This is a genomic window from Marivita sp., assembly GCF_051251565.1.
Lineage (GTDB): Bacteria > Pseudomonadota > Alphaproteobacteria > Rhodobacterales > Rhodobacteraceae > Marivita.
In genome coordinates, this window is the sequence record NZ_JBPOFB010000001.1 from 225,107 (window position 1) to 450,087 (window position 224,981).

Annotated in this window: 215 protein-coding genes, 4 tRNA genes and 2 riboswitches (2 of these 221 running past the window's edge); of the genes, 108 read left to right on the top strand and 111 right to left on the bottom strand. The window is 60.0% G+C overall.

What is annotated here, in order from left to right; all coding sequences use genetic code 11:
• Positions 1-1,033, top strand: the final stretch of a protein-coding gene (locus tag ACSHXH_RS01085) for an efflux RND transporter permease subunit (RefSeq protein ID WP_435669899.1). 1,247 nt of this gene lie to the left of the window's left edge; 1,033 of the gene's 2,280 nt are visible here — the last part of the coding sequence; its start codon lies off the left edge, out of view; the stop codon is at positions 1,031-1,033.
• Positions 1,033-1,830 carry an outer membrane lipoprotein-sorting protein gene (locus tag ACSHXH_RS01090; protein ID WP_435669900.1) on the top strand — a complete coding sequence of 266 codons (798 nt, stop codon included), beginning with the start codon at positions 1,033-1,035 and terminating at the stop codon, positions 1,828-1,830. Before ACSHXH_RS01085 ends, ACSHXH_RS01090 begins: the two co-directional genes overlap by 1 nt.
• A 9-nt stretch (positions 1,831-1,839) precedes the next feature.
• Here the strand turns inward: ACSHXH_RS01090 and ACSHXH_RS01095 are convergent, their stop codons facing one another.
• Entirely contained in the window at positions 1,840-3,684 is a 1,845-nt protein-coding gene (locus ACSHXH_RS01095; protein WP_435669901.1) for a sigma 54-interacting transcriptional regulator, read from the bottom strand.
• A gap of 225 nt (positions 3,685-3,909) precedes the next feature.
• On the opposite strand from ACSHXH_RS01095, the gene ACSHXH_RS01100 reads away from it, so the two are divergent.
• The 10 genes from ACSHXH_RS01100 (at position 3,910) to ACSHXH_RS01145 (ending at position 13,867) form a co-directional block, all read left to right on the top strand.
• Positions 3,910-5,304, top strand: a complete 1,395-nt coding sequence (locus ACSHXH_RS01100) for a CmpA/NrtA family ABC transporter substrate-binding protein (protein ID WP_435669902.1) — start codon at positions 3,910-3,912, stop codon at positions 5,302-5,304.
• A gap of 3 nt (positions 5,305-5,307) precedes the next feature.
• Complete coding sequence (gene ntrB / locus ACSHXH_RS01105) at positions 5,308-6,144, top strand: nitrate ABC transporter permease (protein ID WP_435669903.1); 837 nt, start codon at positions 5,308-5,310, stop codon at positions 6,142-6,144.
• Positions 6,145-6,154: 10 nt separating this feature from the next.
• Positions 6,155-7,063 carry an ABC transporter ATP-binding protein gene (locus ACSHXH_RS01110; protein WP_435669904.1) on the top strand — a complete coding sequence of 303 codons (909 nt, stop codon included), beginning with the start codon at positions 6,155-6,157 and terminating at the stop codon, positions 7,061-7,063.
• A gap of 12 nt (positions 7,064-7,075) precedes the next feature.
• Positions 7,076-7,555 carry a DUF1348 family protein gene (locus tag ACSHXH_RS01115; protein ID WP_435669905.1) on the top strand — a complete coding sequence of 160 codons (480 nt, stop codon included), beginning with the start codon at positions 7,076-7,078 and terminating at the stop codon, positions 7,553-7,555.
• A gap of 37 nt (positions 7,556-7,592) precedes the next feature.
• The gene (cynS, locus tag ACSHXH_RS01120) at positions 7,593-8,063 is read left to right on the top strand and encodes a cyanase (protein WP_435669906.1); all 471 of its coding nucleotides are present in this window, start codon (positions 7,593-7,595) and stop codon (positions 8,061-8,063) included.
• A gap of 188 nt (positions 8,064-8,251) precedes the next feature.
• Positions 8,252-9,382, top strand: coding sequence for an ABC transporter permease (locus tag ACSHXH_RS01125; RefSeq protein ID WP_435669907.1), 1,131 nt, complete (start codon positions 8,252-8,254; stop codon positions 9,380-9,382).
• The gene (locus ACSHXH_RS01130; RefSeq protein ID WP_435669908.1) at positions 9,379-10,179 is read left to right on the top strand and encodes an ABC transporter ATP-binding protein; all 801 of its coding nucleotides are present in this window, start codon (positions 9,379-9,381) and stop codon (positions 10,177-10,179) included. The genes ACSHXH_RS01125 and ACSHXH_RS01130 overlap by 4 nt, the downstream gene beginning before the upstream one ends.
• Position 10,180: 1 nt before the next feature.
• Positions 10,181-11,920: an MlaD family protein gene (locus ACSHXH_RS01135; protein ID WP_435669909.1), complete on the top strand. Its 1,740-nt coding sequence runs from the start codon at positions 10,181-10,183 to the stop codon at positions 11,918-11,920.
• Positions 11,917-12,543 carry an ABC-type transport auxiliary lipoprotein family protein gene (locus tag ACSHXH_RS01140; RefSeq protein WP_435669910.1) on the top strand — a complete coding sequence of 209 codons (627 nt, stop codon included), beginning with the start codon at positions 11,917-11,919 and terminating at the stop codon, positions 12,541-12,543. The genes ACSHXH_RS01135 and ACSHXH_RS01140 overlap by 4 nt, the downstream gene beginning before the upstream one ends.
• 112 nt (positions 12,544-12,655) lie before the next feature.
• Positions 12,656-13,867, top strand: coding sequence for an APC family permease (locus ACSHXH_RS01145; RefSeq protein ID WP_435669911.1), 1,212 nt, complete (start codon positions 12,656-12,658; stop codon positions 13,865-13,867).
• A gap of 11 nt (positions 13,868-13,878) precedes the next feature.
• On the opposite strand, the gene ACSHXH_RS01150 is transcribed toward ACSHXH_RS01145, so the two are convergent.
• The gene (locus tag ACSHXH_RS01150) at positions 13,879-15,543 is read right to left on the bottom strand and encodes a thiamine pyrophosphate-dependent enzyme (protein WP_435669912.1); all 1,665 of its coding nucleotides are present in this window, start codon (positions 15,541-15,543) and stop codon (positions 13,879-13,881) included.
• 137 nt (positions 15,544-15,680) lie between these two features.
• On the opposite strand from ACSHXH_RS01150, the gene ACSHXH_RS01155 reads away from it, so the two are divergent.
• From ACSHXH_RS01155 to ACSHXH_RS01185, 7 genes are all read left to right on the top strand, one after another.
• Entirely contained in the window at positions 15,681-16,724 is a 1,044-nt protein-coding gene (locus ACSHXH_RS01155) for a pyridoxal-phosphate dependent enzyme (protein ID WP_435669913.1), read from the top strand.
• Positions 16,724-17,881: a M24 family metallopeptidase gene (locus tag ACSHXH_RS01160; RefSeq protein ID WP_435669914.1), complete on the top strand. Its 1,158-nt coding sequence runs from the start codon at positions 16,724-16,726 to the stop codon at positions 17,879-17,881. The genes ACSHXH_RS01155 and ACSHXH_RS01160 overlap by 1 nt, the downstream gene beginning before the upstream one ends.
• Positions 17,881-18,618 (top strand): maleate cis-trans isomerase family protein, encoded by a 738-nt coding sequence (locus tag ACSHXH_RS01165; RefSeq protein ID WP_435669915.1) that lies wholly within the window; start codon positions 17,881-17,883, stop codon positions 18,616-18,618. The genes ACSHXH_RS01160 and ACSHXH_RS01165 overlap by 1 nt, the downstream gene beginning before the upstream one ends.
• 90 nt (positions 18,619-18,708) lie before the next feature.
• Positions 18,709-18,782 (top strand) — tRNA-Gly (locus ACSHXH_RS01170).
• A gap of 137 nt (positions 18,783-18,919) precedes the next feature.
• Positions 18,920-20,722: an ABC transporter transmembrane domain-containing protein gene (locus tag ACSHXH_RS01175; protein WP_435669916.1), complete on the top strand. Its 1,803-nt coding sequence runs from the start codon at positions 18,920-18,922 to the stop codon at positions 20,720-20,722.
• Positions 20,723-20,823: 101 nt separating this feature from the next.
• A complete protein-coding gene (locus tag ACSHXH_RS01180) occupies positions 20,824-21,774 on the top strand; it encodes an NAD(P)-dependent oxidoreductase (protein ID WP_435669917.1) in 951 nt (316 codons plus the stop codon).
• Between the two features lie 46 nt (positions 21,775-21,820).
• Complete coding sequence (locus ACSHXH_RS01185; RefSeq protein ID WP_435669918.1) at positions 21,821-22,306, top strand: hypothetical protein; 486 nt, start codon at positions 21,821-21,823, stop codon at positions 22,304-22,306.
• Here ACSHXH_RS01185 and ACSHXH_RS01190 read toward each other — a convergent pair.
• Genes ACSHXH_RS01190 through ACSHXH_RS01200 form a run of 3 tightly spaced genes read right to left on the bottom strand, consistent with a single transcriptional unit; the run spans position 22,303 to position 25,183 of the window.
• Complete coding sequence (locus tag ACSHXH_RS01190; RefSeq protein WP_435669919.1) at positions 22,303-22,977, bottom strand: TadE/TadG family type IV pilus assembly protein; 675 nt, start codon at positions 22,975-22,977, stop codon at positions 22,303-22,305. The genes ACSHXH_RS01185 and ACSHXH_RS01190 overlap by 4 nt on opposite strands.
• Positions 22,977-23,516 carry a TadE/TadG family type IV pilus assembly protein gene (locus tag ACSHXH_RS01195; RefSeq protein ID WP_435669920.1) on the bottom strand — a complete coding sequence of 180 codons (540 nt, stop codon included), beginning with the start codon at positions 23,514-23,516 and terminating at the stop codon, positions 22,977-22,979. Before ACSHXH_RS01195 ends, ACSHXH_RS01190 begins: the two co-directional genes overlap by 1 nt.
• On the bottom strand, positions 23,513-25,183 hold the full coding sequence (locus tag ACSHXH_RS01200; RefSeq protein ID WP_435669921.1) for a pilus assembly protein TadG-related protein: 1,671 nt from the start codon (positions 25,181-25,183) through the stop codon (positions 23,513-23,515). The genes ACSHXH_RS01195 and ACSHXH_RS01200 overlap by 4 nt, the downstream gene beginning before the upstream one ends.
• A gap of 297 nt (positions 25,184-25,480) precedes the next feature.
• Between ACSHXH_RS01200 and ACSHXH_RS01205 the strand changes: the two genes are divergently transcribed.
• The 7 genes from ACSHXH_RS01205 (at position 25,481) to ribD (ending at position 33,543) form a co-directional block, all read left to right on the top strand.
• Positions 25,481-26,917, top strand: a complete 1,437-nt coding sequence (locus ACSHXH_RS01205; protein ID WP_435669922.1) for a Glu/Leu/Phe/Val family dehydrogenase — start codon at positions 25,481-25,483, stop codon at positions 26,915-26,917.
• A gap of 71 nt (positions 26,918-26,988) precedes the next feature.
• A complete protein-coding gene (locus ACSHXH_RS01210; RefSeq protein ID WP_435669923.1) occupies positions 26,989-27,291 on the top strand; it encodes a hypothetical protein in 303 nt (100 codons plus the stop codon).
• A gap of 72 nt (positions 27,292-27,363) precedes the next feature.
• Positions 27,364-29,310: a DNA primase gene (gene dnaG, locus ACSHXH_RS01215; RefSeq protein ID WP_435669924.1), complete on the top strand. Its 1,947-nt coding sequence runs from the start codon at positions 27,364-27,366 to the stop codon at positions 29,308-29,310.
• 112 nt (positions 29,311-29,422) lie between these two features.
• Positions 29,423-31,402 (top strand): RNA polymerase sigma factor RpoD, encoded by a 1,980-nt coding sequence (rpoD, locus tag ACSHXH_RS01220; RefSeq protein WP_435669925.1) that lies wholly within the window; start codon positions 29,423-29,425, stop codon positions 31,400-31,402.
• A 3-nt stretch (positions 31,403-31,405) separates the two neighbouring features.
• Positions 31,406-31,687, top strand: a complete 282-nt coding sequence (locus ACSHXH_RS01225) for an HlyU family transcriptional regulator (RefSeq protein WP_435669926.1) — start codon at positions 31,406-31,408, stop codon at positions 31,685-31,687.
• Positions 31,688-31,941: 254 nt separating this feature from the next.
• Positions 31,942-32,421, top strand: a complete 480-nt coding sequence (gene nrdR / locus ACSHXH_RS01230) for a transcriptional regulator NrdR (RefSeq protein ID WP_435669927.1) — start codon at positions 31,942-31,944, stop codon at positions 32,419-32,421.
• A gap of 9 nt (positions 32,422-32,430) precedes the next feature.
• Positions 32,431-33,543, top strand: a complete 1,113-nt coding sequence (ribD, locus tag ACSHXH_RS01235) for a bifunctional diaminohydroxyphosphoribosylaminopyrimidine deaminase/5-amino-6-(5-phosphoribosylamino)uracil reductase RibD (RefSeq protein WP_435669928.1) — start codon at positions 32,431-32,433, stop codon at positions 33,541-33,543.
• Here ribD and ACSHXH_RS01240 read toward each other — a convergent pair.
• From ACSHXH_RS01240 to ACSHXH_RS01250, 3 genes are all read right to left on the bottom strand, one after another.
• Positions 33,519-35,543 (bottom strand): capsular polysaccharide biosynthesis protein, encoded by a 2,025-nt coding sequence (locus ACSHXH_RS01240; RefSeq protein ID WP_435669929.1) that lies wholly within the window; start codon positions 35,541-35,543, stop codon positions 33,519-33,521. The two genes, ribD and ACSHXH_RS01240, sit on opposite strands and share 25 nt — an antisense overlap.
• A gap of 7 nt (positions 35,544-35,550) precedes the next feature.
• Positions 35,551-36,639, bottom strand: a complete 1,089-nt coding sequence (locus tag ACSHXH_RS01245; protein WP_435670176.1) for a polysaccharide biosynthesis/export family protein — start codon at positions 36,637-36,639, stop codon at positions 35,551-35,553.
• A gap of 160 nt (positions 36,640-36,799) precedes the next feature.
• On the bottom strand, positions 36,800-38,107 hold the full coding sequence (locus ACSHXH_RS01250) for a capsule biosynthesis protein (protein ID WP_435669930.1): 1,308 nt from the start codon (positions 38,105-38,107) through the stop codon (positions 36,800-36,802).
• Positions 38,108-38,214: 107 nt separating this feature from the next.
• Between ACSHXH_RS01250 and ACSHXH_RS01255 the strand changes: the two genes are divergently transcribed.
• Positions 38,215-38,805 (top strand): riboflavin synthase, encoded by a 591-nt coding sequence (locus tag ACSHXH_RS01255; protein WP_435669931.1) that lies wholly within the window; start codon positions 38,215-38,217, stop codon positions 38,803-38,805.
• 45 nt (positions 38,806-38,850) lie between these two features.
• Here the strand turns inward: ACSHXH_RS01255 and ACSHXH_RS01260 are convergent, their stop codons facing one another.
• Positions 38,851-40,035, bottom strand: coding sequence for an MFS transporter (locus ACSHXH_RS01260; protein WP_435669932.1), 1,185 nt, complete (start codon positions 40,033-40,035; stop codon positions 38,851-38,853).
• 104 nt (positions 40,036-40,139) lie between these two features.
• On the opposite strand from ACSHXH_RS01260, the gene ACSHXH_RS01265 reads away from it, so the two are divergent.
• The 4 genes from ACSHXH_RS01265 to ACSHXH_RS01280 all read left to right on the top strand — a co-directional run bounded on the left by ACSHXH_RS01265 (position 40,140) and on the right by ACSHXH_RS01280 (position 44,962).
• The gene (locus tag ACSHXH_RS01265; RefSeq protein WP_435669933.1) at positions 40,140-42,587 is read left to right on the top strand and encodes a ligase-associated DNA damage response DEXH box helicase; all 2,448 of its coding nucleotides are present in this window, start codon (positions 40,140-40,142) and stop codon (positions 42,585-42,587) included.
• A 107-nt stretch (positions 42,588-42,694) separates the two neighbouring features.
• Positions 42,695-43,789, top strand: a complete 1,095-nt coding sequence (locus ACSHXH_RS01270; RefSeq protein ID WP_435669934.1) for a DUF4123 domain-containing protein — start codon at positions 42,695-42,697, stop codon at positions 43,787-43,789.
• 8 nt (positions 43,790-43,797) lie between these two features.
• Entirely contained in the window at positions 43,798-44,451 is a 654-nt protein-coding gene (locus tag ACSHXH_RS01275) for a hypothetical protein (RefSeq protein WP_435669935.1), read from the top strand.
• 64 nt (positions 44,452-44,515) lie between these two features.
• On the top strand, positions 44,516-44,962 hold the full coding sequence (locus ACSHXH_RS01280; RefSeq protein WP_435669936.1) for a hypothetical protein: 447 nt from the start codon (positions 44,516-44,518) through the stop codon (positions 44,960-44,962).
• 188 nt (positions 44,963-45,150) lie between these two features.
• On the opposite strand, the gene ACSHXH_RS01285 is transcribed toward ACSHXH_RS01280, so the two are convergent.
• Entirely contained in the window at positions 45,151-46,710 is a 1,560-nt protein-coding gene (locus ACSHXH_RS01285; RefSeq protein WP_435669937.1) for a 2-isopropylmalate synthase, read from the bottom strand.
• Positions 46,711-47,028: 318 nt separating this feature from the next.
• The gene (glyA, locus tag ACSHXH_RS01290; RefSeq protein ID WP_435669938.1) at positions 47,029-48,324 is read right to left on the bottom strand and encodes a serine hydroxymethyltransferase; all 1,296 of its coding nucleotides are present in this window, start codon (positions 48,322-48,324) and stop codon (positions 47,029-47,031) included.
• A 171-nt stretch (positions 48,325-48,495) separates the two neighbouring features.
• On the opposite strand from glyA, the gene ACSHXH_RS01295 reads away from it, so the two are divergent.
• Entirely contained in the window at positions 48,496-49,257 is a 762-nt protein-coding gene (locus tag ACSHXH_RS01295; protein WP_435670177.1) for an NAD kinase, read from the top strand.
• Positions 49,258-49,345: 88 nt separating this feature from the next.
• Entirely contained in the window at positions 49,346-50,158 is an 813-nt protein-coding gene (locus ACSHXH_RS01300) for a trypsin-like serine peptidase (RefSeq protein WP_435669939.1), read from the top strand.
• Positions 50,159-50,223: 65 nt separating this feature from the next.
• On the opposite strand, the gene ACSHXH_RS01305 is transcribed toward ACSHXH_RS01300, so the two are convergent.
• Positions 50,224-50,691, bottom strand: coding sequence for an Lrp/AsnC family transcriptional regulator (locus tag ACSHXH_RS01305; protein WP_435670178.1), 468 nt, complete (start codon positions 50,689-50,691; stop codon positions 50,224-50,226).
• A 127-nt stretch (positions 50,692-50,818) separates the two neighbouring features.
• Between ACSHXH_RS01305 and hppD the strand changes: the two genes are divergently transcribed.
• Positions 50,819-51,913: a 4-hydroxyphenylpyruvate dioxygenase gene (gene hppD, locus ACSHXH_RS01310; RefSeq protein WP_435669940.1), complete on the top strand. Its 1,095-nt coding sequence runs from the start codon at positions 50,819-50,821 to the stop codon at positions 51,911-51,913.
• A 54-nt stretch (positions 51,914-51,967) separates the two neighbouring features.
• Here hppD and ACSHXH_RS01315 read toward each other — a convergent pair whose 3' ends face one another.
• A complete protein-coding gene (locus tag ACSHXH_RS01315; protein WP_435669941.1) occupies positions 51,968-52,357 on the bottom strand; it encodes a DUF805 domain-containing protein in 390 nt (129 codons plus the stop codon).
• A 110-nt stretch (positions 52,358-52,467) separates the two neighbouring features.
• Positions 52,468-54,129 carry an NAD+ synthase gene (locus ACSHXH_RS01320; RefSeq protein ID WP_435669942.1) on the bottom strand — a complete coding sequence of 554 codons (1,662 nt, stop codon included), beginning with the start codon at positions 54,127-54,129 and terminating at the stop codon, positions 52,468-52,470.
• 155 nt (positions 54,130-54,284) lie between these two features.
• On the opposite strand from ACSHXH_RS01320, the gene ACSHXH_RS01325 reads away from it, so the two are divergent.
• Entirely contained in the window at positions 54,285-55,688 is a 1,404-nt protein-coding gene (locus ACSHXH_RS01325) for an MORN repeat-containing protein (protein ID WP_435669943.1), read from the top strand.
• A gap of 49 nt (positions 55,689-55,737) precedes the next feature.
• On the opposite strand, the gene ACSHXH_RS01330 is transcribed toward ACSHXH_RS01325, so the two are convergent.
• Both ACSHXH_RS01330 and ACSHXH_RS01335 read right to left on the bottom strand, forming a co-directional pair.
• Complete coding sequence (locus ACSHXH_RS01330) at positions 55,738-56,130, bottom strand: metallopeptidase family protein (protein WP_435669944.1); 393 nt, start codon at positions 56,128-56,130, stop codon at positions 55,738-55,740.
• Positions 56,131-56,172: 42 nt separating this feature from the next.
• Positions 56,173-57,084 carry an MBL fold metallo-hydrolase gene (locus ACSHXH_RS01335; RefSeq protein WP_435669945.1) on the bottom strand — a complete coding sequence of 304 codons (912 nt, stop codon included), beginning with the start codon at positions 57,082-57,084 and terminating at the stop codon, positions 56,173-56,175.
• A gap of 182 nt (positions 57,085-57,266) precedes the next feature.
• On the opposite strand from ACSHXH_RS01335, the gene gltX reads away from it, so the two are divergent.
• Positions 57,267-58,604 carry a glutamate--tRNA ligase gene (gltX, locus tag ACSHXH_RS01340; protein ID WP_435669946.1) on the top strand — a complete coding sequence of 446 codons (1,338 nt, stop codon included), beginning with the start codon at positions 57,267-57,269 and terminating at the stop codon, positions 58,602-58,604.
• Here the strand turns inward: gltX and ACSHXH_RS01345 are convergent.
• Positions 58,601-59,848, bottom strand: coding sequence for a DUF2254 domain-containing protein (locus ACSHXH_RS01345; protein WP_435669947.1), 1,248 nt, complete (start codon positions 59,846-59,848; stop codon positions 58,601-58,603). The genes gltX and ACSHXH_RS01345 overlap by 4 nt on opposite strands.
• Positions 59,848-60,411 carry a gamma-glutamylcyclotransferase family protein gene (locus ACSHXH_RS01350; RefSeq protein WP_435669948.1) on the bottom strand — a complete coding sequence of 188 codons (564 nt, stop codon included), beginning with the start codon at positions 60,409-60,411 and terminating at the stop codon, positions 59,848-59,850. The genes ACSHXH_RS01345 and ACSHXH_RS01350 overlap by 1 nt, the downstream gene beginning before the upstream one ends.
• Positions 60,412-60,503: 92 nt before the next feature.
• Here ACSHXH_RS01350 and ACSHXH_RS01355 point away from each other — a divergent pair, with 92 nt between their 5' ends.
• From ACSHXH_RS01355 to ACSHXH_RS01375, 5 genes are all read left to right on the top strand, one after another.
• Complete coding sequence (locus ACSHXH_RS01355) at positions 60,504-60,974, top strand: RrF2 family transcriptional regulator (protein ID WP_435669949.1); 471 nt, start codon at positions 60,504-60,506, stop codon at positions 60,972-60,974.
• A gap of 49 nt (positions 60,975-61,023) precedes the next feature.
• A riboswitch (glycine riboswitch) is annotated at positions 61,024-61,110 on the top strand.
• A 3-nt stretch (positions 61,111-61,113) separates the two neighbouring features.
• Positions 61,114-61,179: riboswitch (glycine riboswitch) on the top strand.
• Positions 61,180-61,265: 86 nt separating this feature from the next.
• Positions 61,266-62,390, top strand: coding sequence for a glycine cleavage system aminomethyltransferase GcvT (gene gcvT / locus ACSHXH_RS01360; protein WP_435669950.1), 1,125 nt, complete (start codon positions 61,266-61,268; stop codon positions 62,388-62,390).
• Between the two features lie 18 nt (positions 62,391-62,408).
• Complete coding sequence (gene gcvH, locus ACSHXH_RS01365) at positions 62,409-62,768, top strand: glycine cleavage system protein GcvH (RefSeq protein ID WP_435669951.1); 360 nt, start codon at positions 62,409-62,411, stop codon at positions 62,766-62,768.
• Positions 62,769-62,905: 137 nt separating this feature from the next.
• On the top strand, positions 62,906-65,749 hold the full coding sequence (gcvP, locus tag ACSHXH_RS01370) for an aminomethyl-transferring glycine dehydrogenase (RefSeq protein ID WP_435669952.1): 2,844 nt from the start codon (positions 62,906-62,908) through the stop codon (positions 65,747-65,749).
• 295 nt (positions 65,750-66,044) lie between these two features.
• Entirely contained in the window at positions 66,045-66,686 is a 642-nt protein-coding gene (locus tag ACSHXH_RS01375; protein WP_435669953.1) for an NAD(P)-dependent oxidoreductase, read from the top strand.
• Positions 66,687-66,716: 30 nt separating this feature from the next.
• Here ACSHXH_RS01375 and ACSHXH_RS01380 read toward each other — a convergent pair whose 3' ends face one another.
• The 3 genes from ACSHXH_RS01380 to ACSHXH_RS01390 all read right to left on the bottom strand — a co-directional run bounded on the left by ACSHXH_RS01380 (position 66,717) and on the right by ACSHXH_RS01390 (position 70,917).
• Positions 66,717-67,589 (bottom strand): inositol monophosphatase family protein, encoded by an 873-nt coding sequence (locus tag ACSHXH_RS01380; protein ID WP_435669954.1) that lies wholly within the window; start codon positions 67,587-67,589, stop codon positions 66,717-66,719.
• A gap of 107 nt (positions 67,590-67,696) precedes the next feature.
• Positions 67,697-70,225 (bottom strand): ABC transporter permease, encoded by a 2,529-nt coding sequence (locus ACSHXH_RS01385; RefSeq protein ID WP_435669955.1) that lies wholly within the window; start codon positions 70,223-70,225, stop codon positions 67,697-67,699.
• On the bottom strand, positions 70,225-70,917 hold the full coding sequence (locus ACSHXH_RS01390; protein WP_435669956.1) for an ABC transporter ATP-binding protein: 693 nt from the start codon (positions 70,915-70,917) through the stop codon (positions 70,225-70,227). The genes ACSHXH_RS01385 and ACSHXH_RS01390 overlap by 1 nt, the downstream gene beginning before the upstream one ends.
• A gap of 19 nt (positions 70,918-70,936) precedes the next feature.
• Between ACSHXH_RS01390 and ACSHXH_RS01395 the strand changes: the two genes are divergently transcribed.
• Positions 70,937-71,611 carry an arylesterase gene (locus ACSHXH_RS01395; protein ID WP_435669957.1) on the top strand — a complete coding sequence of 225 codons (675 nt, stop codon included), beginning with the start codon at positions 70,937-70,939 and terminating at the stop codon, positions 71,609-71,611.
• Positions 71,612-71,733: 122 nt separating this feature from the next.
• On the opposite strand, the gene ACSHXH_RS01400 is transcribed toward ACSHXH_RS01395, so the two are convergent.
• A complete protein-coding gene (locus ACSHXH_RS01400) occupies positions 71,734-71,940 on the bottom strand; it encodes a cold-shock protein (protein ID WP_435669958.1) in 207 nt (68 codons plus the stop codon).
• 246 nt (positions 71,941-72,186) lie between these two features.
• Here ACSHXH_RS01400 and ACSHXH_RS01405 point away from each other — a divergent pair, with 246 nt between their 5' ends.
• A complete protein-coding gene (locus ACSHXH_RS01405) occupies positions 72,187-72,450 on the top strand; it encodes a hypothetical protein (RefSeq protein WP_435669959.1) in 264 nt (87 codons plus the stop codon).
• Between the two features lie 40 nt (positions 72,451-72,490).
• On the opposite strand, the gene ACSHXH_RS01410 is transcribed toward ACSHXH_RS01405, so the two are convergent.
• The 3 genes from ACSHXH_RS01410 to ACSHXH_RS01420 form a co-directional block, all read right to left on the bottom strand.
• Positions 72,491-72,670 carry a hypothetical protein gene (locus tag ACSHXH_RS01410; RefSeq protein ID WP_435669960.1) on the bottom strand — a complete coding sequence of 60 codons (180 nt, stop codon included), beginning with the start codon at positions 72,668-72,670 and terminating at the stop codon, positions 72,491-72,493.
• A gap of 133 nt (positions 72,671-72,803) precedes the next feature.
• Positions 72,804-73,364, bottom strand: coding sequence for a L,D-transpeptidase (locus ACSHXH_RS01415; protein WP_435669961.1), 561 nt, complete (start codon positions 73,362-73,364; stop codon positions 72,804-72,806).
• A gap of 259 nt (positions 73,365-73,623) precedes the next feature.
• Positions 73,624-73,830, bottom strand: a complete 207-nt coding sequence (locus ACSHXH_RS01420; protein ID WP_435669962.1) for a cold-shock protein — start codon at positions 73,828-73,830, stop codon at positions 73,624-73,626.
• A gap of 248 nt (positions 73,831-74,078) precedes the next feature.
• Here ACSHXH_RS01420 and ACSHXH_RS01425 point away from each other — a divergent pair, with 248 nt between their 5' ends.
• Both ACSHXH_RS01425 and ACSHXH_RS01430 read left to right on the top strand, forming a co-directional pair.
• On the top strand, positions 74,079-74,501 hold the full coding sequence (locus ACSHXH_RS01425; RefSeq protein WP_435669963.1) for a thioredoxin family protein: 423 nt from the start codon (positions 74,079-74,081) through the stop codon (positions 74,499-74,501).
• 66 nt (positions 74,502-74,567) lie between these two features.
• Entirely contained in the window at positions 74,568-75,053 is a 486-nt protein-coding gene (locus ACSHXH_RS01430; RefSeq protein WP_435669964.1) for a DUF2938 domain-containing protein, read from the top strand.
• Between the two features lie 103 nt (positions 75,054-75,156).
• On the opposite strand, the gene ettA is transcribed toward ACSHXH_RS01430, so the two are convergent.
• The 3 genes from ettA to putA form a co-directional block, all read right to left on the bottom strand.
• A complete protein-coding gene (ettA, locus tag ACSHXH_RS01435) occupies positions 75,157-76,812 on the bottom strand; it encodes an energy-dependent translational throttle protein EttA (protein ID WP_435669965.1) in 1,656 nt (551 codons plus the stop codon).
• A 320-nt stretch (positions 76,813-77,132) separates the two neighbouring features.
• Positions 77,133-77,876 (bottom strand): rhomboid family intramembrane serine protease, encoded by a 744-nt coding sequence (locus ACSHXH_RS01440; RefSeq protein ID WP_435669966.1) that lies wholly within the window; start codon positions 77,874-77,876, stop codon positions 77,133-77,135.
• A 31-nt stretch (positions 77,877-77,907) separates the two neighbouring features.
• Positions 77,908-81,330: a bifunctional proline dehydrogenase/L-glutamate gamma-semialdehyde dehydrogenase PutA gene (putA, locus tag ACSHXH_RS01445; protein WP_435669967.1), complete on the bottom strand. Its 3,423-nt coding sequence runs from the start codon at positions 81,328-81,330 to the stop codon at positions 77,908-77,910.
• Positions 81,331-81,441: 111 nt separating this feature from the next.
• Here putA and ACSHXH_RS01450 point away from each other — a divergent pair, with 111 nt between their 5' ends.
• The 13 genes from ACSHXH_RS01450 to ACSHXH_RS01510 all read left to right on the top strand — a co-directional run bounded on the left by ACSHXH_RS01450 (position 81,442) and on the right by ACSHXH_RS01510 (position 93,904).
• Complete coding sequence (locus ACSHXH_RS01450; protein ID WP_435669968.1) at positions 81,442-81,912, top strand: Lrp/AsnC family transcriptional regulator; 471 nt, start codon at positions 81,442-81,444, stop codon at positions 81,910-81,912.
• A gap of 97 nt (positions 81,913-82,009) precedes the next feature.
• A complete protein-coding gene (locus ACSHXH_RS01455; RefSeq protein ID WP_435669969.1) occupies positions 82,010-82,489 on the top strand; it encodes a tetratricopeptide repeat protein in 480 nt (159 codons plus the stop codon).
• A gap of 70 nt (positions 82,490-82,559) precedes the next feature.
• Positions 82,560-82,645, top strand: a tRNA-Leu gene (locus tag ACSHXH_RS01460).
• Positions 82,646-83,015: 370 nt separating this feature from the next.
• Positions 83,016-83,939, top strand: coding sequence for an ABC transporter ATP-binding protein (locus ACSHXH_RS01465; protein ID WP_435670179.1), 924 nt, complete (start codon positions 83,016-83,018; stop codon positions 83,937-83,939).
• Positions 83,936-85,045: an ABC transporter ATP-binding protein gene (locus ACSHXH_RS01470; RefSeq protein ID WP_435669970.1), complete on the top strand. Its 1,110-nt coding sequence runs from the start codon at positions 83,936-83,938 to the stop codon at positions 85,043-85,045. The genes ACSHXH_RS01465 and ACSHXH_RS01470 overlap by 4 nt, the downstream gene beginning before the upstream one ends.
• Before the next feature lie 3 nt (positions 85,046-85,048).
• Positions 85,049-86,569 (top strand): ABC transporter substrate-binding protein, encoded by a 1,521-nt coding sequence (locus ACSHXH_RS01475; RefSeq protein WP_435669971.1) that lies wholly within the window; start codon positions 85,049-85,051, stop codon positions 86,567-86,569.
• Positions 86,570-86,629: 60 nt separating this feature from the next.
• Positions 86,630-87,574: an ABC transporter permease gene (locus tag ACSHXH_RS01480; protein WP_435669972.1), complete on the top strand. Its 945-nt coding sequence runs from the start codon at positions 86,630-86,632 to the stop codon at positions 87,572-87,574.
• A gap of 1 nt (position 87,575) precedes the next feature.
• Positions 87,576-88,463 carry an ABC transporter permease gene (locus tag ACSHXH_RS01485; RefSeq protein WP_435669973.1) on the top strand — a complete coding sequence of 296 codons (888 nt, stop codon included), beginning with the start codon at positions 87,576-87,578 and terminating at the stop codon, positions 88,461-88,463.
• 12 nt (positions 88,464-88,475) lie between these two features.
• Positions 88,476-90,257 carry a gamma-glutamyltransferase family protein gene (locus ACSHXH_RS01490; protein ID WP_435669974.1) on the top strand — a complete coding sequence of 594 codons (1,782 nt, stop codon included), beginning with the start codon at positions 88,476-88,478 and terminating at the stop codon, positions 90,255-90,257.
• Entirely contained in the window at positions 90,254-91,000 is a 747-nt protein-coding gene (locus ACSHXH_RS01495; protein WP_435669975.1) for a DUF1028 domain-containing protein, read from the top strand. The genes ACSHXH_RS01490 and ACSHXH_RS01495 overlap by 4 nt, the downstream gene beginning before the upstream one ends.
• A 55-nt stretch (positions 91,001-91,055) precedes the next feature.
• Positions 91,056-91,793, top strand: a complete 738-nt coding sequence (locus ACSHXH_RS01500; RefSeq protein WP_435669976.1) for a FadR/GntR family transcriptional regulator — start codon at positions 91,056-91,058, stop codon at positions 91,791-91,793.
• A 21-nt stretch (positions 91,794-91,814) separates the two neighbouring features.
• Positions 91,815-92,981: a M20 aminoacylase family protein gene (locus ACSHXH_RS01505; protein ID WP_435669977.1), complete on the top strand. Its 1,167-nt coding sequence runs from the start codon at positions 91,815-91,817 to the stop codon at positions 92,979-92,981.
• Positions 92,978-93,904, top strand: a complete 927-nt coding sequence (locus ACSHXH_RS01510) for an acetamidase/formamidase family protein (protein WP_435669978.1) — start codon at positions 92,978-92,980, stop codon at positions 93,902-93,904. Before ACSHXH_RS01505 ends, ACSHXH_RS01510 begins: the two co-directional genes overlap by 4 nt.
• Before the next feature lie 270 nt (positions 93,905-94,174).
• On the opposite strand, the gene ACSHXH_RS01515 is transcribed toward ACSHXH_RS01510, so the two are convergent.
• From ACSHXH_RS01515 to ACSHXH_RS01525, 3 genes are read right to left on the bottom strand one after another with little or no spacing between them, the layout of a single operon-like run.
• The gene (locus ACSHXH_RS01515) at positions 94,175-96,241 is read right to left on the bottom strand and encodes a S8 family serine peptidase (protein ID WP_435669979.1); all 2,067 of its coding nucleotides are present in this window, start codon (positions 96,239-96,241) and stop codon (positions 94,175-94,177) included.
• 3 nt (positions 96,242-96,244) lie between these two features.
• Positions 96,245-97,345 (bottom strand): phosphatase PAP2 family protein, encoded by a 1,101-nt coding sequence (locus ACSHXH_RS01520; RefSeq protein WP_435669980.1) that lies wholly within the window; start codon positions 97,343-97,345, stop codon positions 96,245-96,247.
• 32 nt (positions 97,346-97,377) lie between these two features.
• Positions 97,378-99,018 (bottom strand): hypothetical protein, encoded by a 1,641-nt coding sequence (locus ACSHXH_RS01525; protein ID WP_435669981.1) that lies wholly within the window; start codon positions 99,016-99,018, stop codon positions 97,378-97,380.
• A 135-nt stretch (positions 99,019-99,153) separates the two neighbouring features.
• Here ACSHXH_RS01525 and ACSHXH_RS01530 point away from each other — a divergent pair, with 135 nt between their 5' ends.
• Positions 99,154-99,345 (top strand): hypothetical protein, encoded by a 192-nt coding sequence (locus ACSHXH_RS01530; RefSeq protein ID WP_435669982.1) that lies wholly within the window; start codon positions 99,154-99,156, stop codon positions 99,343-99,345.
• A gap of 64 nt (positions 99,346-99,409) precedes the next feature.
• On the opposite strand, the gene ACSHXH_RS01535 is transcribed toward ACSHXH_RS01530, so the two are convergent.
• The gene (locus tag ACSHXH_RS01535) at positions 99,410-100,186 is read right to left on the bottom strand and encodes a transporter substrate-binding domain-containing protein (RefSeq protein ID WP_435669983.1); all 777 of its coding nucleotides are present in this window, start codon (positions 100,184-100,186) and stop codon (positions 99,410-99,412) included.
• A 128-nt stretch (positions 100,187-100,314) separates the two neighbouring features.
• On the opposite strand from ACSHXH_RS01535, the gene ACSHXH_RS01540 reads away from it, so the two are divergent.
• From ACSHXH_RS01540 to ACSHXH_RS01550, 3 genes are read left to right on the top strand one after another with little or no spacing between them, the layout of a single operon-like run.
• Positions 100,315-101,055: an amino acid ABC transporter ATP-binding protein gene (locus ACSHXH_RS01540; RefSeq protein ID WP_435669984.1), complete on the top strand. Its 741-nt coding sequence runs from the start codon at positions 100,315-100,317 to the stop codon at positions 101,053-101,055.
• 10 nt (positions 101,056-101,065) lie between these two features.
• On the top strand, positions 101,066-101,836 hold the full coding sequence (locus ACSHXH_RS01545; RefSeq protein WP_435669985.1) for an amino acid ABC transporter permease: 771 nt from the start codon (positions 101,066-101,068) through the stop codon (positions 101,834-101,836).
• Between the two features lie 12 nt (positions 101,837-101,848).
• Positions 101,849-102,205: a carboxymuconolactone decarboxylase family protein gene (locus tag ACSHXH_RS01550; RefSeq protein WP_435669986.1), complete on the top strand. Its 357-nt coding sequence runs from the start codon at positions 101,849-101,851 to the stop codon at positions 102,203-102,205.
• A 25-nt stretch (positions 102,206-102,230) separates the two neighbouring features.
• On the opposite strand, the gene ACSHXH_RS01555 is transcribed toward ACSHXH_RS01550, so the two are convergent.
• Positions 102,231-102,815, bottom strand: coding sequence for a TetR/AcrR family transcriptional regulator (locus tag ACSHXH_RS01555; RefSeq protein ID WP_435669987.1), 585 nt, complete (start codon positions 102,813-102,815; stop codon positions 102,231-102,233).
• A 96-nt stretch (positions 102,816-102,911) separates the two neighbouring features.
• On the opposite strand from ACSHXH_RS01555, the gene ACSHXH_RS01560 reads away from it, so the two are divergent.
• The 13 genes from ACSHXH_RS01560 to ACSHXH_RS01620 all read left to right on the top strand — a co-directional run bounded on the left by ACSHXH_RS01560 (position 102,912) and on the right by ACSHXH_RS01620 (position 116,158).
• Positions 102,912-103,193, top strand: coding sequence for a hypothetical protein (locus tag ACSHXH_RS01560; protein ID WP_435669988.1), 282 nt, complete (start codon positions 102,912-102,914; stop codon positions 103,191-103,193).
• Between the two features lie 74 nt (positions 103,194-103,267).
• A complete protein-coding gene (locus ACSHXH_RS01565; protein ID WP_435669989.1) occupies positions 103,268-104,554 on the top strand; it encodes a homoserine dehydrogenase in 1,287 nt (428 codons plus the stop codon).
• An 85-nt stretch (positions 104,555-104,639) separates the two neighbouring features.
• Positions 104,640-105,605, top strand: coding sequence for a class II fructose-bisphosphatase (gene glpX, locus ACSHXH_RS01570; RefSeq protein WP_435669990.1), 966 nt, complete (start codon positions 104,640-104,642; stop codon positions 105,603-105,605).
• 10 nt (positions 105,606-105,615) lie between these two features.
• Positions 105,616-107,364, top strand: coding sequence for a single-stranded-DNA-specific exonuclease RecJ (gene recJ / locus ACSHXH_RS01575; protein WP_435669991.1), 1,749 nt, complete (start codon positions 105,616-105,618; stop codon positions 107,362-107,364).
• A gap of 137 nt (positions 107,365-107,501) precedes the next feature.
• Positions 107,502-107,576: transfer RNA gene (locus ACSHXH_RS01580), tRNA-Glu, on the top strand.
• Between the two features lie 410 nt (positions 107,577-107,986).
• The gene (locus tag ACSHXH_RS01585; protein WP_435669992.1) at positions 107,987-109,291 is read left to right on the top strand and encodes a replication-associated recombination protein A; all 1,305 of its coding nucleotides are present in this window, start codon (positions 107,987-107,989) and stop codon (positions 109,289-109,291) included.
• A gap of 31 nt (positions 109,292-109,322) precedes the next feature.
• The gene (crcB, locus tag ACSHXH_RS01590; RefSeq protein WP_435669993.1) at positions 109,323-109,703 is read left to right on the top strand and encodes a fluoride efflux transporter CrcB; all 381 of its coding nucleotides are present in this window, start codon (positions 109,323-109,325) and stop codon (positions 109,701-109,703) included.
• Positions 109,700-110,746, top strand: a complete 1,047-nt coding sequence (locus ACSHXH_RS01595; RefSeq protein ID WP_435669994.1) for an RluA family pseudouridine synthase — start codon at positions 109,700-109,702, stop codon at positions 110,744-110,746. Before crcB ends, ACSHXH_RS01595 begins: the two co-directional genes overlap by 4 nt.
• Before the next feature lie 43 nt (positions 110,747-110,789).
• Positions 110,790-111,512, top strand: a complete 723-nt coding sequence (locus ACSHXH_RS01600; protein WP_435669995.1) for an ATP12 family chaperone protein — start codon at positions 110,790-110,792, stop codon at positions 111,510-111,512.
• A 176-nt stretch (positions 111,513-111,688) separates the two neighbouring features.
• Positions 111,689-112,708 carry an amino acid ABC transporter substrate-binding protein gene (locus ACSHXH_RS01605; RefSeq protein WP_435669996.1) on the top strand — a complete coding sequence of 340 codons (1,020 nt, stop codon included), beginning with the start codon at positions 111,689-111,691 and terminating at the stop codon, positions 112,706-112,708.
• A 128-nt stretch (positions 112,709-112,836) separates the two neighbouring features.
• Positions 112,837-114,051: an amino acid ABC transporter permease gene (locus tag ACSHXH_RS01610; RefSeq protein ID WP_435669997.1), complete on the top strand. Its 1,215-nt coding sequence runs from the start codon at positions 112,837-112,839 to the stop codon at positions 114,049-114,051.
• Between the two features lies 1 nt (position 114,052).
• A complete protein-coding gene (locus tag ACSHXH_RS01615) occupies positions 114,053-115,342 on the top strand; it encodes an amino acid ABC transporter permease (RefSeq protein ID WP_435669998.1) in 1,290 nt (429 codons plus the stop codon).
• Between the two features lie 42 nt (positions 115,343-115,384).
• On the top strand, positions 115,385-116,158 hold the full coding sequence (locus ACSHXH_RS01620; protein WP_435669999.1) for an amino acid ABC transporter ATP-binding protein: 774 nt from the start codon (positions 115,385-115,387) through the stop codon (positions 116,156-116,158).
• Between the two features lie 82 nt (positions 116,159-116,240).
• Here ACSHXH_RS01620 and ACSHXH_RS01625 read toward each other — a convergent pair whose 3' ends face one another.
• The 11 genes from ACSHXH_RS01625 to ACSHXH_RS01675 form a co-directional block, all read right to left on the bottom strand.
• Positions 116,241-116,747 (bottom strand): SixA phosphatase family protein, encoded by a 507-nt coding sequence (locus ACSHXH_RS01625; RefSeq protein WP_435670000.1) that lies wholly within the window; start codon positions 116,745-116,747, stop codon positions 116,241-116,243.
• 28 nt (positions 116,748-116,775) lie between these two features.
• The gene (locus tag ACSHXH_RS01630) at positions 116,776-117,429 is read right to left on the bottom strand and encodes a ferredoxin (RefSeq protein ID WP_435670001.1); all 654 of its coding nucleotides are present in this window, start codon (positions 117,427-117,429) and stop codon (positions 116,776-116,778) included.
• Positions 117,426-118,295: an acetylglutamate kinase gene (argB, locus tag ACSHXH_RS01635; RefSeq protein WP_435670002.1), complete on the bottom strand. Its 870-nt coding sequence runs from the start codon at positions 118,293-118,295 to the stop codon at positions 117,426-117,428. Before argB ends, ACSHXH_RS01630 begins: the two co-directional genes overlap by 4 nt.
• Positions 118,296-118,386: 91 nt before the next feature.
• Positions 118,387-119,037: a ribosome biogenesis GTP-binding protein YihA/YsxC gene (gene yihA, locus ACSHXH_RS01640; RefSeq protein WP_435670180.1), complete on the bottom strand. Its 651-nt coding sequence runs from the start codon at positions 119,035-119,037 to the stop codon at positions 118,387-118,389.
• A gap of 1 nt (position 119,038) precedes the next feature.
• On the bottom strand, positions 119,039-119,782 hold the full coding sequence (locus tag ACSHXH_RS01645) for an MOSC domain-containing protein (RefSeq protein ID WP_435670003.1): 744 nt from the start codon (positions 119,780-119,782) through the stop codon (positions 119,039-119,041).
• Positions 119,779-121,593: a membrane protein insertase YidC gene (gene yidC / locus ACSHXH_RS01650; RefSeq protein WP_435670004.1), complete on the bottom strand. Its 1,815-nt coding sequence runs from the start codon at positions 121,591-121,593 to the stop codon at positions 119,779-119,781. Before yidC ends, ACSHXH_RS01645 begins: the two co-directional genes overlap by 4 nt.
• Before the next feature lie 145 nt (positions 121,594-121,738).
• Positions 121,739-123,202: an EAL domain-containing protein gene (locus tag ACSHXH_RS01655; protein WP_435670005.1), complete on the bottom strand. Its 1,464-nt coding sequence runs from the start codon at positions 123,200-123,202 to the stop codon at positions 121,739-121,741.
• A 124-nt stretch (positions 123,203-123,326) separates the two neighbouring features.
• A complete protein-coding gene (ttcA, locus tag ACSHXH_RS01660) occupies positions 123,327-124,208 on the bottom strand; it encodes a tRNA 2-thiocytidine(32) synthetase TtcA (RefSeq protein ID WP_435670006.1) in 882 nt (293 codons plus the stop codon).
• Between the two features lie 41 nt (positions 124,209-124,249).
• Positions 124,250-126,700, bottom strand: a complete 2,451-nt coding sequence (gene hrpB, locus ACSHXH_RS01665) for an ATP-dependent helicase HrpB (protein WP_435670007.1) — start codon at positions 126,698-126,700, stop codon at positions 124,250-124,252.
• Positions 126,701-126,740: 40 nt separating this feature from the next.
• Positions 126,741-127,118: an excinuclease ABC subunit B gene (locus ACSHXH_RS01670; protein ID WP_435670008.1), complete on the bottom strand. Its 378-nt coding sequence runs from the start codon at positions 127,116-127,118 to the stop codon at positions 126,741-126,743.
• A gap of 104 nt (positions 127,119-127,222) precedes the next feature.
• Positions 127,223-127,684 carry an excinuclease ABC subunit B gene (locus ACSHXH_RS01675; protein WP_435670009.1) on the bottom strand — a complete coding sequence of 154 codons (462 nt, stop codon included), beginning with the start codon at positions 127,682-127,684 and terminating at the stop codon, positions 127,223-127,225.
• A 134-nt stretch (positions 127,685-127,818) separates the two neighbouring features.
• Here ACSHXH_RS01675 and ACSHXH_RS01680 point away from each other — a divergent pair, with 134 nt between their 5' ends.
• Positions 127,819-128,100 (top strand): zf-TFIIB domain-containing protein, encoded by a 282-nt coding sequence (locus ACSHXH_RS01680; RefSeq protein ID WP_435670010.1) that lies wholly within the window; start codon positions 127,819-127,821, stop codon positions 128,098-128,100.
• Between the two features lie 330 nt (positions 128,101-128,430).
• On the opposite strand, the gene uvrB is transcribed toward ACSHXH_RS01680, so the two are convergent.
• Positions 128,431-130,611 carry an excinuclease ABC subunit UvrB gene (gene uvrB / locus ACSHXH_RS01685; protein ID WP_435670011.1) on the bottom strand — a complete coding sequence of 727 codons (2,181 nt, stop codon included), beginning with the start codon at positions 130,609-130,611 and terminating at the stop codon, positions 128,431-128,433.
• Positions 130,612-131,031: 420 nt separating this feature from the next.
• Here uvrB and ACSHXH_RS01690 point away from each other — a divergent pair, with 420 nt between their 5' ends.
• From ACSHXH_RS01690 to ACSHXH_RS01700, 3 genes are all read left to right on the top strand, one after another.
• Positions 131,032-131,343, top strand: a complete 312-nt coding sequence (locus ACSHXH_RS01690) for an ETC complex I subunit (RefSeq protein WP_435670012.1) — start codon at positions 131,032-131,034, stop codon at positions 131,341-131,343.
• Positions 131,331-131,807 carry a GNAT family N-acetyltransferase gene (locus ACSHXH_RS01695; protein WP_435670013.1) on the top strand — a complete coding sequence of 159 codons (477 nt, stop codon included), beginning with the start codon at positions 131,331-131,333 and terminating at the stop codon, positions 131,805-131,807. Before ACSHXH_RS01690 ends, ACSHXH_RS01695 begins: the two co-directional genes overlap by 13 nt.
• Before the next feature lie 46 nt (positions 131,808-131,853).
• Positions 131,854-131,930 (top strand) — tRNA-Arg (locus ACSHXH_RS01700).
• Positions 131,931-131,957: 27 nt separating this feature from the next.
• Here the strand turns inward: ACSHXH_RS01700 and ACSHXH_RS01705 are convergent.
• From ACSHXH_RS01705 to xylB, 8 genes are all read right to left on the bottom strand, one after another.
• A complete protein-coding gene (locus ACSHXH_RS01705; protein ID WP_435670014.1) occupies positions 131,958-133,466 on the bottom strand; it encodes a mannitol dehydrogenase family protein in 1,509 nt (502 codons plus the stop codon).
• Positions 133,454-134,227: an L-iditol 2-dehydrogenase gene (locus ACSHXH_RS01710; RefSeq protein ID WP_435670015.1), complete on the bottom strand. Its 774-nt coding sequence runs from the start codon at positions 134,225-134,227 to the stop codon at positions 133,454-133,456. The genes ACSHXH_RS01705 and ACSHXH_RS01710 overlap by 13 nt, the downstream gene beginning before the upstream one ends.
• Positions 134,224-135,228, bottom strand: a complete 1,005-nt coding sequence (locus ACSHXH_RS01715) for an ABC transporter ATP-binding protein (protein WP_435670016.1) — start codon at positions 135,226-135,228, stop codon at positions 134,224-134,226. Before ACSHXH_RS01715 ends, ACSHXH_RS01710 begins: the two co-directional genes overlap by 4 nt.
• 11 nt (positions 135,229-135,239) lie before the next feature.
• Complete coding sequence (locus ACSHXH_RS01720; protein WP_435670017.1) at positions 135,240-136,070, bottom strand: carbohydrate ABC transporter permease; 831 nt, start codon at positions 136,068-136,070, stop codon at positions 135,240-135,242.
• A 12-nt stretch (positions 136,071-136,082) separates the two neighbouring features.
• Positions 136,083-136,949, bottom strand: coding sequence for a carbohydrate ABC transporter permease (locus ACSHXH_RS01725; protein ID WP_435670018.1), 867 nt, complete (start codon positions 136,947-136,949; stop codon positions 136,083-136,085).
• Positions 136,950-137,069: 120 nt separating this feature from the next.
• Entirely contained in the window at positions 137,070-138,374 is a 1,305-nt protein-coding gene (locus ACSHXH_RS01730) for an ABC transporter substrate-binding protein (RefSeq protein WP_435670019.1), read from the bottom strand.
• Positions 138,375-138,466: 92 nt separating this feature from the next.
• On the bottom strand, positions 138,467-139,498 hold the full coding sequence (locus ACSHXH_RS01735) for a LacI family DNA-binding transcriptional regulator (protein WP_435670020.1): 1,032 nt from the start codon (positions 139,496-139,498) through the stop codon (positions 138,467-138,469).
• Positions 139,499-139,655: 157 nt separating this feature from the next.
• Entirely contained in the window at positions 139,656-141,119 is a 1,464-nt protein-coding gene (gene xylB / locus ACSHXH_RS01740; RefSeq protein WP_435670021.1) for a xylulokinase, read from the bottom strand.
• Positions 141,120-141,203: 84 nt separating this feature from the next.
• Between xylB and ACSHXH_RS01745 the strand changes: the two genes are divergently transcribed.
• Both ACSHXH_RS01745 and ACSHXH_RS01750 read left to right on the top strand, forming a co-directional pair.
• Positions 141,204-142,418, top strand: a complete 1,215-nt coding sequence (locus ACSHXH_RS01745; RefSeq protein WP_435670022.1) for a pyridoxal phosphate-dependent aminotransferase — start codon at positions 141,204-141,206, stop codon at positions 142,416-142,418.
• Positions 142,415-143,218 carry an aspartate dehydrogenase gene (locus ACSHXH_RS01750; protein WP_435670023.1) on the top strand — a complete coding sequence of 268 codons (804 nt, stop codon included), beginning with the start codon at positions 142,415-142,417 and terminating at the stop codon, positions 143,216-143,218. Before ACSHXH_RS01745 ends, ACSHXH_RS01750 begins: the two co-directional genes overlap by 4 nt.
• A gap of 8 nt (positions 143,219-143,226) precedes the next feature.
• Here the strand turns inward: ACSHXH_RS01750 and ACSHXH_RS01755 are convergent, their stop codons facing one another.
• The 9 genes from ACSHXH_RS01755 to ACSHXH_RS01795 all read right to left on the bottom strand — a co-directional run bounded on the left by ACSHXH_RS01755 (position 143,227) and on the right by ACSHXH_RS01795 (position 151,782).
• Positions 143,227-143,355, bottom strand: coding sequence for a hypothetical protein (locus ACSHXH_RS01755; protein ID WP_435670024.1), 129 nt, complete (start codon positions 143,353-143,355; stop codon positions 143,227-143,229).
• The gene (locus ACSHXH_RS01760) at positions 143,352-144,656 is read right to left on the bottom strand and encodes a c-type cytochrome (protein WP_435670025.1); all 1,305 of its coding nucleotides are present in this window, start codon (positions 144,654-144,656) and stop codon (positions 143,352-143,354) included. The genes ACSHXH_RS01755 and ACSHXH_RS01760 overlap by 4 nt, the downstream gene beginning before the upstream one ends.
• 1 nt (position 144,657) lies before the next feature.
• The gene (locus tag ACSHXH_RS01765; protein ID WP_435670026.1) at positions 144,658-145,872 is read right to left on the bottom strand and encodes a formate dehydrogenase subunit gamma; all 1,215 of its coding nucleotides are present in this window, start codon (positions 145,870-145,872) and stop codon (positions 144,658-144,660) included.
• A gap of 165 nt (positions 145,873-146,037) precedes the next feature.
• A complete protein-coding gene (gene fdh3B, locus ACSHXH_RS01770) occupies positions 146,038-146,631 on the bottom strand; it encodes a formate dehydrogenase FDH3 subunit beta (RefSeq protein WP_435670027.1) in 594 nt (197 codons plus the stop codon).
• 14 nt (positions 146,632-146,645) lie between these two features.
• Complete coding sequence (locus tag ACSHXH_RS01775; protein WP_435670028.1) at positions 146,646-149,534, bottom strand: formate dehydrogenase subunit alpha; 2,889 nt, start codon at positions 149,532-149,534, stop codon at positions 146,646-146,648.
• Positions 149,535-149,637: 103 nt separating this feature from the next.
• Positions 149,638-149,829: a twin-arginine translocation signal domain-containing protein gene (locus ACSHXH_RS01780; protein WP_435670029.1), complete on the bottom strand. Its 192-nt coding sequence runs from the start codon at positions 149,827-149,829 to the stop codon at positions 149,638-149,640.
• 92 nt (positions 149,830-149,921) lie between these two features.
• A complete protein-coding gene (locus ACSHXH_RS01785) occupies positions 149,922-150,530 on the bottom strand; it encodes a TorD/DmsD family molecular chaperone (protein WP_435670030.1) in 609 nt (202 codons plus the stop codon).
• 2 nt (positions 150,531-150,532) lie between these two features.
• Positions 150,533-151,219 (bottom strand): DUF3306 domain-containing protein, encoded by a 687-nt coding sequence (locus ACSHXH_RS01790; RefSeq protein ID WP_435670031.1) that lies wholly within the window; start codon positions 151,217-151,219, stop codon positions 150,533-150,535.
• Positions 151,216-151,782 carry a DUF3305 domain-containing protein gene (locus tag ACSHXH_RS01795; protein WP_435670032.1) on the bottom strand — a complete coding sequence of 189 codons (567 nt, stop codon included), beginning with the start codon at positions 151,780-151,782 and terminating at the stop codon, positions 151,216-151,218. The genes ACSHXH_RS01790 and ACSHXH_RS01795 overlap by 4 nt, the downstream gene beginning before the upstream one ends.
• 125 nt (positions 151,783-151,907) lie before the next feature.
• Here ACSHXH_RS01795 and ACSHXH_RS01800 point away from each other — a divergent pair, with 125 nt between their 5' ends.
• The 5 genes from ACSHXH_RS01800 to ACSHXH_RS01820 all read left to right on the top strand — a co-directional run bounded on the left by ACSHXH_RS01800 (position 151,908) and on the right by ACSHXH_RS01820 (position 156,548).
• Positions 151,908-153,878 carry a 4Fe-4S binding protein gene (locus ACSHXH_RS01800; RefSeq protein ID WP_435670033.1) on the top strand — a complete coding sequence of 657 codons (1,971 nt, stop codon included), beginning with the start codon at positions 151,908-151,910 and terminating at the stop codon, positions 153,876-153,878.
• A gap of 231 nt (positions 153,879-154,109) precedes the next feature.
• Positions 154,110-154,301, top strand: coding sequence for a DUF6494 family protein (locus ACSHXH_RS01805; protein ID WP_435670034.1), 192 nt, complete (start codon positions 154,110-154,112; stop codon positions 154,299-154,301).
• A 2-nt stretch (positions 154,302-154,303) separates the two neighbouring features.
• The gene (locus ACSHXH_RS01810; RefSeq protein WP_435670035.1) at positions 154,304-155,368 is read left to right on the top strand and encodes an Mrp/NBP35 family ATP-binding protein; all 1,065 of its coding nucleotides are present in this window, start codon (positions 154,304-154,306) and stop codon (positions 155,366-155,368) included.
• Positions 155,368-156,072, top strand: coding sequence for a DUF4444 domain-containing protein (locus ACSHXH_RS01815; RefSeq protein ID WP_435670036.1), 705 nt, complete (start codon positions 155,368-155,370; stop codon positions 156,070-156,072). The genes ACSHXH_RS01810 and ACSHXH_RS01815 overlap by 1 nt, the downstream gene beginning before the upstream one ends.
• Positions 156,069-156,548, top strand: a complete 480-nt coding sequence (locus ACSHXH_RS01820) for a DUF6505 family protein (RefSeq protein WP_435670037.1) — start codon at positions 156,069-156,071, stop codon at positions 156,546-156,548. The genes ACSHXH_RS01815 and ACSHXH_RS01820 overlap by 4 nt, the downstream gene beginning before the upstream one ends.
• Before the next feature lie 49 nt (positions 156,549-156,597).
• On the opposite strand, the gene ACSHXH_RS01825 is transcribed toward ACSHXH_RS01820, so the two are convergent.
• Entirely contained in the window at positions 156,598-157,302 is a 705-nt protein-coding gene (locus tag ACSHXH_RS01825; protein ID WP_435670038.1) for a DUF1194 domain-containing protein, read from the bottom strand.
• Between the two features lie 135 nt (positions 157,303-157,437).
• Here ACSHXH_RS01825 and ACSHXH_RS01830 point away from each other — a divergent pair, with 135 nt between their 5' ends.
• Positions 157,438-157,845 carry a c-type cytochrome gene (locus ACSHXH_RS01830; RefSeq protein ID WP_435670039.1) on the top strand — a complete coding sequence of 136 codons (408 nt, stop codon included), beginning with the start codon at positions 157,438-157,440 and terminating at the stop codon, positions 157,843-157,845.
• 8 nt (positions 157,846-157,853) lie between these two features.
• Here the strand turns inward: ACSHXH_RS01830 and pepT are convergent, their stop codons facing one another.
• Together pepT and ACSHXH_RS01840 are read right to left on the bottom strand one after the other, a co-directional pair.
• Positions 157,854-159,092 (bottom strand): peptidase T, encoded by a 1,239-nt coding sequence (gene pepT, locus ACSHXH_RS01835; RefSeq protein WP_435670040.1) that lies wholly within the window; start codon positions 159,090-159,092, stop codon positions 157,854-157,856.
• A gap of 50 nt (positions 159,093-159,142) precedes the next feature.
• On the bottom strand, positions 159,143-159,583 hold the full coding sequence (locus ACSHXH_RS01840) for a VOC family protein (protein ID WP_435670041.1): 441 nt from the start codon (positions 159,581-159,583) through the stop codon (positions 159,143-159,145).
• Positions 159,584-159,971: 388 nt separating this feature from the next.
• Between ACSHXH_RS01840 and ACSHXH_RS01845 the strand changes: the two genes are divergently transcribed.
• On the top strand, positions 159,972-160,517 hold the full coding sequence (locus tag ACSHXH_RS01845) for a YaeQ family protein (RefSeq protein ID WP_435670042.1): 546 nt from the start codon (positions 159,972-159,974) through the stop codon (positions 160,515-160,517).
• 156 nt (positions 160,518-160,673) lie between these two features.
• Here ACSHXH_RS01845 and ACSHXH_RS01850 read toward each other — a convergent pair whose 3' ends face one another.
• From ACSHXH_RS01850 to ACSHXH_RS01890, 9 genes are all read right to left on the bottom strand, one after another.
• A complete protein-coding gene (locus tag ACSHXH_RS01850; protein ID WP_435670043.1) occupies positions 160,674-161,774 on the bottom strand; it encodes a BMP family ABC transporter substrate-binding protein in 1,101 nt (366 codons plus the stop codon).
• Positions 161,775-161,834: 60 nt separating this feature from the next.
• On the bottom strand, positions 161,835-162,767 hold the full coding sequence (locus tag ACSHXH_RS01855) for an ABC transporter permease (protein WP_435670044.1): 933 nt from the start codon (positions 162,765-162,767) through the stop codon (positions 161,835-161,837).
• Positions 162,767-163,852 carry an ABC transporter permease gene (locus ACSHXH_RS01860; protein ID WP_435670045.1) on the bottom strand — a complete coding sequence of 362 codons (1,086 nt, stop codon included), beginning with the start codon at positions 163,850-163,852 and terminating at the stop codon, positions 162,767-162,769. Before ACSHXH_RS01860 ends, ACSHXH_RS01855 begins: the two co-directional genes overlap by 1 nt.
• Positions 163,839-164,015 carry a hypothetical protein gene (locus ACSHXH_RS01865; RefSeq protein ID WP_435670046.1) on the bottom strand — a complete coding sequence of 59 codons (177 nt, stop codon included), beginning with the start codon at positions 164,013-164,015 and terminating at the stop codon, positions 163,839-163,841. Before ACSHXH_RS01865 ends, ACSHXH_RS01860 begins: the two co-directional genes overlap by 14 nt.
• Positions 164,002-165,537, bottom strand: coding sequence for an ABC transporter ATP-binding protein (locus ACSHXH_RS01870; protein ID WP_435670047.1), 1,536 nt, complete (start codon positions 165,535-165,537; stop codon positions 164,002-164,004). Before ACSHXH_RS01870 ends, ACSHXH_RS01865 begins: the two co-directional genes overlap by 14 nt.
• Entirely contained in the window at positions 165,492-166,445 is a 954-nt protein-coding gene (gene xdhC, locus ACSHXH_RS01875) for a xanthine dehydrogenase accessory protein XdhC (protein WP_435670048.1), read from the bottom strand. Before xdhC ends, ACSHXH_RS01870 begins: the two co-directional genes overlap by 46 nt.
• Positions 166,435-168,846: a xanthine dehydrogenase molybdopterin binding subunit gene (gene xdhB, locus ACSHXH_RS01880; RefSeq protein WP_435670049.1), complete on the bottom strand. Its 2,412-nt coding sequence runs from the start codon at positions 168,844-168,846 to the stop codon at positions 166,435-166,437. Before xdhB ends, xdhC begins: the two co-directional genes overlap by 11 nt.
• Positions 168,843-170,255 carry a xanthine dehydrogenase small subunit gene (xdhA, locus tag ACSHXH_RS01885; RefSeq protein WP_435670050.1) on the bottom strand — a complete coding sequence of 471 codons (1,413 nt, stop codon included), beginning with the start codon at positions 170,253-170,255 and terminating at the stop codon, positions 168,843-168,845. Before xdhA ends, xdhB begins: the two co-directional genes overlap by 4 nt.
• 298 nt (positions 170,256-170,553) lie before the next feature.
• Entirely contained in the window at positions 170,554-170,730 is a 177-nt protein-coding gene (locus ACSHXH_RS01890; protein ID WP_435670051.1) for a hypothetical protein, read from the bottom strand.
• Positions 170,731-170,835: 105 nt separating this feature from the next.
• Here ACSHXH_RS01890 and dnaE point away from each other — a divergent pair, with 105 nt between their 5' ends.
• On the top strand, positions 170,836-174,336 hold the full coding sequence (dnaE, locus tag ACSHXH_RS01895; protein ID WP_435670052.1) for a DNA polymerase III subunit alpha: 3,501 nt from the start codon (positions 170,836-170,838) through the stop codon (positions 174,334-174,336).
• Between the two features lie 74 nt (positions 174,337-174,410).
• Positions 174,411-175,448: a hypothetical protein gene (locus tag ACSHXH_RS01900; RefSeq protein ID WP_435670053.1), complete on the top strand. Its 1,038-nt coding sequence runs from the start codon at positions 174,411-174,413 to the stop codon at positions 175,446-175,448.
• A gap of 59 nt (positions 175,449-175,507) precedes the next feature.
• Here ACSHXH_RS01900 and ACSHXH_RS01905 read toward each other — a convergent pair whose 3' ends face one another.
• Positions 175,508-175,708, bottom strand: a complete 201-nt coding sequence (locus ACSHXH_RS01905; RefSeq protein WP_435670054.1) for a SlyX family protein — start codon at positions 175,706-175,708, stop codon at positions 175,508-175,510.
• Between the two features lie 212 nt (positions 175,709-175,920).
• On the opposite strand from ACSHXH_RS01905, the gene hisS reads away from it, so the two are divergent.
• From hisS to hisG, 3 genes are read left to right on the top strand one after another with little or no spacing between them, the layout of a single operon-like run.
• On the top strand, positions 175,921-177,396 hold the full coding sequence (gene hisS, locus ACSHXH_RS01910; protein WP_435670055.1) for a histidine--tRNA ligase: 1,476 nt from the start codon (positions 175,921-175,923) through the stop codon (positions 177,394-177,396).
• Positions 177,396-178,493 carry an ATP phosphoribosyltransferase regulatory subunit gene (locus ACSHXH_RS01915; protein WP_435670056.1) on the top strand — a complete coding sequence of 366 codons (1,098 nt, stop codon included), beginning with the start codon at positions 177,396-177,398 and terminating at the stop codon, positions 178,491-178,493. Before hisS ends, ACSHXH_RS01915 begins: the two co-directional genes overlap by 1 nt.
• Complete coding sequence (gene hisG, locus ACSHXH_RS01920; protein WP_435670057.1) at positions 178,490-179,182, top strand: ATP phosphoribosyltransferase; 693 nt, start codon at positions 178,490-178,492, stop codon at positions 179,180-179,182. Before ACSHXH_RS01915 ends, hisG begins: the two co-directional genes overlap by 4 nt.
• Before the next feature lie 54 nt (positions 179,183-179,236).
• On the opposite strand, the gene ACSHXH_RS01925 is transcribed toward hisG, so the two are convergent.
• The 5 genes from ACSHXH_RS01925 to ACSHXH_RS01945 all read right to left on the bottom strand — a co-directional run bounded on the left by ACSHXH_RS01925 (position 179,237) and on the right by ACSHXH_RS01945 (position 182,713).
• Entirely contained in the window at positions 179,237-180,556 is a 1,320-nt protein-coding gene (locus ACSHXH_RS01925; protein WP_435670058.1) for an ABC1 kinase family protein, read from the bottom strand.
• A gap of 94 nt (positions 180,557-180,650) precedes the next feature.
• Complete coding sequence (gene yghU, locus ACSHXH_RS01930) at positions 180,651-181,517, bottom strand: glutathione-dependent disulfide-bond oxidoreductase (RefSeq protein WP_435670059.1); 867 nt, start codon at positions 181,515-181,517, stop codon at positions 180,651-180,653.
• A 92-nt stretch (positions 181,518-181,609) separates the two neighbouring features.
• Positions 181,610-182,041 (bottom strand): DUF1489 family protein, encoded by a 432-nt coding sequence (locus ACSHXH_RS01935; protein ID WP_435670060.1) that lies wholly within the window; start codon positions 182,039-182,041, stop codon positions 181,610-181,612.
• Positions 182,042-182,128: 87 nt separating this feature from the next.
• Positions 182,129-182,356 (bottom strand): hypothetical protein, encoded by a 228-nt coding sequence (locus ACSHXH_RS01940; RefSeq protein WP_435670061.1) that lies wholly within the window; start codon positions 182,354-182,356, stop codon positions 182,129-182,131.
• A 150-nt stretch (positions 182,357-182,506) separates the two neighbouring features.
• Positions 182,507-182,713: a cold-shock protein gene (locus ACSHXH_RS01945; RefSeq protein WP_435670062.1), complete on the bottom strand. Its 207-nt coding sequence runs from the start codon at positions 182,711-182,713 to the stop codon at positions 182,507-182,509.
• Between the two features lie 332 nt (positions 182,714-183,045).
• Between ACSHXH_RS01945 and ACSHXH_RS01950 the strand changes: the two genes are divergently transcribed.
• The 4 genes from ACSHXH_RS01950 (at position 183,046) to ACSHXH_RS01965 (ending at position 186,935) form a co-directional block, all read left to right on the top strand.
• The gene (locus ACSHXH_RS01950) at positions 183,046-185,337 is read left to right on the top strand and encodes an adenosylcobalamin-dependent ribonucleoside-diphosphate reductase (protein WP_435670063.1); all 2,292 of its coding nucleotides are present in this window, start codon (positions 183,046-183,048) and stop codon (positions 185,335-185,337) included.
• Positions 185,338-185,630: 293 nt separating this feature from the next.
• The gene (gene ihfB, locus ACSHXH_RS01955) at positions 185,631-185,912 is read left to right on the top strand and encodes an integration host factor subunit beta (RefSeq protein ID WP_435670181.1); all 282 of its coding nucleotides are present in this window, start codon (positions 185,631-185,633) and stop codon (positions 185,910-185,912) included.
• A 6-nt stretch (positions 185,913-185,918) separates the two neighbouring features.
• Positions 185,919-186,269, top strand: coding sequence for a lipopolysaccharide assembly protein LapA domain-containing protein (locus ACSHXH_RS01960; protein WP_435670064.1), 351 nt, complete (start codon positions 185,919-185,921; stop codon positions 186,267-186,269).
• A gap of 9 nt (positions 186,270-186,278) precedes the next feature.
• Positions 186,279-186,935: a phosphoribosylanthranilate isomerase gene (locus ACSHXH_RS01965; protein WP_435670065.1), complete on the top strand. Its 657-nt coding sequence runs from the start codon at positions 186,279-186,281 to the stop codon at positions 186,933-186,935.
• Between the two features lie 96 nt (positions 186,936-187,031).
• Here the strand turns inward: ACSHXH_RS01965 and ACSHXH_RS01970 are convergent, their stop codons facing one another.
• Together ACSHXH_RS01970 and ACSHXH_RS01975 are read right to left on the bottom strand one after the other, a co-directional pair.
• Complete coding sequence (locus tag ACSHXH_RS01970) at positions 187,032-188,078, bottom strand: quinone-dependent dihydroorotate dehydrogenase (protein ID WP_435670066.1); 1,047 nt, start codon at positions 188,076-188,078, stop codon at positions 187,032-187,034.
• Positions 188,075-188,455 (bottom strand): DUF952 domain-containing protein, encoded by a 381-nt coding sequence (locus ACSHXH_RS01975; RefSeq protein ID WP_435670067.1) that lies wholly within the window; start codon positions 188,453-188,455, stop codon positions 188,075-188,077. Before ACSHXH_RS01975 ends, ACSHXH_RS01970 begins: the two co-directional genes overlap by 4 nt.
• A gap of 117 nt (positions 188,456-188,572) precedes the next feature.
• On the opposite strand from ACSHXH_RS01975, the gene ACSHXH_RS01980 reads away from it, so the two are divergent.
• Genes ACSHXH_RS01980 through ACSHXH_RS01990 form a run of 3 tightly spaced genes read left to right on the top strand, consistent with a single transcriptional unit; the run spans position 188,573 to position 192,309 of the window.
• Positions 188,573-190,153 carry a bifunctional metallophosphatase/5'-nucleotidase gene (locus ACSHXH_RS01980; RefSeq protein ID WP_435670068.1) on the top strand — a complete coding sequence of 527 codons (1,581 nt, stop codon included), beginning with the start codon at positions 188,573-188,575 and terminating at the stop codon, positions 190,151-190,153.
• Between the two features lie 45 nt (positions 190,154-190,198).
• On the top strand, positions 190,199-190,864 hold the full coding sequence (locus ACSHXH_RS01985) for an SOS response-associated peptidase (protein ID WP_435670069.1): 666 nt from the start codon (positions 190,199-190,201) through the stop codon (positions 190,862-190,864).
• 59 nt (positions 190,865-190,923) lie between these two features.
• Positions 190,924-192,309, top strand: a complete 1,386-nt coding sequence (locus ACSHXH_RS01990) for an FAD-binding oxidoreductase (RefSeq protein WP_435670070.1) — start codon at positions 190,924-190,926, stop codon at positions 192,307-192,309.
• A gap of 121 nt (positions 192,310-192,430) precedes the next feature.
• On the opposite strand, the gene ACSHXH_RS01995 is transcribed toward ACSHXH_RS01990, so the two are convergent.
• The 14 genes from ACSHXH_RS01995 to rpsU form a co-directional block, all read right to left on the bottom strand.
• Complete coding sequence (locus ACSHXH_RS01995) at positions 192,431-193,312, bottom strand: carbohydrate ABC transporter permease (protein ID WP_435670071.1); 882 nt, start codon at positions 193,310-193,312, stop codon at positions 192,431-192,433.
• Positions 193,313-193,324: 12 nt separating this feature from the next.
• The gene (locus tag ACSHXH_RS02000; RefSeq protein ID WP_435670072.1) at positions 193,325-194,350 is read right to left on the bottom strand and encodes a carbohydrate ABC transporter permease; all 1,026 of its coding nucleotides are present in this window, start codon (positions 194,348-194,350) and stop codon (positions 193,325-193,327) included.
• Between the two features lie 73 nt (positions 194,351-194,423).
• The gene (locus tag ACSHXH_RS02005; protein ID WP_435670073.1) at positions 194,424-195,665 is read right to left on the bottom strand and encodes an ABC transporter substrate-binding protein; all 1,242 of its coding nucleotides are present in this window, start codon (positions 195,663-195,665) and stop codon (positions 194,424-194,426) included.
• Between the two features lie 79 nt (positions 195,666-195,744).
• Complete coding sequence (locus tag ACSHXH_RS02010) at positions 195,745-196,797, bottom strand: ABC transporter ATP-binding protein (protein WP_435670182.1); 1,053 nt, start codon at positions 196,795-196,797, stop codon at positions 195,745-195,747.
• A 224-nt stretch (positions 196,798-197,021) separates the two neighbouring features.
• A complete protein-coding gene (locus ACSHXH_RS02015; protein ID WP_435670074.1) occupies positions 197,022-198,440 on the bottom strand; it encodes an amidase in 1,419 nt (472 codons plus the stop codon).
• Complete coding sequence (locus tag ACSHXH_RS02020) at positions 198,437-198,757, bottom strand: ArsR/SmtB family transcription factor (RefSeq protein WP_435670075.1); 321 nt, start codon at positions 198,755-198,757, stop codon at positions 198,437-198,439. Before ACSHXH_RS02020 ends, ACSHXH_RS02015 begins: the two co-directional genes overlap by 4 nt.
• A 70-nt stretch (positions 198,758-198,827) precedes the next feature.
• Complete coding sequence (locus ACSHXH_RS02025; RefSeq protein ID WP_435670076.1) at positions 198,828-200,063, bottom strand: mandelate racemase/muconate lactonizing enzyme family protein; 1,236 nt, start codon at positions 200,061-200,063, stop codon at positions 198,828-198,830.
• Between the two features lie 85 nt (positions 200,064-200,148).
• Positions 200,149-201,228 (bottom strand): alcohol dehydrogenase catalytic domain-containing protein, encoded by a 1,080-nt coding sequence (locus ACSHXH_RS02030; RefSeq protein ID WP_435670077.1) that lies wholly within the window; start codon positions 201,226-201,228, stop codon positions 200,149-200,151.
• 75 nt (positions 201,229-201,303) lie between these two features.
• Complete coding sequence (locus ACSHXH_RS02035; RefSeq protein ID WP_435670078.1) at positions 201,304-202,509, bottom strand: TCR/Tet family MFS transporter; 1,206 nt, start codon at positions 202,507-202,509, stop codon at positions 201,304-201,306.
• A gap of 67 nt (positions 202,510-202,576) precedes the next feature.
• Complete coding sequence (gene pcaD, locus ACSHXH_RS02040; protein WP_435670079.1) at positions 202,577-203,365, bottom strand: 3-oxoadipate enol-lactonase; 789 nt, start codon at positions 203,363-203,365, stop codon at positions 202,577-202,579.
• Positions 203,366-203,376: 11 nt separating this feature from the next.
• Positions 203,377-204,354, bottom strand: a complete 978-nt coding sequence (locus ACSHXH_RS02045; RefSeq protein WP_435670080.1) for a threonine ammonia-lyase — start codon at positions 204,352-204,354, stop codon at positions 203,377-203,379.
• Between the two features lie 3 nt (positions 204,355-204,357).
• A complete protein-coding gene (locus ACSHXH_RS02050; RefSeq protein WP_435670081.1) occupies positions 204,358-205,179 on the bottom strand; it encodes an alpha/beta fold hydrolase in 822 nt (273 codons plus the stop codon).
• Positions 205,179-205,856: a haloacid dehalogenase type II gene (locus ACSHXH_RS02055; protein WP_435670082.1), complete on the bottom strand. Its 678-nt coding sequence runs from the start codon at positions 205,854-205,856 to the stop codon at positions 205,179-205,181. The genes ACSHXH_RS02050 and ACSHXH_RS02055 overlap by 1 nt, the downstream gene beginning before the upstream one ends.
• 203 nt (positions 205,857-206,059) lie before the next feature.
• Entirely contained in the window at positions 206,060-206,266 is a 207-nt protein-coding gene (gene rpsU, locus ACSHXH_RS02060; RefSeq protein WP_008207378.1) for a 30S ribosomal protein S21, read from the bottom strand.
• A gap of 209 nt (positions 206,267-206,475) precedes the next feature.
• Between rpsU and ACSHXH_RS02065 the strand changes: the two genes are divergently transcribed.
• Positions 206,476-207,168, top strand: a complete 693-nt coding sequence (locus ACSHXH_RS02065; RefSeq protein WP_435670083.1) for a COQ9 family protein — start codon at positions 206,476-206,478, stop codon at positions 207,166-207,168.
• Between the two features lie 2 nt (positions 207,169-207,170).
• Here the strand turns inward: ACSHXH_RS02065 and ACSHXH_RS02070 are convergent, their stop codons facing one another.
• Complete coding sequence (locus tag ACSHXH_RS02070) at positions 207,171-207,809, bottom strand: ribonuclease T2 family protein (protein WP_435670084.1); 639 nt, start codon at positions 207,807-207,809, stop codon at positions 207,171-207,173.
• A 135-nt stretch (positions 207,810-207,944) separates the two neighbouring features.
• Between ACSHXH_RS02070 and ACSHXH_RS02075 the strand changes: the two genes are divergently transcribed.
• The gene (locus ACSHXH_RS02075) at positions 207,945-208,706 is read left to right on the top strand and encodes a DUF1013 domain-containing protein (protein WP_435670085.1); all 762 of its coding nucleotides are present in this window, start codon (positions 207,945-207,947) and stop codon (positions 208,704-208,706) included.
• Positions 208,707-208,777: 71 nt separating this feature from the next.
• Here ACSHXH_RS02075 and recR read toward each other — a convergent pair whose 3' ends face one another.
• The 5 genes from recR to ACSHXH_RS02100 all read right to left on the bottom strand — a co-directional run bounded on the left by recR (position 208,778) and on the right by ACSHXH_RS02100 (position 212,913).
• Positions 208,778-209,371, bottom strand: a complete 594-nt coding sequence (recR, locus tag ACSHXH_RS02080) for a recombination mediator RecR (RefSeq protein ID WP_435670086.1) — start codon at positions 209,369-209,371, stop codon at positions 208,778-208,780.
• A gap of 100 nt (positions 209,372-209,471) precedes the next feature.
• Positions 209,472-209,816: a YbaB/EbfC family nucleoid-associated protein gene (locus ACSHXH_RS02085; RefSeq protein WP_435670087.1), complete on the bottom strand. Its 345-nt coding sequence runs from the start codon at positions 209,814-209,816 to the stop codon at positions 209,472-209,474.
• Between the two features lie 17 nt (positions 209,817-209,833).
• On the bottom strand, positions 209,834-210,217 hold the full coding sequence (locus ACSHXH_RS02090) for a hypothetical protein (RefSeq protein WP_435670088.1): 384 nt from the start codon (positions 210,215-210,217) through the stop codon (positions 209,834-209,836).
• On the bottom strand, positions 210,193-211,944 hold the full coding sequence (locus ACSHXH_RS02095) for a DNA polymerase III subunit gamma/tau (RefSeq protein WP_435670089.1): 1,752 nt from the start codon (positions 211,942-211,944) through the stop codon (positions 210,193-210,195). Before ACSHXH_RS02095 ends, ACSHXH_RS02090 begins: the two co-directional genes overlap by 25 nt.
• Before the next feature lie 75 nt (positions 211,945-212,019).
• Entirely contained in the window at positions 212,020-212,913 is an 894-nt protein-coding gene (locus ACSHXH_RS02100; protein WP_435670090.1) for a substrate-binding domain-containing protein, read from the bottom strand.
• Between the two features lie 183 nt (positions 212,914-213,096).
• Here ACSHXH_RS02100 and tsaA point away from each other — a divergent pair, with 183 nt between their 5' ends.
• Together tsaA and ACSHXH_RS02110 are read left to right on the top strand one after the other, a co-directional pair.
• Positions 213,097-213,588 carry a tRNA (N6-threonylcarbamoyladenosine(37)-N6)-methyltransferase TrmO gene (gene tsaA / locus ACSHXH_RS02105; RefSeq protein ID WP_435670091.1) on the top strand — a complete coding sequence of 164 codons (492 nt, stop codon included), beginning with the start codon at positions 213,097-213,099 and terminating at the stop codon, positions 213,586-213,588.
• Positions 213,589-213,691: 103 nt separating this feature from the next.
• Complete coding sequence (locus ACSHXH_RS02110; protein ID WP_435670092.1) at positions 213,692-214,720, top strand: fatty acid desaturase; 1,029 nt, start codon at positions 213,692-213,694, stop codon at positions 214,718-214,720.
• A gap of 108 nt (positions 214,721-214,828) precedes the next feature.
• Here ACSHXH_RS02110 and rpsI read toward each other — a convergent pair whose 3' ends face one another.
• The 4 genes from rpsI to ACSHXH_RS02130 all read right to left on the bottom strand — a co-directional run bounded on the left by rpsI (position 214,829) and on the right by ACSHXH_RS02130 (position 217,943).
• Complete coding sequence (gene rpsI / locus ACSHXH_RS02115; RefSeq protein WP_435670093.1) at positions 214,829-215,317, bottom strand: 30S ribosomal protein S9; 489 nt, start codon at positions 215,315-215,317, stop codon at positions 214,829-214,831.
• Positions 215,317-215,781, bottom strand: coding sequence for a 50S ribosomal protein L13 (rplM, locus tag ACSHXH_RS02120; RefSeq protein ID WP_435670094.1), 465 nt, complete (start codon positions 215,779-215,781; stop codon positions 215,317-215,319). Before rplM ends, rpsI begins: the two co-directional genes overlap by 1 nt.
• 175 nt (positions 215,782-215,956) lie before the next feature.
• A complete protein-coding gene (locus ACSHXH_RS02125; protein WP_435670095.1) occupies positions 215,957-216,481 on the bottom strand; it encodes a GNAT family N-acetyltransferase in 525 nt (174 codons plus the stop codon).
• Between the two features lie 88 nt (positions 216,482-216,569).
• Entirely contained in the window at positions 216,570-217,943 is a 1,374-nt protein-coding gene (locus tag ACSHXH_RS02130; RefSeq protein ID WP_435670183.1) for a PLP-dependent aminotransferase family protein, read from the bottom strand.
• Positions 217,944-218,091: 148 nt separating this feature from the next.
• Between ACSHXH_RS02130 and ACSHXH_RS02135 the strand changes: the two genes are divergently transcribed.
• Positions 218,092-218,319 (top strand): DUF1127 domain-containing protein, encoded by a 228-nt coding sequence (locus ACSHXH_RS02135; protein ID WP_435670096.1) that lies wholly within the window; start codon positions 218,092-218,094, stop codon positions 218,317-218,319.
• A gap of 120 nt (positions 218,320-218,439) precedes the next feature.
• On the opposite strand, the gene dacB is transcribed toward ACSHXH_RS02135, so the two are convergent.
• The 3 genes from dacB to ACSHXH_RS02150 all read right to left on the bottom strand — a co-directional run bounded on the left by dacB (position 218,440) and on the right by ACSHXH_RS02150 (position 221,455).
• Positions 218,440-219,948, bottom strand: a complete 1,509-nt coding sequence (gene dacB, locus ACSHXH_RS02140; RefSeq protein WP_435670097.1) for a D-alanyl-D-alanine carboxypeptidase/D-alanyl-D-alanine endopeptidase — start codon at positions 219,946-219,948, stop codon at positions 218,440-218,442.
• A gap of 103 nt (positions 219,949-220,051) precedes the next feature.
• Positions 220,052-220,666, bottom strand: a complete 615-nt coding sequence (locus tag ACSHXH_RS02145; RefSeq protein WP_435670098.1) for a nicotinate-nucleotide adenylyltransferase — start codon at positions 220,664-220,666, stop codon at positions 220,052-220,054.
• Between the two features lie 3 nt (positions 220,667-220,669).
• Entirely contained in the window at positions 220,670-221,455 is a 786-nt protein-coding gene (locus tag ACSHXH_RS02150; RefSeq protein ID WP_435670099.1) for an enoyl-CoA hydratase, read from the bottom strand.
• A 56-nt stretch (positions 221,456-221,511) separates the two neighbouring features.
• Between ACSHXH_RS02150 and ACSHXH_RS02155 the strand changes: the two genes are divergently transcribed.
• The gene (locus ACSHXH_RS02155; RefSeq protein ID WP_435670100.1) at positions 221,512-221,940 is read left to right on the top strand and encodes a PaaI family thioesterase; all 429 of its coding nucleotides are present in this window, start codon (positions 221,512-221,514) and stop codon (positions 221,938-221,940) included.
• Here the strand turns inward: ACSHXH_RS02155 and ACSHXH_RS02160 are convergent, their stop codons facing one another.
• Complete coding sequence (locus ACSHXH_RS02160) at positions 221,941-222,372, bottom strand: tellurite resistance TerB family protein (protein ID WP_435670101.1); 432 nt, start codon at positions 222,370-222,372, stop codon at positions 221,941-221,943.
• A gap of 120 nt (positions 222,373-222,492) precedes the next feature.
• Here ACSHXH_RS02160 and ACSHXH_RS02165 point away from each other — a divergent pair, with 120 nt between their 5' ends.
• Positions 222,493-224,070, top strand: coding sequence for a lysine--tRNA ligase (locus ACSHXH_RS02165; RefSeq protein WP_435670102.1), 1,578 nt, complete (start codon positions 222,493-222,495; stop codon positions 224,068-224,070).
• A 63-nt stretch (positions 224,071-224,133) separates the two neighbouring features.
• Complete coding sequence (locus ACSHXH_RS02170; protein WP_435670103.1) at positions 224,134-224,550, top strand: DUF4864 domain-containing protein; 417 nt, start codon at positions 224,134-224,136, stop codon at positions 224,548-224,550.
• A 33-nt stretch (positions 224,551-224,583) separates the two neighbouring features.
• Here the strand turns inward: ACSHXH_RS02170 and ACSHXH_RS02175 are convergent, their stop codons facing one another.
• A protein-coding gene (locus ACSHXH_RS02175; protein ID WP_435670104.1) for a HugZ family protein crosses the window boundary here: on the bottom strand, positions 224,584-224,981 show its 3' portion. 94 nt of this gene lie beyond the right edge of the window; only the last 398 of its 492 coding nucleotides appear in the window; its start codon lies beyond the right edge, outside the window; its stop codon occupies positions 224,584-224,586.

Sequence of the window (224,981 nt, forward strand, 5' to 3'; positions counted from 1 at the left end):
CGTTGCGCGTATCGGGTATGACGATCACGTCATCCGCTATTTTGATCTGAGATACGAATTCCGGCAAGATGCGGAGGCCATTCAGACTGACCTGACAGGTCTGGATTCTCTGCAATTCTCGTTTCAAGCCCCAGAGGGTGCCAGCGTCTTTGACCCGGAATTCCTGCGGTCGGTTGATCGGTTTGCGGTTTGGCTGGAAAGCCAACCCAGTGTGGTTGCGGTGAATGCCCTGACCGAAGTTATCAAGGACCTGAACCAAAGCATGAGTGGCGATGACCCTGCCGCCTATACAATTGCCGATACGCAACCCGCCAATGCGCAGCTTTTGATGTTCTATGAACTGTCCTTGCCACTGGGCATGGACCTGACCACGATCATGGATGTTGAACGCACACAAACCCTGCTGAATGTGACGCTGTGCGCGCCGCATAGCGATGTAACCCGCAATCTTGCCGAAACGGCAGAGCGCTGGCTGGCCGAGAATGAACCCCAGATCGCTACCCGTGCTGCCGGTCTTGCCATTGCGTTTGCGCGTATTTCTGAACGCAACAATTCGCAAATGCTGTTCGGTTTCCTGACCGCGCTGTGCCTGATTTCGGTGACCCTGATCGTGACACTGCGCAGCGTACGCTACGGATTGATCAGCCTTGCGCCAAACCTTGCCCCCGCGTTGTTGGCCTTTGGATTTTGGGGGCTCACTCTTGGCGACGTCAATCTTGGGTCAACAGTGGTCACGACCATGACCTTTGGGATCGTGGTGGACGACACGATCCATTTTCTGATGCATCACTTGCGAAACCGTCGACGCGGACTCGGGACACAAGAGGCGTTGGAAGACACGTTTGCGGTAGTAGGATCATCGATCACCCTGACATCTGTTGCCATGATCTTGGGCTTCAGCATCATGGCGGCATCGGGGTTTTCGATCAACCAGCATATCGGTATGTTGACGGCAGTGGTGATTGTCTTTGCCTTATTGTGCGATCTGGTTTTGCTGCCGTCGATTATAAAATTAACCCAAGAGGACAAATGATGACCTTGATCCGACGCAGTTTTCTTGCAGCTACGCTCGGGCTTGCTGTCCTTGCGACGGGAATGGCCCATGCTGAGACCGCAGAACAACGGGGCTTGCGGTTGGCGACCGAAGCGTCTGATCGCACGGGCGGGTATCAGGACATCAGCAGTTCTGGAGAAATGATCCTCAAAACTTCCAGCGGCCAATCCGCAACGCGCCGGTTTGACAGCAGTTGGATTTCGACCGGCACTGATGCATCCCGGACCCTTTTGGTGTTTCGTTGGCCCGGTGACATTCGCAATACTGCGCTGCTGACGCATGTCTATGCAGGCAAAAACGACGATCAATGGCTTTTTCTGCCCGCAATGGAACGGGTGCGCCGGATCAGCGGGTCGGGGCGGTCTGGATCGTTCGTTGGCAGTGAATTCGCCTATGAGGATATGGTAGACCAAGAAGTCGACAAGTTCAGCCACACATGGGTCGCGGATGAGCGGTGTCCTGCCTCTGGTACCTGCCATGTGATTGACCGCGTTCCCACGACGAATTCTGGCTACAGCCGTCAACGTATCTGGCTCGATGCAGCCGAGCTGCGGCTGCAACAGGTCCAGTTTTTTGATCGCCGCGGTGCGCATTTGAAGACGCTCTCGATCAGCGGGTACCGCAAGTATAACAATCGGTTCTGGCGGGCGTCTCAGATGAACATGGTCAATCATCTGACAGGGGCAAGCACCCAGTTGATGTGGGGCGACTACCAGTTCAATCAGGGTTTGTCGGCCAGCGAATTTACCACGAACGCGCTGAAACGCATCCGCTGACGGGTGCGATCAGGCCCAGTCTTCGTCAAGGATCTTCCAGTTCTTCACGCGTGAATACAGCGTCGTTGGTTTGACGCCCAAAAGCGCGGCAGCCCCGGTTGGGCCGGAGATACGTCCGCTGGTTTCGCGCAGTGCCGCAATCAGATTGCCGCGAGCCAAATCATGCAATTGGGCTTCTGTCCGAAAACTTGAACTGGTTTTCGCAGCAGGAGACGCGGCCGAAAGTTCAAGAACCAGCTTTTCATCGCGTGACACGATTGCGGCGCGTTCCATCACGTTGCGCAGCTCGCGCACATTGCCGGGCCAGTCATACGACTGCAATTGCTGCACCACACGTTCGGTCATGACGGGCACCGGGCGGTTGAGCCTGCGGCTGGCGAATTTGAGCAGATGCGCAGCAAGCAGAGGAATGTCTTCCTGCCGGTCGCGCAAGGGCTGGCAGGTGATCGGAAACACGTTGAGGAAGAGATACAGGTCTTCGCGGATGCGCGAGGAGCGTCGCGCCTGAATATCGGTCAGCGAAGTCGCGGCAATCACCCGGATATCCAACGGCTTTTCCCGCGTATCGCCAAGCCGTGTGACCGTGCCGTTTTGCAACGCGGCCAGCAGCTTGCCCTGTATCTCGAAGGGAAGCTCTTCTACATCGTCCAGGAAAAGCGTGCCACCATGGGCCAGTTCAAGCTTGCCGGGCTTGTCACGCGTCGCACCGTTTGGTGCGCCCCGGACCTGTCCGCAAAGTTCTGCCTCGACCTCTTCTGGGGCGACAGAACTGCATTTGAAATGAATGAGCGGACGGCGCGCGCGCGGGCTCGCCTTGTGGATGGCCGTGGCAACCAGCGATTTTCCGGTGCCGGTTTCGCCACTGATCAGCACGGTTGCGTCGGTGGCAGCGACAAGATCAATGCGGGTCACGGTTTGGCGGATCGCTGGGGACGACCCGATGATGTTGTGATGTGCCCGCTCGGACGTGATCGCTTCTTGCAGATAGGCGTTTTCCTGCTCCAGCCTGTCCCGCAAGGCGGCCACTTCGGCCAGCGCATCATGCAGCTTGCGTTCGCTTTCCTTGCGTTCGGTGATGTCGCGGAAGATCACCACCGCACCGGCCAGAACGCGCTGGTCGTAGATCGGCGTGGACACGTATTCGACGCGGATCGGTTTGCCATCCTTGCGCCAAAAAACCTCGTCTTCGATCCGTTTGACCTTTTCATAGCGGAAAGACTGATAGATCGGGCATTGCTGCGACGGATACACATCCCCGTTCAGGTGGTGATGGTGGATCATTGAATGGATATCGCGGCCCAACAGGTCTTCGCTGGTCCAGCCCAGCATCTCTTGCGCAGCGCGATTCACAAACGTGGTTTTGCCTTCGGCGTTGATACCGTAAATGCCTTCGCCTGCCGCGTTGAGGATCAGCTGGTTCTGCCGCTCCAGTTCGGCGAAAAAACTTTCGGTGCGTTTCCATTCGACCAATCCTGCGCGAAAGGTTTCCGCTGCCGCCGCCTGTTCGGCCCGCCGGTCCAGGGCCCGCAAATCGGTGAGGACGAGTGTCAGTAAACCGGGTTTTCCAGGCACCGGCCGTGCCAGTAATTCGCAGTGCAAAGGTTTTCCGGCGGCAGAGGTCAGGGTGACATCGCGGGTCCAGCCTTCGCCCCGATGGTCCACCTCTTCGATGAAAACCACAAACTGTGGCAGGGCACTGCGCAGGTAGTCGGAAAACGCGGCTGGGGGTGCATCGGGGTCACAGGCCAGCAATCGTGCGGCAGGAGAGTTCCAGTCGACGATGCGGTCGCAGGACGTGTCCAGCAGCAGAACGGGCTGTGGAATGGCCTGAAGCAGGGAATCGGTTTGGGGCATATGCAATGTCATGCACGGAAGGATATTGCTGCACCGCGGCGCGCACTAACGAAATTTCGTAATTTACGATTTAACGTAAAAATGCCTAGCTAAAATGTAATTTAATTATATGAAATTGTTTAACTTTTAACGATGCCCAAATTTTCACCACCACCTGTTTGCCCCGCTCAAAGGCTGTCACGATGCCCCTAGTTCGACATCAAAATTCGAAAATAGGGGAACGACATGACGATCAAGAGCCTAGGAAATCCGTTTTCTGCAAAAACTGATCTTCGCCATGGCGCGGATTGTGGATGCGACACCTGCGCGTCGGGTCACGGCCATGCGCACAAGGACACTGACCTTGCACCGACACAGATGTCATCCGAGCAAATGTTGGAACGCGCCGTCGAAAGCGCCATTGTGCGGTCCGTCTTTGGACAAAGCGACATTGGACGCCGGTCCTTCATGGGGATGATGGGGGGCAGCACCGTGGCCGCCGCCTTGGCCTCTGTCTTTCCGATGGATCAGGCCAAGGCTGCAATCCTCGACAATCTGGGGCCGCCCGAGAAGACTGACCTGAATATCGGCTTTGTTCCGATCACCTGTGCAACACCCATCATTATGGCGCAGCCCTTGGGGTTCTATGAACGCTATGGCCTGAACGCGCAGGTTATCAAGACGGCAGGCTGGGCCGTGGCGCGCGACAAGTCACTGTCGGGGGAATATGACGCGTCGCACATGCTAACCCCGATGCCCTTGGCGATGACGCTGGGCGCGGGATCGGTCGCCACGCCCTACATCATGCCTGCGGTCGAAAATATCAACGGACAAGCCATCGTGCTGTCCAACGAGCATCTCGACAAGCGTGATCCGACCCAGTGGAAGGGCTTCACCTTTGGTGTGCCGTTCGAATACTCGATGCATAACTTCCTGCTGCGCTACTACGTGGCCGAGTTTGGTCTGGACCCAGATGTCGACATCCAGATCCGCGTTGTGCCGCCGCCCGAGATGGTTGCCAACCTGCGTGCCGGGAACCTTGATGGGTACCTGTCGCCCGACCCGTTCAACCAGCGCGCAGTTTGGGAAGGCATTGGCTTTATCCATTTGCTCACCAAGGAAATCTGGGAAGGTCACCCGTGCTGTGCCTTTGCCGCACCGCTGTCGTTTGCGACGGAATTGCCCAACACCTACGGCGCGCTGCTCAAGTCGATCATCGACGCCACGCAATACGCCTCGAGCGCGGAAAATCGAAAAGAGATCTCGGCGGCAATTGCGCCGACCAACTATCTGAACCAACCAGTTGAGGTGATCGAACAGGTGCTGACCGGCACCTATGCCGATGGTCTGGGCGAGGTGAAGATGGTGCCCGACCGGATCGATTTTGACCCGTTCCCATGGCATTCGATGGGCGTGTGGATTCTGACCCAGATGAAGCGCTGGGGCTATATCGAAGGCGATATTGATTATCGCGCAGTGGCTGAACAGGTTTACCTGGCCGCCGACGCCAAGAAGGTGATGGAAGAGTTGGGCTATGACGCGCCGGATATCACCTACAAGTCGCACACCATCATGGGCAAAACCTTTGATCCGGCCGAGCCCGAAGCCTACGTGGCCAGCTTTCCGATCAAGAAGGACTGATCCATGTTGGACAATCTTTCAATCAACAAGCGCGCTGCGATTTTGTCGATTGTGATGCTGGTGGTTGGCCTCCTGATATGGGAGGCCGCCATCCCGGCGCAAAAGGCCGTGGGTGAACTGACCGAGTATGAACGCCTTACCGGAGGTGGTGCGCAGAAAGCTGGTGTGCCGCCCCCAAGCCAAGTGTTTGCCAAGGCGTGGGCTGAACTTTCAAACCCGTTTTACGACGCGGGCCCCAACGACAAGGGCATCGGCATTCAGATCGGCTATTCGATCTACCGTGTGCTGACGGGCTATTTCCTTGCCGCATTGGTCGCCATTCCGCTGGGCTTCCTGATCGGGATGAGCCAGATCGCCTACAAGGCGTTCAACCCGTTTATCCAAGTGTTACGTCCGATCTCGCCGCTTGCTTGGATGCCTCTTGCGTTGTTCATCATTCAGGATTCTGAAGCATCGGCGATTTTCGTGATCTTCATCTGTTCGATCTGGCCGATGCTGCTCAACACCGCGTTTGGCGTCTCGGGCGTGCGCAAGGACTGGGTGAACGTCGCCCGCACACATGAGCTTGGGGCGTTGAAAACCGCGTTCACCGTGATCTTGCCCGCTGCCGCGCCCACCATCGTGACGGGCATGCGTATCTCGATCGGCATTGCGTGGTTGGTGATTGTGGCGGCCGAGATGCTCGTGGGGGGCACCGGGATTGGCTACTACGTCTGGAACGAGTGGAACAACCTCGACCTGACCTCGGTCATTTTTTCAATCCTCATGATCGGCGTTGTGGGCATGTTGCTGGATTCCGCCTTTGGCGTCCTGCAACGCGCCGTCGCCTACGCAGAATAAGGAGGCTTTCATGCCCAAACCGTTTCTCAGCATTGAACGCCTGACGCAGCAATATCCCGATGGTCAGGGGGGCACCCTGACCGTCTTTGAAAACGCCAGCTTTGGCATCGAAAAGGGCGAATTCGTCTGCATCCTTGGTCACTCTGGCTGTGGCAAATCGACGATCATGAACATCCTTGCCGGTCTTTCGGAACCATCGTCCGGCGTGGTCAAGATGGACGGGTTCGAAGTGTCCGGTCCGTCTCTGGACCGTGGTGTCGTGTTCCAGAACTATTCCCTGCTCCCATGGCTTTCGGCGCTCAGGAACGTCACCTTTGGTGTCAAGGCACGCTACCCCGACTGGACCGCAGACGCCATCGAGGCGCATGCCCGTGACTACCTTGCCAAGGTGGGGCTTGAGGGCGACGTGGTACACCGCAAGCCAAGCCAACTGTCGGGCGGGATGCGTCAACGCGTGTCGATCGCGCGGGCCTTTGCCAACCAGCCCAAGCTGCTTTTGCTGGACGAACCCTTTGGCGCGTTGGACGCGCTGACGCGGGGCACGATTCAGGAAGAGCTGATCAAGGTCTGGGCTGGCACGGAACAGACCGTGTTCATGATCACCCACGATATCGACGAGGCGATCCTGCTTGCCGACCGCATTTTGTTGATGACCAACGGGCCATTCGCCCGCATTGCTGAATCGGTCGAGATTACCATTCCGCGCCCGCGCACCCGGACCGAGATCGTGGAGCATCCGAACTACTATGCGATCCGCAATCATCTGGTGCACTTTCTGGGGCAACGGTCCAAGGAACTGGCCGGACAACAAAGCGCGAATGCCGATCAAAGCCCGGAGACAGTGCGCATCGACCGCACCACCCCCGACAACGCAGAGGGTGATCCCGCGCCTCTGCCCTTGCGGGCTGTCAATGACTGATCGGGGGCGGGCATGACCCTGCACACTACGCCGCGTGCGCCTGTGCCGCCGTTTTCGCCCGAGGACGCGGTGCAAAAGGTGCGCATAGCCGAAGATGCGTGGAACAGCCGTGATCCGGCCAAGGTCGCGTTGGCCTACACACCCGACACGCGCTGGCGCAACCGGGATGTGTTTTTGACCGGACGGGCCGAGGTCCAAGCGTTCCTGACCCGCAAGTGGGAGGTCGAAAACGGCTACCGCCTGATCAAAGAGATATGGGCGCATTCTGCCCAGCGGATCGCCGTGCGCTTTTGTTACGAATGGCATGACACAACCGGCCAATGGTTCCGCGCCCATGGCAACGAGAACTGGGAGTTTGACGCGCTGGGCTACATGGCCGTGCGCCATGCCTCGATCAACGATGTGCCGATCTCTGACGCCGACCGACTGTTCCATTGGCCGCGAGGCCGCCGTCCTGACGACCATCCGGGCCTGACAGACCTCGGACTGTGACATGCAAAATTTACACCAAGACCCAGGAGGAAATCCAATGAAAGACAATTACGAGGTGACCGTCATGATGACCAAGGAAGACGTGACAATGATGATCCTGTCCGCCAAGAAGCAGGCAGGCATGACATGGGAAGGCATCGCTGAAAAGATCGGCATGTCGCCCGTCTGGACCCATTCCGCTTGCATGGGCATGAACGCATTCCCCAAGGAAAAGGCCGAGGCGATCGTGTCTGTCATGGGCCTGCCGCAAGAAGCGGCAAGTGTTCTGGAAGAGCCGCCCACCAAGGTCTGGGAGCAGGCAGTTCCAACAGATCCCTGCATCTACCGGCTGTATGAAATCGTCGGTGTTTACGGCCCGACCATCAAGGCACTGATCGAAGAGAAATTTGGCACAGGCATCATGTCGGCCATTGACTTTGATATGCAGCTGACGCGTGTGCCCCACGAAAAGGGCGACCGGGTAAAGTTAGAAATGTCCGGCAAATACCTTGGCTACAATTCCTGGTAAGTCCCTCGAACCATCTCTTGCAATGGTGAAGAACGCAGGCCCGGTGCCTGCGTTTTTTTTGTGCGCGCAGACCACGCAGCACCGCGTGTTGCGGCTTTCGTGTCCCTGCGTGACAAGGTAGCCTGATGTCATGGACTCAGTGCCGCCCAGTTTCACACAGCCCAATCGACACCCCAAAGAGCATCGACATGATTGAGGGGACCAAGCCGCATGTCACGGTGCATGCCGCCGATGGGTCTGGCGATATACGCGTTTCCGGCGTCCTGACGATCTATACCGTCACGCTGGCGCAGACGGAGTTGCAAAAGCTGCAACCGGGTGAGGTGCCGAGGCTCGATCTGTCCGGCCTCACGCGGCTTGATACGGCGGGGGCATGGGCGCTGGTGTCGCTCAAGGCGCGGTTTGACAAAGCAGGGCACACGCTTGCCTTTACTCAGGTCAGCCCTGAGGCGGCAAGCCTTTTGGACAGCGTCGAACACGCCATGCCAAACCCGGAAACGCGCGCTGCGGCGCGTCTGACCGTTTCGGATAGGCTGGACCGGTTCGGGAGGCGTGTCTTTGGTGGGATGCTGTATCTGCGTGCATTGACGGCGTATCTGGGCATTTTCCTGCACCGTTTGGGTCGTGCCTTACGTCATCCCAGCGAATTCAGCGTCACATCGCTGGTGCATCACTGCGAAGAGGTGGGTCTCAAGGCGGTGCCCATCGTGTCTTTGATGGCGTTTCTGATCGGGGTCGTTCTGGCGTTTCAAGGCTCGACCCAATTACGCCAGTTCGGCGCCGAGGTGTTTGTGGTCGATCTGATCGCCATTTCCATCCTGCGCGAGTTGGGCATCCTGTTGACCGCGATCATTGTGGCCGGGCGCACCGCATCGGCATTCACGGCGGCCATCGGTTCCATGAAGATGCGCGAAGAGATCGACGCAATGCGCACGCTTGGCCTTGATCCGGCGATGAACCTTTTTGTGCCGCGCATCCTTGCACTGTTCATCATGCTGCCCATCCTTGGGCTGATTGCCAATATTGCCGGTCTGTTTGGCGGTGCGCTAATGGCATGGATCGACCTTGGGATTTCGCCTGCAATGTTCCAGACCCGGCTGGTCGAAGGCACGTCGGTGACGCATGTTTTTGTCGGACTGGTCAAGGCGCCGGTCTTTGCGCTGATCATCGGAGTGGTGGGCTGCCATGCCGGGATGCAGGTTCAAAGCAACGCGGAATCGCTGGGGCGTATGACGTCGAACGCCGTGGTGGCAGCGATCTTTGCGGTGATCGTGGCCGACGCCGTCTTTTCGATCTTCTTTGCGAGGATTGGCATATGACCGCGCCCGAGGTCGTCATCCGCCTGCGGGGTATCCGCAACCAGTTCGGCAGCCATGTGGTGCACGAGGATCTGGACCTTGATGTCTACCGTGGGGAAATCCTTGGGGTCGTCGGCGGATCAGGCACCGGTAAATCCGTACTGCTGCGCACCATTGCCGGGCTGCAACGCCCCGCTGCGGGAAGCGTTGATGTGCTGGGCACAGACGTTCTGAATGCGAACGAAGACACGCGGCAGGCGCTCGAATCCCGTTGGGGCGTGATGTTTCAGGACGGCGCGCTGTTTTCGTCCCTGACCGTGCGCGAAAATGTCGAAGTGCCGATGCGCGGGGTCGAGGGCCTTGATCCCGATATCCGCCGTCAGCTTGCAGATCTGAAAATATCGATGGTTGGGCTGACCTATCGCGCGGGCGACAATTACCCGTCCGAGTTGTCTGGGGGGATGCGCAAACGGGCAGGGCTGGCGCGCGCGCTGGCGCTGGACCCGGATATCGTGTTTCTGGACGAACCGACCGCCGGGCTCGACCCTATTGGCGCTGCGGCCTTTGATCAGTTGATCCGGGGGTTGAGCCATTCGTTGGGTCTGACAGTGTTTCTGGTGACCCATGATCTTGATACGCTGCACGCGACCTGTGATCGTATCGCGGTGCTGGCGGAACGAAAGGTGCTGGTGACTGGTACGATGACAGATATGCTAGAGGTCGATCATCCTTGGGTGCACGAGTATTTCCACGGGCCCCGCGCCCGCGCTGCTGCGGCATCCGAGGCATCGGCCAAAGTTAGCCAGAAAGGCACCTGACGTGGAAACCAAGGCAAATTTTGTCCTGATCGGCGCCTTCACCCTTGCGGGGTTGCTGGGCATCCTTGGGTTCTTCTTATGGTTTGCGCAGGTCGAACTGGACCGCCAGTTCGATTACTACGACATCCGGTTCTCATCTGTGTCGGGTCTTGGCAATGCGTCTGACGTGCGCTTCAGCGGCTTGCCGGTGGGGCAGGTGGTCGATGTGCGCTTGTCGCCAGATCAGGACGGCACCATCCTTGTCCGGGTCGAGGTGGACGCGGCCACCCCTGTGCGCCGCGACAGCATAGCCACGATCGAGGCGCAAGGTGTGACGGGCGTGTCGTTTGTTGGCATCGACGCAGGCTCCGGGTCGGCGGACCTTTTGGAATCTACCGAGGGTCAGCCGGTGCCAGAAATCCTTGCGGGCCGCTCCACGTTGCAAAGCCTGTCCGAAGACGCGCCCCGCCTGTTGGAAGAAGCCCTGACGCTGGTCACCGAATTGGGCGATTTGTTGGGCGCGGAAAACCGCGAACGGCTCAACAGCATCATCGCCAATGTTGAATCCGCTTCTGGGGATTTTGCCGAAACGCTGGACGGGTTTGCATCGATCAGCGCGACGGTTGACGACTTTGCCGAACAGATCAACCTGTTCAACGCAACGCTCAACACGCTGACCGGCGATCTGACCGCAGTCTTGCAGACCGCTGACACGACGCTGGCCTCAATCGGCGAACTGTCCGAACAGGGCAAAGGCGTGCTGGCCACAGGGGCCGACACATTGGTCAGCGCACAATCCGCCATTGCCCGCACCGAAACCTATGTCGCCACTGACCTGAGTCAGACAACGCAGGAACTTCGCGCGGCGGCAGCAGCCTTGCAGCAAGAGGTCGCAACGCTGAGTGCGGATGCGCGCGTCTTGATGACGACGCTTGGCACAGCTGGCGAAACCGCGACCGCGCGTTTGACCGAAGCGCAAGCGACCCTTGCCGCGACCGACGCGCTGATCGCGCGGCTTGACGGCACGGCGGTGATTTTTGGGGATACCGTGGGGACACTCGATACGCTCATCCGGGATGAAGCCGCGCCCTTGGTCGCCGAAACCCGCGCAATGATCGCCGAGGCGGATCGCGCCATTGCATCAGTGGCGACCATCGCCACGACCGATCTGCCTGTGATCATTGCCGATATCCGCCAGACGGCCCAAATCTTCCGCACCGTGGCCACTGATGTGGGCACAAACCTCACCGCCTCCAGTCAATCCGCCGAGGACGTTTTGCAAACCGCGCGTGTGACGCTGGACGATGCGCGGGTGTCCTTTGCCAAGGCCAATGAAACGCTTTCGGCGATCAACGGCGCGCTGGAAACCGGTGACCGCGCGCTGGGCGCGGCAGAACGGGCCTTTACTGGCGCGGACCGTGTCATCAACGAAGACCTGTCAGGTGTGATCGCCGGCCTTGAACAGTCGCTCGGCAGCCTCAACGGCGCAATTGCGCAGGTCTCGGATGATCTGCCGGGGATGTCAGCGGACCTGCGCGCCGCCAGCCAAGCGGCGTCAGACACTTTTGCTGAATTGCGCAGCATTACCGATGCGGCATCGCCGTCGATCCGCGAATTCACCAATACCGCGTTGCCGCTTTATGCGCGGCTGGCGCAGGAAACCCGTGCGTTGATTGCAAATCTTGACGGCTTGACCGAACAAATCCAACGCGACCCAACGCGGTTTTTTCTGGACCGCGAAACGCCGGAGTTCAGACGATGATCCTGCCCGCCCTTTTGCGCCGTTCCATCGCCGCCATCAGCCTTGCGCTGCTGTCAGGATGTGCCGCGATTTCTGCTGTCAGCGACGCGGCCACACCTTTGGACGTGTTTGAACTGCGCGCGCCAGACACTATCGCGGCCACCTCCCGCGCCCAAATTGCGCGCGACGTGATCGTTGAATTGCCCACCACCAGCGGGGCGCTGTCCACTGACCGCATCATGATCCGCCCCAACGCGCTTCAGGCGCAATACCTGCCCGATGTCCGCTGGAGCGATCCAACCCCGATCATGCTGCAAACACTCATGCTGCGCACGATCGAGGCAACCGGGGCCGTGCGCTATGTCGGTCGCACCCCGCTTGGCGTCAGTGGCGATTACGCACTGGTGACCGAGATCGTCGATTTTCAGGCCGAAGTGACTCCGCAGGGCGACACAGCAGAAGCACAGATCACCTTTCTTGTGCGCATGGTGCGTGAACAAGATGCCCGCATCATCGCAAGCCGGACTTTCGCAGCCAGCGCGCCGTCGGCCTCTACCGAAACGACTGCTGTTATTGATGCATTCAGCGCGGCGTCGGACCAGGTGCTTGTCGAATTTGCCCGCTGGGTTCAATCCTCGCTTTAGGCGCGTGCCCACCGCTTGACCCACATCATGTCCCGCATGGTGGGACTGGGCTAGGCTTGGTCCACGGCACAGTCAGGATCGGCTGGCCACCATGGTCAGGGGCAGTGTCAGAGTGATTGATCAACCGGACAAACTACGCCGGGCGTTGAACGTCCCGTTGCTGACGCTGTACGGGTTGGGTGTGACCGTGGGTGCCGGGATCTACGTCTTGGTCGGGGCGACGGCCGCCGAAGCCGGTGTCTTTGCGCCGATCTCGTTTGTCATCGCGGCGATTGTCGTGGGCTTTACCGCCTTTTCCTATGCCGAGCTGTCCACCCGCTATCCGGTGAGCGCGGGCGAGGCCGCCTATGTCGAGGCTGGGTTTTCGTCAGCTGCGCTGGCCACCGTAGTTGGATTGGCTGTCGCAATGTCGGGCTTGGTTTCGGCGGCGGCGGTGTCGCTTGGGGCAGCGTCGTATTTGCACGGGCTTACGGGCGCGCCCGAAGCTGTTCTGACCGTCTGCGTGGTCATCACCATGGGAGTGATCGCTCTGTGGGGGATCACGCAATCCGTCATGGTCGCTGCTGTCATCACGGTGATCGAGGTGTCAGGTTTGCTTTTTGTGATGATCTGGGGATTTGGCTTTGCCGATCCATCTGGCGTGGGCCTTACGGATATCCTCCCCCCTTTGACGGGACCGCATTGGGCAGGGATCGGCGCGGCGTCCTTGCTCGCGTTCTTTGCTTTTGTCGGGTTCGAGGACATGGCCAATGTCGCCGAAGAGGTGAAAGACCCGGTGCACACCATGCCGAAAGCGATCGTTTGGACCCTCGTGCTTGCAACGGTGCTCTATATCGGCACGACAACGGCAGTGCTGATGGCGGTGCCTCTGGGTGCCTTGTCGGCATCGGCGGCCCCATTGTCGTTGGTGTTCGCCAGCGCACCAGACACGGTGCAACAGGGATTTGGGATCATTGCCATCGTCGCCACGGTGAACGGTGTGTTGATCCAGATGATCATGGCCTCTCGGGTGATCTATGGCCTTGCGGATCGGGGCCATCTGCCCAAAGCGCTGGCCCATGTCTCGGTGCGCACACAGACGCCCGACCTTGCCACGCTCGCGGTTGTGGGCGCGATCCTGTTGCTTGCCCTGACATTCCCGATTGACGCGCTTGCCGAACGCACATCGCAAATCGTTCTGGGCGTGTTTGTGCTCGTCAACCTTGCCCTGATCCGGCTTAAATTGCGTGGCCCGTCGACCGAACCGCATTTTCGCGTACCAGTGGTCGTTCCGGTGATGGGGGTGGCAACCAGTCTTTTGCTGTTTGCCACCGCGTTTTTGTAGCTTTTTTTGCCCTAGATCCGCCCTTGGCCCAGGCGGTTTCCTGGCGACAGGTAAGACGGGTCTGCCGTCACCGCGATCAGGTTGACACCCCCGCGTGCGCGCGCGGCGGCAACGGCTGTGACAAAGCTGTCGTAATCATCGACCGCATCCGCATTGGCCCCGAATGACCGGGCAAACGCGCAGAAATCCGGGTTGGTCAGTCCCGTGCCGGACACCCGATCCGGGTATTCGCGTTCCTGATGCGCGCGGATCGTGCCGTAGCGGGCGTTGTCGATTATGATCACGGTGAGGCTCAGGTTGTGATGCACCGCTGTCGCCATTTCCTGACAGGTCATCATGAAGCATCCATCGCCTGCAATGGCGAAGACTTCACGGTCTGGTTCACATATTGCAGCCCCAATCGCGGCGGGCAGCCCGTATCCCATTGACCCCGAGGTCGGGGCAAGCTGTGATCCCGGCGCACGGTAGCGGTAGAACCTGTGCAGCCATCCGGCGTAATTGCCCGCGCCGTTGCACAGGATCGCATCCTCGGGAAGCGTGTCGGCAAGATGCGCGAAATAGGGGGCCAGCGGGTCGCCCGCGACAGAAGCCGGATCGTTGAACGAAACATATAGTTGATGCAGGTCGCTTGTCCGGGTCTCAAACCGGTCTCGGGCGATAGCTTCCCATGATGCGGCTTCGGTGCAAAAGCTTTGTGTGTCCGCAACCAGCGCGAGGTCGGGCTGATACACCCTGCCAATCTCTTCGGGTTCCGGGAAAACATGCACCAGTGACTGCTCTGGCACCGGAGCCGTCAGGATCGTGTATCCGGCGGTTGTCATCTCGCCCAGACGCGGGCCAATGGCGATAAGCAAGTCTGTCTCGGCCATGATCGTCTTGAGGTAGGGCGGCGTGCCGACGCCGTAATGGCCGATATAGTTCGGATGCCGATTGTCGATCAGGCTTTGACACCTCAACGACACCGATAAAGGCAAGCCTTGGGTTTCGGCAAACCGCGCCAGCGCGTCGATGCCGGTCTTGGTCCAGCCCCCACCACCCGCCATTATCAGCGGGGATTTCGCCTTGGTGATCCGCTGTTTCAGCGCGTTCATCGCGTCTGAGGCAGGCCGAAAGCGCGGTGTTTCAACCCGCGCAGGCGGTGTGGGTTGGACGATCTCGTCATAGAGCATGTCCTCGGGCAGGGCGAGCACCACCGGGCCGGGACGTCCCGACATCGCGGTGCGAAACGCGCGGCTGACATATTCCTGAAGCCGCGAGGCGTCGTCGATCTGCGCCACCCACTTGGTCATCTGTCCGAACATGCGGCGGTAGTCGATTTCCTGAAATGCCTCGCGGTCCACCATGTCGCGGGCCACCTGACCCAGAAACAGGATCATCGGGGTCGAATCCTGATAGGCGACATGCACGCCTGCGCTGGCATTGGTGGCACCGGGGCCACGCGTGGCGAAACATATCCCCGGACGCCCTGTCAGCTTGCCATAGGCATCAGCCGCCATTGCCGCGCCGCCTTCCTGACGGCAGGTGATAAACCGGATGTCCTGTTCGCGCCCGTAAAACGCGTCCAACACCGGTAGATAGCTTTCACCGGGCACACCGAACGCGGCTGTGATTCCTTGCGCGACCAGTTGGTCAACCAGATGGTCTGCGGCGCGGAGCGTGCTGTTGGGGTGTACCATATGTATCTGAACCTTCGGGTTATTTTGCAAAACGCTAGACAGCTTCGCGGGCCAGGGCAAACAGATGCGTCGTTTGGGGGGCGGCTTGTGTCGGACTTGGCGCGCCGAACCCGGTTTTGCGCTGCCAATATGCGACCATGGATAATCTTCACAAACGCCCCGTGCAAGCCGACGCCGTTCTTGCAAGTCTGTCTGACATTCCCTTCCCCAGCGTTGACGCAGACCGGCCCGCCGCTTTGCTGATGCGATGCCCGGCGGCGGCGATAACACCGTTGCTAGATGCGCCGGGTTTGGCGCAAGCCGCCGGTGTCGGCCATGTCCACATCAAGGATGAACGCAATCGCATGGGGTTGGGCAGCTTCAAAGCGCTGGGCGCGGCCTATGTCATTGCCCGCGAGGCCGAAGACGGTGTTGCCCGTGGGCGTACATATGTCACCGCAAGTGCCGGCAATCACGGGCTGTCGGTGGCCGCAGGGGCGCAGGCGTTTGGCGCGCGGGCAGTGATCTATCTTGCCGATACCGTGCCTGAAGGATTTGCTGATCGCTTGCGCAGCTTTGGGGCAGACGTGATTCGCCAAGGCGCACTCTATGAAGATGCGATGGCAGGGGCCGCGCAGGCCGCTCGAGACAAGGGTTGGGCGCTGCTTTCGGACAGCTCATGGCCGGGCTATGTCGACCGGCCTCATACGCTGATGGAGGGCTATCTTGTCCTGATGCAAGAGGCCGTTGCGCAAATGCCTGCGCCGCCCACCCATATCTTTTTGCAAGCTGGCGTTGGCGGATTGGCCGCAGCTTGTGCCGCCTATGCGCGGCTCGCGTGGGGCGATGCGCCCCGCATCATCGTGGTCGAACCCGATGTCGCGCCTGCGCTGTATGCGTCGATCAAAGCAGGATCCGCGCAAGCAACCGAAGGCCCGGAATCGGCAATGGGGCGGCTTGATTGCAAGGAACCTTCGTTGATTGCGCTGAAAGGACTCGCGCGGGACGCCACGGATTTCATGCTGATCTCTGAGGCCGAAGGTGCCGCAGGCAGTGCGGCTTGTGCCGATGCGGGCTTTGCCACCACGCCGTCGGGCGCGGCCGGGGTTGCCGGGGTGCTCGCGGCACAAAACCACCGGGCTGATCTTGGCCTGTCCCTGGATGCACGCGTTCTGGTGATCCTGAGCGAGCAGGCTACGTGATGCAGCCGCCGCGTGGCTTTCCTGTGCAGGAGTTCCAGCGCCGGACCCGGGCGGCGCAGGCCTTGATGGCCCAACACGATCTGGCCGCGCTGCTGCTTACCACAGAGCCGGAAATCCGTTATTATACCGGGTTCCTGACCCGGTTCTGGGAAAGCCCGACGCGGCCCTGGTTTGCGATTGTCCCGGCGCAGGGCGATCCGATCGCGGTGATCCCGACGATCGGCGCGCACCTGATGGGCCAAAGCTGGATCACGGACATTCGAACATGGGCTGCGCCGGATTACACCGATGATGGCATCGGGCTTTTAACCGATGCCCTGTCCGAGGTTACGCCCCAAAAGGCGCGCATCGGCATTGCCGACCAGATGGAAAGCCATGTGCGCATGCCGCTGGCCGATCTGCGCCGTTTGGAGTCGGCATTGATGCCACGCAGGCTGGTCAGTGATGCGGCAATCACCCGCCGCTTGCGGCTTGTGAAATCTGACGCCGAGATCGACAAAATCTGCCACGCAGCCAACATTGCCAACCGCGCCTTTGATCGCGTGCCGGATCGGGTGTCCGCTGGCCTGCCGCTGTCCGAGGTGTTTCGCCGGTTCCAGATGCTATGCCTTGAACACGGCGCGGATTGGGTCCCCTATTTGGCCGGTGCTGCCGGTCAGGGCGGCTATGCCGACGTGATTTCCCCCGCGACCGATGCGCCGATTGCCAAAGGTGATGTCCTGATGCTCGACACCGGGCTTATGTGGGACGGATATTTTTGCGACTTCGACAGGAATTACAGCCTTGGTCCACCTACGCCAGAAGTCCAATCCGCTCATGCCCGCGTGATCGACGCCACGCAGGCCGCGCTGGACGCGGCAACACCCGGACGCACCATCGCCGATCTGTTCCACGCCATGAACCGCGTGGTGAACTCAGGCGGTGACGTGATGGAGGCGGGTCGTCTTGGGCACGGGTTGGGCCTACAACTTACCGAATGGCCGTCGATCATTCCGCAGGACCACACCGTGCTTGTGCCCGGCATGGTTCTGACGCTGGAACCGTCCGTGACAGTCAGCCCAGGGAAGATCCTTGTGCACGAAGAAAACATCGTGATCCGCGATGGCGCCCCAGAGGCGCTGTCAAATTTCCAGACACGCGACATGAGAGTGATCTGATGGCTTTGCCCTATACGTTTGAAACCGACCGCCCGACGCAAATCGGGCTGATTACGCTGCAAAGCGATGAAACCATCGAACGGGATTTTCGCACGCTTTTGCCTGTGGATGTGGAATGCCTTGTGTCGCGGGTGCCGTCCGGAACCACGGTGTCCCTGGACAGCCTGCGCGCGATGGAAAACAGTCTGACCGACGCGGCAAAGCTGTTGCCGCGTGGCGCGCAGATCGCGGCGGTGGGCTATGGTTGCACCTCGGCCAGCGCCGCCATCGGCGCGGCCCGTGTGGCAGAGTTGATCAGGGCAGGTGTGTCGACGCCGCATGTGTCGGACCCGCTGACCGCCTTGATCGCAGCCTGCAAAGCGGGCGGGATCACGCGGATCGGGTTGGTCAGCCCTTATGTGGCCTCGGTCAGCGACCGCCTGATCCAAGGGCTTGAGGTGTCTGACGTGTCGGTTGTGTCGTTCGGCAGCTTTGATGAACCGCAAGAGGATCGCGTTGTGCGCATTTCGCGCCAATCGGTCCGCGACGCCGCGATTCATGTGGGGCAGGGCGGCCCATGTGACGCGGTGTTTCTGTCCTGCACCAACCTACGCGCACTTGAGATCGTCTCAGAGGTCGAAGTGGTCCTGAACATCCCCGTCCTGACCAGCAATCAGGTGCTGGCGTGGCATCTGGGCCGATTGGCGGGGTTTTCGGGCACCAGTACCCCGAGCGGTCGCCTGTTCGCGTTCGACTGATCCGATCCCGCTGAACGCGATTTTCCGACAGTCGACACGTCCGAGATACTTGACGCCGGAACACCCATGACATACCTCGGGTATCGTTGAGCGGGCGTTGTGTAATGGTAAGACCTTAGCCTTCCAAGCTAATGACGCGGGTTCGATTCCCGCCGCCCGCTCCAAAATCCACGAATTTCCTGCACGGATGCGTAAAAACCTCCGATTTTGACGCGGCAAAACGGCCTGCACCTTTGGTTCACCTTGACCCACCCCATGTGCCCACGGTTTAAGAACTGCCAATCAGCACGTTAAGGTACCCATGGCCGACACTCAGACCCTGCCACCGGCGAAAAACGAAGAACGTCAAAAGTCCAAGCAGATTGGCTCTCTTCGCGCGTTGTGGCCCTTTATCCTGCCCTACCGCGCTTTGATGTTGGCCGCGCTGTTTGCCTTGTCGGCAACAGCGATGGTGTCCTTGGCGCTACCGATGGCGGTGCGCCGTGTGGTGGACAATTTCAACACCAAGGAAGATGCGCTGCTCAACCAGTATTTTGCAGCCGCCCTTGGCATCGCGGCACTGCTGGCGCTTGGCACCGCGTTGCGCTACGCGCTCGTGACCCGGTTGGGCGAACGGGTTGTGGCCGATATCCGCAAGGCCGTGTTTGACCGCGTGATCGGGCTCAGCCCCAGCTTTTTCGAAAAAGTGATGACCGGCGAAGTGCTGAGTCGCATCACCACCGACACCACGCTGATCCTCAGCGTGATTGGATCGTCCATTTCCATCGCCTTGCGCAATATCCTGATCTTCTTTGGCGGAATGGTCCTGATGCTGTTCACTTCTGCCAAGCTGACCGGGATGGTCCTGTTGATCGTGCCGATGGTCGTGGTTCCGATCTTGGTGCTGGGCCGCAAGATGCGTGTTCTGAGCCGTGAAAATCAGGACTGGATCGCCGCCTCTTCGGGCAGCGCGTCGGAATCCCTGTCGTCGGTGCAGACAGTGCAGGCCTTCACCCACGAAACCATTTCCCGCCGGGCGTTCTCGGATGTCACGGAAAAAAGTTTTGACGCCGCGCGCCGCCGGATTTGGACGCGTGCGCAAATGACGGCCATCGTGATTTTTCTGGTGTTCACCGGCATCGTCGGCGTGCTTTGGATCGGGGCGACGGATGTGCGTCAGGGCATGATGACGCCAGGTGCGTTGGTACAATTCGTGATCTACGCGGTCATGGTCGCGGGCTCAGTCGCCGCGTTGTCCGAAATATTTGGCGAATTGCAACGCGCGGCAGGGGCCACCGAACGTCTGGTCGAGCTGCTGCATTCCGAAGACACGGTCAACGATCCCGAAAACCCGGCAATGCTGTCCGAGCCCGTTCGGGGCGAAATCACCTTTGAGAATGTGGAATTCGCGTATCCGAGCAGGCCGGGAGTGGCCGCGCTTGACGGGATCAACCTGCGGATCGCCCCGGGCGAAACCGTGGCCGTTGTCGGACCAAGCGGGGCGGGGAAGACCACGATCATCCAGTTGATCCAACGTTTCTATGACCCGGATTCGGGCGCAATCTGCATCGACGGCACGCGGATCGACGCCCTGAACCGTGACGATTTTCGCAAGCATATCGCGCTGGTTCCGCAAGATCCGGTGATCTTTGCCGACACGGCGCGGGAAAACATCCGTTTTGGGCGTCCTGACGCCACCGATGCCGAGATCGAAGCCGCTGCCCAAGCCGCTGCCGCGCATGATTTCATCGCTGCGCTGCCTGAAGGCTACGACAGTTGGCTGGGCGAACGCGGTGTGATGCTGTCGGGTGGGCAAAAGCAACGGATCGCTATTGCCCGGGCCATCCTGCGCGATGCACCGATCCTGCTTTTGGACGAGGCGACAAGCGCGCTGGATGCCGAAAGTGAACGCGCGGTGCAGCGCGCCGTTGATGAGCTGTCGGTGGGGCGAACCACCGTGATCGTCGCGCATCGTCTGGCCACGGTGAAAAAGGCGGACCGGATCATCGTGATGGAGCAAGGCCGCATCGTCGCAACCGGCGCACATGACGCGCTTGTGTCGGAAGACGGGCTTTATGCGCGGCTTGCCCGGTTGCAGTTCACCGACGGCATCGCGGCAGAATAGTCGACTTTCCTTTATCTGGCGACGTTAGTGTCGGTTTTGGCTGTGACAGGCACAGACCTGTCGTATCAAGTTGGCTGTAAATTCGGCACAAGGAGCATGTCATGCAGGTTGGTTTTGTAGGGTTGGGCGCTGTTGGTGCCAAGCTGGCGGGAACGCTCGCGCGCAATGGCGTGAACGTTCATGTCTTTGATCTTGATCCCGACCGGATTGCGCTGCTCGTGGGTCAAGGGGCCACCGCCGGTGACAACCCCGCGCAATTGATGCGCGATTGCGACGTGGTGATCACGAGCCTGCCCAGCCCGGCTGCGTCGCAAGCGGTGCTGGACCAGCTTTTGCCCGAGATCGGACCGGGCAAGACATGGATCGAAATGTCCACCACAGATCCCGAAGCGATCAAGGTCCAGGCGGCGGCTGTCGCGGCCAAAGGCGGGCGGGCGGCGGATTGCCCGGTCTCGGGGGGATGCCACCGCGCGGCCACGGGCAATATCTCGATCTTTGCGGGATGTGATCGCGCCACCTTTGACGCGGTGCTGCCGATTCTGACATATATGGGCCGTCGCGTTCTGCACACGGGCGACGTGGGCAGCGCTTCTGTTCTCAAGGTGATGACCAACTATCTGGCCACTGTGCACCTGGCGAGCCTGTGCGAGGCGATGACCACGATGGCGGCACATGGCATTGACCTTGCCACCACATATGAGGCGATCAAAGCGTCTTCCGGCACTTCCTTTGTGCACGAAACCGAAAGCCAGTTGATCCTGTCTGGCAATCGCGATGTGGATTTCACGCTGGATCTTGTGCTCAAGGATATCGGCCTTTTCCAGTCGCTTGCCGATGCCAAGAACGTGCCGCTTGAACTGTCGCCCAAGCTGATCGAGATCGTCAAGGACGGGCAGGCGCGTTATGGTGATAAGGCCCAGTCGGACCGCTTGATCGAACGCCTTGAAGAGGCAACGGGTCTGTCTATCACCGCACCGGGCTTCCCGACCGAATTGATCGACGATGAACCCGAAGAACGTGGTCGGGAGGTCTCTAGACAGCACTCGTATTGATCCCGCAAATGCGCTATCGGCATGTCTGCATCACAGGAGAGACGCCATGCGCGACGAGGATATCATTGCAGAGGTAGACCCGCGCGGCCCACGCCGGGTGATCGGCATCACCATGCTGCTCGCATTGGGAGGGCTGGTCCTGTACCTGGCCTTTGTGCAGCCGCCCTCGAACCTCCTGTGGCACGCCTTTTTGATCGGGATGGGGTTGTTTGCGCTTTGGTTGGCGTTCCGTCTCCAAGAGGCCACCACCCGCAAGCTTTATCTGACCGAAACCGCGCTGACCGACAGCGATGGCAAGGTGCTTGCACGGATCGAAGATATTGCCACTGTCAATCGTGGTGCCTTTGCTATCAAACCATCCAACGGCTTTATGCTGACATTGAAAAACCCGGCCCCACGAGAGTGGCAGCCGGGTTTGTGGTGGCGCATTGGTCGCCGGGTTGCCGTGGGCGGGGTCACGCCGGGCGGGCAGGCCCGCCCAATGGCCGACATCATCGCGGTGATGCTGGCCCGGCGCGATGGCGACGCTTAGGACCCGTTACCGTTTCCATTGCCAACTTCGATGGCACCGCTGGGTGCATCATTGTCGCCATTGCCCCAACCGTTGCTTTGCCATGTGCGACCCGAGCCGTCATTGACACCTTCAAAGATCACTTGAGGCGCAAAGCGCGGACGGGTGAACGAGTAGGTCGAGATGTCAAAGGCGTCCAGACCGGCAAGGTGCAGCGTCGGTTCGTACCAGTCGCGGGATTCGACCACGATGGTCTGGTCGCCCCCGGACATGATTGGCAGGCGCGGCGTGTAGCGGCTCATGTCACCCTGCGTGAGGGGGCCCCAATCACCAACCGCGGTGGACCATACCATCTGGTAAGACCCGCTGCCCGACGTGGCACCAACAACGTACTGAACAACGGACACGCGCAGGTCCACGTCATCGCCTTCGGCTTGCGCAAGGTGGAACAACAGATTCCGCGCGTTATCGATATATGCGTCGTCCAGAACTTCAGTTTCACGCGAGATGATATCGCCGATCGTGTAGTTGGCCTTTTGGTTGATGGTCTGCTGGCGCATCACATCAAAGTATACCCAGCTTGCAGCAAAGATCACCAAGAGGGCAGGGAAGACGATCACCGCTTCAAGCGAAATGTCGCCTTTCTCGTCGCGGGTGAACCGCGAAACGAGGGTTTTGATACGAGCGTTCATTAGTAAGGCTCCTGTACAAAGGCCGCGAAGGACACGATAGCTGCGTAACCTTGGCCGTCTTTCGGCATGGCAGCGGCAACCGCACCCGCCGGGGTGATGGGCCGGTACTTGTAGCACGCACGCAGCATCATCAGTTCGTTCGCGCTACCGGCATCGAACTGCCGCAACGGGCGCACTGGCTGAGACGTGTCAACGCAATCGGCACCACGGGGCGGCTCGTTCCAGTTCCGCAGGCTCAGTGGGATCATTTCCAACCGCAGCATCTCGTTGCAGTCCGACAACAAGGTGGTGTTGTCGCAGATCATGCCCTTGAGCGTGTCGTGATCCAGGTTTTCACCTGTTCCAAGGCGCACTTCACGCACCGTCAGATCCAGTCCACGCTCAAGTTGCGTATGGCGAACAGACAAGGCGCCGATTTCCAGTCCCGCAATAATTACAGCGAGAAACAGGGGCAGCCAGAGAACGAAGGGGAGCAGAACGACCGATCCGCTTTCGTCCCGCAGAAACCTGCGGAGTTTTTTGCATTCAAGCCGCGTCATTGTGTCAACCTCAACTGGTTAATGGTCCGGGCAATCGCTTTGAATGCTTCGGAGATTTCGATGCCTTCCACCGGGAAGTAGTGAGCTGGCGAAGATGCGCAGTCCCGCATCGCAGCCTGACCCTGTGCCGGGGCTTCGAAGCCGATTGCAAAGACGGTGATATCCGCTTCACGGGCCTCATGGCAGATGTCAGCCAAACGCGCGTCCGCCTGGTTGCCATCGACAATCGGGACGTACGAATAATACGCGTTGTAATATTCGTTGTAGGATACGTACCCATCGAAATACGGCTGACGGAAGAACTTGTTACCAAAGGCGCGTGTGCCCCAGCGTGCAAAGACTTCGGCATTCGTCATGCGGCGGGCGCTGTTGCCACCGTCCGGCGTGTTGCGGTACTTCTGGTTGTTGCTGCTGTTCTCGAACCGCTCGCGGAAATAGACATCGTTGTTGGTGCCACCCCAATCGCGCACAAGATGCGAGAATCGATCATTGTTCGGGTTGTTGTCGTTCCGGTCGTCGATCCAGATATTCGACATACCGCCAATATATTCAGGTGCCAGATCGTACTGAGTTGTGTTCATTCCGTCGGTCATGACAACCGCGATCTTGAGCACGTCTTCCGCATCATAGGCTGCGGGACGACCGCTGGCTTCGGGCACAATGCGCCCTTCGGCGATCAGACCGTTCACAACTGGCTGCGCCGAGGGATCGAGCAGGGCAACACCCCATTTCATCCCAAGGTCGATCGCGGTGTTGCCACCGGCGTTCAGGCTTTGGATATGCGCCACGAGTTCCTGTTGGTCCGAACTGTGCGCGATGATCGCACCGTAATCGTCCGTCGGACACCACGGCGTCGGCGTGACGTTCGAATTCTCGTCAAGCGAGTTCGGGTCAAAGTTCGCCAGACGCTGAAGTGTCGCGTTCGGAGAGATACCACGGGTGTTGAACACGCTATTCGGGAAGATCACACAATTGGAATCGGTGTGCTCGTTGGACAGCGTGTAGTGATCCGCGACCACCGACCCGAGGTTCACCGTCGCATTATACGGGACGATGTTGATCGTGGTGAGGCCAGATTCGTTGTTGTTGATAACCGTCCCAACGAATTCGGACGCTGCGGCGCGCAGGTTCTCGATCTTCTGGTTCCAGCCCATAGACCCCGAAATGTCGAGCACGAGCGAAATCTCGATATTCGAAATCCGTTCTTCGGCAGCCGCAAGTCCGGTGGCCTGAAGATTGTCGATACCAATCAGCTGGAGAAAGTTGGTCGGGAAGATCCGCTGCGCTTCGGCGGTGACCGTGCGATAGTTCAGACCTTCATCAACCGAGATGTTCACCGTTGCCAGCGCATCTTCCAGATTCATCTTCGTCAGATAATCCTGAACGAGTACTGTTGGATCAATCTGCTGGTCAAGGTCGGCCGCCGCAAGTACGGCGCGGTCCAGCGTGTTTTGAAGTCGCGTGCGTTCTACTTCGGAATGGATCAGGTCGATTCCGATCCCGCCGTAAATCATCATAATCATCGCCCCGGTAATCGCCAGGACTGACATGTTGCCATCGGTTTCGCGGGTAAAACGGTAGGCTTTTGTTGCGGCGCTCGACCGCAACAGAGACTTTGTCCGCTTCCCGACCGGCACCCTTGGCAGAAGGTTGCTTAATCCGATCATTTGTTACCTCTTTCCCGCCCTTTCAGGACGGACTGACACCCCACTTAGATTTTGGGAGATGTGATGGCGAAAGACGGCAGGATTACGGCCTCAAATATGGAGAAAAAAAGGAGTGTATTGATATTTCATGATAATTCTGGAGTTTTCGGCCTCATTGACGCCTATGGTGAAACAGTAGGCCATTATTCGCCCCGTCTTGCAGGAAGGAACCGCGCCACAAACCCGTGCGAAATTAACCAAGCTGTCATAGGCTGGCAGATAATATGGGCAAAGAGCCTGTATCATCGGGAGGGACAGATGAGCACGATACCAGCCAACGAACCCACGTTTCGGGAATCCGTAGACCTTATGTTCAACCGCGCGGTGGCGTTGATGGACCTGCCGCCCGGTCTCGAAGAAAAGATCCGCGTCTGCAATGCGACATACACTGTGCGGTTTGGCGTTCGCCTGCGTGGTCAGATCAAAACGTTCACCGGCTACCGCTCGGTACATTCCGAACATATGGAGCCGGTCAAGGGGGGCATCCGCTTTGCGCCTTCGGTGCATCAGGACGAGGTTGAGGCGCTTGCCGCGCTCATGACGTTCAAATGCGCTCTGGTCGAAGCGCCTTTTGGTGGGTCCAAGGGCGGTTTGCGCATTGACCCGCGCGAATATGATGACCACGAAATGGAGCAGATCACCCGGCGCTTTGCGTATGAGTTGATCAAGCGCGACATGATCAACCCCGCCCAGAATGTGCCTGCCCCCGATATGGGGACAAGTGAACGGGAAATGGCGTGGATTGCCGATCAATACGCCCGGATGAACACCACCGATATCAACGCCCGCGCCTGTGTGACGGGCAAGCCGCTGAATGCGGGCGGTATCTCGGGCCGGGTCGAAGCGACGGGGCGGGGCGTACAATACGCGCTGCGTGAATTCTTCCGCCACTCAGACGACATCGCCGCTGCCGGGCTGACTGGCACGCTTGATGGCAAACGCGTGATCGTCCAGGGGCTGGGCAATGTCGGCTACCACGCGGCCAAGTTTCTGCGGGACGAAGACGGCTGCAAGATCACCGGCATCATCGAACGTGACGGCGCGCTTCACAATGAAGACGGCCTTGATGTTGATGCGGTTCGTAACTGGATCGTCAAACATGGCGGCGTGTCGGGATTTCCTGATGCGGTTCATACCGCCGAAGGGGCTGCGGTGCTTGAAGCAGAGTGCGACATCCTTATTCCGGCCGCGCTCGAAGGGGTCATCAACCTGACCAATGTGCAACGGATCAAGGCACCCTTGATCATCGAAGCGGCAAACGGGCCCATCACCGCGGGCGCAGACGATATCCTGCGTGCCAAAGGCACAGTTGTGATCCCCGATATGTACGCCAATGCGGGGGGGGTGACGGTGTCCTATTTCGAATGGGTCAAGAACCTCAGCCACATCCGCTTTGGCCGCATGCAGCGTCGGCAGGAAGAATCGCGTCACGAACTGATCGTGAAAGAGCTCGAACGCCTCAGCAGCCATCTGGGAGATCAATGGTCGATGACGCCGGATTTCAAATCGAAATACCTGCGTGGCGCGGATGAACTGGAGCTGGTGCGCTCGGGGCTCGATGACACGATGCGCATTGCCTACCAGTCCATGCGCGAGGTCTGGCACGGGCGCGACGATGTGCAGGACCTGCGCACTGCCGCCTACATCGTGTCCATTGGCAAAGTGGCGGCCAGCTACCGCGCCAAAGGTCTCTGACGGATGACAACAGACATGGGCTGGGTTAGGTGTGGCGAACCGATGACCCGGCCCATGTAACGAGGACACCCATGATCCGTACCACGCTTGCCACCACCGCCCTGATGATCAGCCTGACAGTTTCAGCATCCGCGCAGGACAAGGACGCCGAGTGCCGCAAGATCGGGAACATCGCCACCAACATAATGTCCGAACGTCAGAACGGCACCACTGCGCGCCGTGCCGAACGCCGTGTGGTTCGGGCCATTCCCAACAAATCTCAGAACGACGAGGTTCTGGCGGTGCAGTTGGTCGCGTGGATCTACAGCCTGCCAGAAGATCAACTGACACCAGAGGTCAGCACCATGCTCTATGAGACCTGCCTGTCACAATAGAACGGCCCGTTTGGGTTCCAAGGATGCATCGGCCCACTGGACTCTCGGCCGTCGAAACCCGATATTCTTGACATGAGCCTGCCACCCAATTTTCTGGATGAATTGCGCACCCGCATCAGCCTGACCCAAGTGGTCGGCCGCAAAGTGTTGTGGGACACCCGCAAGTCCAATCAGGCCAAGGGCGATATGTGGGCACCGTGCCCGTTCCATCAGGAAAAATCCGCAAGCTTCCACGTCGATGACCGCAAGGGCTATTATTACTGCTTTGGCTGTCAGGCCAAGGGCGACGCGATTTCCTTTGTCCGCGAATCCGAGAATGTGGGCTTTATGGAGGCCATTGAAATTCTCGCCGCCGAGGCCGGGATGCAGATGCCCGCACGCGACCCGCAGGCGCAGGAAAAGGCCGACCACCGCACCCAGCTGGTCGATGTCATGGAACAGGCCGTGCGCTTTTACCGTCTGCAATTGCGAAGCGGGGCCGGGTCTGCCGCACGCGACTACCTCACCCGTCGCGGGTTGGACGAGGCAACACAAGACACGTTCGGCATCGGCTTTGCGCCCCCCGGCTGGCAGACGCTTTGGGATCATTTGACAGGGCAGGGCGTCGCGCCCGAACAGATCATCGAGGCCGGTCTGGGCAAGCCGTCGCAAAAGGGCGGCACGCCCTATGACACCTTCCGCAACCGGATCATGTTCCCGATCCGCGATGCGCGCGGGCGGGCGATTGCCTTTGGTGGCCGCGCGATGGACCCGGATGACAACGCCAAATACCTCAACAGCCCCGAAACGCCGCTTTTTGACAAGAGCCGCACGCTCTACAACCAAGGCCCTGCGCGCGAGGCAGCTGGCAAAGGTCAGCCCCTGATCGTGGCCGAAGGCTACATGGATGTGATTGCGCTGGCCTCGGGCGGGTTCGGCGCGGCGGTGGCGCCTTTGGGCACGGCCGTCACGGAAGCGCAATTGCAGATGCTCTGGCGTATCACCGATGAACCGATCATGGCGCTGGATGGCGACAAGGCTGGGCTCAAGGCCGCGTATCGTGTCATCGACACCGCGCTACCGTTGCTGGAATCCGGCAAATCCCTGCGCTTTGTGCTGTTGCCCGAAGGCAAGGACCCGGATGATCTCATCCGTTCTGATGGCCGCGAGGCGATGCGAAGTCTGATCGTGGCAGCACAGCCCATGGTGCAACTGCTCTGGCGACGTGAAACCGAAGGTCGCGTATTCGACAGCCCCGAACGCAAGGCTGCCCTCGACAAGACCCTGCGCGAACGCATCCGCAGCATTCAGGATCCGTCCCTGCGCAGCCATTACGGCGAAGAGATCAAACGCTTGCGCTGGGATCTGTTCCGTCCGCCCGCCAAGCCCGGCAGGGGGCAATACCGCCGGTTCAATTCAGACGCGCCCAGCAAACCGTCCCAAGGCACGCGGTCCTCGATGCTTGTGTCGGGTGGGAAGGATGTGGAAAACCGTCTGCGCGAAGCCGTGATCCTTGCAGCATTGATCACGACCCCGGACTTGATTTCCCAATTTGAATCCCAGATTGAAGATATGGCCTGCACCGACTTGGATCATGCCGCGATCAAGGCGTGTCTTTTGCGTCACGCTGGGGCTCCGTCGGATATCGTAAGGGCAGCAGTCGATTCAGCTGTTGGAGAGGACGCCCTTGAAAAGCTTTGCCGCGCACGCCATGTCGCCATAACACCGTGCCTGCGCAATCCCGGCGACCTCGAACTGACCCGCCTGACAATCACCGAAGAATTGGCAAAACTGGGGTCGGGAATTGGGCTGGTGGCGGAAATTGCCGAAGCATCGGAAGACCTTTATGGTGCAGCGGATGAAACGCTCACATGGCGGTTAAGCCAGGCCGCAGCGGCACGGCAAACTGCGCAGCGGGCGCAGTCCGAAGACAAGGCTGAATACGATCTTGGTCCCAACGGGGCCCCGATCAACCGAGAAGAACGCAGCGCATTTGCCGCTTTGATGGAAACCATTCGCTTCGATAAACCCCGGAGCTAACGGTGTTTTGCTAAGGAAAGCGTAAACGAAAAAGGGTAAACGGGTGTGCGAATCACTAATTCGCGCTAATGATTCGGGTCAATCGAATCGCCCCGACTCGACAGGAGCATCCATGGCCGCCAAAGATAACGACGACGCCAAGACCGAAGACCGCGATGACGATGTAAGCCTCGATATGAGCCAAGCTGCGGTCAAAAAGATGATCGCCGAGGCGCGCGAACGCGGCTACATCACGTACGACCAGCTGAACGAAGTGCTGCCCCCTGATCAGGTCAGTTCCGACCAGATCGAAGACGTCATGTCGATGCTGTCGGAAATGGGCATTCAGGTCACCGAAGAAGACGAAGAGGCAGATGACGACGACAAGGGCGCAACAGACCTTGTCCAAACGTCCAAGCCTGGTGAGATCACGCTGTCTTCCGGTACCTCCGAAAAGCTGGACCGCACCGACGATCCGGTGCGCATGTACCTGCGCGAGATGGGCAGCGTTGAACTGCTGAGCCGTGAAGGCGAAATCGCGATTGCGAAACGGATTGAAGCCGGGCGCAACACGATGATCCTTGGGTTGTGTGAAAGCCCTCTGACCTTTCAGGCAATCACCATCTGGCGCGAAGAACTTCTGAGCGAAGACATCCTTTTGCGCGACGTGATCGACCTTGAGACCACCTTTGGCGACCAGATGGGCGACGAAGTAGATGTGGCCTCACCCGTGGTCGCCGGTGGCGATGGGTCGGAGAAAACATCCGACGACTCGCAGGTTCTGGATGCCGATGGCAATCCCATCAGCAGCGATGACGACGACGACGAAGACGAACAGGCGAATATGTCGCTTGCCGCAATGGAGGCCGCGCTCAAGCCGCGCGTGCTCGAAACGTTGGACCGCATTGCGCAGGACTACGAAGAACTGGCCAGCATGCAGGACAACCGCATCTCGGCCACGCTGAACGAAGACGGATCGTTCAGCAAAGGTGATGAAGAACGCTACCAGAAACTCCGCTCAGAAATCGTGGTTCTGGTGAACGAGTTGCACCTGCACAACAACCGGATCGAAGCGCTGATTGACCAGCTTTACGGCATCAACAAGCGCATTATGTCCATCGATAGCGCGATGGTGAAGCTGGCTGATCAGGCCCGCATCAACCGCCGCGAATTTGTTGATGCCTATCGTGGCCGCGAACTGGACCCGAACTGGCTTGAAGAGATGGGCGAAAAAGCTGGCCGCGGCTGGCAGATGTTCATCGAACGCTCTTTGCCCAAGGCAGAAGAACTGCGCGCCGACATGGCGCAGGTTGGTCAGTATGTCGGCCTTGATATCAGCGAATTCCGCCGGATCGTGCAGCAGGTCCAAAAAGGCGAAAAAGAAGCGCGTCAGGCGAAAAAGGAAATGGTCGAAGCCAACCTGCGCCTCGTGATCTCAATCGCCAAGAAATACACAAACCGTGGTTTGCAGTTTCTTGACCTCATTCAGGAAGGCAATATCGGCCTGATGAAGGCTGTAGATAAATTCGAATACCGCCGCGGTTATAAATTCTCGACCTACGCGACATGGTGGATTCGTCAGGCGATCACGCGGAGTATCGCGGATCAGGCGCGCACCATCCGTATTCCGGTGCACATGATCGAAACGATCAACAAGCTTGTCCGCACCGGCCGCCAGATGCTGCACGAAATCGGCCGCGAACCAACTCCCGAGGAATTGGCAGAGAAGCTGCAAATGCCTTTGGAAAAGGTTCGCAAGGTGATGAAGATCGCCAAGGAGCCGATTTCGCTCGAAACGCCTATCGGCGACGAAGAAGACAGCCAGCTTGGCGATTTCATCGAGGACAAGAACGCCGTTCTGCCCTTGGACAGCGCCATTCAGGAAAACCTCAAGGAAACCACCACGCGGGTTCTGTCCTCGCTCACACCGCGCGAAGAACGGGTACTGCGGATGCGGTTTGGCATCGGTATGAACACCGATCACACGCTGGAAGAGGTCGGCCAACAATTCAGCGTGACGCGCGAACGTATCCGTCAGATCGAAGCAAAGGCGCTGCGCAAGCTCAAGCACCCTTCGCGCAGCCGCAAATTGCGGTCGTTCCTGGATCAGTAAGCGATGTCGTTTCTGAAAAAACTCTTTGGTGGGGGCGGGTCTGCAAAGACACCGCCCTCAATGCCGTCTGAGACGCATAATGGCTTTACGATCACCGCTGCGCCGGTCAACGATGGCGGCACATGGCGCATCGGGGCGCGGATCGAGAAAGAGATCGACGGCGAGGTCAAATCGCATTTCATGATGCGCGCCGATACGCTGCAAAGCTTTGACGATGCGGCCAAAGCCTCGGTCGATAAGGCTCGTATGCTGGTAGACCAGCAGGGTGACAGGATCTTTACCTGACGCGCTCTGCGTGATCCGGCTAGGGGCATCGCGTCTATAGCGTTCCAAAGCCCCAAGGCACCCTTTATACACCCGCGGGGGGGCGGGGGGGGGGCGCATTTGGCCTGATCGCCTTGGAATGTGGCTGCCACACCACCACACCTTGCGGGGCAAAATCCGGGCTACCCAAAACCTCGCGGCTGACCTATAGTACCTGTGGATAAGTGGGGAAAACCCACAGTCTGAGGCAGAGACGAACATGAGGGGAACGGCCAATGCGCTGCCCGTTTTGCGGAAATATAGACACACAGGTCAAGGACAGCCGTCCGGCAGAGGATCATGTCGCCATTCGGCGCAGACGCTTCTGCCCGGCATGCGGGGGTCGTTTCACCACCTATGAACGCGTTCAGTTGCGTGATCTTGTGGTGATCAAAACAAACGGTCGACGCGAAGATTTCGACCGCGACAAGCTGGAACGCTCTATTCGGATGGCGATGCAGAAACGCCCGATTGATCCGGAACGGATTGACCAGATGATTTCGGGTATCGTGCGACGGCTGGAAAGCATGGGTGAAACCGATGTTGCCTCCAAGCAGATCGGCGAAATCGTGATGGAAACACTGGCCCGGATCGACACCGTTGCCTATGTGCGTTTTGCGAGCGTTTACAAAAACTTCCAGGAAGCCGACGATTTCGACAAGTTTGTCAGCGAATTGCGCCCGTCCGAAAAAGACAAACCCAAAACCGAAGAGTGATCCTGCCGTATGCGCCCGGATGACGCGTACCATATGGACCGGGCATTGGAACTGGGCCGTCGCGGGTTGGGCAACACTTGGCCCAACCCGGCGGTCGGCTGTGTCATTGTGCAGGGCGGCCGCGTTGTTGGTGAAGGCTGGACCCAACCCGGCGGTCGCCCCCATGCCGAGACCGAGGCACTGGGCAATGCCGGGATGCTCGCCCGTGGCGCCACCGCCTATGTCACGCTGGAGCCGTGCGCCCATCAGGGCCAAACACCGCCCTGCGTGGATGCACTGATTGCGGCAGGCATTGCCCGCGTCGTGGCTCCGTTTGCCGACACCGACCCCCGCGTTTCGGGGCAGGGGTTTGACCGCCTGCGCGCGGCTGGGATCGAGGTGGTCACAGGCGTCGGTGCGGATGCGGCCGCCGAGGATCACGCCGGGTTCTTCTGTCGCGTGGCGCAGGGTCGCCCCCGTCTGACGCTGAAGCTTGCCACCAGCCTAGATGGTCGGATCGCCACGGCCAGCGGCGACAGTCAATGGATCACCGGCCCGGACACCCGGTCTTTCGTGCACAGCCTGCGCGCCTGTCATGATGCGGTGATGGTCGGGGCAGGAACAGTGCGCGCGGATGATCCCCTGCTTACCGTGCGCGGCATCGACGTGCCACAACAGCCGGTCAGGATCGTGGTGTCCCGCAGGCTCGACCTGCCGCTGGACAGCACCCTTTCCCGCACGCTGGATATCGCGCCGGTGTGGCTGTGCCACGGTGATGATGCCCCAGAAGATGCGCGACAGGCATGGACGCAGCGCGGCGCGACACTGATTCGTGTCCCTCTGGACGGACGACAAGTCGACATCGGCGCGCTCATGCAGGCCTTGGGCACAGCGGGACTGACACGGGTGTTCTGCGAAGGTGGCGGCGACCTTGCGGCAAGCCTGCTGTCGGCGGACGTTGTGGACCGGCTCGACCTGCATATGGGCGGTGTGGTGATCGGGGCCGAAGGGCGCCCTGCCTTGGGCGCTTTGGGACTCGACCGTCTTGCCGATGCGCCGCGATTTGCGCTGACCTCAGTACGCAAAAGCGGCGACGACGTGGTGCAAAGCTGGACCCGTCAGCGCCGCCAAAGCCACGCATAACTGGCCATTACACCCTGGGCTTTGGCCAGCACGCGCAAGGATTTGGACACGGGCACATCACCATTCCGCAACCGCTCTAACGCCACCTCGACCGGACAGGCCTGTCCCGTCACCGGGTCGACATAGCGTGGGTATCCAATCAACGCGGCATGCACCAACCCCTCAAGGCCAACGATCTTGCCACGACGCGCGGGCACCGGACACAGATCTGTGGTCAAACCCCACCCCGCATAAAACGGCAGGCCCAGAACTGTCACCGGCACGTTGCGCAACAGCGCTTCAAACCCGGTCAGGGATGTCATTGTCCACACCGCATCCACGTGTTCCAGCAGCGCGGCCATCGGCATGTCGGTCACCACCTGATCAGCCCAGCGATCGGCCCGGTCCACCGCACCCGGGCGCAACCCGGCTGCGACATCGGGATGCGGTTTGTATAGGATATACGCATCCGCATTGATGTTGCGCACCCGCTGCAACAACGCGGCATTTGTCGTGATTTCGGGGCTGCCCAAAACCACGGACGCATCGTCCTCAACCTGTCCGGGCACCAGCAGAACAGGACGGCCATCTGGGGTCGTCAAGCGTTCTGCGCTGTGTCCGGTGGCGTATTTGGTCACCCCGTCTGCGATGATCCGGTCGATCACCTTGCGTGCGCGGCGCAGCGCATGATCGGGCAGGCCAGTGCTGTCCGTGATCAACTGCTCAAGGCGCGACGGGCGGGTCGGGTCGAAATAGATGCCAAGATCGTCGAGCACCAAAGACAGCGGCGGCACCAGCTCTGCGCCAAGCCCGTGTGACCGGATGAACCCGTCCTCGACGCACCATTCCCCATCGCGCGTCGCAGTCCCCCAGGCCATGACCCGCGGCGCGGCGTTGGTGGGCATTTTGTCAAAGCGCATCGGGATCTGCCCGCCGAACATCGCCTGCATATGTGGCCGTTTCCAAAGTCGGATGTTGCGCCCAACCCAGCCCTGTCGATCCTCGCGCCATGCGCGCCGCGTTGCCTCAAGCGTGCTCACCGTGCGTTCCAGATCGCACAGTCGGTCCGTGTAGGGGTCGTACCACACCGGATAGCGCATCATGGACCCGGCAAAGAGCTGCGCCCGCGTAAGGGTGCGCTGGCGGCGGATCAACGGGTGTTCGTCCTCGCTGAGTCCCCAACCCGCGTAGAACGGCGTGCCAAAGACCCGTGGTTTGTGCCCGGCCAAAATCGCCTCGAACCCCATTTGCGAAGACAGCGTATAGACCGCAATCGCCCCTTCAAGCAGGTCCATCGGCGCATGATCGCCGTCCAGAAACGCAACCCGCCCCTGCGCCTGATCTGCGGTGTAATGCCCGGGGCGTTGGCTTGCGCGCGTTTCGGGATGTGACCGGATCAGGATGCGCTGGCCGGGATGTTCGGTTTGCGCGTAATACAGCATCTCGGCGAAGCGCGCGCGTGCCATGTCCGGTCCCGGCACAGAGGCAAGCACCGACGCATCGCCTTCGACCTGATCCACCACAAGCACATAGCCCGGCGCAGGCAGGTCTGCGTCCGCACCATGCGCGCTGTATTTCGACAGCCGTCCGTCGCAAATCCGCGCCATCAGGTCCCGCGCCTGAGTCAAAAGCGCCGTGTCGTCCAACCGATCTTCAATCAGCAGCGTTTCAAGATCCGAAGGTCTGGAGGCATCAAAATGCAGGCCCGTCCGGTCCAACAACAGTCCCAATGGCGGCTCGCGGTCGACCCGCCCTGGATGCAGCGACCGCAGGAACGCATCTTCGACCCGCAGCACCGGCGCATCGCGCCCTTCGGCCACGGCAAGCCCACGTTTTGCGCTGGGGGCAGCCCCCCAGACACCAACCCAATCGTCACCCGACGGCCGCCCGATGGACACTGACCACCCGGCAAGCAGCAAGATGCGTTTGATCCGTTCCTGTGTCAGAAATCCCGTATTGTAGACGCACAAACGTCGGGGAATCTGATCCCCGGCGTTTGACTGGCTCTGTGAAAGAGGCATGTAGCGCCTACTGCGTTGCGGTTCCGCCGGTGGCCGCGTTTGTCAGGTTCTGCGCTCCGCCCAGCGTGCCGGTGATCGACGCAATCGTGCGGTTCCACTGAACAATCGGGGCTTCTGTGACATAAATCAGATCGCCATCCCGGATCAGCAAATCGCGTGCCGTAAACAGGCCATTTGGCTCTGTCAGGTCTGTCACGTAGATCATCCGCTGCGCGCCCACGAGGTCGGACCGCCCAAGCACCGCATTGGCGATTTCAGCCGGCTCGTTGCGGAACACGAACACGCCGGTCGGATCGGCGGTCGAGGCGCTCAGACCGCCCAATTGTGCCAGCGCTTCGACCAGCGACAGGGTGCGCGTGTCAAAGGTCATGCGCGTCTGTGATCCCGCTGCACCCAGCGCTGTAAACGAGCGTTGATCGGCTTCGATCAGAATACGGTCGCCGTCGCGTAGCGCGATGTCGAGCTCGGGGTGGTTGTAGAGGTCTTGCATCCAGATGGTTTCGCTATGGTTGCCCCGGCTCAGCGTGATCTGTGCAATTTCGGGCGATGTGCCAACACCACCCGCGCTGGCCAGCATAGAGGCAAGCGTGCGCGTGGGCCGCGCGATCGGGAACACGCCCTGCGTTCCGGCAGAGCCGAGGATCGACACGGTCGCCCCGTCGCCAGCCGTGCGGCGCACCTGCACCTGCGGATCGGGTGTCTGGTCTTCGAGCTTTTGCGTGATGATCCGGCGGATCGCCTCGGGTGTGTTGCCCGCAGCTTTGATCCGTCCCGCGTAGGGCACAAAGATAAAGCCCGATCCGTCAACCTGAACGCTTTCGAGCGTGGTCGCGTTTGACGCTTCGCCGGCCAAAAGCCCGTCATCCACGTTTTCCCAGATCGTCAAGCCCAATGTATCGCCCGGACGTATGATGTCAGCGCTTTGGACGCTGGCGTTCTTGAGCCTGTCGGAAAATCCAAGCGCCGGAACAACTGCCGTCGCGCGGGTGACACGGTCATTGACCGCCACCACAAAGGCATCGCCCTCGCGCTGGACAGAGCCCGCGAAAATCTGGTTTTTGGTAGGTCCAACGCCGGGAAGCCCGCACGACGCCATGAAAGATGCCGATAGCACCACAGCGATGGGACGCGCCCACCGGAATTTCGAACTGAACACTGCTCGGTCTCCTCGACCAGTTAACGACTGCCTCGGTTTATATTTTTTATTTAAGTTACCGGAATCCAGTCAGTTTGGCCAGTCCAAGAACGGTCGTCACTCAGCGAACAACACGCAACTGTTGCGCGTCGGTCTCGCGCGGGATCAAGCGCAGGTCATAGGGATCGTCCGCTGACAACATCCGGTCCACCACCTGCCGCAGCAATTGGGCGCGTCCCTTTGCCGAATAAAAGCCTCCGGGGATCTGGCTCGTTTCCAGCAGGAATTGCCGGTAGACCGCATAGGCACTGGGGTCGGGCGGGATTGGATCGGCAAAGAAATCCGGCAACGCCTGATGCGACACCAGTGTTGGCTTGTCGTAAACGCTGGTCCCGAAACTGCGCACCGGCAGCCCGCGCCACAAGGCTTGATGGGCCGAGGTCGAGTTCACCGTCACCGCAGAGCGTGCGGATTGCAGCAGATAGGCAAGCTTGCCGCCGCGCACAAAATCAACGCGGTCCAAGACCCCGTGGGTCGCTGCACTGGTCCGAATGGCGGTTTCCAGGGGCGCACGCCCATCCTCAAGCGGATGCGCCTTGAACACCAGGCGGTGATGTGACGGGGCGCCTTTGGCAAAACCGTCAATCGTCATCTCGACAAATTCGGTCTGCGAGGCAAAGTCCGAAAACGCGCGAAAGCTGGCATCATGTTCCAGTTGCAGCAGCACCACATGATAGGGTCGGTCCCCGGTGCGAATCCGTCGCGTGGCCGCCCAACGTTCGATCATATGGCGCGGCCGCCGGATCAACCGCAGCACGTGCAGCCGGAATTCCTCGGCCACGCTTTGATCCCGGTGGGGGCGATATTGCGGAAAGGCCTGATTTCGGAACAGCACATGCCAATGGTAAAGCGCGCCATGCACCATATGCATCCGCAGATCACCCCACCTGTCCGGTGGCAAGGCAGGCGCATCTGCCGTGCGGGTCAAGGCGCGCGCCATCTGATCAATCGTGATCTGCATGAGCTTGGAATTGCCGTTGGACCCGTTCCGCTCATAGGTTGCCCAATAGGGTCGCAGGTAGCCTTCCTCGAACACATGCACCATGAGCCCGGCACCGCGCGCCACAGCGATCGCCTCTGCATGGTGCCGCCGCACATCGCCGTATAGGACAAGATCGGTCGCCCCGGTTTCGGTGATCCAAGCCGCGCACTGCTCCGGCCATGTGTCGCGTGTGCTCCGGAACGCCAGCAGCGTCTTGGGGTCCTGCCAGCCCGTGCCGTCGCCCGCGTTGAACGCCACCCGCCAGCAGGTTGCGCCGATGTCCCGCAGCCGGTCGGCCAACACGCTGAAAAACGGGCCATGCGGCCCTTGCAGGAACAGAAAGACACGCGCCGTGGCTGTGTCAGGCTTGACCGTTGTGTTTGGCATGGCAGCGCAGTATCCCTCAACCTGACAGGACGCTAGCACATCGCGCAGCGGTCTGAGAATGGCCATTGGCCAGATTTTGTGGACACGACGGCAAGAGGGGCAAGATCATGTTTACTGGCATCGTCACTGACATTGGAACGTTGCGCAGCCTCGAACGCCGGGGCGATCTGCGCGCGCGCATTGCAACGGGCTATGACACCGACAGTATCGACATCGGCGCGTCTATCGCGTGCAGTGGTGTATGCCTGACCGTGGTGCAGCTTGGCCCGGATTGGTTCGATGTCGAAATCAGCGCCGAAACCCTCGACAAAACCAATATCGGCGTGTGGGTTGAAGGCCAGACCATCAACCTCGAACGCGCGCTCAAGGTGGGTGACGAACTGGGCGGACATATTGTGTCCGGCCATGTCGATGGCCTCGCCGAGATCGTCGACATGCGTCCCGAAGGCGACAGCGTCCGCTACACGTTTGAGGCTCCGCGTGCCTTGGCTCGGTTCATCGCGTCCAAGGGATCGGTGGCGTTGGATGGGACGTCGTTGACCGTGAACGAAGTCGACGGCACCCGGTTTGGCGTGAACATCATCCCGCACACGCAAGAGGTCACGACCTGGGGTCAGTCCAAGGTGGGCGACACGGTCAATCTGGAAATTGACACGCTTGCCCGCTATGTTGCCCGCCTTGCCGAGATGCAGGGGTAAAGACCCCTAAGCTGCCGAACGCGGCAACGCGTTTGACGGTTTCAGTCACCTGAAACGATGCGCTGGCTCCATCGCCGCAACGGCCCGCCGCCCGATCTCCCAGCTCAGATAAATCCCGGCACCATAGGCGAGGACCAGAAACAGGACCGGCCCCCACACGGGTGCGCCCTGATAGACCGCGATCAAAAGCGGCGTACCGCTCAGGTTGCCAAGGTTGCCCATCTGCGCCAGCGCGCCATTGGCCAGCGCGCGGGACGGGCCATCAGCGTTGATCTGCGGCACCACCGCGAACCCGGCGCTTTGGACAAGGGCCATTGCGGCAAAGAGCAGCAGAACAGTCAGGGTCGTGAACCCCACAAGCAGGATGCCAACGGAAACCACTGCACACAGCCCAAAGCCCAAAACCACAACGGGACGTGCAGCGCGCCGCGACAGCACCGCAACACCGACCGTCAAAGCCACCGCGATCGAAACAAGCGGTGCCACGGTCGCCAACCATCCCGGTGCTGCACCCTGGGTCAACAAGGGTAACGCGGTCAGCACGGATACGAAGGTCAGCGTGTAACACAGCCACGCGAGCGCTGGCATGGCGATCCCCGGTGTCGCATAGGCCGTCAGGTGCCGGCGCACTATCGACAGGTGTGCCGAAGCGCGCGCCGTCTCGGACACAGCGGGCGGCAAAACCACCAGAACCGCGACGCAAGCCAGCGTCATCCAGACTCCATGCGCACCGAGCAGCATTGGCAACCCGCCCTGTGCCATCATCCAAGGTGCCACACCTGCCGTCACGGCAAAGGCGACGCCGAAAAACGTGCTCCAGAGTGTGAGAGCCGCAGGGCGGTAGCGGTCGGGGGTGGCTTCGGCGATCAGGGTGGGGGCCGCTACGACAATCAACAGATGCGACGCCCCCTCCAGAACCCGGCTGGCCAACAACCATGAAAAGGCGGGTAGGGTGGCCTGCCAAAACGACACCACCGCTCCAAGCGCAAGGGCGGCGACAAGCGCGCGCTTTGCTCCGATGCGCGACACAACGATCCCGGCCACCAACCCAAGGATCAGCCCAACAAGGCTGATCAGCGACACGGCCAGCCCGAGCACCGCGTCGCTTTGCGCGGCGTAGACTTCGGTCAGAGTGACGAAACTCACCGCCAGTTTGGAAAACTGTCCCGCCGCGCCAAGCCCTGCAAGATAAAGCGTCAGGGTCAACAAAAGCGGATGGGGCATGCGCATGAAACCGGACCTTTCGGGATTGCGCCGACCATCTGCGATCCGCGCAACACCCGCAATGAGGATCCGGCGTTTTTCTTTGTCCCTGCGCGGCTTATGTTGGGTGCATGATCCCTTTGCCACCTTCGCTTCAATCCTGGTTCGACACCCGCGGCTGGACCATCCATCCGCATCAGCGCGATATGCTGGCGCGCAAGGATGATCCGTGCCTGCTGCTCATCGCGCCCACCGGTGGCGGCAAGACGCTTGCCGGGTTTCTGCCGACACTGGTGGAACTGGCTGACACCCCCGGCGACGGGCTGCATACGCTCTATGTCAGCCCGCTCAAGGCGCTGGCCGCGGATATCAAGCGCAACCTGCGCACTCCGATTGACGAGGCGGGCCTGCCGATCCGGGTCGAGGACCGCACCGGCGACACGTCGCAACATGTCAAGAAACGCCAACGTGCCGATCCGCCGCATATCCTGCTGACCACACCGGAATCACTAGCCCTTCTGACAAGTTACGAAGACGCGCCGCGCATCTTCAAAGGCGTGCAGCGCGTGGTGATCGATGAAATCCACGCGCTGGCCGAATCCAAACGCGGCGATCAGCTCATGCTGGCGCTCGCCCGCTTGCAAGCGATGTGCCCCGATCTGCGCCGCGTCGGACTGTCGGCCACTGTCGAAGATCCCGCCGCAATCGCCCGTCTACTTGCCCGCCAGCCAGACCGGTGCGAGGTGCTGGTGGCCGATCCGGGGCCAGAGCCCGACATCTCCATGCTGGTCACAGACGAGGCCCCGCCATGGTCCGGCGGCGGCGCGAAATACAGCATTCCGGCGGTGCTGGAACAGGTCAAAGCACACAACACGACGCTGATCTTTCACAACACCCGCGCGCAGGCCGAGATCTTCTTTCACAATCTCTGGCTTGCCAATGAAGACGCGCTGCCCATCGGCATCCACCACGGGTCGCTTGACAGGGGGCAGCGCGAAAAAGTTGAAGCGGCGATGGTGCGCGGCGATCTGCGCGCAATCGTTTGTACGGGCAGCCTGGATCTGGGGATCGACTGGGGGGATGTGGATCTGGTGATCCAGATCGGCGCGCCGAAGAACGTCAAACGTCTGGTCCAGCGGATTGGCCGTGCCAACCACCGCTACAACGCGCCGTCCAAGGCGCTGCTGGTGCCTGCCAACCGGTTCGAAGTGGTCGAGTGCATCGCCGCGTTGGAGGCGGTCAAGGCGCATGATCTGGACGGCGAATGGCGAGGCCGTGGCCCGCGCGATGTGCTATGCCAGCACGTCCTGATTGCCGCCTGTTCCGGGCCGTTCGACGCCGACGCGCTTTATGTCGAGATGACCAGCGCCGGGGCCTATGCCGACCTGACCCGTGCCGAATTTGACGCTTGCCTGAACTTCTGTGCCACCGGCGGCTATGCCCTGCGCGCCTATGATCAGTGGCAGCGGCTCAGGCAATTGCCGGATGGCTGCTGGCATCTGCGCGACCCACGCTCGGCTGCGCGTATCCGGCAGAACATCGGCACCATTCAGGACACCGACACGCTCAAGGTCAAATGGCGCGGGCGCGGTGGTGCACCCTTGGGCGAGATCGAAGAAGGCTTTGCCGCCACCCTGACCAAAGGCGACACGTTCCTCATCGGGGGCCAGATCGTGCGCTACGAAGGGCTGCGCGAATTGACCGTCGAGGTGACGCGCGATCCGGGGCGCAAGCCGAAGATCGCCACATTCATGGGCACCAAATTCGCCACCTCTACCCAGTTGTCGAACCGCATCATCGCTATGTTTCAACAGGATGATTGGCCAGACCTGCCGCGCCACACCCGCGACTGGCTGCACATGCAGCGCCGGGTCAGCCGCCTGCCCGAACCGGGGCGGCTTTTGATCGAAAGTTTCCCGCATGACGGGCGCGAACAACTGGTGGCCTACGGCTTTGCCGGGCGCAACGCGATGCAGACGCTTGGGCTGCTATTGACCAAGCGGATGGAGGAGGAGGGGCTTGCCCCGATGGGGTTCGTCGCCACAGACTACGCCGTTCTGATCTGGGGGCTGGACGCGGTGATCGACCCCGCACCGCTGTTTGATCTGGCGGCTTTGGAGGCGGGGCTTGAAGGCTGGCTTGCCGGCAACGCGGTGATGAAACGCACCTTCCGGGCATCCGCCACCATCGCAGGGTTGATCGAGCGCAATCTGGGTGGTCAGCGCAAGACCGGGCGGCAGGCAACGATGTCGTCGGATATCCTCTATGATACGCTATTGAAATACGACCCCGACCACCTTCTGATGAAGATCACCCGCGAAGAAGCGATGCGCGGCCTGGTTGATTTCAGCCGTATCCGCGAGATGACCGAACGGGTTGGCGATCGGATTGATCTGTTACGGTTGGACCGGGTGACACCTTTGGCCGCGCCTTTGTTTCTTGAACCCGGACGCGTCCCAGTGCGTGGCATGGCCGATGAACGGTTGCTTGAGGAGGAGGTCACGCGCCTGATGGAAATTAGCGGTTTGGCGCAGGTTGAGACAAAGCCCTCCAAGCCGATGTGGCGGGTGCCGTATTGACGGCGTATCTCCGCTCGCGAAACCACAGTTATGCGTTGAACGGCATTTCCTTTTTGTGCAACCAACGCCTATGTTATAAAGTGCTTCGCGCAGTCTCATTGGTTTGTATGTCATTAAAGAAAGCTTCATTCGCTGAATATCTCCTGTCACACGAGGCCGACTCTGTGCAGATGTTCGCCGTCTTGGATGGCGCGCAATTCGATAACTTGCCCGCTGATTTAAGAGATGGGAATTTTGTTCGCCGTGCCTTGTATCTTGACCGTGGGAATAACGATCCGGATCAGGTGATTACAGCTCCCTACCTTATCACTTTGGATGAAACCGCAACTGAAAAGAAAGGCCCGCGGCGCTATCACGAGACGGTGGCAGATCTTCTGACTTTGCTCAGTGGTCGACCTGCAGCCGTTTTCTGGAAATGCCCAGATGGTGAAGAGACGTTATTCAAGCACCTGCGAGGCTTGAACATGGTCGAATACCCAAAACAAGCTCTTGAAGCCTCCGATGTTGATGACGCCGAGAAGATTGAAGACGACGATCCGGATTTAGTCTATTCTGAAGAAGGGTTGGAAAACCTGCGCAGGGCACAACTGGAAGATATGTCCGATGAAGCAACGGACGAGGCTGCGCAAGAGGACGGATCTTCTGACGCAGTGGCACAGTCTGCCACGGTCGATGTTGTAACCTTCCGGCATTCCGACGCCAATGTGATGGCGCAAATGCTCATGTGTATGTCTGAGGCTGAATTGGCGCGATTGTACGGACCGGCCTCTCTGATCGCGTTTCAAGCTGAGCCTGAATGGACAGGTGGTGGGCTTTTCACAGCCTCCGGCCGACCCGAGGTGTCCGGGAGCGTTCCGCGTGGAATGCTTGCGATATCAGTGCCAACAATCGAACGCCTCGATATGATTGGCGACGCGGCAGGTAAACAATCGGTGCTTGATTACCTGCACGAAGTCTCACCGGAATATTGCGAGGAAATGACGGAACAGCAGCTGATCGCGCTTGTTGAAACCTCGCGCGTAACCGGTGCCCAGATCGGATTTCGAACGCAATATGGGCTGGCGCTCTGGGCGTTCACTCTTTTGATCTCGGACATGGAGGCGCTCCGCGATGAAGACATTCAATCCGCCCTATCATCGCCTGAACACACACCAGATCGCAGTTTGGAAATGATGCTCGATCAAATGAAACTGTCTTTGTGAGGTAGTGCATGCCCGCACCTATCGCCATCGCAGCAGGCGCGCTTGCCAAGTGGGCGGCCAAGAAAGCCGCTGGATACGTCGCCAAAAAAGCAGCGAAGTACGCGGCGAAAAAGTCGGCACAACGTCTTGTGAAAAAGATGATTGATCAGGCAACCAAGAAGGGCAAAAAGAAGTTCGCGGATGCACTGGCCAAAAAGCGAAAAACATGTCCCAAATGCAAGCCGACGGATAAGCTTTGCAAAGAAGCTTTTGGAGGTCAGAAGTCCGTCACGCCGGGTCGATATCGCGGCGGTGCGCACGGAAGTCTGGGCGCGACAAGCGGCAAAGGCCCTCCGCCTCCGGGGTTCAAAGACCATATTGAACGCCACCATATGCCTGCGAATTCAGTCACAAGCAATTCGACGGGGCGCGGTCCTGCAATTCAAATGGACGCTAAAGATCATGCTTTAACTGGCAGCTATAAAAGTTCAACTTCGGCCAAGAACTATCGAAAAGAGCAAGGTCTACTCTTAGCTAACAAGCAGTTCGTGGCGGCTATGGCTATGGACATTTTTCAGATAAAAGCGATGTTCGGATCAAAGTACGACCAAGCCATCAAGGAAGCAATTGCTTATACAGCGTGCTTGGACGCAGTAAAGCTGGCAAGACGGAAAAAGAAGTGAGTACGTAAATATGCTGACATGGGATATCCGGCCAGGAGGTGGCGTAGGTCCAATAGAGTTCGGAATGACATCTTCGGATGTGCAACGAATTCTTGGCAAGCCCGAATTCTGCGACAACCCAGAGGTCCCTTTGGGAGGGCCCTATCCGGCGGATGAAAGGGTGACCGAATTTCGTATGTTCGACTACTCGAACGAAAGGTATCAGCCTGATGTCAGCTATTTCTCAAATGGGGTTGTATCACTCGACGTGTACACCCTGCATGAGACACTAACGCTACAGAATGTTGCGTTGTTTAAGAACACGCCGACTGTTTTGGCGGACATTCTCAAAGGCATGAGCAAGTCGTATGCGTTTGACGATAACTCTTACATTTTCCTCGACCTGAGTATTTCGATGAGCCTCGAGGATTGGGAGATTTCGAAATCGGTCAACATATTTGCTTCAGGAGAATTCGATGAATTCGTCGAAGAGGGCGTGGAAGATGGAACTCTGAATTGGGTCCGATACTGAAAGCTCGCACCCGCTCTGGCGGATGCCGCTCAGCAGGCCTTGGCCGCGACCCGATCAACGCGAAGAAACAGGAACCGAGTCTACACCTGAATGGCCCAGATCAGGGGGGGGCAAAATGAGTGTCGAAGTGCGCAGAAAAGCCATCCAAAAAAACGTGCCCCCGCAGGGACACGTTTGGTTTCAAGGGGTTACGTCACATCTCGATACGAGATTTCTTTGACGTCTTTACCCGTTTTCCCGCGCCGCACGATCAGCCGGTTCAGCGCGTGGATGTACGCTTTGGCGGATGCGACCACGGTGTCCGTATCTGCGGATTGACCTGTGGCAATCATCCCGTCTTCCTCAAGCCGGACGGAAACAGTGGCTTGCGCGTCGGTGCCTTCGGTAACCGCATGGACCTGATACAATTGCAGCCGCGCCTTGTTGGGATGCAGCAGGCGCACGGCTTTGAACGTTGCATCCACGGGACCGTCGCCATCGCAGGTGGCGCTGTGTTCCTTGCCGTCAATCTCCATCTCAAGCGTGGCTTCGGCCGGACCCGTGCCACAGGTGACATGCAGGTTCACAAGCTGCAACGCATCCGAGCCTTCGCTGGAGGCGCTGACCAGAGCAAGGATGTCGTCGTCGAACACTTCTTTCTTTCGGTCGGCCAGATCCTTGAACCGGACAAAAATATCCTTGAGCTGGTTGTCACCCACATCGACGCCCATGTCCTTGAGCTTGGCCCGCAAGGCGGCACGACCCGAATGTTTGCCAAGCGGCAAAGACGTACCGGACAGGCCCACATCTTCGGGGCGCATGATCTCGAATGTCTCGGCGTTCTTGAGCATCCCGTCCTGGTGGATGCCGCTTTCATGCGCAAAGGCGTTTTTGCCAACGATGGCCTTGTTGAACTGCACCGGAAAACCCGACACCGTCGCCACGCGGCGCGAGATGTGCATGATCTTCTTGGTATCCACGCCGGTGTGGAATGGCATGATGTCATTGCGCACCTTGAGAGCCATCACCACCTCTTCCAACGCGGTGTTGCCGGCGCGTTCACCAAGCCCGTTGATCGTACATTCGATCTGCCGCGCGCCCCCTTCGACAGCGGCCAGTGCGTTGGCCGTCGCCATGCCAAGGTCGTTGTGGCAATGGGTGGCAAAAATCACGTCTGCCGCACCGGGGACAGTTGCGATGAGGCGGCGGATCAGGTCAGCGCTTTCCACAGGCGCGGTATAGCCGACGGTATCGGGGATGTTGATGGTCGTGGCCCCTGCCTTGATCGCGATCTCGACCACACGGCACAGGTAGTCCCATTCGGTGCGGGTGGCATCCATCGGCGACCATTGCACGTTGTCGCACAGGTTGCGCGCGTGGCTGACCGTCTGTTCAATCCGTTCCGCCATTTCATCCATGGTGAGGTTCGGAATGGCACGGTGCAGCGGCGAGGTGCCGATGAACGTGTGGATGCGCGGTTGCCTGGCCTGTTTCACCGCGTCCCAGCAGCGGTCGATATCGGGCAGCTGCGCACGCGCCAGCCCGCAGATCACAGCGTCCTTGGAGCGCTGCGCGATCTCGCTCACAGCGCGGAAATCGCCTTCGGAGGCGATGGGAAATCCGGCTTCGATGATATCGACACCCATATCATCCAGAAGCTCTGCAATTTCGAGCTTTTCGTCATGGGTCATGGTCGCGCCGGGGGATTGTTCGCCGTCACGCAGGGTGGTGTCGAAAATCACCACGCGGTTGTTGTCTGTGTTGGTCATGTCCTGATCTTTCTTGTCTTGTCCAAATCCGTCGGCGCGGTGCTGCTATCCTCTGAGCGGTCGCGCCGGGACGGCCGCGCTCAGAGGCGGATTAGGAGAAGACGGGTGGCCAGCGCAAGAGGCGCGCAGGTGCGCGTCTGGATTGCGATATGGGCCAAGCGTGTCATGCAGAGAACTATACGCAGCAAAATCCGAAAGAAAACCCGTAGGATAAAAAAATGCGCGCCCTGTGTTTGGACGCGCATTTTTGTTGTTTGAATCTTTACCGGCGGGTCCGAGATTCTTCGTACGAAGAATCTTGGCCTGCTCCATAATATTCTAGAGATCGGGATAGATCGGGAAGCGGGCGCACATCTCGGCAACTTCGCTGCGGACCTTGTCTTCGACCGCGCTGTTGCCGTCTTCGCCGTTGGCGGCCAAGCCATCGGTCACTTCGATGATCCAATCCGCGATCTGGCGGAACTCGGCCTCGCCAAAGCCGCGGGTTGTGCCCGCCGGTGATCCAAGACGGATGCCCGATGTCACCATCGGCTTTTCGGGATCAAACGGCACGCCGTTTTTGTTGCAGGTGATATGCGCGCGACCCAGCGCCTTTTCGGTGGCGTTGCCCTTCACACCCTTGGGACGCAGATCAACAAGCACGACATGAGTGTCTGTACCATGCGTGACCGTATCCAGACCGCCCTTTATGAGCTGGTCCGACAGCGCTTGCGCGTTGCGGATGACGTTCTGCTGGTAGATCTTGAACGAGGGGTCCAGTGCTTCGCCAAAGGCCACGGCCTTGGCGGCGATCACATGCATCAGTGGGCCGCCCTGAATGCCGGGGAAAATGGCCGAATTGAACTTTTTCGCCAGCGCTTCGTCATTGGTGAGGATCATGCCGCCGCGCGGTCCGCGCAGGGTTTTATGCGTTGTGGTCGTTGCCACATGCGCATGCGGGAAGGGCGAGGGGTGTTCGCCTGCGGCCACCAGACCGGCGAAATGCGCCATGTCCACATGTAGCCATGCGCCCACCGAATCCGCGATCTCACGCATGCGTGCAAAGTCGATCTGGCGTGGAACGGCAGACCCACCTGCGATGATCAGCTTGGGCTGGTGTTCGGTCGCAAGCGCCTGAACCTGATCGTAATCAAGCAGGTTATCCGCTTCGCGTACGCCGTACTGGATGGCGTTGAACCATTTGCCGGACTGGTTTGGCGCAGCCCCGTGCGTCAGGTGGCCACCGGCATCAAGGCTCATTCCCAGAATGGTGTCGCCGGGTTTCAGCAGCGCGGTGAACACGCCCTGGTTGGCCTGCGATCCCGAGTTCGGCTGGACGTTGGCAAAGCCGCAATTGAACAGTTGGCAGGCGCGTTCAATGGCGAGGTTTTCGGCAACGTCCACAAACTGACAGCCCCCGTAATAGCGACGCCCCGGATACCCTTCGGCATATTTGTTGGTCATCACCGAGCCCTGCGCCTCCATCACGGCACGGCTGACGATGTTCTCAGAGGCGATCAGTTCGATCTCGTCACGCTGGCGGCCCAGCTCATCGGTGATCGACTTGAACAGGGCGGGATCACTGTCGGCCAGCGACTTGGTGAAAAAGCCGGGTGCGCGGTGCGGGGCGTTCATGGGCAGAGCCTCCTGGAAGGGGAATTTGGATTGGCGATTACGTATCTGAAATGTGGCAAAAGGCAAAGGTTGGAAAGCGACCAGATGCCACAAAGCCGCGCCATGGCTGGTGCGCAGCATGGGATTGTGGTTGTTTCCGAACATCACGACCCCGATAGGAACGGAATTCTCATGTCTTTGCGCATCGCCTTTGCCGCCAGTTCCGCACCGATTGCGCAATCCGCCAAGGCCGGGTTGACCCGCCTTTATGGCGATCACAACGAGGACGGCGCCGATGTGATCGTCGCTTTGGGCGGCGACGGGTTCATGTTGGCCACGCTGCACCGAACTCAGGATTTGCCCGCGCCGGTCTACGGGATGAACCGGGGCACGGTCGGGTTTCTGATGAACGAATATTCTGAACATGATCTTGAAGGGCGGCTGGAGCAGGCGCTGGAAGAGGTGATCAACCCGCTGTCCATGGTCGCGCTGACCAAAGATGGTAGCACTCAGCGCGCGCTTGCAATCAACGAGGTGTCGATGTTGCGTGCGGGGCCACAGGCGGCGCGGCTGCGGATCAGCGTGGATGGCAAGGTGCGGATGCCTGAACTGGTCTGCGATGGCGCGTTGCTGGCAACGCCTGCGGGGTCCACCGCCTATAACTACTCGGCGCACGGGCCGATTTTGCCCATCGGGTCGGATGTGCTGGCGCTCACCGCGATGGCGGCATTCCGGCCCCGGCGCTGGCGCGGGGCGCTCTTGCCCAAAACCGCGGAAGTCACGTTCGAGGTTCTGGACCCGGACAAGCGCCCGGTGATGGCCGAGGCCGACGCCCGCGCGGTGCGCGATGTGGTGCGGGTGGATATCCGGTCCGAGCCGTCGATTGCCCACCGGGTGCTGTTTGATCCCGGGCACGGGCTGGAGGAACGGCTGATCCGCGAACAGTTCGTCTAAGCCCGCGACGTGCCGTGAAACTGCCCATCTTGTGCCATGTCTGTCCGGTATCCCTTGACCGGGTTTAACGGCCAACGGATGGGTTTCGATGCGTATACTCCAGCTTTTGTTCAGCGCGGTGCTGATCTGCGCCCCAAGTCTCATCGCCGCGCAGGAGCGTGACCGATTGGACCATCGCTCAGAGCTGTTGGGCTGGGAAGGGGTTGGTCGGCTGGATACGGGGACAGGCACCTGCACCGGCACGCTGATCGCCAAGGACCTTGTTCTGACGGCGGCGCATTGTGTGGTGGATGATCGCAAGGAACACGTTTTGCCCAAGGGGGCAATGCGGTTCCATGCGGGGTTGGCGCATGATTTTACCGCCGCCACGCGGAGCGTCACCAAGATCGTTCTGGCGGAGGGCTATCTGAACGCAGCGAAGGTTTCTCTGACCGAACAGATCCGCACGGACCTTGCGGTGCTGCGCTTGGATCGTCCGATTTTCAGCACCGAGGCCGAGCCGTTCAAAGTGCGGTCCGGCGCGGTGCAGGCCGGGCCGGTGACGCTTGTATCCTATGGGCGCGGGCGCAACACGTCATTGCAGCGTGAATCCGGCTGCCGCCTAAAGGAAACCTATCGCGGAGGTGTCATGACCTTTGACTGCGATGTGACGTTTGGGTCGTCGGGCGCGCCGGTTTTTGTCAATGACCAAGGGCTTATGCGGATCGTGTCGGTGATCTCGATGATGTCCGATGCGCCGGGACGCGAAACAGAGGCGATTGGTATGTCCTTGCCAAATGTGGTGGACGCGATGTTGCGCGAAATGCGCAATGATGCGGCCCGTGCGCCCGTGAGTGCAGGGGCCAAGCGGGTGAGCGTTGGCCAGCGTTCTGGCGGCGCGCGGTTCGTGTCGGTGGACTAAGACGGACTGGTTTTGGAAACGCCGTGCACGCGGCTTCGAAGGCGCTTGGTTCTTCTGTGTTGCGCTCAACCGGGTAAAGGCAAGGCTGTGTCGTCCTTGACCTGATCCATGACGATCTGGCTGTGGACGCGCCCAATGGCAGGGTGGGCCAACAGCACGTCCTGCACCAGACGGTTGAGCGCTGACAGATCGGTGCAAAACACACGAAAGATGTAATCGGCATCCCCGGTCAACGTCCATGCGGCCACGATTTCGGGCTGCGTCGCCACCAAGCGTTTGATTGCGATATGTGTTCCCTTGGCATGGGCAAGCGTTTCAATCTGGATAAACGCCTGCACCGTCAGGCCCAGCTTGTCGGGATCGAGGCGGCATGGGGTACCCGTTATAAAACCTTCGGCCTCCAACCGTTGCCGGCGGCGGCTGATCTGCGAGGCGGACATGCCAAGATGATCTGCCAGGTCCTGCGCCGGGGTTTGGGCGTTGATCTGAAGGTGGGCAAGAAGCCGAATGTCTTTGGGATCAAGTTTGGTTATGCGTCAAGAATGCACCTTTCGTTACTTCAACGCAATTCCCGCGCGTTATTTTGAGGTTTTGCGCCTGAGTTTGAGCACCAATTGCACTGTCTATGCCCTATCCTGTGCGCAGATAGAGGAGGATGTTATGGGCCCGTTTCCACATGATGCGCCGAAAGCCACGATCACCGATGCAAACCCCGCCGGGACTGATGGGTTCGAATTTGTCGAATTTGCCCATCCTGATCCGGATGCGCTGCGCGATCTGTTTGGCAAGATGGGCTATACCCACACCGCCACGCACAAGACCAAACAGGTCGAGCTGTGGCAGCAGGGCGATATCACCTATATCCTGAACACCGAACCCGGCAGCCACGCCATGCGCTTTGTTGACGAACATGGACCCTGTGCACCGTCCATGGGCTGGCGGGTGGTCGATGCGCAGCACGCCTTTGCCCATGCGGTGCGTCAGGGGGCGACGCCGTATGAGGGCGACGACAAGGTGATGGACGTGCCTGCGATTGTCGGGATCGGTGGGTCGCTGATCTATTTCATCGACCAGTATTATGGACAGAACCCCTATAACGCAGAATTCGATTGGGTGGCGACTGCCAATCCCGAAGGTGTCGGTTTCCACTATCTTGATCACCTGACACACAATGTGCATCGCGGGAACATGGACATCTGGTTCGGTTTTTATAGCAAGATCTTTGCGTTCAAAGAGATCCGGTTCTTTGATATAGAAGGCAAGTTCACCGGGCTTCTGAGCCGCGCGTTGACCTCGCCCTGTGGGCGTATCCGCATCCCGATCAACGAGGACCGGGGCGAGACTGGACAGATTGTCGAATACCTCAAGCGCTACAAGGGCGAAGGCATTCAGCATATCGCGGTAGGCGCGCGCGATATCTACGACTCAGTGGACGAGATCGCGTCGCGGGGCGTGCGGTTCATGCCCGCGCCGCCGGATGCCTATTACGACCTAAGCAAGACGCGGGTGGTCGGTCATGAAGAACCGATTGACCGGATGAAGACACATGGCATCCTGATTGACGGCGAAGGGGTGGTCGGCGGTGGCGAAACACGCATCCTGTTGCAGATCTTCTCAAAAACCGTGATTGGGCCGATTTTCTTTGAATTCATTCAGCGCAAAGGCGATGACGGGTTCGGCGAGGGCAATTTCAAGGCATTGTTCGAGAGCATCGAGGCAGACCAGATCGCGCGCGGTGTTCTCAAGGCAAGCTAAGGGCGCGGTCAAAGGGCCCGCCTTTCGCGGGTGGGCCCTTGTCCCTTGTGGCGTTCAGCCGGTGATGAACGGCTCGGGTGCGCCATACGCGTTTTCACCGGGATCGCTGGGCCGGGTGTAGAAATAGATCAGGATCAGCAGGCCCAGAAATGGGATCAACGCCAAGAGCAGGAACCACCCGGATTTGCCGATATCGTGCATCCGGCGCACGCCTATGGCGATGTTGGGCACGAGGAAGACAAGACTGATCAGCAAAGACAGCGGTGTTGCGCCTGGGGCCAGCCCAATAAGCGTGGCAATCACCACGCGGTCGATGATTTGTGCGGCGACGACGATCAGAAAGATTGCAAGGACATACCACCAGAATTCGGGACGTGACGCGCGCCCCGAGATCGTGGCGTATTTGGAAAGACCTTTTTGAAATGCAGCAGTGACTATGGACATGGAAAACGCTCCGTACAATGGACAAACACAGCCGCATTGATCGTCGTTTCCAGTGGTCTGTCAAATGCTGTCTTGCGCCTTGGCCTGATCCCGGCCCCACAGCGCTGTGGTCAACTTGGATCGCGCCAGCGGTTCACGATGGGATAGCGGCGGTCCAGCCAGAAGGCCCGTTTGGACAGGCGCGGGCCGGGCGCGGACTGAAAGCGTTTGTACTCGCTGATATAAAGCAGGTTTTCGATCCGCTTGGCCTCGGTGCGGTCATACCCGGCGGCGACGCAATCCGCGATTGATCCGTCTTCATCGACAAGAATGTTCAGGATGCCGTCCAGCACGGGATAATTCGGCAATGAATCGCTGTCTTTTTGATCAGCGCGCAATTCGGCAGATGGGGGCTTGGTGATGATCCGATCGGGGATCACGTCGCCCTCGGGCCCGATCATCCAGTCGCAGTGATGTGTATTGCGCCAGCGACAGGCGTCGAACACGCGGGTTTTATACATGTCCTTGATCGGATTATAGCCTCCGGCCATATCGCCATAGATCGTCGCATAGCCCACCGCGACTTCGGATTTGTTGCCGGTGGTCAAAAGCATTTCACCGAATTTGTTCGACAGCCCCATGAGCAGCAGGCCCCGGATGCGGGACTGGATGTTTTCTTCGGTCAGGTCCGGTTGGGTGCCTTCAAAAAGCGGAGCCAGCGTATCTGTGACCGCGTTACGGGTTTTACCAATTGGTAAAAAATCGTAGCGACAGCCAAGGTTTTCGGCCACAGCCTTGGCGTCGTCCAATGACTCTTGCGATGTGTATTCCGATGGCAGCATCACGCAACGCACATTGTCTGCGCCAATCGCATCGACGGCGATGGTGGCGACGATGGCGGAATCGATACCACCGGACAGGCCGAGAAGCACCTTCTTGAACCCGGTCTTGGCCATGTAGTCGCGCAGTGCGGTGACCATGACGCGGTAGTCCTGTTCCATTGCGTCGGGCTGCGGGGTGAATTCACCATCACGTGCGCGCCAGCCTGTGTCCGTGCGCTCCAGGTCGACATGGCTGATCACCTCGTCGAACGCCGCGAGCTGCACTGCAGGCACGCCGCCGGGATTGAGAACAAACGACCCGCCATCAAAGACCTGATCGTCCTGACCGCCCACCATGTTGAGGTAGATCAGCGGTAGACCGCTTTCGATCACGCGGGCGACCATGTGGTTGAGACGGGTTTCGAACTTGTCGCGGAAATAGGGCGAGCCGTTGGGCACAAGGATGAATTCAGCGCCACTTTCCTCCAACGCCTCGACCACGTCAGGATACCACGCGTCTTCGCAGATCGGCATGCCGATACGCACGCCGTTGATCGCCACTGGCCCTTGCATCATGTCGCGCGAGAACAGGCGCACTTCGTCGAAGACGTTGAAATTCGGCAGGAAATACTTGTGCACCACGGACGCGATCTTGCCGCCCTGAAGCGTGAAGTAGCTGTTGTGCAGCTTGAGGTCTTCGCCCACGCAGGGCGCGCCGATACAAAGTGCGGGGCCGTCCGTGCAGGCCAGCGCCAGCGCGTCCAGTTCGGTTTGCGCGGCGGCGATGAAGGCGGGTTTGATGATCAGGTCTTGCGCTTGGTAGCCGGTCAGGAACATCTCGGGCAGGGCCACAAGGTCGGCCCCTGCGGCTTTGCCGGCGTCCCACGCGGCGCGTGCCTTGGCGGCGTTGCCGGCAAGGTCACCCACGGTGGGGTTCAATTGCGCCAGAGTGATGCGAAACCGGTCCGACATGGGGCGGTCCTTCTTTTCCCGATATCGCCGGTGACATAGCAGAACCCCGCGCGAGGGAAAGCACCTTGTCGGATAAGACATTGTCTGACGCGGCGGGCTCGCTTAGGTTTCGGGAAACGGGCGCTTGCGCTGGACATGAGTGGGACAGCAGACAAATGAGATCGGGTATTACAGGCATTCTGGGCGCAGCAACCGCGCTGGGCATCGCCTTGGCGGTACAGACGCAGGCACAGGACGGTGACATTCAGACCAAGCAATATGATGATGGCGGGGTCTACGAAGGCACGTTCCAGAACGGGTTGCAGCATGGCACGGGCACATATCGCCTTCCCAATGGTTACGAATACACGGGCGATTGGGTCGATGGCGAAATCCGGGGAAACGGAGTTGCTCGGTTTCCAAACGGATCGGTTTATGAAGGTCAGTTCGTCAAGGGCAAACCCGAGGGGATCGGCAAGATCGTTTTTGCGGACGGATCGACCTATGAGGGGTCATGGCTTGACGGCAAGATCACCGGCCAAGGTGTGGCGCTCTATGCCAACGGCGTGCGCTACGAAGGCAGCTTCCGCAACGCGCTGCATCACGGGCGCGGGACGATGCAAAGCCCAGGTGGCTATGTCTACGAAGGGGATTGGGTCAACGGCGTCAAGGAGGGCAACGGCTCTATCACTTATCCTGACGGATCGGTCTACGAAGGCCGTGTGGCCGATGGCGACCGCGACGGGCAGGGCACGCTGACCATGCCGGATGGATTGGTCTATGACGGGATGTGGAAAGACGGCCAGATCGACGGGATGGGTCGGTTGACCCAGTCCAATGGCGATGTCTACGAAGGTGAGCTTGTCGCCGGGCGGCGCGAAGGGCAGGGCAAGGTCAGCTATACCAATGGCGACATCTACGAGGGGACGTTCAAGGACGATCTTCGGCAGGGTCAGGGCATCTTTGTCGGTACAGACGGTTACCGCTATGAAGGCGAATGGGTTGCCGGGCAGATCGAGGGTCTGGGCAAGGTCAGCTACCCCGACGGATCGGTCTATGAGGGTCAGTTCCGGGGCGATCTGGCGAATGGCGAGGGCAAGATCACCTACCCCGATGGTTCGACCTATGAGGGTGCGTGGGTTGACGGGGTGATCGAGGGCAAGGGCCGCGCGGTCTATGCCAATGGGTTGGTCTATGAGGGCGACTTCAAAAATGCGCGCAACCACGGGGTGGGCGTGATGACCTACCCTGACGGCTACAAGTATCAGGGCGAATGGCAGGACGGGCAGCGCCACGGACAGGGCACCGCCACTTATACCGATGGCACCGTCTATGTCGGACAATTTGAGAACGGCCAGCGTCAGGGGCAGGGTGAGATCGTCATGGCGGACGGGTTCACCTATGTCGGTGAATGGCGCGCTGGCGAGATCAGCGGGCAGGGCACCGCGACTTATGCCAATGGTGATGTCTACGAGGGCATGTTTCTTGACGGCAAGCGCCAAGGTACCGGGACCATGCGCTATGCTTCGGGCGAGGAAACGAAGGGTGAGTGGGTCAACGGGGCGCTTTCGGACGGGTAGCGCGCGGGTTTGCAAATCTGGCCAACTGGGTTTGCAAACATTTCAGGGTTTATTCCCACCAGCGGTCCACCTGGGCAATCTCGTCGTCGGTCCAGCCGAAGTGATGTGCGATTTCATGGATGACGATATGGGTCACCAGATCCTTGAGCGTCACCGATTTGCGGTCGCGCCATTCAGCGAGGATCGGTTCCGCATAAAGCCAGACCTGATCGGGAAAGGGAGTCGGATCGCCTGCTGACTTCTCGGTCACCGGGATGCCGTCATAAAGACCGGTCAGTTCCAGCGGGTCGTCGATCTCAAGCTCGGCCAGAAGGTCTTTGGGCGGCCAGTCAGTGACCTGAAGCAACACGTCCTGGCACAGGTCGCGGAACGGCAAAGGCAGCCCGGTCAGGGCTGCCTCGGCGTAGCGGGTGATGTCGTCGATATCGTCTTGTGCGGTCATGCGCGTATCAGCACCGCGCATGCAGACGGCGTCAAGCCAAGATCAGAGCAAGAGCTGATAACTGTGCGGCACGTAGTGGAACCCGTCACCGCGCGTGTCGACATAACCGACACCGGGGAACGGCATATGGTAGCCAATGAACGGCACCTTGTCGGTGGCCAGCATCCCCAGCACGTTGCGCCGCGACGCGGCGGCTGCGGCTTTGTCCATGTCAAAGCGGACTTCCCAATCGGGGTGGGCCAGCGACCAGACATAATGGTTGGCGAGGTCGGCAAAGATCAAAAGCTGCTGGTCATTGCTGTCGAGCATGTAGGTCATGTGACCCGGCGTGTGGCCAAACGCGGCCATGGCGGTGATGCCGGATGTGACGCTGCCGCCATCGGCGAGAAAGCTCATCTTCTCTGCCAGCGGTGTGACATTGTTGGCAAAGCCTTCGTTGTCGGTGCCGGACCAATGGTCAAACTCCGCTTGTCCGGTGATGTAGGCGGCGTTGGCAAAGGTCTCGGCCCCGTCGGTCATCAGTCCGCCGATGTGATCGCCGTGCATGTGGGTCAACACCACATGGTTCACTGCGTCTGCGGAATAGCCCGCCATCTCGACTGCCTGCGCTGTGGCCGCGCCATCAAGGCCGGTATCGAACAGGATCAGCTCTGACCCGGTGTTGATCAGCGTGGGGGTGAAAAAGAACTGCGCCTTGTCGGTGGGAATGTTCGCTTCGCTGGACACGGCGGCAAAGCTGTCGGCCTCGACATTCATACCGAAGATGGTTTGCGGGTCATCCACCGTGCGGCTGCCGACGAGCAAGGTTGTGACCTCAAAATCGCCAACGCCAAAGCGGTTGACGCGGGGGATCTGTGCGCCCTGCATGTGGCCAGCAGCACTGGCTTTGGTGATGCCAAGACCAGCTGCCATTGGAATGGCTGCGACCCCGGCCAGCATTGTGCGACGTGACATTGATAGTTCAGACATTGTGGACTCTCTCCTGATGCGCTGGTGTCGAATGTAGTAGTATATTTGTCATAAGCTTGTGCTCTCACACCTTCGTGACTGTGCGGGGATGCACGGCATTGGTGCGCGGCTTTCTGGACAAAACCATCCCGGTATGGGAAAGCGCGACGCAACAGGAGATGCATCCCATGACCACCACCCGCTTCGCGCCGTCGCCCACCGGTTATATTCATGTTGGCAATCTGCGCACTGCCTTGTTCAACCACCTGATCGCCCGCAAGTCGGGGGGGACGTTCATTCTGCGGATCGACGACACCGACCCGGAACGGTCGAAGGAAGAATATGTCGATGCGATCAAGCGCGATCTGGAATGGCTGGGCCTGACATGGGACCGGGTGGAGCGGCAATCCGAGCGTCTTGAGCAGTATCACGCAGCGGCCGATCAACTGCGCGGTTTGGGGCGGTTCTACGAGGCGTTCGAGACGCCCACGGAGCTGGACCTCAAGCGCAAAAAGCAACTCAATATGGGTAAGCCGCCGGTTTATGACCGCGCAGCTCTTGCACTGTCAGCTGACGCTCAGGCCAAGCTGCGGGCCGAACGGGGCGACGGCGTGTGGCGGTTCCAGCTGGATCAGGAACGGATCGAGTGGACCGACGGTATCTTGGGCGACATTTCCATTGATGCGGCCAGTGTCAGCGACCCTGTCCTTATCCGGGCTGATGGGCAGATCCTGTATACGCTGGCATCCGTGGTGGATGACACGGAAATGGGTGTGACCAACGTGGTGCGCGGATCGGATCACGTGACCAACACCGCGACGCAGATCCAGATCATCCGCGCGCTGGGCGGGACGGTGCCGTCCTTTGCGCACCATTCGCTGTTGACCGGGCCGCAGGGGGAATCGCTGTCCAAGCGTCTTGGCACGCTGGCGCTGCGCGATCTGCGCGAGCAGGGTGTTGAGCCAGAGGCGCTTTTGAGCCTGATGGCGCGGCTTGGATCATCGCAGCCGGTGGAATTGCGCATGACTCTGGACGAGATCGCGGACGGGTTTGACCTGAGCCAGTTTGGATCGGCCCCGACCAAGTTCGATTTCGAAGACCTGTTTCCGCTTACCGCGCGCAAGCTGCACGCGATGGAATACGGCGCTATGAAGAATGATTTGACCGCACTGGGCGTCCCTGAAGACAAGGCCGAGGCGTTCTGGACTGTCGCGCGCGAAAACATCACCACGCGACGGGACATCGCGCCGTGGTGGGACCTGTGTTCCAATGGGGCCGAACCGATGGTCGCGGAGGAGGACGCAGAGTTCATCGCGCAGGCCATGGCACTGTTGCCCGAAGGCCCGCTTGGACCGGATGCCTGGAGCAGCTGGACGAACGCGGTGAAAGAGGCGACCGGCCGCAAGGGGAAGAGCCTGTTCATGCCGCTGCGCAAGGCGCTGACCGGGCAGGAACGCGGGCCGGAAATGGCCGATCTGTTGCCACTGTTGCAGACCATTCCCGCACGGAAACTTGCGAAAGGTTAAGTCTCATTCGCCATTTGGTGCAGCGTTTTGACAGCGTCCGGGTCGTCGATCTGACGGTCGATGGCCCCAAGCGCGGCATCGCGGGTTTTTTCGGCGGCTAGTGCGAGGTCGGACCAGTCGCTTTGGCTTAGCCGGTTGGCCGACTTGAGCATCTGCGCTATGACATCAAACCGATTGCCGCCATCTTGGATCAGGCTGGCAAAGCCGTCTTGCAGCAGATCATCTGCCGTGATCGTGCCGATGATCACCCGGTCGAACCGGGGCTTGGTGTTGCGATCTTCGGCGCACATCTGTTGTCCAAGGATCCAAAGGATGCGTTCGATCCGGTGGATCACGTCAATGGCGGTGCCGGGGTCGTTGACGCCGGGCGACAGCGCGCGCGAGGCCACTTCAGACAGGATCACAAGGCCGAACCGGGCGTCCTGTTCGACAGTGCGCTCATCACCGATTGTGAAGTTCTCGATCAGGCTTTCGGGCGGGCAGTCACCCTCAAGATAGGCAAGGGGTGCGCCCTTCAAGACCCAGCTTCCCGGTGGCCTGAGCACCCAGAGGGTTGCGTCTGCGTTGGCAAGCTGGGCGTTGAGCTCGGTCAGGCTGATGAATTGCACATAGCCGGCGATTGGCGAGAGAAGCGGTGTTGCGTCCCTTGGTGCGCGCGGCGCATCGCTTGCAGCCCGTGCGCCGAGGTTCGGAGTTTTCGCCATCCGTTCGAGCGGCCGCGCGGCGGCAGATTCAACCAGCGTCAATGTGTGATGCAGGCTGCCCAATTGACTGAGATGCGCAATCCAGCGCAGGATGGCCACAACGATCAGGCCGATGCAGACAAGGGTCATTGCAAAGACGATCACGGCTGCCGATTTGCCGTAGAACCCAGCGCGGAACATGACGATTGAGGTCAGGGAAAACAGAAACGCGCCGACAAAGACGGACATCACGTTGAGCGTGGTCATGTCCTGCATCAAAAGCCGGTAGACGCGCGGTGTTGCCTGACCGGCGGCAGAGCGGAAGGCCTGCACCATGATACCGAGCGAAAACGTGGTCACGGCCAGCATTGACGACGCCAGAATGCTCAGGATCGGCAAGACCGCGTCTTGCGTAAAGCGATCGGTCAGATAGGCGGGCACCGTCTGGTCGAGCAGCGGCGCGATCAAGGCGATCAGCAGTGCGGCGCTGCCAAAGGCCGAGATCCGAATACCCGGACGTCGCCACAACCGCGTCATCCAAAGCCATATCCGTTCTCGCATCAGGCAAAAACCTTGGCGCGGACTGTCAGCAGCATATCATCTACCAAATTGCGGTCCGCATCGGTCAGGACTTGTGCGCGTGGATAAAGTGAGATTGCGCGGTCGTTGCGCACGGGGGTGTCCCAGCCTTGGGTGGTTTGCAGGAACCGCTGCACGCCGTCTGTGCCGAATTCGCTTAGATATCCCTGAAGCACAGCATCGACATAGCTGAGCAGGATTGGATGGTCCCGGTCAGGCGGTGCGGCATCCTGTGTCGGGATCGCATAGACCGAGATGTCGCGCACATCGGGGGCAGCGTGGTGCACCGCGTCGGTCACGCCAAGGCGCTGGTACGAGAATTCGCGCGCGTCCAGGGCGACCCAATCGTTGTTTGGCACCGGTGCAATCACGCCGTCCAGAACGCTGTCCTTGTCCGCAATGATCGACAGAAAGGCGGCGGGCCGGTTCGGGGCGCGCTGCCAGATGCGCCGCCAGCCGCTGAGCACAGACCGGTGGATCGGCGTGAACGCGTGGGTGTTGCGGTTGACCAAGGAGCCGTAGCCAAAGAAATGCGGATGTTTCACGACGCGCTCTGCTTCATGTCGGTTGATGTATATCAAAGACAACTTTGCACGAATGGCTAGCCTTGGCCAACCGATGTAAAAGGATGCCCGCTTTGCGTGTCACCAAACGAACCAACATCGCAATGCGTGTTCTCATGTTTTGCGCCGCCAACACGGGCCGTCTTGTCACCAAGGCCGAGATTGCCGTGCGCTGCAACGCGTCCGAAAATCATCTGGCTCAAGTGATCAATCAATTGGCGCAGCTTGGCTATCTGCGCACGCAGCGGGGCCGCAATGGCGGGCTTGAACTGGGGCGGTCAGCCAAGGATATCCGCATTGGCGATGTTTTTCGTATCCTCGAAGCGCCAGTGCCGCTGGCCGAATGCTTTGCCGATGTGGACAACACCTGTCCGTTGAAAGAGGCCTGCCTGTTGCGCACGGCGCTGACCGACGCGGTCGAGGCATTTTACCAGTCGCTTGATCCGATCACATTGGAGGCGCTGGTCTGCACGAATGCCGACCTTTTGGACATTCTGAACCCCGAGCGGGCCTGTGCGGCACGCGAGGCTGCGCTTGCGATTTGAGCGGTTTTTGACCCCTTGAGGCCGGTTTGAAAACGGTCTACCACTGCACATATCCACGATGGGAGAACCGGTCAGACCGGTGCCGAAGGAGCAACCGCCCCCGGAAACTCTCAGGCCAAAGGACCGTCGCGGACATAGACTCTGGAGAGATCCCGGCCAAGACCGGGGCGCCGAAGGGATAACGATCTCAGGCCAAAGGACAGAGGGGGCATAGGACAAACGTGCTTTGGCGCGGTTTGGAATATGCCGGTTGTCGTCAGATGCATCCGGTTGGAAACGAAGGGATGCTGGGTGACCGACCTCAAACGCACGCCGCTATACGATCTGCACGTTTCGCTGGGCGCGAAGATGGTGCCGTTTGCGGGCTACGAGATGCCCGTTCAATACAAGCTTGGCGTGATGAAGGAACACCTGCACTGCCGGGCTGCTGCGGGGTTGTTCGATGTGAGCCATATGGGGCAGGTTATCCTGCGTTCTGATGATCCAGAACGGGCTCGGGCGGCGTTGGAGCGGCTGATTCCACAAGATGTGCTGGGACTGGCCGAGGGGCGTCAGCGTTACGGGTTTTTCACCAATGACGCGGGCGGGATCGAGGATGATCTGATGTTTGCCAATCGCGGGGATCACCTGTTTGTGGTGGTCAACGCGGCCTGTAAAGAGGCTGATGTGGCCCGGATGCGTGCGGCGCTGGAGCCGGAGGTGACTGTAAAGCTTTTGGAAAATCGCGCACTTTTGGCATTGCAGGGGCCAAAGGCCGAAGTCGTGCTGGCCGCGCATCACCCGGCGGTGGCCAAGATGCGCTTCATGGACGTGGCGACGGTGCCTTTGGCCGGGGCTGAATGCTGGGTCTCGCGGTCGGGCTACACCGGGGAAGACGGATATGAGATATCCGTCCCTGTGGCAGCCGCCACAGAGGTGGCAGACGCCTTGCTGGCGCACGAAGATGTTGAGGCGATCGGGCTGGGCGCGAGGGATTCGCTGCGGCTTGAGGCGGGATTGTGCCTGTATGGGCATGACATCGACGCGGAAACGTCTCCGGTTGAAGCGGCGCTGACCTGGGGCATTCAAAAGGTGCGCCGGTCTGGTGGCTTGCGCGCAGGTGGATTTCCTGGGGCCGCGCGTATCCTGAAAGAGATAACGGAGGGTGCGACGCCAAAGCGAGTCGGATTGCAGCCCGAGGGGCGCGCCCCGATGCGTGAGGGCACAGTGCTTTTTGCCAGCGAGACGGCAGCTGAGCCCGTAGGGGTGGTGACATCGGGTGGCTTTGGCCCCACCGTCAACGCTCCGGTGGCAATGGGCTATGTCCATGCCGACAATGCCGATGTTGGCGCTGCGCTTTTTGGCGAAGTCCGTGGTAAACGGCTTCCTGTTACGGTTGCATCGCTGCCCTTTGTGGCGGCAGGGTTCAAACGCTAATCACACCATGAGGAACTTATGAAATTTACCGAAGAACATGAATGGCTGCGCGTCGAAGGCGACGAAGTGGTTGTGGGCATCACGGCGCATGCCGCCGAGCAATTGGGAGATGTGGTGTTCATCGAACTGCCCGACGAAGGCTCCACCGTCAGCAAGGATGACGAGATCGTCGTGATCGAATCCGTCAAGGCGGCGTCCGATATCCTTGCCCCGCTGGATGGCGAGATCACCGAGGTGAACGAGGTGTTGGTCGCGGAGCCCACCAAGGTCAATGAAGACCCGGAAGGTGAGGCGTGGTTCTTCAAGATGAAGATCGAGGACATGTCGGCGCTGGACGACATGATGGACGAGGCCGAATACAAGAAATTCATCGGCTGACGCAGGTGGGTGGGCAGATCTTGCCCACCCAACGCACTGCCCCGGCAGCGTGTCAGGTGGCACCTGTCGTTTTGGCATATTTTGAAAAAGAAGAAGCAAGGGGACGGCGGGCCGTTCCGATGCGCAAGGAGAGCGATATGGGTTATGATGCCATCGACTATCTGCCATATGATTTTGCCAACCGGCGTCATATCGGCCCATCCCCTGCCGAGATGGCCGCGATGCTGGCTACGGTCGGGGTGTCCAGGCTGGATGATCTGATTGCCCAAACGGTGCCCGAGAGCATCCGTCAGGAGACGCCTCTTGATTTCGGCAAGGCGCTTTCGGAACGGGAATTGTTGCATCACATGCGCGAGGTGGCAACGCAGAACGAGGTTCTGACCTCACTGATCGGGATGGGGTATCATGGCACGGTCACGCCGCCTGCGATCCAGCGCAACATCTTCGAGAACCCGGCTTGGTACACCGCCTACACGCCCTACCAGCCGGAGATTTCGCAGGGTCGACTGGAGGCGCTGTTGAATTATCAGACCATGGTCAGTGACCTGACCGGGCTGGAGATCGCCAATGCGTCTTTGCTGGACGAGGCGACGGCCTGTGCCGAGGCGATGACCATGGCGCAGCGGGTGGCCAAGTCGAAGGCGACGGCGTTCTTTGTCGATGTGAACTGCCATCCGCAGAACATCTCGGTCATGAAGACGCGCGCCGCACCCTTGGGCATCGAAGTGATCGTTGGTGATGTCGCCGATATGGATGCGGATGCGGTGTTTGGCGCGATCTTTCAGTATCCGGGCACATATGGCCATTTGCGCGATTTTACGGACGATATCGCCCGGCTGCACGCGGCCAAGGCGATTGCCGTCATTTCCGCTGATCCGATGGCGCTGTGCCTGCTCAAAGAGCCGGGCGCGATGGGCGCGGATATCGCGGTTGGATCAACCCAACGGTTCGGGATTCCGCTGGGCTATGGTGGGCCGCACGCTGCCTACATGGCGACCAGGGATGCCTATAAGCGGGCCATGCCGGGACGCATTGTGGGGATCTCCATCGATTCACATGGCAACAAGGCGTACCGCCTGTCTTTGCAAACCCGCGAGCAGCACATCCGCCGCGAAAAAGCGACGTCGAACGTGTGTACGGCGCAGGCGCTTTTGGCGGTGATGGCCGGGTTTTATGCGGTGTTCCACGGGCCGAAAGGCCTGCGTGCGATTGCGCAGCGCATCCATCGCAAGACGGTCCGGATGGCCAAGGGGCTGGAAGCCGCCGGGTTCAAGGTGGACCCTGCTGCGTATTTCGACACGATCACAGTGGATGTCGGCTTGCTTCAGCGCGGGGTGTTGCAGGCGGCTGTGCGCGAGGGGTTGAACCTGCGGGCTGTTGGCAAGACCAAGATCGGCATCACCCTGGACGAAAAATCGCGTCCCGCGACGATCGAGGCAGTGTGGCGGGCTTTTGGGTTGGTCAAGGCGGATGATGATCTGACGCCCGAATACCGGTTGCCTGACGCGTTGATCCGCAAATCCGAATATTTGCAGCACGATGTGTTCCACATGAACCGGGCCGAGACCGAAATGATGCGCTATATGCGGCGCCTGGCGGACCGGGATCTGGCGCTGGACCGCGCGATGATCCCGCTTGGGTCGTGCACGATGAAGCTTAATTCAGCGGCGGAAATGATGCCCGTGAGCTGGCGTGAGTTTGCCGATATCCACCCGTTTGTGCCAGATGATCAAGTGCGGGGGTATCATGCGCTGATCGCGGATCTGAACGCCAAGCTGTGCACCATTACCGGCTATGATGCGATTTCGATGCAGCCCAATTCGGGCGCGCAGGGGGAGTATGCGGGGTTGTTATCCATCGCGGGCTATCACCGCGCCAAGGGTCAGGGGCATCGCAACGTCTGTCTGATCCCGGTCAACGCGCATGGCACCAATCCGGCCTCGGCGCAGATGGTGGGTTGGAAGGTTGTCGTGGTAAAATGCGACGAGAACGGATCGATTGACCTTGAGGATTTCCGCGCCAAGGCAGAGCAGTATTCCGACACTCTTGCCGGGACGATGATCACCTATCCGTCGACGCATGGCGTGTTCGAGGGGACGGTCAAGGAGGTCTGCCAGATCACCCATGATCATGGCGGGCAGGTCTATATCGACGGCGCGAACATGAACGCCATGGTGGGTCTGTCGCGGCCTGGCGATCTTGGCGGCGATGTCAGCCACCTGAATCTGCACAAGACGTTCTGCATTCCGCATGGCGGGGGGGGGCCAGGCATGGGGCCGATTGGTGTCAAGGCGCATCTCATCCCGCATCTGCCCGGTGATCCGTTGACCGGGGAGGGCGCGGTTTCTGCGGCACCTTTTGGGTCGCCATCGCTTTTGCCGATTTCATGGGCTTATTGCCTGATGATGGGCGGTGAGGGGCTGACGCAGGCGACGCGGGTGGCGATCCTGAACGCGAACTACATTGCGACGCGGCTCGAAGGGGCGTTCGACGTGCTTTATCGCGGCGAACAGGGACGGGTGGCGCATGAGTGTATTCTGGATGTGCGTCCGTTCGAGAAATCCGCAGGTGTCACTGTCGAGGATATCGCCAAGCGTCTGATGGACGCGGGGTTCCATGCGCCGACGATGTCCTGGCCGGTGGCGGGGACTTTGATGGTCGAGCCGACAGAGAGCGAGACCAAAGCCGAGCTGGATCGGTTTTGCGATGCGATGTTGGCGATCCGGGACGAGATCCGGGATATCGAAGAGGGGAGGATCGACCGCGAGATCAATCCGCTCAAGCTTGCGCCGCACACGATGGAAGACCTCGTGCGGGATTGGGACAGGCCCTATAGCCGCGAACAAGGGTGTTTCCCCAAAGGCGCGTTCCGGGTGGACAAGTATTGGCCTCCGGTCAACCGCGTCGACAACGCCTATGGCGACAGGCATCTGGTCTGTACGTGCCCGCCGATGGAGGATTATGCCGAGGCGGCAGAGTAAGTATCCGTCACGCGATCGGGATGGGCAGGATTGCCCATCCTATCGCGCAATGGTGCGCGGTCCGGTGAAATTTTCCGACCTGTGCAACCAAAACCGGGGCGCTACGTTCCTTTCCTATGACACACGTATTCCAATTATTGCGACGCCGCATGGCGGGGCGGGGCAGCAAAGTTCATTCGAACGCACAAACCGCGATTCCGGTGGTGACACGGGCGCCCTACCGCGGGGATCTCGCGCTTAAACATGACCGGGCACAGCATCGTCGCTATGCGGCGCATTTCGAGGATCTTCAGAATTGACCAAGCCACTTCTTATTCTGGGCGCGACGTCGGGTATTGGGCGCTGCGCCATGGACGAAGCTGTCCGACGCGGGTTACCGATCCGTGCCTTTGCGCGCCGTGCCGATGCGCTTGTTTCAAGTGACCTTGTGGAGCCGTTTGTCGGCGATGCGCGCTCTGCGACGGACCTTGCCAATGCCTTGCAGGGCGTGCGTGCGGTCATCTATGCGCTGGGCATCACCGAACGGCTGGCGATGTTGTGGGAAGAGGAAACGCTGTTTTCTGACACCACGCGTGTTTTGCTGGATGCGATGGCGGCGGCTGAAGTGTCGCGTTTGGTCGCTGTGACGGGATTTGGCGCCGGGCGCAGCAAATCCGCGATGAGCTGGATTGAACGCACCGGGCATCGGGCGATTTTGGGCAGGCCTTATGCGGACAAGGATCGGCAGGAAGCGCTTATTGCGGACGCGTCTTTGGACTGGACGATTGTTCGGCCCGTGATACTGACCAAAGGGGCGCGGTCCGAGGCGTACAAGGTGCTGCGCGACCCGGCGGAGTGGCGCAATGGTCTTATCTCGCGGGCGAGTGTTGCGCATTATCTGATCGACGCGGTCGAGCAGGGGGTGGATCTTCGCGCTGATGTCGTGTTGACGCGGTAGCGCTATATCCGCGTGGGCAAACCTGCCTGCCTATGTGGGGGGTTCGTCGTCTAGCAAAAAGGACATCGCATCCCGGACGCGGCCCCAAGTGGCGGCATCCGGTGCACAGAGCAGATAGCCGCTGCGCATCTGGGCGCGGTAATCCGTCCCGTCCAGACAGGCCACATGCCCTCCCGCCTGTTTGACGATCAGCGCGCCTGCGGCGTGGTCCCACGGGCTGAGGTTGGAACACAGCACGAAATCGACATGACCCAAGGCCACCATGCGGAACTCATGCGCGGCACAGCGCAACATGTAGAGACGCTGAAACCGGGTCATGAGAGTTGCCATCTGCGGGCGCATTGCTTCGGGCAGGTTGTAGAATGACGCAAAGCCGCTGAGGTCTTCGACTGGCCCACCTTTGGAGACGCTGACAGCCCGCGCAGGGCGGCGGGGGGCGATCACCTGCGCCGGGGTGGTTTCATCGGCGACCAGCACTTCGTCGGTGATGGGATCGTAGATCAGGCCAAACACCGGAACGCCAAATCGGGTCATGGCAAGGATCACGCCAAAGGTGGCCAACCCATGCGCAAAGTTCCATGTGCCATCCACCGGGTCGATGGCAAAGCCCATTTCAGCATCAGCCAGTTGGGCGATTTTTTCTTCTGTCATGCTTTCCTCGCCAACGATCAGAGCGTTGGGGAACATCGACAGCAAGCCGCGTGCGATCATTTTTTCTGCGTCTTTGTCAGCGGCGGTCACCACGTCCATCGGGCCGGACTTTTGATCGATATCCTTGGTGCCAAGGGTGCGGAAGCGGGGCAGGATTTCGGCCTTTGCGGCGCGGCGCACAAGGTTGATGATCTGGGTGCGCTGTGCGGGCGTGAGCGGCGCGGGGATCGTCATGGGCAAGCTATCGGACATGAAACGACTCGATTTTTGTGACGGTTGTCTTGGGGCATGCCAAGGGAATGACCTAAGGGCAAGGCGTTATTGCACTTCATTGGACCGATTGCTCCGGGTGAAACCCGTCACTCCCGGGCGCGCAGCACCTGAGCAGGGCGCGCAGCAAGCGGACGCCACGCGAACACCAATCCCGCGATCAGCGTTGCCAGGACACCCCCCACCACGATGCCAAGCGCGGACGGCCAGACCACTGCAAAGCTGGTGTCCATGATGAATGTCATCACAGCCCAGCTTCCCATAATGCCCGCGCCCAAGGCCACGATGCCTGCGCCGGCACCCAAAAGGCCAGAACGCAGAGCAAAGCTTTGCAAGATGCGCGCGCGGCTTGCGCCAAGGGTTTTTAACACGGCCGCCTCGTAGGTGCGGGCACCTTCGCCCGCGGCGGCGGCTCCGATCAGCACCAGAAATCCGGTTAGCAAGGTGGCAGCGGCCCCCCATCGTACGGCGGCACCGATCCCTTCGAGCAGCAGGCTGACGCGGTCGATCGCGTCACGGACGCTGATCGCGGTGATGTTGGGAAAGGCACTGGCCAGTTCGCGCAGGATGCGGGCCTCGTCTTCGGGGGCGGCGTAGACGGTTGAGATAAACGTGTGCGGCGCACCTTGCAGCGCGTTGGGGGTGAGCGTCATCACAAAGCCCATCCCGGCAGTCGAGAAATCCACATCGCGGAAATTGGTGATGGTCGCAGTGATGTCGCGGCCAAGCACGTTGACGGTCAGTTCATCCCCAAGGTTGAGGCCAATTTCCTCGGCCTCTTCGATTGCAAAGCTGATCTCGGGCGGGCCATCATGATCCGGGGCCCACCATTCGCCTGCGACGATCTGGGTGTTGGTCCCGGGTTCTGACGCATAGGTCAGGCCACGATCGCCGGTGACGACCCAGTGATCGCCCGCCACCTCACGCGCAGGCACGCCATTGATGCGGCTGAGCACGCCGCGCATCATGGGCGCGGTGTCGATCCGGGCGACGGCGGGATCGTTTTCAAGGATCTCGCGGAATTGCGGCATCTGGTCGGGTTGGATGTCGACAAAGAAATAGGCCGGGGCGACCTCGGGCAGATCGCGGTCAATCGCGGTGCGCAGGTTGCCATCGATCTGGCCCACAGCGGCCAACACCGACAGGCCAAGGCCGAGCGACAGAACCACGGGGGCTGCTGCGTCACGCGGGCCGCCGATCGAGGCCAGTGCCCATCGCCAGACCGGGTGGCCTCGGGTGAGTTTTCCAGACCGCTTGGCCAGCCACCGGATGGCGATAGAGGCCAGCACCAGAACGAACAAAGCGCCGATCAGGCCGCCTGCGGTCCAAAGTGTCAGGAACGGGCTGCCTGAAAACAGAGAGGCAACGCCGACCAGCAACGCCAATAGTACCAGCGTCGCAAATACGTAGCGCCATGCGGGCAGGGCACTGGTTCCGTCAAGTGCATCGCGGAACAGCATTGCCGGACGCACATCTTCGGTGCGGGCCAGCGGCCAAAGCGTGAAGACAAGCGCGGTCAGAAGTCCATAAAGCGCCGCCTCGAACAACGGAGCGGGGTGGATCGTGAAGATCGCAGGCACCGGAAGCGATGCACCAATCAGCGGGCCAAACAGGATCGGCACCAATGCGCCCAGGACAAGGCCGATGGAAACGCCCAGAACGCTGAGCACACCGATCTGGAGAAAATAGGTCTGGAAAATCGTTGCACGGGTCGCGCCCAATGTGCGCAGTGTTGCGATCACCGAGGTTTTGCTGGCCAGATAGGCCCGCACTGCCGCCGATACGCCGATCCCACCCACGGCAAGGCCGGACAGGCCGACAAGGATCAGGAATGCGCCCAGCCGTTCGACAAATTGCGCCACACCCGGTGCCCCGTTTCGCGCGTCGCGCCAGCGCAGTCCGCTGTCGGGGAATTGCGCTTCGAGCGAGGTTTCCAGTGCGTCCAGGTCTGGGTTAAGGGGCAAGAGCAGCCGGTATTCGGTTTCATAAAGCGTGCCGGGTTGCAGCAGCCCTGCGTCCCGCAGCGCGTCTGTCGTGACGATGGTGCGCGGCCCCAGAGAAAAGCCCGCAGCGCCGCTGTCGGGTTCGGACACTAGGATCGCGGACAGGGTGAAATCGCTGGTGCCAAGGCGGAAGCTGTCGCCGGGGGACAGGCCAAGACGGTCGGCCAATAGCGGGGCCATGACCGCGCCGGGTTGTCCGCCGGTTCCCGCCAGCGCGTCGGCCAGCGGCATTGCAGGCTCAAGCACCACATCGCCGGTCAGCGGATAGGCGGCATCGACGGATTTCACCTGTGTCAGGGCGCGCTCTGACAGTCCGTCGGGGTCTTTGATCACCATGGAGCGGAAATCGGTGATCTCGGATATGTTGGTCGAAATGTTTTCAAGCCATGCGCGCTCTTCCGGGTTGGCAAAGCGGTAGGTGAATTCCACCGACGCATCGCCGCCTAGCAGGACTGCGCCTTGATCCGCCAAACCTGCTTGAATGGCCGACCGGACAGAGCCGACGCCCGCAATGGCGGCCACGCCTAGCGCGAGGCAGGCGAGGAAGATGCGAAAGCCCTTGAGCCCACCACGCAGTTCCCGGCGGGCAAAACGCGCTGCCGTCGCCAACGCCATTATTCTGCGGCCTTCAATGCGTCTTCGGCGATGTGGCCGTCTGTCAGGCGGATCACCCGGTCACATTTGGCGGCCAATTCGCGGCTGTGGGTCACAAGGACCAAGGTTGCACCATGGCGGTCGCGCAGTCCAAAAAGCATGTCGATGATTGCTTGGCCGTTGACCCCGTCAAGATTGCCGGTGGGTTCATCGGCGAGCAGTATCTCGGGCCGGGTGACAGAGGCGCGGGCCAATGCCACGCGCTGTTGTTCGCCCCCGGACATCTGCGCGGGGTAGTGATCGGCACGGTGGGCCAGGCCCACCGCCTCAAGTTCGGCCTCTGCGCGGCTGTAGGCGTCTTTTTCGCCAGCGAGTTCGAGCGGGGTGGCTACGTTTTCAAGCGCGGTCATGGTGGGGATCAGGTGAAACGATTGGAATACGACGCCCATGTGATCGCGGCGAAAGCGCGCCATCTGGTCTTCGTCCATCGCGGTCAGGTCCTGGCCCAAGGCCAGCACATTGCCGGATGTGGCGTTTTCCAAGCCGCCCATGACCATCAAAAGCGATGATTTGCCCGATCCGGAGGGGCCAATGAGGCCTAAGGTCTCGCCCTTGTGAACGGAAAGCGTTACTCCGTGCAGGATCTCAACCATTCCGGCATTGCCCTTGAGGCTGAGCGTGACATCTTTGAGATCGAGAACAGGTTGGGTCATGGGATACGGAGCTTTTATCATGTTGCAATGGTTCACATATGGGGCTTCGCAGATGTTGAGCAAGGTGCGCATGGGTGTTGTGTGTTTCTGCACAGTCACAGCGGCACAGGCAGACACCGTCGAAGTGCTTGCTCTTGGCGATAGCCTGACCGCTGGGTACGGGTTGATGGACCACGAAGGGTTCGTCCCGAAAATGCGCATCTGGCTCGAAAATCAAGGTCTGGATGTGCGGCTGGTCAATGCGGGTGTGTCTGGTGATACCACCGCAGGGGGCCTGTCGCGGGTGGAGTGGTCGCTCACCCCGGCCACCAAGGGGTTGATTGTTGCGCTTGGGGGCAATGACCTGCTGCGTGGGCTTGATCCGGCGGTCTCGCGTGCCAACCTCGAAGGCATTCTTAAGGTGGCGCAAGAGAACGGTTTAGACGTGCTTGTGGTTGGAATGGAAGCTCCGGGAAACTATGGGCCCGAATACAAGGCCGAGTTTGACGCGATCTATCCCGAGCTTTCACAGACCTACGGCGCCCTGTATTTTCCGCGTTTCTTTGAAGGGCTTTACACCGTTGGTGATACACCAGCAGAGCTGCGCGATGTAATGCAGATGGATGGCATTCACCCCAATGCCGACGGTGTGGATCTTATCGTTGATGCGATGGGACCTGCTGTGGCAGAGCTGATCAAGCGCGCGTCGGAGTGATCTTTCAGGAGTGACGCGAGACTGACGTTTTCGGACCAAGCCCGAATAGATTTACCGGGCGACGCGCACGCCGCCCGTTGAATGCCTCGGCAAGGCTGCGATGGTCTTGGGCCTGATCGCTGTTAGGCCAGCGAGATATTGATCGCCGCTTCACGACCGTCCCGACCCGCTTCGAGGTCGAACGTCACTTTTTGGTTGTCGGCAAGGCCGGTGAGGCCAGACCGTTCAACCGCGGAGATATGCACAAAGACGTCCTTGCCACCGCCATCGGGCGCAATGAAGCCATAACCTTTAGTCGTGTTGAACCATTTGACGGTGCCAGTGGCCATCCGCTCTACTCCTGTCTGTCTTATCTTCCGTCGGGCAAGACGGCACGACGGGCGCTGTCAGTCAAATTCGCGAACTGAGCCGAGACGGAGCAGTGATCGAAATTGGTAACTTTGCGACACAAGTTTTCATGCGATTCCAACCACGACGCAAGAAAAAAGCGGTGTTTTCGTTTTGATGTGAAAGGGGCTTGTCTTAGGGGCAATACGCCCCACCTTTAAACAGTATTTGCCTTGAGGGAGAGCAACATGTCAGGATTGGACGCACGGGTGGCCGCCAAAATGGAACAACAAACGTTGGATGCGCGATATGCTGCTGCACGGGCAGATATCGAGCGAAGCCGTTTGATCGAAAACGGTCAAGCTGGCGCGCTCTTGTTCGCTGCTATGGCCTATGGTGATGCTCTTGAGGAAAATAACCTGTTCCGGACCGCGTCCCACGTTGCAAAGCTTGTGTGCATTGCGGCGGTCTTCATCATACCAAACTTGCTGGTGATCCACGTCCTGCTTTAAATCAGGTGGTTTTTGCGCGGTCCCAATTGGGACTGCGCGATCAGATTTCAGATGTCGGGCGCAAGCGCGTGCTGGCAATATATAACGTGAGCGCGGCGCAAGTTAGGCTGGTCAGAAGGAAGATTATCAGCGCTGTCGAAGCTAGCGTACCGGCCATAAGCGCCGTGGCCGCTGCGATCCAACCAAGAACGCTTCCTCCGATGAACGAAACTGCTGCCATGACCAAGCCCCTTTCCTGTCAGAATGCATGAGGTCTGTTAACAGCCGATTAAGGCGGACGATCATGCGCGCATTGTGGCAGCGGCGTGAAAAACCAGAGGCCTTTGTAGACGGGCCTCTAGCGCAGACAGGGTTTAGAGAACCGTCACCACGGTTCCAATTGGCACACGCTGGTACAGGTCCGTCACGTGTTCATTCAGCATTCGAATACACCCGTTTGATACAGACTGACCTATGGAGTCAGGCGCTGTGGTTCCGTGGATGCGGAAAAATGTGTCTTGGCCGCCTTGAAACAGGTACAACGCCCGCGCGCCCAAGGGGTTCCCGGGGCCGCCGGGTTCGACAAAGTCATTGTCCACGAATTTTGCATAGGTCTGCGGTTCGCGCTCAATCATCTCATTGGTCGGACGCCAGGTTGGCCATTCTTTTTTGACAGCGATTTCGGCGGTGCCCGTGAACTCAAGACCGGCGCGACCGACACCAACGCCATATCTGCGGGCCACACCCGGCTGCGTGACGTGGTATAGAAAATGCGCGCGTGGCAGGATCAGGATCTGGCCGGTGGCCACATCGGCTTTGATCCGCACGTTTTGCGGCATGTAAATCGGGTTGATTTTAAAGCCTTGCGCCGCGGCGATGCTGGGCGCGGCTAATCCTGCGGCAGTCGCAGCAAGGAAGTGTCGTCTGGAAAACATGGGCAGCACTCGTCCTATTCGTTCGTGGCTCGTGACGCGTGGCGTCGGCGAAACCTTGCCACCGGTTGGATTGAAAACAAATGTTGCACCAAGTGGATTTCCGCAGTGCGCCCGGAAATTGCGGCGCAAAAGTCACAAAAGAGCATAATATCACTCAAAAGTGTTTGCGATCTCTTTCGTTCTTGGGCCTCACGCAACGAAAAAGCCGCCCAAACGCTATTGCGTCTGGGCGGCTTTGAAGCCGAACTTCGGGCGTGGCTTATGCCAGCGACAGGTTGATCGCGCTTTCACGACCGTCACGGCCGTTTTCGATGTCGAATGTTACTTTCTGATCATCGCTGAGGCCTGTAAGGCCCGAACGCTCTACGGCGGAGATGTGAACGAATACGTCCTTGGAGCCGCCATCGGGTGCGATGAAGCCGTAACCTTTTGTGGTGTTGAACCATTTCACTGTGCCAGTGGCCATGTGAAGTTTCCTTGTGTTTTCCGTTGCCCGCGATATGCGGCAACCCGGCAAAGTCACGTCTGGATCGAAAGCTGCGTGCCGGAGTCGGAAAACAGTAGGTCGAGTAGAAGATCGTTAGCCCTTCTTGTATGACAGGATTCCGCCTTTTCCACAAGAAAATTTTGCGCACAACACTTGGGCACGCGGGGGCTTGCTGATGCAGTATATGGAACATATGTCATGTCTCGAATGTAAGAGGAAGCCGCGATATGCCCGGAATGAAACTCACCTGCCTTGAGTGCGGTCAGGTCAATCGTGTGCCCGTGGACCGGCTGGGGTCGGGCCCCAAATGCGGCACCTGTGGGACATCGTTGATGTCGGGAAAAGCGGTCGAGGTGGACTGGGCCACTCTGCAAAAGGCTGCGCGTAATGATGACGTGCCCTTGGTGGTCGATTTCTGGGCGCCTTGGTGCGGACCTTGCAAGATGATGGGGCCTGAGTTTTCCAAAGCAGCTGGCACGCTCAAGGGGCGCGCGCGGTTGGTCAAGCTCAACACCGAAGACCATCCGAAATCCAGCCAAGCCTACGGCATTCGCGGAATTCCGACGATGATCCGGTTTTTGGGCGGGCGTGAGGCTGCACGGCAATCAGGGGCGATGCGCGCAGACCAGATTGTTGGTTGGGTGGGGTAGTTTTCTGCCTGTTGGCATTCGGGCAGTAACCTGTACTCTTGCTGCACAAACAGCAGGGAGAGCGCTATGGGTTGGCTGATAACGGGTGCGCTGATGGGCATTGGTGGCACAGTCGCCATGGATATCTGGGCCCAGGTTATGCGGCGGATCACCGGGCAGCCGTTGCCAAATTGGGGTAATGTGGGCCGTTGGGCGGCACAGGTCCCGAAGGGCAAGGTGTTTCACGATGATATCGGCACGGTCGCACATGTTGAGTCCGAAACCGCGATCGGATGGGCGGTGCATTACGGTGTTGGCATCATCTACGGCATTCTGTTCCTTGTGATTGCCGGTCCCGGCTGGCTTGTGGACGCCGCGTTTCTACCGCTCTGGGTGTTTTCGATCCTGACCATCGCTGCTGGATGGTTTCTGCTGCAACCCGGCATGGGCCTTGGCTGGGCGGCCAGCAAGACAGGCAATCCGTGGCGGGTGCGTGTCATGGGATTGGCGGCGCATACCGCGTTCGCCTTGGGCATGTGGGCCGTGGCGTTGACGGTCGGTGCGCCGGGGTAGGGCGCGGAAACCTATGACGCTCGCATGCTTGTGCTGGTGACGCAATTGACCGGTTCAGATCGCAGGCCGGGCAGATGCCCGGCCATTCGTGAACGTTCTGGATCTACCGAGCAAATTTTTTGAACTTCACCCGCTTCGGCTCTAACGCATCGGCACCCAAACGGCGCTTCTTGTCTTCTTCGTAGTCTTCAAAGTTGCCTTCGAACCATTCCACATGCGCGTCGCCTTCGAACGCGAGGATGTGGGTGCAGAGACGATCGAGGAAAAAGCGGTCATGCGAGATGACCACCGCGCAACCGGCGAAATCGGCGATGGCGTCTTCAAGTGCACGCAATGTTTCGACGTCCAGATCGTTGGTCGGTTCGTCGAGCAGCAACACGTTGCCACCCTCCTTGAGCAGCCGTGCCATATGCACCCGGTTGCGTTCACCGCCCGAAAGCAGCCCGACTTTTTTCTGCTGATCGCCGCCTTTAAAGTTGAAAGACCCGCAATATGCGCGCGAATTGACCTCTGCATCCCCAAGGTTGATAATCTCGGCCCCGCCGGAAATCGCCTGCCAGACGGTATCATCTGCGTTCAGATCGTCGCGCGACTGGTCGACATAAGCAAGCTGTACGGTGTCACCGAATGACACGTCCCCATCGTCGGGCTGCTCGTGCCCGGTGAGCATTTTGAACAGCGTTGATTTACCCGCACCGTTCGGGCCGATCACGCCAACGATGCCGCCGGGGGGCAGGCTAAATGACAAATCCTCGATCAAGAGCTTGTCGCCCATCGCCTTTTTCAAATTATTGACTTCAATCACCTTTGCCCCGAGGCGTGGACCATTCGGGATGATGATCTGCGCACGCCCAACGCGTTCGCGTTCTGATTGCCCCGCCATTTCTTCATAGGCATGAATACGCGCCTTGGATTTGGCTTGGCGCGCTTTTTGTCCTTGCCGCATCCATTCCAGTTCGCGCTCCAGCGTCTTTTGCTTGGCCTTGTCTTCGCGCGCCTCCTGCTGAAGCCGCTTGGCTTTTTGATCCAACCAACTGGAATAATTGCCCTCGTAAGGAAGGCCCCGGCCGCGATCGAGTTCGAGAATCCATCCGGTGATCGAATCAAGAAAGTACCGATCATGGGTGACGATCAGGATTGTGCCTTTGTATTCAATAAGGTGGTTCTGAAGCCACGCGATGGTTTCCGCGTCGAGGTGGTTGGTTGGTTCGTCCAGTAGCAGCATCTCGGGCGCTTCGAGCAGCAGCTTGCACAGTGCAACGCGGCGCTTTTCACCGCCTGACAGAGACGTCACATCCGCATCATCCGCAGGACAGCGCAACGCCTCCATCGCGACGTCGATCTGGCTGTCGAGATCCCATAGGTTGTTGGCGTCAATCTCGTCCTGAAGGTCGGCCATTTCATCAGCAGTTTCATCGCTGTAGTTCATCGCCAGTTCGTTGAAGCGGTCCAGCTTGCCCTTCTTCTCAGCGACGCCCAGCATCACGTTTTCACGTACGTTCAGCGCCGGATCAAGGTGCGGTTCCTGCGGCAGGTAGCCCACCTTGGCACCTTCGGCGCACCACGCCTCACCGGTAAAGTCGGTATCAAGACCGGCCATGATCTTGAGCAAGGTTGATTTGCCCGCGCCGTTGACGCCGACCACACCGATCTTCACACCGGGGAGAAAGTTCAAGTGAATGTTTTCAAACGTCTTCTTGCCACCGGGATAGGTCTTGGAGACCCCGCTCATGTGGTAGACATATTGGTAGGAGGCCATGATCGCGTTCCTTTGAATTTCGGTTTTGCCGAGGGATACACGTGCAGGCGGACCCGTGCAATCACGCGTGTTCAGGGTTTGTTTGGAATTGGTGGTCTAACGTGGGCGCGTCATTGTTCCGAAGTGTGATTCACGCCGTCATGCCAGCCGATGGCTCATAATCCTTGGGGTTCACGCCCTCTATGGCCGCCATGTTCACGCCGTATGCGTTTGGATCGGACCGGCGTTGATGATGGGGATAGATGCCGCAGAACGTGCAGACGCAGTGTTATGCCGTAATTGTGCCAAAACTGTAGAGCGTAAGAGAGTTTGCGCCTTTGTCATTTTCTGCCGACGCGCGGGATACTGGATCTCGTCAGCGGGTAGGTGGCTTCTGGGTGTGGCGGATGCCCATGGGTGCGGTCCCAATAGCGTGTCCCACCAAGTTTGATCCAAATCGGGATTGTCAGGGCAAGCCCGATCACGAAACCGCCGACATGGGCCCAATACGCAACGCCACCTTCATCCGCAGGGCTGCCAAACCCACCAAAAACCTGCATGGCAAACCAAAGGCCGAGCATGATCCACGCAGGGATGGGGAAAATCCGAAAGATGATCACAAGGATGATCAAAATGTCGACCTTGGCCTTGGGAAACAAAAGCAGATATCCCCCCATGATCCCCGCAATCGCCCCCGATGCACCGACGGTCGGCACCGGCGATCCCGGCGCGCTGAGATAATGAACGAACCCGGCGCCCAACCCGGCGGCAAGGTAGAAAACGCTAAACCCCACATGCCCCATCTCGTCTTCCAAGTTGTCGCCAAAAATGAACAGGAACAACATGTTGCCGATCAGATGCATCCACCCACCATGCAAGAACATCGAGGTCAGAAAACCGCCCCACCCCTGTCCATCGGACACGAGTGCCGGGATCAGTGCCCAGTCGAAGTAGAAACGCATGATCTGTTGGTCGCTTTGCATCAGCGGCCAATAGCTCAGGAAAATGATCACATTCGCGGCAATCAGCGCGTAAGTGACATAGGGCGTGCGCCCTGACGGGTTATGATCGCGGATCGGGAACATAGCGCGACAGTTGGCGCAAAGCGGCGGCGCGTCAAGTCGCGCCGCTCAGAAGCTGTGCGTTTCCCCCTGACGCCGTGGTGTCAACACAGACATGGCGTTCATGGCAGGCATGCCCGGTGTCAGGCATCCCGGTGATCAGGGGCAGGATTGGCCCCGCGCGATGGGCTAGCGCGCGGCGCAAGGGACGCGCCGTATCAGCATCGCCCCACCAAAGAACACCGGCGACTGGCATATGGGACAGCCAATCGGGTGCGACGTCGCCTTCACTGATCACGGCCGCCCCGCCAAGAGCGGTAATCGCCTGCGCCTGCGCCTGTGCCGCCTCGCGCCCCGGTCCGAGGCATAGGATCGGACCGCGCGCCACTGCGGTCAGGACGTTCGATTCCCCCGTGGGGCCAGGCAGGGCCGTGGTGCGGACAGGGGTGTTCCCAGGGAGCGCAGAAAGTGCTTTGATCAGGCGAGGCTGGGTGTCTTGATCGGTCCAGGCGGATGCCTTGGCCGCCGCCGGATGACGGCGGAACCGCGCAAGGTAATTGGGACCACCCGCCTTTGGTCCAGTACCGGAAAGCCCCTCGCCACCAAAGGGTTGGCTTCCGACAATGGCCCCGATCTGATTGCGGTTCACATAGATGTTGCCCGCCTCGATCCGGTCGGACACATGCTGCACCCTGTCATCAATACGGGTTTGCAGGCCAAAGGTCAGGCCATAACCCGTGGCGTTGATCGCGTCGATCACCGCGTCGATGTCTTTGGATCTGAAGGTGGCAATGTGCAGGACGGGGCCAAACACTTCGCGCTCCATGTCAGCAATGCCGTTTATCTTGATAAGGGTCGGCGGCACGAATGTGCCCCCGCCCGGTAGGGGCAGGCGGTGCAGCACGCGGCCTTGGGCCCCAGCGGCATCGACATACGCGACAATGCCGTCGCGCGCGTCTGTGTCGATGGCAGGGCCGACATCGGTGCCATAGGTCCATGGATCGCCGATCACCAACGCGTCCATCGCCCCGATGAGCATCTCTGTAAATGATTTGGCAATATCTTCCTGTACATAAAGGCAGCGGAGAGCAGAGCAGCGTTGACCTGCGGATTGAAAGGCGGATTCGACAATGGCTTGGACGGCCTGTTCGGGCAGGGCGGTACTGTCCACGATCATGGCGTTCAAGCCCCCGGTCTCCGCAATCAATGGAGCACCTGGGTCAAGGTGATCAGCCATACTACGATGGATGATCTGCGCAGTGTCGGTTGATCCAGTGAACGCCACGCCATCGACGGCGGGGTTTGATGTGAGTGCGGCACCCACATCGCCTGCGCCGGGCAGGAGTTGGAGGGCATCGCGCGGAACGCCCGCCTCGTGCAGCAGCTCGGTTGCGCGCTGGGCAATGAGCGGCGTTTGTTCAGCCGGCTTGGCAAGGACTGCGTTTCCGGTGGCAAGCGCGGCGGCCACTTGGCCTGTGAAGATCGCAAGGGGGAAATTCCAAGGGCTGATACAGGCAAACACACCTTGCGGGGCCGGACCATCAGCGCGAGCCGCGTAGTAGCGCAGGAAATCCACAGCTTCGCGCAGTTCGGCAATTGCGTCGGGCAGGGATTTGCCCGCCTCACGGGCCAGTAGGGCAAAGAGTTCGCCGTAATGTTCCTCAAACAGGTCGGCGGCGCGGTTTAGGATATCACTTCGGTCCTGTGCGCATGCCGACCAAGGCGCTGCGACGGTGCAGGCCATAGCCACAGTCTCTGCGGTTGCCCATGTCACTTTGCCAACGATGTCGTTGGGCCGGGCCGGGTTGGTTATTGCATCGCTGGTGCCACTTTTGGTTTGCATTGCGACCAGAGGCGCGGCAGTCCAATGTGCCGTGGCAAAGGGTTTTCGGGCATTTTCAATCGCAATGCGGGTTGGGCGATGGGTCACATCCCACCCTTTGGAGTTTGGACGTTCGGGCGCGAACAGGTCTGGCCCAGTGGGTAGTTGTGGCAAGGCCAAAGCATCGAACGGATCGGCGGCAACCTCTGAAGGCGGCACCTCGGTATCGACGATCTGATTGACAAAGGAACTGTTCGCGCCGTTTTCCAGCAAGCGGCGAACAAGATAGGCCAGCAGATCGCGATGCGCTCCAACCGGCGCATAGATGCGGCAGCGCGTACCTTCGCCCTTCATGACGATATCGTGCAGCGCTTCGCCCATGCCATGCAGTCGCTGGAATTCAAACGCGGTCGGGTCTTTGGCCATGTGCAGGATGGCAGCCACGGTATGCGCGTTATGGGTGGCAAATTGCGGGTAGATGCGATGCGACATGCCCAACAATTTGCGGGCGTTGGCGATATAGCTGATGTCGGTGTGGTGCTTGGCGGTGAACACCGGAAAGCCGGACAGGCCCGCGACCTGCGCGCGTTTGATCTCGGTGTCCCAATAGGCACCTTTGACCAGCCGGACCATGATCTTGCGATCGAGCCGTTCGGCAAGGGCATATAACCAGTCGATCACATGGCCCGCGCGCTGCCCATAGGCCTGTACCACCACGCCAAACCCGTCCCAACCCTTGAGCGACGGTTCGGACAAAACTGCCTCAATCACGTCAAGCGATATGGACAGGCGGTCTGATTCTTCGGCGTCGATGTTCAGGCCGATGCCAGCGGAGCGCGCCAGTTGCGCCAGCGTGCGCAGGCGCGGCACCACTTCGTTCATGACGGTGTCGTGTTGTGCTTCTTCATAGCGCGGGTGCAGTGCCGACAGCTTGACCGAGATGCCCGGATTGTCGCGGATGTCTTTGGATGAAGCGGCCTCGGAAATGGCGCTGATCGCGCGGGAATAGGACAGGTGATACCGCCGCGCGTCGCTTTCCGTGCGCGCCGCTTCTCCCAGCATGTCATAGGAATAGGTATAGCCCTTGGCCTCCATCTTGGAGGCACGGATCATGGCCGACTGGATGGTTTCGCCCAGCACGAATTGCGCGCCCATTTCCTTCATCGCGCGGCCCACGGCGGTGCGGATCACCGGCTCTCCCAAACGCTTGATCGCCCCGCGCAGATGGCCGACAGGGCCGGGCGTATCGTCCTGCAAAACCTTACCTGTCAGCATCAGCGCCCAGGTCGAGGCATTCACCAGCGGAGACGTGCTTTCGCCCAGATGGCTGGCCCAGTTCGACGGCGCGATTTTGTCCTCAATCAGCGCGTCGATGGTGGCTGCATCGGGCACGCGCAACAGCGCTTCGGCCAAACACATCAGCGCGATGCCTTCGTCGGTGGATAGGCCGTACTCGCTGAGAAAGACTTCCATCAATCCGGGGCGCGAATCCGCACGAATGGCGGTGACGAGCGTGGTTGCACGCGAAGTGATGGCAGCGCGGTCCATTTGCGTCAGACGGGCTGTTTTGCGCAGGTGCGCAAGGGTTTGAGCCTCTGGTGCATAGGTGGTGTTGTCAATCAGGGGGCGCAGGTTAGGAATCTCGTCGCGGGGCATGGCACTCTCCGGTCATTTCCCCTAAGTTACACCCGAAATGGCGGATCAAGTTCCGGTTTTGATGACACACTCGACGCGTTTGAACTAATTTTTGGCGAGATTGAAGGTGATATGGATATTTTTGATCTGGACAGATTCGACCGGGCGATCTTGCAAGAGATGGCGCGGGACGGGCGAGTGTCGATCACCGAACTGTCGCGGCGGATCGGGTTGTCGAAATCCCCCACGCAAGCGCGGCTGCGGCGGCTTGAAGAGGTGGGTGCGATTCAGGGATATCGCGCTTTGCTTGATCCGATCCGGCTTGGGCTGGACCACATCGCCTTTGTTGAAGTGAAGATGACCCAGACCCGTGAAGCAGCATTGTCGGCCTTCAATGAGGCGGTCACCAAGATACCCGAGATTGAGCAGGCGCATTTGATTGCCGGAAATTTCGACTATCTGCTCAAGGTGCGCACCGCAAATATGCGCAGCTATCGCAAGGTTTTGGCCGAAAAAATCTCGACCTTGCCGCATGTGGCCGCCACATCGACCTATGTGGCAATGCAGGCGGTCAAAGAAGACACGTTCGGGAACGTGACTTGACCTGTGCAGCGCAACACGGCCTTATTGGTTCATGCGATCCTTAATTTCAGCCCTTGCTATATGTGCAGCACAGTCCGTCGCTGCGGATGGTTGCCCGGTGGCACCGGATCATTCGGTTGCCCTTGACCAACTGTATTCCGAGGTCCAGCGCGCACCTAACGAAATGATTGCACGCACGTTTTCAAACAAGATGTGGGACTTTTGGCTTGAGGCCCCGGACGAGCCGTCGCAGTCGATGTTGGACGAGGCGCTTCGGGCGATGCGGGTGGGCGATTACCTGCGGGCGCTTGATCGGTTGGATAGCCTCGTATCTTACTGCCCGTTTTATGCCGAAGGCTACAATCAGCGCGCGTTTTTGCATTTTTTGCGTGGGGATTATGCGATGGTATTGCCCGACATTGATCAGGCCATCGCGTTGAACCCACGGCATACCGGAGCCCTGACTGGCAAGGCGCTGACCTTGATCGAACTCGACCGTGCCGTTGAGGCGCAATTGGTCCTACGGGATGCAGTGGCCCTGAACCCATGGCTGAGCGAGCGCTTTTTGATCACAGAGCCTGAGGGCGACGATCTTTGACGCCATTTGGCATGCCAGCCTGCGCAGAACCCATTGTTTTCACCTGATCCCCCGGCTAGAGATAAGACATGCGGGCGTGATGGAATGGTAGACATATCGGACTTAAAATCCGAAGGCCTTAGCGCCGTGTGGGTTCGAGTCCCACCGCCCGCACCATTTTTGTTTGGCCTACCGCCTTCGGCTACTTGAGGCCGGTGTGGTTCGAGGTTTGTCCTCTCACCTGCACCACTGTATTTACGTTCCAAGTTCCCTGACGCTTTTCGTGTAATGGGAATGCGCATGCCCAATATGAGGGCAAAGCAGAAAATCTCTTGCTGAAAACTGGATCAAGGCTTGACAGGCCAGCACTGTCGTTCACTCTGTACCAATATCAAATTGGTTTGCTTTGGAGCATGCCGGGACGCAAAAGGAATTCCCAGAAGTGCGCGAGGAAAGCGAAGCCAACACATGTTCAGACGCATCCGGCGGCGGAGCGTTGCTAGTTTTGCACGATCTTGTCCTGCGGTTTCGTGGTCAGACGAATGACGTGGTCGATCGCGTTTCGCTGACGGTTCGGCGGGGCGAAGTCTTGTGCGTGGTTGGGGAATCCGGATGCGGCAAAAGCGTGACGGCAATGGCCTTGATGGGATTACTGCCCAAGGATTCGACGCGCATTTCCTCAGGAAAATTGACAATTGGCTCAAATCATTTTGATTTATCGAAAGATGCGTTGCCAGCCGACATGCGCGGCAACACTGTTGCGATGATCTTTCAGGAACCGATGACCTCTCTCAATCCGGCGTTTCGTATAGGGGATCAGATCGGCGAGGTTGTCTTGCGGCATTGCGGTGGCACGCGGGCAGAGGCGATGACCCGCGCCCAAGAGATGCTGACCCGCGTTGGCATTGCGAACCCCGCGCAACGGCTGATGGAATACCCGCACCAATTGTCCGGTGGTATGCGTCAAAGGGTGATGATCGCTATGGCGCTTGCCAATGACCCGCAGATCCTGATCGCAGACGAACCCACCACCGCACTTGACGTAACAATTCAGGCGCAAATCCTCGATCTTATCCGCGACTTGCGGGACGACACGGGGATGGGCGCCATTATGATCACCCATGACCTGGGTGTGGTGGCCGAAATTGCCGACAGCGTTGCCGTGATGTATGGCGGGCAAGTTGTTGAACAGGGGCCCGTGGCCGAAGTCTTTAGCAACCCGCACCACCCCTATACGATTGGTTTGATGAGCGCGATGCCCCGGCTGGATCGGCCTGGCGGGCGATTGGCTATTGTACCCGGCACTGTCCCCACGATTGGCAATATGCCCAAAGGGTGCCGGTTCCGGTCGCGCTGTGCCTTCGCCACGCGGACCTGCGAAACACGTCCAGCTTTGGCTTCTGTTGCCGAAGCGCACGAGGTCGCTTGCCACTATGCGCCGTTGGAAGCCAATGTGGCGGTGTCGGTATGACCAAGGATGTCATTCTCGAAGCGGTGGATGTGGTCAAACACTTTGGCGACGGGGGCAGTTGGCTGTCGCCTTCGCCGGTGGTTCAGGCGGTGGACGGCGTGTCGCTTCAGGTGCGACGCGGAGAGACCTTTGCCATCGTTGGTGAAAGCGGATGTGGCAAATCTACGTTGGCGCGGTTGCTCATGCGGTTGTTGACGCCGACAGCTGGGACCGTACTTTTTGACGGGCACGAGATCAGCGCAACCAAAGGTGCTGCGTTGAAAAAGCTGCGCGGCGAGATGCAGTTCATCTTTCAGGACCCGTTTTCATCGCTCAATCCGCGGATGACCGTGGGCAAACTCGTCGGCGAACCGCTTGAGGTGCACGCACCCGAGTTGAATGCGCAAAGTCGTCGTGATCGAATTGCTGATCTGTTGCGCAAGGTAGGGTTGCGCCCGGAACATGCTGGCCGTTACCCGCACGAGTTCAGCGGTGGCCAGCGACAGCGCATCGGCATCGCGCGCGCTTTGGCGTCAGAGCCCAAGCTTATCATTGGGGATGAACCGGTTTCCGCGCTGGATGTGTCAGTGCAGGCGCAGGTGATCAACCTTTTGGGTGATCTGTCCCGCGATCTTGGTTTGACGCTGGTTATCATTGCACACGACCTTGGCGTGATCCGCCATATGAGCGACCGCGTCGCGGTAATGTATCTGGGCCGGATTGTTGAAAGCGGCACAACTGCCGAGGTGTATGCCAATCCCCGGCACCCCTACACGCAAGCTCTTTTGGCGTCGATCCCGTCTATGACGGGCGCAGAGCCGGCCGGTCGTGCGGCTGTTCTTGGCGAAATGCCGAGCCCCTCGGCGCCGCCATCGGGCTGCCGCTTCCATACACGCTGCCCCTTTGCGCAGGAGCGCTGCAAAACCGAAACGCCGGTTCTGAAAACATCTGATACGGGAGACCATCACGTGGCTTGCCATTTCTGGGAGACCCTCGCGCCCGCGGTCCAACCCATTCCGACACTGCATCAATCCAAGGCCACAGAAGCCCGGTTCGCCCTGTATCGCGCTGCGACAGAGGGCGGGACCGTCACCCATAAAACGCAAAAATCCACAGAGAGGACCTGACCTATGTCACACCTGAAGACCGTCATGATCACCGCGCTGCTTGGCGCCACGGCATTGACCGCCAGCCCGGTTGTCGCCAAAGACCTGCGCATCGCCCTGCAATCGGATGCAGACGTGCTGGACCCGGACCAGTCGCGCACATTCGTGGGGCGGATCGTTTATGCGTCGCTATGTGACAAGCTGGTGGATATCACGCCGGACCTCGAAATCATTCCGCAGCTTGCGACCGGATGGACCACGTCCGAGGACGGCACCGCGATCACCATGCAATTGCGCGAAGGTGTGGTGTTCCACGACGGTACGCCCTTCAATGCCGAGGCGGTTGCGGCCAATATCGAACGGTCGCAAACTCTTGACGAGTCGCGGCGCAAGTCGGAACTGGCGTCGATCACGTCGACTGAGGTGACCGGCGCGTACGAGATCGTGCTCAATCTTGCGGGCCCCGATGCAACGCTCATGGCGCAGCTTGCCGACCGCGCCGGTATGATGGTGTCGCCAACCGCGGCGGCCGCAGCTGGTGCCGATTTCGGGCTCAACCCGGTCTGTTCGGGCCCCTTCAGCTTTACCGAGCGCGTGGCGCAGGACAAGATCGTCTTGTCCAAATTCGATGCCTATTGGAATGCCGACGCGATAAACTTTGACAGCGTGACCTTCCTGCCAATCCCGGACACAACGGTTCGTCTGGCGAACCTGCAATCGGGTGACATCGACATGCTCGAACGTTTGTCGGCAACCGATCTTGCGCAGGCCAATGGGGATTCCAGCATCGTCGTCGATAGTGCAGTTTCGCTTGGGTATCAGGGCATCACCTTCAATATCAACAATGGCGAAAAGGGGGATAACCCGTGGGGCAATGACAAACGTCTGCGTCAGGCGCTCAGCCATGCGATTGATCGGGACGCGTTGAATCAGGTTGTTTTTGAAGGCGCGTTTGCGCCGGGCAACCAGTCTTTCCCGTCGACGTCCCCGTGGTACAACCAGTCCCTGCCTATTGAGCCGAGCGATATCGAAAAGGCCAAAAGCCTGTTGGCCGAAGCTGGCTTTGCCGAGGGGATTGAGCTTGAGGTTCAGGTGCCCAACTCGACCGAACCGCTTGCGGTGATGCAGGTGGTGCAGGCGATGGCGGCAGAGGCTGGGATCGACATCAAACTGACCTCCAAGGAATTCGCGACACTGTTGTCCGATCAATCCGCTGGCGATTACATTTCCAGCCAAATCGGATGGTCAGGCCGGGTCGATCCGGATGGCAACAACCACCAGTTCGTGACCACGGATGGCGGGATCAACGATTCCAAGTTCTCGGATGCCAAAGTGGATGAGCTGATGAACGCCGCGCGGATTGCGCCGACGGTTGCCGCGCGCAAGGCACTTTACGATGAGGCGATGGTTACAATGCTCGATGAATTGCCGCGCCTGTTTCTTTATCACCAGAAATGGATCTGGGCCTACAGCGACAACATGAAGGGCTTCACACCCTATCCTGACGGCATGATCCGTCTGGAAGGCGTCACCTGGGAGGAATGATCCTCTTGTATCCGCGCCGCTGTTTCCGGCGGCGCGGGATTTCGGTCCAAGGGGTCTGACATGTTGCCGTTCCTGCTTCGACGCATTCTGATTGCGATACCGACTATCATCCTGATCTCGATCTTCGTGTTCCTGATGCAAAAGCTGCTGCCAGGTGATCCGCTCTTGGTCCTTGCGGGTGAAGAGCGCGACCCCGAAGTACTGGAGTTTCTGCGCGAGAAATACCGCCTTAACGATCCGATCTGGCGGCAATATCTGGCGTGGATCTGGAACGCGTTGCAAGGTGATTTGGGCATCTCATTGCGCACCAACCAGCCGGTCACGGAATTGATTGCGCAAAAGCTGCCCGTGACGATCCAGCTTGCCATCATGTCGTTGATCTTTGCACTGGTGATCGGCATTCCGGCAGGTATCCTGTCGGCGGTCAAAAAAGGCACAGCAACGGATTACATTGCGAATATCGTTGCTCTGTCGGGGTTATCGATCCCAAACTTCTGGCTCGGGATCATGCTTATTCTGCTGGTGTCGGTGAAATGGCAATTGCTGCCCGCTTCCGGCTATGTGCCCCTGTCCGAGGATTTCTGGCAATCCATCAAAACAATGCTGATGCCATCCTTCGTGTTGGGAACAGCCCTTGCTGCGACGCTGATGCGGCACACGCGATCTTCGATGTTGGGGGTTATGAGCGCTGACTATGTGCGTACCGCGCGCGCCAAGGGCCTGTCAGAACGGGTGGTGATCCTGAAACACGCCTTGCGCAATGCGCTGACGCCCATCGTCACATTGACTGCGCTCTTATTCGGAGAACTGGTCGCGGGTGCGGTTTTAACCGAACAGATTTTCACCATTCCGGGCTTTGGTAAGCTGGTCGTGGATGCGGTGTTCAACCGGGACTATGCCGTGGTTCAGGGGATCGTTCTGGTGACGGCGGTAGGCTTTATCATGATGAATCTGATCGCAGATGCCCTTTATTTCGTCCTCAATCCACGTCTGAGAGGGCACTGACATGACCGACGCGTCCACCAATGCGCCTCTGACCGCAGACCCTGTTCTGACCGCGAAGCCCGAAAGCCGCGTCTGGAAGAAATTCCGCTCCCACAAAAGTGCGCTGTTCGGCGGATGTCTGGTCGCGTTCTTTGTCCTTATCGCCATCGCTGCGCCGATCTTGCCCATCCCAGACCCGTTGGCGACGGATTGGGGGGCGGTGCGAAAGGCCCCAAGCTGGAGCCATTGGATGGGTACCGACGAGATTGGCCGCGATGTGCTGTCCCGGATGATCTGGGGCGCGCGGGCCTCGTTGCTGGCGGGCGTTGTGTCGGTTGGTATTGCCGTCATGCTTGGTGTGCCTTTGGGCATCGTTGCCGGGTATTTCGGCGGGTGGACGGACGCGGTAATTTCGCGCTGTACCGAAGCGCTTCTGGCCGCTCCCTTCTTGATCCTTGCCATTGCGCTCGCGGCTTTTCTCGGCCCATCGCTCGCCAATGCGATGATTGCCATCGGGATATCGGCGACACCGATCTTTATTCGACTGACGCGCGGGCAGGTGATCAACATCAAAACTGAAGATTACGTTGACAGCGCCCGGGCGATTGGATTGCCGACGCCGAAGATCCTCAGCCGCTATATCCTGCCGAACGTGCTGCCGCCGATCCTTGTTCAGGCCACGCTCACTATTGCGACGGCGATCATCGCCGAAGCGTCCTTGTCGTTCCTTGGCCTTGGCCAGCAACCCCCCGAGCCAAGCTGGGGATCGATGCTGAACACGGCCAAAAACTTTCTCAACCAAGCACCGTGGATGGCTATGTGGCCGGGGGTTTCGATCTTTTTTGTGGTGCTGGGATTCAACCTCTTGGGCGACGGTCTGCGCGATGCGCTTGACCCGCGCGAACACTGATCTGGAGTGACCATGTCCGACTTTACCACCCGTCCCGAGATCCGAGGCACTTTTGGCGTTGCCACTTCAACGCATTGGATCGCGTCGAGCGTTGGGATGAGCATGCTTGAAAAGGGGGGGAATGCGTTTGATGCCGCGGTGGCGACGGCCTTGACCCTTCAGGTTGTTGAACCGCATCTGAACGGCCCAGCGGGGGATATGCCGGCGATTTTTTATTCGGCCAAGACCGGGAAGGTCGAAGTGTTGTGCGCGCAGGGCGTGGCACCTGAGGCGGCAACGATTGAGCATTACACATCGCAAGGTTTGACCCTGATTCCCGGATCGGGGTTGTTGGCAACAGTGGTGCCGGGGGCATTCGATGGCTGGATGCTGATGCTGCGTGATCACGGGACGATGTCTCTGCGCGACGTGATGCAGCCGGCGATTGACTATGCGCGCGACGGGCATCCGATGCTGCCGCGCGTGGCCAACATGATTGCCGGGTTGGCAGAGTTCTTTGCGCAAGAATGGCCCAGCTCGGCTGCGGTCTGGACACCGGGAGGCAACGCGCCTCACGCCCATGCGCTGTTCAAGAACCCCGAACTGGCCGACACATATGACCGGCTTGCGTCAAGTCAAGGTGACACCCGCGCGGCGCAGATCGACGCCGCCCGCAAGGAATGGCGCGAAGGGTTCGTGGCCGATGCGATCTTTGACTATCTCAAGGACGCGCATGTGATGGATGTGTCCGAGGCGAAGCATTCGGCGGTTTTGGCCCCCAAGGACATGGCCGATTGGCGCGCGAGCTACGAAGATCCATTGTCCTATGATTACCATGGCTGGACGGTGCACAAGACTCAGGCGTGGTCACAAGGGCCGGTTCTGTTGCAGGCACTCGCAATCCTTAAGGGGTTTGACCTAGGGGCGATGGACCCGAACGGAGCGGAGTTTGTGCATACGGTGATCGAGGCGATGAAGCTCGCCTATGCTGACCGAGAAGCCTATTATGGTGACCCGGATTTTAGCGATATTCCGATGGAGCATCTGCTGAGCGACGAGTATAACACCGAGCGCCGCACGTTGATCGGCGCGCAGGCCTCGCTGGAGCAGCGTCCCGGTCGTGTGCCAGGGTTCGAGCATCTTGCCGATGCATATATCGAACGATCCCAACGCGATTTCAAAGTCGGGAACGTCGCGGCGCAGGAACCGACCATGTCGCACCTCACCGAAAAGCGCGGCGATACGGTTCACCTCGATATCATCGACCGTTGGGGCAATATGGTGGCCTCTACCCCGTCAGGTGGTTGGCTCCAAAGCAATCCGGTTATTCCGGGTCTTGGTTTCCCGCTCAATTCGCGGGCGCAGATGTATTGGCTTGAGGACGGCTTGCCCACATCGCTTGGCCCGAAACGCCGCCCGCGCACGACGCTGACACCGTCGCTGGCCGAGAAGGATGGCACGCAACTGGTCTTCGGCACGCCCGGCGGCGACCAGCAGGACCAGTGGCAGCTCATTTGGTTCCTGCGCTTTGTGCATTTCGGGTTGGGGTTGCAGGAATGTATGGATCAGCCGCTGTTCCATTCGATGCATTTCCAAGGCTCGTTTTTCCCACGGGAGGTCAAACCCGGCGAAATGATGATCGAACCGAATGTGGGCGACGCCGTGATCGGCGATTTGCGCGCGCGCGGGCACAAGGTTACGGTGGCAGAACCTTGGACAGTGGGCCGGTTAACAGCCGCCCTGCGCGAACCCGACGGAATGTTGCGCGCGGCAGCCACACCTCGATTGATGCAAGCCTATGCGGTGGGGCGATGACCTTTTCTTTGATCGCCAAAGACGCGGACGGCAGCATTGGTCTGATCGTCGCCAGCAAGTTTTTTGCCTGTGGGGCGGTGGTGCCCTTTATCTCGGGCAAGGTGGCTGTGGCCAGTCAGGCTTTCTGCAATCCCATCTGGGGCACCGAAGCCCGCGCACGGATGGAGAACGGGGAAAGCGCTGAGACGGTGCTGACTGACCTGGTGGCGCGCGACGAAGGCCGCGCAATTCGTCAGGCGCATATAATGGACCTCGAGGGCCGCTTCGCTGCCCATACCGGTGCCGATTGTGTGGATTGGGCCGGGCATCTGATCCGTGGCGATCATTCGGTTGCGGGGAACATGCTTGCCGGGGCGCGGGTGATCGAAGCCATGTCCGAGTCCTATGCGACGGGCGCGGGTCTGCCTTTTGCCGAGCGGTTGATCACTGCAATGCAGGCGGGCGAGGCCGCTGGTGGCGACAAACGCGGGCGGCAGGCGGCTGGACTGGTGATCCATCAAGGGCAGGCGCATCCATGGCTTGATCTGCGTGCAGACGACCATGCCGACCCATTGGGCGAATTAACGCGGCTTTGGGACGTGGCGCAGGAACGTTATGTGCATTTCGCCAAGGGCATGCCCACCGCCGAACGTTTCTCAGGTTATCCAACACGCGACGGCATTGATGCCGGCATCGCCGCCGCTGAAGCCAAGCGCAAGGCCCAAGGTCGGCTTAGCCGATCTCACGCCGTTGAGCTTGAGTAATGACCGCGTTCCCCTCTAATAGTGGCGGAAAGAGTGCCGCCCTATGGGGAACCGAATGAATGTGATGTCAAAGGGCCACACGGCTCAGGTGCGTGGCCGACTACTGGACTTGATCAAGTCAGGTGATCTTGGGTCAGACGGCAAGTTGCCGACGGAACGCGCCTTGTCAGACCGGTTCGGCGTCGGTCGGCGCTTTGTGCGTCAGGCGCTTGATGCGCTCGAGGCCGAAGGGCTGGTCTGGCGCAGGCAAGGCAAGGGCACCTTTGCAGGCCAGCCCCTTGATCCGATGGGGGACCTCGCCGCCAAGATCACCGGAGAGACCAACGCGCTAGAGGTCATGGAAGCGCGCTTGTGCATTGAGCCGGAACTTGCCGCCTTGTGCGCGAAACGCATGCTGCCCAACGAAGTGGCGCGGCTTCGGATACTTGCCCAACGCCAATGGGAGGCGTCGGATGCGCAGGCGATTGAGCTGTGGGATGGGTCGTTGCATCGCCTGATCGCTCAATGTGCGCGCAATCGCCCTCTGCTCACTGCGTTCTCGCTGCTGGACAAGATCCGCTCCAACCCTGATTGGGTGGCGATCCGGGCTAAGGCGCGGGATATGGCGTCTTTGCAAGTCACACACAGCGAACACACCGCCTTGATCGACGCGATAGCAGCAGGTCACGCCCAAGCCGCCCGCACCGCGATGCGAGACCATCTTGAGACGCGCTTTGATGCGCTGCGCCAGGAATTTGAAGCTGCAGGCGCAGAGCAGGGCGACGCATTTTTTGCCGCACCCACAAAGACCTGACCCAGCCACAAAGGACACCCCATGCCGATCCGCAATCGTTTTGCCGAGTTGCATCCCGAAATCACCGCGTGGCGTCGTGATTTGCACGAACACCCCGAACTGCAATACGATCTGCCGCGAACCGCCGGGATCGTGGCACACAAACTGCGCGCCTTTGGTTGCGACTCGGTTGTCGAAGGAATCGGGCGGACTGGGGTTGTGGGTCTGATCCATGGGAAAACCAACACCTCCGGCAAGACCATCGCGTTTCGCGCCGATATGGACGCGCTGCCGATCTTTGAGGCGACAGGGGTGGCCCACGCCTCCAAGGTGCCCGGAAAGATGCATGCTTGCGGACATGACGGGCATACCGCGATGTTGCTGGGTGCGGCGCAATACCTTGCAGAGACACGCAATTTCGATGGCACCGTGGCGGTTGTGTTCCAGCCTGCCGAAGAAGGCGGTGCCGGGGCAGAGGCGATGGTGCAAGACGGGTTGATTGGCACCTTCGGTATTTCGGAGATTTACGGTCTGCACAATTCGCCGCTGCTTGCTCTGGGTCAGTTCGCAATCCGACCGGGGGCGTTTTATGCGGCAGTCGACAGCTTTCACATCAACGTGCGGGGCAAGGGCGGGCATGCAGCGCGCCCCAACAACACGGTGGACACAACGCTTGCAGCATCAGCCATCGTGATGGCGTTGCAATCAGTGGTGTCGCGCAACACTGATCCGCAGCAGCCGCTGGTCGTGTCGGTAACATCGTTCCGCACGGAATCGGACGCGTTCAACGTCATCCCCGAACACGTCGTCCTGCGCGGCACAGTCCGCAGTTTTGACATGGATGTGCGCGCCACAGCGATCGAGAGGATCAAGGCGCTGGCGACACTGACGGCACAAAGCTATGGCGCTGAGGCCGAGTTCGGCTTTGATGAAGAACCCTATCCCGTGATGTCCAATCACGAGACCGAGACAGAGTTTTGCGCCGACGCCGCCCGCGCGGTTGCCGGTGCGTGCAACACCGACGCCCCGCGCACCACCGGGGGCGAAGATTTCGCTTACATGCTCCAAGCCTGTCCGGGGGCCTATATCCAGCTTGGTATCGGGCAAGGGCCGGGGCTGCACCACCCGGAGTATGATTTCAACGATGAGGTGATCCCGACGGGTTGTTCCTATTGGGTGGCCTTGGCTGAACAAAGGCTGCCAGCATGATCGTCAACGCCGGACCAGAGACCTGCCATTGGGGATATTTCGACGCGACGCTTGATCCGGTGGCGACCGTTGCCAGCGGGTCCGAAGTGACCATGAATTCAGTCTCTGGTGGACCTGAGGTGCTGCCAGACGGCGCATTTTACATCCCGCCGGAACTTCTTGCCATTCACGCAGGCGGGGTGCCGAAGGTGCCGGGGCATATCCTCACCGGGCCTGTGGCCGTCGAGGGCGCAAAGCCCGGGGACGTGTTGCAGGTCGATATTCTGGATGTCCAGTTGCGGCAAGACTGGGGATACACGTTCATCCGTCCGCTTTCTGGCACCTTGCCGCTGGATTTCACGGAACGGCAGGGCATGATCCTGCCCCTTGATGCAAACGCAAACGAGGCGACCTTGCCGTGGGGGCGCAAGCTGGCGCTGGCGCCATTCTTTGGGGTTTTGGCCGTTGCGCCGCCAAAGGGGTGGGGCCGTATCTCGACCATCGAGCCACGCGCGCACGGGGGCAATCTTGACAATAAGGAGCTGGTAGCGGGCAGCACGCTGTATCTTCCTGTCCATGCCAATGGCGCGCTGTTTTCCTGTGGTGACGGGCATGGCGCACAGGGCGATGGTGAGGTCTGCGTCACAGCCATTGAAACCGCGTTGCAAGGCCGCTTCCGCCTGACCCTGCGCCGTGACATGGATGTCGCCTATCCCGAGGCCGAGACGCCCACGCATTACATCACGATGGGCATGCATCCCGATCTGGATGTCTGCGTGGAAATGGCGCTGCGGCGGATGATGACTGTGGTGTCTGATCGCCTCGGGATCAGCCGTGCGGAGGCGTATATGCTGTGCTCGCTTGCGGGGGATTTGCGGATCACGCAGACGGTGAACCGGGAAAAAGGTGTCCACATGATGATGGCCAAATCACATCTCGACTAGAGGTTTGGCGATGCCGCAAATGCAGCTGCGATTGATGTGACCGGAGCGGTGCGTGGGAAAGAACCGCAGCGCCCCGGTCACCCGCCAACCAAGGGGTCCGCCTCTGGGATGAGGTTAAAAGAGGCGGGCGGTTGGGCGTTCCGATAGATACCTCAAGGCGCAGCCGTGTCGTGATGCCGGTGATCGGTCCGGGCAGATCGCTACTCGACACAATCCAACGGTAAAGATCTGGTTGACGTGATGTGAGTGAGTTTGGTGTGAGCCGGTTTTTCACACCCCGTTAAAGCTGGGCTCCGAGTGCTGTTCCATCGCTGTCCCACACACCGGCGGCACGCGAAGCGGACCTGTACGCGCCAGGGTCAAAGCATCAGGCGGCGCATCGCGGTACAGCTCTGTAAATCCATGGCGTGCGGGCTTTCCCGTGCAGAAATTCATTGCGATGATCCGGGTTGCCGTGGCCGCAGCAGCACTTGTGCCGATGATCCGCGCACCGGACCCGGACAGTACCCCAATCGATGGCAGGCCGGGCCGGAACCAGCCTTGGTCGGCAGTGGCTGTTGCGGCTGGCAGGTTGGCATCTACATGGACCTCGCCCTTGGTGCTGATCGCAACAGAGGCACTGCCACTATAGCCAGAGGGTTTTAGCGTGGATTGCGTATATCCCGCGATCCGCAGTGTGGAAGGCGACGTGCCGATGCCGTTCAGGCAGCCGAATCCGCGCACTGGGGTCAATGACAGGGGGGCCAACGGGCGGGGTGGTTTTGGCCGGGCAAGATCAACCAGATGGCTTTGCTGTCCGCCGGTGCCCAATTGCGTTGGATCGTCATCGCGCTGCACCCATATGTCGATGTGCCGTCCCGCGCATAACGGATCATGCCCTGTGTCGATGGTGATGGTCCAAAGACCCACTGGCGTGCGGCGACCCGCGCCAAGGTTGCCTGCGGTCGGGATCATCGCCAGCATGACGCGCCATCGGTCGCCAAGGTGTTTGTCCGCTGAAAGCTGGCCGATGTTTTTTCCGTCCATCTCAAGTTCGACAAAGCGTCTGGGGTCGCCATCGGTCATCGTGGGATCGGGTGACACTGCAATCGTTTGGACAAGGTCGGGGCTGCACCCGTGCGGCGGAGTGACCGTCACGGTCCAGCCTTCGAAATCCGTATCCGGTGGCAACCAAATCTCAAGATAACTGGACGTCCGGTCATCTGGCTTGAGCTGCCAACCGATGCTGTAGGCGCCTGCGGTCATGTCGCGCGCCGAAATCCGGGCATGCATGTCATTGGCAAAGTTGTTGCCTGTGGGCATCACCAGTTCCGTGCAGGGCTGAAGCTTGCGGCGCTCGGTGATCAGGGTTTCTACCGCGCGTTCAAAGCTGGACTTGCCGTCATGCCGGTTCGCGCTCCAGCCGTAGCTGAAATTGATCACCAGCGGGATCTCGGTTCCGTCGAACGCATCGGCGATCATGCGGGCGCGGTTGAAGATGTATTCAATCGCGCTGAGCATCATCATTTCTTTGCCAAAGCCCGAGGTGTCCCAGGCAATCGTGTTGGGCAATTGTACTGCGATTATAGCCGCATCCTCGGGCAGGTCTTTGGCACCGACAAAGGGATCATTGCCCGCGGCGATCCCGGCAATATGCGCGCCGTGGGTGGCGTGGTGCATCAGCACGCTGTCCACTTCGGGCAAATCGCGGTCAATCGCATGTGCGGCCCGATAGGCCTGAATTTCGCGGTGGCCATGTTCTGCGCGCAGGTCGTTGATCTTTGTTCCGGTGATCTCGCGGCCAAAGGGGACCGCGGCGGTGGTGTCGGCGCGGGCGGCTTGAAGCCAGCACAGGTTGATCCGCGTGTCGCCCACCGCGTCACGAAAGGCGCGATGCATGAACGGAATGCCATCATCAATCACGCCAATGATCACGCGCGGCTTCGCCTTGGGCGGCGTCCACCCGTCAGGTTTGGTCCCTTCGGTATAGGTGATGGGCCATGTTGCCGGGTCGATGGGCATATTGAGCCGATAGCGCGTGCCGTTCAACCCGCTGAGGCAGCGGGCCAGTTCCGCATCGTCAGCACGGGTTTCGGCGTCGGAACCGACAGCCTTGGTCTTTAGGGCAAAGGGCATGATCTGCGGATTGGCGCGCCACAAAGGCGGCACGCGGACCTCGGCTGCGTCCGTATCGGCCGGAGAGCCCGCGCCTTCCATCAACGCGGTGATATGGGTGGCCGGTCCGGTGCGGATCGCGGGAAAGGCAAAGGGGCGGCCCAAATCCTCGGAGAAAACCCACCGTTCATAGGGGCCAGTATATGTGTCGATCTTTTCGTCGTCATGGCGATGCGGATACATGGTTCAGACCTTTTGCGCTTCGGCGGTGGCACAGTCCCACAGCCACGAAAAGGTAGGTTTGCTGTCCAGCGTCACGGTGGCCCCTGTGGGGGTCAGGCCCTTGGCTGCCGCATCTGTCGGATTGCGTTGGTCTTCGTCGAAGAAATCCACATCACTGGGTGTGTAGGAAAGCTCTTCGATTGCCGTGCCTGCACCCGCCCGGCCGAGCACAACCTGACCGACGATCCGGCCCAATGCGGCCCCGGACCAACTGTCAATCGGGTAGTGCACTCCCGCGACCGTGCGGTTCACCGCGATCCGTTCGGCAAGGCCGCGCAAGGATTTGATGCGCTGTTCTTGGTCTGACAGGCTGTCCCACGCCGTGACAAGCGCTTCGAGAACCGTGAGCACGGCATACGCCTCGGTTGCGTGGGCAGACGGAAAACTGCCATGCCCCGGCGTTGGGATCATCGGCATCAGCCGCGCATCGAGTTGATCGGGCCTGCGGATGGCAAGATGGTTCTTGACGATCATTGCGACATGCGCTGCGGCGACCTGTGTGGCAGTGATCAGCTCGAAGGTCTTTTTGTTCTGGGCGCTGTGCAGGCCAAGGATCATCGCAAAATAGGGGGTGGGAAAGCCAAGCTGAGAGGTGATCTCGGCACTGCGTTCGGCGCGCAGGGTGGCATAATCTGACACGAACCGGCATTGTGATCGCAACAAATCATTGGCAGGCCGGGCGAGCGTCAGGCAGGTGTGCCCGTCAAAGCTCAGAGTGACCCTGTCGGGGGCACCCTTGATGGCATCGGCGCCGATTCCGGCAAGAAATTCGCTGACATACAAAGACCCCCGCACCCAAGTTGCCAGACCGTTCAGATTGGCAGGATCGGAGAACCCAAGCTCTTTGTCTGTGGGCGTGCTGCCGTCTTCGGTGAGGTGACGCAGCCCTTCGGCAGTGGTTTGCAGGCCATGCGTGGTCATGGGATCGTAGCCGCCGGGATCTTCGCTGCCCAGAAAGCCGCCCAGTCCGGTAAAGTTTGTGCCGCCGCCGAAACCTCCAAACCCGCCAAAACCCCCGAACCCACCAAATCCGCCGAAGCCGCCAAATCCACCATATTGCGCCATAATCTTTATCCCTCTGTTCTAAATGCTTTATGTTAAGTCAGCCCCGCCGCAGACAGCGCATCGATGACCAGTTTCCCGGTCTTGCTGTCTGCAGAGGGGTGTGTTTTGCGGTAGTCGTCCAAACTGAAATACGGAAAGCGTCGCAGGAGGTCTTGTGCGGTTGCGCGGGCTTCTTTGCCCCGGTCCAAAGCATGCAAGGCCGTGATCCGGCTGCGCAGGGTCGAGATATGTCGGTCATTCGATTCAAGCGACCGATCCGCAAGCTCCAGCGCTTTGGTGTAGTCGCCGCCAGCGAGGTAGGCGGAGCTTGCAAGGCTGTCGAAATAATACCCGAACGGATCAATCGGAGAAAGATCGCGCGCCATCGTGGTGGCCCGGATCGCGGACTGTCCTTCATCCCGAAACGCCATCAGCGATCCGCGCAGTAACCAGGACAAGCTTTCGCTTGGATTGATGTCTTGCGCGGCGGAATAGCGGCGTTCGGCAACGTCCAAGTTCTTTAGGATATTGCCGTTCACAAAGCCGTCGATGGTCAGGCCAAAGCTGGATTGTGGATCAAGATCAAGCGCCCGCGCGGTGCAATCAAGTGCGCGCTGCGTGTCGCCGGGGCGATCAATACTGTAATTCTTGAAGATGCTGAGGACGTACCATTTGCCCAACCATGCAAAGACATGCGGATTGTTGGGCGCGCGCGCGGCGGCCTCATCAAGGAATTGCCGCGCGCGCAGGAAATCCCCCAGCTTGGGATGGTGCATCGCCGTGGCACCGGCGATCAGCAGCTTGTGATCGGGCAAGTCGGGAAGCGGGGTCTGCCGCCCCGCATGCAATGTCGTTTCGGCAATGGACCGCCCTACGGTCTGCACGACGTTGACCAGCCATGCCGACGCTTCTTGCGAAAAATGCCCGATGGGGCAAGACAAGTGACGGTTCCACAACAGTGTGCCAGTCTGCACATCGGTAAAATCGACATCTGCAATGAGCATGTCGCCTTGCCGCCGCATTGCTCCGGTCATGAGGTAATCCACATCAAGCGTTTCACGCACATTCACGATGTCGATGAACCGCTGTGACATGGCGCGCCCGGACAGGTGCGATATTACCGACAGCAGGCTTGAGCGCGACATCATGCGGCAGGCTTCTTCGGCGACCCAGTCGCCCGCAATGGCCAGTTCGGTATCGCCTGGGGGGACCGTCAGAGGCAAGGCGCAGACCCGCGGCCTGATCCGCACCGGGCCGCGTTTGTTCGACATGAAGCACAGCACTTTGGCAGAGCTTGGGTCGGTGCGCACGCTGTCTCGCCACGCGATGAACGATGGCTCGCGCACGTTAAGGTCATTGAGGAACGGTCCGTCAGATGGATGGCCGATCACCTTGACGCGGCCCATGTCGATCTCGATTTCCTTGTTTGTTACGGTCAGGATCGTGTCGAAATCAGCGCCGATTTTCTTGCGCAGATCCGACAGCGCGCGGCGGAGATTTTGATGCCCGCTTTCATAATCGGCAAACCCCCAAAGTGTTTCCTGTAGAAAACTGCGGGATCGGCGGTTCAGGGGGGCGGTGACCAGAAGCGCGAACAGCGCACGATGCTTGGCACTGGTGATTTCATCCGCATGCGCATCCGTCCGCCGCAGAACACATGTCCCGAATAAGGAAATCTCCAGCCCTGCGGCCACGCGCGTCTCTCCGGTTACGTAAGGGGATGCTAGCCGCGCTTTGCTCAGGAACCAAGCTGTTCACACTTATTTCACAGTATGTTGGGACTCTCATTTGCTAACCTTTCCCAACGGCTCAGGAAAAAGGACCGGTCCATGTCCGAACAAAACGCGCAAGTGGTGATAGCAGACGCGGTCGATTTCTATCGGCAATGGCCCCAACTCAGAGAACGCGCTGAAAAACTGGTCGAAACCCGTGACATGGCAGAAGAGGACGCGGAACTCTTGCACTGGATGATCAAGATGGTCGATATGGTCGGCCCGAACGATATCGCGCAGGAACAGTAATCTTCTGGACATAAAAAAACCGACCCGAAGGTCGGTTTTACAGTGGTATATTGGTGGCCTGAGGTCACAGACCCCATTTCGCGGCGGTGGTCTCAAAGAACCCTTGCGCCTTTTTCAGTTCGATCCAGCTATTCACGTAGTTGATCCAGACCTGATCGTTTTGCGGCAGGAGCATCGCAATCGGAGTGGGGGCGCGGGCGCCGTCAGTTTCGATCTTGCGCAGGTTCGGGAACTTGGTCAGCAGGGTCGACCCTTCGATGTTTGATGTCACAAAGACATCCGAACGGCCCGACAGAACCTCTTGGAACCCACGCGCGGGCGCTTCGACCACTGTGATATCCGCAGCCGGGAACCATTCGCGGACCATTACCTCAAAGCTGGTGCCAAGCGTGGTCGCCACCTTCACGTCCGCCGCATTGATCGAATCCCAGCCCGAGAAGCGATAGACTTTGTCATCGGTGGTAAAGGGCAGGATTTCCACCGCGATATAGCTGTCGGAATACCCAGCCGCCTTGAGGCGTGCAGGACTGATCGAAGCCGATCCTGTCATGTGGTAATTGCCCGCAACCACACCGTTGACGAGGGTTTTCCAATCGGTTGGGACGAATTCCAGCTCGACACCAAGGTCGGTGGCCAGTTCGGTCATGACGTCGATATCATATCCGACAAAGGTGTTCGTGGCGGGGTCGCGCACGGACATCGGGTTCCAGTCGCCGGTTGTGCCAACCTTGAGCACACCGCCGCTCAGAATATCCTGAAGCGCGGATTGGGCAGATGCGGGGGCCGCGAGGAATGACGCGGCAAACGCAGCCGCAAGTCCAAGGGATTTTAGAAATTTCATGGGTATTTCCTTTTAGATGATGGCTTGGTCGGGTTACATAGGACAAAAGCTCCGACGATCATCGCACGCGGCTGATTTTTCTATACGCGCGCTATGTTACGAGCAACTTGGATCGATCGGAGGACGGCATGGGCGCTGAGCGCGTTATCGAAATCAAAGGGCTGAACAAGTCCTTTGGGGATTTCCAGGTCCTGACAAAGGTCGACCTGACGGTCAGTCTTGGGGAACGCATTGTCATCTGTGGGCCTTCGGGGTCGGGCAAATCCACTTTAATCAGATGTGTCAATGGATTGGAACAATATGATTCCGGCAACATCACTGTTGACAGCATTTCCTTGAGCGAAAAAGGCGGCGCTGCCCGTGTGCGCGCCGAAGTGGGGATGGTGTTTCAGCAATTCAATCTGTTCCCGCATCTGTCCGTTCTGGAAAACCTGACCCTTGGTCCGATGAAAGCGCGAGGCTTGTCGCGCAAGGATGCTGATGCCTTGGCGATGCAATTGTTGGAACGCGTGCGCATTCCCGAACAGGCGCACAAACGTCCGCGTGACCTGTCAGGTGGCCAGCAGCAGCGCGTGGCGATTGCGCGATCCTTGTGCATGAAGCCCAAAATCATGCTGTTCGATGAACCAACGTCAGCCCTTGATCCCGAGATGATCTCGGAGGTGCTTGATGTGATGGTGGAACTGGCCGAAGAGGGGATGACCATGCTGGTGGTGACCCACGAGATGGGATTTGCCCGCAAGGTGGCGGACCGGATGGTCTTTATGGATGGCGGCGAGATCGTCGAGACAGGCGCGCCATCCGCGGTGTTCGAAGCGCCGAAATCTCAGCGGTTCAAAGAATTTCTCGACAAGATACTGCAACATTGAGGCTTCGCACATGACACGGTTTATCAAAGTCTGGGTGCTTCTGGGCGCTGTCTTGCTGGTTGCGGGATGTTCAGGTGGCGGCAATTGGGGATGGTACGTGATCGACCCCACCACCCCGCAAGGGCAATCCAACGTGCGCTTTTTGATCGGTGGGTTCTGGGCGACGATCCAGTTGTCCCTGATCGCGGCAGCCCTGTCGATGACGCTTGGGCTTTTGGTGGCGTTGCCGGGGATGTCTGCGAACCGGTGGGTCCGGTTGCCCTCGCGGATCTATATCGAATTTGTGCGCGCGATCCCGCTTTTGCCAATGCTGTTCTGGGTGTTTTATGGCTTGCCCGTGGTGATGCGATCGCTTGGCATGCCGATCAGCATCGACGCGTTTTGGGGTGCAGTGATCACGCTGGCGATATCCGACAGTGCCTTCACCGCCGAGATTTACCGGTCAGGCATTCAGTCGATCCCGAAGGGTCAGTCCGAGGCGGCCCGCACTGTGGGTCTGACCTCCAGCCAGACAATGCGCTATGTGGTGCTTCCGCAAGCGATCCGTCGCATCCTGCCGCCGCTGGCCAACCAGTTCATCTATATCGTGAAAATGTCGGCCTTTGCATCGGTAATCGGGATGCAGGAACTGACCCGCCGAGCAAACGAGCTTGTGGTGACGGAATACCGGCCATTGGAGATCTACACGCTTCTGATCCTTGAATACCTTGTACTCGTGCTGATCATCAGCTTTTTCGTACGATGGCTGGAGCGGAAGATGGGCGCGGATGAAAGCCGCTGAAGGGAGAAAGATATGAGCTGGTCAGAATTCATGAAAGACACAGTCGGACGGCTGGACGTGATGCAAACGGAAACTCCGGAAACTTTTGCCGGGTTCAACCAGATGGGACGCGCAGCCAAGGCCAATGGCGCTTTGGACGAAAAGACCAAAGAACTGATTGCCTTGGGCATCGCCATTGCAACGCGGTGCGACAGTTGCATCGCGTTTCATGTCAAATCGCTGGTGCGGCTCAAGACCAGCCGCGAAGAGCTGTGCGAGGCACTGGCCATGATCGCCTATATGGGCGGTGGGCCGTCAGTGGCGTTCAGTGCCAAGGCGCTTGAGGCGTATGACGAGTTTATGGGTGGGCCAGTAGGAACATCGGTCTGAGCGGGATACAGTCTTTAGGCCGTTGTCACGTCACAGCGTTGCGAACCATGTCCCAATAGACGGCCTCGACCTCGGGCAGGGACAGGCGCCCGCCGCTGCGATACCAGATGTTCACACCTGTCAGCATGGCAATGATGGCCAAGGTTGTGATTTTCGTGTCGGCCACGCGGAACTCGCCCGCTGCACGTCCATCCCGCAGGATCGCTTCGAGCGCGCTTTCATAACGGCGGCGCAGATCCTCGATGGTGGTGAAATTCTCGGGCGTCAGATTGCGCAGCTCCATGTACGAGATGAATACTGCGTGGGGGCGTTCCAGATGGAACCGGATATGAAAGCGAGTGAACGCTTCCAGCTTGTCTTGCGCGGTCTGTTCGGGTGGTTGTTGCGTTAGGGCCAGCAGCAGATCATCCATATGACCCCGCATCAAATCAAACAGCAGCGATTGCTTATCTGGGGTGTAATTATACAGCGCACCGGCCTGAACGCCGACTTCTTTGGCGATCTGGCGCATGGACACGGCAGCATAACCATGCTGCGCAAACAGCGCCAGCGCAGCGTCGCGGACCCTTGGGCCTGTAATATCTGAATGAGAACCCGCAGTCCGTGCCATAGCAGCAGATTATCTGAACGATTGTTCAGATCAAGCCTGAGGTTGCGCGCACGGCTGCGCTGCGGCATGACAGACGGGACAACAGGAGCAACGCACATGTGGCGGGCATGGATCATTTTTGGCTTGGCGCTGACCGCCTGCACCGAGTTCCCCGAAGTGGATGCGGCGCTGGCGCAAGCAGGCCCTGTCGCTGAATATCCCGCCTTGGTACCGTTCGAGCAATTGATCTCTGCGCCGGATCCGCGTTTGACCGAAGGCGATGATGCGGCTTTGCGCGCGCGGGCTGCGGGTCTGCGCAATCGGGCAAACGGATTGCGCGGCCCGGTGATTGATCCGCAGATCCGTGACCGAATGAACGATGGCGTGGCACAACCCTGATCAGGGCGTTGCAGGCCAGAACGCAAGGCGCTATTGCGGGCAAAATATTGCCAGACTGCAAAAGGATTGCCCCAATGACGAAACCTCTGCGCCTTGGAATTGCGGGTCTGGGCACTGTTGGCGTGGGGGTGGTCAAGATCATCCGCCACAAAGCGGCATTGCTAGAAGCACGTGGCGGACGTCCTATTACCATCTCGGCGGTCTGCGCCCGCAGCCGGGTCAAGGATCGGGGTGTTCCGCTGGATGGCTATGATTGGGAAGACGATGCCGTCTCACTTGCGCAGCGCGACGATGTGGATGTGTTTGTTGAGCTGGTTGGCGGCAGCGATGGCCCGGCCAAAGCCGCAACCGAAGCGGCCCTGCGTGCAGGCAAGGATGTTGTGACTGCCAACAAGGCGTTGTTGGCGCATCACGGGCAAAACCTTGCCCAAGCCGCCGAAAAGGTGGGCGCGGTGCTGCGGTTCGAAGCGGCGGTTGCTGGTGGCATTCCGGTGGTCAAAGCCTTGACCGAAGGTCTTGCTGGTAATGATATAATGCGGGTCATGGGTGTGATGAACGGCACCTGCAACTATATCCTGACCCGGATGGAATCCGGTGGCCTGACCTATGACGAGGCTTTTGCCGAAGCTGACGGTTTGGGATATCTCGAAGCGGACCCGAACCTTGATGTTGGCGGCATTGATGCGGGTCACAAACTGTCGCTTCTGGCGTCGATTGCGTTTGGCACGCAGGTCGATTTCGACTCGGTCGAGCTCGAAGGCATTGGCCGTGTCAGCATCGAAGACATCCGCCAAGCCGCCGATATGGGCTATAAGGTCAAGCTGCTGGGTGTTTGCCAGATGACTGGACGCGGGCTTGAGCAGCGCATGTCGCCTTGTCTTGTCCCGGCGACATCGCCGCTGGGTCAGCTTGAAGGCGGCACCAACATGGTGGTGATCGAAGGCGACCAAGTGGGTCAAATCGTATTACGCGGTGCCGGTGCTGGCGAAGGTCCGACAGCCAGCGCAGTGCTTGGTGATGTGATCGACATCGCACGCGGCACCCGTGTTTCCACCTTTGGTCAATCTTCTGGCAGCCTGACAAAACCCAAACCGGCCATCACCTCGACGCCTGCTCCCTATTACCTGCGGTTGATGTTGTTGGACAAGCCGGGCGCTTTGGCCAAGGTTGCGGCGGTACTGGGCGAAGCGGGCGTGTCGATCAACCGGATGCGCCAACGCAGCCACGATCAGGACACCGCGCCTGTGTTGATTGTCACGCACAAAACCACGCGCGCCGCGCTGGACACCGCCCTTGCAGCGATGGTCGGCACGCGCGTTGTCGAAGGTGAGCCGGTGGCGCTTCGGATCGAACAGCTCTGATCGCTTTAGCGCAATCATCCTTGTCAGGCAGAGGTTGCGGGCTTAACAGGCGGGTAATTGAATTTATACGTGACTGGAGATCTGCATGACCGCGCGCCCTGATTTTAATGACCGTATGCTGTCCCTGGGGTTGGCGCGTGTGGCAGAACAAGCCGCAATTGCCACAGTTGATTTGATTGGTCGTGGCGACGAAAAAGCCGCTGACCAAGCCGCGGTAAACGCCATGCGCGAACAGCTGAACCTGCTGGATATCGCCGGTGTGGTGGTGATTGGCGAAGGCGAACGCGATGAAGCACCGATGCTTTATATTGGTGAGGAAGTCGGCAGCGGCAATGGTCCCGGTGTCGACATCGCGCTTGATCCGCTGGAAGGCACCACGCTGACCGCAAAAGACATGCCCAACGCTCTGACCGTTATTGCGATGGGGCCGCGCGGCTCCATGCTGCACGCGCCGGATGTCTACATGGAAAAGCTGGCTATCGGTCCGGGCTTTGCCAATGATCTCGTGACGCTGGACATGACTCCGCGCGAACGTGTCGCCGCTCTTGCCAAGGTCAAAGGCTGCCGTCACAGCGACATCACCGTTTGCGTTTTGGAGCGCCCGCGCCACGAAGAGATGATTGCTGAAATCCGGTCAACCGGCGCTGCGATCCGTCTGATCACCGATGGCGATGTCGCCGGTGTGATGCATTGCGCCGAGCCATCGCAAACCGGCATTGATATGTATATGGGCACCGGCGGCGCGCCCGAAGGTGTGCTTGCGGCAGCGGCGCTGAAATGCATGGGCGGTCAAATTCAGGGCCGGTTGATCTTCCGAAATGATGACGAAAAGGCCCGTGCCGCCAAGGCGGGCATCACCGATCTGGACAAGATTTATTCCCGCGACGAGATGGTGACTGAAGATGTGATCTTTGCCGCCACCGGCGTCACTGGCGGATCGCTTTTGTCGGGGATCAAGCGCGAGGTCGGTTTCTATACCACCGAGACATTGCTCATGCGGTCGAAAACCGGGTCGGTGCGTCGCATGACCTACCGGAATCCGACCCACTGATGAGGGTGTTGTGACCGGCTATCTGGGCGTTGATCGGTCGCTGACCGGGCGGCGCTGGATCGGACCGGCGCCCGAAACCACACGGCAGGCCGAAGCGCTGATGCAGCAAACTGGCCACCCGCCCGCGCTGTGCCAGACATTGGCGCGCTTTGGGGTTGCCGTCGAAGATGTGCCGACCTTTCTGGAACCCACCTTGCGTGCGCTGCTGCCTGATCCCCGATCCTTGCGGGATATGGAGCGCGCCGCCGCGCGACTTTTGCAGGCGGTCAAAGCCAACCAGAGCATTGCGATCTTTGCCGATTACGATGTCGATGGCGGTACATCCGCGGCTTTGCTGATCGACTGGTTGCGTCAGCTGGGGCGGCAGGCCACGCTATACGTGCCAGACCGCATCGACGAAGGGTATGGCCCCAACGATGCTGCGATGCAGGCATTGGCACGCGATCATGATCTGATCATCTGTGTCGACTGCGGAACACTCTCGCATGGCCCCATTGCCGCCGCGCAAGGCGCAGATGTGCTGGTGCTGGATCACCACCTTGGCGGCGAAACCCTGCCCGATGCCTATGCCGTCGTGAACCCCAACCGACAGGACGAAGACGGTGCCTTGGCCCATCTGTGCGCAGCAGGGGTGGTGTTTCTGGCCTTGGTCGAAGCCGGGCGTCAAATGCGGGAAACGGGGGTCAAAGGGCCGGACCTGATGTCGATGCTCGATCTTGTGGCATTGGCCACGGTCGCTGATGTGGCCCCGTTGACGGGCGTTAACCGTGCCTTGGTGCGGCAGGGTCTCAAGGTGATGGCCCAACGCGCACGTCCCGGTTTGGTGGCGCTCAGCGATGTGGGGCGTCTGGACAGTGCGCCGAAATCCTATCATCTCGGGTTCGTACTTGGGCCACGGGTGAACGCCGGTGGCCGGATCGGCAAGGCCGATCTGGGTGCGCGCCTGTTGTCGACCACCGATCCGCACGAAGCCAAGGCAATGGCGGATCGTCTCGACGCGCTGAACACCGAACGCCGCGAGATCGAAGAGGCAGTGCGCGCGCAAGCCCTCGAACAGGCCGAAGCGCGAGGCTTCGATGCGCCGCTGGTCTGGGCCGCCGGAGACGGATGGCACCCCGGCGTTGTGGGCATTGTGGCGTCGCGGCTGAAGGAACGCACGAACCGCCCGTCCATCGTTATCGGGTTTGATGATGACGATGGCAAAGGCTCTGGCCGTTCGGTGAGCGGCATCGACCTCGGAGCTGCGATTCAGAAACTTGCTGCCGAAGGGCATTTGCAAAAAGGTGGTGGACACAAGATGGCGGCTGGCCTGTCGTTGTCCCGCGCCCAGCTTGAACCCGCGATGGAACGGTTGTCAGAGCTTTTGGTCAAACAGGGTGCGGATCAGTTGGGCGCGTCTGACTTGCGTCTTGACGGTCCCTTGATGCCGGGCGCTGCGACGCCGGAACTTGTGGAGCTGCTTGAAAGCGCGGGTCCGTTTGGGGCAGGGGCCGCGGCACCACGGTTTGTCTTCCCCGACATCCAGATCGCCTTTGCCAAACGGGTGGGCAACTCGCATTTGAAGCTCAGCTTTGGTGATGGCATGGGCGCGCGTCTGGACGCGATCTGTTTCGGCGCGTTCGACGGTCCGTTGGGGCCAGCATTGGAACAGCATGCCGGTGCACGATTCCATCTTGCTGGTCGTCTCGAGATAAATGAGTGGGGCGGTCGCCGCGCTGTCCAACTGCGTTTGGAAGACGCCGCCACCGCCACAAAATGAGCTTTTTAAGCGATTGTTTTCGATGGGCTTTTTGGTTTTTTCAAAAGATGATCAACCGTTTGGAAAAATCCACACAATCGGTCGAATTTCCGCTTGCATGGCCGCGCTGCTTTGCCTAAACACCGCTCACCAACAGTGGCCCGTTCGTCTATCGGTTAGGACGCCAGGTTTTCAACCTGGAAAGAGGGGTTCGATTCCCCTACGGGCTGCCACTTTGGATTTGTATCCTGCTCTTGCAAGTCGATCGGGTGTGGAACATATCCCGACTATGGACCTGATCAAACTGATTTTCAGAGTCGTGAGCGTACGTTTGACGTCTTTGGTGGTCGCGCGAAACGCTGACACCCCTTGTGGGTCGTCCTCTGCTGGGCATACCAAGTTGTCGTGTGCTTGTCTGAGAAAAGCGGTGGCCCCCGTCGCTGCTAACCTCTTTGCCCAGCAGGTGGTGGTGTGGACGCGTCACAGTGAGTTTTGTGTAGTACGGGTGTTTTTGTCGGGCATCACATCCTGTGTCGCAAGGTCAAGCAAAGCGACGGGCGATTTCATCCAGAATGCAGACAACACCCCCAGCCAGACCGAACGGGACCGGCACCTCTTGGTCCTGCGGTTCCGAGGATGAGCAATGACTGATCTTTTCGGCACCGGGGATGGTCCCAAAGACATACCGCGCCCGCTGGCCGACAGGCTGCGCCCGACAAGACTGTCAGAAGTGATCGGCCAATCGCAGGTGATCGGACCTGATGCACCGCTATCTGTGATGCTGGAGGCGGGCAGCCTAGGGTCTGTTGTGTTTTGGGGTCCGCCCGGTGTGGGAAAAACCACGATCGCGCGGCTTTTGGCAGATGAGACCGACCTGTATTTCGTCCAGATCAGCGCGATCTTTTCTGGTGTGCCTGAGCTGCGCAAGGTGTTCGACGCTGCCAAGCAACGGCGCAATGCGGGGCAGGGGACGTTGCTGTTCGTCGATGAAATTCACCGCTTCAACAAGGCCCAGCAGGATGGGTTTTTACCGCATATGGAGGACGGCACGATCCTTTTGGTCGGTGCCACAACCGAGAACCCTTCTTTCGAGCTCAACGCCGCCTTGCTCAGCAGGGCGCAGGTTCTGGTGCTCGAACGATTGGGTCATAACGATCTGGAATTGTTGGCACAACGGGCCGAGGCTGATCTGGGCCGGACCCTGCCGCTGGATGCGCAGGCGCGCGAAAACCTGTTGGATATGGCGGATGGCGATGGGCGTGCCTTGCTTAACCTGATCGAACAGGTGATGGCTTGGACCGTCGCCGATCCGCTTGACGGGGCGGCACTTGCCAAGCGCCTGATGAAGCGCGCCGCGCAATATGACAAATCGGGGGACGCGCATTACAACTTGATTTCGGCGCTGCACAAATCGGTGCGCGGCTCCGATCCGGATGCGTCGCTCTATTGGTACGCGCGGATGCTGGATGCTGGCGAAGACCCCCGTTACCTCGCACGGCGCATCACGCGCATGGCGGTCGAAGACATCGGTCTGGCCGATCCGCAGGCGCAGGCGGTGTGTCTGCAAAGCTGGGAAACCTATGAACGGCTCGGCAGCCCCGAAGGTGAACTCGCCATCGCGCAGGCTCTTGTTTACATCGCGTTGGCCCCGAAATCGAACGCGGTTTACGCCGCCTACAAGGCCGCGCGCCGGGCGGCCAAGACGACCGGGTCGCTTGTCCCGCCCAAGCATATCCTGAACGCGCCAACCAAGCTGATGAAAGAACAGGGCTACGCGACGGGATATGCCTATGACCACGATGCCGAAGACGGGTTTTCCGGTCAGGACTATTTCCCCGAAACCATGGGCCGGACCGAATTCTACGCACCTGTAGAGCGTGGCTTTGAACGTGATTTGAAAAAGCGGCTCGAGTATTTTGCGAGGCTCCGCGCCAAGCGGTCAACTTGACTCTTGATGCTGCACACGCGACAGACCGCGCATGTTGACAACCCTCTCTCTTGTGGCGCTGGGTGGCGCGATTGGCGCGGGCCTCCGGTTTCTGACCGGCGTGGGCCTTTTGCGCCTGCTTGGCCATAGCGATTTCCCGGTGGCGATCCTTTGTGTGAACGTGATCGGGTCTTGCCTGATGGGGGTTTTTGTCGTCGCGGCGGCGCATCGCGGGCTGACCCACCTGTCGCCTTTTGTGATGACAGGCGTCCTTGGGGGCTTCACCACCTTTTCGGCGTTTTCGCTTGAGACGATGACATTGATCGAACGCGGCCAGATTGGGCCAGCCGCGCTATATGTGGCCCTCTCCGTCGGATTGTCCGTCGGAGGATTGGCGCTTGGCCTTTTGGCGGCGCGGAGTATTTTTGCATGAGCCAGGTTCAGACCATCATCATCGGTCCCGGCGACGCAGACCAGCGGCTTGACCGTTGGCTGAAGCGGGTGTTCCCGCAGTTGGGCCAGGGGCGCATCGAAAAAATGTGCCGTAAAGGCGAGCTGCGGATCAATGGCGGGCGGGTCAAGGCCAGCGCCCGTCTGGAAATCGGGCATGAGGTGCGCATTCCGCCGGTTCCCATGCCCGGAGAGGTTCAGTCCCGGCCCAAACCGATGGTGACGGACAAAGACGCCGAGATGATGAAGACGCTCGTCATTTACAAAGACGACCACATCATAGCGATCAACAAACCGCCGGGATTGCCAACACAAGGCGGCAGCAAACAAACCCGCCATGTTGATGGTCTGGCAGAGGCGCTGACCTTTGGGTTCGACGAAAAGCCGCGTCTTGTGCACCGGCTCGACAAAGACACATCTGGCGTTCTTCTGTTGGCCCGCACCCGAGCGGTTGCAGGCGCTTTGACCGAGGCGTTTCGTGCGCGGGAAACACGCAAGATCTACTGGGCTGCCGTTGCAGGTGTTCCAACGCCGCAGATGGGCACGATCAAATTTGGTCTGGTCAAGGCTCCGGGCCATGGCGCATCGGGCGAGAACGAAAAGATGCGCGCCGTGCATCCACGGGATGTCGGCTCGACCGAGGGGGCAAAGCACGCGACCACGGATTATGCCGTTCTCAGTGCGCTTGCCAAACGCGCTGCGTGGGTTGCGTTGGTGCCAATCACAGGCCGCACGCACCAGCTTCGGGCTCATATGTCCGAACTGGGGCATCCTATCATCGGCGACGGCAAATATGGCGGTTCGGGTCAGGAAAACCTTGGTGATGGCTGGGGCGCGATGCTTGGCGGCGGCATGAGCCGCAAGCTTCATCTGCATGCCCGGTCAATCACCTTTCGCCATCCGATATCCGGCGCAAAAGTTACCGTTACCGCGCCCTTGCCCGAACACATGGATCGGACATGGGATTTCCTGCAATGGGATCCCCGCGATGTTCCGGCTGATCCGTTCGAAGAGTTCGATCAATGATCAGCCACACCCCGGTTCAATCCGACTGACCTGAGGATCACGCATGAGCGAATGGGCGCCGAAACGATTCTGGAAAACGGCCGAGGCGGTCGTTCTTGAAAATGGCTATGGCGTGGTGCTTGACGGTCGCCCCGTGCGTACGCCGGCCAAAGCCGTTCTGTGGGTTCCAAGTCAGGCGCTTGCCCAAGAGGTGGCAGTCGAGTTTGATGCGCAGACCGACCAGATCGACCCGCAGACCATGCCGTTTACACGAACGGCCAACGCGGCGATTGACAAGGTTGCTGTTCAGCAATCGGATGTCGCGGACATGCTGGCGGCATACGGGGACAGCGATTTGCTGTGTTACCGCGCGGACGCGCCTGAAGAACTGGTCGCGCGGCAAAATGCTCGGTGGGATCCGCTGCTGGACTGGGCCGCGGAAACCTTGAACGCTCGGCTTGAGACACGGGTGGGAGTGATTCACAAGCCGCAAGACCCGGTTGTCTTGGCAAACCTGAGCAAACGGGTGCACAATTTGACGCCGTTTGAACTGTCGGCATTTCACGACTTGGTGTCCATCAGCGGGTCATTGATCATCGGTTTTGCGGCGCAAAAATGCGCCCAACCCGCCGAAGAATTGTGGGACCTGTCCCGAGTCGATGAAAATTGGCAGTCGGAACAATGGGGCGAGGACGACGACGCCCAAAAGATGACGGCCTATAAGAAGGCTGCCTTTTTGCACGCGGATCGATTTATGCGATTGATCAACATGCAGTCTGCGTCCTGACGCAAGGGAAACTCTGCGTTGTTGTCCAAAAAATAGGCTATTCGGCTTGACCTCTGTGCATGAATCCTTCCAAAATCGAAGCCATCGTTGGTAGGTGACCCCTACTTTCGTCGTATGGGCGACCACTCGCTCGTAAAAACCGTGTTTTAGACGCGGGCTAACAGGAAGAGGTAAACATGAAAAAACTTGCAATTCTTGGCGCGATGACTGCGGCTGGCCTTTCGGCTGGCGTTGTGTCTGCTGCCACGCTTGACGACGTTAAGGCGCGCGGCAAGCTGAACTGCGGCGTGACAACAGGTCTCGTCGGTTTTGCAGCGCCGAATGCAAACGGCGAATGGGAAGGCTTTGATGTTGGCGTATGCCGCGCCGTTGCCGCCGCCGTTCTCGGCGACCCGACTGCGGTCGAGTTCGTTCCGACCACTGGCAAGACGCGCTTTACCGCGCTGGCGTCCGGTGAGATTGACATGCTTGCGCGCAACACGACCTGGACGTTCTCTCGTGACGTGGACCTTGGCTTCGAATTCGTTGGTATCAACTACTACGACGGTCAGGGCTTCATGGTTCCGAAAGAACTGGGTGTGTCCTCTGCAAAAGAACTTGATGGCGCAACTGTCTGCATTCAGACCGGGACAACAACCGAACTGAACCTCGCGGATTTCTTCCGTGCCAACAACATCAGCTACGAGCCGGTTCCGATTGAAACCAACGCTGAAGCACAGCCGCTGTACCTCGAAGGTGCGTGCGACGTGTATACAACCGACGCGTCTGGCCTTGCTGCAACACGTGCAGCGTTCGAGAACCCGGGTGACCACGTGGTCCTGCCGGAAATCATCTCGAAAGAGCCGCTCGGCCCGCTCGTGCGTCACGGCGACAACCAGTGGGGCGATGTCGTCCGCTGGACTCTGAACGCGCTTATCGCAGCAGAAGAACTGGGTGTGACATCGGCCAACATCGCCGAAATGTCCGCATCCGCAGGCAGCAACCCGGAAATCAACCGTCTCTTGGGAACCGAAGGCACACTGGGCGAAATGCTTGGTCTTGATGCTGGCTGGGCCAAGAACGCCATCATGGCGGGCGGCAACTATGGTGAGCTGTTCGAAAAGAACATCGGTGAGAACACACCGATCGGTCTGGCTCGGGGTCTGAACGCATTGTGGACCGAAGGCGGTCTGCTTTACACCCCGCCCTTCCGCTAAGATCAAGGCTACGGAAAAGGGCGCGGAACACTCCGCGCCCTTTTTCAAAACTAAGAACAAGCCTACGGAGACGGCATCAGAGCGCGCAAAGCGCCGCCACAAGACTCCGGAATAACAGGGATAACATAATGTCCACCATTTCAGACCCACCGGCGGGGTCGTTTCGGCTGTCGATGCTGATAAACGACACGCGTTATCGGTCCTACACGTTTCAATTTATAGCTCTGCTTTTGCTGTTCCTGGCCTTTGCCTACTTGGGTGCAAACCTCGTGGCGAACCTTCAGGCAGCAGGTCTCGATATTTCGTACAAGTTCCTCGGTGAACCAGCCGGATACGATATCAACCAGACGCTGATACCCTACACGAGCCAATCCTCGCACTGGCAGGCGTCGCTTGTTGGCGTGCTCAACACATTGCTTGTTGCGTTTCTGGGCTGTCTGATGGCCACTGTTATCGGCGTTGCGGTTGGCGTTCTGCGCCTGAGCAACAACTGGCTCGTGCGTCAGCTCATGTCGATTTATGTCGAGATTTTCAGAAACGTTCCGGTTCTGATCTGGATCCTCATCATCATGGCGGTTTTCATCGCCGTTCTGCCGCAGCCGCGCGATTTCCGCGGCGAAGATGCCGAAGCAACGATGCTCTGGGGCGCGTTTGCTTTCACGGGCCGTGGGTTTTATTCACCCGCACCGATCTTCGGGCCGGGTTCTGGTGTTGTGATTGCTGCTTTTCTGGCCTCCATCGCAGGCATCTTTGCCTTCCGCAACTACGCCAAGAAAGCGCTGTTCGACCGGGGGCAATTGATCCCGACACTCTGGCCGTCCATAGGCCTGTTCTTCGTGCCAGCGATCCTCGCCTTCTTCATCATGGGCCGCCCAATCACGCTTGAGTATCCGTCGCTGCAAGGTTTCAACTTTCAGGACGGCATTTTTATGCGGAACTCCCTGATCGCGCTGTGGTTTGCCCTGTCGATCTACACCGCTGCCTTCATCGCCGAAAACGTGCGCGCCGGTATTCTGGCCGTCAGCAAGGGCCAAACCGAAGCCGCCGCGTCCTTGGGTCTGCGTCCGGGCCGGATCATGAACCTTGTCGTTCTGCCTCAGGCGCTGCGAGTCATCATCCCGCCGCTGATCTCGCAATATCTGAACCTCACCAAGAACTCATCACTGGCGATTGCCGTAGGCTACATGGACCTGACCGGCACATTGGGGGGTATCACGCTCAACCAGACAGGTCGCGCCATCGAAGCGATCCTGCTCTTGATGGTGTTCTATCTCACCATCTCGCTTGCGATTTCGGCGATCATGAACGTCTACAACAATTCCGTTAAGCTGAAGGAGCGCTGAGATGTCCGATTCACAAAGCGTGGCCTTCGTCCGCGAAACGATGCTGCCCGAGCAACCGCCCCCCGCCTCCGAAGCCGGTGTCATCAAATGGGTGCGCGAGAACCTGTTCAAAGGCTGGTTCAACTCGATCCTGACGTTGGCGTCGCTGTATTTCATTTACGTGATCGTTGTCGGGGCCTATCCGTGGTTCGCCAATGGCATCTGGAACACCAGTTCGCTTGCGGAATGCCGGGATATGCTCGACGGGATGACAGGAGCGTGTTTTTCGGTCCTGACTGAACGTTGGAACCAGCTGCTGTTCGGGTTCAAATACCCAACCGACGGGTACTGGCGTCCGGCACTGGCCTTTGTTCTTTTGATTGTCGCGCTGGCACCCGTTCTTTATCCCAAGGCACCGCGTCAGCTTCTTGTCTTCACGGTCCTTTATCCCTTCATCGCGTACTGGCTCATCTGGGGCGGCACCTTATTGATCCCGCTGATGGTACTTGTGGGGTTCGTAGCAGGATACTTTGCCTTCAAACGGTTTGAGCGTCAAAGCTTTGCGATGGGCTTGATCGCAGGACTGGTCGCCATTGTGGTGGTGATCTGGGCGGGTGGGATTATCCCGGCAGCGATGCCAGATGTGCTTGCGCTAGAAGCGGTGCCCTCGCGCGACCTGGGCGGGTTCATGCTCAACATGATCCTTGGCACGGTCTGCGTATCGCTGTCGCTGCCGTTGGGTATTCTACTTGCGCTGGGGCGTCAGTCGTCGATGCCGATCATCAAATGGATTTGTGTGGTCTTTATCGAATTCATCCGAGGCGTGCCGCTGATCACCCTTTTGTTCGTAGCAAACGTGGTGCTGGCGTATTTCTTCCCGCCGGGATCAAATATCGACCTCGTGCTGCGCGTGATCATCATGATCACCATGTTCTCGGCGGCCTATATCGCCGAAGTGATCCGGGGGGGCCTCGCAGCCCTTCCGCGGGGACAGTACGAAGCCGCCAACAGCCTTGGTCTGGATTATGCCCAGTCGATGCGCCTGATCATCCTGCCGCAAGCGCTCAAGATTTCGATTCCCGGAATCGTGAACGTGGCGGTTGGCCTGTTCAAGGACACGACGCTGGTTTCCGTCATTTCCATGTTCGATCTGGTCGGCATGATCCGGGGTCCAATCCTCGCATCCACCGAATGGAATGGCGTCTATTGGGAACTCTGGGGCTTTGCCGTCTTCGTGTTCTTCATCGTCTGCTTCAGCATCTCCAAATATTCGCAGTGGCTTGAGCGTCAGCTTGCCACCGATCACCGCTAATGCCCGCGCAGAGCGATTGGGCAAAAATCAGGAGGCCAAGCAATGGCTGAAACCGCAAATGCACCCATGGCTATCTCAGATGAGGTGGCAATCCAGATCCAGAACATGAACAAATGGTACGGCACGTTCCATGTTCTGCGGGACATCGACCTGACAGTCTATCGGGGCGAACGCATCGTCATCGCAGGCCCGTCCGGGTCGGGAAAATCGACGCTCATCCGCTGTATCAACGCACTGGAAGAGCACCAGAAAGGCGCTATTACAGTCGATGGCACTGTGCTGTCGTCGGACGTTAAGAACATCGACACGATCCGGTCTGAGGTTGGGATGGTGTTTCAGCACTTCAACCTGTTCCCACACCTGACCATTTTGGAAAACTGCACGCTGGCCCCGATTTGGGTTCGCAAGATCCCCAAGCGGGAAGCCGAAGAAACGGCGATGCACTTTCTGGAAAAGGTCAAGATCCCGGAACAGGCAAACAAATATCCCGGCCAATTGTCCGGCGGTCAGCAGCAGCGTGTGGCGATTGCCCGTTCGCTCTGCATGCGTCCGCGCATCATGCTGTTCGATGAACCCACATCGGCGCTTGACCCGGAGATGATCAAAGAAGTGCTAGACACCATGGTCAGCCTTGCCGAAGAGGGCATGACCATGCTTTGCGTGACCCACGAGATGGGCTTTGCCCGCCAGGTGGCCAACCGTGTGATCTTTATGGATGCGGGCCAGATCGTGGAGCAGAACGAACCTGAAGAGTTCTTCAATAACCCGCAGAACGAACGGACCAAACTGTTCCTGAGCCAGATCCTCGGACACTGATCCTTTGCAACTTTGCAATCAAAACGCCTCAGAGATACTCTGGGGCGTTTTCTGTTTCAGGGGTTAGGTTTTAGCTGGGGGTTCAACTCGGCATCCCGCTGTCCATGACCTCGCGCGGTATGGCGAACCCTGCGCACTGCCCCATACCCATGCGTACATCGGCCCAATCGGTCACGTCAAAGCGGATCAGTGTGGTGGCACAGGTCGGGTAGTCGGCAAAACGCGGATGGTCTGGCGGTGATGACAAAAGCTGTTGTGCGCAATCTGCAATGCCAAAATTGTGCCCAAGCAGCAGCACGGTATCGGCCAACGCTGTTTGCAGAACCGACAGGATATCCTCTGCCTCGGCAAGGTAAAGCGACCGTTCAAACCGCGTCGGGCACTCTGGCAGGCCAAGAAGGTCATGCGTTTGCCGGGTGCGCGTGGCCGTCGAACACAGGACCTCGTCCGGCACCCACTCTTGTGCGACAAGCCATCCACCCATCACGGGGGCGCTTTGCACACCGCGCGCGTTCAGAGGGCGGGAATGATCGTCTCCTTGAGCGGACCAATCAGACTTGGCATGACGCATCAGGATCAACTGTTTCACAAACCCACCACCTTTGAACTGGATGACATCACTCTCCCAAAAATGCCCGCATGTGGAAAGCGGATTGTGCCTCCAGCCGTCCAAACGTCTGCGACACCGGACAGGAGCGGCGGACAAGGCAGCCCTGACGGCACGCGGCCCCCTCGGGCGATCGCATATGCGCAACGCAGGCAGGAACGTCATAGGGCGTGTTCGAGGCAAGCGCCCCAACAGGGCAGGCGTTGGCACAAGGCTGCGTGGCGCAGGTCGTGCAAGGTGATTGCGGGGCCGTGGGCAGGTCCAGCCGATCAGGCAGGGCTAGCACCGCGCGAAAGCTGATGAACAGCCCAGCTTTGGCATGCACAAGCAGCCCGACAGGCGACGACCAATTGTGGCCGGTACGTTCTGCCCACCGCAGAAACGGTGCATAGGGCGGGCCGTCATAGGGAAAAAGCGCAACTGCACCAAAGGGGGCCGCCAAAGCATGTGTGACCCGCTTGGACCACCGATCAAGAGGATGCGCTTTGCGGTCCTGATATTCCGGTGACGCAGTGAACACGTTCCAAAACTGCGGCTCGTCCGGTCCGATCATCACAAGCGTCTGAGTGCCGTTTGGTGCGGCATCTTCTGCATTCGGATGGAACGCACCTCGCACCGAAAGGCCGACGCGGTTTGCGTCCGCCGCAAGCGCGCCCAAGCTCATCGCAGCGGGCGGATCAGGGAACCCGCGCCATGCTCGGTGAACAATTCGAGCAGACATGCGTTTGGCACCCGGCCATCAAGGATCACCACCGCGCGCACACCATCTTCGATCGCCTTGAGCGCGGTTTCGGTCTTGGGGATCATGCCACCGGCAATGGTGCCATCCGCGATCATGGCAACAACCTCCTCCGGTGTCATGGAGGTCACGACAGCGCCGCTACTGTCCTTGACGCCGCTGACATCGGTGAGCAGGAGAAGACGATCCGCTTTCAATGCCCCGGCAATCGCTCCGGCGGCGGTGTCACCATTCACATTGAACGTCTCGTTCGGCTGCATGCCCGTGGCCACCGGCGCCACAACCGGGATGATGCCAGCCTTGAAAAGATCGCGCAGCACCTGCGGGTTCATCTCAACCGGGCGGCCAACAAACCCGAGTTCAGGATCATCCGCTTCGCAGACCATCAGATCATCGTCTTTGCCCGAAAGCCCAACCGCGCGCCCACCTTCATCCATGATCGCCTGCACGATCCGTTTGTTCACGAGCCCGGTCAGCACCATTTCGACAACCTGAACTGTGGCTTTGTCGGTCACACGTTTGCCGTGCACGAATTGCGATTCGATGCCCAGCTTGCCCAGCATATCATTGATCATTGGGCCGCCGCCGTGCACCACAACGGGATTGATCCCCACTTGGCGCATCAGCACGATATCGCGGGCGAACTGGGCCATCGCATCGTCGTCGCCCATGGCGTTACCGCCAAACTTGACAACCACGATCGACCCCGCATAGCGCTGCATGTAGGGCAGCGCCTCGGACAAGGTGCGGGCTGTGGCGATCCAATCGGTGTTCATATCTCGGGATTTCATCTGCTTGAGCATCCTTGCCAGAACATGGCCTGACTTTGACCTTGTGTGCGACAAGCCTGACCCGGAGGCAAGCCGATTTGCAGTGCGTTCCCTAGCTGATCCCAGCAATGATGCTGCGCAAGGTGGCGATGCCATCACCTTTTTCGCTGCTTGTCATGATCAGCTCGGGATAAGCGGCGGGGTGTTTGGCCAGCTTGCCGCGCACCTGGTCCAGCAGCGCATCATATTGCGTCGGCTTGATCTTGTCGGCTTTGGTCAACACCACTTGAAAAGTCACAGCACTCTTGTCGAGCAGGGTCATGATCTCTTCATCCACCGCCTTGATGCCATGGCGGCTGTCCACCAGCACAAAGGCACGGCGCAGGCTGGCCCGACCCGACAGGTATTGCTTGAGCAACGCCTGCCACTTTTCGACAATGTGCAACGGGGCATTGGCAAAGCCATAGCCGGGCAGGTCAACGAGGTAACCCATGTCGCCCAGCGTGAAAAAGTTGATCTCTTGCGTCCGGCCCGGCGTGTTCGATGCACGTGCCAAGGCCTTGCGCCCGGTAATGGCATTAATGAGAGACGACTTGCCCACGTTCGACCGCCCGGCAAAGCACACTTCGACCCGGTCATCGGGTGGCAGACCCGACATGGCGACCACACCCTTTAGGAAATCCACCTCACCGGCAAAAAGCTTGCGCCCGGTTTCGTGGCTCATCTCATCCGGTTCCTCGGCAAGGGGGAAGGGAAGCTTCATATCAGACACGGGTCACCTCGTCGCCTAGTGTGATCGGGCCACCGCTCAGAACCTCGGCACGTACCGAGAAATCCTGATGCCCCCAAGAGCGCAACGCGCCCAGGACGTCGGCGTCGCGCCGTCCGGTTTCGGGATTACTATGGGTCGACATGCAGCGCTCTGTGCGTTCGCGCACCCGCAGCACCGTCTGTCCGATGCGCAGCTCGCGCCCGTCCCAATCGAATTCTTCCCACGGCGCCAGCCCGTCAATCCAAATGTTGCCGCGCCACCGCAGATGCGACAAAGGCCGGCCCACCCGTTGTTCCACCGCACGGTGCGACGCGTGATTGCACAGTGTCACGCTTGGAAAATCGCTGTCGGTGAACGCCTGCACCTGCGCGCGCACAAGACGGGAGGGTTGCAGTGCGTCTTGGGGGACAAGCCGTTTGATCCACCCAATAAATGCTTCGCCGTCCGTGTCGGGATCAAAGGTCAAATCCTCTTGATCCGGGTGCGCAAGGGCGATCCGGCCAAACCCTTCATCTAGCGTCGCGGTGATCGCCATCAGGGTCGGAAGCTTGGCCACTCGGCAGAATTGTGCACAACTGGCCCACGCGCTGCCATCCACAGTTGAGCGCTCATGCGCCACGGCCCAAATTCGGTCCATCGGCATTGGCTTGCCCGCCTCCAGCATCACCGAGTTCAGCGGTTCCCGACCGTGGCTTTTGATCGGATGCCGCCATATCTCGGTGAGGGTCGCGGTCATTTCTCGTCCGTTTTTGCACCGCGCTTGATGCCTGATTTGATATTGCCAAACACGTCCGGCTTATACCCTTGCGTCCGCATGATCAGGTATTGCTGGGTGAAGGTGATCGTGTTGTTCGCAATCCAGTAAACGACCAACCCGCTAGCAAACCCGCCAAGCATGAACATGAAGACCCATGGCATCCACGCAAAGATCATCGCTTGCGTGGCATCCGTGGGTGCCGGGTTCAGCTTTTGCTGCAACCACATCGAGATGCCCAAAAGTAGGGGCAGAATGCCGATGAACACCAGCGCCAAAAGCGATCCGGGCTCCGGTGCTGCCCAAGGCAGCAGGCCGAACACGTTGAAAATCGACGTGGGGTCGGGGGCTGACAGGTCTTGGAATGGGCCAAGCCAAGGCGCGTGGCGCAGTTCCAGCGTGACAAAGATCACCTTGTAGAGCGAGAAAAAGATCGGGATTTGCAACAGGATCGGCAAACAGCCAGAGGCCGGGTTTACCTTTTCCTTTTTGTACATCTCCATCATTTCCTGCTGGAGTTTCTGACGGTCGTCGCCCGCACGCTCCTTGATCTTTTCCATCTCTGGTTGAAGCTCCTTCATCTTCGCCATCGACACATAGGATTTATAGGCCAGCGGGAACAAAATGGACTTGATGATCAAGGTAAGACCGATGATCGCCCATCCCATATTGCCAATCAGCAGGTTCAGGTGATGCAGCAGCCAGAAAATCGGTTTGGTCAGGAAAAAGAACCAACCCCAATCAATAGCATCGATAAAGCGGTCAACGCCGGTTTCCTGGTAGGCACGGATGGTTTCCCATTCCTTTGCACCGGCAAACAATTGCGTCGATACCTCGACCGATTGGCCCGCTGCGATGGTCACGGTCGGCTGCACGGCTTCAGTCTGGAAGATGTTGCTGGCGTCGTTGTACTTCGCAACCTGCCGGAATGGTGTGCCTGCTTCGGGGATCAGAGTGGTCATCCAGTAGTGATCGGTAAAGCCGATCCAGCCGCTTGTTGCCACTTGGGTCACTTCGGCGCGTGCGCCTTCGGATGCGACAACCGCGAAATCGGTCATGTCGTCATAATCGATCTCTGCCAACGTGCCGTCGGCCATTGCAACGACGCCTTCATGCAAGATGAAGAAGTTCTTCAAATCCACCGGTTCGCCGTGGCGCGCGATCAGGCCGTAAGGTGCAACGGACATCGCGGTATCGCTGGTGTTGACGATCGATTGCGTGACGGTAAACATAAAGTCTTCGTCAACTTCGATCAAACGACGGAAAACGGTTCCGTTCGGGCTGTCCCAACGCAGGGTGATCGGAGTTTCGGTGGTCAGCGTGCCGCCGTCTTCCAAGGTCCAATTGGTTGTAACGCTTGGTACATCGTCCAGCGTCAGACCGCCGCCAGGGGCCCAGCCGAACAGCGCGTAATATGGGCTGGCGGTCCCGACAGGGTTGAACAGATGTACCACGTCGGCCTCAGGCTCAAGCGTGACGCGGTAGTCTTTCAATGACAGATCATCAAGACGTCCGCCGGCAAGTGAAATAGACCCAGTTAGCCGGTCTGTTTCGACGCGTACGCGCGGTGCATCCTCGACAGCGGCAGGTCCGGTTTGCGTGGCGGTGGCCGTATCAATCGGGGCCGCGTCCGGAGTGGATGCGATGGGCGAAGATTGGGTCTGACTGGCTGGCGGCAGCGCAGTTTCTGGATCCAGCACCGGTTCCGGTGGAGGGAACAGGACGAACCATACCAGAATGACCGCAAAGCTGAGCGCTGTTGCTATAAGGAGATTCTTATTCTGATCGTCCATAGGGGACCGCCGCCTGTGGTTTTTGGATTACCGCTGCGTTCAACAGGCACTATGGCTGAACGTCAAGGGGATTCACAGGCAAGACAAGCCCGGTGCGGCATTTGTTCTGTCAGGTGGGATGCCAAATTTGCCGCTTTGATGGCCATTATTTCACTCGGCGCAAGTGCGGCCCTCCTTTGGGGGCGGCCTGACCTTGCCGGTTTGCCAACCAGTCGGTGATTTCGGAGTGCGGGGCAGGTGCCGCAAAAAGATACCCTTGGGCAAAGCCGCAACCAAGCTCGCGCAGCACGCCGTGTTCGCCCACCGTTTCCACTCCGACACCCAAACTTGGCAGATCCAATCCGTCGGCCAAGGCGATAAGGGCACCTAGTATCCGTTGCTTGTCGTCGGACAAATCCGCGCCCTGAATCAGACCGCGACCTATCTTTAGCCTTTGAACATAAAGGTTTGGGAGCAACGCAATCCGTGATGGCCCAGTACCAAAAGCATCAAGGTCAATCCCGCATCCCGCAGCCGAAATCGCTTTCAGTGTTCGGTGAAAGACATCATCCAACGAGGCCGACAGAATTGTTTCGGGAACGTCAACAATAAGCCGATGTGGCAACGTATTGTGACGATCAAGCGTGGTTGCAATCTGCCCCGGAAGGTCTGGATTGCGCAGGTCTGTGGCCGACAGGTTGATGCTGACTGTTGGCACGGACAATCCGGCCTGATCCCAGCCCTTCAATGCCGCAAGTGTTTGCGCCAGCATGGTTTGCCCAAGCCGCGCCATATGGCCGCTTTCGGCAAAGGCTTGCAGGAACTCTGCCGCAGGCAGAACGCCGCGCACCGGATGGTCCCATCGGGCAAAGGCTTCCATCCCGGTCACATCTCCGGATCGGACGCTGACCTGCGGTTGAAAATACGCCTGAACCTGTCCGGTATCCAGCGCCTTTGCCACGTCTTGGTGCAGGTCGCGCTGGGTGCGCTGCCTGCGCGACACCTTGTCCGACCACACCCGGGTCGTTGCGGTGCCGCTTTCCAAAGCATCCTCAAGAGCCTGCGATGCAGAATCCAACCAAGTGTCTGCCGTCACGTTGCGCCCAAAATTCAGTGAAGATGCGATGCCGATACATATCGCAACATACTGCCCCGTGCCCGCAACGGAAATTGGGTCTTCCGCCGCGTCTCGCAACCGTTTGGCAAGGTCCAGAAGGCTGTCAAGCTTGAGCCGAAATCCCGGTGCGATCAAGACGGTGAACCGGGTGTCACCAGTCTGAAAGACGTGGTCTGTCTGGCGCAGTGTTGCGGCAATGCGGGTCTTGAGAACCTGTTGGGCCTCATCGGCGCGGGACCGCCCAAATGTCTTGCCAATTGCAGTCAGGCCATTGATTTCGATTTGAAAGCAGGCGGTTGTCTGGCCAGTGTGTTGGGCAATTTCCAGAAAATCCCGGGCAACGTCCACCGCTGACGCAGGACGGTCCATGTCCGTCACGGAAGTGGGCGAAAGCCGTCCAAATCCACCAGTCAGGGCGTAGATCAGCGGCGTGGACAGCGCACACATAACCAGCAAAATTTCACCGCCCCCCCAATAGGCTGCAAGGGACAGCGCTGGCAGGAATGCCAACATGTGTGGTCCCTGCAATCCGCGACGCAAAAGCGCGGAGAGTGTTTTGAAATCCAGTTGAGGTCGCATACCAATCTTGCCCCGAAATCATGTCCGGTCAGGTTGGCGCGCATTGGTGACTCAGGGTTTAACGCAGCTTCGGAATATCCGTAGAATTTTCGATATCCTGTGCAAAAATCGTTTTTAACCCTTTGAAATCAAACAAGTCATTGTCCAGTAAATGCGACGGCCGTGCATTTGTCAGGGCGCGGAACATCACCTGCCGACGGCCAGGGCTGTTCTTTTCCCAGCCATCCAGAATCGCTTTGACCTGCTGGCGTTGCAGCCCGTCCTGGCTGCCGCACAGATCACATGGGATAATCGGGTAGCCCATCGCGCGGGCAAATTTCTCGCAATCGGCCTCGGCCACATGGGCAAGCGGACGATACAGAAACAGATCGCCCTCTTCATTGACCAGTTTGGGCGGCATCGTGGCCAGCCGTCCACCATGGAACAGGTTCATGAAAAACGTCTCAAGAATGTCGTCACGATGATGGCCCAGCACCACTGCGCTACAGCCTTCTTCACGCGCGACCCGGTATAGATTGCCCCGCCGCAGCCGCGAACACAGCGCGCAAAAGGTCCGCCCTTGTGGCACCTTGTCGACAACAATCGAATATGTGTCCTGATATTCAATCCGGTGCGGAACGCCCATTTTCTCAAGAAATTCAGGCAAAACTGTCGCCGGGAACCCCGGCTGACCCTGATCGAGATTGCACGCCAAAAGCTCGACCGGCAAAAGCCCGCGCCATTTCAATTCGTGCAGAACCGCGAGCAGCGTATAGCTGTCTTTGCCGCCCGACAGGCAGATCAGCCATTTTGCAGACTGGGCGCTGTCCCGGTCGACCATGCCATATTGATCAAGCGCCTCGCGCACGTTCTGCACGATGCGTTTGCGCAGCTTTTTGAACTCGGTGGTTTTGGGCGCACCGTAGAACAGCGGGTGTATATCGTCGGCATCATCAAGCATGGGATTCGTCTAAGGCGGAACGGCGTCTGCGGCAAGATGGATCAGCGCCCGCGCGGCTTGGCGCGCAAGGTCGGATCGGCTTGGGTGGGATCGTCTGGCCACGGGTGCTTGGGATAGGCCGCGCGCATGTCCTTGCGCACGTCGAAATACGAGCCTGCCCAGAAACCGGGCAAATCCATCGTCGTCTGCACTGGCCGCCGCGCCGGGGACAACAAGGTCACGCGCAACGGGGTTTTGCCGACACAGGGGTGCGTTTTCTGGCCGAACATTTCCTGTAGGCGCAACGCAATTTCGGGGTGATCACCGGAATAATCTATGGGGATGTCGCGCCCGAGGGGCGTTGTGAACTTGCCAGGAACAAGCCGGTCCAACATTTGCATCTGGCCCCAATCCAGCATCAAGCGCAACGGGGCCAGCAAGTCAAACCGCTTCCAATCCTCGGCGCTGCGCACGCCGTCCAGGTGCGGCAACAACCAGTCTGGCAGTGTCTCCAGCAGCGTCGCGTCGGACATATCCGGCAGGTCTTGTCCGGCATCGCGGCCCAAGGCGACCCGCGCGATGAACCGACGGGCGGCATCCGTCATGGCAGGCGCAAGCCCGAGTTCGCGCACCCCGTCCAGCATCGCCAACGCCACCGCACTGGATGGCGCGTCCTTCCAAACCCGATCATCCAGGGCAATGGCTGCGAATTTCTCTTGTTGGCGGGCCACGACGCGGCGGTCACGCTTGGACCAGTCACACAGGTTGACCCATGCGATCTGATCGGCAAACAGGGTGCGCAACGCACTCTCAGTGATCTGAATCGCTTGCCGGATGCGGGCGTCGCGGGGGTTTCCGTCAAGATCGGTTGCCACGATCAACCGCGCCCCGGCAAGCGCATCGCTGTCGTCCATCACCGCACCTTTGCCGCCTGACAGTTGATAGCGCGGCGCATCGCCCTTGCGGCGCAGCCCGATCCGGTCGGGATAGGCAAGGGCGGCCATCTCGGCAGTGGTCAGCCCCTTGGCCTGTGCCTTGGGGGCGGCTGCCCGCAGGCGCTTGGCCTCTGTGCGTATGCGGTCAACCGCGCCGCGATTGACTGTGGCACGGCGGGTCTGGGCGAACCTGTGCGGATCACGCAATGCCTCGATCCGCAGGGCCAGATCTACACCGCCGCCTTGCACAGGATCGCGGTCCGCCATGAGCGCCGCGAGGGGGGCGGCCTCGGGCCCGGCAACGCCAACCATATGCGCCAACCTTGGGTGTAGTGGCAGGCCTGAGAGTGTGCGACCATGGTCGGTGATCCGGTTCTTTGTATCCAGCGCGCCCAGCATCCGCAGCAGGGCTTGCGCCTCGCCGTAGGCACCCGGCGGCGGTGGCGTCAGGAACGGCAAGTCTGCCGGTTGCGCGCCCCACAGGGCCAGCTCCAACGCAAGTCCCGCCAGATCGGCGGCTTCGATCTCGGCTGGAGGGAAGGCCGCCAAGGCACCGTCTTCGCCCTTGGTCCAGAGCCGATACGCGACACCTTCGGCCACCCGGCCCGCACGGCCCGCACGCTGTGTGGCCTCGGCCTTGGTGACTTTCTCGGTCACCAGCCGTGACATGCCAGAACCCGGATCGAACCGCGCCCGCCGCGCCCGTCCACCATCGACCACAACGCGGATGTCTTCGATCGTCAGCGATGTTTCGGCAATGGATGTGGCAAGCACGACCTTGCGCCCTTGGGGTTCCGGCCGGATCGCCTCTTGCTGGGCGTTGAACGGCATCGCGCCGAACAGCGGGCGTATGTGACAATCCTTTGGCAACCGTCCTTCAAGCGCAGCATGCACCCGCCGGATTTCGCCTTCACCGGGCAGGAAGGCAAGGAGTCCGCCTTCGGTCTTGGATGTGGCCTGCGCGATCAGATCGGCTATTGCCGCCTCCAATCGCATATTCTTAGACAGCGGCTTGTCCAGCCATCGTGTCTCGACCGGAAAACTGCGACCCTCAGAGGTGACGATGGGCGCGTGCATGAGTTCGGCCACAGGTGCGGCGTCCAATGTGGCAGACATGGCAACAAGGATAAGATCATCCCGCAGCGCGCTGGTGACTTCCAGACACAGTGCCAGTCCCAGGTCGGCGTTCAAGGAGCGTTCATGAAATTCGTCAAAGATCACCGCGCCAATGCCACGAAGTTCGGGATCAGACTGGATCATCCGCGTCAGGATGCCTTCGGTCACCACCTCGATCCGGGTCGCGTTCGAAACTTTCGCCTCACCGCGTACCCGGTAGCCCACGGTGCGGCCGGTCGGTTCCCCCAGCGTGTCCGCCATACGTTCCGCCGCCGCCCGCGCGGCAAGGCGGCGGGGTTCGAGCATGAGGATCTTCTGTTGCGTCAGCCCGGCCTCAAGCATCGCCAGCGGCACGCGCGTGGTCTTGCCCGCACCGGGCGGCGCTTGCAGCACGGCACGGCCCCGCTGTCGCAGATGGTCAATCAGGTCAGGCAGGGCAGGATCAATCGGAAGCCATGTCATGGCACCTTCTATGCTGGCGACGGTTCTCCGGGCAAGCAGGTCAGGTTTCGTCTTGGGGCAATGCTGCGATGCAGGCGGCGGCCCCGCGCTCTGCCGCACGTTCAAAGCCGGGCAGATCACGGGCCAACTGCGCATCGCGTGTTTGAAGCGCGGTTCGGTCGATGGGCACACGGCGGGTCACGGGATAAGTCTGCCGGTCCCAACAGGGCACCCAGCCGCCATCGTGTGTTTTGCAGCGGGTAAAGACCCGGCGGGTCTGGTATTCTGTCACCCAGTCAAAGCCGCGCGAAAGAGTTGTGGCAATCTCGGCCCGTTCCTTCAATGCAGCACGATACGGGGCAGCGGCATCGTTGATGCAGCGCTCTTGCGGCGTGGCGCAGGCTGCCAAAAGCAGCAGAATGGGGATCAGTCGGGTCATGATTTTACGCTAGCTTAACCAATTTCACGGAGCAATAAATTTGCAGAGGCTTCAAGTGAGGGATGTATTTTATAATTTAAAATCAAGATTCTACCTGTAAAGATTTACGATTTATTCATCTTTGTCCCCATGGGGACAGTCGCAATTTGATCACTTGGGCATTCCCGGAACGCGGCCACTTCGGCGGTCGCCCCCTCCAGATCGACACCCACATTCAGGGCTCCCAGAACGGCCACGGCGCGGCTGTTGAACGCCAGACCGTCCAGAACATTGCCGAACCCGCTGTCGCGCACAGTCAGGGTGTTCAAAGTGATAACATGCCGGCTGGTCGAGATCGTCTGACCTGCCGCGCCCTCAAACCGTAGCGAAAACACCGGAGCTTCGGGCCAGCCCCCGGGGCGGGTCAGGTGAAGCGCGTATTCCGCAAGTGCCGGGTCAAAAGTGACGGTCACATCCATCTCTTGTCCCCGGTGTGACAGGGTGCAGATCGGCTGCAGCGAGAAGTCCCACGCGGCAGCGGGGCCGGTCAGGCTAAGGGCGACAAGGGGCGCGAAACACCATTTCATAGGTCAAAGATAGCGTAGGATGTGCATGGGTCCAACAGAAGGTTGGGCAGCAGATTTGGCCAAGTTGGCGCACGGGGGTGAAAACGCGGTTTGATTGCTTATGTGAAACGAGAGCTACACAGAGGAGAGTCGCCATGAAATGCCCCATCGACGGAACCGCACTCGTGATTGCCGAAAGGTCGGGTGTGGAAATCGACTATTGCCCGCAATGCCGTGGCGTCTGGCTGGACCGGGGGGAATTGGACAAGATCATCGAACGCAGCGCCAGCTTTACACCGCCACCACCGCCCCCGCCTCAACCTGTGCAGCAGGCACAGCCCGCACGCGGTTACGACGATGGCCGCTACCGCGACGATGGCGGATATCACAAAAAGAAAAAGCGCGGCGGATTTCTGGAAGACCTGTTCGACTTTTAAATCGGGTTCCGCTAGGTCGTACACATCTGTCCGACCTGTGGAGGCCGTTATGCATGTGTGGATTGCCGTTGCGAGTTTGCTGGCCCTGAGCGCCTGTGGCGTGCCTTTTGTACCGTTCATCTAGGCCATGAGATTCCGGGTCGGTGGGCACTGGTTGCCCACCTGACCTGCATTAACGTTTTGTTAACGGTTGAGTGATGGTTTGACCGAGCATCGCTATACCGGTGCGTTAGCACTCCGCGAGACCCGTTCAGGCTATGCGCAGTGTAGGAATATCATGCGCAGGTCGTCAGGGCCGCAGGGTGAGCAATGTTTGGCCACCCTTACCAGTCACTTCTTCCGCCGCTTCACATTCCCGCCGCGTTGTCCGGGTCGGCCTGCGGTTGACCGGCCCGATGATTTGACGGCGGCTTCGGCTGCTGCCTCCACGGCGGATTGGCGGGCGAGCGGGTCGTCAGCGATGGCAAGATCAACAGCCTCAAGGCGTTTAACCTCGTCGCGCAGGCGGGCGGCTTCTTCGAACTCAAGGTTCTCGGCGGCCTTGCGCATATCGGTGCGCAGCCCGTCGAGCACGGCTTTAAGGTTCGCACCCGCCAGTGGTTTGTCCACCTTGGCGGTGACGCGATTCATGTCCACGTCACCTTTGTAGAGACCCTGAAGAATGTCATCCACGTTCTTCTTGATCGTCGCGGGCGTGATGCCGTGTTCTTCGTTATAGGCGATCTGCTTGGCGCGGCGGCGGTCGGTTTCGGCCAGCGCGCGCTCCATGGAGCCGGTGATCCGGTCAGCATACATGATGACGCGGCCTTCGGCATTCCGTGCGGCGCGGCCAATGGTCTGAATGAGCGAGGTTTCCGAGCGCAGGAAGCCTTCTTTGTCCGCATCCAGAATGGCCACCAGCCCACATTCGGGAATGTCCAAACCTTCGCGCAACAGGTTGATCCCGATCAGCACGTCAAACGCGCCCAAGCGCAGGTCGCGCAGGATTTCGATGCGTTCGATCGTGTCGATATCCGAGTGCATGTAGCGCACGCGAATGCCCTGTTCGTGCAGGTATTCGGTCAGATCCTCGGCCATGCGTTTGGTCAGCGTCGTCACAAGAACGCGGTAACCATCGGCTGCGACGCGGCGGATTTCGTCCAGCAGATCGTCTACCTGCATGTCAACCGGGCGGATTTCGACCATCGGATCAAGCAATCCGGTGGGGCGGATCACCTGTTCGGTGAACACGCCGCCGGTTTGTTCGATTTCCCACTTGGCCGGGGTGGCCGACACAAAGACCGATTGCGGGCGCATGGCGTCCCATTCCTCGAACTTCAGCGGGCGGTTGTCCATGCAAGAGGGCAGGCGAAAGCCGTGTTCCGCCAGCGTCATCTTGCGCCTGAAGTCGCCTTTATACATGCCGCCGATCTGTGGGACGCTGACATGAGATTCGTCGGCGAACACGATGGCATTGTCAGGGATGAATTCGAACAAGGTGGGAGGCGGCTCTCCGGGGGCGCGGCCGGTGAGGTAGCGTGAATAGTTCTCGATTCCGTTGCAGACGCCGGTGGCTTCGAGCATTTCGAGATCGAAATTTGTGCGCTGTTCCAGCCGCTGCGCCTCAAGGAGTTTGCCTTCAGCCACCAACTGATCAAGCCGGATGCGCAGCTCTTTCTTGATGCCCAACATGGCCTGTTGCATCGTTGGTTTCGGCGTCACGTAATGCGAATTTGCATAAAGGCGGATGCGGTCAAAACTGTCGGTTTTAACCCCGGTCAGCGGGTCGAATTCGGTGATCGCCTCCAATTCGTCGCCAAAGAAAGACAGTTTCCATGCCCGGTCTTCAAGGTGGGCGGGAAAGATTTCGAGGCTGTCGCCACGCACCCGGAATGACCCGCGCTGGAACGCCTGATCGTTGCGGCGGTATTGCTGCGCCACCAGGTCGGCCATGACGGCGCGCTGATCATAGCTTTTACCGACATGCAGATCCTGGGTCATCGCGCCGTAGGTTTCGACCGACCCGATGCCGTAGATGCACGAGACCGAGGCGATGATGATCACATCATCGCGTTCCAAAAGCGCACGGGTGGCCGAGTGGCGCATCCGATCGATCTGTTCGTTGATCTGGGATTCTTTCTCAATATAGGTGTCTGACCGCGCGACATAGGCTTCGGGCTGGTAGTAATCGTAGTAGCTGACAAAGTATTCGACCGCATTGTCCGGGAAGAACCCTTTGAATTCGCCGTAAAGCTGCGCCGCGAGGGTCTTGTTCGGGGCCAGAATGATCGCGGGGCGCTGGGTTTGTTCGATCACCATCGCCATGGTAAAGGTCTTGCCCGTGCCGGTTGCGCCCAACAGCACCTGATCGCGTTCACCAGACACGAGGCCAGCCGACAGGTCGCGGATCGCGTTGGGTTGGTCGCCTGCGGGTTCGAAATCAGTGTTGATACGAAACCGAATGCCGCCTTCCAGCTTCTCGCGGGCGCGGACATCTGGGGCAGGGGCGTGAAGGAGCTGAATATCGGACATGGGTCACCGGACGGAATCAGGGGGTCGTCCAAAAGGTACGTCCCTTGGCAAGAGTGTCAAATTGCGGGGTGGCGGCCAGAATTGCAACCTTGGTCGTACAATGAGTTATTTCCGCGTAACCCCTGAGTTTCTGCACTTTTTGACGTTTCGACCTGGCCTGAACTGCGACAATCCGTGGAACTTTGGTTTTTTCCCTTCCATCGCTGCATGAAATCGGTAGCTTTAAAAGCGCAAGCAGATGGCACCATTTGTTTCGGGCGGCACACACCCACCCCTCGCTCCCCGCAGCCCGAAGTATTTTGTTGCCCTGCTTGCACCGTAGTCTCCCGCTTCCGCTGCGATATCGGCAACCCCCGGTTGGGCTTGCGTGTCGCGTCGTTTTTGACCATATCTTTGGCACAGTCGAAACAGGTGAGACCCATGCGCGCCCGGATTTATCAACCCTCAAAAACTGCGATGTCCTCTGGCACGGCAAAGACGCGCCATTGGGTTCTGGAATTTGCCCCCGACAGCCCGCGCGAGATCGACCCCCTGATGGGCTGGACTTCGTCCTCGGATATGCAAAGCCAGGTGCGCCTGACCTTTGATACGCTGGATGCGGCCCGCGCCTATGCCAAGGAACACGGCATCGAGGTGGTTCAATTCATCCCCAACAAGCGCAAGCCGAACATCCGCGCGCGCGGATACGCGGAAAACTTTGCCGTTGATCGCAAGGGTGCATGGACGCATTGAAGCTGTCCTTTCGCATCGATCCCGTTGTTGCACCCACTTGTGATGTTGTCGACCTGATCACGCGGCATGCTGACATGATGCAAGCGCAAACCCCGTCGGAAAGCTGCCATGTGATGAGCGCGGACGAACTGTTTGCAGCGGGCGCACAGGTGTTCGCGCTGCGCGACGGTGATGAGATGCTGGGCATTGCTGCGCTCAAGCCGTTGGAGGCGACACATGGCGAATTGAAATCCATGCACACCCGCGTCGAAGCCCGCGGGCGTGGCGTAGGGTCCGCTCTTGTCAAACGGATCGTCCTGGAGGCCAGCCATCTTGGCCTGACGCGTATCAGCCTTGAAACCGGATCAGAAGCGCCGTTTGCCGCCGCGCGCCGCTTGTACCAACGCGAAGGCTTTCGCTATTGCGCGCCGTTTGCCGACTATGTTGACGACCCACTCAGCGTTTTTATGACGCGAACCGTATGACGGTCCCTTGCCCCGACGCGGCAAGTTCGGCAAATAAGCATCCAGCGGTCCCTTAGCTCAACTGGATAGAGCAGCTGACTTCTAATCAGCAGGTTGAGGGTTCGAGTCCTTCAGGGATCGCCATTATGTCTACAACAGGTGATGTGACCATCAGATCGTGCCGTCGGTGAGGTACGCGCTGAGCGTGGCTCGGGTTCCGTTTTCCCAGAGTGCTGACAGCCATCCCGCAAACGCAGCGCCGAAGTGCGGGTTTGAGGCGAGGTCGCCGTATATTTGTTTTTGCAACAGCCATGCCTTTGGCGTGTCGCGGGCGGTTTGCGCGGTGGCCATAAGGTCTGGCCAGATCGGGTCATTGGGGTCGATCAGGCTGCCGTCGTCGCGGGTGCCGTGGCACATGCGGGCCCAGAGCGCCTCGGTGAGGGCCAACCCAGAGATCGAAGTGCCCTTTGCCAGACTGTCGCGCAGGATCGGAAGGACAAACCCCGCATGGCGGGATGCGCCGTCGAACGCCACGCGGCGGGTGGTGTCGTGGATCTGCGGGTTGGAAAAGCGTCGCGCGATCAGATCGAGATAGGCATCCGGTGTCATGCCCGGCACAGGCTGCACATGCGGGGCGATTTCGTCGGTCTGGACCTTGCGGAAGAACGCCGCGATCTGGGCGTCCTCCATACAGGCGGCAATGGTCGGCAGGCCCAGGAGTTCGCCGGCATTGGCCAGAACTTGGTGGCCCGCATTGAGCATGCGGATCTTCATCGCCTCAAAGCTGTGCACGTCCTGCGTCAGGGTTGCGCCGACAATCTCCCAGGCGGGGCGGCCTGCGCAAAAGTCATCCTCGATGACCCATTGGCGGAAATTCTCGTGTGTCACGGGCACCGCGTCGATCACGCCAAGCGCGCGGGCGCGGGCCAGCTCGGCCTCGCCGGTGGCGGGCACGATGCAATCGACCATCGCGTTCGGAAAGCTGCTTTGGGTTTCGATCCAATCGGCAAGGTCAGGGTCGGTGGCGCGGGCCAGACCCACAATCGTTTGCCGCAGGATTGCACCATTGCCCTGAAGGTTGTCGCAGGATTGGCCGGTGAAGGGCGCGTGCCCTGCGGCGCGGCGGGTGCGCAGTGCGGCCACCATTGCACCAAAGACGGTTTTGGGGGCGTCAGGGTGGGCAATGTCGTGCTGGAGGTCAGGGTGCGACAGGTCGAGCGCGCCTGTGGCGTTCAGATAATACCCGCCTTCGGTCACGGTCAGCGACACGATGCGGATGGCTGGATCGGACATGGCTGCGATCAGCGGGGCATTGCCCTCGGCCACTGGCACAAAGCCGATCATGGAGCCGATCACCTCGGCGGAGGTGCCAGCCGGATCGAGTTCGATCAGCGTTGTCAGGCAGTCCTGTGCCAACAGCTTGTCGCGCATTTTGGCGTCGCCTGCGCGGACACCTGCGCCGATAATCGCCCAATCATGGGCCAAACCCTGCTGCATCAGCTTGTGCAGGTACCATGCTTGGTGGCCCCGGTGAAAGTTGCCAAGGCCGATATGCACGATCCCTGCGGTCAGTGCGCTGCGGTCATAGGTCGGGCGCGCGATGGCGTCGGGCAGGTGGGGCAGGTTCGCCTGTGTCAGAGGCAGGTTGGTGACGCGGGTCGTATGTGTCAGCTCATCCATTGGCCACCATCCACGTTGTAGCATTGGGCCACGATGTAGGTGGCGTCGTCACTGGCAAGGAACACTGCCATGCCGGTCAGATCTTCTGCGCGGCCCATGCGGCCAAAGGGGACGGCATCGCCGACCTCGCGCTTTTTCTGGCCGGGGGCCTTGTTTTCGTATTTGGCAAAGAACGCATCCACACCGTCCCAGTGTTCGCCATCCACCACTCCGGGGGAAATGGCGTTCACGTTGATGCCGTGCTGGATCAGGTTTTGACCTGCCGATTGGGTGAGCGAGATGATCGCAGCTTTGGTGGCGCAATAGACGGCGACAAGCGGTTCGCCGCGGCGCCCTGCCTGACTGGCCATGTTGATGATGCGGCCTTTGATGCCGCGGTCGATCATATGATTGGCCACCGCCTGAAGCGTAAAGAGCGTACCGGCGACATTGATGTCGAAGGTGCGGGCATAGTCGGCGCGAGTAATCTCGGTGATCGGGGCGGCGGTGAAGATCGCGGCGTTGTTGATCAGGATGTCGATCTGGCCGAGCCTGCCTACAGTGGTGGCAACGGCTGCGTCAATGCTGGCTTGGTTGGTTACATCCATTTCGACCGCGATGGCGTTTGCCCCGATCTCGGAGGCGGTTTGCTCGGCGCGGGTGATATCGATATCGCCAATCGCCACGCGCGCACCTTCGCGCACATAGGCTTCGGCAAAAGCCCGCCCAATGCCTCGCGCGGCCCCGGTGATCAGGGCAGTTTTTCCGGTCAGTCGTGTCATGCGATGCGCAGGCCCTTGTCGTCAAAGCGGTGGAGATGTTCGGCGCGCGGGGTCAGGTACACATCTGCGCCATAGCCCAAAGACAGCTCGCCCGTTGCCCGCACGGTCAGCGGTTCGGAGGACACGTCGGATTGGACGTGGAAGAACGTATCAGAACCAAGGTGCTCGGACACACCGACCTTGCCATGCCATGCGCCTTCGGTTTCGGAAATGTCGATATGTTCAGGGCGGATGCCAATAGTGGTGACGTCGTGTTTGCGGGCTTCGGCCCCGGTGATCAGGTTCATCTTGGGCGAGCCGATAAAGCCCGCGACAAAGGTATTGCGCGGCGCGCGGTAGAGCTCAAGCGGGCTTCCGACCTGCTCGATATGCCCCGCCTGAAGCACGACGATCTTGTCGGCCATTGTCATGGCTTCGACCTGATCATGGGTGACGTAGATCATCGTGGTGGCAAGCCGTTTGTGCAATTCGCTGATTTCAAGCCGCATGCCGACGCGGAGCGCGGCATCGAGGTTTGACAGCGGTTCGTCAAAGAGGAACGCACTCGGTTCGCGTACAATGGCCCGGCCGATGGCGACGCGCTGACGCTGACCGCCGGACAACTGGCCGGGCCGCCGATCAAGGTAGTCGGTGAGGTTCAGAACGGAGGCGGCATTGGTAACACGCCGGTCGATCTCGGACGGATCCATCTTTGCCATGCGCAGGGGGAAGGCGATGTTTTTGCGCACGGTCATGTGCGGATAAAGTGCGTAGGACTGAAACACCATCGCCAGTCCGCGTTTGGCGGGGGGCACCATCGTGGCGTCGGTCCCGTCGATCGAAATGACGCCGCCTGACACGTCCTCCAGCCCGGCGATCAGGCGCAGCAAAGTGGATTTGCCGCAGCCAGAGGGGCCGACGAATACGGTGAATTCGCCGTCTTCAATGGTCAGGTCCAGCGGGGGAATAACCTCGACTTCACCGAAGGCTTTCCTGACTTTGTCGAGCACAATACGTCCCATGGGTGAATTCCTTATTTTACGGCGCCGAAGGTCAGGCCACGGACAAGTTGTTTCTGGCTGAACCAGCCAAGGATGAGGATCGGGGCGATGGCCATGGTGCTGGCCGCGCTAAGCTTGGCGTAGAACAGGCCTTCGGGGCTGGAATAGCTGGCGATAAATGCGGTCAGCGGGGCAGCTTTGGCCGCCGTCAGGTTGAGTGTCCAGAACGCTTCGTTCCAGGCAAGGATGAAGTTGAGCAACAGTGTCGACGCGATGCCAGGAATGGCCATCGGGGTCAGCACATACAGGATCTCTTCGCGCAGGGTTGCGCCATCCATCCGCGCTGCTTCGAGGATCTCTCCGGGAATTTCCCGGAAATAGGTGTAGAGCATCCAGACAATGATCGGCAGGTTGATCAGCATGATGACGATCACAAGGCCGATGCGCGAGTCGAGCAGCCCGAATTCGATGAAGATCAGGTAGATCGGGTAAAGAACGCCGACCGCTGGCAACATTTTGGTCGAGAGCATCCACAACAGGATGTCCTTGGTGCGCGCCGAAGGCACAAACGCCATCGACCAAGCCGCCGGGATGGCGATCATCACACCCAAGATCGTTGAGCCGCCCGCGATGAACACCGAGTTCCACAAGAACCGCATGTAGTTGGAGCGTTCCTGAACCACGGCATAGTTTTCGAGCGTCCAGTCGAAGAACAGGAACACGGGCGGATCGCTGATGGCCTGTGCCTCGGTCTTGAAGCTGGTCAGGATCGTCCAGAGGATCGGGAAAAAGATCAGCAACCCGATGCCCCAAGCCAGCGTTGTGTTGATCACCTTGCGTTGCGTCGTGATGGAACGGGCCATGCGTCTAACTCCTCACGCGTCCAGGTTCTTGCCAACAATGCGCATCAGGAAGATGGCAATGATATTGGCGAGAATGATTGCATAGACGCCGCCTGCTGATCCCAACCCGACGTTCTGGCTTTCGAGAACGCGTTGGAAGATCAGGTAGGTCAGCGTTCGTGTCCCAAAGGCCCCACCGGTGGTGACAAAGATTTCGGCAAAGATCGACAGAAGAAAGATCGTCTGGATCAGGATTACGATGGTGATCGCGCGGGACAGGTGCGGCAGCACCATGTAGAAAAAGCGGGCCACTACAGAGGCGCCATCCATTTCGGCGGCCTCAAGCTGTTCGCCGTCAAGCGACTGGATCGCGGTCAGCAAAATAAGCGTCGCAAAGGGCAGCCATTGCCATGAGACAATCAGAACAATCGAAAAAAGCGGCGCGTCCGACAGCCAGACAACCGGCTCTGCGCCAAAAGCTTCCCAAAGGTGGGACAGCAAACCGTTGTTGGGGTCCATGAAGATGTTCTTCCAGACCAGCGCGGTTACGGTGGGCATAACAAAGAAGGGTGCGATGACAAGGATACGGACAACGCCTTGTCCCCACATCGGTTGGTCCAGCAGGATCGCCAGCAGGATACCAAAGATCACGGTAATGAGAAGCACGCCCAGCACGATAATCAGGGTTGTTTGCACTGCGGGCCAAAAGGCGCTGGAGCTGATGAACCGGACATAGTTGTCGAAGCCGACAAAACCCTGATCGCCGCCGCGCAAAGGAAGATATTGGCGGAACGAAAACCACAGGGTCATGGTGAGCGGAACAAGCATCCACCCGAGAAGCAAAATGACCGCCGGGGCCATCATCAAGCGGGCCGCTGATCGGGATTGTTGGGTTGCCATGACGCAAATTCTCCGGGTTCGGGCAAGATCGCCCGTGGATACCATGCTACACGTTGTGTGATGCTGTGTGTGAAGCGTTGGAAGGCGACGACATGCGCCGCCTTCCGCAAGATGGTCAGGTCAGCGGTAGCCCGCAGCCTCCATTGCTTCGTTGGTGATGGCCTGTGCTTTGGCCAGAGCCTCTTCGACGGTCTGCTGACCGGCATAGGCCGCCGAGAATTCCTGGCTCACCTCAGAGGCGATACCGGCGAATTCCGGGATGGCGGCAAACTGGATGCCGACATAAGGAGTTGGTTCAACCGTGGAATTGGTTGGATCAGCCGACAGGATCGAGTCCAACGTCATCTGGGCAAACGGAACCTTCTGGTATTCGGGGTTCTCATACAGCGACTTGCGCGCGCCGGGAGGGACGTTGGCCCAACCTTCGTTGGCCGCGACCAGCTCGATATAGTCTTTCGAGGTTGCCCATTCGATAAACTCTTTCGCGGCTGCCTCTTTCTGAGTGCCTGCCGGAATGGCAAGTGCCCATGCCCAGAGCCAGTTCGAACGCTTGCCAAGCCCTGTGTCGGGTGCAAGTGCAAAGCCTACGCTATCGGCCACGGTCGAGTCGTTGGGGTTGCTGACGAAGGAGGCCGCAACCGTTGCGTCGATCCACATGCCGCACTTGCCCTGTTGGAAAAGCGACAGGTTTTCGTTGAAGCCGTTGGTGGCGTATCCAGCAGGACCGGATTCGTTCATCATGCCAACAAAGAAGTTGAGCGTGTCAGCCCAGGGCTGTGTGTCAAATTGGGCGTTCCAGTCCATGTCGAACCAGCGGGCGCCAAACGAGTTGGACATCGCGGTGATGAACGCGCCGCCTTCGCCCCAACCGGCCTTGCCACGCAGGCAAATGCCGTTGATTTCGGCGTCACGGTCGGTCATGGCCGCGGCGGCTTCGCGGACGAAATCCCATGTCGGCGCTGTCGGCATTTCCAGACCAGCAGCTTCCATCAGGTCGGTGCGGTACATGATCATCGAGCTTTCGCCGTAGAACGGTGCCGCATAAAGCGTGCCGTCATGGCTCAGACCGCCAGCCATTGCAGGCAGAAGATCGCCAACATCGTAGCCCTCGGACAGATCGTTCAGCGGAACGAGCCATTCGTTCGCACCCCAGATCGGCGTTTCGTACATGCCGATCGTCATGATGTCGAACTGGCCGCCCTTGGTGGTGATATCTGTCGTGACACGCTGGCGCAGCACGTTTTCCTCAAGCGTCACCCATTCGACTTCGTGGCCTGTCTTGGCCGTAAAGTCAGCGGTGTACCCCTGCATGCGGATCATGTCGCCATTGTTGACTGTTGCGATAGTGATGGTCTCTGCCTGTGCGGCCCCGACCATGATAAGCGACATCGCTGTCGCCGCACGAAGTGCGTTACTAAGGTGCATCCGAATCCTCCCTGATCTTAAGATTACCTTGACGCTATGGAACACCATTCTGTTTACTCGCGTCAATAAAAAATTTACTCGCGTAAACTTTTTCAGGCCGAGTCCCGCATGATCAGACGAGCGGCAAACAGGCTTTCCGATCGGGTGTCGAGCCGTCCTCCACTTTCGATCAGCCGGAAAAGGGTTTCCACCGCATGATCGGATACCGCGTTGTAATCATGGGCTGCTGTGGTCAGGGACGGGCAGGTGAAGCGTGAAAACGGGTGGTCGTCATGGGACGCTACGCGCAAACGACAATCGGCCCCGCGTCCGACCTTCACACCGCTTTCATAACAGGCGGAAAGAAATCCGATGGCCAGACGATCATTGCTGCACAGCACTGTATTTGTCGGCAAAGTCCCGTCGGCCAGCACCTTCAGCCCGCCTTGACGCCCGATTTCCTCAAAACCCCAACCTGTGCCGTCAACCTTGACCACATGCGGCTCAAGCCCAAGCCGCTCCATCATGGACAGATAGGCGGTGCGGCGTTTGTTGGCATTGGGGTTTGCGGGGGTTTTCATCTCAAAGAAACAGGGCGCTTCACCGGTGCGGCTTAGGTATTCGACGGTTTGAGACACAAAACTATGGTTGTCAGAGCCGATAAACGCCTCGCCCATGCCTTCGATGTTGCTGTCAAACAGGACTGTCGGAACGTGTTTGCAAAACGTCTCGATCGCCGATTTGTCCGACTCGCGCCCAAGTGGGGCAAGCAGAACCCCCGCTGGTTTAATCGACCGCAAACTGTCGAGGATATCGTTCTCATGCGCCTGATCGCCATGGGCGCTGAACAGCGACGGGGTAAAGCCCGCCTCGATGCAGCGACCTTCGATCACCCGAACGATTTCGGCGAAGAACGGATCGGCCAGATAGGGCACCACGATGCCGATATTCTTGGTCAGCTTCCGGTTTTGGTTCATCGCGTAGATGTTGGGGCGGTAGTCGTATTTCTCCAAGGCTGCCTCGATCCGCATGCGCGTGGATTTGCGGACGCTGCTGGGATCATGAAAGTATTTGGACACAGTGGGCCGTGAAATGCCGCTGATCGCAGCGAATTCTTCCATGTTTTTGATTTCGGTATGTGACATGGCGGACCCTGTAGGCGTTAACAAACGAAACTTGGCGTTGGCTTACAGTTTCTTATCGCGCGCAAAAAATCAACATGCCATGGCAAGTTTACGTACAGCCAATGTGTGGCGCGGACAAAAGCCGGTTTCTTCAAGCACATGGCTTTGGGTTGGACGGTCAGCGCAAGTCTTTGAGCGTCAGGTAAAGCATCCGGTATCGGCGCAGCCTGTCTTCAAGCGCTGGGTCTGCAATGGGGTCGAACCAATCTGCGATCTTGGGCTGTTGGCCCAGATCAGACAGGGACATCGCGCCAAGCCCGCAGGCGGCAAGGCGGGCCGCGCCCATCGCCGGGCCTGCATCAGACCCTGCGGTGCGTGCGATCCGTTTGTCCGTGGCGCTGGCGATGAGGGTCAAAAGGAAGGGCGATTTGCTGCCCCCGCCCAGTGCGGCAAGGTGGGGCAGGTCAGTGATCGTCTCGCCAAAACTGTCCACCGCATCGGCAAAGGTAAAGGCCACCGCCTCGATTACCGCGCGGCAAAGGCCTGCGCGGTCGGTGCTGTCCTCAAGCCCAAAGAACCCGGCACGGATATGCGGGTCGCCATGCGGGCTGCGTTCCCCGGTGAGATAGGGCAGGAAGATCGGAACGCGGGTCGGATCGGCCGCTTCAGCAAGCGCCACGACGTCCCCCGCGCTGATGCCGAGCTGGCCCGCCAACCACGCGATGGGCCGTGCACCGTTGAGCATGGCGGCCATCTGATACCAGCGGTTTGGCACGGTATGGGCAAAGGCATGCACGAACTTGGCCGGGTTCGGGTGATAGGCATCACCCGCGACGAACAACTGCCCAGACGTCCCAAGCGAGATAAACCCGCGCCCCGGTTCGGTTGCGCCCAGTGACACGGCGCCGGTTGCCGCATCGCCGCCGCCAGCTACCACGGGGATGCCTTTGGGCAGGCCGGTCTGGTCCGCGGCCTGTTGCGTGACCTGCCCGACGATCTCGTGACCATCTGCGAGGTGCGGCAGCCAATGGGGTTCGGTGGAAGTCGCCTGTGCCGCGTCAACGCTCCAGCCGCGCGTCGCCTGATCGAGCCAGAGTGTGCCAGCAGCGTCTGATCGGTCCGTGGCCAAAGCGCCATGCAGGCACAGGCCAATATAATCCTTGGGCAGCAGGATATGGGCAATGCGCGCGTGGGTGTCAGGTTCTTCGCGCGCCATCCACATCAGTTTTGGCGCAGTAAAGCCGGGCAGGGGAAGCACGCCGGCGATGGTCCCGATTTCGGGCAGGGCGGTGTGCAGAGCCGCGCAATCATCGGTGGCGCGGCTGTCATTCCAGAGGATCGCCGGGCGCAGCACGGCTTGGTGCGCATCCAACAGAACCGCGCCGTGCATCTGCCCGGACAGGCCAATGGCGGTGATGCTGGACAGCGGGACGGTCGCGCTGACCTCGGTCAGGGCCGTACAGGTTGCTGTCCACCACGCGCCGGGGTCTTGTTCAGACCAGCCGGGACGGCGCGATTGCACCGTCAAGTCGGCAGTAGCCGATGCCAGAATCGCTGTGCCGTCGGTATAGATTACCTTGACCGCAGACGTGCCTATGTCGATGCCCAGATACATGATGCAGCCATACGTCAGCGCTAACATTGGTGCAAGTCAGGTCAAGGCTCTGGGAACTGGCGTGGCGGGAAAACCCGCGCTAGACAGGACCCAACCAAGGGAGATGAGGCCATGAGCAGTCTTGATGCGAAATTTGCACGGCTTGGCGCGGACAATGCGCCGGGGCAAGAAGTGCGGCAATCCGCCGATGATCTGAAATCGACGATGCGCGGGGATATCCTGCCGGGGGTGCCGGTGGATTTCTCGCATGGGGATGTGGATGCGTTTGAACCGACGCCGGGTGCGCGTGCCGCTTGGGAAGACGGATTCACTGCTGGCGCGGCCCAAGCCTATACCGAATATCGGGGTGCTGCGGCGATCCGCGATGATGTGGCCGCCAGCCTTGCCGCCTTCACCGGCGCGCCGGTCGATCCGGTGGACGAGTTGATCATCACGCCCGGCACGCAGGGGGCGCTGTTCCTTGCACTGGGCGCGGTGGTGGATCGGGGCACCAAGGTCGTGGTGCTTGAACCGGATTATTTTGCCAACCGCAAGCTGGTGACATTTTTTGGCGGTGAAATCCTGCCCGTTGCTCTGCATTATTTTGAGGACGCCCCGCAGCGCGGACCTGACCTTGGTCAACTGAAAGCGGCGTTCGAGGCAGGGGCCGAGGTGCTTGTCTTCTCGACCCCGAACAACCCGACAGGTGTTGTGACCCAAGACGCGGCAATCCTCGAAATCGCGCGGCTCGCGGCGCAGTATGATGTGACGGTCATTGTCGACCAGCTTTATTCGCGGCTGCTTTATGGCAGCGAAAGCTATACCCATCTGCGCGCCTGCGCCGAGCGGCCAAAGAACCTGATCACCATTATGGGGCCGTCCAAGACTGAATCGCTCAGCGGGTTTCGCCTTGGTGTCGCCTTCGGGTCTGCGGCATTGATCGAACGGATGGAGAAATTGCAGGCCATCGTGTCGCTGCGCGCGGCGGGTTATTCGCAGGCGGCGCTCAAGACGTGGTTCCACGAACCCGAGGGCTGGCTGGAAAGCCGCATCGCGCAGCACGAGGCGATCCGCGATGATCTGCTGGCGATTTTCCGCGCCGCTGGTTTCCGGACTGCGTGTCCGCAGGCGGGCAGCTACCTGTTCCCGGAATTGCCTAAACTCGTGGTCTCACCAGAAGATTTCGTGCGGCTTTTGCGGGTGCAAGCGGGCGTGACCGTGACGCCGGGGTCAGAGTTTGCGCCGCATACTGGCAACAGCGTGCGGCTGAACTTTTCACAGGATCACGCGGCGTCGGTGGCCGCCGCCCACCGGATTGTCGAGATGGTCGAAAGGTATCGCACATGAAAATCGGGATTGCAGGCATGGGCGCGATCGGGTTGCGGGTTGCGCAGGAACTGGACCGGGGTGGCATACCGGGGTGCACATTGGCGGGCATTTGTGCCCGCAATGCGGATCGTGCCGCAGAGGCAAACGCTATCTTGACTTCGCCCGCGCCTGTCTACGCGCTGGCCGAGATTGCCGATCATTGCGACGTGGTGATCGAAACCCTACCGCCGCAGATGTTCATGGATTTGGCAGTGCCCGTGGTGCAGGCTGGCAAGGAACTGATCGTATTGTCGGCCAGCCAGTTGCTGGGCCAAGAGGCGCTGTTCGATCTGGCGGCCAAGACAGGCGCCAAGATCATTGTGCCCTCGGGCGCGATGTTGGGCCTTGATGCGATCAAGGGCGCGGCGGTCGGTGCTCTGCACTCGGTCGTAATCGAGACGCGCAAGCCTGTCGCGGGTCTGGCCAAGGCGCCGTATGTGGTGGACAACGGCATTGACCTATCAAACGTGGCAGGACCGATGTTGGTGCTGGGCGGGACGGTGACCGAGGTGGCCCGCGTGTTTCCCGCCAACGTCAACGTGGCCGTCGCGGTCAGCCTTGCAGGCTTTGGCCCCGACAAGACCAGAATGGAGGTTTGGGCCGATCCCGCGCTGGACAAAAACAAGCACACGGTCCGCGTGACTTCGGACAGTTCGGATTTCGAAATGACGATCCAGAACCGCCCGTCCGAGGAAAACCCCGCAACCGGCAAGATCACCGCTCTGAGCGTGATTGCGCTTTTGCGGGCGAAAACAGCGGTGCTTCAGGTGGGAACCTGACAGTCAACTCAGTCCAGACGGACGTTCGAGGTGGATGCGCCCTGTTCTTCGGCGCTCCACCCCATCTGGTCGAGGGTGAAGCTTGCGCCAATGGCGATCACGGCGATGGCGGCAAATCCAACAAGCATGGCTTTCACTTTGAGATCTCCTTGGGCGTGGTTTCCCGAAGCAGGTAGGTCACGAGGTCGGCGCGGTCTTGCGCGCCGGTGATCCGCTGCATCGGCATCTTGGTACCGGGTATGTAATGCTCTGGGCCGATATCGAAAAGAGCATCAATGGTGTTTTCGTCCCAAATAAGGGTCGATCCATTCAGGGCGTCTGAATAGGCGTAATCCTCGACGGTGCCTGCCCTGCGACCGAACAGATCATATAGGCTGGGTCCGGCGCGGCGGGCGCTTCCGGGGGTCAGAGTGTGGCAGATCGAACATTTGCGCATGAACTGCCGCTCACCATTTGGCATGCTGTCTGCGTCGGCCAAAAAGCTGGGCGCGCCGGTGGCCATGGGATTGGCCTCGCTCATTGTAGCGACGGGCCAGGAATACATGCGCGGATCAAGCCCGCCTGCGTGGATGTTCGTGCCATCTTGTGAAAACGCCAAGGCCCAAACCGGGCCGCGTTCTGTGGCGCGGAAATCGCGGGCTATGCGCCAAGTGGGCGTGTCGATCACCATAATGTAGCCTTCACCGTCCCCAACAGCGAGCAAAGACCCGTCCGTGGTTTGCGCCAGAGACAAGACGGGGCGACGTTCCAGAGTGAGATCTGCGACTGTATCGCCCGTGGCCAAATCCAACACGCGTGTGCCGCCGTCAACGGCCCCATAGGCCAGCCAGCCCGCATCTTCGTTCAGTTCCAGTTCATTGACGCCGAACCCATGTTCGGTCACGCGCAAAGACTCCGTCGCGGTTGCCACGTCCCAAAGGCGGATGCTGCCATCGGCTGAGGCAGAATACAGTCCGGTTCCGTTCCTGGTGAAGGCCACATCGTTGACCGGGCCACGATGTCCGGTCATGAAGCGCGGCGCGGTGCCATCGCGGGACCACAGACCAATGCTGCCATCCCAGCTGGCAGAGGCAAACTGTGTGGCATCGGGTGACAGCGCCAGTGACACCACCTTGCCCTTGTGGCCGGTCCAGACCGCCAGTTGCGTACCTTCGGGGGACCAGACGCGCAGGGTGAAGTCATCACCTGCGGAGACAATCATGTTGTCTGGAGTAAACAGCACAGCGTTTACGGCTGCTTCGTGCCCGTCGAACCAGAGCGGTTGCTGACCTGACCAAAGCCCCACTGCGTTGTCAAAACTGACAGTTGCGATCTGGTCGGTGTCGGACACGGCAATTCCCATGATGGGGCCGCCATGCCCTTGGAGTGTAAAGAAATCCCCTGCGGACAGAGCTGTTGCACAGAACAAAACCGCAGAGGTGGCGAACGCCCGTCGCATGTTACTCGGCAGGGGTCGCGTCGCGGGGCGCTTTTGCGTCACGCTCTTTGACCTCTTCGACCCACAGACTGTGGTGTTCTTTGGCCCATTGCTCTTCGACCATGCCGTTGCCCATTGCGTCGAACGCGCCTTCCATACCAACCGAGCCAATGTAGATATGCGCGAGGATGATCGCCATGAGCACAAAGCTGACAATTGAGTGCCAGAGCTGAGCATATTGCATTTCCTCGTGCGGAGTCATTGCTTCGGGCAGAATACCAAAGCCCATCATCTCGGGTAGGCCTGTGCTGTTTAGGATGGCAAAGGTCTTGGCAAACAACGGCAGTTCGAACGGGAACAGCAGCGAAATGCCCGAGACTGAAATCGAGACGCCAAGGACAATGGTGGACCAGAAGATCATCTTTTGACCGGCGTTGAATTTTTTGGCAGGCGGGTGACCACCGCCAAACAGACCGCCGCCTTTGGCCAGCCATTTGAGGTCTGTTTTGTCGGGGAAGTTGTGTACGACCCACATCACGAAGATCATGACCAACGCCAGCATAAAGGCCCAAGAGACGTTATTGTGGACCCATTTTGATCCGGTTGCCAGCCATGCATAAGAGTCGTGTCCAAATGCCGGGATCAGGAACTTGCGACCCATCAGGGACAAAAGACCGGTGATCCCCAGCAGGATGAAAGACCCGGCCAAAAGCCAATGTCCAAAACGTTCGAAATTCTTGAACCGCTCGATGGTGCGGCCGGTCTTTTGGCCGTCAATCATCACGCGACCGCGCAGGAGGTAGAACAGTGCAAGCGCGCCAATTGTGCCCAAGAGCAGGTAGCCGCCATAGGTCAGCAGCGGTCCTTCACGGAACAACACCCACCACATGCCACGATCCTGAATCAGCACCTCTGATGCCGGGCCTCGGATCTGTGTGGTGATATCCGCCGAATTGAACCGCAACCCACGCCAAAGTTCGGGGTCTGACGCACCGCCCAAGGTGCCAAGCTGGTCCGAAATCCCTGCTGCCGCGTCGGGGTTGCCGATATTGTCCGCGCGCGCTGCGTCGTCTACGGGCAGGCCCTGTTGGCGGCGTAGAATGTCGTCCAGTGTCGAGGCTCCGCCCGTAGCAGAGCGGTCGGTTGCGGGAGCAGTTTCCTGTGCAGACGGAACGGACGGAAGCGCCAGTCCGATTGAAAGCACAGTCAGCAAGAGCAAGCTGCGAAGCAGGGTCATGTCGTGATCCTCGGGCTGTTGGTCAAAACGATTATTGTTGGTCTTGAAGTCTTGGGACAGGGCCACTTTGTGGGCGCTGACCAAAAACTTCTGTGTGTGCGGAGCGTGAAGTCAAAAAAGCCCCCGGCACTGTTGCCAGCGCCGGAGGCCGTTTTCTGTCAGAGCTTAGCCGTCTTTCAGGTCGTAGGCTGTGCCCCAGCCCCATGCGCCCGAGCCGAAGCCACGGGCAACAACGCGCTCGCGGTAGATGTTGGCGACCGTGTCGCCGTCACCGGCCAAAAGCGCTTTGGTGGCGCACATTTCCGCACAGATCGGCAGTTTGCCTTCGTCGATCCGGTTGCGGCCATACTTGGCGAACTCTGCGGCAGAGTGGTTTTCTTCGGGGCCACCGGCGCAGAAGGTACATTTGTCCATCTTGCCGCGTGATCCGAAGTTGCCTGCCTGCGGGTATTGCGGCGCACCGAAGGGGCACGCGTAGAAGCAATAGCCGCAGCCGATGCAAAGGTCCTTGGAGTGCAGAACCACACCTTCTTCGTTCTGGTAGAAACAATCCACCGGGCAGACGGCCATACAGGGCGCGTCCGAACAGTGCATACATGCAACAGAGATCGACCGTTCACCGGGCTTGCCGTCGTTGATCGTAACCACCTTGCGGCGGTTGATCCCCCACGGAACCTCGTGTTCGTTCTTACATGCTGTGACGCAGGCGTTGCATTCGATGCAGCGTTCGGCGTCGACAAGGAATTTAGCTCGTGCCATGTCTCAGGTCCTCCTCAAGCTGCCATAATCTTGCAAAGTGTGGCTTTGGTTTCCTGCATCTGGGTCACCGAGTCGTAGCCATACGTTTGCGCCGTGTTGGTTGATTCACCCAATACATAGGGGTCCGCGCCTTCCGGGTACTTGGACCGTTGGTCCTCGCCCTGGTAATGCCCGCCAAAGTGGAAAGGCATAAACGCAACACCGGCGGCGACCCGTTCGGTTACCAAGGCCATCACTTTGACCTTGCCGCCCTCGGGGCCTTCGACCCAAACCTGTGCACCATCCCGCACACCAAGATCATTGGCGTCGCGCGGGTTGATTTCGATGAACATGTCCTGCTGCAGTTCGGCAAGCCACGGGTTTGAACGTGTCTCGTCACCGCCGCCCTCGTATTCGACCAAGCGGCCAGAGGTGAGGATGATCGGGAATTCGCCCGAGAAATCCTTGGCTTGGATCGACTTGTACATGGTCGGCACGCGCCAGAATTTCTTGTCCTCATAGGTCGGGTAGTCGGCCACGAGGTCGTAACGGTTGGTATAGAGCGGTTCGCGGTGAACTGGAACCGGATCGGGGAAGGTCCACACAACGGCGCGGGCCTTGGCGTTGCCAAAGGGCGCGCATTCGTGCTTGATTGCAACCCGCTGGATACCACCCGACAGGTCGGTTTTCCAGTTGGTCTTCGGACCTGCCACAGCGTCAATAGCCGCGCGTTCGTCGGCTGTCAGGTCACCGTCCCAACCAAGGTCCATGAGCATCTGCATGGTGAATTCCGGGTATCCGTCCTGGATTTCGGAATTCGCAGAAGCCACACCCTCGGCCAAAAGGTTCTCGCCGTCCTTTTCCACACCAAAACGGGCACGGAAAGTCAGGCCACCTTTCGATACCGGCAGCGACATGTCATACAGGTTCGCTGTTCCGGGGTGGTTCATCTCGGGAGTGCCCCAGCACGGCCACGGCAGGCCGTAGTAGTCGCCATCTGCCGGGCCACCATTGGCGCGCAGCGTCGTGCGGTCAAAGGTGTGCTGGTTGGCCATGTGCAGTTTCATCCGCTCGGGCGATTGGCCGGTATAGCCGATGGTCCACATGCCGCGGTTGAATTCGCGGGTGATGTCCTCGACCACCGGGGTGATACCGTCGTCTTCCAACGCGATATTGCGGAAGATCTCGTCGTGGAAGCCGAACTTCTTGGCGAAGAGGCCCATGATCTCTTCGTCGATCTTGGCCTCAAAAAGCGGGGCCATGATCTGATCACGCCACTGGATAGATCGGTTAGAGGCAGTGACAGAACCACGGGTTTCGAACTGCGTCGTTGCCGGAAGCAGGTAAACGCCATCAGTGCGGTCGTGCAGCACGGCAGACACGGTCGGGAACGGATCAATCACAACAAGTGTGTCGAGCTTTTCCATCGCCGTCTTCATTTCCGGCAAGCGGGTCTGCGAGTTGGGCGCGTGGCCCCACAGAACCATAACGCGGGTGTTATCCGGCTGATCCAGATTTTCGCGGTCTTCCAGAACACCGTCGATCCAACGCGACACTGGAATGCCCGTCAGGTTCATCATCGGTGTGTCGCCCACCTTTTCCGGCGAGAAACGGCCTTTGAGGTAATCAAGGTCTTCGCCCCAGACGCGCGCCCAATGGGCCCACGAACCTTCGGCCAAGCCGTAATAGCCGGGCAGAGTGTCGGCGAGAACGCCAAGGTCGGTTGCGCCCTGAACGTTGTCGTGACCACGGAAGATGTTCGTGCCGCCGCCTTCGGTGCCCATGTTGCCAAGCGCCAACTGAAGGATGCAATACGCACGAGTATTGTTGTTGCCGTTGGTGTGCTGGGTGCCACCCATGCACCAAATCACGGTGCCGGGACGGTTATTGGCCAGCGTGCGGGCCACGCGCTCAAGCTGCGAGCCGGGCGCACCCGTGACGCGTTCAACCTCTTCGGGTGTCCACTTGGCGACTTCTTCCTTGATCTGGTCCATGCCCCACACACGGGTGCGGATGAACTCTTTGTCTTCCCAGCCGTTCTCGAAGATGTGGTACAGAATACCCCAGACCAGCGCGACGTCGGTACCGGGCCGGAAGCGGACATATTCGTCCGCATGGGCTGCGGTGCGTGTGAAACGCGGATCGCACACGATCACCGGTGCGTTGTTTTGCTCTTTTGCCTTGAGAACATGAAGCAATGACACCGGGTGTGCCTCGGCGGGGTTGCCGCCGATGATGAAAATCGCGCGCGACTTGTGGATGTCATTGTAGCTGTTGGTCATGGCGCCGTAGCCCCAGGTATTCGCAACACCGGCAACCGTGGTCGAGTGACAGATGCGCGCCTGGTGGTCGATATTGTTCGTGCCCCAATAGGCCGCGAACTTGCGCATCAGGTAAGCTTGTTCGTTGTTGTGCTTGGCAGATCCCAGCCAATAGACAGAATCCGGGCCGCTTTCGTCGCGGACCTCAAGCATCTTGTCGCCGATCTCATCGATCGCCTGTTCCCAGGAAATGCGCTTCCACTCTCCACCTTCTTTTTTCATCGGGTACTTGAGGCGACGTTCGCCGTGGGCGTGTTCGCGGACGGCAGCACCTTTGGCGCAATGGGCGCCAAGGTTGAACGGGCTGTCCCAACCGGGTTCCTGGCCAATCCAGACGCCATTGCTGACTTCGGCAACAACGGTACAGCCGACGGAACAGTGAGTGCAGACAGATTTGACGGTTTCAACCGCGCCGTTCACGGCAGTGGCTGCGCTGGCTTGGGTCACCGCGCCGCCCGTGGCGCTGATCGCGGCAAGGCCACCGATGGCCAGACCCGATCCACGCAAGAACGAGCGTCTGTCGACAGATTTATTGGAGATGTCCGAGATCAGGCCTGTCCGCGCAGTGCGCCGCGTCAGCCCTCCGGTTTTTTTTCTGAGCATATTGTCCCTCTTTGGCTACCTGCGGCGGAGTGCGCCGTCGGCTGGGTTGTGTCCTGTGACCAAAGCAAATCCGGTCAGCAGGGGGGAGGTGATCGACGGGGTCTTAGAACCGCGTGCTGGCGAGATAGGCGCGGGTATGTGCAGTGTCCTGCATCCGGCCATCGACTTTCGGTGTTTCGGCAGCTTCGGCCTGTGTGCCCGATACTGCAACTGCCGCGACCGCTACGGGTGCTGCGGTGCCTGCCAGTTTCAGAAAATCACGGCGGCTTTTGGACGCCTCGGTTTTCTCAGTCATGGAAGGTTCCTCCCTTCTTGGTGTTTGGTGCGGCGCGTGTGCCGCAGGGGTGGCGGTTGCCCGCCCGTTACGTATGTGACCTCGGCCCAAAGTCAGGCCGGGGTCAGTCTGAAAGCTTCGCGTTCGATCTGCATGAAAGCTTTGCCCACCGATCCAACTGCGCTGAACATCATCGCGGTCTTTGCGGTTTCCAGGTCGGCAAAGAACAGCCCGGCCCATGGTGCGATGTGACGATTGAAGAAAAGTTTCTGATCTTCAATCGTCGCGGGATTTGAAAAACGCCCGACGATCAATCCACCCATGACTTCCATCAGCGTTGCGATGTTGTCTTCGGGTTCGTACACGTTCGGGGCCCGTTCGATACGGCGCGCCGAAAGATCGCTGCGCAACAAGGCGAGCGGTTTTTCATGCAGGAATCCGGTCAGATAAAAGCTGGCATAGGGCAGCAATTCACCGCGACCCAAGCCGATGAACAGCTTGTTGAACTCGCGTTCAGCTTGGGGCGCAGTTGTGGTCCGGGCACATTCCGCAAGGCGCCCAATTGCCTGGCCAAGCTCTGTATCGTCCCCCGACAGACCCGCTGTTTGCGACAGCAAAAGACCGTCCGGCGCCGCTGACAAAATCAGGCCGAGGTAATTGTAAAGATCCGCCCGAAGACGGTCTTCTTGAGACACCGATGGCGTGGGCTGAGCCGCGCTCATTGTCATCGTGGTTCGCTTTCTATTTTGAAACGCATCCGGCGAGGACGCGCAGGTTCCTCGGGTACTGTATCCAAAGGTATGCCGTGGGCATATCGGTCGCCGTTCGGATCGTCCAGCACCATGGTCGTAGATGCTTGTGCGGCATTTGCATTATCCTGCACAATTTCCGCACTTGGCATATCTTCCGATAGCGCGCTGACGTCCTCTGGCGCATCCAGCTTTTCTGACAGATTCTCTGGGGTATCAATTTCTTGGGCGGTTTGCGCCGCAAGTTTGGCGCGTTCCTGTTCTTCAAGAGCCTGAACATGGCGCAGCATTCCTTTGCCCACCTGATACGCCGTTTTGACCCCCGGCGCATCGGTCGTCGCATTGGTGAAATCGCCGTCGTAATCGTTCAGACCATCAAGGTTCGCCAGCACCGGATTGATACGCCACAACTGCCGCATCGCGCGGCGGCGCAAGCGTTCGGGTACGGCCTTGTTCATAAAGCCGATAATGTCCTGACCCGGTTCAATCGTATCGGGATCGGGCAGGCCGAATTCCTCAAGGATTTCGGCGTCGGTCTTGTCTTCAAGTTCGGCTTGCGCCGCCTCGACCTCGGCGGCTTCTGCCTTGCGGGCGTCTTCTGCTTCCTCGGCCTCAACCCGGGCCTTGCGCCGTGACCAGAAGTCAGATCTCCCATCGCTCATGACGGGCGGATCTTTCTGTCACGCGACGGGGCGCGGTACACATCGCTGACCTGCGTGATGCGCGGATCGCCTTTGCCATCTTCAACCTTGTCTTCGAGATAGCGTTGCCGTTTGCGTTTCACGAAAGGTTCCTCAACATAATGCGTGTCGGTCCAGTCCTGCATCCAAGCCACAAGCGCAGGGGGCATCGGAACCTTTTCCACCACGTCGTCGCCGCCGTCACTATACTGCATGGCCTCGTGTGGATTGGCGGTGATCAGCTTGATCTTGTAGGGCCAGTCATCCTCGCCGGGTTGAAGCACAACATAGGCACAAACCACCTGCTCAGCGAGCCCAATGCGGTAGGCCTCGGCATCGGTGCGCCATAGGGTCAGGGTTGCCGTGCCAATGTGGTATTCGGCAATTTCGCCATTTTCGCGCAACATTTTCCAATGGGCCGGGCCCGCTCCGGGCAACAGCGCTGTGGGCGTGTATGCCCATTTTTGCCAACGGGTGACACCGGGTCTGCGTTGCATGACAACGCCGACGGGCATTTCGATGTAACGTGGGTCAGGGGTGGTCAAAGTGGATCCTCCGAAGTCGTCACGCATGCACGTGGTTGACATCTGCCTAGCATAGCCATTGGGTATGTCGAAACCTCTAACCAACAACAAGAGACCACGCAGGCGCGCGCCGCGAAAGGGACGAAATGGGAACCAGACTACTTCTATGTGACTGTCTTGGCAGTCAAAATGTCGATGCGACACGCATTGGTGACGTAACATCGCTTGATCCGTCCAAGGTGTATACCAACCTTTGCGGCACGCAGGCTGAAACGGCGACAAAGGCCATCGAGGCCGGGGACGTGATCGTCGCCTGCACGCAGGAACGCGCATTTTTCGAGATGCTGGCCGAAGAGCTCGGCGTTGACGCGCCGCCTTTTGTGGACATCCGAGACCGTGCCGGATGGAGTGATGACAGCAAGACCGCAGGGCCGAAACAAGCGGCTTTGGCGGCGGAAGCGACACTGACGCTGCCTGCGGCCAAAGTGATCGATGTGGTCAGTGAGGGCACCTGCCTGATCATCGGCGCAGGCGAGGCCGTATTCGCGGCCGCCGCGCAGCTTTGCGACACGCTTGCCGTGACCGTTTTGCAAACTGATACGTCCGACGTACCGCTTGATCGACGATTTGACGTGGTGCGCGGCACTGTGCGCAACCTGAACGGTGCGCTGGGGCAATTCTCGGTGCGGATCAACGGGTTTTCCCAATTGCTGCCCGGTGGGCGCGGCGCGTTTGCCTTTAGCGATCCCAAGGACGGCGCGCTGTCCGAATGTGATGTGGTGATTGACCTTACCGGTGCACCCGCATTGGTGCCTGCACCGCACAAGCGCGAAGGCTACCTGCGCGCCGATCCGCGCCAACCCGTGGCCGTGGCGGCGACATTGGCCGAAGCGGCGCAGATGGTCGGCGCCTTCGAAAAGCCGCTTTATATTGCGCTGGAACCTGCGCTCTGTGCGCATAGCCGTGCGGAACAGACTGGGTGTTCCAAATGCCTCAATATCTGCCCTACAGGTGCGATCACCTCGGAGGGCGATCACGTAGCCATTGACCCGATGATCTGCGCCGGGTGCGGGGCATGCGCCGCTTTGTGTCCCTCCGGTGCCATCGCCTATGACGCGCCGCCCGTGTCCGCTGTGTTCCGGCGCTTGGACACGCTGTCTTCGACCTATCGCAAGGCTGGGGGCAAAGCACCGCGCCTGCTGGTGCATGATGCAGACCACGGGTCCGAGATGATCAGCCTTGCCGCACGATTTGGCCGGGGCTTGCCTGCGAATGTGATCCCGTTCTCAATGGACAGCCTTGCCGCGTTTGGCCATGCGGAAATGATGGCGGCGCTCAGCTGTGGCTTTGCGTCGGTAGATGTTCTTCTGGCTCCGCGCTCTGAACGCGAAACCCCACAAAACGAGGCTGCGCTGGCCAATGCGCTGTCGGCGGGGGGGCGGGTGCAGGTGCTTGACGTCACCGATCCCGACGCACTGAGCGATCACCTGTACGGCGCTGCGTTGGCAGATCCGGTGGGGACACCAAGCCTGCCCATCGGCACTCGCCGTCAGGTGGCCCGTGTGTCGGCCAAGGCGATGGTGCCCGACGCCGAGATCCTGCCATTGCCGGAAAATGCGCCCTACGGCGCGGTTTTGGTGGACACCGATGCCTGCACCTTGTGCCTGAGCTGTGTGTCGCTGTGCCCGTCCGGGGCCTTGGGCGACAACCCGGACCTGCCGCAATTGCTGTTTCAGGAAGATGCCTGCCTGCAATGTGGGATTTGCGCCAATATCTGTCCCGAAACCGCAATCACGCTGGAACCCCGCATGAACCTCACCGATGCGGCCTTCAGCCAAGTGGTCCTGAACGAGGAAGAGCCGTTTGCCTGCATCGATTGTGGGGCGCTTTTTGGGGTGAAATCAACCATCGAAAAGATCACCGAAAAGCTGGCGGGCAAACATTCCATGTTCGCCACCAGCGATGCGGCCAAGATGATCCAGATGTGCGACAATTGTCGAATTCAGGCGCAGTACCATTCGCAAAACAACCCGTTTGCTTTGGGTGCACCCCGCATTCCGCGCACAACGGATGACTATCTGAAGGATGGACCCTACTCGAAACGCAAAGACCACTGAAGCGCGCAAGATGTCTTTACGTGGCAAGGATCATGCGGGTTTGAACGCGCTTGATCCGTGCCACGGTCCGCAGGTGTGTCGGGGTGATCAGAATGTTCCGGCCAACACCCCTTAGATTTGAGGTGCTGTCATTATCCAACGGCTCCTTGCTTGAAAGCCGAAAGACGGTGGCTTACACCCGTCGACGCTCTAGCTCGCCAAGAACGAGAAGATGCCTATGGGAGAAAACCGATGAGTGAAGACTTCAACATGTCGATGCGCAAGTTCCTCAAGCAGGTTGGGGTCACCTCCCAGCAGGCGATCGAAGAGGCTATGCGGACATCTGACACAAGCGGTAAGACGTTTGACGCGAAAATGGTTCTGACCATCGATGGTCTGGAACTTGAACACGTCGTCACCGGCAAAATCAACGGACAGGATTGAGCGTGGCACTTACACGGGAGGCGGTTCTGGCCGCACTGAAAGCTGTGACCGATCCGGTCTCGGGACAGGACGTTGTGTCCGCCGGGGTTGTGCGGGCGCTTAACGTAGACGGCGACGCGGTGCGTTTTGTGGTCGAAGTGTCCCCGGACAAGGCCGAGGTCTATGGCCCGGTGCGCCAAGCCGCCGAAGACGCCGTGAAGGCGTTGGGGGCTGCGTCGGTGTCGGCAGTGATGACAGCGCATTCCGCCCCCAAGGCGCCGCCTGACCTCAAGGGCGGTGCCAAGCCGAAACAGGCCGGCCCGGAACGCATTCCCGGCGTAGACCGCATAGTGGCCATTGCCTCTGGCAAGGGCGGCGTAGGCAAATCCACAGTGTCTGCGAACCTTGCATGTGCCCTGGCCGCCGAAGGCCGCCGTGTTGGTTTGCTGGACGCCGATGTCTATGGCCCCAGCCAGCCGCGTATGTTGGGTGTCTCGGGTCGACCCGCCAGCCCGGACGGCAAGACAATCCTGCCAATGCGCAATTTCGGCGTGACGATGATGTCGATGGGTCTCATGGTCAACGAAGGTCAGGCGGTTGTCTGGCGTGGACCGATGCTCATGGGCGCGTTGCAACAGATGATGATGCAGGTGCAATGGGGCGCGCTGGATGTGCTCTTGGTAGACCTGCCGCCCGGCACTGGCGATGTGCAGATGACGTTGTCGCAAAAGGCGCATGTCGATGGGGCCGTGGTCGTGTCTACGCCGCAGGACGTTGCGTTGATGGATGCGCGCAAGGGCATCGACATGTTCAACCAGATGAATGTGCCGATCATCGGGCTTATCGAAAACATGTCCACGCATATCTGTTCCAATTGCGGGCACGAAGAACACATCTTTGGTCATGGCGGTGTTGCCGCTGAAGCGGCCAAGATCGGTGTGCCTTTGCTGGCGGAAATCCCGCTTCACCTTGATATCCGCAAAGCGGCGGACGGGGGCGCGCCCATCGTGGTGTCCAAACCCGACAGCGCGCAGGCCGAAGCGTTCCGAGAACTGGCCCGCACGCTGATTGCCGCTGGCAAGGCATGATGACAGGACCAACCTTCCCGCCGCTGATGCAGGGCATCAATGCGGCGGGGGCGGACCCGTTCGAGGCGGCCTGTTCCGAGGCAGCACAAGGATGCGACGCCGGCACGATCCTGTATGACGTGTCCCCCGACAGGCTGCGTGTTGCCATCGTTCTGGCCCCCGAGGTCGCTTTGGCAGATGCGGCGGTAATGCTGCCCCTCACCGGCGTTGCGCTGCAAAACGCGCTGGGCGCGTTGGGGCCGTCTGAACTGGCCGTGCACCTGCAATGGGACGGCCCGATCCGGGTGAACGGCGCGCGCTGCGGCTCGCTTCGCGGGGCCACGGACACGCGCAAGGCGGGCTCCGAACCGGGGTGGCTGGTCACCGGGTTCGAGCTGATCTTCATGCGGCCCAACGTGGCCGGTGGCGAGACCCCCGACGACACTGATTTGATGAGCGAAGGCTGCGGCGACTTGACGCCGATTGATCTGCTGGAAAGCTGGTCGCGCCATCTTCTCAACTGGATCAGTCGGTGGGAAAGCGATGGCTTGGGGCCGCTGCACGCCGAATGGTCCGGTCTGGTCCACGGCTTGGGGCAGGACGGCACCTATCTGGGCCAAACCGGCCATTTTCTGGGCCTTGATGAAAAGCTTGGCCTCTTGCTTCGTACCGAGGGGCAGACCATGCTCTTGCCGGTGACAGACCTATTGGAGATCCGTTCATGAAACTCGCCCGTGCCATTCATTTCGACGAGAGTGACCAGCGTGTCTTTCATTCCCCGGCACGGACGGGCGAATGGTGCATCTCGGGTGGGTTCGAGTTTTCCAACTGGTCCGAGGCCGATCTGGAAGGCCGGGCGAAACAGGCGTTTTCCAACGGCTGGCTTGGGGCGGAAACCTTTGGTCGGGTCAGCTTTGTTGCCGTGACGCAGATCGAACTGTCCGAGCGCGAGGCGCTGGTGCAGGCGGTGGCCCAGCATTTCGTCGACCTGTATGGTGCGCCGAATGTCAACGCTGCCCGCCCCGTGGCCGAGGCCGAAATCACCCATATGGCAGAGCTGTGTGACGACCATGCGCCCAACACCCTGCTCACCGTCGTGCGAGAGTTGACAGAGGCAGGAGTGCGCGAAACCTACCGCGTGATCGAGCCGCAGGAAGCCGATATGGCATTGCTCGCCGTGCATGGGTCGCTGGACGAATAGAGGGTTCCAGCGCATCGGCCTACGGCCTCGCCCGAGGATGACGGTTCGGTCACTTTACCTCTGCCACATCCCGCACCGGCATCTCGCCCGAAATCTCAAGGATCAGTTTGCGTTTCACGGCCTCCGCGAAAGACGCGCGGTTCTCTGCTGTCACCACAAACGCCCCCACGCCACCGATGATCTGCGCCTCATATTGTGCCTCAAGCCCGCCTTGGGCGCGGCCCGGATCGTCGGGGCGCAGGATCGGCAGCGCATTGATTGTCACCCCTGCCGCGAGAACTGTCGCGCGGGCCTCGGCGATGGAGGGCCCGGAAAAATTGCCAACGGAATCGCCGGAAAAGTCGATCACCCGCCGCCAGCCGTCGAAATCGTTGGTCTCCATCAGCCGCAACCCTTCGAGCAGCGCCGCGCCGATGGCATTGCGCCCATACGCCTGTCGCGGCTTGTTGAGCAGTTCGGCGGCAAACAGCACTGCACTGTCGGGTCCGTCGATCAGCGTCCAATCGGCCACCACGGCCTGATTGGCGGCCCATTCCACATAGGTCACAACAATCGAGCCATAGGCGGTGTTCGCAATCGCGGCCAACACCTCGGGGTCAGTGATCGCCTGCGCATAGCCTTCCCGCTGGAAATCAATTTCGCTCTGGTCGATCGAGCCAGAGGCGTCAGCCAGCAGCACCAGTTCAAGATCGGTGTCCTGCGCAAAGGCAGGGCCCGCAAGGCTCAGCAGCAAAAACACGATCAGATGACGCATGGCACTATCCCTATACCGCATGAGCCTAGACTAGGGCGACAGGCCCGGTTCGCCAACAGGATTGATCGGGATCAACGCGCCCGAAGTGAGGAACTGGCATACGTGCTTCATCTTTAGCCAGCCGGAGGGTTCCCCATGCGTCACATTACTGCTTGCCTTGTGCTTTTTGGACTGACTGTCACACCCGTGATGGCGCAGGACGTGGATCAGGGGCATGCCCTGTTCCAGACCCATTGCGCGACTTGCCACGGCGCGGATGCCAAAGGGCAGGGCCCGCTTGCCAGCGCGCTTGTGCTGCAACCTGTGGATCTGACCACGCTGGCGGCAGTGCACGGCGGGGCGTTCCCGCTGGAAACTGTGCTCAAACGCATCGACGGGACCGACCCGCTGGTCAGCCACGGATCGCCCATGCCGGTGTACGGCCCCTATTTCGAAGGGGTTGCCAATACGGCAATGAAACTGCCGAACGGACAACCGATGCTGGTGTCAGAACCGATTGCCGATCTGGTGGGCTATCTGATGTCGTTGCAAATCACCCAGTAAGCCGGGCCTTAGTCCTGCTGTGCCGCGCGTTCGGCGATCCGCAGGCAGAGGTCGGTCGCTTTGGCCATGTCCTGTACCGACACCCATTCCAAGGGGCCGTGGATGTTCTGCATGCCGGTGAACAGGTTGGGGCAGGGCACGCCCATTTCCGTCAGACGCGACCCGTCGGTGCCGCCGCGGATCGGAACCGACAGTTCCGCAATTCCCAGATCGGCCAGCGCGTCGCGGGCAAGGGTGACCGGTGTCATGTCGGTTTCCAGCCAGTAGCGCATGTTGCGGTATTGCGGCGTGATTGTGCAGGTGATCCGGGCGCGGGGTTCGGTTGCTGCGATGGTGTCGCAGACCTGACGCAGCAACGTGCCTTTCGCCTCCAGCCCGTCGCGTTCGAAATCCCGCAGGATAAAGCGCAGCACCATTTTATCCGCACTGCCTTGGATGTCGACCGCGTGGATAAAGCCCTCGTCCCCATCGGTGGTTTCGGGTGTCAATGTGACCTGCGGCAGGGTGTCGATGATCTTGGAGGCCAGATGTATGGCGTTCACAAGCTTGCCCTTTGCGGCACCGGGATGGATCGACACGCCTGTGACAGTGACCACGGCAAAATCGGCCGAAAAGGTCTCATAGGTGATTTCGCCCAACGCCCCGCCATCAAACGTATAGGCAAAGTCCGCCCCCAGATTGGCGGGCAATCGGTCGTCCACCCCGCGCCCGATCTCTTCATCGGGGGTAAAGGCGATGCGGATGGTTGGATGCGGAATGTCCGGGTTGCCCAGAAGGTGCTGCGCTGCCGCCATGATGATCGCCATCCCCGCCTTGTCATCCGCGCCCAGCAGGGTAAGACCCGACGCGGTGACAATGTCATCCCCAACTTTCTCGGCCAGATAGGGAAAATCCTCTGGTGACAGCACCAGCGCAGGATCGTCGGGATAGGTTATCGCGCCGCCGTTATAGCCCTCGATCACACGCGGCTTGACGCCAGTGGCGTTGAATTGCGGGGCTGTATCAACATGCGCCAGAAACCCGATGGTGGGACCGGGGGCGGTGCCAGGTATCGTGGCAAGAACCGCGCCATAGTCGGTTTTGGTCACATCCGCCGCACCGATCTGGATCAGCTCTGTCACCATCAGGTCAAGCAGCGCATGCTGACAGCTGGTGGACGGGGCAGAGGCGCTGTCCATGTCCGATTGGGTGTCGATTGCGCAGTAGCGGACAAGACGGGATTTCAGGTCTTCGTGGAACGGACTCATGGGGCCTCCTGTGATCGGTGCCGCCAAGGGGCCGGAGCGCCGACCGGGAGTCAAGGCACTGTGTCAGCGCGGATCTGCCCGTCGCGTCTCGGATCGTCAGGATGGCATGAGAACAGCGCGATCTTGTTGCCTTGCGGGTCGCGCAAATAGCCAACGTAGAAATCCGCGCCATATGCGTCGCGGAATCCCGGTGGCCCGTCATCCTGACCGCCAGCGGCAAGGGCCGCAGCATGAAGCGCACGGACCTGTTGTTGATTTTGTGCCTGAAACGCGGTCATGCACCCGTTTCCAGCCGATGCAGGCTGTCCGTTGAAAGGTGGTTTGACATAGTAGTCGGGGAACATCGCAGGCTGGCCCGGTTGCACGGGATGCACATAGCTGAGACCCTCTGGCCCGTCCTCGACCCCATAGCCAAGGGCTGGCAAAAACGCTGCGTAAAACCGCTTGGCCGCCTCGATATCATCGGCCCCTACGGTGACATAACCGATCATGATGCGGGTTCCCTGCGAAAAGACCAGCCAACACGGCGGACATTGCAGGCCAAGGCTAGGTCAACAGGCCGTCTGGCTCAAGACACAGGTTTGCAGGCCGATCTTTGGTCAACACGGTGGGTTCCAATAACCCTCGTTTGTTGCGCGTAGGAAAAACTCCGTGGTCAATGTTGCCACAAACCCCATTCAAAACTCAAATGGGTGTTGAACGTTTTTGTGGCTACCATGGCAGAAGACAATAGTGGTCTTGCAGGAATGCGGCAAAGCGGCCTCAACCCGACCTTCGCCGGGCTTGCACGGACGCCGCAACACGGCCACTTTTGTATCTGCTTTCTAAAAACCCCCAAACAGAGTAGGCATCCCAATCTTTCAGGGTGCGGGGCACATCATGGCGCAAAATGCCACTATTTATAAAGTTGAACTCACAGTCTCGGACATGGACCGGCACTATTACGAAACCCACAAACTGACCGTGGCCAAGCACCCGTCCGAAACAGATGAGCGACTGATGGTGCGCCTTGTTGCCTTTGCGCTGAACGCCCACGAGCATCTGGAAATGACCAAGGGTCTGTCCACCGATGATGAACCCGACATCTGGCAGAAAAGCCTGAGCGGAGAGCTTGATGTCTGGGTGGCGCTCGGCCTGCCCAGCGAAAAGGTCGTACGCCAATCCTCTAGCAAAGCAGGCAAGGTGGTGATCTATGCCTATGGCGGCCGCACGGCCGAGATGTGGTGGGACAAGATCAAGAACAGCACCACGCGCTTTGACAATCTTCAGGTGATCAACCTGTCCGAAGCCGACACTGGCGCGCTGGCAAAGCTGGCCAGCCGCGCGATGAAATTGCAGGTCAATATCCAGGAAGGCGATGTCATGGTCAGCGTCGATGACAGCGTTGTCTACGTGACGCCCGAGATTTGGAAAACGGTTGCGTAAGGGATTACCTTTATCGCGTGTGCAGGCACGTCGGCCCCAGCTGGGCTCACCCACCGACCAAATAGAAAAGCGCCCGAAGATGTTTCCGGGCGCTTTCTTTTTTCCACAACCCCGTCAGGGAAGAGCTATCGCCAAGCGGCGGTCAACAACGCCCGATCAGTTCGGGATATCGCCGGTGATGCCTTCGATATAGAAGCCCATGCTCAAAAGCTCGCCGTCTTCCGCAACCTGACCTTCGGCCAGCCACGCAGAGCCGTCCTGCTTGTTCATCGGGCCTGTGAACGGGTGATATGTGCCCGCTGTGATCGCGTCGATCATGCCTTGTGCCTCGGCTTGAACATCCGCGGGGATCGCATCGTTCATCGCACCGATCACGACTTCGCCCTCGGGCATGCCAGCCCAGCTGTCAATCTGCTCATAGGTGCCATCCATCAACGCGCCGACGCGCTTGACGTAATACGGCGCCCAATCGTCGATGATCGACGCGATGCGTGCGCCCGGTGTGCCGTCGTCATTGGTGGTGAAAGCCGCCATGTCAGACGCCTGGCCAAAGCCCCATGCGCTGCCGCCTTCCTTGGCGATTTCCGCCAGCGGAGCGGTGGAGTCGGTGTGCGCCGTGATCACGTCAACGCCTTGATCCAGCATCGCACGCGCCGCGTCGGCCTCTTTGGCAGGGTCAAACCACGTGTAGGCCCACGTCACCACAAGTTCCACATCCGGGTTCGCCAGCTTGGCATGGTGGTAATAGCTGTTGATGCCCATGATCACTTCGGGGATCGGAAAAGACGCGATATAGCCAATTTTGTTCGTCTGGGTCATCTTGCCCGCGATGTGGCCCACTACGGCACGGCCTTCGTAAAAGCGCCCATTGTAAGTGGACACGTTCGGATGCTCGCGCTTGTAGCCGGTGGAATGCTCAAACTTCACATCCGGGAACTTGGATGCAACCGCGTTGGTCGCGTCCATGTAGCCAAAGGAGGTGGTGAAGATGATGTCACAGCCGGAAATCGCCATCTGCGTGATCACGCGCTCTGCGTCGGCACCCTCGGGCACGCTTTCCTGCCAGCGGATGTTCACGGCATCGCCATATGCTTCTTTCACTGCCAGCGCGCCCTGATGGTGCTGAAAGGTCCAGCCGCCATCGCCGATGGGGCCGACATAGACAAAGCACGCCTCGGTCGCATCTTGGGCCATCGCTGGGGCGGCCCCCAAAGTCAGCGCTGCGGCAGCAGTTGCAAGCAAAGTTCTACGGATCATGTATGGTCTCCCGGTTGTGGGGCGGCAGATGCCCCGTTTGATGTGGTGCGCCCGCCTATATCAGCGGGTCGCGTGGAAAGTCTGTCCAAGGTTGGCCGGCGCATTATGGCTGCCTTTCCGTCGATTGGACGAGATCAAAACAAGCACAAGGATCGTTATCAGATACGGCGACATCGACAAGTACTGTACGCCCCATGTCATTCCAGCGGCTTGCAAATTTAGCTGCAATACGGTGATCCCGCCAAAAAGATAGGCTCCGACCAAAACGCGCCCTGCGCGCCAGCTGGCAAAGACCACGATGGCCAGCGCAATCCAGCCGGCGCCTGCCGTCATGCCTTCGGTCCATTGCGGCACACGCACAAGGCTCAGATAGGCCCCGCCGAGTCCTGCACAGGCCCCACCGAACATGATGGCAAGCAGCCGCACGCGGATCACCTTGTAGCCAAGCGCATGGGCACTGTCATGGCTTTCGCCCACCGCGCGCAGGATCAGCCCGGCGCGGGTGTATTTCGAAACCGCCCAGACCGCGACGACGATGCACAGGCTCGCATAGACCATGATATCGTGCGAAAACAGCATCCGCCCCACGACAGGCAGGTCGCTCAGAAGCGGGATGTCCAGCTTGGGGAGGGTTGCCGTTTTCATGCCCTCATAGGGTTTGCCCAAAAGCGACGACAGCCCGAGACCCACCAGCGTAAGCCCAAGCCCGGTGGCCACCTGATTGGACAGAAATACCTGCGTCAGCACTCCGAATGTCAGCGACAATGCCGCCCCTGCGATGGCCGCCACAGCAAATCCCAGCAAGGGGGATCCGGTGTTGATGGCGACGATAAATCCAATCACCGCGCCGGTGATCATCATGCCTTCGACACCAAGGTTCAGGACGCCGGATTTCTCGACCACCATTTCGCCAATCGCGGCCAACAGAATGGGCGTTGCCGAGATTATGATCGACGCGACCAGCAGGACTGGGTTGATATTACTCAGGTCCATCACGCCACCTCGCTTGTGCCAAACCGCACCCGGTAATTGGTCAAAACGTCCACACCCAAAAGGAAGAACAACAACATCCCCTGAAACAGCTGGATCGACGCGCCGGGCACGCCCAGCATCAGCTGCGCCAACTCGCCGCCGATATAGGTCAGCGCCATCAACAGCCCGGCCAACAGAATGCCCACTGGATGCAAGCGGCCAAGGAAGGCCACGATGATCGCGGTAAATCCGTAACCCGATCCAAAATCGATGGTGATCTGGCCCGCAGGTCCGGACACCTCGAAAAGCCCGGCCAGCCCGGCCAATGCCCCCGCCAGCCCAAGGCAGAACAGGATGGTCCGCGCCGGCGACACGCCGGCGAATTTGGCGGCGCGCGGGGCTTCTCCCGTGAGGCGAATGTTGAAGCCCTGAATGTGCCGCGTCAGCAACACGTAGGCAAAGATCACCGCGATGAATGCGGTCAACACACCCAGATGCATGCCCGAGCCGGGGATCAGCTCCAGGTTCTGCGAGGACGACCATTGCGCAAGGTTGCGTGAGCCCGGAAAGCCCATGCCTTCGGGGTTGCGCAACAGGCCCGACGACACGGATGCGAGCAGGTTTTCTGCCACATAAACCAGCATCAGGGACACGAGGATTTCATTGGTGCCGAATTTCACCTTGAGCAGAGCCGGGATCATCGCCCAGGCCCAGCCGCCCAACGCGCCCGCCACGATCATCAAAGGCAGGATCAGCGCCGACTCCATCGGATAAAGCGCAAGACCCGCGCCCGCGCCACAGATCGCGCCCATGATGTATTGCCCTTCGGCACCGATATTCCAGATACCCGCGCGGAATCCGATTGACAGACCAATGGCAATCAGGATCAGCGGACCAGCCTTGACCAGCAATTGAGGCCGCGAAAACGCGGCAAATTGCGGGTGAAACAGCGGATCCCAGAAAATCGTGCGGATCGCCTCGAACGGGGAGGTGCCGATCAGGCTGAACATGATCCCGCCAAAGATCATGGTCAGAACCACGGCCAAGATCGGGGTTGCCACAGTCCATGCCTTGGACGGCTGCGGGCGCTTTTCAAGCCGGATCATACACTGCCCTCCGGCTGCTCAGGGGCCATGCGACAGAATTTGCATATTTGGAAAAAGAAGAAGACAGGACAGAGTAACCTGCTGGCTTCTTCTTTTCATAAATATGCAAAAGCACGGATTCCCCTTTTTGCTGAGTGTCGGCAAAGGTGTCACGCATCAACATGGGCCACCTCCATGTCATGCGCACCGCCCATCATCAGGCCGATCTCTTCCATGTTCAGGTCCGCCACCGGCCGTAGCGCCGACAGCCGTCCTTCGTTCAACGCGCCAAAGCGGTCCGAGATTTCCAGAAGCTCGTCGAGATCCTGACTGACCACAAGGATCGCAGCGCCCTTGGATGCCAGATCCAGCAAAGCCTGACGGATCGCCGCCGCCGCCGCCGCATCCACGCCCCAAGTGGGCTGGTTTACGACCAGAATGTCCGGGTCCTGCGCCACTTCGCGCCCGATGACAAATTTTTGCAGATTGCCCCCCGACAGCGCGCGCGCCGCCACATGGGTGCCGGGGGTGCGCACGTCAAAGCGCTTGATCACATCGCTGGCAAACCGATCCGCGTGCTGCCAGTTGATGAATCCGTTGGTCACCAGATTTTGCCGCCGCCCTGCGGTGAGGACCGCATTTTCCGTCAGGCTCATATTGGGGGCAGCCGCGTGGCCCAGCCGTTCCTCGGGCGCGGTCAGGAACCCTGCCGCGCGCCTGTTCACCGGCCCGTCACGGCTGACATCCGCGCCCTTGACCCAGATCGTTGCAGGTTTGGTGGTGCGTTCGCCCGACAACGCCAGTAGCAATTCGTCCTGCCCGTTGCCGGCAACACCGCCAAAGCCCAGCACCTCACCCGCGCGCAGCTCAAAGCTGATGCCGCGCAAGGGCGTACCGAACGCGCCGGGGGCTGGCATGGTCAGGTTGTCGACCCGCAACAGCACCTCGCCGGGTGTGGTGTGTTTGGCAGCAGGCGACGCAAAGCTCGATCCGATCATCATTTCCGCCATCGCCCGCGCAGTGGTTTCAGAAGGCGTGCAGGTCGCCACTTTCTTGCCCAGCCGCAGAACCGTCGCGTGATCACACAGCGTCCGGATCTCTTCGAGCTTGTGGCTGATATACAGAATCGCTGTGCCTTCGGCCTTGAGCTTGCGCAGCGTCTGAAACAGGATTTCGACCTCTTGCGGGGTCAGCACCGATGTTGGTTCGTCCATGATCAGCAGCTTGGGGTCTTGCAACAGGCAGCGGATGATCTCGACCCGTTGCCGTTCGCCCGCCGACAGGGTGCCCACCGTGCGCGTCGGATCAAGCGGCAGACCGTAGGTTTCCGACACATCACGGATTTGCTGTGCCAGATCACGGCGCGGAGGAGGATTTTCCATGCCCAAGGCCACGTTCTCGGCCACGTCCAGCGCATCAAACAGCGAGAAATGCTGGAACACCATCGCCACGCCCGCCTTGCGCGCCGCGCTCGGTTCGGATGGCGCGTAGGGCGCGCCGCGCAGGGTCATGCCGCCTTTGTCGGGCTTCACCAACCCGTAGATCATCTTGACGAGGGTAGACTTGCCCGCCCCGTTTTCGCCCAGCAACGCATGGATTTCCCCTTCGCGGATGTTGAAGGACACGTCGTCATTGGCAACGACGCCCGGATAGGCCTTGGTCAGGCCTGTGAGGCGAAGAAGGTCGTCGGACGTGTTGGCGGACACTGGGCACCTGCGTTGATCGTTGAAAGGTTTAATAGCTGGCTGGCAACCCCGACGGCAATCGCTTGTGGGTGCTTTCCAAGGGATTTTTGCCCAATTGGGCAGCAAATGCGCGTTATTTGGGCGTCAAGGTGCCCAAGTTTCCGCAAGCGCGATGAAAATCGCGCCCATTTCGTCTTTGACCCGATCAACCCGGCAAAGCCAAAGCCATGCCGCAGCAGCGCGTCGCACAGGTTCAGGTCAAGCGCATGGGAATAGGTGACGATGAGATGTGCTGCGTTTTCCGGCGCGTGGGGGACCACCCGTAGCGGATCGCCGGCAGGCAGAGCATGAATGCCGTCCGGCACCTGTTCAGGAAACCGGGTCGGCGCGGTATCGACCCAGGTGATCTCGAACTCCGGGATCGGCCCCAACACATCGACCAGTGCCCGCCCGACATGGCCGGCACCCCAGATCCAGACCGGGCGGGCGGCCTGCGCCATTGGCTCCACGAACCAGCCCTGCACCATACGCGGACGCAGCGGCGTGCCTTGATTGCGCGCGCAGGCGATGAGGCGTTTGACAGCCAGCGGTATGTCGCCCGAACCGCGCGCGATAACCGTGTCAGTATCCAACGCCGCCAGCGTGTCTGTGTCGAACGCCTCTGCCCAAAGCGTCACAGCACCGCCGCAGCATTGGCCCAGCTCTGGCCCCAAAGGATGCTTGCTGAACCCGTTGCGTGTAAATGCGTGCTCTGCCGCCTGATACTCCAACGCGCCGCCGCCGATGGTGCCCGACTGCCCGCCGTCCCAGACCAGCATCGCCGCGCCGACCTCGCGCGGGGACGATCCCTGTACATCTGCAATCACCACGCGCGCAACGCGGCCATGCGCCTGAACGGCGGCGCGCAGTGTAGCCAGATCAAACGCCATGCCGCACCTGTTCGATCGCGGCCAGAACCCGTTCTGGCGTCGCGGGCGCGTCCAGCGCCGGGTACCCCTCGCCACAGGCTGAAACCGCATCCGACAGCGCTAAAAACACCGACATCCCCAGCATGAAGGGCGGCTCTCCCACCGCTTTGGAGCGGTAAATCGTGTCTTCTCTGTTACGCCCGTCCCAAAGCGCGACATTGAACACATCCGGCCGGTCCGAGCAGGCGGGGATCTTGTAAGTCGACGGCGCATGCGTGCGCAGCCGTCCGGCGTCGTCCCAGACCAGTTCCTCGGTTGTGAGCCAGCCCGCACCTTGCACAAACCCACCTTCGACCTGTCCAATATCCAAAGCCGGGTTCAAGGATGCCCCGGCATCATGCAGGATATCGCTGCGCAAGATGCGGTATTCGCCGGTCAGCGTGTCCACCGCCACTTCGCTCAGCGATGCACCGTAAGCAAAGTAGAGAAACGGTCGGCCCTGACCCTTGATCCGGTCCCAGCTTAGCTTGGGTGTGCGGTAGAACCCCGTTGCCGACAGGCTGATGCGCGCCTGATAGGCCATCTGTGCCACGTCGGCGAACCTGTAGCTCTCGCCCGCCACGGACACGCAACCTTCCGCAAACACCACATCCGCCGGATCGCATTGGTGCAGGCTGGCCAGATGAGCCGCCATCCGGTCGCGGATCGTGTCACAGGCCACCTTGACGGCCATGCCATTCAGGTCGGTTCCCGAAGACGCCGCCGTGGCAGAGGTGTTGGGCACCTTGCCGGTGTCCGTCGCGGTGATCTTGACCATCTCAAGCGGCACACCAAAGCGGCTCGCGGCCACCTGCGCCACTTTCTGGAACAGGCCTTGCCCCATTTCGGTGCCGCCATGGTTCATGTGGATCGACCCATCTTGATACACATGCACCAACGCGCCTGCCTGATTGAGATGGGTGAGCGTGAAAGAGATCCCGAATTTCACCGGCGAAAAGGCGAGGCCCTTCTTGATCACCGTGTTGTCAGCGTTCCACTTGGCAACCGCCGCACGGCGGGCTTCATACTCTGCCGATGCAAGCAACTGCTCCGTTAAGCCGCCCAGAATAAAATCCTTAACAACCTGCCCATACGGGGTGGTCTGACCCAAAGGCGCGCTGGTCGCAGCTGTGGTCTCCACCAACTCTTCGGACCCGCGCAAGGCGATGTCCCGCTCTTTCATCTTGCCCGGTAAACTCCGGGGGGGCGCCGAAGGCGTGGGGGGCTGGCCCCCCTCGACCTCTGCTGTGTAGTAATTCGCCCGCCGCACCGCGACCGGGTCCAAACCCCGATCATGCGCGATATGATCCATCACCCGCTCCATCCCCAACATCCCTTGCGGGCCACCAAAGCCGCGAAAGGCGGTGGCGCTTTGGGTGTTGGTCCTGAGCCGGTGGCTCTCGATCCGAACATGGGGCAGGTGATAGGCGTTGTCGGCATGCAGCATCGCGCGGTCGGCCACGGGCAGCGACAAATCCTGCGCCCAGCCGCAGCGGGTATAATGCTCAAACTCGATCCCCGCGATCACGCCGCGATCATCAAACCCCACAGTGTAGGCGATACGGAAATCATGCCGCTTGCCGGTGATCATGAAATCATCGTCCCGGTCATAGCGCATCTTGGCAGGACGCCCGGTCGCCGCCGCAACCACCGCACAGGCGATGGCCAGGGCGTTGCCCTGACTTTCCTTACCGCCAAAACCACCGCCCATGCGCCGCGTCTCAACCCGCACAGCGTGCATCGGCACATGCAGGGCATGCGCGACCTTGTGCTGGATCTCGGTCGGATGCTGGGTCGAGGCATGCACGACCATGTCGCCGCCTTCTTGCGGCAGCGCCATCGCGGTCTGGCCTTCGAGGTAGAAATGCTCTTGCCCGCCCATCTCGATCACACCGCTGATCTGGTGTGGCGCGGTGTCGATGGCCTCTCCGGCGTCGCCCTTTTCCCAGATGCGCGGCCCGTCCTCGAACCGGCTGTCTGCGGCCATTGCCTCATCAATCGTCAGGATCGCATCGCGCTCTGCATAGGTGATCCGGGCCAGACGCGCCGCCTTGCGTGCGGCCAGATGACTGGTCGCTGCCACCAGGAACACCGGCTGACCGAGATACTGGATCGTCGCCCCCGACAGCATGGGCTCATCATTGTTCGACGGCGAACAATCGCAGTCGCTGGGCAGGTCCTTGGCCTCCCAGACGCGCACCACACCCGGCGCCGCGCGCACCGCGTCAAGCGTGATCGACGTGATCCGCCCAGCCGCGATGACGCTGAGCCCGAAGGCCAGGTGCAGTGTGCCTGCGGGCATGGGAATGTCATCGACATACCGCGCTTGTCCGGTCACATGCAGGCGCGCGGCGTCGTGGGGCAGGGGTTTTGCAACGCTCATGCCGACACCTCCAACACGTTGGACGCATGGCCCTGATCTTCATGCCAATAACGCAGCAGCATGTTTTCCGCCGTGTGCAAGCGGTAGTCCGCGCTGGCGCGCATGTCCGACAGCGGTGTGAAGTCGCTGACCATCTTTGCCATCGCGGCGCGCACAGTTTTTTCGCTCCAGGCGGACCCGGTAAGGGCCGCCTCGACCGCCGAGGCCCGTTTTGGAATGCCCGCCATGCCGCCAAACGCGATGCGCGCCTCCGCGACGATGCCATCCTGCACGGTGATGTTGAACGCGGCGCAGACAGCGGAAATGTCCTGATCGAACCGCTTGGACAGCTTATAAACCCGTAGCCCCGGCGCATGGCGCGGGATCGTGACTGCCTCGACAAATTCGCCCCGGGCGCGGTCTTGTTTGCCATATTCGATAAAGAAATCCTCGATCGCCATGTCGCGTTGGTGATCGCCTGCCCGCAAATGCAGCGTGGCCCCCAGCGCGATAAGCGCGGGCGGGTTGTCCCCGATGGGCGAACCATTGGCGATATTGCCACCAATGGTGGCGGCCGCTCGCACTTGCGCCGAACCATAGCGGCGGATCATTTCCGCGAAAGACGGGTGGAGATCGCGCACCCTTGTCAAAACCCGGTCCATCGTCACGCCCGCCCCGATGCGCAGGCTGTCGTCACTCTCTTTGATGTGCTGCAAGTCGGTGCAGCGGTTCAGAAAGATCACATCATCCAGATCGCGCAGGGATTTGGTCACCCACAGGCCCACATCCGTTGCGCCCGCAATCAGGGTCGCGTCGGGCCGCGTGGCATAGGCGGCCGCAAGCTCATCCAGCGTTTCGGGGGCATAGAAGTTGGGGGCCTGTCTGTCTCCCGGACCGCCCGCCGCATCCCCCATAGGTGTTTTCAAACCCAAAGAAGCCGGGGGGGTGTCTTTCATCCATTCGGGCACGGGCTGGTTCGTTGCGGCCTGTGCTGCGCGGATGATCGGTGCATAGCCTGTGCAGCGGCACAGGTTACCCGCCAGCGCGTCGTCATGGCCCGTGTCGCCCTTCAAATGTGCCACTGCCATCGACACCACGAAACCGGGGGTACAGAAACCGCATTGCGATCCGTGATGGTCGATCATCGCCTGTTGTACCGGATGCAGGCTGTCATCGGGGCCGCTGATGCCTTCGACCGTGCGCACCGCGCAGCCCTCAAGCTGTGGCAGGAACAGGATGCACGCATTGAGCGCCCGCGCGCCGCGCGCATCGGTGACCATCACCGTGCAGGCGCCGCAATCGCCTTCGTTGCAGCCTTCTTTGGTTCCCGTCAGCCCGCGTGTTTCGCGCAACCAGTCAAGCAGCGTGACCGTGGGTGACACGTCTCGCAGCTCCACGCTCTCTCCGTTCAGAAGAAAGGTGATATCCATGTGAAATAACCTGCCGCCTTACCATTGTGACCCAGTTCAAGCGCGCCCTCGATGCGGCGTAGAAAGCGCGCGGGTTTTCCAGTGCAATAGCCTGAAAACTAGGCAGTGGCATGGGGGATTGGCAAGGGAAAACTGTTCGAAACCTTGGCAGTCTACACAGGTTTGCCTGTTTAGAGGGCACCGCGCAGGCCCGCTGTCGTGTCTGTTTTAAGGTCAGCGCCGTGCTATGGGCTGCTTTGACGGCTCACCCGCGTCGTAAGCCTGCGTAGCCCACCAGCCCGCACAGGAACGCCATTGCTCAGTCCCCGCCGTCGCCGCCGTCCCCACAATCGCCGTCGCCGTCAAAGGTTTCAGGAAACGTCTCTTCCAGCCAGCAGGCTGCACTGCTGTCGGGGAAAAAAAACATGATCGCCGGTCGGCCCAGCATGAAAATTGCACCCACAGCGCACATGGCGTGGAGGCCCCAATCTGGCATGAGAGGTCCTTTTCTCGGTTCTGTGATGTGCCTGATGGCAAGAAATTGTGGCGGAAGGGCGGCAAGGCGCTTTCGCTTGTGCCAGCCGATCACTAATGTAGCGCCATGCCAGATCCCCGATTCATCCACCTCCGCGTCCACTCCGAATATTCGCTGCTCGAAGGCGCGATGCGGCTCAAGAAACTGCCGGATCTCTGCATCGCCAAAGGCATGCCGGCGGTGGCCTTGACCGACACCAACAACCTGTTCGCCGCGCTGGAATTCTCGGTCGGGGCGGCGGGGGCCGGGGTGCAGCCGATCATTGGCTGTCAGGTCGATCTGCGCGTCGCTGCACCGGCGCCCGGTGAACGGGCCAAACCGCCCGCGCCCGTGGTGCTGCTTGCGCAATCCGAGGTCGGCTACGCGCATCTGATGAAGCTCAATTCCTGCCTTTACCTGCGCCATGACGGGGAATTGCCCCATGTCACGCTGGACGAGCTGGACCAGCACAGCGAAGGTGTGATCTGCCTTACCGGCGGGCCGGACGGGGCCATCGGGCGCATCCTGCAACAGGGCAATCGCGGTGCCGCCGAAGCGATCATGCAGCGCCTTGCGACCACCTTTGGTGACCGGCTTTATGTCGAATTGCAACGCCATCCCGGCGACAATGGCTTGCCCGAGGTCGAACGTCTCACCGAACGCCCGTTCATCGAAATGGCCTATGCGATGGGCCTGCCGCTGGTGGCGACCAACGATGTCTATTTCCCGAAGTCGGACATGTACGAGGCACATGACGCGCTGATCTGTATCGCCGACGGGGCCTATGTCGACCAACAGGAACCGCGCCGACGCCTGACACCGCAGCATTACTTCAAGTCACCGCAAGAGATGGTCACGCTGTTCGCCGACCTGCCCGAAGCGATTGACAACACCATCGAGATCGCCCGCCGCTGTGCCTTCATGGCCTACCGCCGCGATCCCATTCTGCCGAAATTCGCCGATGACGAGGTCGAGGAACTCAAGCGTCAGGCGCGGGCGGGTCTCAAGGACCGGCTTGCCGTCATCCCGCACGCAGCTTCGGTCGAGGAGTATGAAAAGCGGCTCGAATTCGAACTGGGCATCATCGAAGGCATGGGCTTTCCCGGTTACTTCCTCATTGTTGCGGACTTCATCAAATGGGCCAAGGATCAGCATATCCCGGTTGGGCCGGGGCGGGGCTCTGGGGCGGGGTCTCTGGTGGCCTACGCGCTGACCATCACCGACCTTGATCCGCTGCGCTATCAGCTTCTGTTTGAACGCTTCCTCAATCCCGAACGTGTGTCGATGCCCGACTTCGACATCGACTTCTGCATGGACCGCCGCGAAGAAGTGATCCGCTACGTTCAGGACAAGTACGGCACCGACAAGGTGGGCCAGATCATCACCTTCGGCGCGCTCTTGTCCAAGGCGGCGGTGCGCGACGTGGGCCGCGTGTTGCAGATGCCGTACGGGCAGGTGGATCGCCTGTCCAAGATGATCCCGGTTGAAGGCGTCAAACCCGTCAGCATCGAAAAGGCGCTCAAGGACGAACCCCGCCTGCGCGAAATGGCCCGCGAGGAAGAAGTCGTGGACCGGCTTTTGACCTATGGGCAGCAGGTCGAAGGCCTGTTGCGCAATGCGTCCACCCACGCCGCCGGTGTGGTGATCGGTGACCGGCCGCTGGACGCGTTGGTGCCGCTCTACCAAGATCCGCGCTCGGACATGCCCGCGACCCAGTTCAATATGAAATGGGTGGAACAGGCCGGTCTGGTCAAATTCGACTTTCTGGGCCTGAAAACCCTGACGGTGATCCAATACGCGTTGGACATGGTCTTCAAATCTGGCCGCCCGCTGCACATCGCGGCGGATGGCACAGAGCTTTATCACCCTGCCGAGGGTGCGCAAAACGACATCGGCCACATCCCGCTGGACGATGAGCGCACCTATAAACTCTACGCTGCTGCCAAAACGGTCGCGGTGTTTCAGGTGGAAAGCTCGGGGATGATGGATGCGCTCAAGCGCATGAAGCCCACCTGTATCGAAGACATCGTGGCGCTGGTCGCGCTCTACCGTCCCGGCCCGATGGAAAACATCCCGACCTATTGCGAGGTGAAGAACGGGCTCAAGGACCGGGAATCCGTTCACCCGTTGATCGACCATATCCTTGAGGAAACCCAAGGCATCATCGTCTACCAGGAACAGGTGATGCAGATCGCGCAGGTCATGGCGGGCTACAGCCTTGGCGGTGCCGACCTGCTGCGCCGCGCGATGGGCAAAAAGATCAAAGAGGCGATGGACGCCGAACGCCCCAAATTCGAAAAGGGTGCGGCCGAAAACGGGGTTGCCGCCAAAAAGGCGAGCGAGGTTTTTGACCTCCTTGAAAAGTTCGCCAACTACGGTTTCAACAAATCCCACGCCGCCGCCTATGCCGTGGTCAGTTATCAGACCGCATGGCTCAAGGCGAACCACCCGGTTGAATTCATGGCCGGGGTGATGAATTGCGACCTCCACCTGACCGACAAGCTGGCTACCTATTTCGAAGAGGTGAAAAAGGGTCTCAGCCTGCCTTGGGTGCCACCATGTGTGAACCGGTCTCAGGCGATGTTCGACGTGCAGGATGGCGCGCTGGTCTATGCGCTGGGCGCGTTGAAGAACGTCGGCGTTGAGGCGATGAAGCTGATCGTAGAGGCGCGGGCCGATAAACCATTTGTTAACCTTTTCGACGTGGCCCGCCGGGTTGATCTGAAACGTGTGGGCAAGCGCCCGCTGGAAATGCTTGCCCGCTCGGGGGCGTTTGACCAGCTTGACCGCAACCGCCGCAGGGTGTTCGAAAGCCTTGATGCGCTCGTCGCCTATTCCGCTGCGATCCACGACCAACGCAGCTCGGCGCAAGTGTCGCTGTTCGGCGAAGCGGGCGACGATCTGCCGGAACCGCGCTTGTCTCCGGTGTCAGACTGGTTGCCGGCAGAGCGCCTGTCCGAGGAGTTCAAGGCGGTCGGGTTCTATCTCTCGGGTCACCCGCTGGATGATTACATGGCCGCGCTCAAGCGCAAAGGCACGCTGACGCTGGACGAGGTTCTGGCCAAGGCGCAAAACGGGCCATGTGTGGCCAAGATGGCCGGGGTTGTGGCCGGGCGGCAGGAACGCAAATCTGCGCGCGGCAACCGCTTTGCCTTTGCCCAGCTCAGTGATCCGACAGGGGCCTATGAGGTGACGCTGTTCTCGGACACGCTTGAGGCCGCGCGCGATCATCTTGAAACCGGGTCAAAGGTGATGGTGACGGTCGAGGCGACGCTCGAATCCGATCAGCTCAAGCTTCTGGGCCGCTCCGTCGCGCCCGTCGATACCGCGGTGGCCGAAGCCATCAGCATGGGGCTGCGGATCTTTGTCGACGAGCCGGATGTGGTGGCCCATGTCGCGTCGGTGCTGACCCGCGCGGCGGATCAGTTGCCAAAGGCGGGCAAAGGCCCCATTCGCATCTGTTGCCTCAACGCCCCCGGCCTGCCCGGAGAGGTGGACGTGGCCTTGGCCCAGGAATTTCCGGTAACCCCCGAGATCAAGGGCGCGATCAAATCGCTGGGCGGTGTCTTGGATGTCGAAGAGCTGTAGGGCCACCAAGGGGCTGCGGCTGGACGGCCCTTTGGACGCCCGCTAGGGTGCAGAGCGCGAGGGTGAGGGATTCCATGAGATGTTTCGCTGCGGTCATCTGTACCGCATTCTTTCTGGCAGGCTGTGCCTCTGATCCTTTGGCCACTGTTCCGCGCCTGTCCGACACCGATATCAGCAACAGCGACATTCTTGCAGCGATCCGGTCCGATTCCGACGCGGATGAGGCTGCTGATGTGGCACTTGCACCTGCGCCAGAGCCCGCAAGGCGTGGACTGTTGGGCCGGTTCCTGAGCAGACCCGCGCCTGCTGATCCCGCGCCGCCCGCTGCCGGTCCTGACGACAATGCAGAGACTGCCGAGGCCGTCAGCCCTGACGAAGAAATTGCCCCCACAGCGACAGCGCTTGTCTCAGAAGCAGACGCCGACATGTCAGTACCGACCGCAGAACCGCGCCGGGGGCTTCTGGGCTTTCTCAGCCGCGCTGCCCTTGACGCGCAAGACCCGCAAGCACCAAACACCACAGACATCGCCGCCATCCCGCCGCAAACCCAAAACGATGCGCCGGCACGTGGCCTCTTTGGCGGCAACCGTCCTGCCAGCGGCCCCAAGTCCGGTGATCCGGATTACGAGATCGTGTCGATGGGTACGGTTTTGCCCTATGGCACGCTGGCGCGGGTGTGTGATGTGCCTGTGCGCGAGTTGGGCCAACGCGTGGACCGCTACCCCGAATCCCGCAGCGTCTATACGCTTTATGACACCGAACCCGGCAGCACCGCGCCGCACACCTTTTATGTGACAGGATTTGACGACGGATGCGCGCGCCAGTTCACAGCGGCGATGGCCTTGTTCGGCAGCCCGGAAACCCACGAGCGTCTGCGCTACGGCTTGCCCTCAAAGGTTCAGCCTTATTCCGCAACCGACGCGGCCTACGAAAAGGTCAAGGCAACCGTCTGCCGTGTCGGGCGCGGCGCGCCGTGCGGGTCATCCATGTCGCGTCTGGCGCGGGACACGGTGTTTGTCAGCGTTTATGAACGGTTCGGATCGAACCCGATATGGAAGACCATCCTGTTGCACGATGGCGCTGTTGTCGAAACGGACATTCGCGGGAACTGAGGCCGGGAGGGTTTTCCGGTCACGGAAAACGTTTCGTTTTTGGCAAAACGACTGTGCGCCTAGTAATGCGGGGGGCGCTCATCCCCAAGGACGATGCCACCTGTTCCTTCGGACTCGCGTTCGGCTTCGCGCATCAGCAACATCTCGACCCGCGCGGTCAGGCGGTCGACCTCCTTGGCTTGTTGGGCCACGGTGTCGGACAGGTCGTCGGTGATCCGCATCAGGTGTGCGATCCGTTCTTCAAGGGCGGTGATATCCATAGCCCAGACATGCGCATGCCCATCGCCAATGGCAAGAGGGAATAGGTCAGCACCGCACCCCTATTGTTTCGCGCGCGAAACATTGGGTCCGATGCGGACCTTTTAACCTTTTGTTCACCATCTGCGCAGGCCTGAAACAGCGCCGCTGCTTGCCCCGCTGGCCCCCAGCGGCTAGAGGAGGCGCAACACCCAAGCCCAAGCGGGAAATGACCATGGCCAAAGAGAAAAAACTCCCCAAGCCCAAGGCGCAGACGCCCAAGGGGTTCCGCGACTATTTCGGCTCCGACGTGACCGAACGCGCCGAAATGCTGAGCAAGATCGCCGGGGTTTATCATCGCTACGGCTTTGACGCGCTGGAAAGTGCCGCCGTCGAAACCGTTGACGCGCTGGGCAAGTTTCTTCCCGATGTGGACCGCCCGAACGAAGGCGTGTTCGCCTGGCAGGAAGAGGATGATGGCGACTGGCTGGCCTTGCGCTATGATCTGACCGCGCCTTTGGCCCGCGTTTACGCACAGCACCGCAATGACCTGCCGCTGCCCTACAGGCGCTATGCGATGGGTCCGGTGTGGCGCAACGAAAAGCCGGGGCCGGGGCGATATCGCCAGTTTTATCAATGTGATGCAGATACAGTTGGGGCAGGCACCGTTGCCGCCGATGCTGAGATTTGCGCGATGCTGGCTGATTGTCTTGAAGTTGTGGGCATTCCGCGCGGTGACTATATTGTCCGGGTGAACAACCGCAAGGTTTTGAACGGCGTGTTGGAGACGATGGGCCTGAATGAAGACGCGCAACGCGACGCGGTCCTGCGCACCATCGACAAGTTCGACAAGGTCGGCGAAATGGGCGTGCGCGAGTTGCTGGGCAAGGGGCGGCTGGATGCGTCGGGGGCCTATATCGACGGTGTTAACCTTGCCGATGAACAGGTCGAACCTGTTATCGGCTTCTTAACCTCCAAGGGCGACACTGCCGCGCAAACGCTTGGCAATTTGAAGGTGGCTGTTGGTGACAGTGCCATTGGCGCGGAAGGTGTGGCAGAGCTTGAACAGATCGCTGATCTGTTGGCTGCTGGCGGCTATGGTCCGGATCGGATCGTCATTGATCCCTCGGTCGTGCGCGGCCTTGGCTATTACACCGGCCCCGTGTTCGAGGCGGAACTTACCTTTGAAATCCTTGACGAAAAGGGTCGCAAGCGGCAGTTCGGGTCGGTTGCGGGCGGCGGGCGGTATGACGATCTTGTCAAACGCTTTACCGGTCAGACTGTCCCTGCCACGGGTGTCAGCATTGGCGTGGATCGGCTTCTCGCCGCCCTGCGCGAAAAGGGCCGGATCGGCAGCGAAAGCGCTGGCCCTGTCGTGGTCACTGTCATGGACCGCGACCGAATGGGTGACTATCAGGCGATGGTGGCCGAGCTGCGCAATGCAGGCATCCGGGCCGAGGTTTATCTTGGCAACCCCAAGAACTTCGGCAACCAGCTCAAATATGCCGACAAGCGCAATGCGCCGGTTGCGGTGATCGAAGGCGGGGATGAAAACGCCAAAGGCGTGGTGCAGATCAAGGACCTGATCCTTGGGGCCGAGATCGCCCAAAGTGCCAGCCTTGAGGAATGGCAGGATCGACCCAATCAGTTTGAAGTGCCGCGCGCCAATCTGGTCGCCAAAGTGCGCGAGATCCTCGAAAGCTATTCGTGATGTCGCATAGCCTGCCTGACAAGTCCCGCGCCCGGATCACCGCCGAGGCGATCTGCGATGGCTTCATTGCCGAAGGGGCCACGCGGTTCGAGACCGATATTCTGCTGCCGGCCGAGGTGCTTTTGGACCTGTACGGCGAAGATATCCGTGCCCGTGCCTATGTCACGTCGGACCCCGAAAAGGGCGAGATGATGCTGCGCCCGGATTTTACCGTGCCGGTGGTGCAGTTCCATATGGAGGGCGGCGATGCGCCCGCCAGCTATACCTATTTCGGAGAGGTGTTCCGCAAACAGGAAGACCACCCTGAACGCCGCAGCGAATATATGCAGGTCGGTTACGAACAGTTTGGCGACACCGATCCGGCCCGTGCAGATGCGCAGGTGTTTGGACGGTTTTCCGATCTTCTGGCCCCGATGGGTCTGCGCGCGGCAACGGGCGATATCGGCATCCTGATCGCCATGGTCGCCGGGCTTGGCGTGACCGAAGACCGTCGTGCAGCGCTGATGCGGCACATCTGGCGACCTGCGCGGTTCACCGCATTGGTAAAACGGTTCGCGGGCCTGACAGCGGTGCCCGCCTCGCGCGGGGCGCTTTTGGCAGCAGATGCGCCTTTGGACGCGGCGGGTGTGATGATCGGGCTGCGCAGCGCCCGTGAAATCACCACCCGCATCGAGGCGTTGCGTGCCGATGCCGCCGCAGCCCCGATGTCTGAGGACGAGGTTGCGCTGATCTCGGCGGTGTTGTCGGTGTCGGAAACCTGCCCCAACGCGCTGGAGCATTTGCGCGATATTGCGGTGGACCTGCCAAGCATCGTCCCTGCACTCGACCGGTTTGAGGCACGCTGCGAAGCGATGACGCAGCGCGGTGTCGACGTTGCGACCCTGCCGTTCGAGGCATCCTTTGGCCGCACCTCTATGGAATATTATGACGGGTTTGTCTTTGGGTTCTATTCCGAAGCACGCCCCGATTTGCCCCCGGTGGCGACGGGCGGGCGCTATGACGCGCTGACCCGGCGATTGGGGCAAGGGCGCGCAATTCCGGCAGTCGGCGGCGTGATCCGGCCTGATCTGGTGGTCGATCTTGGGGGGCTGGCATGACGATCAAGCTGGGTGTGCCGTCCAAGGGGCGGCTGATGGAAAAGACCTTTGACTGGTTCGGTGCGCGCGGTGTGACGCTGACGCGAACGGGATCGGAACGGGAATATGCAGGTGCGGTGGATGGCGTCGCAGGGGTGGACCTGGTGCTGCTGTCGGCGGGGGAAATCCCGCGCGAATTGGCGACGGGCCGCATCCATCTGGGCGTGACAGGCAATGATCTGGTGCAGGAAAAGCTTGTGCAATGGGACCAGAAGGTTGAACCGCTGGCCGCGTTGGGCTTTGGCCAGGCGAACCTGATCGTGGCGGTGCCGCATTGCTGGGTCGATGTGGACACGCTGGACGATCTGGACGGTGCGGCAGCGGCATTCCGGGCGCGGCACGGGTTTCGCATGCGGATCGCAACCAAGTATCACCGTCTGGTGCGCGACTACTTGCGGCGCGGCGGTGTGGCGGATTACCAACTGGTGGACAGCCAGGGCGCGACTGAAGGCACAGTCAAGAACCTGACCGCAGAGGCGATTGCCGACATCACCTCAACCGGAGAGACGCTGCGCGCGAACCACTTGAAAATCTTGAACGAACCACCGATCCTTGAGAGTCAGGCAACGCTGTTCCGCAGCCGTGTGGCCGAGAAATCGGACGAGGATCGGACCGTGTTGCGCGCCTTGATCGACACTTTGGGGGTGTAGCGGGGGCACATCTTCGAAAGGATGTGCGAAAACGCGACGTCGTGTTCTGGCGCGCTAGACATGACGGTTGAACAGATCCCTTAACGTGACTTTGGCCCGCAACCGGGTTGCCAGAAGGAACAGCCCAGCCGCCTTGCGTTGAAGGTACAAGACCTCGGTTGGGGGGATGTGCTGGATTGACCGGTCACGGCCCAAGGCCATGCCCCGGTCGCGCAGATCGGACACAAGCGACGTGTCGCCAAAATCGAACCCGCCCGGATCAAGCATCGGCGCGTTGGCCATGTCGACCATGCTCAGGATCTCGGCCCGCGTTGTTTCGGGCAGGGCATCGGCCAGCAATCCAAGCGCGTGCAAGGCGGTGGCGATTGCGGGCAGATCATTGTCGAGCGACGGTTGCAAGATTGCCTTTGCGCGGGCCACGAGGTCTGGCGTCAGGCTGCGGGTTGCGCCGAAATCCAGCAAGACCAGTTTGCCAGTCTCGGGTTGCCAGCGGAAATTGGCAAAGTTGGGGTCGGATTGGACAAGGTGAAACGCGAACACTTCGCGCATCATCAGGGCGATGAGACGCTCGGCCATATCATCGCGTGTGGCCTGATCCGCGTGTTCCAACGTGTCGATCGGTTCAGACGGGACGAAATCCATTGCAAGGATATCGCGGCTGGACAAGTCTTGGTGGAAGGCGGGGACGATGAAATCGGGATCGTTTTGCAAAAGCGCGCTGAAGGCCACAAGGCTGCGCGCCTCTTGGTCGTAATCGGCTTCTTCATGCAATTGCTGGCGCGCGTCCTCGAGCAGCGGTTTGAGATCCAGCCCCTTGGGCATCATGCCGGACAGGCGCATCAGGCTGGCTAGGTTGCGCAGGTCGCTGTCGATGCTGTCGCGGATACCGGGATATTGCACCTTGATCGCCAGATCGCGCCCGTCACGGGTTTGTGCGCGATGGACCTGACCGATGGAGGCGGCGGCGATGGGGCGGACGTCGAATTTTTTGAACCGTTTGGTAAAATCCGGGCCCCACGCGGCGGTCAGCACGTGCTTGAGTTGGGCAGGTGGCATGGTGTGCGCCTGCGCCTGCAAGGGGCGCAGCACAGCGGCCAGTTCCGGTGTCAGAAGATCGCCCGCTTCGAGCGACAAAAGCTGGCCCATTTTCATTGCCGCGCCGCGCATCTGGGACAATTCCCGCGTCAGGCGATGGGCGTTTGCGGGGGTCAGGAACATCTCGCGCGGGCTGGGCTTGCGACCCTGAAGCAAGTGCTTTGCCCCGGCCGCAGCGGCAGAGCCAAGCAGACCGCTTGCCAAGCCGCCCATTCGCAAGGCACGGGTGGTGCGCCCGGTGGGGACGGCGCGGCTGCGGGGGTCTATTTCGTCTGTCATGGGGCAGAGGTAAGTCCCGGCAGCACCGAGACAATACGCCCGTGCGCCTTTCCCGGATCGGGGTGGCGCACGGGGCAGTTATGGCGCGGTACAGTTAGTCTGCGGCAGCGATTTTGTCTTGTGTCTTGGTGTCGAAATCCGACGCGTCATGGCGTTCGTGAAGCTGCTCGCTTGGGTCGCCAAAGGCGCGGTTTACGATCCGTCCACGCTGCACCGGGGTGCGGGCGTCGATGGCTTTGGCCCACCGCATGACATGAGTGTAACTTGCGACGTCAAGAAATTCCGCCGCATTGTAGAGACGGCCAAGAACCAGCCCGCCATACCATGGCCAGATCGCCATGTCGGCGATGGTGTAGTCGGGGCCGCTGATGAAATCACGCTCGGCCAATTGCCGGTCCAGCACGTCTAGTTGGCGCTTGGTTTCCATCGCAAATCGGTTGATCGGGTATTCCATGGGTTCGGGCGCATAGGCGTAGAAATGGCCAAAGCCACCGCCCAGATAGGGCGCGCTGCCCATCTGCCAGAACAGCCAGCTGAGCATTTCGGCCCGGTTTTCCGGCGCGCCAAGGAAGGCGTCGAATTTCTCGGCCAAGTGCATCAGGATCGCAGCGGATTCGAAGACGCGGATGGGCATATCGCCGGACCGGTCCATCAAGGCCGGGATCTTGGAGTTCGGGTTGATGTCGACAAAATCTGATCCGAACTGGTCGCCATCGCCGATCTTGATCAGCCATGCATCGTATTCCGCACCGGCGTGACCGGCGGCCAGCAGCTCTTCGAGCAGGATGGTGACCTTTTGACCGTTCGGGGTCGCCAGGCTGTAAAGCTGGAACGGGTGTTCGCCGACCGGAAGCTCTTTGTCATGGGTTGCCCCGGCAATGGGGCGGTTGGTGCTGGCGAATTTGCCGCCGTTCTCGGAATCCCAAATCCAGACCTTGGGAGGCGTATAGCTGTCGGTCATGTTGTGTGTCCTGTTTGCGTGTCGACTGTAAACATAGGTGGTCGGCGCGGGAAATGCTTTGTGCAGTGGTGCAGGCCGCCTGTGCGGTCGGGTCAGAGCACGCCGATATCGGCCAGCGCCCCGGCAAGTTCGGGGGGCAGGGCATCGTCATCCTGACGCGAATGGCCAAGATCGGGCGGCGCATCTTCGGGTTTGAGATAGCGCCAGCCCTGAAACGGGCGCTTTGGCGCGGTCGCCGTTCGGATGATCTCTGGTTCAAGAACGATGCCGCATCGGCGGATACCATCCACGCCGACGACTTCCTCCAGGCCAATGATCCGCTGACGGGCTTGCAGCATGCCTTTGATCACCCAGTAGATTGACCCGCCGTTGAGCAGTTCTGCCTCGCGTTTGGGCCACATGCGGGTGACATGGTAATATCGGCCATTTGCCCGCTGTTCTGAGCGGTGCTGCTGCCACGCCTCTATCTGCTCCACGCTGTCAGAGCCGACGGAGAGTTTAACTATATGGATCGTTCCGGTCATTTTGTCTGCCCCCTGCGGGTGTGATCATAGCGGGCAGCGGGCCGGGTTCAAGCGGGGCGGGTGCGATGGGCCGTCCCGCGCGGCTGGTCAGTCAGGCGTTTTGCGCGCGCGGGTCTTGGGTTTGGTGGCAGCGTCCGCTTTGGGCGAGGCGGCTTCGCGTTCGAGCCGCGTTTTGCGCAGGCGCAGGGTCTTGGCTTCGCGCTTTTCGGTTTCGGTCTCAAGGATGTCGCGCACAACGCGCGTTGTCTTGTCCATGACCGTTTCCGCGCGGGGCGCCGATGGTTTGAAGAGCGTGTCTTTGGTCAGCTTTGCCATTTTTCGATCTCCTTGGAGGACAATGGTGTCGGGCTGGAGGCGATCCGCATAAAGTCCTGCGGTGCACCGATGCGAGGATGAAAATTCGCATAAAAAAAGCGGGCGCAGCCGTGAAGCTGCCCCCGCTCTGGTCTTCAATCTTGCTGAGGCTTATGCCAGCGCAAGATTTGTCGCGCTTTCGCGGCCGTCACGGCCTGCTTCGATGTCGAAAGTCACAGCCTGACCATCTTCGAGCTGGTGCAGACCGGCGCGCTCAAGCGCGGAAATGTGAACGAAAATGTCCTTGGAGCCGGACTCGGGTGCGATAAAACCAAAGCCTTTTTGGCCGTTGAACCATTTCACGGTGCCATTTGCCATCGTGTTGTCTCCTAATTTAGTTGCCACCCGCTACATGCGGTGACCCGGCTCAGTGTCGTCGTAGGATCGCCTGAGGCCGTTAGGAAACAGAAGGTCATCGGAAGAATCTTTGCACGGCTGATATGGGGGTGATCCCGTAAGATTACAACTCTTATCCTCGAATTGGCCAAAATAACCGGGATTCGGTGCCACGGGCTTTACGGACTTATCCACAGGGTTTTCCACAAAGGGCGCAGGATGTGGTAGGTTTTTTACCAAAGCAATCTAGAAGTTGTGGATTTGTCAGTTTTCAGGCTATCATACCAGCCTGCCGCAAAAGAGGAATCGCCGCCATGTCACGCTTTACCGCCCCGATTGCCGAACAAATCTGGGATATGAAATACCGCCTGAAAGAGGCGGATGGCACCGCTCTGGACCACACGGTCGAGGATACGTGGCGTAGGATCGCGCGGGCTTTGGCCGAGGTCGAAGCAGAGCCGAAAGTCTGGGAAGATCGGTTCTACACCGCGCTTGAGGATTTCAAATACCTCCCGGCAGGCCGGATCACCGCCGGGGCGGGTACGGCGCGGTCTGTCACGCTGTTCAATTGCTTTGTCATGGGCACCGTTCCCGACAGCATGGGCGGTATTTTCGAGATGCTAAAAGAGGCCGCCCTCACCATGCAGCAGGGTGGCGGGATCGGCTATGACTTCAGCACCATCCGGCCCAAGGGCGCGGCAGTCAAAGGCGTGGCGGCGGATGCCTCTGGCCCCTTGTCCTTCATGGACGTCTGGGACGCGATGTGCCGCACGATCATGTCGGCAGGATCGCGGCGCGGGGCAATGATGGCGACGATGCGCTGTGACCATCCGGATATCGAGGATTTCATCGGCGCAAAATCTGACGCGGCCCGACTGCGCATGTTCAACCTGTCCGTGCTGGTGACGGATGATTTCATGGCGCAGGTCAAGGCGGACGGATCGTGGGATCTTGTGTTTGACGGCAAGGTTTACCGCACGGTGCAGGCGCGCGATCTGTGGAACCGGATCATGAAGGCGACATACGAGTATGCCGAACCCGGTGTGATCTTTATCGACCGCATCAACAACGCCAACAACCTGAGCTATGTCGAGACGATCGCGGCGACGAACCCTTGCGGCGAACAGCCCTTGCCGCCTTATGGCGCGTGTTTGCTTGGGTCGATCAACCTTGCCCGGCTGGTCACCGACCCGTTCGAGGACGCCGCAGCGCTGGATGGTGAGGCGTTGACCGAGCTGGTCGCCACGGCTGTGCGGATGATGGACAACGTGGTTGACGCCTCGCGCTTTCCGCTGGAGGCGCAGCGCGACGAGGCGCGGGCCAAGCGACGGATCGGCCTTGGTGTGACCGGGCTTGCCGATGCGCTGCTGATGCTGGGTCTGCGCTATGGATCAGACGAGGCGGCGGCACAGACCGAGCGCTGGTTGCACGCGATTGCCCGCGCTGCGTATCTCGCGTCGGTCGATCTGGCCAAGGAAAAGGGCGCATTTCCGTTGTTTGATGCGGATAAGTATCTTGCGTCGGGCACGATGCAGGTGATGGACGATGATGTGTGCGACGCGATCCGCAAACACGGTATTCGCAATGCGCTGCTCACGTCGATTGCGCCCACCGGGACGATCTCGCTTTATGCCGGGAACGTGTCATCGGGGATCGAGCCGGTCTTTGCCTATGCCTATACGCGCAAGGTTTTGCAAAAGGACGGCACCCGCACCGAGGAAGAGGTGATTGATTACGCGGTGCAGATGTGGCGCGACAAGTTCGGCGACCGGGAGTTGCCGGAGTATTTCGTGAACGCCCAGACGCTGGCCCCGCTGGAGCATGTGAAGATGCAGGCGGCGGCGCAGAAATGGGTGGATTCGTCGATCTCCAAGACGATCAACTGCCCCGAGGATATCGACTTCGAGGCGTTCAAGGACGTCTACATGGAGGCGTTCGAGACCGGGTGTAAGGGATGTACGACCTATCGTCCGAATGATGTGACGGGTTCAGTGTTGAGTGTGTCGGAGGAGAAGAAATCGGATGCGCCCGAAGTCGTGGCCGTATCGGATGACGAACCGCACCAGCCGCATGGTGACGTGATCTACATGTCCGAACCGCTCGACCGCCCCAAGGCGCTCGAAGGCGCGACTTACAAGCTGAAATGGCCGGATAGTGAACATGCGATTTACCTGACGATCAACGACATCATTGTCGGCGGTCATCGTCGCCCGTTCGAGGTGTTCATCAACTCCAAGAACATGGAGCATTTCGCCTGGACCGTGGCACTGACGCGGATGATCTCGGCAGTGTTCCGGCGTGGCGGCGATGTGTCTTTCGTGGTGGAAGAGCTCAAGGCGGTGTTCGATCCGCGCGGCGGTGCCTGGGTGAACGGCAAGTATATCCCGTCAATCCTTGCGGCAATCGGCGGCGTGATCGAACAGCACCTGATCGCCATCGGGTTTCTGGCGGGCGAAGGTATGGGCCTCAAATCCGATCCGCAGGCACAGGTGGTCAACCTTGATACGCCGCGCGGCAAGGCCTGTTCGTCCTGCGGTCAGTATGACATGCGCATGGTCGAAGGCTGTATGACCTGTGGGTCATGTGGCTACAGCAAATGTGGCTGATGGGGCCGCGCCTGACTGCTGCCCTCCCCCTTTAGTCGGGGTGGGGCCTGCGCACAGACACACCTGTAAATCGGACTATTCCCCCGAATCGCAGGGCACCGTTTGGGTGGCGCAAACCGGTTCGGGGGGTGGCAAAGCGGCATTTTTTTGCTGCGAGCGCCTCTGAACCGCTTAATTTGCCTGAACTTTCTGCCTTTCAGGCAATCGCCAAGGTTTCCGTATGGCTTTGTCCTGCGTATACTCGGATCATGCGCGAGCGCGGACAAAGCGCGCGACTAGGGGGACGCGAGACTATGATACGGTCTGAATTGATCCAAAAAATTGCTGACGATAACCCGCATTTGTATCAACGCGATGTTGAACGCATCGTGAATACGATTTTCGAAGAAATCATTGATGCCATGGCGCGTGGTGACCGGGTGGAATTGCGCGGCTTCGGCGCGTTCTCGGTCAAGAAACGCGACTCGCGCGTTGGGCGCAATCCGCGCACCGGCGAGGCGGTTGAAGTGGAAGAAAAGCATGTGCCGTTCTTCAAGACCGGCAAATTGCTTCGTGACAGGCTAAACGGGAAGTAAACTCTGATGCGCTACATTCGTTATGTATTTCTTGCGGCGCTGGCCATCGTGCTGGTGTCGGTGGCGCTTGCCAATCGTGGCGCGGTGATGTTGCAGCTTTTGCCATCGGACATGGCCGATCTGGTTGGTATGAACCAATCCATCGAATTGCCGCTGTTCATTGTCATTTTCGGCAGCATCGTGGCGGGTTTGTTGATTGGCTTCGTTTGGGAATGGCTGCGCGAGCACAAGCATCGTGCGGCGGCGTCCCAGCGCGGGGCCGAGGTCAAAAAGCTTGAGCGCGAACTGCGCCGTACCAAGGCAGAGCGTGACAAGGACAAGGACGAAATCCTCGCGCTTCTGGACGAGGCCAGCTAGGTCAGTTTCATGAACCCCGGAATTCGCGTCAAAATCTGCGGGCTGACCCGGCCCGAAGACGTTTTTGCAGTGGCAGAGGCTGGCGCAGCCTATGCGGGGTTCGTGTTTTTTCCCAAAAGCCCGCGCAATGTGTCGATCGAAGCCGCACGCGACCTGGCGGTTGATGTGCCGGTTGGCGTGGCAAAGGTGGCGCTGGTGGTGAATGCCGACAACGCGATGTTGGATGCGATCACCTCTGCGGTGCCGTTGGATATCTTGCAATTGCACGGGGACGAGCCGCCCGAGCGGGTTGCGGATGTGCGTGCACGTTACGGTTTGCCGGTGATGAAAGCGGTTGGTGTTGCAGACGCCGAGGATGTGGCGGCTTTGGACCTCTATTCCGAAGTTGCGGATCAGCTTCTTGTCGATGCCAAGCCCCCCAAGACTGCGACGTTGCCGGGCGGCAATGGTGTGTCGTTTGACTGGCGTTTGATTTCGGCCCGTCGGTGGTCGGTGCCGTGGATGCTTGCCGGTGGGTTGACGCCGGACAATGTGGCCGATGCGATTGCGTTGACCGGGACGCAGCAAGTGGATGTGTCATCCGGGGTGGAGGTGGCACCGGGGATCAAGGATGCAACGCTGATCCGCGATTTCGTTCAGGCGACCCGTGTGCCGGTGATGCGCTAGCGGACGCGTCACCGCGTCCAGTATTCTCCGTGGACGGAAAATACTGGGGCGCTGCCCCAGACCCCGGGATATTTTTGAACCAGAGAAGATGTGGGGTCAGGTGGCGGTGCCGACAGCCTCAGAGACGTTTGCGTGGCCGTCGCGTTTGAGCAGCGCATCAAGCCCATGGGCAATGTCCGGGATCAGGCCAAGGCCTTGATAGACCAGCGCGCTATAAAGCTGCACGGCAGAGGCCCCCGCTTTGATCTTGGTATAGGCGTCTTCTGCGGTTGAAATGCCTCCCACGCCGATGATCGGCACGCGGCCTTGGGTGGCGTGGTAGAGCTGCGCCAGAACGCGGGTGGATTTTTCGAACAACGGATGGCCTGACAGTCCGCCTTTTTCGGCGCGATGGCCAGAGATGAGGCCGTCCCGGTCCAGCGTTGTGTTGGTGGCGATCAACCCGTCGATGCCAGAGGCCAGCGCGACCTCGGCCACATCGGCAATTTCCGCGTCAGTCAGGTCGGGGGCGATCTTGAGAAAGATCGGGATTGGGCGCGCCAGCGCGGTGCGCGTCTGCATCACACCGTCCAGCAATGCGGCCAGCGCGTCTTTGCCTTGCAGGTCGCGCAGCTTTTCGGTGTTGGGCGAGCTGACATTCACCGTGGCGAAATCGAGGTCCGCAGCACAAGTTGCAAGCACGGTGGCAAAATCGCCAGCGCGGTTGTCGCTGTCTTTGTTTGCGCCAAGGTTCAGGCCGATGATCGCGTCGCGCGGGCGGTCCTTGAGACGGGCCGCGATGGCGTCCATGCCGTCATTGTTGAAGCCAAAGCGGTTGATGACGGCGCGGTCTTCGGTCAGGCGAAACAGGCGCGGCTTGGGGTTGCCCGGTTGTGGGCGCGGGGTGGCCGCCCCCACTTCGAGAAAGCCGAATCCGGCCCTCGACAGGGCGCGCAGGGCGGTTGCGTTCTTGTCAAATCCGGCGGCAAGGCCCACAGGATTGGGCAGGGTCAGACCAGCCAGAGTGGTGCGCAGGCGCGCGCTGGTCACGGTGCCGGTGGTCGGGGTCAGCCCCAATTGCAGGGCGCGCAGGGCCAGACCATGGGCGGTTTCCGGATCAAACCGATGCAGAACGCGCAGCCCGGCCTTTTCCAGGACGCTCATGCCAGATCCTCTGGGAAGATATGGCCAGTGTCGGCGCGTGGAAGGGGTTCGGACCACACCATATCAGCCAGACGCAAGGGGCCGTAGAGATGCGGGAAGAGCGCGCCGCCGCGCGACGGCTCCCACCGCAGATCGCCGGGCAGGGTGGTGTCGTCAAAGGCCAGCAGCATCAGCCCGTCTGTGCCGGCGAAATGTTTCGCAGCCGTTTCGCGGACCTGTTCGGCGGTTGAGAAATGCACATAGCCGTCTGCCACATCAATCGGTGCACCAGCGGTTTCACCCTGCGCCTGCAACGCAGCCCATTCATCGGAGCGGAGAAGTTTGTAAATCATGCTTTGGATGTGCCGCGTGCGCGTCGTGAGGTCAAGCAGTGTCATCTGCCTGTTGAACACGCGTCGTACACGCTTTTGCGCCTGTGTCCCTTGCGTAAGTTTTGACTCCCTTCGCAGAGCGATGCACGATTGCGTCATAACAACCCGACAGAGAGGACTCACATGTCTTACCGACTTCTTACAAGCGCTGCTGCCTTGGCGCTCAGCGCTGGGGTGGCACAGGCGGATTACACGCTCCACATTGTTCATATCAACGATCTGCACAGCCGAATCGAGCCGATCAGTCGGTTCAATTCAACCTGCTCTGCCGAAGACAATGCGGCGGGTGAATGCTTTGGCGGTGTCGCGCGTGTCAAGACGATGATCGATCAGCTTCGCACCGAATTGGAGGGCGAGAATTTTCTGGTCGTCGATGCGGGGGACCAGTTCCAAGGGTCGCTGTTCTTTATGACCTACAGTGGCGCAGTTGCTGCCGAGATGATGAACGAAATCGGCTTTGACGTAATGTCCGTGGGCAACCACGAATTCAACCTTGGTGACGGCGCGTTGGCCAATCTGGCTGAAACCGTGACCTTCCCGGTTGTGTCGGGCAATCTTGACGTCAGCGGATCGACTGAGCTGGCGGGCAAGATTGGCGACACGCTGATCCTTGAACGGGGCGGCGAGCGCATCGGCATCGTCTCGGCGCTTGCGACGGACACAAAGGAATTGTCCTCGCCGTCCGAAGCCGTGATGTTCAAGGACGAGATCGACTCGCTCAAGGAAGATGTGGCCGCCTTGCAGGCCGAAGGCGTAGACAAGATCATTGCGATCACCCATGTCGGTTACAACCTTGACCAGCGCATCGCAGCGGAAGTGCCGGGCATCGATGCGGTGATCGGGGGGCACAGCCACACTTTCCTGTCATCGTCCGACCCAGATCGGGCAGGGCCGTATCCAACGATGGTCAGCCAGGGCGACAACCTTGTTCCGGTGGTGCAGGCGGGGGCGTTTTCCAAATATGTGGGCCATCTTGAGCTGAATTTCGACGATGCTGGCGTTGTGACCTATGCAGCAGGCGACACGATCTTGCTTGATGCGTCAGTGGCCGAAGATGAAGCCATCGTTGCGCGTGTTGCCGAGCTTGGTGCGCCGATTGAAGAAATGAAAACCCGGATCGTTGCCGAAGCCGCCGATGTGATCGAAGGCGACCGTTCGGTCTGCCGCGCTGTGGAATGTCCGATGGGCAACCTTGTGGCGGACGCCATGCTGGACCGGGTGAAGGATCAGGGCGTTGAAATCGCCATTCAGAACGGCGGCGGTCTTCGGGCGTCCATTGATTCGGGCGAAGTGTCCATGGGCGAAGTGCTTACGGTGCTGCCCTTCCAGAACACGCTGTCCACCTTTCAGGTGACCGGTGCGCAACTGATGGCTGCGCTTGAAAACGGGGTGAGCCAGGTTGAGGACGGGGCAGGCCGGTTCCCGCAAATCGCAGGTATGGCCTTTACCGCAACCCTGAGCGCAGAGCCGGGCAGCCGGGTGTCGGATGTGACCGTGAACGGCGAGCCACTGGACATGGAGCGTGTCTATAGCGCTGTGTCCAACAACTTTGTGCGCAATGGAGGTGACGGCTATGCCATGTTCCGAGGTGCCATGAACGCCTACGACTTTGGCCCAGACCTTGCGGACGTGACGGCGGACTACCTTGCCGCCAACGCGCCCTATCAGCCGTACACAGATGGCCGGATCACCGTTAATCCGTAAGATGATGTGCAGGCCGGGCGTATCTTCCCGGCCTGCACCTACGCTATGTGTGGACGCTTTGCCCTGACCCTGCCTTCGGATGCGATGGCGCAGCTGTTTGACGCGGTGCCGTCAAACGCATTGCCCGAGGTGCCCAATTACAACATCTGCCCGACCAATCTGGTGCATGTCGTTCACACTGCCGAGGGACAGCGCAGGTTGGTGGCGATGCGATGGGGGTTTCTGCCGCATTGGTACACGGCTGAAAATGCCGGGCCTCTGCTGATCAACGCGCGGGCAGAGACGATTGCGGAAAAGCCCGCGTTCCGGGCGGCTTGTCGCGCGCGGCGGTGTCTGATCCCGGCCACGGGGTTTTACGAATGGACCAAGGACGACAGCAGCCATCGCCTGCCGTGGTATATTCATCCGACGGCCTCTGACCTCTTGGTTTTTGCCGGGGTCTGGCAGGATTGGGAACGAGACGGCGTGGCGCATCGGACCTGTGCGATTGTCACGACGGCGGCAAATACCAAAATGTCTGCGGTGCATCACCGCCAGCCCGTGACCCTGCGCCGCGAAGATTGGCCGCTGTGGCTGGGGGAGGCGGGGCACGGTGCCGCCACCCTGATGACAGCCGCGCCCGAGGATGCGATGGATTTCTACCGTGTCGATCCTACGGTCAATTCCAACCGTGCGGCGGGACCCGAATTGATCGCACCCTTGGCGCTTTGACCGGGCTTTCCCCGGCCTGCGCTTCGCAGTAGCGTGACGCCAGAACAGGGGAGGCCGCCATGCCCAACGTCGATATCCAAGCAACTGTTACCGAACTACAGGCCCTTTTGGGAGATCGTCTGTCGACGGGGGCGTCGATCCTTGACCAGCATAGCCATGACGAGGCCTACACTCCGCCGGTTTTGCCCGATGCGGTGGCATTTCCCGAAACCACGGACGAGGTGTCGCAGATCCTGCGTATCTGTTCCAAACATGGCTGCCCGGTGGTGCCTTATGGCGTGGGTACATCGCTCGAGGGGCATATCGTGCCCGTGCAGGGCGGGGTGAGCGTGGACACCAGCCGCATGAACGCGGTGATTGCGATCAACCAAAGCGATCTCGACGCGGTGGTGGAACCCGGTGTGACCCGGATGCAATTGAACGACGCGTTGCGGGCGTCCGGGTTGATGTTCACTGTCGATCCCGGCGCGGATGCGTCGCTGGGGGGGATGGCTGCGACCCGCGCATCGGGCACCAATACGGTGCGCTATGGCACCATGGCAGACAATGTGCTGGCGCTCGAAGTGGTGTTGCCAGATGGCCAGATCATTCACACCGGCAGCCGTGCACGGAAATCTTCGACCGGGTACGATCTGACGCATCTTTTCATCGGTTCCGAAGGCACGCTTGGGATCATCACGAAGTTGACGGTCAAGCTACATGGCCAGCCTGAACATATCGCGGCGGCGACCTGTGCCTTTCCGGATATCGCCTCGGCGGTTGAGACAGTGATCCTTGCCATCCAGATGGGCCTTCCTCTGGCGCGGATTGAACTGCTGGACGAAGTGCAGATGCGCGGTATGAACATCTACAACCCGGATATGACTTTGCCCGAAACGCCGCATCTGTTTCTGGAGTTCCATGGGACAGAGGCAGGTGTCGCCGAACAGGTCGAAAGTCTCGCGTCTTTGGTGGAGGATCATGGCGGGTCCGATTTTGCGTGGGCTACCAAGACCGAAGACCGCAACCGACTGTGGAAGGCCCGGCACGAGGCGTATTACGCGGGCAAGGCCCTGCGCCAAGGGACAGAGGGCGTGGTCACGGATTGCTGCGTGCCGATCTCGGCGCTGGCCGAATGTATCGCGCGCACCAAAGAGCTTATTGCAGACTCCGGCCTTATGGCGCCGCTTGTGGGTCATGTCGGAGATGGAAATTTCCATCTGCTGATCCTTGTGGACCCCGACAGTACGGATGAAATGGCGCGTGCGGGGGCACTGGCCAACAAGGTGAATATGCTGGCGCTGGAGTTTGGCGGCACGGTCAGCGGTGAGCACGGGATCGGTTTGGGCAAGCGCAAGTACCTGGCTCAGGAACACGGCGCGGCTTATGCGTTGATGGGGGTGCTCAAGAAAGCGGTCGATCCGGGCAACATCATGAACCCTGGCAAGCTGGTGACGTTGAATTGAGGCGCTAAGGATGCGGTGGCGCATCCTCGACCTTCCGGTGACGGAAAGATGGGGGCTCTGCCCGCGTCACCAAATGGCGACTCCCCCGAGATATTTTTGAACCACAGAAGGCCGGGTGCGATCAGCCTTTCACGGCACCCGCAGTCAGACCGGAGACAATCTGGCGCTGGAAGAACATGATGAGCAGGAACAAAGGCGCTGTGGTCGATACCACGGCAGCAACGGCAAACATGACGTTGCCCTTGGTCTGGGTGGTGCCGAGGAAGGACGCGATCTTGGGGATCATTGTCTGGTTTTGCTTGTCGAGGATCATCGCTGTAACGGCAAAGTCGTTATAGGCAAGCAGGAAGCTGAACAGCCCCGTGGTGATCACACCGGGCCACATGACCGGGATTATGACATGGCGGAACGCCTGAAACCGGGTGCAGCCGTCGACCATTGCGCTTTCGTCAAGATCCTGTGGGATGTTTTTGAAGAACGAATGCAGCATCCACAGTGTAAAGGGTTGGTTGATCGCCACCAGCACAATGACCGCCGTGGGCAGGTGCCCCCAGATATTCCATTCAAAGAACACCGGCAGGTAGCCCGACACCAGCGTGATCGGCGGCATGGCGCGGAAGATCAGCGCGATGAGCAGGAACCAGAATGCGTAGCGATAGGTCGAGCGGGCCAGCGCGTAGCCGCCCAATGTGCCCAGCGTCAGGGAAATGGTCACCACAAACAGGCACACCAACATTGAATTCCACGCCGCGCGCCAGAACTCTTCCTGCACCCATGCGCCGGAATAGCCTTGGGTGGTAAAGGCACCGCCGGTTTCACGGGTGGTCAGATCCCCGGTCAGGACGTTGGTCCAGTCGGCCAGAGAGAAAAAATCCCCCTCGACCTTGAACGATCCCCAGAGCGTCCAGAAAAACGGGAAGGCGGCAGCGATGATCCAGATGATCAGGGTGCCAACAATAAGAGCCTGAAGAAGGGCGGGGCGTTTTTGTGCTTGGCTTGCCATATCCGTATGTCCCTATGCCGTTTTGCCGTAATCGCGCCATGTGCGGACAAGCACCGGCGACAACAGGATGGCGACGCCGAGGATCGTTAGTACGGACGTGGCCGCGGCCGAGGACAATTGCTGGGTCTCACCGCCCAGATCGTTGTAGATCGCCCAACTGAGCGAGGTGGCATGGGCGCTCGCGTTGAAGCTTACAATTGGCTCGAACACCCGGAAGTTGTCCATCAGCTGGATCAGCGCGATGAAGGTGGTCAGCGGCAGCAGATGCGGGATCACCACATGGCGGATCTGTTGCCAGCGGCTTGCCCCGTCGATGCGCGCGGCTTCAAGCGTGTCGGTGTTCACTGTTTGCAATCCGGCATAGTAGACGATGAAGGCAAAGGGCACCGACGACCAGACGCCGTATACCATCAGCATGGTCCACATCATCGCGGTGTCGGCCTTGACCGACAGGCTTGGATCATCCGCGAGCCAGCGCAGGGCGGTGCCCAGCACACCGCGCGCGTCCACCATCCAGAACAGGATCAGCGCGCCCACCAGCGGGGTCACCATCATCGGAAGGAGCGAGAAAAAGATCATCGGTCCACGAATGGCCCGTGCGGCCGCATTGACCGCGACAGCCACGACAAAACCCAAAAGGATCGTCAGCGGCGTGACCACAAAGGTATAGGTCAGGGTAAAGCCCAAGGCCTTGTAGAAGGGCAGGTTCATCAGCTTTCCGACGAAATCGCCAAGCCCGGTGCTTTGTTCCCAAAGCTGGCCGAATTCGGCAACGGCCAAGTGGTTGCGATCCTTGTAGATCTCAAGCCCCGCGAATTTGCCCAAGGGCTGAGACGCGCGGATGGCAGCGGTTGCCTCTTGGTCGATGGCGGTGGCTGTGGTGCAGCCGAAGGGGCCGCAGTTTTCAACTTCGACGATGACCTGCTCATGCGCGACATGAAGCGACTGGATCACCACCGAGACGATTGGGAAGAAGATGAACAACAGCATGGCGATGGCTGATGGCAACACAAACCAGAAGAACGCACTGTGTTTCATCGGATCACCCCCGCGCAGTTGAAACGGTCAGAAGAGGGCGAGGGCGGCGCACCGCCCCCGCACACGTGTTGGTTCAGTTTACAAAGCCCTTTTCCTTGGCAGCGGTGGTATAGGCCGCCTCGATATCCATCAGGGCCTGTTCGGCGCTTTCCTTACCTTGCAGGAAGTCAGCGATATTGTCGCCAAGCGCCGTGTGCAGCAGGCCGTGATGCGGCAGCATTGGATAGGGCTGGGTTTGCATCGAAATCGCCGAGAACACGCCTTCGTTGACAGGCGCGGGCTGATAGCCTTCGATCATCCAGACGGCCTGACCCATGGTCTCATCGTTCAGGATCGCCGGGCTGATCCCATGCTTGAGCGCCTTGAACGTTGCTTCTGCATCTGCATCGCTGATGTTCTTGGCAATGGTCCAGCCATCCCACCACAATGTCGACGCAGGCGTGTCGCCCCCGGCCACGGTCATCGGCGCGCCGACCATCGTGTTCTCATACACTTCGGGGGCCGCACCTTCGGCATCCATCAGAACGCCCGTGCGCGAGCCCCACATGTTCATCATGGCGACATTGCCTGCTTCCCATTCCGCGCCGGCGGCGTTGGAATCATGTGTCAGGTAGTCGGGGTTCATGTAGCTGCTCAGGGATTGGAGCATTTCCAGCGTGGCCACGCCGGCGTCGTTGTTGACCGAGACATTGGCCGTGCCCGGTTCGTAGAACGTGCCGCCATGGCCGATATACATGTTCACGAATTCCTGCGCGAGGTTCCAGCCGGCCATGAAAGAGCCGCTCAGCGGATAGTCGAGAATTCCGTCAGCACGGATTTTTTCCGCCACGGCCAGCATGTCTTCGTAGGTTGCGGGCGGTGCCATCCCGATCTGTTCAAGGATGTCCTGACGGTACACAAGATGTTGCGCGTTTGCCATGAAGGCTACGGCCATCACCTTGCCATCGACGGTGATGAGTTGGTTTTTCGGAATGTCCTGACCAAATGCCGCGATCAGATCATCCAGCGGGCGCAGCACGTCTTCGTTGATCAGCGCCACGATCGACGAATTGGCGACGATGGCCGAGGTGTATTCCGCCGGATTGCCCTGAAGACCGGCAAGATTGATCTTCTGGTGGTCAGCGGTCAGGTTTGCCTTTGCCTCGGTCAGGCCCTCACAGGCCTGAGCATTGGCGGCGACGGTTTGGATCGCGGGGAATTCGTTGCCGATGATGCTGATCCGACCATCGCTGATGCCGCAATCTGCGGCCATGGACATGGTTGCGCTGGCTGCGACAAGGACCGAGCCTGTCATCAGGATATTTCGCATTTTCATTCTTGGTCTCCCTGTGTGTCTGGATGCGCGTTCTAGGGCTGCATCGCTTTTTCCCGGCGAACCGGGACTCTCTGGTGGGTCAGCTGTCGATCCGCTGGCCCGTTTCGGTTGAAAAGAGATGGCAGATCTCTGCTGGGACACGGATCGACACGTTGTCCCCAATTTCGGCGCGGTAGGATTTGTCGGCCTTGACGGCAACCAATGCGCTGCCGATCCTCACGGAAATCATCGTGGCATCGCCCAAAAGCTCAAGCGTGTAGATTGGTGCGTTGATCTGGCCGTCCCCGCCGGGCGCAAGTGAGGCGTCTTCGGCCCGGAACCCAAGCGTGGTCTTGCCGTCCGGCGCGGTCAGACCGGCAATCCGGGTGTTGCGGGTCTCAAAGGCGCCATTGGCGATATCGCCTTCGATCAGGTTCATGGCAGGGTTGCCGATAAAGCTGGCCACGAACCTGTTGGCAGGGCGGTCGTAAATCTCGGTTGGGCTGCCGACCTGCTGCACAATGCCTTTTTCCATCACCACGACCCGGTCTGCGAGGGTCATCGCCTCGATCTGGTCATGGGTGACATAGATCGTCGTGACAGCAAGCTCATGGCTCAGGTTCTTGATCTGGGCGCGTGTGGAGACGCGCAGTTTGGCGTCGAGGTTCGACAGCGGTTCGTCCATGAGAAACACGTTGGGTTCCCGCACAATCGCGCGGGCCAAAGCCACGCGCTGCCGTTGACCGCCGGACAGTTCGGCGGGTTTGCGGTGCAAAAACTCGTCCAGTTCCACCATCGCGCTGGCGCGGCGCACACGTTCGTCATGGGTGGACGGATCGACGCCGCGCACCTTGAGCGGAAAGCGAATGTTCTCGTAGACGTTCATGTTCGGATAAAGTGCGTAGGATTGAAACACCATTGCCACATCGCGGTCTTTGGGGTCGAGGCTGTTGACCACTTTGCCATCAATGATGATCTCACCATCGGTGATGTCTTCCAGCCCGGCGATCATGCGCATGGTCGTTGTCTTGCCGCAACCGGATGGCCCCAGCAGCACAAGGAATTCCTTGTCGGCAATCGTGAGGTTGAAATTGTCGACCCCGACGAAGTTGCCCCAGCGCTTGTTGACGTTCCTGAGCTGGATTTCCGCCATGCTTTCCCCCTGCGCAAAAGATCGGATTTGCGGTAGATCAACCCAACAAGCCATAGGGCTGACGGTTTGGCAAGAATTCTTTGCAAACGTGTGCAAGAAATCAAAACAAGCCTGCATGTTCGCCAAATCCGTATACGCATCGCATGTGGCAAGCGTGCATTTGCGTATTTTGAAAAAGAAGACGCAGGCAGGTGGTGGCGCAGTGGATTGCTTTGCGAGGCGCGCTAGCCCGCGATTGGATCAATGCATGTGATGGGCAGGTTCAGCGCTTGTTCCAGGGTATGGGCGACTTGCAACAGGCGCGCTTCCCCGCGTGGTGGACCGATCAGTTGCAGGCCAACCGGCATGCCCGATGGGGTAAATCCAACCGGCAGTGACAGGGCGGGCAGGCCCGCAACGGTTGCCAGAAAGGCGAATTGCAGCCAGTCGATATAGTCGCGCATCGGGCGGCCTGCGACCTCGGTCGGGTATTCGATTTCGACCGGCAGCGGGGCGAGCCCATTGACCGGGCAGGCCAGCACATCATGAGTTTGAAAGAATGTCGCCATCGTGTTGTAGATCTGTGCGCGGTCGCGTTCTGCTTGCACATAGGCGTCAAAGGTCATCGCACGGGCATCGGCAAGGTTGCCTTTGATCGTGTCTTTGTAGTGCTTGGTGACGTTTTCAGGCGTGGCTTGGTAACTGCCCATAAACGACAGGCACCGCAGCGCGCGGAACGCCTCGTCAAGCCGGGGCAGGGTGGGGCAGTGATCTTCGACAGTGACATGCGGCAGGCGCATCCGAGCCAGCGCATCGCGCAGCACGGTGTCGATTTCATCGGTGAGCGCAGCAAACCCGTTGAGGTCGGATGCATACGCGATGCGCACGGGGCCTGCGTCCTGACGCGCTATGTCGAGATAGGGTGTGGCCGGGGGGGGGAACGAAATCGGCCAGACCGGATCGTATCCCGCCATCGCATCCAGAAAAAGCGCGCAGTCCAGAACGTCGCGCGCCATCGGGCCGTCGACTCCGCCATTGGTAAAACCCAGATGTGCCGAACTGCCCCCGGCGATGCCGGGTGAGGGGCGCAGGCCGACAATGCCGCAGTAATTTGCGGGGCTGCGCAGGCTGCCGCCGAAATCGGATCCGTGGCTCAGCCACAGCTCTCCAGTGGCGAGCGACACCGCAGCCCCCCCGGATGATCCGGCGGCATTCATCGCGGTGTTCCATGGGTTGCGGGTTGCACCGAACACGGCATTGAACGTATTGGCCCCGGCCCCGATCTCGGGCGTATTGGTCTTGCCCAGCACGACGCCGCCACGGTCTTCGAGGCGGGTCACAATCGGATCCGACGCTGTGGGCACATGATCGGCCATGCCAATCGTCCCAAAGGTGGTCCGCACGCCTGCAACCGGGTTCAGATCCTTGATGCCCAAGGGAAGCCCTGCCAGCAGCGTATCGGTGGCCACGGTCGCGCCGCGCGCCCGGTTCGCACAGCGCGTGACCACGGCATTCACCTGCGGTTCAACCTGATCCATGCGCGCAAGGCTGACATCGATCAGATCCAGGGATGTGACCTCACCCTTGCGCAGCAGCGCCACGACTTCGCGCGCAGATTTTGCGCAGAGCTCGGGACCGCTGAAGGTGGTGTGGGGGCGCGTCATGTTTCGCAAAACATCCTGTGCAGATGCGCGATCAGACGCGCCGTGTTGTCATCGTTGAGACTATAGTAGATCGTCTTGCCGTCCCGTCGGGTCTTGACCAGGTCTTCGTCCCGCAGACGGGCCAGCATCTGGCTCACGGCGGCTTGCCGGATATTGAGCAAAGCTTCGAGTTCACCCACGGACTTTTCGCCCACACCCAGATGGCACAGGATCATCAGCCGACCTTCATGCGCGAGGGTCTTGAGATAGGTCGTAGCTTCTTTTGCGCTCTGGGCCATGTCTTGTGCGGCCGCTGGTGCAACAGTCATATCTTCCATAGGAGACCCCCGGTAGCCAAAGGTCTATAGCATTGTTGAGGGGGCTGTTTCAAAGCCTTATCTCGCCCGTTTAGGTTTCGGGCGACGTGGGTGCGCCGCCCGTGAACGCATTGTCATTCTTGTAGTCACAGGGGGCCTCTTGCATCTGAAGGTGCAGACCGTCACCGGTATAGGGATGCGCGCGCGCCAGGTCTTCGTCCAGCTCGATGCCCAGACCGGGCGTGTCGGGGGCGGTGATATACCCGTCTTCGACCCGGATTGTGTTGCGGATCAAGGCTGCGTGGAACGGGGTTTCAATCGTTTCGGCCAGCAGCATGTTGGGAATCGATGTGCACAGATGCACGTTTGCCGCCCATTCCACCGGACCGGCATACAGATGCGGCGCGATCTCGGCGTTGAAGGCTTCTGCCAGAACCGACAGTTTTTTGGCTTCCCAGATGCCCCCGACGCGCCCCAGGGCGGGTTGCAGGATCTTGGCGCCACCTGTGCGCAACACCGTGGCGAATTCGGTCTTGGTGGTCATTCGTTCGCCCGTTGCAATCGGGATGCGCACGGCGCGGGCCACCTCGGCAAACTCAAGCAGGTTGTCGGGCGGGATCGGTTCTTCGTACCAAAGCGGCAGGTAGGGCTCGATCGCGTGACCCAACCGGATCGCGCCTGAGGTGGTAAACTGTCCATGTGTGCCGAACAGCAGATCGGCCTTGGTGCCGACCGCCGCGCGGATCGCTTTGCACATCTCGACCGAGAGCAAAATGTCCGACAGTGCAGGCTGGTGCCCGCCATGGATCGTGTACGGGCCAGCAGGGTCGAATTTGACCGCCGTATAGCCGCGCGCGACGCAATCGGCGGCGGCTTCGGCTTGGGCGTCCGGGTCTGTCCAGAATGCGTTGATGTCGTGATGGGGCAGGGGATAGAGATAGGTGTAGGCGCGCACCTTCGGGTTCATCCGCCCGCCCAGAAGCGCCCAAACCGGTCTGCTGCGGGCCTTGCCCAGAATGTCCCAACACGCCATCTCAAGCCCGGAAAACGCGCCCATGACGGTCAGGTCAGGCCGCTGCGTAAAACCGGCGGAATAGGCGCGGCGGAACATCAATTCGACGTTTTCAGGGCTTTCGCCGCGCATGTGCCGGTCAAACACATCCTCGATCACCGCTTTCATCGCATCCGGGCCGACGCTGGAAGCATAACATTCGCCCCAGCCAGTGATCCCGGTGTCGGTGATCACCTTGACCAGCGTCCAATAGCGCCCACCCCAGCCGGGGGCGGGGGGCGCGGTGGTGATGATGTCGAGGCTGTGCAGCTTCATGGGCGGTCCCTTTCCTGTGGGCGGGCGATGCGATGGCGCATCGGGGTGTGTCTGTTGACGCAAACCCGCGTGTTGGCGCGGCTGGTCAAAAGAGGATCACGTTGCGTTTTGCGCCGCCTGCTTTGGTGTCTTCAATTGCGTCGTTGATCTGTTCCAGCGACCAACGCCCCGAGACCAGCTCATCAAGCTTGAGCCGCCCTTGGCTGTAGAGATCTGCAAGCCACGGGATATCGCGGCGGATCACCACGTCGCCCATTTTGGACCCGATCATGCCTTGCGCCATATAGGCGAGGACCACGGGTTCATATTCGGCCATTGCCCCAGAATGCGGCATGCCGATCATGACCATGCGTCCCCCCCATCCAAGATAGCGAGGCGCGTGGTTGTAGGCGGGGATCGCGCCCACGGTCACCGCGACCAGATCAGCCCCGCGTCCCAATATGCGCATCACCTGTTTCCAGGGTGCGGCGTCTGTTGCCAGAACGCCGTCCGTTGCGCCAAAGGCCTTGGCGGTGTCCAGCTTGTCCTGTGTGACATCGACGGCCACGATCCGGCGTGCCCCCGCAATCCGCGCGCCTTGGATCGCATTGAGCCCAACGCCACCCGCGCCGATCACAACCACGTCCTCGCCCGCGCGCAGCTTGCCTGCATTGACCACAGCGCCGATGCCGGTGATCACGCCGCAGGCCATCAGCGCCACTGCTTCGGGAGGCATGGCGTCGGGCAGGGGTACAACCTGGCTTTGGTCTACCACCACACGTTCGGCAAACGCACCGCAATGCATCGCCTGCGCGACTGGCGTGCCATCGGCGCGGCTCAGGGGGGATGTCCCTGTGCCCGGCGCTTCGCAGATCGTTGGCTTGCCGCTGGCGCAATTGGTGCAGGTGCCGCAGGATTTGATCAGCGTGACCACCACGCGCTGACCGTCTTGCAGGCCTTTGACACCGGGACCGATGGCCGTTACGTGCCCGGCCGCCTCGTGGCCGTAAACGGCGGGCAAATCGCCACCCCAAGCGCCTTCGGCAAAATGGATGTCCGAATGGCAGATCGCCACCGCGTCCAGCGTGACCTCGATCTCTCCGGTCTGCGGCGCGCGCAGCTCCAGCTCTTCAAGGCGCAGCGGCGCGCCGAAGGCGGTGCAGACGGCGGCTTTGATGCGGGTCATGGGAACCTCCCTTGGCTTTCGCGCAACCTGCGGTGCGCACGGCGCAAGCGCAAGCGCGAAGTCGACCTGAACAGGTCAGGCTGCGACTGTCCCCCGGCGTGGCGCAAGAAACACGATCAAGGCCACCACGATCAGTGCCAAGGACACCAGGAACGGTGCGCCGGGAAAATAGACCGGCGCGTCTGCCGAGGTGAACTGTGCAAAGACCGATGTCATGACAAGCGGCGCAATGATCATCGCCACCGCACTCACCGAGGTCAGCGCGCCCTGCAATTCGCCCTGCCGCCTATCGCCCACGGCCTTGGACATGATCCCCTGCAAAGCCGGTGTGATCACCGCTCCCAGGGCTGCCAGCGGCGTCAGCAACAGCGCCACCGCGCCCGAGGTCACAAAGGCCAACGCGCCAAAGGCGAAAACGTCAAACACCAGCCCGTAGAGCACCGTGCCGCGTTCGCCCAAACGGGCAAGGATCAGTCGGATCAACCCGCCCTGAACCACCGCCATCATAATCCCGAACAGCCCCAGCGATAGGCCGATCATGCCTGCATTCCAGCCGAACCGCGCATGGCCAAAATAGGCCCAGACCGCGGGGTAGACGAAAAACGCGACCTGATAGAGGAAGAACACCGCGAACAATCGACCCAGACCGGGAAACGCGCCCAATGATTTGAACGCGCCAAACGGGTTGGCCCGCCGCCATTCGAACGGGCGTCGGATCGCATCAGTCACCGTTTCGCGCAGCACGAAATAGCCCAGCATCGCATTGCCCCCGGCCAGCGCCGCGGCGGCCCAAAAAGGCGCGCGCGTGCCCCATTCGCCCAGCAGCCCGCCCATCAAGGGGCCAATGACGAAACCAAGGCCAAACGCGGCCCCGACCAGTCCGAAATTCTGTGCCTTTTTGCCCGGCTCCGAAATGTCGGCCATATAGGCGGTTGCGGTTGATTGCGTGGCGGCCGTGATCCCGCCGATCACGCGCCCGACCAATAGCAGCCAGATCGATCCGGCAAAGGCCATGACGACGTAATCCAGCGCCATCACCGCCAAAGAGATCAGCAGCACAGGCCGTCTGCCAAAACGGTCCGACAGGTTGCCGATCACCGGCCCGAACAGGAATTGCATCACGGCAAACACCGTGGTCAGAACGCCGCCCCACAGTGCGGCATTGGCAAGATCCCCGCCTGTCACCTCTTGGATCAGGTCAGGCATCACCGGAATGATCAGCCCAATCCCCATCGCGTCGATCATCACACTGATCAGGATAAAGACGACGGGCAGGCGCATGGGGCGGAACTCGCTGGATCAGGCCAAAGCGCCCTCGATGTGTAAACTACACTTGACAGATTGCCAGTCAATGCGCCTGTGCTGCAATGAATGCGGCCAGAAGGTTTGCAAATTCGTCTGGGGCTTCGACACAGGGCAAATGCCCGGCCTTGCGGATCAGGTGGAACTGCGATCCCGGCACCAGATTGACCGTTTCGCGCACCAGATCGGGCGGGGTTGATCCATCTTCGCTGCCTGCAATGCCCAGCGTGGGCAGGCGAAGGGCGGCTGTGGTGCTATAGAAATCAGTGCCCGCAATGGCATGCGAGCAGCCGACATACCCATTGGCAGAGGTACGGGTCAGCATGTTGCGCCACGCGGCAAGCTCTGCCGTCTGGCGAAACCGGGTCGAAAACCACCGCTCCATCACAGCATCTGCCAGCGCCTCGATCCCGCCTGCCTCGACCGCTGCGATCCGGTCGTCCCACATGGCGCGGGTGCCGATCCGCGCGCCGGTGTTCGACAACACCATTGCACGCACGAGATCCAGCCGCTTGGCGGCCAGCCCTTGCGCAATCATACCGCCGATCGAAAGGCCGACAAAGATCGTGTCGCGCAGCCCAAGATGGTCCAGCATTTGCTCGGCATCGCGCACAAGCATGCCCATGCCGTAGGGCGGTTTTGTGCTGTTGGTCAAACCATGACCGCGCATGTCGTAGCGGATGTATTTCAACCCGGTTTGCGGCAGCCGCGCGATAACCTTGTCCCAAAGCCGCAGGTCCGTGCCCAACGAATTGACGAAGACCACAGGTGCGCCATTCGGATCGCCGTCAATGCGGTAATGCACCCGAAACCCATCAAAATCGACGACTTGCATGGTGATCCTCCTCAGCCGTTCCCGAACTGGTCCAACGCGCGCAGAAACACCGAGCGGTCCACATTGCCACCCGACACGGTCACGATCACCGTATCGCCTTGGATCTGGTCCGCGTGATAGAGCGCCGCGGCAAGCGCCACAGCCCCACCCGGTTCGACCACCAGCTTGAGTCGGGCAAAGGCCTGCGCCATCGCTTTTTGGGCCTCGTCTTCGCTCACCACAAGGCCGGGACCACAAAGGCGGTGCAGGATCGGAAAGGTGATATCGCCGGGTTGCATCGTCACGATGGCGTCACACAGGCTGCCTGTCGGGCGTGCGTTATGCTCGATCCGGCCCGAGGCCAAAGATCGCGCCACATCGTCAAAGTTCTGTGGTTCGGCAGGGCGCACGCGCATGCCCGGCGCGCGCGCCTCAAGTGCCAGCGCAATCCCCGAGGTCAGGCCGCCGCCGCCACAACAGACAATGACGTCAGCTTTGGTCACACCCAACTCTGCGGCTTGGGTTGCGATCTCAAGCCCGCAAGTGCCTTGACCAGCAATCACTTCCGGCTCATCAAATGGCTTGATCAATGACAGGCCCCGCTCGGTGGCAAGACGGGTGCCGATGGCATCGCGGTCTTCGGTCATGCGGTCATACAGCACCACCTCTGCCCCCAAGGCGCGGGTGTTGTCGATCTTCATCCGCGGTGCGTCGGACGGCATCACGATCACTGCGCTGATCCCGAACTGCTGTGCAGCCAGCGCCACACCCTGCGCATGGTTGCCCGAGGAATAGGCGATCACGCCGTGCTTGCGCTGGGCGTCCGGCAAGGCCGATACAGCCGACCGCGCACCGCGATATTTGAAGCTGCCGGTGTGTTGCAGGCATTCCGCCTTAACAAGCACGCGCCGTCCCGCGATCTCATCCAGAAAGGGCGACGACAAAAGCGGCGTGACCCGCGCATGCCCGTTCAGGCGCTCCGCTGCCGCCTCAATGCGTTGAATGTCCATGGGTTACCTCAGCATATCCAGCCAGCGCCCCAGCGCGTTCAGGCTTTCGGGTTCATCAAGAAACGGGATGTGCCCTCGGTCCGGCACCTCGACCGCGATCATATCAGGGCGACGGTGGGTCATCTCGGCAAATGTGGCGGCGGACAGGAGATCCGAGTTCGCCCCCCGGAGACAGGCCAGCGGCAGACCGGACAGCGTATCGAACAAGGGCCAAAGGTCTGGCGCCGGTTGCGCGCCGCCCTCCAGCACCGCATCACGCAGGCGGGGGTCATAGGTCAGTTCCAGACCGTCCTCGGTTTGGTTGAACAGGATCTGCGCCTCGCGCAGCCAGCGTTCAGCCGGGACATTTGGAAAGCCGGTCAGGATGCGCGCCCGCGCCTCGGCCATCTCGGCATGGGTTTTCAAAACTGGCGCGCGGCCAAGGTAGTTCTTGATCACCTCAAGACCTTCGGGTGCGATCTCGGGCCCGATATCATTGAGCGCAACACCCAGCAGCCTGTCCTTGACCGTCGCGGCCAGGACCATCGCAATCAGCCCGCCGCGCGACGTGCCCAAAACGGCGGCGCGCGCGATCCCAAGGTGATCCAGCAGCTCTACCGCGTCGCGGGACTCAATCGGGATTTGATAGGTTGCCGGGTCGCCCCAATCAGATTGCCCGCGTCCGCGATAATCCAACCGGATCAGGCGCACGCCCTCCAGATGTGGCGCGACGAATTCGAAATCCCGCCCGTCGCGCGTCAGCCCCGCAAGGCACAGCAGCGGCAGGCCCGCGCCTTCGTCCGTATAGTACAGCGACAGGCCATCGGAGGTGGTAAATCGCGGCATCAGGCAAGCTCCGGTATAGCGCTCAGGTCGGTCAGCACATGGGCGGGGCGGTGTGGTAGGCGATCGACGGGATCGCCCGCGCGATTGACCCAAACGGTCTGGAACCCATAGCCTGTGGCCCCGGCAATATCCCACCCGTTCGAGGACACGAACAGCACGTCCTCCGTGGCGCAGCCGAATTTTGCGCCCACCATGTCATACACGCGGGATGATGGTTTGAAGATGCCCACATCTTCGACCGACAACACGGCGTCCAAGAAGTGCCCGATCCCAGCGCTGTCCACCGCGCCGTCCAGCATGTCTTTGTTGCCATTCGACAGGATCGCGCAGGTTTTGTCCGCAGCCTTGAGCTTGGCCAGCATCATCGGAACCTCGCGGAAGGCCGCCAACTCCCAGTAAAGCGCCAGCAGCCGTTCGCGCAGTTCCGGGTCATCGGTCAAGCCAACCTTCTCCATCGCCCAATCCAGCCCGTCCTTGGTGATCTCCCAGAACGGCGTGTGGTCGTTGGTGATGGTGCGCAGCCAGGTGTATTGCAACTGCTTGAGCCGCCAATGCTCGGCCAGTTGCGGCCAAACGGCGTGCAACGCCTCGCGCCCCGGTTCGTTGGCGGCAACACGGGCCGCCGAGGCCACGTCGAACAGCGTGCCATAGGCATCAAAGACATAGGTTGTTGGCATCGGTGCCCCCTCGCATTTTGACGGCACCGTGTCAGATGGGGCGCATGGAAGGAAGAGGGCAGAGCCATACCCCCAGAATTTTATGGGCAAGGCCAAGAATCTTCGTACGAAGATTCTAAAGCTGGCGGCCTTAAAAAAAAGCAAACCCCCGGACACTGACGCGCCGGGGGCTGCAAAAATCAAAGCGTGTTGGAAAGACCTGCTTAGAGCATACCTTCGCGCTGCGCCTTTTTACGCGCGAGTTTGCGCGCACGGCGGATCGCTTCAGCTTTCTCACGTGCTTTTTTCTCAGACGGCTTTTCGAAATGTTGCTTGAGCTTCATTTCACGAAAAACGCCTTCACGTTGCAGCTTTTTCTTCAGAGCGCGGAGCGCCTGATCGACGTTGTTGTCACGAACACTAACCTGCATGTGGTTTTCACCACCTTTCTAAGTTGGATTTGCAAGGATTTGCAGGAAATGCGCCTATAGCAAGGCCTCCTGCGTTTGTCCAGCCATTCTGCCAAGGCTCGTCCGTCCATGGCCTGCGGGTTAAATCACGCGAAGCTGTGGCGCAAAAGTGGGGACCGTACTAGATTGCACCTCAGAACCGGCACACCCGACCTTTCGGAGGCATCACCATGACAGACACCGCCCGCGATATCGCAACAGACCTGCTTGATGCCGCGCTGATGCATGTGCCGTTCGACGGTTGGTCCGACACCGCGTTCCAGGCTGCGATTGCCGACGTCGATGTGGCACCCGCGGTGGCGCGCGGGCTGTTCCCGCGCGGCGCGATTGACTTGGCCGCAGCCTTTCACCGCAGGGGCGATGATGCGATGGTCGCCGCCCTGCACAGCCGTGACCTCGCCGAGATGCGGTTCCGCGACCGTGTCGCGCTTGCCGTGCGCCTGCGGATCGAAGCAGTCGAAGACAAAGAAGCCGTCCGCCGCGGTGCCACACTTTTTGCGCTGCCGATGCATGCGGCGGAAGGGGCCAAGCTGGTCTGGGGCACCGCAGATCACATCTGGACCGCGCTGGGCGACACATCGCGCGACATCAATTGGTACACCAAGCGTGCAACCCTGTCGGGTGTTTACTCGGCAACCGTCCTCTATTGGCTGGGGGATGATTCGCTCGACAATCAGGCAACATGGTCGTTTCTGGACCGGCGCATCGACGACGTGATGCAGGTTGAAAAGATCAAGGCGCAGGCCCGCAAATCCCCTGGATTGGGCAGGTTGATCAAAGGTGCCGAATCCGTCTTGGCCCGTGTCAAACCGCCCAAACCCCGCCGCGACGATCTGCCGGGTGGCTGGACTGCGCCGCGATAACACTACCGGATCGGTTCAAACAACGCATCCTGTGCGGTGCAATCCCGCACCACGTCTTGCCCGCAGGGCACGGGCTCAAGGGATTTCGACAGACATATCCGCGCTTCCTGAATGCGGTTCGATTTGCAGGTGATGGTGACCATGTCCGGGGCAAGCTCGGGGTTCGCGGCCAAAAACGCCTCTTCCACCACAGACGCCGGCAACCTGACGGATCTGTTCAGACGGCGGAAAATCTCGGGTCGCGTGACGGTTCCGTACGCCTCGCGCGACAGCGCGAAATAGTCCGCCGCAGACAGCCCGGAACAGACGCCATGCTTGTTCCATTGATGCCAGGCCAGACCGGAGGTGCCCATGATATCGGCCATATCGCGCGTCATGGCGCGCGACGGGTTGCGCTCGGCCGTGGGGCAATAAGACGGCCAGCCGCGATGGTATTGCGGCCATAACCCGTGCATCACCCAGCCGAAATCGGCCTCTGCCGCACATTGCGGCGATTGGCGCGCATCACCTTCAAGCGCGCACCAGGTGGGTGACCAGCTAAGCGCGAGCACATAGTAATCGAATTCCCCGGACCGTTCCCCCTTGGCTGTTGCCGCCGACGCAAGAACCAACCCCATGACAGCAAGCGCCAATACCCGCATTACCTCTTCCCTCTTTGCCTTTGCGCGACTATAAGCCAGCTAATTTCCCTGACAATGGAAACCGTCCCGGCCTGATCCGGGACCTCTTGGGCCCGCCCCGAGAGACCGAAAAAGCTATGCGTAAGGAGACGCGAGATGGGTAAACCAATCATGGCAAAAGCCACCGCCGTCTGGCTGGTGGACAACACGACACTGACCTTCAAGCAGATCGCGGATTTCACCGGCATGCACGAGCTTGAGGTGCAGGGCATCGCGGATGGCGACGTGGCCGCAGGCGTCAAGGGTTTTGACCCCATTGCCAACAATCAGCTTGATGCTGACGAGATCAAAAAGGCCGAAGGCAGCCCGCTCTACGCGCTCAAGCTCAAGCATTATGCTGCTGCCGAAGGCGAAGAGAAACGCCGCGGCCCGCGCTATACACCGCTGTCCAAGCGCCAGGACCGCCCGGCATCGATCCTGTGGCTGGTCAAGTTCCACCCCGAACTCAGCGATGGCCAGATCTCCAAACTGGTCGGCACCACCAAGCCGACAATTCAGGCGATCCGCGAACGCACGCATTGGAACATCAACAACATCCAGCCGATTGATCCTGTCGCCCTTGGCCTGTGCAAACAGTCCGAACTGGACGCTGCCGTGGCCAAAGCTGCGAAAAAGCAAGAAGCAGTGATGACAGATGACGAGCGCCGCAAGCTGGTGTCGACCGAACAAAGCCTTGGCATGGACGCCGAACCGCGCTTGCCCTCTGCGATCGAAGGTCTGGAAACCTTCAGCCTGTCAGGGTCGTCGACAGAGAGCGACTCTGAAAAGCGCGAAAACTATGCCGATGCAGACAGTTTCTTCAACCTGCCGGACGGCACGCATGATGATGACGATGACGACGAAGATGACCGCCGGTAATCGGTTGGTCTGAACCCGAAAAAGACCCGGCGCCGTGATGGGGCCGGGTTATGCCACTCTTGACCAGAGTGTCAGATCGGTTTGCGCGCGTTCATTGCTGCTGCGATTGTGCCCTCATCGAGGTAATCCAGCTCTCCGCCAATCGGCACACCTTGGGCGAGCGACGTCATCAGGACACGCCCCTCAAGCTGATCTGCGATGTAATGCGCGGTGGTTTGCCCGTCGATGGTGACATTCAGCGCGAGGATCACTTCGGTGATTTCTTCGCTGTCCACTCGTGCCGAGAGCTTGGGAATGCGCAGTTCTTCGGGGCCCACCTGATCCAACGCCGACAAGGTGCCGCCCAGCACATGATAGCGCCCCTTGAACGCACCCGCCCGTTCCATCGCCCAAAGGTCGGACACGTCTTCGACCACGCACAGGACCCCGTTGTTGCGCTGGTTATCTTGACAGATATCGCAGATGTCCTGCGTGCCTACATTGCCGCAGTTCAGACACTCGCGCGCGTCCTGCGCCACCCGTGTCATCAGGTCGGCCAGCGGGCCAAGCAGCAACCCGCGCTTGCGGATCATGTGCAGCACCGCGCGCCGCGCGGAGCGGGGGCCAAGCCCTGGCAACCGCGCCATCATCGCAATGAGTGCCTCTATGTCGCCGCCGTCCCGCATCTTTAGCCCTGCACCTGCAAAAACCTGTCATCCTCGGCCTTGCGCCAACACCAAGCGTCATCCTCAGGCCCGACCCGAGGATGACATTGCATCGCGCCGCTCAAAACGGCAGGTTCATCCCCGGCGGCAGGCCCAGACCTTCGGTCAGCTTGGACATTTCTTCCTGCGCCTTGGCCTGGGCTTTTTGCTGCGCGTCCTTGATCGCTGCAAGGATCAGGTCTTCGACCACTTCCTTGTCGTCGCCATTAAAGATCGACGGATCAATGTCCAACGCCGTCAGCTCGCCCTTGGCGGTTGCCGTCGCCTTGACCAATCCCGCGCCGGATTCACCGGTCACGGTCATTTTGGCCATGTCTTCTTGCATCTCGGCCATCTTGCTTTGCATTTCCTGCGCGGCCTTCATCATCTTGGCCATGTCGCCCATCTGGCCCAAACCCTTGAACATAAGTCTTTCTCCGTAGGTCAGCGCCCCTCGGTCGGCGGCGCGGTGTAAAATATCGTCCCCACACATATTGCAGCGATGATGCCAATGAACAAGGTGGGCGACCCCACACACCCCTCGGCCACCGCCGCCACGCGCGAGGCAGGCGCGAACATCGTCAGGAATGACACAAACGCTGTCCAGCCCAACACCACCGCAAGCGACCCCCAGTGGCTCTTGAACCGCAGCGCGGCAATGGTGCCCAGAAACAGAACAAGCGCCGCGGGGGTGTAGGCCAGAAACATCGCCTCTTGCACAGCCGACACAGCCGCGCCGTCCCAACCGGGGCGCTGCACCGCGCAGTCCTGAGCCCAAGCGGCGCCCGGCACCAGCGCGAGGATCACTCCTCCTCGAACGGGTCCCATTCATCTTCCACTTCGGGCAGGGCGTCGGCTTCGGCCACAGCGGCCAGTTGGTCGGGTGTGCGGACTTCTTCGATGGTCGCGCCGGGGAAGGCGGCCAGCACTGCTTTGACCAAAGGATGTGCCGCCGCCTGCGCCTTGATCGCTGTTTCTGCCGCGTCCCGGGTTTCCGCAATGGTCGGGGTGTCCGATCCGTTGACAACCGTCACGCCCCAGCGATTGCCGGTCCAGCGTTGTAGCGCACCACCCAAACGTGCCGCCAGATCGGCAGGCGCATTGTTGGCCGGTGTGAATTCGATCCGGCCCGGCTGGTACGCGGCCAGCCGCAAACAGCCCTCAACCTCGACCAACAGCTTCACATCGCGGTTTGACCGGATCAGCTCGACAACGTGGTCAAACGTTGGATAGCGCGCCAGCGCCTGATCCACGGCCACCGCAACAGCCGCCCCGCCATAGGACGCGTGCGGCCCAGACGAGGTGCCATGCGTCGGGGCACGGGTGCCCGTGGCCTGCGTGCCACCACCCGATTGTCCGGCCGGCATCCCGCCACCAGAGGACGGTGGCGGCGACGGCGTGTCTTGCAACCGCTTGACCAGATCTTCCGGGCTGGGCAATTCCGACACATGGGTCATGCGGATGATCGCCATCTCTGCGGCCATCATCGCGTTGGGGGCTTGCGCCACCTCGTCCAACGCCTTGAGCAACATCTGCCACAACCGCGTCAATGGCCGCATGCCCAAGGCGCTGGCCAATTCCTGACCGCGCTGGCGTTCATCCGGGCTGATCGTGGGGTCTTCGGCCGCTTCGGGGGTGATCTTGACCACGGAAATCCAATGCGTGATTTCCGCAAGGTCGCGCAGCACGGCCATCGGGTCGGCCCCATCGGCATATTGCGCCGACAGTTCGGTCAACGCGCCCGCTGCATCGCCCTTCATCACCAGATTGAACAGGTCGAGAACGCGGCCCCTGTCGGCAAGCCCAAGCATCGCGCGCACCTGATCGGCGGTTGTTTCGCCCGCGCCATGGCTGATGGATTGATCCAAAAGCGACGTCGCATCCCGCGCCGATCCTTCAGCGGCCCGCGTGATCAAGGCAAGCGCGTCATCCGTGATCTCGGCGTTTTCAGACGTTGCGATCCGGCGCAAGAGCGCAATCATCTCTTCAGGCTCGATCCGGCGCAGATCAAACCGCTGACAGCGCGACAAAACCGTCACCGGGACTTTGCGAATTTCAGTGGTCGCAAAGATGAATTTCACATGCGCAGGCGGTTCTTCAAGCGTCTTCAACAAGGCGTTGAACGCGCTGGTCGACAGCATGTGCACTTCGTCGATAATGTAGATCTTGTAGCGCGCCGACGCCGCCCTGTAATGTACGGAATCGATGATCTCGCGGATATCGCCGACACCGGTGCGCGATGCGGCGTCCATCTCCATCACGTCAACATGACGGCCTTCCATGATCGCCACGCAGTTTTCGCACACGCCGCAAGGTTCGGTCGTCGGCCCACCGGACCCATCAACCCCGATACAGTTCAGCCCTTTGGCAATGATCCTTGCGGTGGTGGTTTTCCCGATCCCGCGAATCCCCGTCATCACAAAGGCCTGCGCAATGCGATCCGCCTCGAACGCATTCCTAAGCGTGCGCACCATGGCCTCTTGGCCAACAAGGTCGACAAAGGTTTCTGGGCGATACTTGCGGGCAAGCACCTGATAGGGGGTGGCGTCAGTCATTCAGGTATCCTTGGTTCCTCGGTGAACCTAAGCCGCACGCGCGTCAGCGTCCACCACTAGCCGCGCAAATTCCACCTATCCGTTCCAGCGCACTGCCCCGGCACGTGTCACGTCATACCCCCTGAGCGTGGCCGCATGGCTGGCAAAAGCCTCTGTGCGCAGAAAAGCCGTGAACCGTTGCATCGGTGGGTCAAAATACGCGCGGCGGCTCACCAGAAGATCAAACCGTTCCTCGACCAACGGCACAAAACCCAGATGATGCTGCGCCGCCAAAGCCTCAAGACCGAAGGTGGCGTCAGATCCCCCTGAAGCCACGTCAAGCACCGCATCCGCCTCGCTCCGGGCGACAGAGCGCATGCGGATGGTGTCTGGCAGAATGTCCGCGTCATGCAGCAGATGATCGAACAATGTGCGTGTGCCGGCCCCAACCTGCCGAGGTGTAAATGTGCGGCCCGTCAAATCCTCCATAGACGTGATCTGCGGGGCCAGATCAGGCCGCACCACCAGCCCGCGCTGCCGCGTGGCAAACGACAAAAGCACCACGGCGGTGCCGGAACACGCCTCATCGACGGCCCGGACGTTCCAATCGCGGGTGGGGGCGTCGAACATATGCAATCCAGCCGCCACCCCTTCGCGGGCGGCAAACCGATCAAGTCCGTCCTGTGATCCGTCAAAAAACGTGGCGATGCCGCATTCCGATTGCCGCAACGCCCAATCGAGCAGCGGATCATGACTGCCCAGAAACACTGCCGGGCGCGGCCCCTGCGCTTGCGCCGATCCGGATTGCCCACGTTCCAGCCAACGCAGCACCGCCTTTTCGGGAAACAACAATTTGCCTGTGACCTTGGAGCAGGGCACAGATCCGCTGGCCGCAAGATCATAGACCTTGCGGTCCTTGATCCGCAAAAGCGCAGCCAGTTCTGGTACCGTCAGATACCGGTCGGTCAGGGATGTGTCCGTGTTTGTCATATCCGCGCAACTATGTCGGACAGTCCGGGGCGCGGCAAGACAGGGTGTTCAAGGTTTTGCAGGTTTGCGATTCTGTCGACCCCGGCAAAAGGCAGTTGGCCTGTCGTCGTAAAAACGCCATGGTTCAGCCAAGCCCGACGCGCGCTACACGCGCACGCGCCCAACAAGTTAAGGACATGCCAATTGACCGGCCCTTCCTCTGCCGATTTACGCAAAGGCGAATCTGTCAGTGACGCTCCGCTGTCGCCTGATGCAAACGTACAGTTCATCGGCATAGTCCGCACGCCGTACACAACCCGCGATCTGTGCCCCCGGCAAGGCGCGCTGGACGGTCCAGAGTGTCGGCTTGAACTGATGCCGCAATGGGCCCCGGCCTTGAAAGGCGTCACAGCATTCGAATATCTGGATGTGCTCTACTGGTTGCATCAGTCGCGCCGCGATCTGCTGTTGCAAAGCCCACGCGGCGACGGACAGACCGCTGGCACCTTCGCGTTGCGGTCTCCTGTGCGACCAAACCCGATTGGCCTGTCAAAGGTACGGCTGATCCGGCAAGAGGGCGAAACACTGATCGTCAAGGGATTAGATTGTTTGGATAAAACGCCGCTGATTGACATCAAGCCGGATCGCTGTGCGTTCACCGTACAGGCCCCGGCCAAAAGCGCTGACCGCGCGTGACAGTGGCAAAATGCCTCGCATAGAGACTTCTTTGTAAATCGGACATAGGCGGATTGCCGTTCATCGGCTAGAACGCTGCCACACAGACAAAAAAAGCAGGCCTATGTCCGAGCAATCCAACATTTCCGGGCACATGCCCGCTCCGCCCTCCGCCAAAGAATGGGTGTCCGTCCTCGCAAAATACCGCGAACCCAATGCGATGCGCAGCTCCTTTGAGCTGGCCGTGACGCTGGGTCCGTTTGTGGCTCTTTGGGCCGCCGCATGGCTGGCTTTGGACGTAAGCTATTGGCTAACCTTGGCAATTTCGATCGTCAACGCAGCATTCCTGCTGCGTCTGTTCATCATCCAGCATGATTGCGGGCACGGATCGTTCTACAACAACCGCACGCTGAGCGATTGGCTGGGCCGTATTCTTGGCGTGCTGACCCTGACGCCGTACGACGTGTGGCGGCGGACCCATTCGATTCACCACAGCAGTCATGGCAATCTTGAACGACGAGGGATCGGTGATGTCCACACCATGACAGTGGCTGAATACAAGGCGCTGTCACGCTGGAGCAAGCTGATGTACCGGGTCTATCGTCATCCGGTCATCCTGTTCGGCTTGGGGCCGGGATACCTGTTCCTCGTCCAGAACCGTATCCCGCTTGGTTTGATGTCGAGCGTGCGCTACTGGGCGAGTGCCATGGGCACCAATGCGGCCATCCTCGCAGGTTTGCTCATCATGCTTTATTTCGGTGGCTTGATGCCGATCTTGCTGATCTTCCTGCCTTCGACATTGCTTGCCGCAACGGCCGGTGTCTGGCTGTTCTACGTCCAGCACCAGTTTGAAACCACCTGCTGGGAAGGCGAAGAAGACTGGCAATTGCACGACGCGGCCCTGCATGGTAGCTCGCACTACGTTTTGCCGCCGGTTCTGCAATGGCTGAGCGGCAATATCGGCATCCACCATGTGCATCACCTCTATAGCCGTATCCCGTTCTACCGCCTGCCCGAAGTTGTGCGCGATCACGCAAAGCTTGCGGAACTCAACCGGATGACCATCCGCGAGAGCTTTGCCAATGCGCGTCTGCACCTGTGGGACGAAGGCTCTCGCCGGTTGTTGTCGTTCCGGCAGGCACGTTCCTTGTAACGCGGACCGGGCATGGGCCGGGCAATCTGCCCGGCTCCTCAACACCGAACAGCACATATGAAAAAGGCCGCCCAAAAGGCGGCCTTTTCTGTGTCTTGTAAGCAGTGATTAACGCTTGGAGAACTGGAAGCTCTTGCGGGCTTTGGCGCGACCGAACTTTTTACGTTCCACAACGCGGCTGTCGCGTGTGAGGAAGCCTGCCGCCTTGAGCGCACCGCGCAGCGAGGGATCATACAACTGAAGCGCCTTGGAGATGCCGTGCTTGACTGCACCGGCCTGACCGGACAGACCGCCGCCCTTGACCGTGGCCATCACGTCAAACTGGTCTTCGGTGCCCGAGATGGTGAAGGGCTGGCGCAGGATCATCTGCAAAACCGGACGCGCAAAATAAGCGTTCAGCTCTTTGCCATTCACGGTGACCTTGCCGGAACCCGGCTTGATCCAGACGCGGGCAACCGCATCTTTCCGTTTGCCTGTTGCATAGGCACGGCCCAGCGCATCACGCTGCGGCTCACGCGGGATTTCAACCACTTCCGGCGCGGCATCAAGACCTGCGGCGGTGTTCAGTTCTTCGAGAGAATTGAGTTGCTCAGCCATTATTTTGCCGTCCGCGTGTTTTTGGAGTTCATGGATTTCACATCCAGCACTACAGGGCTCTGGGCCTCGTGCGGGTGCTCGGCGCCAGCATAGACGCGCAAATTGGTCATCACCTTGCGGGACAGGCGGTTGCCGGGAAGCATCCGCTGAACGGCTTTCTGGACGACGCGCTCGGGGTGTGCACCCTCAAGGATCTGCTGCTTGGTGCGCGATTTGATGCCGCCCGGATGGCCGGTGTGCCAGTAGTAGTTTTCCTGACGCTTGTTGCCGGTCAACTGGATCTTGTCCGCGTTGATCACGATGACATTGTCACCCATGTCCATGTGCGGAGTGAAAGACGGCTTGTGCTTGCCACGCAGGCGGGTGGCAACGATCGAGGCAAGACGGCCCAATACCACGCCTTCGGCGTCGATAATGATCCATTTCTTGTCGATATCTGCCGGTGTTGCAGAAAAGGTTTTCATCGTGGGATGTCCCTGACGTTGGATTGGTAAAACAGGACGCCACGCGCCCCCGGTATTCCGATGGGCGGGTTATAAGGACTGCCAGATCACAGTCAAGCGCCGTGTGTTCGGATAAAGTATTCAAAAACAATGGCTTGAAAATAAGGTATTATTATACCCCATAAATTTCAACGCTTCACCCTGCCGTCAGCTCCAGCTTGCGATATACAAGGTATTTATCAAGCTCTGCCGGGTTTGCATTGCCGTCGTATCGCGGGGTTTCGCTGAACCCGAGCCGATCATACAGCGCCAGCATTGAACTGTTGCCGCGCACCGTATCGGCAAGGATCGTTGTTGCGCCAAGCGACTTGGCCTTTTCGATTCGCATTTCGATCATCTGCCGCCCAAGGCCGTAGCCCCGTGCAAGGTCGCGCACGAACAGGCGTTTTAATTCCGCCTGATGGTCGTCGATCATGCGTACAAACCCGCATCCCAGCAAATAACCCGACGAATCCCGTGCCAGCAGGATGCCTCCGTTTGGCGGCATGAATTGATCAATGACGTCCAGGCTTGATTGCACAAGGTCTTGCACCGAAAGGCCGGGCCCGCCAACGGTCATCAAACGTTCCACGATCTGGGCATAATACTCAGTGAGAATATCCGACAATTCATAAAGATCTGGCTGTGTTTCCACAAACGCCACGCTGAAATCTAGGCCCATTGAAATCTCTTAGGTGGTGAGTCGTGCAGGCCAGACTAGCGCCCGTTCTCGGGGCAGGCGACCATTTTTTCATCATTCCAGCGGAAAATCAGACACTTATCTGTTCGGGTGGGTGTATCAAAAGATCACGAAGGTGATGCATTGATGTCTCGAAGTGTTCGAGCGGGATTTGCGCGTTTATTGCAATCCGCACCGCATGCGGCGCACGCCCGTCGCGCAAGGCGAATTCATCGGCGGACCTGATCTGTATGCCGCGCGCTTCGGTGGCTCTGCAAAACGCAGCGGCACGCCAGCCTTGGGGCAGATGAAGCCACAAAAACGGCACATCTTCCTGCCATGTCAGGTCATACGATCCAAGTGCGTTCACCGCCACGCGCACATAGGCGGCCATGCGTTCGCGGATTGCGACCATGATGGCTTCGGTTTCGGGGTTTGTCAGAATGCTTTCGGCCACCTCGGCCAGCGGTTGCGCCAGCCCAAAGAACCCGTGTTCGGCGGTCTGGCGCAGTTCAGGGCCGCGCCCGCGCGGGGCCACCGCGAACCCAAGCCGCAAGGCAGGGGTCAGCACCTTGGAGATCGACGCGACATGCCATGTCCGTTCAGGGGCAAGGATACGGTAGCTGGGCGCGGCGTTGCTGGTGCGTCGGTAGCAATCGTCTTCGATGATCTGCACGTCCAAGGTCCGGCATATGTCCGCGATGGTCTGACGCCGGTCGCTCGGTGTGCTGACCAGGGTCGGATTGTGCACATCCGGCGATGTGCACAAGACCTGCGCGCCGGTTTGGCGGATCGCCTCTTCCAGCGCCTCGGGGATTAGCCCGTTGTCGTCACTGGGCAGGCCAACCACCTCGACACGCAAAAGATCAGCGGCACGCCGGAACCCCGGATAGGCCAGTTCCTCGACGAGTATGGTGGGGGCAGGGCCACGCAATATGGTCTGAAGAATGACCCCAAGCCCACTTTGCGCGCCATGCACCAGAACCACGTCTTCTTCTTCAATCCGCCCCAGCGGGATATGTCGCAGCCAATGAATGGCCGCCTCGCGCAAGGGTCGATACGCATCCCGCGTCGGATATTGCAAAAGCCGCTCAGGGGCAGTTTCGCCAATCCGGGCAAAGGCGTCCCGCAACAGCGCCACCTGACCAAGATCGGGCAATTGGGGGCTGGCCAGCGACAGCTTGCCGTCCTGTACCGGGATCGACACGTATTCGCGCGCCGGGACCGTCTGACCCATGTGTCGACGCGCCACAAACGTGCCGCGCCCGACTTCGGCGACAGCATGGCCTGCATGGGTCAACAACGTGTAGGCCCGCGCAACCGTACCCGGTGTGATCCCAAGCGACCATGCCAAGTCCCGCACCGGCGGCAACTTGTCCCCGACGGCCAAATCTCCGGCGCGGATCGCGGATTGTATCGCGTCTGCCACACGCCGGTACTTGGGGCCACTGGCGGTTTGCGGCATGGCGACAATCTGGTCAGGTGAAATTGTATCCGACACAATCTTTCTCTAGATCGTTACATGACTCGAATGTATCGCTTTTTGTATCGCAATAGCAAGATATCTGTTGCGATACTCATTAATTGTGTCGATACATTTGAGGAGCACACCCATGACACTCGCAACCCATGCCCCGCAGATCGCCTTTCTTGGCGGACAGTCCACGCTGTCGCCGCTGGCTGTTGTGGCGTTGCGCGTCGCGGTGACACTCACAAAATGGTCCATTCGCCGCCGCACGCGGGACCAGCTCAAACACCTGGATGATCACCTGCTGCGTGACATCGGACTGGATCGGTTGACTGCCCAAAGGGAGGCCAATCGTAAGTTCTGGCGGGTGTAAATCCCTGCACCTGTCAGACCTCTTCCACTGGGGCGCAAAGACCGTCTTTGCGCCCTTTTTTTTGTGGTCGTGCCTGTAACTGCCCGAATGTGCCAGTTTGCACAGGTGCCCGTGTCGGGATCACCCGTTGTAAAGAATGCCCCAACGGTCAAGCAGCCGCTGTTGCAGCTTGCGGGCCTGCGCGTTGTAGGTCTTGCCGCCGGGTGGGCTTTCGCGCTCTTCGCGGCTCAGCGCGTCGCGCCTTTGAAGATCTGCCGAGAAATACGCAAACGCCAATTCGGTGCCGTCAGGCAGGTCGATGAACCCGCCAAGCCCGCTGACGAAATTCAACGTCCCGGTTTTGGCATGCACTTTGACGGGGTGGTCTTCGATCACCGTCCGGTCTTCTGTCCGCAGCGGATGCGCCCTCAGCAGCGGCTTCACCCCGATCGACGCCCGCGCAGCGATCAGCGCCTTGACCATATCGCGCGCCGACAGGCGGCTGTCATCGCCAAGCCCGGAGTGATCCTCCAGCGCAACCGACGACATCTCCAGCTTGTCCTTGGCCCAAGCGTTCATCGCCTCTGCCGACTCCTTCAGCGATCTCGCCTGTCCCAAACGCGCGACTGTGGTTGTCATGCCAACGCATTCGGCCGTGATATTGGTGGAAAACTTTAGCATATCGCGCAGGATGATCCGCAAGGGCGCACTTTCATGCGTCAGGATCGGTGTGGCCGATGCGGGCAGGGCCTCGGGAAATTCGGGTGCCTTGAGGACAATCCCGTTGGACCGCGCGAGGATCTGAAACACCTCTGCCGCATAGCGTCCGGGTTTGCGCACCGGCAACCACCGTGCCCCGTTGCGCCCCAACGCCTCACGCGCCACCGTCCATTTGTCAAACGTGCCGCCATCGGCATAGGTGTAGATTGGATATCCGCGCGCTTCGATCGTCATGCGCGCGGCGCGCACCTCGGGGCGCAGCGTGGCGGACCGCGCATCCATCGACACCGCATAGCCGTTTCCATTGCGCTGCCATTCGAAATGCACCCGGTTGAAGTTGAGGTTCAGCCCCGAAATGCCCGGATTGTACCCCACCTGATAAGGCTGTTCGCTGTCGATCCCGTCCAGTAGCGGCAACGCCCGGTCCCAGACCAGAAACCGCCCCGTGACCTCGGTCAGGCCAGCCTCTTCGCGCAGCCGCTTGGCCATGCCCGCAATCGCGTCCGTGTCCAGCGTCGGATCACCCCCACCGGCCAGTATCAAATCACCGTCCAGCCGCCCGTTCACGATGGGGGCAGTGCCCAAAACACGGGTTTCAAAGTGATATCCCGGTCCCAGAACATCCAGCGCGTAACACGCGGTCAACGCCTTTGCCACGCTGGCAGGGGGCAGGGCGCGCAGCGGGTTGTGCGATTCAAGAACCAGCCCGGTTTTGACATCCGCCACCTGAACGCTGACAAGGCCGGGAATGCCGGATTGCGCGATCAATTCGCTGATCGGTGCCTGATAGGTCTTGAGAAGATCAGCCGCCCGCGCCGTGGGTCGCACCGAGGCAAGCGGCGCAAGCGCAGATTGTGCAGCGGCGGTCTGCGCAACGGCAACCGCAGCGAGACCCCCAAGTAATGCGCGCCGTGAAATATCCCGTGTCATGGCGCGATCTAACCTGACCAATTGCCGACTGACAAGAACACGCTTTGGTGAGGATCGACGACACGTTGCCCCATGGGCGCGCGGTGCAATCTGACCGTGTGCGTCAGGTGGGCGACCCGCCCTGCCACACCCCCGCCGCCCGAAGCGCGGTCGAACTCACGGGCATCATCGGCATGTTCACAAAACACCACGCCGGTGCGGCACAATCGGCAAGAAGATGCGACGCAGAGCCGGGTAAATGCGCCTGCCTGTATTGTCGCGCGGTGCGCGAATGCAGCCCCGATTGCCGCCACCCCGGTCGGGCCAAAACGCCCAAAGGTAAGGAGTGCAGGATGTCTTCCCAGCGTTCCCAACGGTGGAACTGCTGAAGGTTGTCCGCCCCCATCAGCCAGACGAACTTCACACCCCGGTACTCGGCGTGGAGCGCCGCGACGGTTTCGGCGGTATAGCGCGTGCCGATCTGCGCCTCATAGTCGCTGACGATCACCCGAGGGTCGGTCACAACATCGCGGGCACGGGCCAAACGGCTGTCCAGAGGCGCAGGCCCCCGCGTCTTGAGAGGGTTGCCCGGCGACACCAGCCAGATCACCCGATCCAGCGAAAACCGCCGCAGCGCCACATCCGTCAGATGCACATGGCCCTTGTGGGCGGGATCAAACGATCCCCCCAAAAGCCCGACCCGCATACCGGGGCGCAAATGAAACCGGGCGGAGGCCAAACGCTACTGCGACCACTCGGGAGGGCGTTTTTCAAGGAACGCGGCAATGCCTTCCTCGGTGTCGCGGTACAGCATGTTCTCGACCATCACATCGCCGGTATAGGCATAGGCGTCATCAAGGCTCATCTGCATCTGGTCATAGAACGCCGATTTGCCGATCTTGACGGCAGCACCCAGCTTGCCCGCGACCAGCCGCGCCATTTCGGACGTGGCGCGCGCCAGATCGGCCTCGGGCACAACTGTGTTGACCAGCCCCAACGTCTCGGCGCGGTGGGCGTCGATAAATTGGCCCGTCACCAGCATCTCGAACGCCTGCTTGCGCGGAATGTTGCGCGACAGCGCCACCATCGGCGTCGAACAAAACAGCCCGATATTCACGCCATTGACCCCGAACCGTGTGCCTTCGGCGGCGACAGCCATGTCGCAGGATGCAACCAATTGGCACCCGGCGGCTGTTGCGATCCCGTGCACCTGCGCGATCACCGGTTGCGGCAACCGCTGCACCCCGGTCATCACCCGCGCACAGCGGTCAAACAAATCCTTGAAATACGCCTTGCCACCATCCTCGGCCTGACGCCCCGCCGTCATCTGCTTAAGATCATGCCCCGCGCAAAACGCCTTGCCCGCGCCCGAGATCACGACAACCCGCGTACCCTGATCCTTGTGCAACGCGTCAATCTGGTCTTGCAGCGCGGCCAGCATTTCTTCGGACAGCGCATTCAACCGCTCTGGCGCGTTCATGTGCAAATGACACACCCCATCCGCGTCGTGACGTTCAAGGATTTTCATCTTGTCCTCCCAGTGACTTGACGCAACTCTAGCCATTCAGGGCAGCGGAGGAAAGCATGGCACTCAAAGTTCCGGCACAGGAAATGGCAACATTTCTCGAAGAGGTGTTTCCACAAGTCAAAGGCATGTTTGGGATCGACCATCTGGCGGAAGACCGGCTGGTGATGCGCCTGCACGCCAGCGAACAACATCTGCGTCCCGGAGGGACCGTATCCGGCCCCGCAATGTTCAGCCTGGCTGATGTGGCGGCTTATGTTGCCACGATGGCCCGGATCGGCAAAGAAGCGCTGGCCGTGACCACCAATTGTTCGATTGATTTCATGCGCAAACCCGCAGCCGGGGCGGATGTCATCGCCCATGCCAAGGTTCTCAAACTTGGGAGGTCGCTTAGTGTGATCGACGTGCTGCTCTATTCCGAAGGCCAGCCAGACCCGGTGGCACGGGCCACGCTGACCTATTCTCTCCCCCCCAAACGCCCGGGTTGATCACACCCGCATATGCCGGGCGCGCGCGCCGCGCTCGATCGCTGCGGCATGCAACCGGTCCAGCGCCAGCTCGTAGCGGATTTCTTCAAGAAGGCGCAGTTCGGTTTCGTTCAACGTCCCGTCTGCGGCGGCCACATCACAGGCCAGCGCATAGGCTGTCTCGAAAAGGCGGTCCGGCAGGTTGTCGCGGATCAGACCGAACAGCGCATCCAGCCCGTCTTCCTGTTCAAACAGGTCGAACACCAACGCCGACATATCGCGAATCCGCGCTTCGTCATATTCGGCAAAGATCGGCAGGTTGTTCACGGCGGACGTGATCTTGACCAATTCGGCGGTGCGAATGTCCTCATCCGACACGGAAACCGCAATCATCAGGGCCACAAGGCAATCCTGCGGGCTAAGCGGGTGGGGGGCGGTATCGGGCACGAGCATCGCTTTCTGGGTTAGGGCTTTGACTGCCAACTTATTGACCCGCCCGCGCCCCCGCAATAGGGAGTGATTTTTGAACGCATGCACATTCCCGTGCGGTGCCCATCCCGGAGTAAAAGAGCAATGTCCGATCTGCGCGAAGCTGCAATGACCTCAAAGGCCTGGCCCTTTGAAGAGGCGCGTCGGTTGCTCAAACGCTACGAAAAAGCGCCACCCGAAAAGGGGTATGTGCTGTTTGAGACAGGCTACGGCCCGTCCGGTCTGCCCCATATCGGCACTTTCGGCGAAGTTGCGCGCACCACGATGATCCAACGCGCATTCGAGGTTATTTCGGACATCCCGACCAAGTTGATCTGCTTTTCCGACGATCTGGACGGTATGCGCAAAGTGCCGGGCAATGTGCCCAACCCCGAAATGCTGCGCGAACACCTGCAACGGCCCCTGACCGATGTTCCGGACCCGTTCGGCACCCACGACAGCTTTGGCGCGCACAACAACGCGATGCTGAACCGCTTTCTGGACACGTTTGGATTCGAATACGAATTCATCTCCTCCACCGAATTCTACCGTGCGGGCAAATTTGACGAGGTGCTGCTGCGCGCGGCGGAACGCTATGACGCGGTGATGGAGGTCATGCTGAAATCCCTGCGTGATGAACGCCGCGAGACCTATTCGATCTTCCTGCCCATCCACCCGGAAACCGGGCGGGTGATGTATGTCCCGATGAAACATGTGGATGCCAAGAACGGCACCATCACCTTTGACGATGAGGACGGCAAGGAATGGACCCTTCCCGTCACCGGCGGCAACGTGAAACTTCAGTGGAAACCCGATTTCGGTGCGCGCTGGGCGGCGCTGGATGTGGACTTCGAGATGTATGGCAAGGATCACAGCACCAATACGCCGATCTATGACCGCATTTGCGAGATCCTCGGCGGCCGCAAGCCCGAGCATTTCACCTATGAACTCTTCCTTGATGCCGACGGCCATAAGATCTCCAAAACCACCGGCAATGGCGTGTCCATTGACGAATGGCTGACATACGCCAGCACCGAATCGCTGTCCTATTTCATGTATCTCAAGCCCAAGACGGCCAAGCGGATGCATTTCGATGTGATCCCCAAGGCGGTTGACGAATACCACCAGCAATTGCGCGCTTACCCGACCCAAGACGCGGCCCAGCAGGTCAACAACCCGGTGTGGCATATCCATTCGGGCGACGTGCCTGCGTCCAAAATGGTTGTGCCGTTCTCGATGCTCCTGAACCTCGCTTCTGCCGCCGGGGCCGAGGAAAAGGGCGCGATGTGGGGCTTTATCCAACGCTACGCGCCCGACGCCACGCCCGAGACAAACCCGGACATGGATCAGGCCGCGGGCTTTGCCGTGCGCTATTACAACGACTTTGTGAAACCCACGAAAACCTTCCGCGCACCAAACGACACCGAACGTGCCGCGATGGAAGACCTTGCCGCACGGCTTGGCGCGCATGACGGCCCCACCGACGACGAGACGCTGCAAACCATTGTCTTTGCCGTCGGCAAGGACCACGGGTTCGACCCGCTGCGCGACTGGTTCAAGGCGCTCTACGAGGTGCTTCTGGGCCAATCCCAAGGCCCGCGTTTCGGCGGATTCATCGCGCTGTATGGCGTGGATGAGACCGTTGCGCTCATCCACAAAGGCTTGGCCGGCGACCTGGCATAGGATGGGCATTTTGCCCCGCACGGGTTTTGCACTAACTTTCGCATGACACCGAAAGGGGACACCATGCGCAGACTCATCACCGGACTGACACTTGCCCTGTCGATGGCGGGCACGCTTTGGGCGCAAGACGTTCTTGCACCGGAACCCGCCATTGAAAACACCATCCAAAGCCAGATCGACGCGTTCCTCAAAGACGATTTTACCACCGCTTTCACCTTTGCCAGCCCGAACCTGCGCACCATGTTCCGCACACCGGAAAACTTTGGCGCGATGGTCAAACAAGGCTACCCGATGGTCTGGCGGCCCGATGATGTGCGCTTTGGCGACCTGCGCTCGATCGCGGGCGGGCTATACCAAATGGTGATCGTCACCGATGCGGCAGGCAACCTGCATTACCTTGATTACCGGATGGAACAGATCGACGGCGTGTGGCGCATCGCAGGCGTGCAAATCTTGCAGGCACCCGAAGTCGCAGCGTGACAGTGTGTTCTGTCAATGGAACGCCGCGATGTGTTACCGCACCGGCACCTCCAGGTCGTCAGCGTCCAAGACATAGGCCTTGCCAAACCCACCATTGAGATGCGCCCCCAAGGGCGCAAACCGCACCAAGGCGAAATCGGCAAACCCGATATAGAGCTTGGCTTTCGGCTGTTTGCTAAGAAACGCCTGCGCCAATGCCGCGTGATCCGCATCCCCATGCCGGACAAACGACGCCTCGGCCCGCAGGCTCAGACGCGGATGGGTCAGCGGATCGCCCTTGCCGGTCGGCTCCCCGATCAACAACGCGCATACCGGATCATGCGTCAACGCAGCGCTGTGGTGGCTCAGGTCTGACACAAGGCTCAAAGGTAGGCCCTCCGGCCCCGCCACCAACGCAATGCGGCTGATCATCGGAGAACCGCTGTCTGGAT

What these genes read in the sequence shown, in the direction of transcription:
- ACSHXH_RS01090 (WP_435669900.1), top strand. Translation starts at nt 1,033, where the DNA reads ATGACCTTGATCCGACGCAGTTTTCTTGCAGCTACGCTCGGGCTTGCT.
- ACSHXH_RS01095 (WP_435669901.1), bottom strand. Translation starts at nt 3,684, where the DNA reads ATGCCCCAAACCGATTCCCTGCTTCAGGCCATTCCACAGCCCGTTCTG.
- ACSHXH_RS01100 (WP_435669902.1), top strand. Translation starts at nt 3,910, where the DNA reads ATGACGATCAAGAGCCTAGGAAATCCGTTTTCTGCAAAAACTGATCTT.
- ntrB (WP_435669903.1), top strand. Translation starts at nt 5,308, where the DNA reads ATGTTGGACAATCTTTCAATCAACAAGCGCGCTGCGATTTTGTCGATT.
- ACSHXH_RS01110 (WP_435669904.1), top strand. Translation starts at nt 6,155, where the DNA reads ATGCCCAAACCGTTTCTCAGCATTGAACGCCTGACGCAGCAATATCCC.
- ACSHXH_RS01115 (WP_435669905.1), top strand. Translation starts at nt 7,076, where the DNA reads ATGACCCTGCACACTACGCCGCGTGCGCCTGTGCCGCCGTTTTCGCCC.
- cynS (WP_435669906.1), top strand. Translation starts at nt 7,593, where the DNA reads ATGAAAGACAATTACGAGGTGACCGTCATGATGACCAAGGAAGACGTG.
- ACSHXH_RS01125 (WP_435669907.1), top strand. Translation starts at nt 8,252, where the DNA reads ATGATTGAGGGGACCAAGCCGCATGTCACGGTGCATGCCGCCGATGGG.
- ACSHXH_RS01130 (WP_435669908.1), top strand. Translation starts at nt 9,379, where the DNA reads ATGACCGCGCCCGAGGTCGTCATCCGCCTGCGGGGTATCCGCAACCAG.
- ACSHXH_RS01140 (WP_435669910.1), top strand. Translation starts at nt 11,917, where the DNA reads ATGATCCTGCCCGCCCTTTTGCGCCGTTCCATCGCCGCCATCAGCCTT.
- ACSHXH_RS01150 (WP_435669912.1), bottom strand. Translation starts at nt 15,543, where the DNA reads ATGGTACACCCCAACAGCACGCTCCGCGCCGCAGACCATCTGGTTGAC.
- ACSHXH_RS01155 (WP_435669913.1), top strand. Translation starts at nt 15,681, where the DNA reads ATGGATAATCTTCACAAACGCCCCGTGCAAGCCGACGCCGTTCTTGCA.
- ACSHXH_RS01160 (WP_435669914.1), top strand. Translation starts at nt 16,724, where the DNA reads ATGCAGCCGCCGCGTGGCTTTCCTGTGCAGGAGTTCCAGCGCCGGACC.
- ACSHXH_RS01165 (WP_435669915.1), top strand. Translation starts at nt 17,881, where the DNA reads ATGGCTTTGCCCTATACGTTTGAAACCGACCGCCCGACGCAAATCGGG.
- ACSHXH_RS01175 (WP_435669916.1), top strand. Translation starts at nt 18,920, where the DNA reads ATGGCCGACACTCAGACCCTGCCACCGGCGAAAAACGAAGAACGTCAA.
- ACSHXH_RS01180 (WP_435669917.1), top strand. Translation starts at nt 20,824, where the DNA reads ATGCAGGTTGGTTTTGTAGGGTTGGGCGCTGTTGGTGCCAAGCTGGCG.
- ACSHXH_RS01185 (WP_435669918.1), top strand. Translation starts at nt 21,821, where the DNA reads ATGCGCGACGAGGATATCATTGCAGAGGTAGACCCGCGCGGCCCACGC.
- ACSHXH_RS01190 (WP_435669919.1), bottom strand. Translation starts at nt 22,977, where the DNA reads ATGAACGCTCGTATCAAAACCCTCGTTTCGCGGTTCACCCGCGACGAG.
- ACSHXH_RS01195 (WP_435669920.1), bottom strand. Translation starts at nt 23,516, where the DNA reads ATGACGCGGCTTGAATGCAAAAAACTCCGCAGGTTTCTGCGGGACGAA.
- ACSHXH_RS01200 (WP_435669921.1), bottom strand. Translation starts at nt 25,183, where the DNA reads ATGATCGGATTAAGCAACCTTCTGCCAAGGGTGCCGGTCGGGAAGCGG.
- ACSHXH_RS01205 (WP_435669922.1), top strand. Translation starts at nt 25,481, where the DNA reads ATGAGCACGATACCAGCCAACGAACCCACGTTTCGGGAATCCGTAGAC.
- ACSHXH_RS01210 (WP_435669923.1), top strand. Translation starts at nt 26,989, where the DNA reads ATGATCCGTACCACGCTTGCCACCACCGCCCTGATGATCAGCCTGACA.
- dnaG (WP_435669924.1), top strand. Translation starts at nt 27,364, where the DNA reads ATGAGCCTGCCACCCAATTTTCTGGATGAATTGCGCACCCGCATCAGC.
- rpoD (WP_435669925.1), top strand. Translation starts at nt 29,423, where the DNA reads ATGGCCGCCAAAGATAACGACGACGCCAAGACCGAAGACCGCGATGAC.
- ACSHXH_RS01225 (WP_435669926.1), top strand. Translation starts at nt 31,406, where the DNA reads ATGTCGTTTCTGAAAAAACTCTTTGGTGGGGGCGGGTCTGCAAAGACA.
- nrdR (WP_435669927.1), top strand. Translation starts at nt 31,942, where the DNA reads ATGCGCTGCCCGTTTTGCGGAAATATAGACACACAGGTCAAGGACAGC.
- ribD (WP_435669928.1), top strand. Translation starts at nt 32,431, where the DNA reads ATGCGCCCGGATGACGCGTACCATATGGACCGGGCATTGGAACTGGGC.
- ACSHXH_RS01240 (WP_435669929.1), bottom strand. Translation starts at nt 35,543, where the DNA reads ATGCCTCTTTCACAGAGCCAGTCAAACGCCGGGGATCAGATTCCCCGA.
- ACSHXH_RS01245 (WP_435670176.1), bottom strand. Translation starts at nt 36,639, where the DNA reads ATGGCGTCGTGCGGGCTTCCCGGCGTTGGACCTACCAAAAACCAGATT.
- ACSHXH_RS01250 (WP_435669930.1), bottom strand. Translation starts at nt 38,107, where the DNA reads ATGCCAAACACAACGGTCAAGCCTGACACAGCCACGGCGCGTGTCTTT.
- ACSHXH_RS01255 (WP_435669931.1), top strand. Translation starts at nt 38,215, where the DNA reads ATGTTTACTGGCATCGTCACTGACATTGGAACGTTGCGCAGCCTCGAA.
- ACSHXH_RS01260 (WP_435669932.1), bottom strand. Translation starts at nt 40,035, where the DNA reads ATGCGCATGCCCCATCCGCTTTTGTTGACCCTGACGCTTTATCTTGCA.
- ACSHXH_RS01265 (WP_435669933.1), top strand. Translation starts at nt 40,140, where the DNA reads ATGATCCCTTTGCCACCTTCGCTTCAATCCTGGTTCGACACCCGCGGC.
- ACSHXH_RS01270 (WP_435669934.1), top strand. Translation starts at nt 42,695, where the DNA reads ATGTCATTAAAGAAAGCTTCATTCGCTGAATATCTCCTGTCACACGAG.
- ACSHXH_RS01275 (WP_435669935.1), top strand. Translation starts at nt 43,798, where the DNA reads ATGCCCGCACCTATCGCCATCGCAGCAGGCGCGCTTGCCAAGTGGGCG.
- ACSHXH_RS01280 (WP_435669936.1), top strand. Translation starts at nt 44,516, where the DNA reads ATGACATCTTCGGATGTGCAACGAATTCTTGGCAAGCCCGAATTCTGC.
- ACSHXH_RS01285 (WP_435669937.1), bottom strand. Translation starts at nt 46,710, where the DNA reads ATGACCAACACAGACAACAACCGCGTGGTGATTTTCGACACCACCCTG.
- glyA (WP_435669938.1), bottom strand. Translation starts at nt 48,324, where the DNA reads ATGAACGCCCCGCACCGCGCACCCGGCTTTTTCACCAAGTCGCTGGCC.
- ACSHXH_RS01295 (WP_435670177.1), top strand. Translation starts at nt 48,496, where the DNA reads ATGTCTTTGCGCATCGCCTTTGCCGCCAGTTCCGCACCGATTGCGCAA.
- ACSHXH_RS01300 (WP_435669939.1), top strand. Translation starts at nt 49,346, where the DNA reads ATGCGTATACTCCAGCTTTTGTTCAGCGCGGTGCTGATCTGCGCCCCA.
- hppD (WP_435669940.1), top strand. Translation starts at nt 50,819, where the DNA reads ATGGGCCCGTTTCCACATGATGCGCCGAAAGCCACGATCACCGATGCA.
- ACSHXH_RS01315 (WP_435669941.1), bottom strand. Translation starts at nt 52,357, where the DNA reads ATGTCCATAGTCACTGCTGCATTTCAAAAAGGTCTTTCCAAATACGCC.
- ACSHXH_RS01320 (WP_435669942.1), bottom strand. Translation starts at nt 54,129, where the DNA reads ATGTCGGACCGGTTTCGCATCACTCTGGCGCAATTGAACCCCACCGTG.
- ACSHXH_RS01325 (WP_435669943.1), top strand. Translation starts at nt 54,285, where the DNA reads ATGAGATCGGGTATTACAGGCATTCTGGGCGCAGCAACCGCGCTGGGC.
- ACSHXH_RS01330 (WP_435669944.1), bottom strand. Translation starts at nt 56,130, where the DNA reads ATGACCGCACAAGACGATATCGACGACATCACCCGCTACGCCGAGGCA.
- ACSHXH_RS01335 (WP_435669945.1), bottom strand. Translation starts at nt 57,084, where the DNA reads ATGTCACGTCGCACAATGCTGGCCGGGGTCGCAGCCATTCCAATGGCA.
- gltX (WP_435669946.1), top strand. Translation starts at nt 57,267, where the DNA reads ATGACCACCACCCGCTTCGCGCCGTCGCCCACCGGTTATATTCATGTT.
- ACSHXH_RS01345 (WP_435669947.1), bottom strand. Translation starts at nt 59,848, where the DNA reads ATGCGAGAACGGATATGGCTTTGGATGACGCGGTTGTGGCGACGTCCG.
- gcvH (WP_435669951.1), top strand. Translation starts at nt 62,409, where the DNA reads ATGAAATTTACCGAAGAACATGAATGGCTGCGCGTCGAAGGCGACGAA.
- gcvP (WP_435669952.1), top strand. Translation starts at nt 62,906, where the DNA reads ATGGGTTATGATGCCATCGACTATCTGCCATATGATTTTGCCAACCGG.
- ACSHXH_RS01380 (WP_435669954.1), bottom strand. Translation starts at nt 67,589, where the DNA reads ATGTCCGATAGCTTGCCCATGACGATCCCCGCGCCGCTCACGCCCGCA.
- ACSHXH_RS01385 (WP_435669955.1), bottom strand. Translation starts at nt 70,225, where the DNA reads ATGGCGTTGGCGACGGCAGCGCGTTTTGCCCGCCGGGAACTGCGTGGT.
- ACSHXH_RS01390 (WP_435669956.1), bottom strand. Translation starts at nt 70,917, where the DNA reads ATGACCCAACCTGTTCTCGATCTCAAAGATGTCACGCTCAGCCTCAAG.
- ACSHXH_RS01395 (WP_435669957.1), top strand. Translation starts at nt 70,937, where the DNA reads ATGTTGCAATGGTTCACATATGGGGCTTCGCAGATGTTGAGCAAGGTG.
- ACSHXH_RS01400 (WP_435669958.1), bottom strand. Translation starts at nt 71,940, where the DNA reads ATGGCCACTGGCACCGTCAAATGGTTCAACACGACTAAAGGTTATGGC.
- ACSHXH_RS01405 (WP_435669959.1), top strand. Translation starts at nt 72,187, where the DNA reads ATGTCAGGATTGGACGCACGGGTGGCCGCCAAAATGGAACAACAAACG.
- ACSHXH_RS01410 (WP_435669960.1), bottom strand. Translation starts at nt 72,670, where the DNA reads ATGGCAGCAGTTTCGTTCATCGGAGGAAGCGTTCTTGGTTGGATCGCA.
- ACSHXH_RS01415 (WP_435669961.1), bottom strand. Translation starts at nt 73,364, where the DNA reads ATGTTTTCCAGACGACACTTCCTTGCTGCGACTGCCGCAGGATTAGCC.
- ACSHXH_RS01420 (WP_435669962.1), bottom strand. Translation starts at nt 73,830, where the DNA reads ATGGCCACTGGCACAGTGAAATGGTTCAACACCACAAAAGGTTACGGC.
- ACSHXH_RS01425 (WP_435669963.1), top strand. Translation starts at nt 74,079, where the DNA reads ATGCCCGGAATGAAACTCACCTGCCTTGAGTGCGGTCAGGTCAATCGT.
- ACSHXH_RS01430 (WP_435669964.1), top strand. Translation starts at nt 74,568, where the DNA reads ATGGGTTGGCTGATAACGGGTGCGCTGATGGGCATTGGTGGCACAGTC.
- ettA (WP_435669965.1), bottom strand. Translation starts at nt 76,812, where the DNA reads ATGGCCTCCTACCAATATGTCTACCACATGAGCGGGGTCTCCAAGACC.
- ACSHXH_RS01440 (WP_435669966.1), bottom strand. Translation starts at nt 77,876, where the DNA reads ATGTTCCCGATCCGCGATCATAACCCGTCAGGGCGCACGCCCTATGTC.
- putA (WP_435669967.1), bottom strand. Translation starts at nt 81,330, where the DNA reads ATGCCCCGCGACGAGATTCCTAACCTGCGCCCCCTGATTGACAACACC.
- ACSHXH_RS01450 (WP_435669968.1), top strand. Translation starts at nt 81,442, where the DNA reads ATGGATATTTTTGATCTGGACAGATTCGACCGGGCGATCTTGCAAGAG.
- ACSHXH_RS01470 (WP_435669970.1), top strand. Translation starts at nt 83,936, where the DNA reads ATGACCAAGGATGTCATTCTCGAAGCGGTGGATGTGGTCAAACACTTT.
- ACSHXH_RS01475 (WP_435669971.1), top strand. Translation starts at nt 85,049, where the DNA reads ATGTCACACCTGAAGACCGTCATGATCACCGCGCTGCTTGGCGCCACG.
- ACSHXH_RS01480 (WP_435669972.1), top strand. Translation starts at nt 86,630, where the DNA reads ATGTTGCCGTTCCTGCTTCGACGCATTCTGATTGCGATACCGACTATC.
- ACSHXH_RS01485 (WP_435669973.1), top strand. Translation starts at nt 87,576, where the DNA reads ATGACCGACGCGTCCACCAATGCGCCTCTGACCGCAGACCCTGTTCTG.
- ACSHXH_RS01490 (WP_435669974.1), top strand. Translation starts at nt 88,476, where the DNA reads ATGTCCGACTTTACCACCCGTCCCGAGATCCGAGGCACTTTTGGCGTT.
- ACSHXH_RS01495 (WP_435669975.1), top strand. Translation starts at nt 90,254, where the DNA reads ATGACCTTTTCTTTGATCGCCAAAGACGCGGACGGCAGCATTGGTCTG.
- ACSHXH_RS01500 (WP_435669976.1), top strand. Translation starts at nt 91,056, where the DNA reads ATGAATGTGATGTCAAAGGGCCACACGGCTCAGGTGCGTGGCCGACTA.
- ACSHXH_RS01505 (WP_435669977.1), top strand. Translation starts at nt 91,815, where the DNA reads ATGCCGATCCGCAATCGTTTTGCCGAGTTGCATCCCGAAATCACCGCG.
- ACSHXH_RS01510 (WP_435669978.1), top strand. Translation starts at nt 92,978, where the DNA reads ATGATCGTCAACGCCGGACCAGAGACCTGCCATTGGGGATATTTCGAC.
- ACSHXH_RS01515 (WP_435669979.1), bottom strand. Translation starts at nt 96,241, where the DNA reads ATGTATCCGCATCGCCATGACGACGAAAAGATCGACACATATACTGGC.
- ACSHXH_RS01520 (WP_435669980.1), bottom strand. Translation starts at nt 97,345, where the DNA reads ATGGCGCAATATGGTGGATTTGGCGGCTTCGGCGGATTTGGTGGGTTC.
- ACSHXH_RS01530 (WP_435669982.1), top strand. Translation starts at nt 99,154, where the DNA reads ATGTCCGAACAAAACGCGCAAGTGGTGATAGCAGACGCGGTCGATTTC.
- ACSHXH_RS01535 (WP_435669983.1), bottom strand. Translation starts at nt 100,186, where the DNA reads ATGAAATTTCTAAAATCCCTTGGACTTGCGGCTGCGTTTGCCGCGTCA.
- ACSHXH_RS01540 (WP_435669984.1), top strand. Translation starts at nt 100,315, where the DNA reads ATGGGCGCTGAGCGCGTTATCGAAATCAAAGGGCTGAACAAGTCCTTT.
- ACSHXH_RS01545 (WP_435669985.1), top strand. Translation starts at nt 101,066, where the DNA reads ATGACACGGTTTATCAAAGTCTGGGTGCTTCTGGGCGCTGTCTTGCTG.
- ACSHXH_RS01550 (WP_435669986.1), top strand. Translation starts at nt 101,849, where the DNA reads ATGAGCTGGTCAGAATTCATGAAAGACACAGTCGGACGGCTGGACGTG.
- ACSHXH_RS01555 (WP_435669987.1), bottom strand. Translation starts at nt 102,815, where the DNA reads ATGGCACGGACTGCGGGTTCTCATTCAGATATTACAGGCCCAAGGGTC.
- ACSHXH_RS01560 (WP_435669988.1), top strand. Translation starts at nt 102,912, where the DNA reads ATGTGGCGGGCATGGATCATTTTTGGCTTGGCGCTGACCGCCTGCACC.
- ACSHXH_RS01565 (WP_435669989.1), top strand. Translation starts at nt 103,268, where the DNA reads ATGACGAAACCTCTGCGCCTTGGAATTGCGGGTCTGGGCACTGTTGGC.
- glpX (WP_435669990.1), top strand. Translation starts at nt 104,640, where the DNA reads ATGACCGCGCGCCCTGATTTTAATGACCGTATGCTGTCCCTGGGGTTG.
- ACSHXH_RS01585 (WP_435669992.1), top strand. Translation starts at nt 107,987, where the DNA reads ATGACTGATCTTTTCGGCACCGGGGATGGTCCCAAAGACATACCGCGC.
- crcB (WP_435669993.1), top strand. Translation starts at nt 109,323, where the DNA reads ATGTTGACAACCCTCTCTCTTGTGGCGCTGGGTGGCGCGATTGGCGCG.
- ACSHXH_RS01595 (WP_435669994.1), top strand. Translation starts at nt 109,700, where the DNA reads ATGAGCCAGGTTCAGACCATCATCATCGGTCCCGGCGACGCAGACCAG.
- ACSHXH_RS01600 (WP_435669995.1), top strand. Translation starts at nt 110,790, where the DNA reads ATGAGCGAATGGGCGCCGAAACGATTCTGGAAAACGGCCGAGGCGGTC.
- ACSHXH_RS01605 (WP_435669996.1), top strand. Translation starts at nt 111,689, where the DNA reads ATGAAAAAACTTGCAATTCTTGGCGCGATGACTGCGGCTGGCCTTTCG.
- ACSHXH_RS01610 (WP_435669997.1), top strand. Translation starts at nt 112,837, where the DNA reads ATGTCCACCATTTCAGACCCACCGGCGGGGTCGTTTCGGCTGTCGATG.
- ACSHXH_RS01615 (WP_435669998.1), top strand. Translation starts at nt 114,053, where the DNA reads ATGTCCGATTCACAAAGCGTGGCCTTCGTCCGCGAAACGATGCTGCCC.
- ACSHXH_RS01620 (WP_435669999.1), top strand. Translation starts at nt 115,385, where the DNA reads ATGGCTGAAACCGCAAATGCACCCATGGCTATCTCAGATGAGGTGGCA.
- ACSHXH_RS01630 (WP_435670001.1), bottom strand. Translation starts at nt 117,429, where the DNA reads ATGAGCTTGGGCGCGCTTGCGGCGGACGCAAACCGCGTCGGCCTTTCG.
- argB (WP_435670002.1), bottom strand. Translation starts at nt 118,295, where the DNA reads ATGAAATCCCGAGATATGAACACCGATTGGATCGCCACAGCCCGCACC.
- yihA (WP_435670180.1), bottom strand. Translation starts at nt 119,037, where the DNA reads ATGAAGCTTCCCTTCCCCCTTGCCGAGGAACCGGATGAGATGAGCCAC.
- ACSHXH_RS01645 (WP_435670003.1), bottom strand. Translation starts at nt 119,782, where the DNA reads ATGACCGCGACCCTCACCGAGATATGGCGGCATCCGATCAAAAGCCAC.
- yidC (WP_435670004.1), bottom strand. Translation starts at nt 121,593, where the DNA reads ATGGACGATCAGAATAAGAATCTCCTTATAGCAACAGCGCTCAGCTTT.
- ACSHXH_RS01655 (WP_435670005.1), bottom strand. Translation starts at nt 123,202, where the DNA reads ATGTTGGCATTCCTGCCAGCGCTGTCCCTTGCAGCCTATTGGGGGGGC.
- ttcA (WP_435670006.1), bottom strand. Translation starts at nt 124,208, where the DNA reads ATGCTTGATGATGCCGACGATATACACCCGCTGTTCTACGGTGCGCCC.
- hrpB (WP_435670007.1), bottom strand. Translation starts at nt 126,700, where the DNA reads ATGACATGGCTTCCGATTGATCCTGCCCTGCCTGACCTGATTGACCAT.
- ACSHXH_RS01670 (WP_435670008.1), bottom strand. Translation starts at nt 127,118, where the DNA reads ATGACCCGACTGATCCCCATTCTGCTGCTTTTGGCAGCCTGCGCCACG.
- ACSHXH_RS01675 (WP_435670009.1), bottom strand. Translation starts at nt 127,684, where the DNA reads ATGAAATGGTGTTTCGCGCCCCTTGTCGCCCTTAGCCTGACCGGCCCC.
- ACSHXH_RS01680 (WP_435670010.1), top strand. Translation starts at nt 127,819, where the DNA reads ATGAAATGCCCCATCGACGGAACCGCACTCGTGATTGCCGAAAGGTCG.
- uvrB (WP_435670011.1), bottom strand. Translation starts at nt 130,611, where the DNA reads ATGTCCGATATTCAGCTCCTTCACGCCCCTGCCCCAGATGTCCGCGCC.
- ACSHXH_RS01690 (WP_435670012.1), top strand. Translation starts at nt 131,032, where the DNA reads ATGCGCGCCCGGATTTATCAACCCTCAAAAACTGCGATGTCCTCTGGC.
- ACSHXH_RS01695 (WP_435670013.1), top strand. Translation starts at nt 131,331, where the DNA reads ATGGACGCATTGAAGCTGTCCTTTCGCATCGATCCCGTTGTTGCACCC.
- ACSHXH_RS01705 (WP_435670014.1), bottom strand. Translation starts at nt 133,466, where the DNA reads ATGGATGAGCTGACACATACGACCCGCGTCACCAACCTGCCTCTGACA.
- ACSHXH_RS01710 (WP_435670015.1), bottom strand. Translation starts at nt 134,227, where the DNA reads ATGACACGACTGACCGGAAAAACTGCCCTGATCACCGGGGCCGCGCGA.
- ACSHXH_RS01715 (WP_435670016.1), bottom strand. Translation starts at nt 135,228, where the DNA reads ATGGGACGTATTGTGCTCGACAAAGTCAGGAAAGCCTTCGGTGAAGTC.
- ACSHXH_RS01720 (WP_435670017.1), bottom strand. Translation starts at nt 136,070, where the DNA reads ATGGCCCGTTCCATCACGACGCAACGCAAGGTGATCAACACAACGCTG.
- ACSHXH_RS01725 (WP_435670018.1), bottom strand. Translation starts at nt 136,949, where the DNA reads ATGGCAACCCAACAATCCCGATCAGCGGCCCGCTTGATGATGGCCCCG.
- ACSHXH_RS01730 (WP_435670019.1), bottom strand. Translation starts at nt 138,374, where the DNA reads ATGCACCTTAGTAACGCACTTCGTGCGGCGACAGCGATGTCGCTTATC.
- ACSHXH_RS01735 (WP_435670020.1), bottom strand. Translation starts at nt 139,498, where the DNA reads ATGTCACATACCGAAATCAAAAACATGGAAGAATTCGCTGCGATCAGC.
- xylB (WP_435670021.1), bottom strand. Translation starts at nt 141,119, where the DNA reads ATGTTAGCGCTGACGTATGGCTGCATCATGTATCTGGGCATCGACATA.
- ACSHXH_RS01745 (WP_435670022.1), top strand. Translation starts at nt 141,204, where the DNA reads ATGAGCAGTCTTGATGCGAAATTTGCACGGCTTGGCGCGGACAATGCG.
- ACSHXH_RS01750 (WP_435670023.1), top strand. Translation starts at nt 142,415, where the DNA reads ATGAAAATCGGGATTGCAGGCATGGGCGCGATCGGGTTGCGGGTTGCG.
- ACSHXH_RS01760 (WP_435670025.1), bottom strand. Translation starts at nt 144,656, where the DNA reads ATGCGACGGGCGTTCGCCACCTCTGCGGTTTTGTTCTGTGCAACAGCT.
- ACSHXH_RS01765 (WP_435670026.1), bottom strand. Translation starts at nt 145,872, where the DNA reads ATGACCCTGCTTCGCAGCTTGCTCTTGCTGACTGTGCTTTCAATCGGA.
- fdh3B (WP_435670027.1), bottom strand. Translation starts at nt 146,631, where the DNA reads ATGGCACGAGCTAAATTCCTTGTCGACGCCGAACGCTGCATCGAATGC.
- ACSHXH_RS01775 (WP_435670028.1), bottom strand. Translation starts at nt 149,534, where the DNA reads ATGCTCAGAAAAAAAACCGGAGGGCTGACGCGGCGCACTGCGCGGACA.
- ACSHXH_RS01780 (WP_435670029.1), bottom strand. Translation starts at nt 149,829, where the DNA reads ATGACTGAGAAAACCGAGGCGTCCAAAAGCCGCCGTGATTTTCTGAAA.
- ACSHXH_RS01785 (WP_435670030.1), bottom strand. Translation starts at nt 150,530, where the DNA reads ATGAGCGCGGCTCAGCCCACGCCATCGGTGTCTCAAGAAGACCGTCTT.
- ACSHXH_RS01790 (WP_435670031.1), bottom strand. Translation starts at nt 151,219, where the DNA reads ATGAGCGATGGGAGATCTGACTTCTGGTCACGGCGCAAGGCCCGGGTT.
- ACSHXH_RS01800 (WP_435670033.1), top strand. Translation starts at nt 151,908, where the DNA reads ATGGGAACCAGACTACTTCTATGTGACTGTCTTGGCAGTCAAAATGTC.
- ACSHXH_RS01805 (WP_435670034.1), top strand. Translation starts at nt 154,110, where the DNA reads ATGAGTGAAGACTTCAACATGTCGATGCGCAAGTTCCTCAAGCAGGTT.
- ACSHXH_RS01815 (WP_435670036.1), top strand. Translation starts at nt 155,368, where the DNA reads ATGACAGGACCAACCTTCCCGCCGCTGATGCAGGGCATCAATGCGGCG.
- ACSHXH_RS01820 (WP_435670037.1), top strand. Translation starts at nt 156,069, where the DNA reads ATGAAACTCGCCCGTGCCATTCATTTCGACGAGAGTGACCAGCGTGTC.
- ACSHXH_RS01825 (WP_435670038.1), bottom strand. Translation starts at nt 157,302, where the DNA reads ATGCGTCATCTGATCGTGTTTTTGCTGCTGAGCCTTGCGGGCCCTGCC.
- ACSHXH_RS01830 (WP_435670039.1), top strand. Translation starts at nt 157,438, where the DNA reads ATGCGTCACATTACTGCTTGCCTTGTGCTTTTTGGACTGACTGTCACA.
- pepT (WP_435670040.1), bottom strand. Translation starts at nt 159,092, where the DNA reads ATGAGTCCGTTCCACGAAGACCTGAAATCCCGTCTTGTCCGCTACTGC.
- ACSHXH_RS01840 (WP_435670041.1), bottom strand. Translation starts at nt 159,583, where the DNA reads ATGATCGGTTATGTCACCGTAGGGGCCGATGATATCGAGGCGGCCAAG.
- ACSHXH_RS01845 (WP_435670042.1), top strand. Translation starts at nt 159,972, where the DNA reads ATGGCGCAAAATGCCACTATTTATAAAGTTGAACTCACAGTCTCGGAC.
- ACSHXH_RS01850 (WP_435670043.1), bottom strand. Translation starts at nt 161,774, where the DNA reads ATGATCCGTAGAACTTTGCTTGCAACTGCTGCCGCAGCGCTGACTTTG.
- ACSHXH_RS01855 (WP_435670044.1), bottom strand. Translation starts at nt 162,767, where the DNA reads ATGGACCTGAGTAATATCAACCCAGTCCTGCTGGTCGCGTCGATCATA.
- ACSHXH_RS01860 (WP_435670045.1), bottom strand. Translation starts at nt 163,852, where the DNA reads ATGATCCGGCTTGAAAAGCGCCCGCAGCCGTCCAAGGCATGGACTGTG.
- ACSHXH_RS01865 (WP_435670046.1), bottom strand. Translation starts at nt 164,015, where the DNA reads ATGTTGATGCGTGACACCTTTGCCGACACTCAGCAAAAAGGGGAATCC.
- xdhC (WP_435670048.1), bottom strand. Translation starts at nt 166,445, where the DNA reads ATGGCGTTTGATCTGGCTACACTGCGCGCCGCCGTTCAGGCGCATGGC.
- xdhB (WP_435670049.1), bottom strand. Translation starts at nt 168,846, where the DNA reads ATGAGCGTTGCAAAACCCCTGCCCCACGACGCCGCGCGCCTGCATGTG.
- xdhA (WP_435670050.1), bottom strand. Translation starts at nt 170,255, where the DNA reads ATGGATATCACCTTTCTTCTGAACGGAGAGAGCGTGGAGCTGCGAGAC.
- ACSHXH_RS01890 (WP_435670051.1), bottom strand. Translation starts at nt 170,730, where the DNA reads ATGCCAGATTGGGGCCTCCACGCCATGTGCGCTGTGGGTGCAATTTTC.
- dnaE (WP_435670052.1), top strand. Translation starts at nt 170,836, where the DNA reads ATGCCAGATCCCCGATTCATCCACCTCCGCGTCCACTCCGAATATTCG.
- ACSHXH_RS01900 (WP_435670053.1), top strand. Translation starts at nt 174,411, where the DNA reads ATGAGATGTTTCGCTGCGGTCATCTGTACCGCATTCTTTCTGGCAGGC.
- ACSHXH_RS01905 (WP_435670054.1), bottom strand. Translation starts at nt 175,708, where the DNA reads ATGGATATCACCGCCCTTGAAGAACGGATCGCACACCTGATGCGGATC.
- hisS (WP_435670055.1), top strand. Translation starts at nt 175,921, where the DNA reads ATGGCCAAAGAGAAAAAACTCCCCAAGCCCAAGGCGCAGACGCCCAAG.
- ACSHXH_RS01915 (WP_435670056.1), top strand. Translation starts at nt 177,396, where the DNA reads ATGTCGCATAGCCTGCCTGACAAGTCCCGCGCCCGGATCACCGCCGAG.
- hisG (WP_435670057.1), top strand. Translation starts at nt 178,490, where the DNA reads ATGACGATCAAGCTGGGTGTGCCGTCCAAGGGGCGGCTGATGGAAAAG.
- ACSHXH_RS01925 (WP_435670058.1), bottom strand. Translation starts at nt 180,556, where the DNA reads ATGACAGACGAAATAGACCCCCGCAGCCGCGCCGTCCCCACCGGGCGC.
- yghU (WP_435670059.1), bottom strand. Translation starts at nt 181,517, where the DNA reads ATGACCGACAGCTATACGCCTCCCAAGGTCTGGATTTGGGATTCCGAG.
- ACSHXH_RS01935 (WP_435670060.1), bottom strand. Translation starts at nt 182,041, where the DNA reads ATGACCGGAACGATCCATATAGTTAAACTCTCCGTCGGCTCTGACAGC.
- ACSHXH_RS01940 (WP_435670061.1), bottom strand. Translation starts at nt 182,356, where the DNA reads ATGGCAAAGCTGACCAAAGACACGCTCTTCAAACCATCGGCGCCCCGC.
- ACSHXH_RS01945 (WP_435670062.1), bottom strand. Translation starts at nt 182,713, where the DNA reads ATGGCAAATGGCACCGTGAAATGGTTCAACGGCCAAAAAGGCTTTGGT.
- ACSHXH_RS01950 (WP_435670063.1), top strand. Translation starts at nt 183,046, where the DNA reads ATGTCACGCTTTACCGCCCCGATTGCCGAACAAATCTGGGATATGAAA.
- ihfB (WP_435670181.1), top strand. Translation starts at nt 185,631, where the DNA reads ATGATACGGTCTGAATTGATCCAAAAAATTGCTGACGATAACCCGCAT.
- ACSHXH_RS01960 (WP_435670064.1), top strand. Translation starts at nt 185,919, where the DNA reads ATGCGCTACATTCGTTATGTATTTCTTGCGGCGCTGGCCATCGTGCTG.
- ACSHXH_RS01965 (WP_435670065.1), top strand. Translation starts at nt 186,279, where the DNA reads ATGAACCCCGGAATTCGCGTCAAAATCTGCGGGCTGACCCGGCCCGAA.
- ACSHXH_RS01970 (WP_435670066.1), bottom strand. Translation starts at nt 188,078, where the DNA reads ATGAGCGTCCTGGAAAAGGCCGGGCTGCGCGTTCTGCATCGGTTTGAT.
- ACSHXH_RS01975 (WP_435670067.1), bottom strand. Translation starts at nt 188,455, where the DNA reads ATGACACTGCTTGACCTCACGACGCGCACGCGGCACATCCAAAGCATG.
- ACSHXH_RS01980 (WP_435670068.1), top strand. Translation starts at nt 188,573, where the DNA reads ATGTCTTACCGACTTCTTACAAGCGCTGCTGCCTTGGCGCTCAGCGCT.
- ACSHXH_RS01985 (WP_435670069.1), top strand. Translation starts at nt 190,199, where the DNA reads ATGTGTGGACGCTTTGCCCTGACCCTGCCTTCGGATGCGATGGCGCAG.
- ACSHXH_RS01990 (WP_435670070.1), top strand. Translation starts at nt 190,924, where the DNA reads ATGCCCAACGTCGATATCCAAGCAACTGTTACCGAACTACAGGCCCTT.
- ACSHXH_RS01995 (WP_435670071.1), bottom strand. Translation starts at nt 193,312, where the DNA reads ATGGCAAGCCAAGCACAAAAACGCCCCGCCCTTCTTCAGGCTCTTATT.
- ACSHXH_RS02000 (WP_435670072.1), bottom strand. Translation starts at nt 194,350, where the DNA reads ATGAAACACAGTGCGTTCTTCTGGTTTGTGTTGCCATCAGCCATCGCC.
- ACSHXH_RS02005 (WP_435670073.1), bottom strand. Translation starts at nt 195,665, where the DNA reads ATGAAAATGCGAAATATCCTGATGACAGGCTCGGTCCTTGTCGCAGCC.
- ACSHXH_RS02010 (WP_435670182.1), bottom strand. Translation starts at nt 196,797, where the DNA reads ATGGCGGAAATCCAGCTCAGGAACGTCAACAAGCGCTGGGGCAACTTC.
- ACSHXH_RS02015 (WP_435670074.1), bottom strand. Translation starts at nt 198,440, where the DNA reads ATGACGCGCCCCCACACCACCTTCAGCGGTCCCGAGCTCTGCGCAAAA.
- ACSHXH_RS02020 (WP_435670075.1), bottom strand. Translation starts at nt 198,757, where the DNA reads ATGGAAGATATGACTGTTGCACCAGCGGCCGCACAAGACATGGCCCAG.
- ACSHXH_RS02025 (WP_435670076.1), bottom strand. Translation starts at nt 200,063, where the DNA reads ATGAAGCTGCACAGCCTCGACATCATCACCACCGCGCCCCCCGCCCCC.
- ACSHXH_RS02030 (WP_435670077.1), bottom strand. Translation starts at nt 201,228, where the DNA reads ATGACCCGCATCAAAGCCGCCGTCTGCACCGCCTTCGGCGCGCCGCTG.
- ACSHXH_RS02035 (WP_435670078.1), bottom strand. Translation starts at nt 202,509, where the DNA reads ATGCGCCTGCCCGTCGTCTTTATCCTGATCAGTGTGATGATCGACGCG.
- pcaD (WP_435670079.1), bottom strand. Translation starts at nt 203,365, where the DNA reads ATGCAAGTCGTCGATTTTGATGGGTTTCGGGTGCATTACCGCATTGAC.
- ACSHXH_RS02045 (WP_435670080.1), bottom strand. Translation starts at nt 204,354, where the DNA reads ATGGACATTCAACGCATTGAGGCGGCAGCGGAGCGCCTGAACGGGCAT.
- ACSHXH_RS02050 (WP_435670081.1), bottom strand. Translation starts at nt 205,179, where the DNA reads ATGCCGCGATTTACCACCTCCGATGGCCTGTCGCTGTACTATACGGAC.
- ACSHXH_RS02055 (WP_435670082.1), bottom strand. Translation starts at nt 205,856, where the DNA reads ATGCCAACAACCTATGTCTTTGATGCCTATGGCACGCTGTTCGACGTG.
- rpsU (WP_008207378.1), bottom strand. Translation starts at nt 206,266, where the DNA reads ATGCAGGTTAGTGTTCGTGACAACAACGTCGATCAGGCGCTCCGCGCT.
- ACSHXH_RS02065 (WP_435670083.1), top strand. Translation starts at nt 206,476, where the DNA reads ATGACAGACACCGCCCGCGATATCGCAACAGACCTGCTTGATGCCGCG.
- ACSHXH_RS02070 (WP_435670084.1), bottom strand. Translation starts at nt 207,809, where the DNA reads ATGCGGGTATTGGCGCTTGCTGTCATGGGGTTGGTTCTTGCGTCGGCG.
- ACSHXH_RS02075 (WP_435670085.1), top strand. Translation starts at nt 207,945, where the DNA reads ATGGGTAAACCAATCATGGCAAAAGCCACCGCCGTCTGGCTGGTGGAC.
- recR (WP_435670086.1), bottom strand. Translation starts at nt 209,371, where the DNA reads ATGCGGGACGGCGGCGACATAGAGGCACTCATTGCGATGATGGCGCGG.
- ACSHXH_RS02085 (WP_435670087.1), bottom strand. Translation starts at nt 209,816, where the DNA reads ATGTTCAAGGGTTTGGGCCAGATGGGCGACATGGCCAAGATGATGAAG.
- ACSHXH_RS02090 (WP_435670088.1), bottom strand. Translation starts at nt 210,217, where the DNA reads ATGGGACCCGTTCGAGGAGGAGTGATCCTCGCGCTGGTGCCGGGCGCC.
- ACSHXH_RS02095 (WP_435670089.1), bottom strand. Translation starts at nt 211,944, where the DNA reads ATGACTGACGCCACCCCCTATCAGGTGCTTGCCCGCAAGTATCGCCCA.
- ACSHXH_RS02100 (WP_435670090.1), bottom strand. Translation starts at nt 212,913, where the DNA reads ATGACAAACACGGACACATCCCTGACCGACCGGTATCTGACGGTACCA.
- ACSHXH_RS02110 (WP_435670092.1), top strand. Translation starts at nt 213,692, where the DNA reads ATGTCCGAGCAATCCAACATTTCCGGGCACATGCCCGCTCCGCCCTCC.
- rpsI (WP_435670093.1), bottom strand. Translation starts at nt 215,317, where the DNA reads ATGGCTGAGCAACTCAATTCTCTCGAAGAACTGAACACCGCCGCAGGT.
- rplM (WP_435670094.1), bottom strand. Translation starts at nt 215,781, where the DNA reads ATGAAAACCTTTTCTGCAACACCGGCAGATATCGACAAGAAATGGATC.
- ACSHXH_RS02125 (WP_435670095.1), bottom strand. Translation starts at nt 216,481, where the DNA reads ATGGGCCTAGATTTCAGCGTGGCGTTTGTGGAAACACAGCCAGATCTT.
- ACSHXH_RS02130 (WP_435670183.1), bottom strand. Translation starts at nt 217,943, where the DNA reads ATGCCGCAAACCGCCAGTGGCCCCAAGTACCGGCGTGTGGCAGACGCG.
- ACSHXH_RS02135 (WP_435670096.1), top strand. Translation starts at nt 218,092, where the DNA reads ATGACACTCGCAACCCATGCCCCGCAGATCGCCTTTCTTGGCGGACAG.
- dacB (WP_435670097.1), bottom strand. Translation starts at nt 219,948, where the DNA reads ATGACACGGGATATTTCACGGCGCGCATTACTTGGGGGTCTCGCTGCG.
- ACSHXH_RS02150 (WP_435670099.1), bottom strand. Translation starts at nt 221,455, where the DNA reads ATGAAAATCCTTGAACGTCACGACGCGGATGGGGTGTGTCATTTGCAC.
- ACSHXH_RS02155 (WP_435670100.1), top strand. Translation starts at nt 221,512, where the DNA reads ATGGCACTCAAAGTTCCGGCACAGGAAATGGCAACATTTCTCGAAGAG.
- ACSHXH_RS02160 (WP_435670101.1), bottom strand. Translation starts at nt 222,372, where the DNA reads ATGCTCGTGCCCGATACCGCCCCCCACCCGCTTAGCCCGCAGGATTGC.
- ACSHXH_RS02165 (WP_435670102.1), top strand. Translation starts at nt 222,493, where the DNA reads ATGTCCGATCTGCGCGAAGCTGCAATGACCTCAAAGGCCTGGCCCTTT.
- ACSHXH_RS02170 (WP_435670103.1), top strand. Translation starts at nt 224,134, where the DNA reads ATGCGCAGACTCATCACCGGACTGACACTTGCCCTGTCGATGGCGGGC.